Genomic DNA, 221,914 nt, shown 5'->3' with positions numbered 1-221,914 from the left:
AGGCTCTGCATGACTTCTCCCCGCCGCACCCGCCGCACCATGCCTGTCATCGTCACTCTCGATGGCGACAACACCCATCTGGCCAATCTGTGCGGCCCGCTGGACGAAAACCTGCGCCAGCTGGCCGACGGCATGGGCGTCACACTGGCCCGACGTGGCAGCCGTGTCACGCTGGAAGGCGATCGAGCCGAACTGGCGGGCCGGGCCTTGCAGCGGTTCCACGACCAGGCCACCCATCGCGCCCTCTCGGTTGACGACATCCAGCTTGGCCTGGTCGAAATGGGCGTGGGGCGGCAAGACGCGGCGCCTTCCGACCCGCGCGGCATCGACCCCGCCGCGCTGCCGCCGGGCGCCGCAGACGACCCCGACACCATCGTCCTGCGCACGAGGCGCAACGACCTGCGCCCGCGCACGCCGCGCCAGCGCGAATACCTGGAAAACATCCTCAAGCACGACATCACCTTCGGCATCGGTCCGGCCGGCACCGGCAAGACCTGGCTGGCGGTGGCTTGCGCCATCGACGCCATGGAACGTGACTCGGTGCAGCGCCTCGTGCTCACCCGCCCGGCCGTCGAGGCCGGTGAACGCCTGGGATTCCTGCCGGGCGACCTCGCTCAAAAGGTCGATCCTTACCTGCGCCCCCTGTACGACGCCCTTTACGACCTGATGGGCTTCGACAAGGTGCAGCGGCTTTTCGAAAAGCAGACCATCGAAATCGCGCCGCTGGCCTACATGCGGGGACGCACGCTGAATCATGCGTTCGTGATCCTGGACGAAGCCCAGAACACCACGCCAGAGCAGATGAAGATGTTCCTGACGCGCATCGGATTCGGCAGCAAGGCCGTGATCACCGGAGACCCGTCGCAGGTCGACCTCCCGCGCGGCCAGCAAAGCGGCCTGGCCCATGCCGTGGGGGTGCTCGAAGACGTGCAGGGTATCGCCACCACGCGGTTCACCAGCCGCGACGTCGTGCGTCATCCGCTGGTCGCACGCATTGTCGACGCCTACGACCGGGCCGCCGAAAGTGAATCCTGAGTTGTCGCTGTCGGTCCAGTACGGCGTGGCCGAGCCGCGCCTGCCGCGCTGGCGGCTGCGGCGGTGGGCCCGGCGCGCCCTGGACGGGGCGGCGCACGACGGCCTGGCGCCTTTCGAACGGGCCGAACTCAGCCTGCGCCTGGTCGGGCTGGCCGAAGGCCGCCGCCTGAACCAGGCCTATCGTGCACGCGATTACGCCACCAATGTGCTTACCTTCGAATACGGCACCGACCCCCTGGGCACGGCGCGTGGCGACATCGTGATCTGCGTGCCGGTGCTGGCGCGCGAGGCGCGCGAGCAGGGCAAGGCCCTGCTCGATCACGCGGCCCACCTCACTGTGCACGGTGTCCTGCACGCGCTCGGCTACGACCACCTGAAAAGCCGTGACGCGCGCCGCATGGAAACCCTGGAAACCGCCATCCTGGCGGGCATGCGCATCGCCGATCCGTACACCTGAAGCGTCCCCGTCGCGGGCCGTCGTTACAAATAGCAGCCGATATTCGGTTATGCTGACTATCCCCTAACTAGTCCTCCTGGACGATGTCCGACCCATACCCTACTTCCGACGCGTCAGCTGCGCGCGTCCCAAAAACCGCCAATAAATCCTTGCTAGACCGCCTACTGGGCCTCGTGCGGCGTGAGCCCGAGGACCGCGAAGGTATCAAGGCCGTACTCGACGCAGCGCACGATCGCCAGCTGATCGACGTCGAATCCTACGGCATGATCAAAGGCGCGCTGGCCATGTCCGAGCGCACCGTCGCCGACATCATGGTGCCGCGTTCGCGCATGGACCTGCTCGACGCTGCGCAACCCCTGCCGCAGCAACTGTCTTTCATCATCGAGACGGCGCACTCGCGTTTTCCGGTGTACGAAGACGACCGCGACAACATCATCGGCATCCTGCTGGCCAAAGACCTCCTGCGCGGCATGCTCGAGCCTGGCATCGACCTGCGCTCGCTGATCCGCCCCGCGGTGTTCATCCCGGAAGCCAAGCGCCTGAACGTCCTGCTGCGCGACTTCCGCGCCAGCCACAACCACCTGGCCATCGTCATCGATGAACACGGCGGCATCTCCGGGCTGGTCACCATGGAAGACGTGCTCGAACAGATCGTCGGCGATATCGAAGACGAATTCGACGACGACGACGAACAGAGCATCTTCCCGGAAGGCGAGAACCAATGGCGCCTGATGGCCAGTACCGAAATAAGCCACTTCAACGAAGCGTTCGACACCGACCTGCCGGACGACGAGTACGACAGCGTGGGCGGGTGGCTGGGTGGCCAGCTGGGCCGGATACCGCGCCGAGGCGACAGCGCCGCGCACCGCGACCTGCTCATCGAAGTCATTCGCGCTGACGCTCGCCGCGCGATCTGGCTGCGCGCCAAGCGCACGCCCGCTCCGGCCATTCCCGACGCCGACCTGGCCAGCACCGGCTCATGACCGCCGGCCGCCACCCGCGCTGGGCCGCTCTGGGCCTGGTGGCCGCGGGCGCGGTCCATGCACTGAGTTTCGCGCCCGGGCCGCTGCCGGCACTCAGCCTCGCGCTGGTGCAGATTCTGGCATTGGCGTGCGCGGCGCATGCCACGCTGTATGCCCCGCGTCTGCAGCAGGCGCTGCTGCGCGGCTGGCTGTTCGGCTTTGCCAGCTACGCGCTGGGCTTGTACTGGATTTTCATCAGCCTGCATCGCTACGGCGGCCTGGCGGCGCCGCTGGCGGTCGCGGGCGTACTGGCGCTGTCCGCCTTCCTGGCCTTGTTTCCCGCCGCGGGCTGCGCGCTGGCGCGCTGGCTGTGCCCGCCTGCGCAGCCTGGCCAGCCCGACCCGACTCCCGCCCGCCGCCTGTTCATCGCGGCCATGGCGTGGGCCGCCGCGTGGGCCCTCATGGAATGGCTGCGGGCCACCGTGCTCACCGGCTTCCCTTGGCTGAATATCGGTTACGCGCACGTCGACAGCCCGCTGGCCGGTTGGGCGCCCGTGCTGGGCGTACACGGCCTGGCACTGCTCGCTGCCTTCGCGGCCGCGGCGCTTGCCGGCCTGTGGCATGCCTTGCGCAGCACCGGGCACATGACCCGCCCCGACACCCGTCGCGGCCTTGCCTTGGCGCTGGCCCTGATACTCGTGGCGGCCGGCTGGCCGCTGCGCGGCGTAGCGTGGTCGCAGCCCAGCGGCGATCGCTTGCAAGTGCGGCTCGTGCAAGGCAATGTCGAACAATCGCAGAAATTCGACCCGGCCCTGATGGAACTCGGCCTGCGCCGCCATCTCGAACTGGCCAGCCTGCCCGCCCCCGCGGCCGAACTGATCATCCTGCCCGAAACGGTATTGCCGGTCTTCCAGGACCAGCTCGATCCGCGCGTCTGGGAAGCCTGGCGCACCGTCGCCGCGCGCAACCAGGCCACGATCGCCATGGGCGTGCCGCTACGTGCTCCCGATGGCGGCGGTCAGCTCCGCTATACCAACAGCGTCATCGGTTTCGACCGGAACACGCCCATCGAACAGTTGCGCAGTGGCGCCACCGCGCTACGCTACGACAAGCAGCATCTGGTGCCCTGGGGGGAATACGTGCCGCCGGGCTTCCGCTGGTTCGTCGACATGCTGAACATTCCGCTGGGCGACTTCGACCGCGGCGAGCGCCGCCAAGCGCCCTTCGCGGTGGGGGGCCAGCATGTGGCATTCAACATCTGCTACGAAGACCTGTTCGGCATAGAGCTGCTGCCCGCACTGCACCCCGGCCCGCAGGGCGAGCCCGGCGCCACCATCCTGGCCAACGTCAGCAACCTGGGGTGGTTCGGCGATACCTGGGCCCTGCGCCAGCACTTGCAGATTGGCCGGCTGCGCGCGCAGGAGACCGCCCGCCCCATGCTGGCCGCAACCAACACCGGCATCACCGCCGCCATCGACGCCCGCGGTACCGTCGCCGCCGAGCTGCCGCCGCATCAGGCAGGCATCCTGCCCGTATCGGTGCAAGGCATGACCGGCCTCACGCCCTATGCGCGGTTCGGCGACACGCCGGTGCTGGTGCTGATTGCTTTGGCATTGATCGCCGCCGCTGCACTGGGCCGTCGCAAAATCGGCGCCTGACGCCGCGCGCGTCCGGCTTCGCCCGCGCCGCTGCACAGCGCTCGCAACCCGCTGCGCAACGAGTACAGGCGGCAAGCCATTCAAGCGCTTTCCGCAAGCGCCATTGCATTGCGTCCTTCCGCCGCACCGTTATGCCTGACAACAGAAGCAGGTCGGGCGCGGGGCGCTCTTACGTCGGCGCGGGGCGCGGCCTCCTTTTTTTCTGCTCCGGGCCAATTTTTTTTGCCTCGACTTGCACACCCAAAAAAACTCGTGCATAATCTCGTTTCTTCGCCAACGGCACTAAACAAAACCGGCAAGAACGGTGCGAAAAACACCCGAATTGCAGGCAATGTCTAGGAAAACGGGGGTATAGCTCAGCTGGGAGAGCGCTTGCATGGCATGCAAGAGGTCAGCGGTTCGATCCCGCTTACCTCCACCAGTCAGAGGCGAAGCAGTAGTAAAGTAGTACAGCAAGTCCAAGTCCCCTTCGTCTAGAGGCCTAGGACATCACCCTTTCACGGTGAGTACAGGGGTTCGAATCCCCTAGGGGACGCCAGTCTTACTGGCATGTAGTAAACCGCTGCGGAGCGGTAGTTCAGTTGGTTAGAATACCGGCCTGTCACGCCGGGGGTCGCGGGTTCGAGCCCCGTCCGCTCCGCCAAATATTCGAAGAAAAGCACTTACGCAAGTAAGTGCTTTTTTTTATTCCGGCTCAGTGTACGGTGCGTTCCGCCCTGCCCTGCACCAGCCGGTCTGCAGCCGGCATCGCGCCCGCGCGCCATGGCCCGCCGCCGCCCGCCAGCCGGTCACATTGCCAGCGCGGGCCATCTGTTTCCCCAGGGCTGCAAGGTTTCCAGTACAGCCGCGATGCGGAGCAGTAGCGCTTCGCTATGCCACGGCCCAACGATTTGCATACCCACTGGCAACCCTTCGGCGGTAAATCCACAGGGGACAGAAAGCGCTGGATGACCGCTGCCATTGAGGGGCGCCGTGTAGTTGTACCAGGCGCTGCGCAGCGAGCCCTGGGCGACACCGTCTATGACCAGCGGGTCGCTGGCTTTGTGCGACGCCAGAAGCGGAGGCGCGCCCAGCACTGGCGATACGAATACATCGGCCGTCTCGAACACCACACTCAATTTTTTGTACAGGTCGCTGCGCGCCAGCATGGCATCCTGGAGCTCGCGGACGTTCTGCGACAGACCCTCTTCTATGCATTCAGCCATGGAAGGATCGAGTTCGTGCCTGATCGATGCGAACGAGTGCCGGAAGCGGCTGGCCTGCTGGGCTCGCAGCAAGATGCGCCAGGCATCCTGGTGCCAGTCAAGCTGTGGACCCTCGGAGACCTGCGCACCATGCATGGACATGAGCGCCAGTGTGCGCTCGACGGCGGATAGAACCTGCTTGTCGGCACGCTGGTTTCCCATCAAAGGAAAATAGCGCACCTTCAGGCCCTTGAAATCGGTACCCGGCCACGCGCCGGGGCGGGGGGATGCCCCAGCAGCACCAAAGGAAAATGGATCTCGCGGGTCCGGCCCTGCCATGGTTTCGTACAGCAGCTTCAAGTCGGCCGTCGAGCGCGTAATGGCTCCCAGCACCTGCATGGCAAAGAGGTCCGGCGCGTTTTCGTTGGGAATGGCGCCCATGGTGGGTTTGAGTCCGACCACGCCGCAGCAGCTGGCCGGTACCCGGCTCGAGCCCGCTCCGTCCGTGCTGACGTTCAAAGGGCAGAAGCCCATGGCAGCGGCCACGGCGGCGCCGCCGCTGGAGCCGCCCGGGCTGCGCTCCAGTTGCCAGGGGTTGCGGGTGATACCGTGCGCGGGACTGTCGGTCAGCACCTTGTGCGCGAACTCGGGTGTGGTGGTCTTGCCGATGATGATGCCGCCGGCGCGGCGTACCCGAGCCACCGCTACTGCGTCGGCCGCCGGGACGTGGTCGGCGTACAAGCGCGACCCAAAGCCAGTGCGCATTCCGGCGGTGCCGATGACGTCTTTTACTGACACGGGAACGCCGTGCAGAGGCCCGAGCGCTTCGTCCTTGCGCGCCACAGCCTCGTCGGCCGCCTTGGCCGCCGCCAATGCCTGCTCGGGCGCAACCAGGGCGAATGCGTTCGTTTGGCTATCCAGCGCGGCGATGCGCTCGAGAAATATCCCGACAACTTCTGTGGACGAGATGCGGCGCTCGCGTATGGCTGCGGCAAGCTCGCTTGCCGAGCTCTGCCAGACTTCCGTAGACATGCTTGCTCCTTCGTGTTGTTCTACTTGTCCAGGCCGAGGAAGCGTGCCGCGTTATCGTGCAGCCATTTACGCTTCACAGAGTCTTTCAAGGGCAGAGCGTCTATTTCGGCAAGGGCACTCTCCACGGGCTGCATCGGCCAGGCCGAGCCCCAGATAATACGGTCCTGCAGCACGGAATTGCCATATTGAAGCAGCGGTGCGTATCCGGAATGCTCGACAGCCAGGTATTTGGGCCTGACCGCCGTGACGCCGATATGCACGTTCTCATGGCGCCACGCCACGCCTATCAGCTCCAGCACCCAAGGCCAGCCCGGCGGGGCCGCGCATACCCGCAGTTCCGGAAAATGCATCATGACCTGGTCCAGGTGGCGCGGGTGACCATAGTCCATCGGCGTGGCGGTCGAGAAGCTCGTCGAGCAGTGCAGGTTCAGCGGTATGTCGAGTTCGATGCATTTGGCGTACAGCGGATACATCCTGGGGTCGCTGATGGGAATCTGATGCTCATACGGATGCAGGTTGAGTCCATGCAGGCCCAATTCCCTGACGGCGTACTCCAGGTCCCTCAGGGCGGTGATGCCTTTGTGGGGATCAGCCCCAGCCAGACCGATGAACCGGGGGCCATGCTCACGGCAGAAGTTCGCCACCGTCTCATTGGTGACGCGGTAGCCATGCGTGGTCTCGGCGTCTCTTGCCTTGATGAGAACGTGTTCAGCCTTGACCCGCTCGTACGTCTCCAGGTATTTGGCCAGTTCTTTTTCGCCCAGTCCATCGTCACGCCCGGCGGCTTTGTAGCTCTGGGCATAGACCCGGTCATATCCCTGCAGATGCGGACCGCCGACCTGGTGCTCCGCCAGGGGCGGCTTGCTGGTGTAATCGATAATCATGCGTGCTCTCCCGAATTCTGTTCAAACGGCCTTGCGCCGCGCCATCGGCTCTCGACGCGGTCCCAACTACCTTCTCGCAGCTCGTTCTGTTCCGCGCGCAATGGCTGCTTGGTGATTTTTCCGCTTGCCGTCCGGGGCAGCGGCTCGGAGCGGTAAGCGATATAGCGCGGCACTTTGAATGCCGCCAGGCTCTTCTGGCAATGCGCGATGACCGCGGATGGCGGCACGTCGTCTACGGTGCGGCCGGGCGCGAGCACCAGGTAGACCTTGACCTCTTCGCCGCGCTCGGCGTCTGGCACCCCTAGCGCTGCAGCTTCGGCAATGCCGGGCAAGCTGGAAAGCACGGCCTCGATCTCGGCCGCGGCGATATTCTCGCCAGAGCGCTTGATCATGTCCTTGATCCGTCCGACGATATAGAAGTAGCCGTCGGGGTCCCGTCGAGCGAGGTCGCCCGTACGGAACCAGTCGCCGTGAAAAGAATCCGCCGTTTCTCGCGGCTTGCGGTAGTACTGGGTCAACATGCCCGGTCCACGCACCAATAGCTCCCCGGCGTGCCCATCCGGCAGTGTGTTCCCCTGCGCGTCGGCGATGCGGCATTCTCTGAACGGAGCCTCGATGCCGCAGGAGCCCGATCCCACTTTGTCGGTCGCTGAAAGCGGTGTGATCAGCCCGACTCCGATTTCCGTCATTCCGAATGCGGGCCGGATTGCGCAATTGAACCGATCTTCCATTGCAGCGTGATCCTGCGGGCGATGCGGATAGATATTCATGCGCATCAGTTCATTCTGCGCGTCGGCGGGCGTGGCAACTGTCTTGTGGAAATAGGCGTCGCGAAACAGGCAGTAATTGATGCCATGCGTACGCACGATCTCGCTGAACCGACTCGCGCTGAGACGAGGACTCACGTACAGTGTCGCGCGGTGGAAGAACGCCATCAGCAAGAGCCATTGCGGCGTCATGTAGAAGAACGGGTTGTCCGCCAGGATGCGCTGATAGTCGAGCCCGTCGAAAGCCGCATAGGTCTTGGCGCAGGTAAGCCAGTAGCGCTGGGTCAGCACACAGCCCTTGGGAAAGCCGGTCGTGCCGGATGTGTACTGGATATTCAGGACCGTATCGAGGTCGGGCTCGACCGGCACGAGAAGTTTGCGGCCCGGCTGCTGCAGCAGTTCCTGCCAGCGCCGGTAGCCCTTCCCGTTTTCGCCGACGACAAAGACTTTTGTGCCTATGCGAGGAACGGGAGCAGGCATCGCCTCGAACACCGCCAATCCATCTGGATCAGCCACGAAGAAGTCGGCCTCTCCGTCGTCCAGGGCATAGTGGAGCTCCGGGCCGGTGAATCGCGTGTTGATGGGAATCATCACGGCGCCCAGCCTGGCGAGGGCGAGCCACGTCAGGGGCATGGCCGAGATGTTCGGCAACATGACCCCGACATGCGTACCCGAAGACACCCCCGCATCCTGCAGCCCCGCTGCAAGCCGCTCGACGCGCTGGCGCAACTGCCCATAGGTGATGGCGTCGTTGTCGGCGAAGAAAGACCAAGCCGTCTTCCCGGGCTCCGCCTGGGCAGCCTCGTCAAGCAGAGACCAGATATTTCTCGGCAGGGGTTCGTGTTCTATGCGCCGTATCCGCTCTTGTATGGATTCGGGCATACTATGCGGCGATTCGACGGGGCCACGCGGTGCGCTATTGAGCATGGGCGCTCTCCAGAATGGGTTTGGCAATAATCGATGGCGAGCCAGTGCGATGAACATCCACACGATCACTCCCAGGCAGATAGAGGCGTTCAAGGCCATCATGGATACAGGCCTGGTCACCGCCGCAGCCGAGCGCATGCATGTTTCCCAGCCCGCCGTCAGCAAGCTGCTGGCCGGCCTCGAGCAGGCGACCGGACTGGTGCTTTTCTTGCGGGTCAAGAAGCGGCTCGTACCCACGCCTGAAGCGACACTCCTGTACCGGGAAGTCGAGAAAGTCTTCGTGGGCTTGCAACAGGTGACCAGCCTGGCCAGAGAGATCAAAGGACTGCGCTCCGGCGAAATCAGCATCGCCTCGCTCTCGGCGTTGGGACACGAGCATGTACCTCGCCTCGTCGCCCAATTCCTCAAAGACAAACTGGACGTCAATGTCGACCTGTTCATCACGAGCGCCGACAATGTGGCAGACTTGGCCATCGCCCAGAAGATCGATCTGGGCATTACCAGTGCCCTGATAGACCATCCCGCGGTCACGTCCGAGCTGCTTTGCACGATGCAGGCCGTGTGCGTGATGCCGAACGACCATCCGCTCGTGGCCAAGCGCAGCATCCGCCCTGCCGACCTGGCGGGAGAAAGATTCGTATCGTTCATGCAGGGCAGCCGCATACGTTATTCGATCGACGCCATCTTTGAGCGCAGTGGCGTTCAGCGTCGCGGCACGGCGCAGGCCTTTGCGTCGCATTCGGCCTGCTCGTTGGTGGCAAACGGCTTTGGCGTATCCATCGTCGAGCCGTTTACCGCACACGAGTACGCGCGCAGGGGCGCCCTGACAGTGCGGGCTTTCCGACCTGTCGTGGCCTACAACTTTCATATGCTATTCCCCCGATATCGGGCGCGGTCCTTACTGGTGCAGGAATTCAGCCAACAACTGGTGTCGGCCTTGAAGCAGGTGCGCTTCCGCTAGGCGGCCGGCCGCGGCCGGCGCCGTTGCCTGGCCTTACTCCATTTTTATTTGGGCGTCCTGCGCCACTTTCTTCCATAACGCCAGATCGTCCGCCATGAACGTGCCCAGGCCCTGCGGCGTGCTTTCGTGCGCCTCGAAACCCAGGCGCGCGAAGCTGTCTTTGGTTTCCTGAAGTCTCACGGTCTTGATGAGGGCGGCATTCAGTTTTTCGACGACTTCGGCCGGCGCTCCGGCCGGAAGGAGAATCGCGTAGAAAGAACTGGTGTCAAAGCCCGGATAACCCGATTCATTGATGCTCGGAACGTCGGGCAGCAGCGACGAGCGCTGCAGGGACGTCACGCCCAGCGCGCGCAGCTTGCCGCTGCGTATGTGCGGCGCCGACGTGGCAATCTGATCGAAGTACACATTGACCTGCCCTCCCAGGGTATCGGTAAGCGCCGGGCCTGCGCCCTTATAAGGGACGTGCAGCATTTCGATGCCGGTGGCCGACTGGAACATGGCGCCGGTCAGGTGATTCGAGCTGCCGACCCCAACCGAGGCCATCGTGAGTTGCCCGGGTTTTTCTTTGGCCAGCTTGATGAAGGCTTGCAGGTCCTGCGCCGGGACGTTGGGGTTGACCACCATCACCAGCGGTATCTTGGCAACCAGCATGACCGGGGTAAAGCTTTTGAGCGGATCGTAAGGCAGCCTCTCGGGGGCCGTCGCGCCCGCGACGGTAAGGGGCCCGGACGATCCCATCAGCAAGGTATAGCCGTCGGGCGGCGAGTCCGCCACGAACTTGCTGCCTGTCGTTCCGTTGGCACCGCCCTTGTTCTCGACCACGACGGGCGTATTCAGGACCTTGCTCAGCCCTTGGGCCAGGATGCGCCCCATGGTGTCGGTCCCGCCGCCGGTAGGCCAAGGCACGATGAGGCGGATAGGCCTGTCGGGGTAATCGGCATGGGCAGCGCCTGTCTGGATAAAGAGCGTGGCGAGCAACAACGCGAGCAGTGGCTTAAAGGCTCTCATGGACTGACCTCTTATAGGTTGGTATCGGCAGCGGCGCCTTACGACTTGAGCAGCGAGCGCAGATCGCCGAAGACGTGTGACCCGGGACGAGGGGCAGTATCTTCGGCTCCTATATGGCGGTCAAATCATATTATTGGTGCATTTGATAACTTAATGGAATGTTCCTGCTGCGACGTTGCCCTGCCCTGCATCAGGCGGCCCGCGGGACGCATCGCGCCCACCGGGCCATGCACCCCGTCTCTGCGCATGCGCGGCTGCACTGGCTCGGGCGTCCGCTTGCGCGGATCACCGGATAGGTTCACCGCGCGTAACTTGCTACGATGCGGGCTCGTGCACTCGTGCCCTCCGGGCCTTACGCCATGGAACTTCGACACCTGCGCTACTTTGTAGAAACGGCGCACCGCCGCAGCATCACAAAGGCCGCCTCGGCGCTGCATATCGTGCAGCCAGCCCTGACCGCGCAGATCAAGGCGCTGGAAGATGAACTGGGCACCCAGCTGCTGGAACGCTCGGTGCGCGGCGTCAGCCTGACCGCAAGCGGCGAGGCGGTGTTGCGCGACGCCGTGGCGATATTGCGCGCCGTCGACGAATTGAAACGACGCCATGGAGGCACGGCGCGGACGGCACGCGTGGTCAAGGTGGGCATACCCAATGGCATGACGCGCACCTTCGCCGGGCAGTTGATCGAGCGCGCGCGGCAAGAATGCAGCTCTGGCGTCGAACTCATCGAGGGCATGTCGGGCCATCTGCTCGAATGGTTGAAATCCGGACGTCTGGACTTGAGCGTATTGTTCGCCAGCCAGCCCCTGCGGCAGCTCGATGTAAGGAAACTCACTGTCGATTCCATTGACCTGGTGGGCCCCCCCGGCACGCTGGATCCGCGCCAGCCGGTCGAGTTTCGCGATCTGAGCCGCTATCCGCTGATTCTGCCCAGCGCCAAGCATGGGCTGACGCGCCTCATCCATGCACGGGCACGGGAGGCTGGGGCCGAACTGGTTCAGCATGCCACGCTGGATTCGGTGGCGGAGATCAAGCACCTGGTGTCGCAAGGCGTCGGCTACACGCTGCTGGCGCCGATGGTGTACCAGGCCGACATGGAACAGGGCCTGCTGTCGGCGGCGCCGCTGTGCAACCCGACGTTCACGCGTGAGCTGGTCACCGCCACCCGCCGTCCGCACGAGGCGCACGACGACATCGCCCAGGTGCGCGCACTCGTGCACGACATATGCGGCGGCCGGGTGAGTGCTGCCGGGTAAGCGTCGCAGGCGCAGGCGGCCTGGCATCCGGCGGGGCCGGCCCGAGAACCCCTGACGCCGACTGCGGGCGGATGCTGCTTCCTGCCACGGCCTCGTCCATGCGGGTCGCCCCCTGCAGGCCCCGGCGCGCCATTGCCCCAAGGGGGTCATGCCCCCCTTGGCGCGCCCGCTACGCGGCTGGCCGCAGGCGGTGAAACGCCGTGACGCGCTGGTATGCCGCCGCAAGCCGAAGCAACGTGGCTTCTCGCCACGGCGCGGCCACCAGCTGCACCGACATAGGCAGCCCGTCGGGGGTCAGCCCGCAAGGAAGCGCGATGGCGCAACAGCCGTAATAGCCGACAAAGCGCGTCAGGCGACTGGGCGACAGATCGCTCTCGTCGAGCGTTTCGACGGGTTGAGCCTGGATGGGCACGCTGGGCAGGACCAGTACATCGGTAGCATCGAACAGTTCGCGGAATTCGCGCTTGCGCTGCTCGCGCTGCTGCAGCGCCGCCGCGTAGCGCGGCCCGCTCCAGTCGGCGCCCCGCATCACGCGGGCGCGCGACGCGGCATCGCCCGTATCCTGGGCGGCCCGAAGGTGCTCCCCATGTCCGGCATAGGCTTCAGAGGCGATGATGATGCCCGTCTCTTGCTGGTCTGCCACGAAATCGACGCCCTGGAAGGCGGCGTCCTGCCGCAGGCAGCCCAGGCTGGCCAGGATATCCGCCGCTTGCATGACCCCTTCCAGGATGGCGGGCTCGACCTCGCCCAGGACGTCCGGCGGGACCATTGTGAACCGCAGGCCTTGCACTGCTCGGTGTAGCTGACCCATGAAGTCTTCGGGAGGCGCCTGCCAGGTCGCCGGATCGTTCGCGTCCGGCCCATGGATGGCCTGCAGCAGCATGGCGGCGTCTTCAGCCGTCCAGGCCATCGGCCCTATGGTGTCGAGCGTATGGCTGACGAGGTCAAAGCCATGATTGCTGACACGGCCCTGCGTGGTCTTCAGCCCGGTGAGCCCGCAGAACGCCGACGGAATGCGCACCGACCCGCCGGTATCGGTGCCTATTGCGCCGGCGGCCAGGCCGCCGGCTACCGCAACCGCCGAGCCGCTGCTGGAACCGCCCGGTGAACGGTGCACGGCACAATCCCATGGGTTGCGCGGCGTACCCAGGGACTGGTTGGTACCCCAGCCCCCGAAAGCAAACTCGACAAGGTGGGTCTTGCCGATCACAATCGCGCCCGCGGCCAGCAGGCGCCGCACGACCGTCGCGGTGCGGGTGGACAAGGGCCGGTTGCGATACACACTGGAACCGGCCAGAGTCCGTCGGCCTTCAATGTGCGCCAGGTCCTTCACGGCAACAGGCAGGCCTTCCAGCACGCCCACCGGCATGCCCGAAGCCAGCCGCAAGTCGCTGGCCCGCGCCGCGGCCAACGCCTGATCGGCGTACACCTCGACGTAGGCATGCAACGCCGCATCCTGCTGGGTGATGCGTTCCAGGTAGGACGCGACGAGGGTTTCGGCGGACACCGCTCGCGCGCGCAAGGCGCGTGCGAGGTCGCCCAGCGGCAGGTTCCAGAGCGGCGTCGCCACGATATCGCCAGAGTTCATAGAAATACTCCCTGTTGCACTGTACCTGTCAACGCAATACCCCGGTAACGATGGACGGGAAGAAAATCATCAGCACAATCAGCACGAGCTCCAAGAAAATGAACGGCAGCACACCCCTATAGATTTCGCCCAGTTTGAGGCCTGGAACGGAACCCTGCACGACGAAGGCATTGATGCCCACGGGCGGGGTGACCGCGCCGATCTCGATGAGCTTGGTGACGATGATGCCGAACAACACCGGATGAATGCCCGCCTGCTCGATGATGGGAAACACCACGGGCATCGTAATGAAGATCATCGAAATGCCGTCGATGAAGCATCCCAGCACAATGAACGGCACGATCAGCAACAGCAGCAGCGTCACCGGCGACAGGTTCAGTTCGGCCACCGCGCTGGCAAGCAGCGATGGCAGCTGGGTCGTGCCCAGCGCCACGCTGAACACGGCCGAGCCTATCATCAGCATGAAGATGGAGGCCGAGCTGGACCCCGTTTCGCGCAGGCCGCGCCAGATGGCGCCTTTCTCGCGGTCTTTACGGCATAGCGCGAAAATCAGCGCCAGGCATGCACCGATACCCGCGGCCTCGGTGGCCGTGGCCAGACCGGAATAGATCGATCCGATCACGACCAGGAACAGCACGACCACTTCCCAGGCAGCCAGGGTGGCCGTGGCGCGCTGTTTCCACGTTGCCTTCGGCAGCCGCGTGCGCCGTACCAGCTCGGGGTCGCGCCGCACCATGACGTACAGTCCCAGGGCATAGACCAGGGCGGTGAGGAAACCGGGAATCAGGGCGCCGATGAACAGGTCGGCAATAGAGACGTTGGTGGCGATCGAGTAGATGATCAGGATGCCGCTGGGCGGAATCAAGATGCCAAGCGCGCCTGCAATGGCCACCGGCCCGGCGGCGAGGCGCTGCGGGTAGCCCATGCGCAGCATTTCCGGCACCGTGACTTTGGAAATCGTTGCCGCCGTCGCCACGCTGGATCCGCACACGGTAGAAAACCCGGCGCAGGCGAACACCGTGGCGATAGGCAGGCCGCCGGCGATGTGCCCGACCCAGCTCTTCGCGCTGCGATAGGCTTTTTCAGACAAGCCCGCAGAGAAAGCCAGGTGGCCCATCAGCAGGAACAATGGGATGACGATCAATGCCAGATTGGCCACGCTGGTGTATGGCAGGCTTTCAATTAGAAAGATGGTGCCGCGCACGCCCCGGATGGCGAACAAGCCGACCGCGCCCACCGCCATCAGGGTCAGCGCAACTGGGATGCCCGCCAGCAACAGCACGATGACCGCGCCGATCATCAGGTATCCGATTTCCACCGGGCTCATTCTTGTTCTCCTGCGAGCGGATTGGCGGGAGCCGCAGCCGCGGCGTCGCCCCGACACGCATCCACCAGGTCAAGCAAATACACGACGGCCAGCAACGTCAGCCCTGCCGCGGCGATGATCTTGGCCGGCCAGACCGGAAAGGCCACCACGGCGTACGACTGTTCCAGCCGCTGCGTCGACGCAATGGCTCCGCGGATCGCATACCAGGCGAACCCGCCGCTGATGAGCATGCAGACAAAATAGCGAAGGGCCTGCACCCAGCGCATGACCGGGGCGGGCAACATGGCGTCCAGCACCGACACCTGGAAATGTTCTCGCCTTACCTGGGCCAATGGCATGGCCAGGAAGACAATCAGCACCAGAAGCATGATGCCCGCCTCTGCCATGCCGTAGATGGCGTCGCCGAACAGCGTGCGGGCCAGAATGTCCGGCACCACGGAAAGCATCAGCAGTACGGTCGCGATGCCGGAGAACATCCCCAGCCGGACGCATAGGCTGCGTATGCAATGATTCAATCGGAAATACATGGCATGCCCGAAGAATGAAAAAACGCGTGGGCGGCCGCAGCCGCCCCCCGAGTGGTTTATTTGCCAGCGGTCAGCTGGTCGAAGCCCGGCGTGTAGGGCATTTCGGCCTCATACTTGCGCGTCAGGTCGATGAACTCTTCCAGAAGCTTCTTGGGGTCTTCGATGCGGCCGCGCACGCTGTCGATCCATTTCTGGTTGACCACCGGTTGCGCAATTTCCTTCCAGCGCGCCGCTTCCTCTTCGGCCATGGGCACGTAGGTCATGCGCGTGGCTTCGCGAGCCAGCTCGACGGCACGCGCCACTTCTTTGCGATAGCCTTCGAAGTACACCTTAGGAACTTCAGCAGCCACCTCGGCGATCACCTTCTGCGTCTCGGCGTCCAGCGACTTCCAGGTGTCTTCGTTGATCGACCAGGTGACCAGGGTGTAGACCCCCATGCGGCCCGCGTTCGAACCATAGGGTGCCATATCGAACACCTTGGTGATGATGGCCTGGTTGAACGGCGTCCCGCTCACGCCCTCGGCGCCGCCGCGCTGGACCAGTTCCAGCGCCTCGACCCAGGGAATGCTGATCGGGGTGCCGCCCAGCGCACGCAGGGCGTCGGCCACGCCGATAATGGCCCGGATGCGGCTGCCCTTCAGGTCTTCCGCGGTGCGGATGGGCTTGTTGGTCCACAGTGAGTTTTCACCTGAGCCCAATGCCCACAGCAGGCGCTGATTATTGTTCAGGTATTCCTTCTGCAGCGCCGGCGTGCGCTCGTACAGATCGGCGAACGCCTGCGTGACCGCGGGCGGATTCTCCGAAATGAACGGCAGCACCACACCGCTCAGGGGAAATTCGCGCGGGTTGAACGCAGCAGGCACCGCCGAAGCGATATCCGCCGCCCCCGACGCCAGGCCGGTGCTCATTTCGGCGGTCTTCAGCAGACTACCCCCGTAATAGGGCTCAAATGTGATGCGTCCGTCGGTGCGCTTGGTCACCTCGTCCATGAAGTACTTGGCCGACGTTTCATAGAAGTCGTTGGACCCATAGAACGTGGCGTAGGTCAGCTTCCGGGGCTCGGGCTGGGCGCCGGCGTGGAACGCGCTCAGGCTCAGCAGCGCGAGGCCGGCTATTTTCAAGCTGGTGGTGGCGAAGCGATTCACGTGGAAACTCCTTTTTTCGGATGGAACGTAGTATTGCTATTCGAAGAACCCGCGGCGGCCAGTGCATTCCACTGCGCCAGGCCCATTTCGATGAAATCGTTGATATGCGTGTACAGCATGGTGGCGCCGCGCGCCTGCCAATCCTGCAGGTCGTGGGCCTTCACCAGAAAGCCGGCCGCGCGCCGGGCGGCGCGTATGCGTTGGAGCACCCCGATCATGGTGTCCATGACCTCGGGCTGCCGGTAGTCGCCGGCGTAACCCATGCTCTTGGCCAGATCCACGGCACCGATGAAAAAGCAGTCGATCTCCGGCTGAGCCAGGAAGTCGTCAAGTTCGGCCACGGCCTTGGCGGACTCGATCTGCACGATGACGGCCTTGGCGTCGAAGTCGCGCGGAACCACATAGCGGATATCGGCGATGGCAGCCTGCGCCTGACGGGCGCTGTCCAGGCGAGGAATCACCACGCCGTCGATGTCGCGCATCAGGTAGCGTTCGATCGTCCACGGTTCTATGGACGGAATGCGCACCAGTGCGCTCGTGCCGTGCAGGCGCGCCGCCCGGGTCATGTTCTCGATATCTTCGAAGCCCGGGTTGCCCTGCTCGGCATCGAGCATGACGGCATCGACGCCCAACCGACTGACAAAGGCCACCAGGCTCGGGCAGGCGTGGTCCGCGTTGACCAACGCCACGGTTTCTTCGGCGCGCAAGCGGCGCTTGAAGTCGTTCATATTTCAGGCTCCTTCGAACGACGGCAAGGCCGTCATCTGGCGATAGACATCGAACAGGCGCGTATCGCTGGCGCTGGCCAGGCCTTGCGACCGGGCCAGGCCGAACACCTGGCGCGCGGCCCTCGCCATCGGCGTGGCCTGCTCGAGCGAGGCCGCCGCCCCCAGCGCAATGTCCAGGTCCTTCAGGAAAACGGCCACGGTGGCCTGGGCTTCGTGATCGGCCTCGACCATGCGCATCGCGCGCTTGTCGAACATCACGGAATTGCCCGAGCTGTCGCGCACCGCCTGGACGAGCTGCGGCAGGTCGACGCCCGCCTTCTGGCCCAGGGCCAGTGCTTCAGCCGTCAGGGCAATATGCGAGGCGACCAGCACCTGGTTGATCATCTTCACGGTGGACCCTGCGCCGGCCTCGCCCACATGATGGATGCGCGTCGCGCAAGTCTGCATCAGAGGGCCCAACGCCGCCAAAGCCTCGCGGCTGCCGCCGGCCAGCACGGACAGCGAACCTCGGCGTGCGTTGAGCGCCCCGCCGCTGACCGGACCGTCCAGCATCAGTATTCCCCGTTGCTCCAGCTCGCGCGCCAGGCCGCGGGCATAGTCGGGGCCCACGGTGCAGGCCAGCCACAGCGCCGCGCCGGCCGGCAAGGTTTCAAGCAAACCGCCGGAGCCGGATAATACGGCATCCGCCTGCCGCGCATCGTTGACGACAACCACGGCGAACTGCGCGGCCCGCGCAGCCTCGGCCGGGCTGCCGGCGGCATGGCCGCCGCACTCGACCAGACGGCGCAGCGCGTCGGGATTCAGATCCACGCCATGCACCGCATAGCCGTGCGCCGCCATGTGTGCCGCCATGGGGCCGCCCATCATGCCCAGGCCCACGCAGGCCACGCGCGCGGCGACGGGTGACGCCACGGCAGGCTTCGCTGCTGCCTCAGGCAATTCGATCCCCCTTGCGGATCACGGCGGCGCGGTTGTCCACGCCGGGCAGCATGCGGGCCGGATCACGGGTCACCACGACGTCGACCACCACCGGGCCGGGCGTGGAAAGCGCGCGGCGCAATGCGGGCTCGAGCTGGTCAGGGTCTTCGACCCGTATACCCGTGCACTCCATGGCCTGCGCGACGCGTGCGAAGTCCACCTCTTCCAGATCCGATGACAGATAGCTTTGCGGCCCGTACATCAGATGCTGCAGCGCTTTCACGTATCCCGAAGCCGCGTTGTTGACGACGACGATGACAATATCCAGGGCCAGGCGCCGCGCGGTCTCCAGATCGCCCAGCACCATGCAGAAACCGCTGTCGCCCGTCAGGCTGATGACGGGTTTGCCGGGGCGCCCCAGCGCCACGCCCATGGCGCCCGGCAGACCGTAGCCGATGGACGCGAAGCCGCGGTCGGGAATGAAGTGACGGCCCGCTGCCTGGGTGTCGAACAGCAGTCCGCCCCAATGGGCCGCGAAGCCGCCATCGGCGACCAGCGCGCCGTCTGCGGGCAGCACTTTCTGGATTTCGGTCAGCAGGCGGGCGACGTTGATCGGCTTTTCATCCGACAACAACCTGTCGGCGACAGACTCGCGCCAGGCCTGCATGCGGCGCCCGACGTCGGCAGCGTAGTCTTGCTGGCGCGCGTGTATGCCGGCGGCCCGATCGCGCAAGGCTTCGTGCAGATCCTGGATGCCCAGCCGGGCGTCGCCCCACAGCATGATTTCAGGCGACAGGGTGCGGCCCATTTCTTCGGCAACAATGTCCAGGTGAATGATCCGCTTGCCGGCGCCGGGGACGGTGTAGCGCTTGGTGGCGATTTCACCGAGCTTGCAGCCCACCACCAGCAACACATCCGATTCTTCGATCAGCTTGTTGGCGATGCGGTCATAGCGTCCGAACAGGCCTGCGTTGAGCGGCGTATTGCAGGCGATGGCCCCCTTGCCGGTCAGCGTGTGCGCCACCGGCAAATTCAGGGCTTGCGAGAAGGCGGTCAGGGCCTCGGCGGCACCCGAGATGTGTACGCCGCCGCCAGCCAATACCAGCGGGCGCCGGGCTTGCGCCAGCATCTCTGCGGCACGCGCCAGGTCGTCGCCCGCGGGGCGCGTGCGCAAGGCTGGCGCAGCTTCGTAACGAGCATCGACGACGAAGTCGGATGCCGCGAACTCGTAAGTGTCGTGCATGATGTCTTCCGGCACGTCCACCACCACCGGCCCCGGGCGACCCGTCGTGGCCACGGCAAACGCGCGTCGCATCAATTCGGGAATGCGCGACACCATCTCAACGCGGATCAATTCCTTGCACGCGGGCCGCAGAATCTCGACCTGGCGGCTTTCCTGCGTCATGTTTTTCCAGGAATGCTCGCGATGCGTGTTGCCCACCACGCAGACCAGGGAACTGCCGGCGTTCAGCGCCTCGGTGAGCGCGGTCACCATATTGGTGGCGCCGGGACCGACCGTGGCGTCGGCCAGTCCGACGCGCCCGGTCGCCTTGGCATAAGCGTCTGCCAGGAAAACGGCGTTGCGTTCGTCGTGAATCAGGTGATGGGGCATCTCCAGGCGGCGCGCTGCCTCGTACAGGGGCAGCAGCTGGAAGCCGCCCATCCCGAACATGGGGCCGCCATGGAAGGCCTGGATGATGCGCACAATGGCCTCGCCCCCGGACATGGACAGCACGGTTGGCGAATTGTCGGCAGGTGTCTGGCAGCTAGACATGGATGCGGGTCCTGTAAGTTCGTGTGGCGCGGGAATGCTTGCCACGTTTGGGCGCATCCTATCTCTGCAATCGAGACATGAGAATAGAATATGGAACGAATTCAGGGATTTTCCCCATCATTTACGCGGACTCATTTCATTTAATGAGACGTTCTTGGAAAAGGACTTGCTCCCATGACGCAAGAATCCCCACCCGCCGACGCCGATGAGGCCCGCGGCGGCAGTTCCGTCACTCAAAGTCTCGACCGCGCACTGGCCCTGCTGGACATCGTGGTGCGGCACGCGCGGGCAGGCGTCACCCTCGGCGATGCGGCGCAGTTGGCCGGCCTGAAACGCCCCACCGCGCACCGCCTGCTGACCGGGCTGCGCAATGCAGGAATGATTGACTACGACGCCGGCGCGCGCCTGTTCACCCCTTCGTTCCGCTTCTACCAGATGGGACTGGCGGCGGGCGCGCGCTTTGACATCGTGCGTATTGCCCTACCCAGCCTGGAACGGCTGGCGCAGCAGACCAGCGACACAGTGCACCTGTCGACCCGCAATGGCGATCACAGTATCTGCGTGGCGCGACGGATAGGCGATTTCCCCATCCGTACCCTGACACTCAAAGTGGGCGACTTCCGCCCTCTGGGCCTGGGCGCGGGCAGCCTGGCGTTGCTGGCCGCGCTTGAAGACGACGAATGCCGGGCCAGCATAGATCGCAATCGGGCCGACCTGCAGGCCAATCCCAATTACGAACCGGAAGCCTTGTGGCGCCAGGTTTTGCAGACGCGACAGCAAGGCTACGCACTCAACGACGGAATGATGCTGCCGGAAATGGCCGGGCTGGCCGTGGCCATACGCGAACCGCGGGGGCAGGTTTGCGGCGCGGTGTCCATCGCCGCGCTGCGCAGCCGCCTGCAACTGCCGCGCCGGGACGAAGTGCTGGCGCTGATGCAGGCGGAAGCCCGCAACATAGAACAGCGCCTGCGAGAAGAACTGGCGCGCGACTGAACGGGAGGTACTCGCCCTTCCTCGCGGCCGCTCGCGCCTGTACCTGGTCCTGGCCCGGACCAAGCAGCCGCGCGCGACGCCCGCCTTGCTGGCGGGTGGCCATTCGCTGGCCGCGATCGACTGGCGGGGCGGCGCGCCCGGCACTCTGTGAGCGACTGCGCAGATTGTTCGGTCTGGAGCCACATGCTGAACGGTCCGCTCCACGCCGGAGCCGCCATCGCATAGCGCATCTTTGCGACCCGCCGGGCCTCCCTACGCCACGGTCACGCCGGCCCGTCGCACCGTGCCCTGCCAGAGTTCCGCTTCGGCCTGCAGACGCTGCTGGAAGGGTTCGCGCCCCTGCCCCACCACCATGAGCCCCATGGCTTCCAGGCGGTTTGCAATGCCGGGGTCGCGCGAGGCGCGCACCACGGCCTGCTCGAGCCGGGCGATGCGCGCCGGTTCGACGCCGCTGTGCGCCACGACGCCGATCCAGCCCATGCCGGCCAGCTGGCTCAGGCCCAGCTCGGTCATGCTGGGCACGTCCGGCAGCAGCGGCGAGCGGCGGTCGCCCAGTGTGGCCAGCGCGCGCACCCTGCCATCGCGCACCGAAGCCACCTGCGCATACAGGTTGTCCATCGCCGCCGACACGCGGCCGCTGACGAGGTCGGGCATCAGGGCCGCGCTGCCTTTATAAGGAACCGGCACTACCCGCACGTTCATTTCCTGCCCGATCAGCAGGCTGACCAGGTGCGGCACCGTGCCGATGCCGGGCGATCCGATCGTGATGGTATCGGGACTGGCCTGTGCCGCCTCGAACAATTGCTGCGGGGTCTGGAACGGCGAGTCCGCGGGCACCACCAGCACATTGGGATTGAGCGCCACCAGGCCGACGGCCTGCATGTCGCGCAGGGGCTGGTAACTCAGTTGCGGGTACAGCGCCGGGTTGACCACCAGGGGCGGCACCGCGAGCAACAGCGTATGCCCGTCGGGCGGAGCCTTGATGGCCGCCTCGGTGCCGATATTGGTAGCGCCGCCCGGGCGGTTGATGATGATCACCGGCTGGCCCAGTTGCTCGCTCATGGAGGCGGCGACGGCACGCGCCACGGAATCGGTCGCGCCGCCCGGCGGGTAGGGCACGATCCACTGCAGCGGCCGGTCGGGAAACTGCCCGGCGCGCGCCGGGAGGCCCAGCCCCAGACAGGCGGCGCCCGCCAGAGCGCCTTGCAGCAAGGTACGTCGCTTCATCTTCTTCTCCTTATTTTCCGGGCGCGGGAGCCTTGACGCCCCGCGGATGCTGCGGCGCCACCGGCTCGACCGGCGGATAGCGCAGCTTGCCTTTCACGACCGATGGGCTCGATAGCGCGCCGGCCCGCACGTACTGGCGGCTGGCGTCGGTGAACGGCTGGAAGTCCCAGGCCGGGAATTCGCCGCTCAGGCGGCTTTGCTGCACCAGGCGGCGTCGCGCCTGGCTGTGCAGGATCTTCCGGTGCAGTTCGCCAGCATTCCATTTCTGTCGCGCCAGCGCGGCGAGCTGCTGTTCGATGTCGCGCACCGCTGCCGTGCCGGCCAGATTGTTCAGTTCGCGCGGGTCGTGCTGCAGGTCATACAGCTGTGGAGGATCACCCTCGGCCACGACCAGCTTCCACCACCCCTGGCGCACCATCAGGCAGGGCGCATGCGCGCCTTCGCCGTTCATTTCGCCATACGCCACGCCGGCGGGTCCTTCCTGGGAGACGCCCAGTTCGCCGGCCAGTGAGCGCCCATCCAGCGGATGCGAGCCTTCCACTGGCGCCGACACGCCGGCCAGGTCCAGTATGGTCGGGAATATGTCCACCAGCGAAGTGAGATCGTGGCGCACCGCCGGCTGGGCGCGGCCCGGCACCGAAATCAGCAAGGGAATGCGCACCGCGGGGTCGAAGTGCACCCACTTGTACCAAAGGCCGCGTTCGCCCAGCATGTCGCCATGGTCAGACGTGAAAACCACCACCGTGGAATCGTCCAGGTCCATGGCCTGCAGCGCATCCAGCAGCCGGCCAACCTGCGCGTCGACATAACTGACCATTGCATAGTAGGCGTGCCGCGCGGCGCGCACATGTCCGTCGTGCACGTCGTATTCATCCTGCCGGAACATGTACCAGAGACGCTGGCTGTGGGGATCCTGGCGGTCGAACGGAATGGGCGGCACGGCCGGCATATCGATGTCGGCCGCCGAATACAAGTCGAGAAAATCGCGGGTCGAAACGTACGGGTTGTGCGGGTGCGTCATCGACACCGCCAGGAAGAACGGCCGGTCGCGGTGCAGGCGGCCCAGGTCATAGATCTTCTGCACGCCGCGATACACCACATCATCGTCGTAGTCGATCTGCATGCTGCGGCGGCATTCGCCGGCCTCGATCACACTGCGCATGTTCATGCCGGTAGGCGCGATGGGTATTTCCTCGCGCCAGTCCGGCGTCCAGCCGAAGTCCGAGGGGTAGATGTCGGTGGTCAGGCGTTCCTGGAAACCGTGGTGCTGGTCGGGGCCCACAAAATGCATCTTGCCAGACAGTATGGTCGAGTAGCCGGCCAGGGTCAGGTGGTGCAGGAAGGTAGGGACCTCGGCGGAAAATTCCGAGGCGTTGTCGTACACCCCCACGGAACTGGGCAGTCGTCCGGTCAGCATGGCCACGCGCGACGGCGCGCACAACGGAAAGTTGCAGTACGTATTGACGTAGCGCGTCGAGCGCGCCGCCAGACGGTCCAGATTGGGCGTGCGGCACACGCCGTTGCCATACATGCGCAACGCAAAGGCCGTCAGCTGGTCGGCCATCAGGTACAGGAAATTCGGTTTCTGTGCGGTGGACATCGTGCTCTCAACTCTGTGGGGATGGCTGAATGCCGCCCATCAGCGCCGACCATTGCGCGCTTTCGCTGGCAATGCGCTCGCGCACCTGGGCGGCATCCGCGTAAAACGGATCGATGCCGACGGCCTGCAGGCGCTCGATCACGCGTGGCTCGCGCAATACCGTCGACAGACTGTGGGACAACTTCGACGCAACAGCCGACGGGACGCCATCGGGCGTCATCAGCGCCAGCCAGGATGCGCCTGTGAAACCGGACAAGCCCTGCTCCGACAAGGGCCGCACATCGGGCAGCAGCACTTGCGGACGGGCCGAGGTCAGTCCCAATGCGCGCAAGGAACCCGCGCGTATATGCGGCAGCACGCCCGGAATCAGGGCCACGATGCAATCGATGTTGCCGGCCAGCAGATCCTGCACGGCGGGACTCAGACCTTTGTAGGGCACATGAGTCAGCTGGACGCCGAAGTCGCGCTTGAGCTGCTCGGCGTAGAGATGGCCCGCGGTGGCGTTGCCGCCAGAGCCGGCGGTCAGGTTCTGTCGCCGTCCGTATTCAAGGAATTCGGCTGCCGTCTTGATGGGCGAGCGCGAATTGACGACCAGCACACTGGACAACTCGCCCACCATGCCGATCGGCGCCAGCGCGGGCGCGCCCTGGGCCGCACCTTTCCGGTAGAAATATGGGTTGACCGTCAGGATGGAGTCCAGCGCCAGCAGCATCGTGTATCCGTCGGGCTGGCTGCGCGCCACGTCTTCCGCGCCAATATTTCCGCCTGCCCCGCCCTTGTTCACGACCACGACAGGTCGCCCGAGTTGCTGGCTCAGCGGCTCGCCGATCGCACGGCCCGCCATGTCGACGGGCCCCCCTGGCACGAAAGGCACGACCAGGCTAAGTTGCCGCTGGGGAAAGCTCTCGGCCCGTGCAAGCCCGGCCATCGGAAGCGTGCCCAGCAGTGCGGCGGCTCCTCCCAGCCATCTGCGGCGCCCTGCGTCTGGCGTTTCGTCGCGCGCGGCCCGCCATTGGCCATCAGCCCTGGTCTTCATCCTGGTCTCCTGTCTTGTTATATGTCCCGGCTCGCCGGTCAGGTGAGCCATCGTAAGCGGCCGTTAGCCCAGGGTGGTAATAGGAACGGATGAGGGCATCCATCAATAAAAATGATGGGTGCCGGCGGCAGCGTTCCGCAGCCGCAACGGGCAAGGCGCCCGCGAATTTACTTTTGGTTTCAAAAAAGAGACGCTGCAGCATCGCTGCAGATCGGCATGTGTTGACGACAGGGTTGCATCAACACCCCGCCATCTTCATCCATCGACTGTCAAAACCCGCCAACATTCCGCCAATTTCGGTCGTTGCATTTCGAGCATCCGAGTTCTTACGATCCGCCGATCCGCAGACCCACTGTGCCGACTTGCCCATGAAGGATCGCCATGCACACGACATCCGTACCCGTATCCGCCATCGCCCGAGCCGCCGTCCGCACCCCGCTCGCCTGGCAGCCGGATGACATCCTGGCCCTGTATGAACTGCCCTTCGCCGATCTGCTCTACCGGGCACAGCAAATTCATCGTCAGCATTTCGATGCGAACGCAATCCAGCTTTCGAGCCTGCTGTCGATCAAGACCGGCGGCTGTCCGGAAGACTGCGGGTACTGCCCGCAGTCGGCGCATTACGACACGGGTATCGCGGCCGACAAGCTGATGCCCCTGGAAGACGTGTTGCGCGCCGCCCGCGCCGCGCAGGCCGCGGGTGCCCAGCGATTCTGCATGGGCGCGGCGTGGCGCAGCCCCAAGCCGCACCATCTGGATGAGGTGGCCGAGATGGTTCGCGCCGTGAAGGCGCTGGGTCTCGAGACCTGCGTCACGCTGGGCATGCTGCGCGGAGGGCAGGCCGCTCAGCTCAAGGAGGCCGGGCTCGATTACTACAACCACAACCTTGATACCTCGCCCGAGTTCTACGGCGCCATCATCTCCACCCGCACCTACCAGGACCGGCTGGATACGCTGCAGGACGTGCGCGCCGCCGGCCTCAAGGTATGTTGCGGCGGCATCGTGGGAATGGGCGAGTCGCGGCGCCACCGCGCCGGGCTGATCGCACAGCTGGCCAGCCTGGACCCCTATCCCGAGTCGGTGCCCATCAACCACCTTGTACCGGTGGCGGGCACGCCCCTGGCCGGGACCGAGCCGCTGGACGAGTTCGAGTTCGTGCGCACCATCGCCGTGGCGCGCATCGCCATGCCGTTGGCGCGCGTGCGGCTGTCCGCAGGGCGCGAAACGATGAGCGACACACTCCAGGCGCTATGCTTTCTGGCAGGCGCGAATTCCTGGTTCAGCGGTGACCAGCTGCTGACCACCGGCAACCCGCAGGTCGAGGCCGACCAGCGGCTGCTCGGCAGACTCGGCATGCACCCCGACCCGGGCGTCGCGCGCGCCGGCCAGGATGCGCGCGGATGATCGCGCCAGCGCCGGGCATGCTGTATCTGCTGGCGAGCGTGGCCTTCAGCGTCACGGTGGCCGTGCTGCTGAAACTGGCGCGCAGGTACGCCATCGACGTGCGGCAGGCCATTGCCGCCAATTACGCGGTGACCGCAGCGCTCAGCTGCTTGGTGTTGCGGCCGGCTGCAGACCAGCTGGCATCGGCCGCGCAGTCGTGGGGCATGCTGATAACGCTGGGCGTGCTGCTGCCGAGCGGCTTCATGGCAATGGCGCAATCCGTACGCCATGCAGGCATCGTGCGCAGCGACGCAGCGCAGCGGCTTTCGCTGTTACTGCCCCTGCTGGCGGCGTTCCTGATATTTGGCGAATCGATCACCGCACGCAAGGCCGTGGCCATTGCACTGGCGTTCACGGCGCTGTTCTGCGTGCTCCGCCGACGCGGCGCCGAGGCCGCGACGGCCGGCACGCCGGCAGGCAGCGCATGGCTATGGCCCCTGGGGGTTTGGCTGGCATATGGCCTGGTGGATATTCTGTTCAAACAGATGGCCCGCGCCGGCGCCGCTTTCTCGGGCGCCCTGCTGCTGGCCTTCGTGCTGGCGGGCGTATGCATGACGGCCTATCTGGCGGCGCGGCGGGTCACCTGGCAACCCCGCCACCTGATGGCCGGGGTGGTGCTGGGCGTGGCGAATTTCGGCAACATCGTCACCTACATCCGCGCGCACCAGCTGCTGCCGGACAACCCCGCGCTGGTGTTCTCGGCCATGAACATGGGCGTCATCGCCCTGGGCACCGTGGTGGGGGCGCTGGCTTTTCGCGAGCCGCTCAGCCGCTTGAACCTGCTGGGCCTGGGGCTGGCGGTGGCCGCCATTCTGCTGATGATGCCGTAGGGGAAAGGTCCTCGCGGGGCTCGGCCGAAGGCGGAGCCGCCGTGTCGACATGCACGTCCACGGGCCCTGAGGGGTATGCCGTGGGTTCAGGCGCCTGCACCACGTCGGGATCAGGCGACGCCATTTCCATGGTGACGTCCACGTCGGGATCCACACGCGGGTCCAGCGCCGCGGCGGCCGGCGAGCTCTGCAGGTTGTCGGGCAGCGGCACGAAGTGCACCGGCGCCTCGTCCACCTGGTGCGCGCCGGTCACACGCGCGGGCCGCACCTGCCAGACCAGGATCAGAGCGCATACCGATACGAACACGTAGTACATGCTGGGACCGGCCCATGACATCAGCACGCCCGCCACCATGGGGCCCAGGCAGGCGCCCACGCCGTAGGTCATGAGCAGGATGGCACTGAGGCCGACGCGGCGTTCCGGCTCGACGTGGTCGTTGGCAAAGGCAGCGCCCAGCGGGTACAGCGTGAATTGCAGCACGCCGAAAACGGATGACAGCACCACCAGCAGCCAGAACGGCAAGGTTAGCCATCCCCACATGGCGGCAGGCAACACGACCAGCAGCAGCGCGTTGAAGCGGATCAGGCCGGCGCGGTTGATGCGGTCGGACAGCCAACCGATGGGCCATTGCGAGAGCAGGCCCGCCGTGACGCCGGCGGCCACGAAGATCGCGGCCTGTGAGGTGGTCATGCCGAACTTGGCGGCGTAGACGGGCGCCAGTCCGTAGAACGCGCCCGACAGATTGCCGGCCACGAACAGCACCGTCATGGACAGGGGCACGCGCCGGAAGAAAAACTTCAGGTCCAGCGGCGCGGGCAGCGGCGTGGGGGGGTGGGAACGGGCCGTCACGGCGATGGGCACCAGGCACAGCACCATGCAGGCGGCAACCAGCGTCAGCGGCCCGTCGTCCAGCGTGGCGTAGGCGGTCAGTGCCAACTGCCCCAGCACCGTGCCCAGCCCCGAGACGACCATGTAGACCGAAAAGACCCGGCCACGCTGGTGGTTTTCGGTTTGTTCATTCAGCCAGCTTTCGATGACCATCAGTTCGGTCACCATGACGATGCCCGACACCAGGCGGAACAGCAGCCACACCGGCATGTAGTCGACCAGCATCTGGGCCAGGATCATGCTGGTGGCAATCGCGGCGCAGGCAACAAAGGCGCGGATATGCCCCACGCGTATGATCAGCTTGTGCCCCATGCGCGCGCCGCACACCAGCCCAAGGTAGTAGCCGGCGATCAGCGCGCCGATCCAGATTTCGCTGACCGACTCGGCGGTCAGCCGCAGCCCCATGTAAGTATTGAACAAGCCCGTGCCGATGAGCATCAGCAGTGTCGCCAGGTACAGCGACGAAAAGGAAGAAATGGTGGTGAGCATGGGATGCAGAGGGGTGCCGCCGCAGGGACGGCGCCGCGCGGCGCACGATGCGCCCACGGCGAGGACACAACAATACGCTAGATCTGCGACAGCATCGTGGCGGCGTCGCTGACTTCAAACTTGCCGGGCGCTTCGATGTTCAACTGCTTGACCACGCCATCTTGCAGCAGTGCCGAATAGCGCTGCGAGCGAACGCCCATGCCGCGCGCGTCGAGGTCGAGCTCCAGACCCAGCGCGCGGGTCCAGTGGGCCGAACCGTCGGCAAGCATGCGCACCTTGCCGGCGGTGTTCTGCTCGCGGCCCCAGGCGCCCATGACGAAGGCGTCGTTCACGGCCACGCACCAGATTTCGTCCACACCCTTGTCTTTCAGGGCCTGTGCCTGTTCGACATAGCCGGGCAGGTGCTTGGCCGAGCAGGTCGGCGTGAAGGCGCCCGGCACGGCAAACACGGCAATGGTCTTGCCCTTGACGAGGTCGGCGACCTGGAAGTTGTTGGGGCCGAGCGAGCAGCCGCCAGCTTCGGTATCGAAAAATTCGGTCAGGGTGCCGTCGGGCACGCGATCACCGACTTTGATGGTCATGGTTATTCTCCGGATCAGGCTGAAAGACGCGGGCGGACTTGCCCGCCAACCCATCATCATAGTGCCTGTCTGCCAATTCGGGGCGGACGCACTCGCACCGCGCTGCCCGGAAAATCCATTGCCCGGTCGGATATCGCGCGACTGCCACCCCGGCGGGCCGGCCCCCCGCCCGGGTGTAGAGCGCTGAGCGCATGATGAGCACATGCCGGCACGGCGCGTGGACGTCGCGGCCACGATAGCGGCCTGTCGATGGCGCCGGCGGCCCAGCCCGGCGGCGGCGGCGTCCCAGCCGCGCGCCCACAGGCTCTGGCGCCCCGCCAGCGAACGCCTGCGCCAGCGCAAGCCGGCGGCGGCGCCGCAGCGCCGCTTCCAAGGGTCTATTTCAGGGCGAAATCGACGCGCGACGGTGCGGCATCGCCCTCGCCCGCGCCGCCTTCCAGACTGGGCGCCACAATGTAGATGCGATCGGCGGGCCCGCTCTCCTGCAACTTTTCGTACACCGCCTGGGCCCGGGCATCGGCCAGGCGCCGCAGATCGTCTTCACCTACCGGCGCGGCCTGCCGCAACATGGACTCCATTTGTTCGGGGGGTACAGATTTCGCAAAGCCGATGAAATTGCGGGGCTTGTCTTTGATGTCGGTGTCGGAGTAGACATCTTCCAGGTACCGGGCGCGCTCGGCGGCGGTCACGGTGACGGTGGAAGGATGCGGGCGCTTGCCGCGCCCGCCGCTGTCGGCCGCCTTCTCCTTGCGGATCTGCAGGTCTACCCAGGCCTGGCGCAACCCTTCCGTGTCGGTGTCCGGGTCGGCGCGGCCGATGATGTCGAGCTTCAGTGCCGGGCGGTCGTTCAGGGCCTGGGCCAGCGTGGCGATGCGATCGTCGGCGTCGGCGGCCAGCGTGGCGCTGCCCGGTTCGAAGTTGATGTAGGAAAGCTCTTCGCCGCCGCCAAAAGCCGAAGCCAAGAGCGAAAAAGGAGAAGTGACCGCCTTTGCCACCAGATTGACCAGCACGCGCACGATGATGCCGCCCACCGAGAACTGCGGGTCGTCCAGCGAACCGGACACGGGCAGATTGATGTCGATATTGCCCCGGCTGTCTTTCAGCAGCGCCACCGCGAGCATCACCGGCAGCTTCGTGGCATCGGGGCTGTTCGTCTTGTCGCCGAACGTCAGCTGGTTCAGCACCACGTGGTTGGACGCCTGCAGCGCCCGGTCTTTCAGCTTGTATTCGAGATCCAGTGACAGCTTGCCGCGCTTGATGGGATAGCCGACGTATTTCGACGAATAGGTCGTGAACCGGGGCAGGTCCACGCCTTTGGCCGAGGCCTTCAGGTCCAGCGACAGGTATTCGGCGAACGGCTGGACACTGCCGCTGATGGACAACGGCGCGGTGCCGTACACACGGCCGGTGACCTTGACCTTGGCAGGTTTGGGGTTGCGCGAAGACACGGACGACAGGCCGCCCTCAATGCGCGACAGCTCGGCCGTATAGTTGGGCTTCACGAACCGGTCGGTGAACGTCATGCGGCCGCCGTTGAGCGTGACGCTGGCCACGGTGATGTCAGGCAACTGGCCCGCGCTGTCGGCCTGGCGCGCGGCGCGGCCGCGCGTCTGCGTATCCTGGGTAATGGAACCGCCGGCCTGTCCGGGTTCGGCGACCAGGTCCATGACGTTGAGCCGCCCTTCGGGGCTGAGCACCACGCGGCCGTAGAAATCATCGAGCCTGATATCGCCCAGGTTCGCGGCATAGGTGTCGCCCTCGACCGAAACCTGCATATTGGCCAGCCCCAGGCGCTTCCACTTGAGAAAGTCGTCGCGACTGACGCGGTCGGCGAGATCGAGGCCGTCGATCTGAACCCCGCCCCGCCATCCCGCCTTCATCGGCCGGGCGGAGGTGGCGACCGCGAATGCGGCCTCGCCGCGTGCGCCCACCGACACCGCGCGCACAGTGGCGTTCAGACTGGAGGCGACATAGGGCGACAGCGTCGCCACGTCGAGGTCGCGCAGATCGATCTGAGCCTGCAGCGCCAGCGGCTGCGGCGTCAGCGTGCCCTGCACGTCGAGCTGCCCCGACCCCTGCAGCCCCTGCACGGCGAGCGTGAAGAGCGCGGCCTGGCCGTCAAGCGCCAGGCGCTCGGCTGCCAAGCGCAGCTCGCCCAATTCCAGATTCACGGCCGGCTTCACAGATTCGTCCCGCATTGAAAGGCGGGTCAGGCCGGCCTGCACGCCCGTGGCCGACACCACGGTGGCCCCGCCCTGGTCCGCGACGCGCAGCCGGGCCTGAAGCCCGAGCGACCCGCCGAGCAACTGAATCGGCGCCTGGCTGCGCAGTGCCGGAGCGAACGGAGCCAGATCCAGCCCCGCGGCGCGAAGATCCAGGTCGAGCGCGAGCGGGCTGAGCTGCAGCGGGCCATGGGCGCGTATCCAGCTGTCGCCCGCAAGGTCATCCTGGGTCAGCCATACCTGAATCGGCTGGCCCTGGGGCTGGGGCAGCTGGACATTCTCGACCGTCACCGCCACCCCCGCCAGGCTGTAGTCCAGCTGCAAGGGCGCGTCGCGCAAGCGCAGCGTGGCGTCATGGACATTGATTGCATCCACGGACACCTGCCACGTGGCAGGCGTCCGGGCGGCGACGGCCGGAGCATCAGACGGCAGGCCCGCGACCGTGGCGACGCCCGCGCCCACGGACGGGCTGGGGGCCGGCATGGGAGCTTCGAGCGCCGCAGCGCGGGCGGACGCGGCCGGTCCGGAACCCGGTGTACCCGGCTCCGGCGATGGGGACGCGCCCAGCGCCTGCAGCGCTTCAATAATGTGCGCCCAGTTCAGGCGCTGGCTGGCGTCGCGGCGCGTCTGCGCCATGGGCGACCACAGTTCCACCTGCCCGATGGCCAATTGCCGCGCCATGGGATCGAGCGCAATGCGTCGCACATTCAATGTGCTGAACTGCACCAGCGCGTCGCCCGAACTCTCGCGCACGTCAAGCTGGCGCACACCGAGCTCGCCCACCACCCTCATCTTGGGCGCGGCACCATGAGGTTGTTCGAAGACGATCTGCAAATCGGAGTCGAGCAAGGCACGCTCGATCTTGACGGGCAGCGGTACGGGCCAGGCGTCGGCCCATTTTTCGAGCTCGAGTCCGCTGAACTGCACGTTCAGGGTCGAGGCGGGCACCTCGTCGAACGGACGGGCAACGCCGTGCACGTCGAAGGGACTGCCGTTGATGCGCAGATGCACACGCGGCTCTACATCGATATCGGTGGCATAGCCGAAAGTCGAGATGAAGGGTACGCCCAGCAGGATCTGGTCGATCTGCTGCTGCCGGCCAGTAACCTTGTCGTCGAGCGAGATGCTTCCGTCTTCCAGCACCAGATTGTTCAAAGAAAAGCGCGGCAGCGCGCCATCATCGGGTTCGTCGGGTTGTGGCTGCGCGGCGGCGCGCTCGGCCAGCCTTTGCTGAATATCGGAAAAATTGAATCGCGCGATGTCATCGCGCACCAGGGCCACGCGAGGCCCTTGCACGCGGACCGAGTCGACCACCGGCGCGAACCAGAACAGCGACATCCAGGATGCGCTGAGTTCAAGCCGGGCGACAGCGAGCAGAGGGTCGGACGCGCCCGGCTGATCGATGGCGACATCGCTCGCCCGCACCGTGAGCGTGAACGGGTTGAAGGTGATATCGCCGACGCGCACCGGCCGCCCGAGCAGATCGGCCACGTCATGGGTGAGCGCGCCGCGCAACACCTTGGGCACCTGCCATGCGGCCACGCCCATCAGTACGAGTACGACCGCCAGCATGGCCCCAAGAATTTTTCCGAAACGCCGAGTGAATCTCAACCTGGGCATTCTGAAGGCCATGCGTAAGCTCCTGGTACGGGCAAGGGATTATCGCGCCTGTGGCACAGCTCGTCTATCATAGGGTGCAAGCGTCGCCGCGCCGGCCCATGTCGGCCCGATCTTTCATTACTTAACATTTGCCTGCCATGTCATCGTCTTCTTCCGCCCTCAGTCACCTGGATGAATCCGGCCAGATCCGCATGGTCGACGTGGGCGAGAAAACAGCCACCGACCGCGTGGCCATCGCCCGCGGCGCCGTGCGCATGAATGCGCACGCCTACGCTTTGCTGACCGCCCCCGGCCAGGGCAAGGGCGAAGTGCTGAATACCGCGCGGGTGGCCGCCGTGCTGGCGGCCAAGCGCTGCCCTGAACTGATCCCGCTGTGCCACAGCCTGCCGCTTTCGTTCGTGGGAGTCGAGTTCGCGCTGAACGACGCCACGCATACGGTTGAAGTGCGCGCCACGTGCCGCACGCAATACAAGACCGGCGTCGAAATGGAAGCCATGACGGCTGCCAGCGTCGCCGCCCTGACCATATACGATATGTGCAAGGCTGCCGACAAGGGCATGGTCATTGAACAGGTACGCCTTGAATACAAGGCAGGAGGTAAAAGCGGTGAATGGCGCAACGATTAACCTGCTGTACTTCGCGCGCGTCGCCGAACTGGTCGGTACGCGCAGCGAGTCCTGGCCTCTGGCCGAGCCTGCCACCGGGTCCGAATTGCTCGACGCCCTGCAGGCGCGCTATCCCCAGCTGGCGCCCGCGGCGCGGCTGAAGCTGGCGATCAACCAGGTGCATGCCAAGCCATCGGCCCCCATCCGGCCGGGCGACGAGGTGGCAATCTTCGAACCGGTCACCGGAGGCTGAACGCCATGATCATCGTCCAGGAAGCCGACTTCGACAGCGCGGCCCTGTTGGCCCGGCTGCGCGAGCAGGTCGGGGGCGAAGCCGGCGCCATCGTCACGTTCACCGGTTACGTGCGCGACTTCGCGCCCGGGCAAGCCACCGAAACCCTGTTCCTCGAGCACTACCCCGGCATGTGCGAACGCGAGCTGGAGGGCATCGCCGATACGGCGCGCCAGCGATGGCAGTTGGCCGGCACCCTCATCGCGCATCGGGTCGGAGCGCTGTCGCGCAGCGCCCAGATCGTGTTCGTGGCGGCCGCCAGCGCGCACCGCGGCGATGCGTTCCGCGGCTGTGAATACATGATCGATGCATTGAAGACGCGCGCGCCCTTCTGGAAGCGCGAGACCCTGTCCGGGGGCCAGCTTCTGGGTGGAACAACGCGACGCCGACGAACAGCGCACACAGGCCTGGGAGGCCGGCGGCACACCCAAGGAAGCCTCATGAAAGCCCTCGAAGAACCCATCTCGCTGGCGTGCGCCGTGCTCACGGTCAGCGACACTCGCACGGCGGGCGACGACACCTCGGGCAACCTGCTGGCCGAAAGCCTGGCGCGCGCCGGCCATGAATGCGTGCGGCGCGATATCGTCAAGAGCAATCTCTACCAGATCCGCCGCGTGCTCAGCGACTGGATCGCCGACCCGGAAGTGCAGGTGATCATCACGTCCGGCGGCACCGGCTTCGGTCACAGCCATGGCGTTCCCGAAGCGGTGCGCCCCTTGTTCGACCGAGAAATAGAAGGCTTTGAAGCGTTGTTCCGCCAGGTGTCGTTTGCCGAGATCGGCAGTTCTTCGATCCAGTCGCGAGCCCTGGCGGGCATGGCCAACCATACCCTGGTGTTCTGCCTGCCGGGCTCGAACAATGCCTGTGAGACGGCCTGGACGCACATTCTGCGCGAACAGCTCGACAGCACTCACCGGCCCTGCAATTTCGCGACCCTGTTCCGCAAACCGTTATCAGAATGAAAGACGAACTGCTAGATTTCGATCGCGCCCAGACCCTGCTGGCGCAAGCCGCCAAGCCGCTTGATCGCCTGCAACTGGTGACCCTGGCCGACGCCGTCGGCCGCGTACTGGCGGTGGACATGTCGGCCACGCTCGACCTGCCGCCGGCCGACAACAGCGCCATGGACGGTTACGCGATCCGCTATGCCGATTACCAGCCCGACATCGTGCTGCCGGTGCAGCAGCGCAGCTATGCGGGCGACATGCCCCAACCCCAGTTGCCGGGCCAGGCCACGCGCCTGTTCACCGGCAGTCTCATTCCCGACGGAGCCGACACGGTCGTCATCCAGGAAAACACCCGCGAGGCCGACAACCAGGTGCAGATCCTGCAGGCGCCGGAGCCAGGACAATTCGTGCGCAAGCGCGGCATGGACACGACCGCCGGCCAGCCCTTGCTGGCGCGCGGCACCTTGCTCGAAGCCGCGCACATCGCGCTGCTGGCTTCGCAGGGCCTGACCCATGTACAGGTGTACGACCGCCTGCGCGTGGGCATCCTGACCACCGGAGACGAACTCGTTCCCCCGGGCGCCGAACGCGCGCCGCAGCAGATATACAACTGCAACGGCCCGATGCTGGCCGCGCTGGTGCAGAAAACCGGCGCCCATGCGGTACATGTGCTGCACGCTCGCGACAACGAGCCCGACCTGCGCGCGTCCATCGGCACCATTCTGGCCGACTGCGACCTGCTGCTGAGCATCGGGGGTGTCTCGGTCGGGGAAAAAGACCTGGTCAAGCCGGTGCTCGAATCGCTGGGCGGCAAGCTGGGCTTGTGGAAAGTGCGCATGAAACCGGGCAAGCCCGTGGCGTTGGCCCATATCGATGGCAAACCGGTGGTCTGCCTGCCGGGCAATCCGGTATCGGTGTATGCCGTCTACGCCATGCTGGTGTCGCCGCTGGTGCGGCGCATGCAGGGTCGCGCCCAGCTGTTCCCGCCCGTTGGCGCGGCGCCTTTGCGCACCGAGCGTCCGCGCCAGGACAGCCGCGAAGAATTCTTGCGCGTGCAATGGCGACAGCCTGCGGGGCAGCCACCCGAGCTGTTGCCCTACCCCAACCAGGATTCCTCGGTGATCAGCTCGATGCCTTGGGCCACCGGCCTGGCTCGCCTGCCTGCGGGCGTAGCCGTTCAGGACGGCGACGTAGTGCCGTACTACGACGTGGCGCACTGGCTCGCCTGAGGGCATCCCTGCCCGCAGGCAGCAGCGGCGGGCGGGCTACCCGCCGATATAGCTCATTTCGACTTTGCGCTCGCCCTGCGGCGGCATCGATACGCCGCGGCCCCGCAACTCTGAATAGTTGTCGTCGCGGCTGGCCCAGATGCCGGCCATCGTACGGGCGATCAGCGCGTCATCGGCGCCGCTGCGCAAGAGGTCGCGCAAGTCGTGCCCTTTCGAGGCAAACAGGCACAGGAATACCTTGCCTTCCGGCGACAGGCGCGCGCGGGTGCAGCCGCCGCAGAAGGCCTGGGTGACGCTCGAGATGACGCCGATCTCGCCAGCGCCGTCGGCATACGCCCAGCGTTCGGCCACGCGGCCCATGGATTCGGTCTCGAGGGCCTGTAACGGATGCGCGGCGCCGATGCGCTGCAGGACTTCGCCGCTGGGGACGACTTCCTGCAGGTTCCAGCCGTTGGTGCTGCCCACATCCATGTACTCGATAAAGCGCAACACGTGGCCCGTATGCCGAAAGCGTTCGGCCATGGGCACGATCTGGCAGTCGTTCAGGCCACGCCGCACCACCATGTTGATCTTGACGGGCGCCAGCCCTGCTTCGGCGGCCGCATCGATGCCGTGCAGCACGTCGTCGGGCGTGAAGGCGCTGTCGCTCATGCGCGCGAACATGTCGGCGTCGAGCGCATCGAGGCTGACGGTGACGCGCGTCAGGCCTGCCTGCTTCAAGGCCTTGGCCTTGCGGCGCAACAGCGTGCCGTTGGTGGTGAGCGTCAGTTCCAGCGGCCGGCCGGCGGGCGTTCGCAGTTCGGCCAGCATGCTGACCAGCGTCTCAATATTCTTGCGCAACAGGGGTTCACCGCCGGTGAGCCGGATCTTCTCGACGCCCAGTTGCGCAAACAGCCCGGCCAGGCGCGTGATTTCTTCGAAGGACAGCAACGCCGACTGCGGCATGAACGCGTAATTGCCGTCGAACACTTCGCGCGGCATGCAGTAGGTGCAGCGGAAGTTGCAGCGATCGGTGACCGAAATGCGCAGGTCACGCAAGGGACGGGCGCGAGTGTCGAGCGCCGGCTGGCCGGCGGGCGGCAGCACCGCCTGCGGCAACGGCGCGGCCCGCTGCGCGGATCGGTCTGCCAGGTAGATCACTTTGCTCATCCATACATCATATAACGGTTGTCGCCCGCAAGCCTTGCGCGCGGCGGCGCCCCACCCCGCCCGGCTAGGCAACGCAGGCGGGCACCATGACCACGGGCAGCCCGGTCACGACGGTGGCGCACAGGGCGCTTGCGTCCAGTGCGCAGGCCAGCATGGCCATGAAACGGCCTGGCTTCGCGTCCGCCGGCAAGCCGGCCCGCAGTCGCCGCCACCGGCGCAGGCTGCGAGCGGCCAGCCACGCATTGCCCATGATGAATGCCAGCCAGAGGACCAGCAGCCAGCCCCCCAAGCCCTGCGGAGGCTGTGCGGCAGACGCGGCGATGCCCGCACCGCGGCAGGCCAGGGCATGCCCCCCATACAGGGCCGACAACGCCGCTGCCCATAGCGACCAGCCCGCCATCAGGCGCCACATGCCGGGCGGCCGGACGGCCTGCGCCGGCAAGGGTCGGTAGCCGTTGGCGTGTGTCATGGCGCCACCCCCGGCATGACGTACAGCACGGCTGCGGCGGAACTGCCCGCCAGGCCGGTGTAGACCTGCCACAGCCTGGCCACCCGGGGTTCCAGCGCGCGGCGGGTGCTGACGAATCCGGCTCGGCCACGCAGTGCGACGAACAGGGTAATGACAGCCCCCACTGCAGCATGCAGCGCCACATAGCACACCAGCACGGTCGCCGCGGCGGCGTAGGCGTGACTGTCGGCCTCGGGCAGGGCCGCACAAAGCGCGATGTAGAACGCGGCGCCGGCCACGGACAGCAAGCCGCTGGCCAGCAGCCAGCCCTCTCGTGCTGCGCGCCGGCCACGACCATTCGCCACGCACGCCCGGTGCGACGCGAGGGCCGCGGCCGCGGGCACAATGCCCAGGACAATGGCGTGTACGCCCGAAAGGTGCAGCCATTCGGCGGGCGGCCATTCGGGCGCCATGGTGCGCAAGAAGAAAAAACCGAACAGCAAGGATGCATAAACCGCGGCGTCGGCCACCAGACTGCCGCACATGCCCCACCAGCCCGGTGCGCCTCCGTCCGTGACATGCGTGGGTAACTGCACGCCGGGCGTGGCGTTGACGGGCTCGGGATCCTGGCGCGACCCGCCCAGCCACGCCCAGCGCAAGAAGATGGCGAGCGCCCCGAGTGCGCCCGCCACCGCCACCCCATACATTTTGAACAGCACGCAGACAAAGAACACCGCCGTAGCCAGGCCCGCATAGAGCGGCAGCCAAGTGGGCCCGGGCAGTTCCACCACGCTGAGTGGCCGCCCGCTCATCACGTCGACCGACAGCGTCTGCCGCCGCCCGGGCGCGGGTTCGGCCAGCCAGTGCCGGCCGCTTGCCATTTCCACCCCCAGGTCAGGGTTCTGCCAGAGCGGGTCACGCCCCCGCACTTCGGGTATGGACGCGAAGTTGTAGTTGGGCGGCGGCACCGGCATGGCCCATTCCAGCGTCGAGGCGTTCCAGGGGTTGCGTGGCGCAATGCGGCCCAGCCTGACGTGCAGCGCGATGTCGATAAGGAACACCGCAAATCCGATGGCCTGGATGAAGCCGCCGATTGATGACACGAGGTTCAGCATGTCCCAGCCGATCTGCTCGTCGTAGCCGTAGATGCGGCGGGGCATGCCAAGCAGCCCCGTCAGGTGCATGGGCAGGAAGGTAACGTTGAAGCCGATGAAAATCAGCCAGAACGCGCAGGGCCCCGCGCGTTCGGAGAGCATGCGGCCCGTGAAGTGGGGCAGCCAGTAACAAGTGGCGGCCAACACAGGAAAGATCATGCCGCCTATCAGCACATAGTGCAGGTGCGCCACAACGAAGTGCGTATCGTGAGCCTGCCAGTTGAAGGGCACCAGCGCCAGCATCACGCCAGTGAGGCCGCCCAGCACAAAGATGACCAGAAAGCCGCCCAGGTACAGCATGGGCAGGCGCAGGCTGACATTGCCGGACCACAGCGTGGCCAGCCACGAGAAAAACTGAACGGCCGTGGGCAGCGCGACCAGCATGCTGGCGGCCGAGAAGAACCCCACCGCCATCTGCGGGATTCCAACGGTGAACATGTGGTGAATCCACAGCCCGAAACTCAGGAAGCCCATCGCGGTGATGGCGGCCACCACCCATGAATAGCCCACCAGCGGATGCCGCGCGAACACCGGCACCATGGTCGCCACCATGCCGGCGGCGGGCAGGAAGATGATATAGACCTCGGGATGGCCGAATATCCAGAACAGATGTTGCCAGAGCAAGGGGTCGCCCCCGCGTGAAACGTCGAAGAACGGCAAGCCGAATGCGCGCTCCAGTTCCAGCAGGATGCTGCCCAGGATCAACGGGGGAAACCCCACGAGGATCATGCCGGCGGTGATCAGCATGTACCAGACGAAAATCGGCATGCGGCTCAACGACATGCCGGGCGCCCGCAGTTTCAGGATAGTGCCGACCAGTTCGATGGCCCCGCACACTGCCGAGATTTCGGCGAACGTGATGCCGATGAGCCAGATGTCGCTATTGATGCCCGGCGTGTAGGTCGCGCTCGACAGCGGGGTATACATGAACCACCCGCTGGACGGCGCCACGCCCATTACCATGCCGCCTATCAGGATCAGCCCGCCGAACAGATAGCACCACCATCCATACGCTCCCAGGCGCGGATAGGCCATGTCGCGGGTGCCCAGCATCTTCGGCAGAAAGTAGAAGGCAAAGCCTTCCAGCATGGGAATGGCGAACAGAAACATCATCACCGTGCCATGCATCGTGAAGACCTGGTTATAGGTCTCGCTATCCAGGAACCCGCCGCCCGGCGCCGCCAGTTGCGCGCGGATCAGCATGGCGAGCACTCCGCCTATCAGGAAGAACACGAGGGCCGCGACGATGAATCGGCGTCCCAGGGTACTGTGGTTGACGGCCGACAGGCATCGCCAGCCGGGGGGCGAGCGCCAGTCGGCATCCAGTGCTTTATGGCGGGCCACAGCCGAGGTCATCGCGGTCATGGCTGCACCTGCGTCGACGACAGGGCCTGCAGGGCGCCGGGCAGTTGGGCCGGCGCATGGGCAAACAGTTGCAGGCTCATGGTGGTGTGCTCCAGTCCGCAGAACTCCGCGCATACGCCGTCATAGACGCCAGGTTGATCCGCCTGCAGGCGGATCGTGTTCGTGCGGCCGGGAATGGCGTCTATCTTTCCGCCCAGCCGCGGGATCCAGAATCCATGGATGACGTCCGCGGCAGTCACGCTGACATGCACCGGCACGCCCGCCGGCACATGGATCTGGTTGACGGCGTAGCGGGGGCCGCCCGGCGCGTCGGGGTGCGCGACCTCCCACCACCATTGATGCGCCCGGACCTGCACGCGGTATACGCCCTCGCTCTCGGGCAGCGGGCTGCGCATGTCGCCGGCTTGCAATCCATAAACCAGCAGCGCAGCCAACACGACGCCCGGAAAGACCAGGCCGCCTCCCGCCAGGAACCACCGAACCGGCACGGGCTCGTGCGTGCGCGGCCGCCGGCGGCAAGCCAGCGCGGCCAGGGCCAGCATCAAAACCAGGATAGCCAGAGCCCCCCAGGCCATGACGTCCCACACCTGGGCGATCGCGCGGGCCGAGGGCCCCGCGGGGTCCAGGGCCGACAGCCGGCCTTCGCAGCCCGACAGCAGGACACACGCCGACGCGATCAGCAGGCGGCATGCCGTTTGCTGACCGGCCAGCCTCGACTTCAACCGATCCGAAGAACTTATGGAAAAGCTGGCGCACCCCCTGCCTAAAGGCACCGGCACCGTGGTGGCGGTCAGCCGCCACCCGCTGCACCCTGCCCTGGTCACCTTTCCCATCGCGTTTCTCATCGGAGCCTTGCCCAGCGATCTGGCATACCTCTGGCTGGGTGACGAATTCTGGGCTCGCGCGTCATTGTGGCTGCTGGGCGTGGGCACTCTGATGGGGGCCGTGGCGGGCGCCACCGGCACGCTCGAGCTGCTGGCGGTGGAAGGCATACGCCATCGGGCAGCGGCCTGGAGCCATTTCGTCATGGCGGTCATGCTGCTGTCGGTGGGATGCATCAACTGGCTCCTGCGCTTGCCGGACCCGGTGGGCGCCATCATGCCCATGGGGCTATATCTGTCGGCCCTGGGCGCGGTGCTGGTGGCCGCCGCAGGGTGGCTGGGCGGGAAACTGGTGTTCGAAGACCAGGTCGGCGTGCACGACCAGGAGCCATAGCGCGCGCGCGTCTTCACCATGGGGCACCCTCCACGCCGGACACCAGGGCGGGCTTGGCCAGCACCAGCCACAGCACGGCAGGAATCAGCAACAAGGGCACGGCGATCGGCCAAAGGCCGGCGCTGCGCCGGCGCTGCTTGTGCCGGCCTTCGTGGCCCAGCGACGACAGCGTGCGGCCGCAATAGACATGGAAGGCCGCCATCAGCGACACCAAGAGCAGCTTCGCCGCAAGCCAGCTGCCCGTGGCCTGCGTGAAATACACCAGCGCCGTGCCTGACAGAATGGCCAACACCGCAGCCGGGGACGCGACGCCGATGAAAGCAAGGCGGCTCATGATGCGGATGCGGACTGCCGCCCTGCTGCGCAATCCGCGGTTGACGCTGAACACTACCGGCAGGTACAGCAGGGCCGCGCTCCATATCGCCAATGCGGCCACATGCAGGAACATCAGGCCGGCCATGCGCAGGCTCCGGCACAGTGGGGCGCCCGCATATCGGCTTGGGCAGGTGGCCGCACCGCGGCGAATGTCGTGGCTGTTTTCATGGTTCCCCCGGAGACTGGCCGGCCGGTCTGCAAATATCGTGCCCGGGTTCGGCCCCCGACGCCGCCGCTATATCTCAGTGGGCCGTTCGAGTTCACGGGCCAGCACTGTGAACCAAAGCCTTCCAGGCGCTCGTAAATCACGCCCTTGAAGATTTCCGCCGTGGCGGCGACTTCGCGCATGATGTCCGAGGGGTGTTCATAGCCCCAGTCGTGGCCCATGCGCCGCGCCAGCTCGGTCAGTATCCACCAGTCCGGTCGGCTGTTCCCCAGGGGCGGCATGACCTCGTAGTAGCGCTGGATACGCCTTTCGGTATTGACGAACGTGCCTTCTTTTTCCACGCTGGGACAGCCCGGCAGCACGACATCGGCGAACTGGGCGGTACGGCTCAGGAAGATATCCTGCACGACCAGAAACTCCAGTTTCTCGAAGCCGGTGTGCACATTCTCACTGTGCGAATCCGCGAACGCCGTTTCTTCGCCGATGATGTACATGGCGCGCATCTGGTCGGTGTCGGCCTGCTGCACCATGGTGAAATTGTCGGCGCCGACACGCGGCGACAGCCTGTGCTTGGGTACGCCCCAGGCACGCGCCCACTTTTCGCGGACCGCGTCGTCGGTCACCTTTTCATATCCAGGGTACATGTCCTTCAGGCAGCCAAAGTCGCTGGCCCCCTGCACATTGTTGTGCCCGCGCATGGGATAGCCGCCGGTACCCGGCCGGCCATAGTTGCCGGTGACCAGCAACAGGTTCGACAAGGCGGTGCTGGTGTCTGCGCCATGGCTGTGCTGCGTGACCCCCATGGCCCATAGCAGGCAGACCGACTTCGCGCGGCCTATAAGCTCGGCGGCCTGCGTCAGCATCTCCAAGGGTATGCCGGTCTTGCGGGCTGCGTATGCCATCGTGAACGGCGCGAGTGAGCGGCGGTACTCATCCACCTGATTCACCCGCGCGCGCAGGAATTCTTCGTCGGCATAGCCCTGTTCGAACATATAGCGCGACAGCGCGGACGCCCAGATCAAGTCGGTGCTGATTTCGGGCCGCATGAAGAGGTCGGCCCGTTCAGCCATCTCATGCTTGCGCGGGTCGATCACGAGCAGCTTCTGGCCGCGCAATTTGCGGGCAGCCTTGATGCGCGATGCAATCACCGGATGGTTCTCCGCCACGTTGCTGCCGACCAGCACCACCAGCTCGGCCTGTTCAATATCCAGCAGCGTGCCGGCATCGCCCCCGTACCCGACCGTGCGGAACAGGCCAAAGGTGGCAGGGTTCTGGCAGTAGCGCGAGGAATTGTCCACGTTGTTGGTGCCGATGATCAGCCGGGCGATTTTCTGCGTCAGATAAGCCTCTCCGTTGCCGGCCTTGCTCGAGCCAATGAAATCGATGCAGCAGGGCATTGCACGGACAGACCGTGACGCACTGGCCGCAGCTCACGCAACTGGAATGGTCGATCGATTCGCCGCCGTCCCACAGCACCCGCGGGTGCTCCATGGAATAGTCGATGGTGAGCGTCTCGTTGACCTGGACATTCTGGCAAACCTCAACACAACGCCCGCAAAGAATGCACTGGTCCGGGTCGTAGGTGTAGAACGAACCGCTTTCATCTTTCTCATACGGCTTGCGCCTGAATTCGTAGCGTTGGATGGGGATGTCCATCTCCACCACGGTATTGTGCAGCGTGCAGTCGCCGGTATTGTTTTCGCAGACGGTACAGTAGAGCTCGTGCTTGCCGAGCAGGCGGTCCATGCCTTCTTGCCGGGCCGCCTCGGCTTTGGGCGTCCGCGCGCCTACACGCAGCCCGTCTCGCGCATCGACGGCACAGCCGCGCTGCAGTTCGCCATCCACTTCGACCCAGCAGACATCGCAGGTCTGCAAAGCGCCCAGCGAGGGGTGATAACACACTTGGGGGAGATTGATATCGTGCCGAGCCAGCAAGTCCATCAGAGGCTGGCCGGGATGGCCGCGCAGGGGTCGGCCGTCGCAGTAAACAGTGCAGGATCCCGCATCACAGGCGACGCCCGTGGCGCGTCCCCGCGGAAGGGCCCGCGCCATGGGCACGACGGGCGCAGACTCGCGGCCCGCAGCACGTTCTTGCCGGCTTCGCGGCCGACCGGCCCTGTCACGGAGCGCGCTGCGCTCCCGGAAATGCTTCGCCCAGCGATTGCAGCTTGCCGGTATGGGTGGCGTCGTAACCGGGCAATTGCCGCAGGAACGACAGGTATTCCTGCCCGCGCATGATGCCCAGAACATCCTGCATCGCACGCGATTGCAAAGCAGCGCGACGTATGGCGAAGAAATAACGTTCGCGCACCAGCGGAATGAAGTCCAGGCCGAACCGCGCGGCGGCGGTTTCGACGCCCACCCCCGTATCGGCCATGCCGCTGGCAATATGGGCCGCGATGGCCATATGCGTGAACTCGTTGGTCTCGTAGCCCTGTACGTCGGCGCTGGGCACGCCGGCCGCTTCCAGCATCATGCTCACCAGATAGCGCGTGCTCGACCCGATCTGTCGATTGACGAACCGCACATCAGGCCGGGCCAGGTCCGCCATGCCGTGGATGCCCTTGGGGTTGCCGGGCATCACGAACAGGCCGGTATTGCGTTCGGCCAGATGGATCAGCAGGTACTCGTCGGGCAACAGCCATTGCGCATAGCGCGCCATGATGGGCGCCTCGAACTTGCCGACGGGCACCTGAAAACCGGCCAGGTCGCATTCGCCGCGCTCGAGCGAGGCCAGTGCTTCGATGGCCGTGCGATAGCGCAGTTCCAGGCCCGGCTGGCGGGCGCTCATGTGCTGCATCAAAGCCTCTACGGCAAAGCCATGGCTGGCGTGCAGTCGCAAATTCGGAAGCGTCTCGGGCAGCAGTTTTTCCAACTCTTCCTGGAGTTCCGAAGCCATGCTTTCCAGGGTGGGCATCAGCCGCGCTTCGATGCGGCGGTTGGCCCACAGCAGGCGCTGGGCAAAGGGGGATAGCTCGGTGCCCTGCCGCCGCCGCGTGATGAGCAGCTGCGTGCCGAACAGCGTTTCGAAACGTCGCAAGACGCCCCACGCATGCCGGTACGACAGGCCGCAAGCCCGGCAGGCTCCCGCGATGTTGCCCGTGGCGTCGATGGCCGACAACAAGGCCAGCATGTCGTGCAAGGGCTGCTCGGCCATTTCGGCATTAGCTTCCAGCACCCATTGCGGGCGCAGGCCCAGGCGGAACTTATATGTCATTTATTTCTTATTGAATCGCAAATTGTTGCCGACTACAGTACGCCCATCAAGCGAAGTCCTGTCATTTTATATGTTTTTCAAAGCATATTAATAATGCTCATGGGCCGCCACCCGCATCACGAACGTCCCCGCGGGACGCATCGTGGCCATTCCAGGAGTCACCCATGGCCGAACCCATGGCACGAAACAATTCCGCAGGCGAGGCGCGGCGCGCGCCAGCCGGCGGCGCCGCGGCTGCTGCCGCCGCGGCCCGCATCGCGGCCCGACTTGCGCAGCAGCCGGGCGCGCTGTTGCCCATACTGCATGCCGTACAAGACGAGCTGGGCTGTATTCCAGCCGATGCCGTGCCCCCCATCGCCGAAGCCCTGAATCTGTCGCGGGCGGAAGTCCATGGGGTGGTGACCTTCTATCCTCACTTCCGTACCGAACCGGCGGGCCGGCATGTACTGGAAGTATGCCGCGCCGAGTCCTGCCAGGCCATGGGAAGCGAACAGCTGGCCGCGCATGTCCGCAAGCGGCTGGGCTGCGACTTCCATGACACGACGCCCGATGGCGCCGTCACCCTCGAGCCCGTTTATTGCCTGGGCTTGTGTGCGCAGTCGCCCGCCGTCATGCTCGACGGCCAGCCGCACGCGCGCGTCACGCCCGAAAAGCTGGACCGATTGTTGGCGCAAGCGGCGCAACGCGGCGAGGCACAACCATGAGCGCCCCCGTCACGATCTACCTGCCGCGTGACGCCGCGGCGCTGGCCATGGACGCTGAAGCCATCGCGCACGCCATCGAGCAGGAAGCGCTGCGGCGCAATGTACCGATTCGGCTGGTGCGCAACGGATCGCGGGGCCTGCTGTGGCTGGAGCCCCTGGCCGAGGTGGCGACGCCGGACGGCCGCATCGCCTACGGGCCGCTGCGGGCGGAAGATGTGCCGGGCCTGTTCGATGCCGGCTGGCTACAGGGCGGCGACCACGCGCTGTGTCACGGCCGGACGGAAGACATTCCGTATCTGAAAAAGCAGCAGCGCCTGACCTACGCGCGCGTGGGCATCACCGACCCGCTGTCGCTCGACGACTACGTGGCGCACGAAGGTCTGCAGGGCCTCAAGCGCGCCCTGCAGATGTCGCCGCAGCAGATCGTGGACGAGGTGACCGCTTCAGGGCTGCGCGGGCGCGGGGGTGCGGCGTTTCCCACCGGTATCAAGTGGAAAACCGTGCTGACCACGCCGGCCGAACAGAAGTACATCGTCTGCAATGCCGACGAAGGCGACTCCGGCACGTTTTCCGATCGGCTGATCATGGAAGGCGACCCCTACGTGCTGATAGAAGGCATGGCCATCGCCGGCCTCGCCGTGGGCGCCACCCATGGCTATCTTTATGTACGTTCGGAATACCCGCACGCCATCGCGGCGCTGGAAAGCGCCATCGGACGGGCGCGCGACGCCGGCTGGCTGGGCGACGACATCCTGGGCAGCGGCCGCCGCTTTGACCTGGAGGTCCGCAAAGGCGCCGGCGCATACATCTGCGGCGAAGAAACGTCCCTGCTCGAAAGCCTGGAAGGCAAGCGCGGTGTGGTTCGCGCCAAGCCGCCCCTGCCTGCCATTGCCGGTCTGTTCGGCAAGCCCACAGTCATCAATAACGTCATCTCGCTGGCCACAGTGCCCATCATCCTGGCGCGGGGCGCGGCACACTATCGCGACTACGGCGTCGGCCGCTCGCAGGGCACGCTGCCGTTTCAGCTGGCCGGCAACCTCAAGCACGGCGGCCTGGTCGAGACGGCCTTTGGCGTGACGCTGCGCGAACTGCTTTACGACTATGGCGGGGGCAGCGCGTCGGGCCGACCCTTGCGCGCGGTGCAGGTGGGCGGTCCGCTGGGGGCCTACCTGCCGGAATCCCAATGGGACGTGCCGCTCGACTACGAAGCCTATGCCGCCATTTCGGCCATGGTGGGCCACGGCGGCATCGTGGCCTTCGACGATACCGTCGACATGGCTCGCATGGCTCGGTACGCCATGGAGTTCTGCGCCGTGGAATCGTGCGGCAAATGCACGCCGTGCCGCATCGGCGCGGTGCGTGGCGTCGAAACGCTGGACAAGATCGCGGCGCGCGACGGCGCGCATGAACAGCAGGTGCACCTGCTGCGCGACCTGTGCGACACCATGCTGGGCGGGTCGCTGTGCGCGCTGGGCGGCATGACGCCCTACCCCGTGCTGTCCGCCCTGAACCACTATCCTGAAGACTTCGGGCTGGCCGCCCACGCGGCCGCGCACCCGGCCTGACCACTGCGAGACTGCGATGTTCGAAACCGTCATCAAGCGCGAACGCGACCTGGGCACGCCGGCCCGCGTATCCGAAAAACTGATCACCCTCACGATCGATGGCCAGCAGGTGTCGGTGCCGGAGGGCACCTCGGTCATGCGGGCCGCCGCCGAATATGGCATCAACATTCCCAAGCTGTGCGCGACGGACAGCCTGGAAGCGTTCGGCTCGTGCCGGCTGTGCCTGGTGCAGATCGAAGGTCGCCGGGGCTATCCGGCATCGTGCACGACCCCTGTCGAAGAAGGCATGGTGGTCGCCACCGAGACCCCCAAGCTGCACGAACTGCGGCGCGGGGTGATGGAGCTGTACATATCCGACCACCCGCTCGACTGCCTGACCTGCCCCGCCAACGGCGACTGCGAGCTGCAGGACATGGCCGGTGTCGTAGGACTGCGCGCCGTGCGCTACGGCCAGGGCGGCGCCAATCATCTGCACGACAAGGTCGACGACTCCAATCCGTATTTTTCGTACGACCCGTCGAAGTGCATCGTCTGCAACCGCTGCGTGCGGGCCTGCGAAGAAACGCAGGGCACTTTCGCGCTGACCATTTCGGGCAAGGGATTCGCCTCGCGCGTATCTGCCGGACAGAACGAATCATTTCTTGAAAGCGAGTGCGTGTCCTGCGGGGCCTGCGTACAGGCCTGCCCGACCTCCACCTTGCAGGAAAAGACCGTCATCATGATGGGCCAGGCCGAACACTCGGTGATCACCACCTGCGCCTATTGCGGCGTGGGATGCGGATTCAAGGCCGAGATGAAAGGCCAGGAAGTCGTGCGCATGGTGCCGTGGAAAGACGGGCAGGCGAACCGCGGTCACGCCTGTGTGAAAGGCCGTTTCGCGTGGGGCTACGCCACCCACAAAGAACGTGTACTCAAGCCGATGATACGCAAGCGCATCACCGACCCCTGGCGCGAGGTGTCGTGGCAGGAAGCCATCGACTACGCGGCATCCGAATTCCGGCGTATCCAGGCCGATTACGGCCGCGACGCGATCGGCGGCATCACATCGTCGCGCTGCACCAACGAAGAAACCTGGCTGGTGCAGAAACTGGTGCGGGCGGCTTTCGGCACCAATAACGTGGACACCTGCGCGCGGGTATGCCATTCCCCCACCGGCTACGGCCTGAAGCAGACGCTGGGGGAATCCGCCGGTACGCAGACATTCGACTCGGTAATGCACACCGACGTGATCATTCTCATGGGGTCCAACCCGAGCGCCGCGCACCCGGTGTTCGCCTCGCGCATGAAGCGCAGGCTGCGCGAGGGTGCACGGCTGATCGTGATCGATCCGCGCCGCATCGAACTGGTCGACTCCCCGCACATCAAGGCCGATTTTCACCTTCCGGTGCGGCCCGGCACCAATGTGGCGCTGCTGACGGCCATGGCGCACGTCATCGTGACCGAACGCCTGGTGGATGAAGCGTTTGTAGCCCAGCGCTGCGAGACCCGGGCCTTCGAGCAATGGCGCGAGTTCGTGGCGCAGCCCGAGAACTCACCCGAGGCCACCGAGGCCGTCACCGGCGTGCCTGCGGCCGACGTACGCGGCGCTGCCCGCCTGTATGCCACCGGGGGCAATGGTTCCATTTACTACGGCCTGGGCGTGACCGAACACAGCCAGGGGTCCACGGCGGTGATCGCGATCGCCAACCTGGCCATGGCCACCGGCAACATCGGACGCGAGGGCGTGGGCGTGAACCCCATGCGCGGCCAGAACAACGTGCAGGGCTCGTGCGACATGGGCTCGTTTCCGCATGAGCTTCCCGGCTACCGCCATGTATCCGACGACGCGGTGCGAGCGCAGTTCGAGTCGGCCTGGGGCGTGACCCTGCAGCCCGAGCCGGGCCTGCGCATTCCCAATATGTTCGATGCGGCACTGGGCGGCAGCTTCAAGGGCCTGTACTGCCAGGGCGAGGATATCGTCCAGTCCGACCCCGACACCCAGCATGTGGCGGCGGCGCTGGCGGCGATGGAATGCATCGTGGTTCAGGACCTGTTCCTGAACGAAACCGCCAAGTATGCCCACGTTTTCCTGCCGGGATCGTCGTTCCTGGAAAAAGACGGCACATTCACCAACGCCGAGCGCCGTATCTCGCGCGTGCGCAAGGTCATGGAACCGCGCAACGGCATGGCCGACTGGCAGGTCACGGCGGCGTTGTCGACGGCGCTGGGATATCCCATGAACTACCGGCATCCCGGCGAGATCATGGATGAAATCGCGCGGCTGACGCCGACCTTCACCGGCGTGTCGTATGCCAAGCTGGACCGCCTGGGCAGCCTGCAATGGCCGTGCAACGACGAGTCCCCGGAAGGCACTCCCATCATGCACATCGATGAGTTCGTGCGGGGCAAGGGCAGGTTCATGATTACCAAGTACATTCCTTCCGATGAACGCAGCACCCGCAAGTTCCCCCTGCTGCTGACCACCGGGCGGATTCTCTCGCAATACAACGTGGGCGCCCAGACCCGCCGCACGGCGAACGTGGCGTGGCACAGCGAAGACGTGCTGGAAATCCACCCACAGGACGCAGAAGATCGGGGCATCGTGGAAGGCGATTGGGTGGGTGTGCAAAGCCGGGCGGGCGAAACGGTGCTGCGCGCCACGCTCACCGATCGCGTCCAGCCCGGGGTGGTGTACACCACCTTCCACTTCCCGGAGTCGGGCGCCAACGTGGTGACTACCGACAGTTCAGACTGGGCCACCAACTGCCCCGAATACAAGGTGACCGCAGTACAGGTGATGCGGGTATCCCAGCCGTCGGAATGGCAACGCCAATGGACCCGTTTCGCCGATGTGCAACAGAAGCTGCTGAACGAACGCGACGGCGCAGCCGTGGCCGCGCTCAGCGGCAAATAGGCGCATTGCCATGGACCGCCTCGCCCCCACTTCCAACGTGCGCGCCCACTGCGGCGATACGGCCGTGGTGCGCGTGCGTGGCGGTGTTGTCGATGGCGCCATGCAGGTCGACCGCGTTGCCGAAGAGACCCCGGTGGCGCTGGAGTACAACGGCATCAGCCACGCCACCATGCTGGCCACCCCGGCCGACCTGGAGGATTTCGCGCTGGGCTTTTCGCTGACGGAAGGCGTTGTCGACCAGGTGGCCGACGTCCGCGGCATCGACGTCGTGCAGCAGTTCAACGGCATCGTGGTGCAGGTAGAGATTTCCAGCGCCTGCGCCGCGCGCCTGAAGCTGCGCCGCCGCGCGATGGCCGGCCGCACCGGCTGCGGATTGTGCGGGGTAGAGACCCTCACCGAAGTACTGCGCGCGCTGCCTCCGGTCGCGGACGCGCCGGCAGTGCGGCTGGCGGCCGTGTTGCGCGCCATGCGCGGCATGCGCGATGGCCAGCCGTTGCACGACCTGACAGGCGCAACGCACGCGGCCGCCTGGGCGGACGCGGAGGGTCAGGTGCGGCTGGTGCGCGAAGACGTGGGCCGCCACAACGCGCTGGACAAACTGGTCGGAGCGCTGGCCCGCCAGGGCGCCGCACCGGGCTCGGGCATGGCGCTGGCATCCAGCCGGGCCAGTTTCGAGATGGTGCAGAAATGCGCCGCAGCCGGCATCGGCATCTTCGCCGCCGTGTCGGCGCCCACGGCATTGGCCATACGCGTGGCCCAGAATACCAATGTGGCGCTGCTGGGGTTCGTCCGCAACGCCGACGCCACTATTTACAGTCATCCCGAACGCATCATTCCCTGAGTACCATGGACATCGCAAACCTGATCCGCATGGCCAACCGCATCGGCGATTTTTTCGACGCCATGCCCGACCGTGAAGAAGCACTGGAAGGGGTGGCCAATCACATCCATAAATCATGGGAGCCCCGCATGCGCACCGCGCTGCTCGACTTCCTGAACCGGCATGCGGACGGCCAGGACGGCGACGTGCGGATGCAGCCCATCGTGCTGCAGGCCGTCACCCGCCACCGCGAGCGCCTGACGCCGGCCTCCACGACCTGAAGCGCGCGGGCGGGGCGCGGCGCCCCCTGCGCCGACGCCCGGCTCGGCCGAAACTGCTACAGTGCCTGCAGTTCACCGCGCCCCGCCTTCCCCGCATGCTTTCTTTACCTATTGTCCACTGGACCGAGTCCGGCCAAAACCGAAGCGCCGATTGGCGTTCGGAATCCGGCGCACCGCCCCCTGCCCGCATCGAAATCGCCGACGACCGGATGCCTGCCGAGGTGGCCTATCGCCTGGTGTGCGCGGGCACCCAGCTGCTGTGGCGAGGCGATTTCCACAATGCCCGCCAGCTGTTGCAGGCGCTGGCGCGGCGCATCGACAAGAAGCCGCGCAAGCCGGCTGAAAACCCGCTGGACGCGTTCAATCGGCACCGCCTGGCGCAGGCGCAGCGGGCCCGGCTGCTGGGCAGCCTGCTGCTGCCCATCGAGGCGGGGCATCGCATCGCGCTGCGCCGCGCCCCCGATGTACGGCAGGCCTGCCTGGAGGCTTATGGGCCTGCCACCGGCCCATACCTGGCGACGCTGCGCGAGCTGCAGGGCATCATAGGCGCGCATGAATGGCGCAAGAAAGGGGTGCCCATTGCGGCGCTGGACGCCCGTATCCACCCGCACTATGGCGTGTTCTCGCCGGTGCGGGGCGAGTATGTCGATCTCGTTGCACGCGCCCCCCTGCCGGGCGGTACGCCGCCGCTTGCGTACGACATCGGGACCGGCACCGGCGTACTGGCGGCGGTACTGGCCCGGCGCGGGCTGCGCGTCGTGGCCACCGATCAGGATCCCCGGGCACTGGCTTGCGCGCGCGAGAATCTGGCGCGGCTCGATCTGCAGCACCACGTCGAGCTGCAGCAGGTCGACCTTTTCCCTGAAGGCACTGCACCGCTGATCGTGTGCAATCCGCCGTGGTTGCCCGCCCGTCCCACCTCGCCCCTCGAATACGCCGTGTACGACCCCGACAGCCGCATGCTGAATGGCTATCTGGAGGGCCTGCCCGCGCGCCTGTCGCCCGGCGGCGAAGGATGGCTCATCATGTCGGACCTGGCCGAGCACCTGGGCCTGCGGCAGCCGGGCGAATTGGCCGAACGCATCGCAAAAGCCGGACTGCGCGTGGCCGGACGCCTGGATGCGCGGCCGACACACCCGCGTGCGAACGATGCCAGAGACCCTTTGCACGCCGCGCGCGCGGCCGAGGTCACCACGCTCTGGCGGCTGACGGCTGCCGATTGAGGGCTGGCGCCGCCAGCACCGGTACGGCCCGGCCGCTTCGGCGATGCAGCGGCCGTCGGCCCTGCCAGGCCGGCCAAGGGGCGCAGCGGGCCGTCGCGTAAAATCGGCAGACTGCCTCCACCCTGGGGGCCGCACCCATGCATGCCTAGCTCCGCTTCCCGCCTGCCGGCCTCGCCGCTGATTCCCGTCTTGCTGCTGATGGCCGCCATGATATCCATGCAAGGCGGCGCCGCCCTGGCCAAGCAACTGTTTCCGGCGGCGGGCCCGCAAGGCACGGCGGCGCTGCGCCTGATGCTGTCGGCCCTCATGCTGCTGGCCTGCTACAGGCCCTGGCGGGTGCGCATGCCGGCGTCCGCCTGGCCCCTGGTAGTGGCGTACGGCCTGTCGCTGGGCGCCATGAACCTGCTGTTCTACATGTCGTTGCGCACGATACCGCTGGGTATCGCAGTCGCGCTCGAATTCACCGGCCCGCTTGCCGTGGCCTTGCTCACTTCGCGCCGGCCGGCCGACTTCGCCTGGATCGCGCTGGCCGCCGCGGGACTGCTGATGCTCTTGCCCCACGGCGCCGACGTGCGCGATCTGGATCCCGCCGGCATGGTTTACGCACTGTCGGCCGGCCTGGGTTGGGCCTTCTACATCGTGCTGGGTCGCCGCGTCGGGGTACAGCTGGGCACTCAGGCGATCGCCCTGGCAGCCACCGTGGCGGCGCTGGCGGTTCTGCCCTTCGGTCTCGCACAGGCTGGCGGCGCTCTGCTCTCGGGCCATCTGCTGCCCATGGCGCTGGGCGTGGCCGTGCTATCCAGTGCACTGCCCTATGCCCTGGAGATCACAGTGCTCGCACGCATGCCGGTGCGCATCTTCGGCACCTTGCTCAGCCTGGAGCCCGTCTTCGCCGCGCTGTCGGGCCTGCTTTTCCTGGGGGAAAGGCTGACGCTGATGCAATGGGGAGCCATAGCCGCGATCGTGACGGCGTCGGCCGGCATCACCGCAGGCGGCGGCACCCCGCCCGCGCCGCCGAAGCACGGAAAACGGAGAGCCCGCCAGCGTTGACGGCGACGGGCTGCCATGCCGGCGAATGCGCTGGCTGACGCTGACGCTTCAGCCGGCAGGCCGTTCAGGGTTGCACGACGTGCCAGATGTCGCGCACCTTGTCGCCCTTGCGTTCGCCCGGCTTGGCGTCTTTGACGAACAAGTACAGCGGCTTGCCTTTGTAGGCCCACTGGCGGCTGCCATCATCGCGCGTGATGATGGTGTAGTCGCCTTCCGGCTTGGCATCGGCGCTGGCAGCCAAGGGCGGCCATGCCTGTGCGCATTGGCCATTGCAGGCGCTCTTGCCGGCGCTGTCGTTGTCAAAGGTATATAGCGTCATGCCGGCCTGGTCGGCCAGCACCCCGTCCTGCTGCTTGACGGGCGCCTGGGCCTGGGCCGAGGCGGCGTAGAGGATGCACGCGGCGTACATGGCAGCGTAACGGGCGGAACGATGGATGAAGGTCATGGTGGTCTCCTTGGATTACCCCTGCGTAAGACGTCTGCCGTGACCGGTTTATTCCCTGCGCCGCCCCCATTACGTGGCGCCCCGGTGTTCAGTCGCGGAAGTTCTGGAACTGCAGCGGCAGGTCGACGTCGGCCTTGCGCAACAGCGCAATGGCCTCTTGCAGGTCGTCGCGCTTCTTGCCGCTGACCCTCAACTTGTCGCCGTTGATCTGGCTTTCAACCTTCAGTTTGGCCGCTTTGATGGCGGCGATCAGTTTCTTGGCGACCGGCTGCTCGATGCCCTGGCGCACCGTGACTTTCTGCCTGGCCCCGCCAAGGTTTTCGAGCGGGTCGGCCACATCGAGACAGCGCACATCGATGCCGCGCGCCGACATGCGTGCGCGCAGGATGTCGAGCATCTGCCTGAGCTGGAAGGCGCTGGGCGCCACCTGGGTCACCACAAAGTCTTCGAGCTCGAATTTCGCGTCCGTACCCTTGAAGTCGAAACGGGTGGCCAACTCGCGGTTGGCCTGGTCGACCGCGTTGCTGAGTTCATGTTTGTCCACTTCGGACACCACGTCGAAACTGGGCATGCTGCAAACCTATGAAAAAGTGAATGCGGGCGGCATGATGCCGCCACGGATTCCTGAAGTTTATGTCGTTTTGGTGCCCACCGGCCATGCGGGGCGATATGATGCGGCAGGACGGTGCCTTCGGCGCCGCATGAAGGAAACACCATGTTCTACAGCTTTTTGAAGTTCGCCCACCTGCTGGGCATCATCTTGTGGGTGGGCGGAATGATCTTCGCCTACTGTTTCCTGCGGCCGGGCGTGGCCACACTCGAACCGCCTCAGCGGCTGACGCTGATGCGCGAGGTGCTTGGTCGTTTCCTGAATGCCGTGACGTGGGCAGTCGCGGCGGCGCTCATCAGCGGCGTCTGGATGATAGGCCGTTCGGCCCGCCAGGTGGCCGAGTCGGGAGGCAGCTTTCACATGCCCCTGTCCTGGACGATCATGGCGACCCTGGGGGTCGTCATGGCCGCCATCTTCGGGCATATCCGCTTTGCCCTGTACCCGCGCCTGTCGGCGGCCGTGCAGGCCCAGCAGTGGCCTGCCGCCGGTGCCGCCATGGGTTCGCTCAAGACCTGGGTCGCGGTGAACCTCGCGCTGGGCCTGGCCACCGTGGCGGTGGCCATGCTGGGCTGAACTCAGTCCACGGCGGCGCCGGCCGCCCGTACCACCTTGCCCAGGCGCTCGTATTCCTCGGCGCCGAAGTCCGCCAGTTGCTGGCGCGTGGTGCCGGCCGGGGTCGCCCCGCGCGATTCCAGCGCCTGACGCACTTCCGGACGGCTCAGCGTGCGCTGCACCGCAGCGTTCAGGGCGTCCAGCATGGCGGGCGGGGTGCCCTTGGGCGCATACAGTCCGTCCCAGGCGAAGAACTCATACCCCTTCACGCCGCTTTCACCGATGGTGGGGATATCGGGATGCGAGGCGACGCGCTGGGGCGTGGTCACGGCCAAGGCGCGCAGCTTGCCCGCAGCCACCTGTCCGGCCACATTCGGCATGACGTCTATCAGCAGCGAAATGCGGCCGCCCAGCAGATCGGTCATGGCCGCCGCGCCGCCCTTGTACGGAATGTGCCGCACATCGATGCCCGTCATCTGCTTGAGCAGTTCGCAGGCCAGGTGCGAGGTCGTGCCGTTGCCAGCGGATCCACAGGTCAGATCACCCGGATGCTGCTTGGCGTAGTCCAGCAGCTGCGGCAGCGACTGAAAGCGCTCGTCGTCCGCCTTGACCACCAGCGCGGCGGCAATGGTCGTGAAGCGTGACACCGGCTCGAAATCCTTCGGCGTGAAGCCGGGCGACTTGTACAGCCAATGGTTCATGGCTTGCGTACCATTGGTGCCGTAGGTGAGCGTATAGCCGTCCGGCGTGGCGCGTGCGCCCGTTGCCGAGCCGATGTTGCCGCCGGCGCCAGGCCGGTTCTCGATCACGATGGGCTGGCCCAGTTCGCGGCCCAGCGGTTCGGCCACCAGGCGCGCCAGCGTGTCCCCCCCGCCGCCCGCGGCGAACGGGACAATCAGCGTCAGCGGCTTATTGAACGGCGTGTCTGCGTGCGTCGGACCGGCGGCAATGGCGGTGACGGCCAGCAAGGCGGCCAGGCCCTGTTTCAGGGCAGTTGCGGTTCTCATGGTTGTCTCCTAAAGGGAAGCGCTACATCAAGGTTGCTTGCGCCGCCGGATCCAGGCTCCGGCGGCGATTGTTATGGTGATCTTGCTGCTCATGCGTACCAGGCATTTACGGCTACAGCGACAGCAGGCGGAACCCCCCCGGTGCGGGTTCTGCTTTATTCAGGGGGCAAGTGCCGGCGGCTCTGCTTGTCGGCCAGGCGCCAGCCCTGCGGGGTCAGCACCAGGGTGTCCTTGCAATCGCGCACGGCCACCAGGCGCGGCGCTCCGGCGCCTTCCTGCTCGACGCTCTCATAGGCCGTCAGGAAATAAGCCAGTTCGGCGCGACCCTCCTCGGCAGAGAGCAAACGCATATTGGTGATGACATGGCAGGTGGTGCGCCCGGCAGGACGCGCCTGCAATGCCTGCAGTACTTCGCGGGGCCCGCGCAGCGCCTTGCCCTGCCGCATCCAGACGCCATCCTCGGCCATCAGGGCGGCTACCTCTTCGTGCCGCCGCACATCCAGGGCGTGAAAAAAGGCCAGCACCACCGCTTCGCAGGCGGCCTTGGTGGCGATTGACGAATAGTCTAGGTCCATGATGTCGTCCTGTTTGTTGCGGATCACGTCTCAACCGTGGCCGTGCGACGCTCCGCCGCCGCCAATGGCGCTTCCGGCTGCGCGAACAGTGCGGCATCGATCAGCGCCGCGCCGCTTACCCACTTGCGCAACTGGCGCAGATCGCGGCCGGCATTGATCGCCACGCCCGCCACCGCACGGCCGTCCCGGTCCAGCGCAACCGACAGCAGTCCGCGTTGCGACGGCAAGGCACGCACCGCCTCCGAGCCGGCGCGCTGCGCGAATCCCACGCACTGGATCATGGCGTCGTATTGTTCGGACCACACGGCGCCCGTGGGCACATATGGCACCCTTTCTCCCAGCGCGGCGCGGGCGGCGGCCATGCCCTGGTCCTGGGCGTTCTGCCATGATTCCAGCCGGATGCGGCCTCCGGCCGCCGGCACGTCCAGTACGGCCACGTCACCCGCTGCGTATACGTCGGGCACCGAAGTGCGGCAGTACTCGTCGACCACCACGCCGGCGTCGCAGGCCAGGCCTGCGGCGCGGGCAAGTTCGTCACCGGGCTGCAGCCCTACCCCCAGCACCACCGCGTCGGCCGCCAGGCGGCGCTGGTCGGACAGTGTCAGTTCCAAGCTGGATCCGGCGCCCGCGATGCCCTGCACACCGGTGCCGAGCAATACCTCCACGCCGTTGGCGCGATGCAGATCAGCCAGGTAGGCCGACACGGCGGGCAAAACGCTGCGCGCGCACAGGCGCGCACCCTGTTCGATGACGGTGACGGCACAGCCCATCTGCCGCGCTGTGGCAGCGACTTCCAGCCCGATCCAGCCACCACCCACGACAGCCAGCCGCTTGCCACCGGCCAGCGCCTGACGCAGGCGCAGGGCGTCATCGCGTGTACGCAGCACGTGCACGCCCGGCAGGTCGGCGCCCGGCAAGGCGGGTACGCGGGCGCGGCCCCCGGAACACAGCAACAACGCGTCGTAGGACAACGTTTCGCCGTCAGACGTGAGCACCGTGCGTTCGGCGGGCCTCAATTCCGTGGCCGCCACCCCAGGCCGGAAATCGATATCCAGCGGGCGCCAGGTGTCATCGGGCCACAGCGCGGTGGATTCGGGCGCGGCCGCACCGGCCAGCACGGCCTTGCTCAGCGGCGGCCGTTCGTAAGGCGCGTGGGGCTCGGCGCCCAGCAGGATCACGCAGCCTTCGTACCCCGCATCCCGCAGCGTGCGGGCCGCCCAGCCGCCCGCCTGCCCGGCGCCCACCACGACGATGGCGCCGGTACTCATGCCGATCCGGTCCGCAGCATGATGGTGTCGCCGTCCACCTTCACTTCATAGAGCTTCAGGTCGGTGGTGACGGGGGGGCACTGCGGCTTGCCGCTGCGGATGTCGAACACCCCCTGGTGCAGGGGACATTCAATCGTTCCGTCTTCGAGGTAGCCGTCGGCCAGGCTGGCGTTGCCGTGCGGGCAGCGGTCCTGCGTGGCGCAGATCTCTCCTTCGAGGTTGTACAGGCACACGGCTTCACCATCGAGCGTGACGCGCAGCGTGTGGGTGTCTGGCGAGATGTCCTTGATCATCGCCACCGGTTTCCAGTCGCTCATGTTCACAGCCCCATCGCGACACGGTAGTACTGGTAGAAAGCGCGAATCAGCACTTCGGTGACCATGTAGTCAGCCGGCTGCGTGTCCCGCCCGCCCATTTCGACGATGCCCTGCGCATCGGGATATCCCGTCACGCCGATCTGCACCTGGTTGAGCATTTCGCTGTCGTCCATCGATACAAAGCCGGCAGGGCCCAGCAGGTTGGCATGCTTCAGACGCAGGCGCGTCATTTCCTCGTCATCGTCCTCGTAGCCGTAATACGTGAAAACCAGCTCGTGTTCGGTCGGGCTGCGCGGAATGACGTGGCGCGTCTTCAGCGAATTGGCCTGGATGCCGAACTGGGCAGCCGGGAACACCCAGGCGCCGCCCACGCGGCCGCGATTGAACTCGGCGCGCGGCGTAACGGTCTCCAGGTCCAGCAACTCCAGGTCGTCGCGGAAACGGCTCATCTCGGAGGTGGCCTCGGTTTTCTTCTTGCCCTCGTTGTGCGACACCATCACGCTGTGCGCGCCGCCGCCAGTCGGAATGCATTCCGACTTGGAGTCTGCGCGCCACAGGCCGAATGTAATGTAGAACGTGTGCAGCAAGGTGGCGTGGTAGGGGTCCTTGAGGTTCTCCAGGTACATCTTCCAGTTGCTGGGGATCAGCTGGCGCGTGTAGCCCAGCAGCTTCAGCTTCTTGCCCGGCAGCATGTGGTCGATTTCGGCCAGCACCTCGGGCCCGCAGTACTCTTCGAAGCTGGGGCCGTCTTCCGCGAAAGTGGCCCACACCGAACCACCGCGATTTACGCTGCTCAGCTTGCGTATGCCGTTCTGCTTGGGGTCGAAGTCCTTGGGCATGCCGCCCTTGCCCATGGCGCCGCGACGGAAGGGCACGCCTTGCAGGTTGCCGTTCAGGTCATAGTTCCATTGGTGGTAGGGGCAGGTGAAATCCTTGACCTTGCCGGTGTTCTGCCAGCAGATCTGCGCTCCGCGGTGCGCGCAGCGGTTTTCCAGCACGGCGATCTCGCCGGTTTCGGTGCGCACCATGATGACCGGACGGTCGCCGATCCAGTTGCGCTTGTAGCAACCGGGCTCGGGCACTTCGCAATCCAGCCCGACGTAGTTCCAGGTCTTGCCGCCGAAGAACACGTCCATTTCTTTGCGGAATACATCCGGGTCGGTATAGATCCAGTTGGGAATGCGCGTGTGGCCTTCCTTGGGCCAGCGGCGTTCGATGCGAATGGGCGCCGCCGCGGCGGCTTCCAGCACAGGGGTATCAGGACAGGTCATGGCTGTTCCTTGGAAAGCGGATTCAGACGGGAATGATCAGCGACGTGCGCACGCGGTAGTTGTCGTGTACGCAGTCGCGGCGGCGCAGCAGGAAGCCCTGGCCGGAGCGAACCAGCACATCCTTGTAGCAACCCACCATGTTCAGGACCGGTTCACGGTCGGACAGGGCCTCGGTGATCGCGAAATTGGCCTGCGCAACTATCTCGTCGGCGCCCGCCTCGATCACGCGGACGCCGCTGATGAAATGCCGCAACGATCGAGGCTCATAGACCGTGGTTTCGCGCAGCGCCGTCACCCGGTCTTTGACCATGTTCTTGTTCATGCAGTAGATGAGCCCGATGGGCAGGCCGGCGTCGTAGTTCTCGCGCGAGAGCACACGGTAATGGCAGTCATCGGTGAAGAAATCCGGCCAGTCTTCCAGGCGGCCCTCGTCCAGGCAGGCAGCGTAGTCGTCGTAAAAATCACGCAACTGCGCCCGCAGTGCCGACATATCGATAGCAGTGGTTGTCATGAAGTCTGTCCAACAAAGAATGCAGGGTGGCGCTCAGCCGCGCCGATGGCGTGTTACGGGGAAGCCTCGCGCGTAGGCCGGGCGCCGGGCGTACGAGCGCCCGGCGCGCAGGTCACGATGCCGCCGCCAGCTGGGCGCGGTTGCTTTCAAAGCCGGCCTGGCTGCCCAGCGCCAGAATCGGCTCTTGCAAACGCTCTTGCCAGATCAGCGACTCCATCGCGATCTGCAGCGGATGGTCCTGCACAGTCAGCGCCGAGGTCGTCTCGGTGCCCGAGTGGTGCGAATGCATGGCCCAGCCGGGAGCGGACAGGATCAGGTCGCCCGCTTTCCAGTCGAGCCGCTGCTTGCCGACTTTGCTGTACCCATTGCCGCGCAGGTAGTAATTGATGGCGGCGGAGCTGTGGCGGTGCGGCACGTGGTGGTTATCGGGCGGCGAAGACGATATGGTGGCGAAATAGCTGTGCGTGGTGCCGATGCGCCGCTCGGTCGCCGGGTTGTAGAGCACGAACAGGCGGCGTCCGTTGTAACCCTTGGCGATGTCTTCCACGCTGGGCAGGTAGGTCGATACTTTTTCCCAAGGCCAGTGCAGCGCCTTCGACTCGATCACATCGATGTCGATCAGCCATTCGTATCCCAACAGCGTCGCGCCATCGGGGCTGATCTGTTCGCGCAATGCCAGGTCGCGCGCACGCGCGGCGCCAGCGGGGCGAGGCTCGGGGGGACGGGTATTTGCGTCGGCCGGCGGAACGTCGCCCTCGAACTCTTCGACGTAGTGCACTTCCAGCTTTTCCAGCAGCGGCGCGTTCGAATAAGACAGGCGCACCCAGGGCTCCTGGCCGTCGTTGCGGTACGAATGCACCTGCATCGATGGCGTGTTCCAGACATCCCACTTCGAGATGCGCAGCTCGCGGCCGCTGACCACGGCCACGCCCGAACCGCGTATACAGATCTCGAGCATGTTCGAGTTCTTGCGCAGGTTGAACGTCGATTCTCCGGGATTGACCACATTGATCGTGACGTCCGTGCCGGGCGTCAGGCCCAGGCCCGCCCCCTTGGCCGCCGGATGCACGATCAACGATGCGCGCCGTCCGTTGGCAGGCCGAGGCGCTGCGATCAGGCGTTCGATTTCGCGATCAATATCTTCTTTGGGAATCAGTAACGGATCCCATTGTTGTTGTGGCCGGGCCGGGGCCCCGCTGACGTCGACGAACATAATGTCTCCTTGCCGGAAGGGTGCCAGCCGCTGCCGGCACCGTAGAGGTGGGAATCGGTAAGTTTTCAGGCCTGCGCCAGGAGCAGGTTCTCGCGCGTCTGGCGCGGCAGGGCATGGCCCAGGTCGCGCGCGCAGGCCGTTTCATAGACCACTTTGGCCATTGCCAGGTCGGACAGGCCCATGCCCATGCCCTTGAAGAGGGTCAGGCGGGCGTCAGCCGGACGCGTCGTGCCCGCCGCCAGCAGGTCGCTCAATACGTCCACGCCCTGCCACGGCGATGCATCGCTGCCATAGCGCTCGCGCAGTTCGCGCGATCCGCGCCGGGCGTTTTCCAGATCGTCCACGACGACCAGGTCGGCCCGGTCGAACACGTCCTGCGCAAACTCGGCCTTGGCCGGAAGGATGGCGCCCACAGCGTTCAAGTGCCGGCAGGCCTGCAGATCGGCAGCGGCCACAAAGGGTTCGCTCGCCCGCGTGATCAACGTGACGATCTCGGCGCCATCCAGCGCCTGCGACAGACTGTCGGCCGCCACGACCTCGAACGGGTATCGCGGCGCCACGCGCTCGACGAAGGCCTGCCGTTTCTCGACCGTGGGGCTGTACACCCGCACCGAACGCAGGTCGCGCACGGCCGCCAGCGCCGCCAATTGCGTCAAGGCCTGGGGACCGGTGCCGATGAGCGCAGCAGTGTCTGCCTGCGCGGGCGACAGCGTGCGGGTGGCCACGCCGCTGATTGCCGCGGTGCGCAACATGCCCAGCGCACGCGCTTCGATAATGGCGAGCAGCGTGCCCGCATTGGCGTCGAACAGACTGAATACGGATCCGCCACCCGCCTTCGTATGCACCCAGGTCTTGAACCCGGCGTAGCCGCTGGCCGTCATCACGGAACCGAGCGCGTGCATCGAACTTCCGTCGCCCCACGTCGCCAGTGCCTTGGGCAGGTTGCGTGCTTCATTGCGGCCTTGGGCGGCCAGGGTTTCCTGCAGCGCATCGATGGCGCGCGGCATGTCCAGCACCGACACCACGTCGTGTTCGCTCAGATATCGCATTGCTTCAGCCATGATGCTGCCCCTTCAATTGGTCATGTGCGAGTGCGTCGGCGCCGGCCGGCTCGTCGACCACCCGGTTCACCAACCGGCCCACGCCCGGTATATCGACTTCCAGCACGTCGCCGGCCGCCATGAACCGCGGCGGCGTGCGGCGTGAACCCACGCCTTCGGGCGTGCCGGTGGCAATGATGTCGCCCGGTGACAGCGCCGTGAAGCTGCTGATGTAGGCGATGAGTTCGGGAATGGGAAAGATCAGGTCGGCAACCTGGCCGTCCTGCATGAGTTCGCCGTTCAGGCGCGTGATGACCTGCAGCCGCGCCGGATCCGGGACCTCGTCGGCGGTGGTGAGCCACGGCCCCAGCGAGCCGCTGCGTGCAAAGTTCTTGCCCGGCGTGACCTGAGCGCTATGCTTCTGGAAATCACGCACCGAATTCTCGGCCATACAGGTGTAGCCGGCCACATGGTCGAGCGCGGCCGCGGCGCTGATGCGCCGCCCCGCCCGGCCGATCACCACGGCGAGTTCACCCTCGAAGTCATATCGTGTCGAGGCAAGCGGGCGCCACATGGGGGCGTCGTGCCCCACGAACGTGTCGGCAAACCGGATGAACAGCGATGGATGCGCAGGCAGCTCACGGCCGGTTTCAGCGATATGCCGGCCATAGTTCAGGCCTACGCAGATAATCTTGCCCGGCGCGACCACGGGCGGCAGGAGGCTCACCTCCGCCAGCGGGATGCGGGTGGCTGCCGTGTCCACGGCCTGGTCCAGCGCCTGCCGGCCCGCGGCCAGCGCCGCAGCCACATCGGGCCAGCGCTCGGTCAGCACAACGACCTCTTCGCCTTGCAAGGCGCCCCAGCCGGCATGGCCTTCATATTGGAAGCTGAGCAGCTTCATCTTGTCTCCGGATTACATAGACGATGCATGGATTGCATGCATTGCGGCGGGATTACACGTCGATCTCGCCACTTTCAATAATTATTGCATGCAATTTTGATCTGTCGCAAGTGATTTGGGTATGCTGGCGGAGTCTTTGCATGCAATCTTTGTTTAAACTTGAGCGCCGTTACAGGAGTCCCCGACGCATGGCTGCACAAATCGACAAGGTCGTGTCCGAACTGCGAGACCTGGTGCTTTCGGGCGAACTGCAGCCTGGCGAACGCGTCATCGAATTGCAGTTCGCCGCCCGCCTGGGCGTGTCGCGCACGCCGCTGCGCATCGCCATGACGGAACTGGAAAAGGAAGGCCTGCTCGAACGCCTGCCCTCGCGCGGCTTCCGGGTGCGCTCATTCACGGTGGACGAGATTGCCGACGCCGTCGATGTGCGCGGCGTCCTCGAAGGCATGGCGGTACGTCTGCTTGCCGAACGCGGGGCCACGCAAGACACGCTGGATGGCCTGCGCCGGGCCGTCGACCAGGGCAAGCAACTGCTCTCGGCCGCGGAACGTGATCCGAACGTCACGGTGGACGCTCGGGCCTGGGGGCAGATCAACCGGCAGTTCCACGAATTGCTCTACGAAGGCGCAGGCAACCGCGCTCTCATTTCGGCGCTGGACCACAACAACAAAACGCCTCTGGCCGGCCCAGCGGCCCTGACCCTGCCGTCAACGCCATCGGTGCTGGAAACACCGTTCGTGCTGCGCGCGCAAGCCGATCATGAAGACCTGCTGCGCGCCATCACCCGCCGGGAAGCGGTCCGTGCCGAGAGCCTGATGCGCGAGCACGCCTACCGAAGCCGCGAGAACAAGCGCGTACTGCTGGCCACCATGAGAACGGGCCGGGGCGATGGCGCACCGCCCGCTCAAGACTGAAGCTGTCGCGCTCAGTTCATATCCCACCACGACTGCAGATCAACGCCCACGCCGGGCGCAGTGGGCACCGTCATGACGCCGCCCACGATGGCCGGCGGGTCGGCCACGTCCGACTTGTAGAAGCGCGCCGTGCCCAGGCCGCAAGGTTCAATCTTGCCCGGCAGCAAGGCGGCGCAATGCAGTGCGACGTGCAGCCCCACCGAGGTTTCCAGGCTGGCCGTCACCACGCAGCGAACATTGCGCTGATGCGCTTCGTCGATGATTTCCTTGGTGCGGTCCGGGCCGCCGACGCGGGGCGGTTTCAGGATGAGCACCTGCGCCGCCTGCAGTTCGATCGCCCGCCGGGCATGGAACAACGACCGGATCGAATCGTCCAGGGCGATGGGCACCGGCGTCTGTCGGCAGAGTTCCGCGTACGTCGTCAGGTCGGTGCCACGCGGCAGCGGCTCTTCGATATAGTCGATGCCGAAAGGCTCCATGGCACGGATCTGTTCCAGCGCCCACGACACGTCCCACGATTCATTCGGGTCCAGGCGTATGCGCAGGTCGGGGTAGGCTTCCCGGACGGCGCCCACGCGCGCGATATCGAGTTCGCGTTCCGTCGTGCACTTCATCTTTATGGTGTCTTGCCCGATCTTCAGGGCATCGGCGACACGGCTCACGCACACCTGCGGATCGGCGTCGCCGATCAAGTCGTTCACCGGCACGGTGGCGCTGTGCTCGCCACCGAGAAACTTGGCCAGGGAAACTCCCGCATGCGCCGCCCGGGCGCTGATAAGCGCTGAGGATATGCCGCAACGCAGGCGCGCCGGCACCTCGCGCAGCTCGAGCTCATGCAGCAGATCACCCTGCGCGGGATCCAGCCCGTCGAGCAGCGCCGAGCAATGCGCCGCGTAGGCCCACCCGTCGAACAACACATGCGGCGGAAGGGCCGCCTCGCCCCACCCTACCGCCCCGTCCCACTCCGCGCGTACCAGAATGCCGCGGCGCACGTACTGGGTGCCCTTGGACCAGCGGTAAGGCACCTGCAACTGCTGGACATAGGGTTTGAAAGCTAGAGATTGCGTCATTTGCAAAGGTCCTGGATGTACAAGTCAGTCTGCCGGCAGCAGCACGCACCGCTCCGGAGGAAAATGCAATTTCACGTTGTCCCCCACGGCTCGCAAGCCGCCGGAGGAGGCGCTGGCGGACACCACCCGGCCCGTGGCCAGGCGCAGGCGATACTCGATGCGTGCACCCACGAAAACGCTGCGCTCTACCACCGCGTCGAAGCAGTTCACGGAATGGCCGAACGTGTCGCCGATCTCGATCGCCTCGGGCCGGATCATCAGGTTGCGGGCGCGGCTCTCCAGATGCACGTTCTGCGTCGCCACCACGCGGCCCACGTCGGTATGCGCGGCCACGGCCCCCCCATCGATCGGCTCGACTTCGCACGGAAAGATCTCGGCCTTGCCTATGAACTGCGCCGTGAAGACGCGCTGCGGCCGCTGGTACAGATCAATGGGCGTACCCTGCTCGACGATGGCGCCCTGGTTCATCACCACGATCCTGTCCGACATGGCCAGCGCTTCGTCCTGGTCGTGCGTGACGAACACGGTGGTGGTCTTCAGGCGCCTTTGCAGCTCGCGCAACTCATCGCGCATCTGGTCGCGCAGCTTGGCATCCAGATTGGACAGCGGTTCGTCCAGCAGCAATACCTTGCCGCCTCGCACGATGGCGCGGGCAAGCGCCACCCGCTGCTGCTGCCCGCCCGACAATTGCGTCGCCGAGCGCTGCGCGAAGCTGCCCAGCCCGACCATGTCCAACGCACGGGCGACCTCCTTGCGGGTCCGCTCGCTGGACGCTCCGGCCGCCTCCAGCGGGAACGCCACATTCCCCTGCACGGACATATGAGGCCATATGGCGTACGACTGGAACACCATGCCGAGATCCCGCTTGTGCGTCGGGATGTCCAGCCCTCCGCGCGAGTCGTACACCGCCTGCCCGTCGATTGCGATGCGGCCGCGCGTGGGCGTCTCGAGCCCGGCAATACAGCGCAGCGTCGTGGTCTTGCCACATCCGCTCGGCCCCAGAAAAGTGCAGAACTCTCCCTCCTGGGCCGACAGCGAAATAGATTTCACAGCCTCGACCGGACCGCGGTCGGTCTGGTAATGCACTTGCAGATCAGACACTTCCAGCATGATTCCCTTCCCATTAAGCGTTGCGAGGCTTGCGTGCCCCGGCCGCCTGCCAGACGAGCATGGTCACGAAGACCAGCGCCACCAGCCAGATACCCACGGCCGCGGCTTTGTTCGGCTCGCCGCCCACCCAGAAATTCCACAGCACCACGGGCAGCGTCTGGTTGCCCCCGCCTTGCAGGAGCAAGGCCGATGACAGCTCGCGCATGCAATGCGCGACGACCCAGATCCACACGGCCAGCGCCGCCGGCAATGCCAGGGGCATGACGACCCGCCGCATCACGCGCCACCAGCCCGCCCCGGACGTGCGCGCCGCCTCTTCGAGTTCGCGATGCATCTGCATCAGTACGCCATTGGTGGTGCGGGTGCCGAACGGGATATACGTGGTGACGTATGCGATGACGATGATCCACACGCTGCCGTAGATGTTCATCAGGGGCATGTTCAGGTACACGTAGATGAGCGCCACGCCTATCATCGTTCCCGGGATCGCGATGGGCAGGAAAGCCAGGAAGTCCACCAGCTTGCCGCTGACGCCGCGCCGCCGCACCACGATCCACGAAATCAGCACCGAGAACGCCGCCACCACCGTGGACGCGACCACCCCGATGAGCAGCGAATTGCCGAGCGCCGTCAGCGTCAGCGGGTCGGTGAAGAAGGCCATGTGATTCGCCAGGGACGCCTGGCTGGCGGCCGAAAGCGAAGGCGGCATCATCCACGGCATCAGGCTGGTCCAGGCCAGCATGGCCAGGGGTATCACGGTGGCCAGCAGGAAATAGAGCGAGATGAATCCCAGCGCCACCCATTTCCAGCGCCCCAGCCGCGACAGCCGCGGACGAAAGTTCTTGCCCGTTACCGTGACGAAACGGCTGGCGTTTCGGGTCAGCCGCTGATAGCCCCAGGCCTGCAGCAGCAGAATGGCCAGGAAGAACACGGATATGGTGCTGATGACGTGATAAGCCGACATGCCGCCCGCGCTATCCGTGGCCAGATACAGAATGCGGCTGGACAGCACGAAAATATTGACCGGCATCCCGAGCGTGCCCGGAATGTCGAATACCAGGAAGCCCACCATCAGCATGAACGTGGCGGCGGCCAATACGGCCGGCGCCAGCAGCGGCACGAAGATGCGCGCGAAGATGCGATACCGGCTCGCCCCGGCCGTCATGGCGGCTTCTTCCAGGCTGGGATCCATGTTCCGGAAGGCCGGCGACAGGATCAGGAAGGTCGAGGGCACCAGGGACAGCGCCTGCACGAAAATCATGCCGGCCACCGAGTAAATATTGAACGGCGACTGGTCCAGTCCCAGCGTATCGCGCAGGAAAGTATTGATGACCCCGATGCGCGGACTGAGCAGCAGGATCCATCCGATCGCGAGCAGGAACGGCGGAATCGCCATCGGGAGCGTCAGCAGCACCCGTATGGGAGTCTTGCCCGGCAGGTCGGTGCGCTCGACCAGCCACGCCAGCGCCACGCCCAGCAGCAGCGCCCAGAACATGGAACCCACCGCGAACTGCAGTGTCACCCACACCATGGACCAGAACTCGGCGTCCGCGTAGACCTGCACATAGTTGCGCAGCGTCCACCCCTTGTCGAAGGGCAGGCCCGAGGGCGTAAGACTGCTGATCACCAGAATGCCCAGCGGCACCAGGACCAGGTAAGACAACACGAGCAGCACTACCAATGCCGGCAGGCCGCGCGCGAGATTCGACCGGCTCAGGCCGGCCCGCTTCATTGCGTGCATGAGATTCGCACCCCGAATTGGAAACAGGCTTGCGCACCGCGCCTCGGCCCGCCCGGTTGGCATCGGGCGGGCCGGGCGGCGGCGCCGGGATCACATGGCCGGGCGCGACTTCGCCAGGATGGCGTTGTATTGCTCGTTCAGCTCGGCGAGCTTGGCCACGTCGGCGAAGGGCCATTCGGCGACCTTGACGCCCTGCAGCATCTCGTAGGTCTTCGTGGACGACACCAGAGGGTTGCCGCGCGAGGTGGCCTGCTCGTAGACTCTCGCGCCTTCAGGGGTGGCCAGCCACAGCATCAGCAAGGTGGCCCCGCTGGGATTGCGGGCCGATTTGCTCACACCCGACGAGATGGTGTGCATGGGAGTGGGATCCAGCATGCGGTACTTCACCGGCGCGCCCGCGTCGAAGACCGGTTGCGCCGAGTGGTAGAAACCGATGGCGACATCGACCTCGCCCGATGCCACGCCCTGCGCCAGCGGAAAGGTGGACTTGAAAAGGTAGGGCTTGAGCTTCACGAATTCTTCGAGACTGGCCCGGGCCTTGTCTTCACCCCAGGCACTGGCCAACTGGGCAAAGGCGGCGGCCCGCACCCAGGACCCCACCCGGCCGCTCCAGCGTTCATTGATCACTTCGTCCCAGGAACCGGGCGCCTGCTCGTCCGTCACCTTCCGGCTGTTCCACAGCAACACGTACACCGACGCGGTGGTCGGCACGGCGTAATTCACCGGCAGCAGGGCCGGCGGCAGTCCCAGGTTGTCTTGCGACAGGTCGCGGAGCAGACCGCGTTCATTCAGTTGCCACAGATGGTCGGGCCCGCCTGTCAGCAGGTCGGCGGTATGGCCGCGCGCCTGCACTTCCTGGATGGCGCGCGAGGCCAGCTCGTTGCCGCCCACCATGCGCACGTATTTCACTTTCACGTCGGGGTAGCGGGCGTTGAACGCCTTCAGCACTTCTGCGATCTGGTTCTCGGGCGAACTCTCGTACCAGATGACCGCATCGCCCTGCGCCGCCTTGGCCGCCAGCGCTTGCATGGCGTCGGCGCTTTGCGCCCACGCCCCATGACAGGTGACCGCCAGCATCGCGGCCGGGAAAAGATTGCGGAATAGGCTGCGCAACAGCTTCATGGGACTCTCCTCGTTCCATCTTGGTGAACAGCGCATAAAGCATGTTGCATGCAATTTACGCTGTTGAAGGGATTATTTTTCGATATAACAGCAATTTAAATTTATATTGCATGCAATAAAGCATGGTGTCAAGATTTTGCTGCACGATGCGATACGCGTCGGCACCGGAGAGCCCGATCATGTCGAGCCAAGTGAATTTTGTCGTTTCGAGCCTGCGCAGCCTTATCCTGGGCGGGCAGTTACAGCCGGGGGAACGCATCCGCGAATTGCACGTTGCCTCGCGCCTGGGCGTGTCGCGCACTCCCATCCGGCTGGCGTTCAGTCACCTGGAGAGCGAGGGGCTGCTCGAACGTCTGCCGACGCGGGGGTTTCAGGTCCGTGCGTTCTCCATCGAGGAAATCGCCGACGCCATCGATGTGCGGGGCGCGCTGGAAGGCATGGCGGGACGGCGCGTTTCCGAACATGGCCCCACACCCGATTTACTGAACGCGCTGGCCGCCTGCGTGCGGCAAGGGCGGACGCTGCTCGACGAGGCCAGGTCGCGCCCAGGCAGTTCGGTAGACCCCTATGAATGGAGTCGCATGAATGGCCGCTTCCACGGCCTGATCGTGGAAAGCGCCCGCAGCGACGCATTGACCAGGGCGATCCTGCAGAACAACAAGACACCGCTGGCCAGCGCGAGCGCGCTGGCCCTGACCGCGTCGGCCGGACTGGAAACCACGCTGCTGGAATCGGCCCAGGCCGACCACGAAAAGATTCTCGACGCGTTCCGCGAAGGCAGCAGCGCCCGCGTGGAGTGGCTGTTGCGAGAACACGCGCGGCTGAGCGGTGAAAGCAAGCGCAGGCTGATTGGAAACATGCGCAATATGCCGCAGCATCACATTGCGTGACACCGGGCTTGCCAGTCTGCCGACGCGCGTGGCCACCACGCCAGGCGCGTCGGGTACAGCGTCAGTCGACGCGCGCGCCGGACTGCTTCACAACGTCGGCCCAGCGGGCAATATCGGCCTTGTGCACGCGCTCGAAGTTGGCGGGGCTGGGGTCGGTCGGCGGGGTGATGCCCTGCGTGTCGATCAGCCAGCGCTTGAACTCGGGCTTGGACATTTCGGCGATGACGGCGTCGCTGAAGCGCTTTTGAATATCGGCCGGCAGCTTGGCAGGGCCGAACAGGCCGTACCAGGTGCTGCTTTCATAGCCAGGCAGGCCGCAACCTTCGGCAACCGTGGGCACGTCGGGCAGGGCTTCCAGGGGAGTCGAGGTGGTGACCCCGAGCGCCCGCGCCTGGCCTGACTTCACGGCCGCGATGCTGGGCGCGCTCTGGTTGAAGAAGAAGTCGACCTCGCCCGACAGCAGGGCCGTCATGGCGGGACCCTGGCCGCGATACGGCACGTGCATGATCTCGACCTTGCCCTGGTTGGTGAACTGCGCGCCCGCCAGGTGGCCCGACGTGCCATTGCCCGTGGACGAATAATTCAGCTTGCCCGGGTTCTTGCGCGCCAGCTCGAGCAGGTCTTTGCAGGTCTTGATGTCCGGGTGTTTGTTGGGATTGACCAGCAGCACGTTGGGCACGTCGCCCAGCAGCGCGATGTGGCTGAAGTCGTCCCATACGTCGAACGTCAGGCTGGTGTAGAGCGCTGCGTTGATGGCGTGCGTGCCGGCCGTGCCGAACAGAAACGTGTAGCCGTCGGGCTGCGAACGCGACACCACGTCCGACGCGACGTTGCCGCCCGCCCCGGTACGGGCTTCCACGACGATGGGCACGCCCAGGGTCTGGGTGAGGCCCTGGCCCAGCTTGCGCGCGTACAGGTCGACGCCCGAACCATTCGGGAAGCCGCCGACGATGGTGATGGGCCGCGAAGGCCATTTGTCCTGGCCCGCGGCCGGCATGGCGGCCGCCAGGGTGGCCGCTGTCAGTGCGGCAATACTAAGAACACGCAACATGGTTTGTTTCCCCTTGTAAAGTCGTTGCGATGCGCCGCCAAATCAATCCGGCGGCATGAATCAGCTTAGCTGCGTCACGGCGCGTCCGATGCGGTCCAGGGCCGTCTGCAACTGGGCCTGCGAAGTCGCGTAGCTGATACGGAAATATGGCGCCAGTCCGAAAACCGTGCCCGGCACCACCGCCACATCGTGATCCTGCAACAGATATTGGCAGAAATCGATATCGGTTTGCAAAACCTGTCCGCCCGGCGTACGCCGCCCCAGCACGCCGGCGCAACTGGCATAGGTATAAAAGGCGCCTTCCGGCAGCCGGCACGACAGGCCGTCAATGGCGTTCAGGCCATCCACCACCAGGTCGCGGCGTGTCTGGAACGACAGGCGCCGTTCCGGCAGCACATCCTGGGGCCCGTCCAGCGCCTCGATGGCGGCGGCCTGGCTGATGGAGCACGGATTGGACGTGCTCTGGCTCTGTACCACGGCGATCGCGCCTATCAGTTCCCTTGGCCCCCCGGCGTATCCGATGCGCCAGCCCGTCATGGCGTAGGCCTTGGACAGGCCGTTGATCGTGAGGGTGCGAGCCTTCAGGCGAGGCTCGACCTGAGCCATGGTGCTGAAGGCGAAGTCACCGTAGATCAGGTGTTCGTAGATGTCATCGCACATCACCCAGACGTGCGGATGGCGCAGCAGCACGTCGGCCAGCGCCCGCAGGTCGGCTTCCGAATACGCCGCGCCCGTGGGATTCGACGGCGAGTTCAGCATGACCCAGCGTGTGCGCGGCGTAATGGCGCTTTCGAGGTCGGCGGCGGCCATGCGGAAGCCATTGGCTTCGCTGCAGGCCACCTCGACGGTCTTGCCGCCGGCGATGGCGATCATGTCGGCGTAGGAGGTCCAGTATGGGACCCCCACCACGACTTCATCGCCATCGTCCAGCGTGGCCATCAGTGCGTTGTGGATCACCTGCTTGGCGCCCGCGCCCACGGTGATTTCGTCGAGCGCGTACGACAGACCATTGTCGCGCTCGAATTTGCGCGCGATGGCGGCCTTCAAGGCCAGCGTGCCGTCCAGCAAGGTGTACTTGGTATCGCCCGCATGAATGGCGCGGATGGCCGCTTCCTTCACGTTGTCGGGCGTGTCGAAGTCGGGCTCGCCCGCGCCCAGCACGATGACGTCGCGCCCTTCGCGCTTGAGCTGCGCCGCGCGCGCCCCGATGCGAAGGATCTCGGACACCGCGATGCTGGAGATTCGGCTGGCGCGGCGAAATGCCGGCGCCTGTGGATTATCGGTAGACATAGCTGGCCTGGGTTTCCAGATTGACGATAGGTATGGGCTACAAAGCGGCGGTGACCATGATCTCGACCAGGATGTCCGGGGCCGCCAGTTCCACGGCGCCGCAGCAGCGTGCCGGCGCCTGGCCCGGCACGATCCAGGCATCGTAGACTTCGTTCATGGCCTGGAAATCGGACATGTGCTGCAGCCAGATGGTGACGTTCAGCAGTTTCGACTTGTCGGTGCCGGCCGCGGCCAGCATCTCATCGATCTTGGCCAGCACCTGACGGGTCTGGCCACCGGCGTCGGCGCTGCGGTCGTCGGCGGTATGGCCCGCCAAGTACACCGTGCCGTTATGGATCACGGCGCGCGAGCGGCGGGTATTCTGGTCCAGTCGCGTGATGGCGCTCATTGCTGCTCTCCCTTGCCGGAAATGCGGCGGCAGTGGTTCAGCGCGGCCTGCACCAGGTTGTCGCTGGCCTCGGGCGTGCGGAATGCCGAATGCGCCGACAGCGTTACGTTGTCGAGCTTGGTAAGCGGGTGGTCTTGGGGCATGGGCTCGGTCACGAAGACATCCAGGCCGGCATGGCCCAGCTTGCCCGACTTCAGGGCATCGATCATGGCGTCTTCGTCAACCAGCGCGCCGCGCGCGGTGTTGATGAGGATTGCGCCGTCGCGCATGTTCGCAATGCGCTCGCGCGAAATGATATTGCGGGTCTCGTCGGTCAGCAGCAGGTGCAGCGACACCACGTGGCTGGCCGCCAGCAATTCGTCGAGCTCGACGAATCGCACGCCCGGATGCGTTTTGGCGCTGCGGTTCCACGCAATGACTTCCATGCCCGCGCCGTTGGCCAGGCGGGCCACTTCGGCGGCGATGCCGCCGAAGCCCACCAGGCCCAGCGTCTTGCCCGTGAGCTGGACGGCGTCGGTGCGCAGCCAGTTGCCGGCGCGCATGCCGCGGTCCATCAGGCCAAAGCCCTTGGCCGACGCCCACATCAGCGCGAATGCGCATTCGGCCACGGCCGTGTCGCCGTAGCCCTTGATGGTGTGCACTTCGATGCCGGCCTCTGCCAGTTCTTCGGGATTCATGTACGACCGGGCGCCCGTGCCCAGGAAGACCACATGCTTCAGCTTGGCGCATTGGCGCGCGATGTCGGTGGGCAGGTGAGTGTGATCGATGATCGCGATCTCGGCGTCGCCCAGCACCGCCGGCAGCTGGTCGGAGGTGATGTCGGGCTGGCGGTTGATGACCAGGGGCAGGTCATCGCTGCGGTGCAGCCGTTCAGCCACCGCGGACAACGTGGGGTTGGCATCAACGAAGATAGCTTTCATATCACTGGTTCCTGAATGTGAAGGGGTTCGGAAGAAAGGTCAGGCAGGATCGGAATCCTGCGCTGTCATGAAACGCGATTCGGCGTAGTCCGCCAGGGCATTGCCCATGTAGATTTCGGCGAAACCGGCGCGCGCCAGTTCGACGATGTGATCGAGATGTTTGTCGATGTGCTGGCTCATCAGCGCCTGCGCCTGCGCCACATCGCGCGCCTGCAGGGCCCGGACGATGTCCGGATGGTCGTTGCGCGTCTGGCTGCGGCGCGCCTTCAGGTCGATCCAGCGCGGAAAGCGTATGCGCTCGTTCAGCGAACGCACCGACCGAAGGAATTCCGGATTATCGGCCAGGCCCGCCAGATGTTCGTGAAAAGCCTCGTCTCGCGACAGCAGGCGCAATGCCTGCGCGTCATCTTCGACTTCGTCGCGGCTGCCCTCGACATAGCTGGCAAGCTCTGCCAAGGCCTGATCCGACGCGCGGGCGCACACCAGCCGCACCACGCCCAGTTCGACGGTGGCGCGGTACTCGTACAACGCCATCAACTGCCTGGCTTCGAGAGGGCGGACCGTATAACCGCGGTTGGGCGTGGCCACCAGAAAGCCTTCGGCCGCGATGCGATTCAGCGCTTCGCGCACCGGGGTCCGGCTCACACCCAGGCGACGCGCCAATTCCAGCTCGTTGACCCGCTCGCCCGGCCGCAGTCTGAACGTGGTGGCCATGGCCTTGATGCGGTCGTAGACCGGGTTCGCGGAAGCGGAAACAGTGTTCGGCACGGTGTTCATGGAGGAGATAAAACCCGGGGGGCTGCTGTATTTGTACACCAGCCTGTCCACATATGATGAATATTGTTTTGTATACAGTCAAGTGTTATGCTGCGCGAAACCTCCAATCCGCGCCGCCGGCGCACCTAGACACAGAGACCTTGCACATGGCCAATAGTCCTACTGTCCGCACCGGCGGGCAGATTCTGATCGATCAACTGCGTTGCCAAGGCGTAGAGCGCGTCACCTGCGTACCGGGTGAAAGCTATCTTGCCGCGCTGGACGCGCTGTACGACAGCGGCGTGCAGGTCGTCATCTGCCGCAACGAGGGCGGCGCCGCCATGATGGCCGAGGCCTACGGCAAGATGACCGGCCGGCCCGGCGTGTGCTTCGTCACGCGGGGGCCGGGCGCCACGAACGCCTGCCACGGCGTGCACATCGCGATGCAGGATTCCACGCCCATGCTGCTGTTCATAGGCCAGGTGGACCGCTCGATGCGCGAGCGCGAGGCTTTCCAGGAAGTCGATTATCGCGCCATGTTCGGCGGCCTGGCCAAATGGGTCGTGGAAATCGACCGCGCAGACCGCATCCCCGAGCTGATCGCGCGGGCTTACCGCGTAGCCATGCAGGGACGGCCGGGCCCGGTCGTGATCTCGCTGCCCGAAGACATGCTGGTGGAAACCTGCGCGGTGCCTGACGCACCGCGTGTCGAAGCGGCCCAGGCCTGGCCGTCCCCCGCCGACCTGGCGGCGCTCGAACAGATGCTGGCGCAGGCACGCCAGCCCATCGCGATATTGGGCGGCTCGGGCTGGGATGACGCCGCCTGCGCGCAGTTCGCCGACTTTGCACAGCGCGCCGGGCTGCCGGTGGCCACTTCGTTCCGCCGCAGCTCGCTGTTCCCCGCCGACCACCCCTGCTATGCGGGCGACCTGGGCATTGGCCCCGATGCGCGGCTCAAGGCCCGCGTGACCGAGGCGGACCTGGTGCTGCTGGTGGGCGGGCGCCTGTCCGAGATGCCCTCGTCGTCGTACACCGTGCTCGACATTCCGGTGCCGCGGCAGAAGCTGGTCCATGTGCATCCTGGCGCAGAAGAACTGGGCCGGGTCTACCAGCCCGCGCTGGGCATCCAGGCGAGCCCCCGGGCCTTTGCCGCCGCACTGGCCCAGCTGAACGTTCCTGCCCGGCCGGCCTGGCAAGGCAGCGCCGCGCAGGCCCACGCCGATTACCTGGACTGGACCGAAGCGCCGCGTACCCTGCCCGGCGACTTCCAGTATGGCGAGGTATTGGCGTGGCTGCGCGAACGCCTGCCGCGCGATGCGATGATCTGCAACGGCGCCGGCAACTACGCGGGATGGCTGCATCGCCACCACCGATTCCATACCTACGGCACGCAGTTGGCCCCGACGAGCGGTTCCATGGGCTATGGCGTGCCGGCGGCGGTACTGGCCAAGCTGCAGTTTCCCGAGCGCACCGTCCTGGCCTACGCCGGCGATGGGTGTTTCCTGATGAACGGCCAGGAATTCGCCACTGCTGTGCAGTATGGCGCGGCGATCATCGTCATCGTGGTGGACAACAGCCAATACGGCACCATACGCATGCACCAGGAACGCGATTACCCGGGCCGCGTCGTAGGCACGCAATTGCGCAATCCCGACTTCGCGGCCATGGCGGTGGCATTCGGCGGGCATGGCGAACGCGTGGAGCGCACCGAAGAGTTCGCGCCGGCTTTCGAGCGCGCTCTGGCATCGGGCAAGCCCGCGATCCTGCATTGCATGCTGGATCCGCGCGCGCAGTCGCACGCGCGCGACTTCACGCCCGCCTCGGCATGAGTTCGCCCGGGCACGTCGTCATCATAGGAGCCGGCGTCGTCGGCGCGGCCAGCGCCGTGCAGGCTCTGAACGCGGGCTGGCGGGTCACGCTGGTCGAACCGGCGCAGGCCGGTGGACCGCAGGCTGCCAGCTACGGCAACGCCGGCTGGCTGTCGTCGCACTCCATCCTGCCCCCGGCGGCGCCGGGAGCCTGGAGACACGTGCCGCGATGGTTGAAGGATCCACTCGGGCCGCTGGCTATCCGCTGGGGCTACCTGCCGCGCGCCGCGCCCTGGCTGGCCCGCTACCTGAGCGCGGCCTGGACCTGGCCTCGCGTGGAACGCACCGCCGGGGCGCTGCGCACGCTGCTGGCCGGCGCGCCAGCGCTGCACCAGGCGCTGGCGCAACAGGCCGGCGTGCCGCACCTGATCGAGCAGCGCGGCCTGCTGCACGCCTACCTGTCCGAACAGCAATTCAGGGCCGACGGCCGCGCATGGGAAATCCGCCGGAACGAAGGCGTGGCATGGCAGGAGCTCGATGCGCAGGCCTTGCGGGCGCTCGAACCCGATCTGAACCCCCGCTACACGTTCGGCGTCCTGGTGCCTGAAACCGGCCATTGCCGAAACCCCGGCGCCTACATTGCCGCGCTGGTGAACCTGGCCCAGTCGATGGGCGCCGAGATTCAGCACACCCGCGCCGTCGGGTTTGTAGTGCAGGATGCGCGCCTGCGCGCCGTGCGCACGGAGGCGGGAGACATCGCCTGCGACAAGGCCGTGATTGCCGCAGGCGTGCGGTCGCGCGAGCTGGCCCGTCAGGCGGGCGACAGGGTGCCGCTGGCCGCCGAGCGCGGCTACCATGCCGTCATACGCGCTCCCGAGGCCGGCGCGCGTACCTCGACCATGTTTGCCGATTGCAAGATGGTGGTGAATGCCATGGAAGGCGGGCTGCGCGTCGCGGGCCAGGTCGAGATCGCGGCCATCGACGCGACGCCCAACTGGAAGCGCGCGCACATCTTGCGTGACCTGCTGCTGTCCACCTACCCCGGCTTGCCCTCGGACTTGCCCGATGGCCGTGTGGAATACTGGCAAGGCGCACGCCCCAGCATGCCCGACGGGCTGCCATGCATCGGGCCGGCATCGGCCAGCGCCGACATCGTGCACGCATACGGCCATGGTCACGTGGGGCTGGTGGGCGCCCCGCGCACGGCTGAACTCGTGGTGCAGCTGCTCGGCGGCGCCCCTGCCAGCATCGCGCTGGCTCCGTTCGACCCGCGCCGCTTCCGATAATGCGCAGTGATCGCGCTGTTTCCGCCTCGGCACTGCCTGGCGGACGGCGCCGCCGACCCCGGCTTCACCCGGAAAGTGGCCGCCGGCAGGCCCGAATGTACTAATATCCCTGCTTACGCCGCCGCGCCAAGGGCTGCAACGGGGCTGCCCGTGTACAACATGGATTCGATGACCACGCGGCTCCATTCACCCCTGCTGCCACGGGCCTGCCACAGGCGCCGGTAGCCTGCCCCGCGCGTATGCCGCCCCAACCGGGCGGCGCGGCGCAACTGCCCGCCGCCTCATCCAGGCGGCCATCTTTTCGGAGATCCCGTGAGCGCCGTACCGGACAGCACCGTAGACCGCGTCTACAGCCAGCTCAGATCCATGGCCATAGGCTACGAGTTCAAGCCTGGCGAAAAACTCAATGAAGTCGCGTTGGCGAAACGCCTGGAAGTCAGCCGCACGCCATTGCGCGAGGCGCTGAATCGTCTGGGCATTGAAGGCCTGCTGCGTTTCCGGCCCGGCAAGGGCTTTTACTGCCGCGATCTGGACGTGCATGAGATTTTCCACCTGTACGAACTGCGCAAGGTGGTCGAGGTGGCGGGCGCCCGCCTGTCCATGGTGCGCGCGCAGGACGAGTCGATTCACAAACTGCTTCAGTTTCTCGATGCCACCGGACCAGAACCGGGCGACCGCAGCGTTGCCGAACTGGTCGGGCTGGACGAGACCTTCCATGAAGAGCTGCTGGCGATGTCGGGCAACACCGAAATGCTGCGGGTACTGCAGAACATCAACGCCCGCATCCGGTTCGTGCGCTGGATCGACATGCGCCTGGGTGACCGGCGCAATACCCAGTGCGAACACCGGCTGATACTCGAAGCGTTGCTGGCGCGCGACGAAAGCACCTGCGTCGCCCTGCTCGAAAAACACATCGACCGGCGGCTCGACCAGATTACCTCGGCCATACGCGAAGGCTACGCGCAGATTTACATGGGCGGGCGCTCGCAGGCCGCCGCCTGACCGCCAGGCTGAAGCGGCGTCAGGCGCCGTCGGCGCGCTGTGCCGGGTAGCCTGCCCGCGCCGGATGGCGGGCCAGGTCGGTCACGATAGAGGACACCGGCTTTTCGGGCGGATGGGCCCGTATGCCGTTCATCAGCAAGTCGCCCACGAAGGCCGAGAGGTCGCCGAGATCCGCCGCGTCCTGCTCGAGCATCGCCACACGCTCCATGATGCCCACGAAGGCCTGCGAGAGCCAATACGGCGAAACGTCGTGGCGCAGCAGGCCGGCCCGCTGTTCTTCTTTCACCTTCGAAGCAAGGAGGTCGACCAGTTCGCTCTTCAGGGCTTCCGCGTGGGCGGAATGCTGAAAACCGATGGTCGCCAGGCTTGGCTGGTCATGCAGCACCGACAGCAGCCTGTACACACTGACGCGCACCCGGTCGTCGATGCGATGCGGCGGGGTGTCGTCGGGAATCTTGGCCTGCTCCACCGCGCTGCGCAGGCGGGCCGCAAAAAGCTCGATCAGTTCGTCGTAGATCGCCTTCTTGCTGCTGAAGTACTGGTAGAAAACCGGCTGCGTGACGCCCGCCTTGGCCGCCACATCCGACACCCGCATGCGTTCGTACCCGAGCCGCGCGAACTCCTCGGCGGCGACGTCGAGTAGACGTTGGCGCGTGCGTGCGCCTTTAGTGGCTCGAGGCAGGGCAGCGGGAGGGGGCGGCACGATAACGGTCGGCTCGTGATGCGGGTCGTGTTGTAAATGGTACACGGCTGGCGGAGACAGTCGCGGATCAGGGCCGTCCTTTGCAGCGAGATCGTTACAAACCGAAACACATTAGGCTTTGACTCATCTATCTAGTAGTAGGTAAGATTCGTTCCATGGTCAGGAAGCAACAAGCCGGGCCGCCGCACCGAAGGGTGCGTTTTTTAGACTTCAGTTACCTACCTACCCATAGATAGTTCAACCCAAACCGATCAGGAACCCATCATGAAAAACATCGCGACCCTGCTGCTTATCTCCGCTTCCCTGGCTGGCACCGCTGCCTACGCCCAGGAACCCTCGGGCGAACTGGACTACCCGCCCACCGTCGTGCAGACCAGCTCGCTGAGCCGCGCCGACGTCGTGGCCGAACTGCAAGCCGCCCGTGCTGCTGGCCAAGTGACCTTCGGCGAAATCGAGCAACCCGCCGTGCAAGCCGCCTCGAACACGCTGACCCGTGCGCAAGTGCAGGCCGATGCCGCCGCCGCCCGCGCCCTGTCTGTCAATGCCCTGTACGTGAACACCGGCGCGTAATGCGCTGACCCGCACCCCAAGCCGCTTTTTATTTTAGCCCACTACCTACCTACGACTAGATAGCTTTAATCACCTTCTTCTTATTGGAACCTTCATCATGAAAACCCTTGCCTCGCTCCTGCTGATCTCCGCCTCCCTGGCCGGCACCGCCGCCTACGCCCAGGAACCCTCGGGCGAACTGGACTACCCGCCCACCATCGTGCAAACCAGCTCGCTGAGCCGCGCCGAAGTCGTGGCCGAACTGCAGGCCGCCCGTGCCGCCGGCCAGGTCACCTTCGGTGAACTCGAGCAGCCTGCCGCCCCGGTCGCCTCCAGCACGCTGACCCGTGCGCAGGTGCAAGCCGAAGCCGCCACGGCGCGCGTGAGCAGCCCGCTGGCCGGCAACGCCCTGTACGTGAACACCGGCGCGTAATGCGCTGATCCGCACCGAACCCGCTTTTTATTTTCGCGCCTTATCTACCTACGACTAGATAGTTCAACTCACCTTCTTCTTATTGGAACCTACGCCATGAAAACCCTTGCCTCGCTCCTGCTGATCTCCGCTTCCCTGGCTGGCACCGCCGCCTACGCGCAAGCCCCCTCGGGCGAACTGGATTACCCGCCCAACGTCGTGCATACCGGCTCGCTGACCCGCGCCGAAGTCGTGGCCGAACTGCAGGCCGCCCGTGCCGCCGGCCAGATCCCCTTCGGCGAGCTCGACGAACCCGCTCCTCGTGCGCCGTCCAGCTCCCTGACCCGGGCCGAAGTCATCGCTGAACTGCATGCCGCGCGCGCTGCCGGCCAGATACCTTTCGGCGACATCGACGAGCCGGCCACGCAGACCGCCTCCAGCACGCTGACCCGCGCGCAAGTGCAGGCCGAAGCTGCCGCTGCCCGTGCGAACCGTTCGCCCCTGGCTGGCGATTCCCTGTACGTCAACACCGGCGCGTAAGCACCGACCGAAACCCCGACTGGCCCCGCGAGTTCGCCCACCCCGGACTGCGCTGCCGTGGCCTCTTGAAAGGAGCATGACCATGAAGACCCTCGTATCCGCCGTGATGTTGTCCATGACCATGATGGGCGCGGCCTACGCCGGCCAGCCCTCGGGCGAGCTGGACTACCCGCCTGTCAACGACAGCTACGGCGCCGTGACCCGTGCGCAGATCCAGGCCGAACTGCAGGCTGCCCGCGCCGCCGGCCAGGTGACGTTCGGCGAAACCGAACCGGCCGCCGTCGTGGCGTCGGGTTCGTCGGCCAGCCGCGCCGAAGTGCGTGCCCAGGCGCAACAGGCGCAGGCTCGTGGCGAGAACGCATTTGGCGAACTCGACTATCAGGCCAGCGTGCCCCACGCCTGAGGACAGCGCATGAGTCGCTGCGCGGCGCCGCCCCTGCCTACCGGCACGGCGGCCCGCCCCTGAACCCTACGCGCCCCCGTTTTTCTGACTGTTTTCTTGATTACCTGGCAGCGTCCCGACCATGAATACCGAAACCACCCGCACACAGATCATGGAACATGCCCAGCGCCTGATCGAGGAGCGCGGCTATAACGGCTTCAGCTACCGCGACCTGGCCATGCTGATCGGCATCAAGACATCGAGCATCCACTATTATTTTCCGCAGAAAGAAGACCTGCTGTTGGCAGTGGTGCAGCAATACCGCGCGCGCTGGCAGTCAGCCATAGAGGGCATCGACCCGGGGCTGCGCGCTGACGCCAAGCTGCGCGCATACGTCGAGGTCCATCGGCGCACTTTCTGCGGCACTGATCGCATCTGCCTGGGGGCCTCGCTGGCGGCCGACCAGACCACGCTCGCCCCGGCCGTGCGGCAGGCGGTGCAGGACTTTTACTGCGCCAATGAAGACTGGCTGGCCGAGGTGCTGGCCCAGGGCGCACGCGAAGGCAGCCTGCGCGTGCCGGGCGACCTGCAGACGGCCGCGCGCGCCACATATGCCGCCTTGCAAGGCAGCCTGGTAAGTGCGCGTCTGTTCAAGCACAGCAAGCGTGTCGAAGACCTGATCCCCGCCACGCTTGCGCTTCACGCGTCGCAATAAGCGGTTGCCGCCGGCGGACTCTCCGGAAACGGCAGGCCCGCCGCCTCGGGCCTTGGAAAATGCATCAGATGGATTTGGCCCGGTGAGCGCCGGTCGATGATACCGGCGGCTGCAGCCTTGCGCCCGCTTGCGGATGTGGTGTCGGCGGGTGAGATCCGGCAGCCAGCCCGGATGCCCAGAGCCCGAGCGTCAGGCGGGAGCCGCGACGCCGCACTGCCCTTGCACCGAAGCCACCACATCGCGCAGGCGGTCTTGGTCCTGGAACAGGCGCGAACCCATCAGGGCCCCCTGGAAGGCAGCAAACAGGCAGCGCCCCGCGGCTTCGGGGTCGCCGGCCCACTTGATCGTGCCATCGCGTTGGCCATCTGCCACCACGCGGGCCAGCCAGGTTTCGTTGATGCGGAAGAACCGATGCAGTGCGCAGCGGGCACGCTCGGACAGCGAGGCGAAGTCGGCCGCCAGCATGCCGCACAGGCACACCTGATCTGTGGGACCGCCCTCGAACAGCGCCGCATAGCGTTGAAGGCGCTGCTCGGCCGGCAGGCTGGTATCGATACCTTCGATCAGGTTGGAGACGTGTTGCGCGTAGCTGTCTATGGCTTCGATCAGCAAGTCGTCTTTGCAGGGAAAGTAATAGTGGATGCTGGCGGTCTTGACGCCTACCCGGTCCGCCAGATCACGATAGCTGAAGCCGTTGTAACCGCGCTGGCGGATGAGCGCCTGAGCGTGGCATACCAGTTGTTCGCGGGTCGAGGCAGTATTCATGGGGTTATTGTTACCTACTGGTAGAATGGTGGTCAACCCGGAGCGATACCTAGGGCCAGCGACGGCCGCACGGCGTATGCTGCGCCTTGCCCGCGGGTGCGGGCAATGTCCCTATTTTTGTATTCCCGACCCGACGATGTACAACCCTGCTGCCTGGACGCCCCGACTGATCGCCATCGCCACCGGCCCGACCCAGGAAGATGGTGCGCACGACCTGAATCATCTGCACAGAGTCTGGCGAACCGCCCAGGGGCTGCTGGCCAGCTATCCAGAAGCCGACGCCCTGGTGGTGCAGGCCGCCTGCTACCTGCATGACCTGGTGAATCTGCCGAAGAATCATCCGGAACGCGCGCAGGCGTCACGCATGGCGGCCCATCAGGCACGCGGCCTGTTGGCGGAGGCTGGCTTTCCCGCTGACAGGCTCGACGCGGTAGCGCATGCCATCGAGGCACACAGCTATTCGGCCGGCATCACGCCGCGCACGCTCGAGGCCCGGATCGTGCAAGATGCCGATCGTCTGGACGCCCTGGGAGCCGTGGGCCTGGCCCGGCTGTTCTACACCGCCGGCCGCATGGGCTCCGCCATCGCCCATCCGTCAGATCCGCTGGCGACGGCGCGGCCCCTCGACGACCGCGAATATGCGCTGGACCATATCGAAGCCAAACTGGCCACCCTGCCCGCTACCATGCATACCGACGCCGCACGCCATCTTGCCGAAACGCGCCTGGCATGGCTGCGCGAATTCCGCGACACGCTGGTGCAGGAGCTGAGCGCAGGTGCCTTGTCCGACCCTTTCAACCCAACCGTGAACTGATCATGTCCAGTCTTCTGTTTACCCCGCTGCAATTGCGCAACGTGCTGTTCAAGAACCGCATCGGCGTAGCCCCGATGTGCCAGTACTCCTGCAAAGACGGCCTGGCCAGCCATTGGCACCTGGTGCACCTGGGCAGCCGCGCGGTCGGCGGCGCCGGCATGGTGATGGTGGAAGCAACGGCCGTGTCGCCCGAAGGCCGCATCAGCCCGGCCGACCTGGGCATCTGGAGCGATACCCACGCGGCTGCCCTGGCCCCTATCGCCGAATTCATCGCCGAACAGGGCGCCGTGCCGGCGATACAGCTCGCTCATGCGGGGCGCAAAGGATCGACCGAGGTGCCCTGGGTGGGTCGTGCGATGGTGCCACCGGAAAAAGGCGGGTGGCAGGTGGGCGCGCCCTCGGCCCTGCCCTTTAACGACATCTATCCCCTGCCGGCCGAACTGACCGAAGCCGATATCGGCAAGCTGGCCGATGATTTCGCAGCCGCTGCGCAACGCAGCCTGGATATCGGCATGCGGGTGGTCGAACTGCACATGGGCCATGGCTATCTGATGCACCAGTTCCTGTCGCCGCTGAGCAACAAACGCACCGACGCCTACGGCGGCTCGTTCGACGCACGCGTGCGCGCCCCCCTGGAAGTCGTGGCCGCCGTGCGCGAAGTATGGCCGCAAGACCTGCCGCTGTTCGTGCGCATATCGGCCACCGACTGGCTGGAAGGCGGTTGGGACGTGGAGCAATCCGTGGAATTGGCGCGGCGCATGAAAGCGCTGGGCGTGGACCTGGTCGACTGCTCCAGCGGATCCATCGTGCCGGGCGCGCAAGGCAAGGCCGCACCGGGGTTCCAGGTGCCGTTCGCCGAACAGGTACGCCGCGATGCGCAAATCGCGACGGCTGCGGTGGGCCTGATCACCGAGGCGCGCCAGGCCGAAGACATTCTGCAGCGCGGGCAGGCCGACATGGTGCTGCTGGCTCGCCAGCTGCTGCGCGACCCCTACTGGCCCTTGCGCGCCGCAGCCGAACTCGAGCACGACGCGGATTGGCCCATCCAGTATGTCCGGGCGGTATCTGCCACCGCCAAAACCTGACGGACGGCCCCGGGGCGGCGCGAAAGTCCGCCCCCTGTTGATGCCCAGGGTCCGCGAGGCCTTGCCCCGCACCTTTGCCGCTGGGCTTTGGCCGCCAGGAGTTGCGATCCTGGCGACGCACTCCGCACGCAGCTCGGCGCGTAGCGGAACAATTGCAATGGAATCCGGCCATCGCATGCGCGAAGCCACCGGAACGCGGGCGCCATCTTTGCAACCCCCGCGCATTCGAGTACCGTTGCCAGCAGGATCGATCGACACAGGAACACTCGCATGGCTACTCGCGCCGCCGCATCCCCTAATGCATTCATGGCTCGCGTGGGCCTGTCCGTGCCCATCATCCAGGCGCCCATGGCCGGCACCAGCACGCCGGCGCTCGCCGCAGCGGTGTCGAATGCCGGCGGGCTGGGCTCTCTCGGGCTGGGCTCGAGCGATGCCGAAACCGCCCGCCTTGCCCTGGCGCAGACGCGCGCGTTGACGTCGCGTCCCTTCGGCGTGAACGTGTTCTGCCACACGCCGGAAACGTCGTCGGCAGACAGCCAATCGCGTTGGATTCAGTACTTGGCGCCCGCCTTCGCTGAGTTCGGCGCGCCGCCCCCCGCAACGCTGCGTGAAATCTACACGAGCTTTGTCGTCGACGACGCGATGCTCGAACTGCTGGTGTCCGAGCGTCCGGCAGTGGTGAGCTTTCACTTTGGCCTGCCCGACCCGGCACGCATAGACGCATTGCGCCGGGCGGGAATCTTTCTGATGTCCACCGCAACCAGCCTGGATGAAGCCGTGCGCGCGGCCGATGCCGGCATCGACGCCATCGTTGCACAAGGGGTGGAAGCGGGCGGCCATCGCGGCATCTTTCAGCCCGACGCCCCCGACGAGCAATTGGGCACCCTGGCCCTGACCCGCTTGCTCGTGTCGAAGGTCAAGCTGCCCATCGTGGCCGCCGGCGGCATCATGGACGGCGCCGGCGTGGCAGCCGTGCTGGCGCTCGGCGCGCAAGCCGCGCAAATGGGTACGGCGTTCGTTTCCTGCCCTGAGTCCGCCGCCGATTCCGCGTACCGCCAGGCCCTGATGAGCGGCCGGGTGACAACCACGCCAACGCGAGCGATCTCGGGTCGCGTCGCTCGCGGCATCGCCAACCGCCTGACGGCGCTCGGCGCCGCCGCCGATTGTCCGCCCACGCCCGGCTACCCGCACACTTACGACGCGGGCAAGGCCTTGCACGCCGCCGCCAAGGCGCAGGGCAGTGCCGACTACGCGGCGCAGTGGGCCGGCCAGGGGGCTTCATTGTCGCGCGGGCTGCCCGCCGACACCCTGATACGCCATCTGCAGGATGAACTGGCGCAAGCCGTGAGCCGCCTGGCCGTCTACGGGGCGGCGCGGGACTAAGCGCGGCGCGCCATCCCTGGCTCGCCTGCCAGGGCCCGTTTTGCCGTTCGGTCGGTCGCGGCCCAGTCTGTCGGAGTTTGGTCTGTTGCAGTTTGGTCTGTGGCAGTTTGGTCTGTGGCAGTTTGGCCCGTTGCAGTTTGATCTATTGCGGCTCGTCTGTTGCGATTCGATCTGTCGTAGTTCGCCTGGCGCGGTTCGGCTTGCCCGGATCGCCTTGCCCGGATCGGCTTGCCTTGCCGCTTGCGCTGCTTCGGCTTGATGATGCTTGACGTGAGGATGCTGGCCGTGGTTCAGTGTGCTGCAGGCAGCCTGCCCTGCCTTGGTCGGTCTTGCTTTGGTTCGGCTGGCCCCGGTTTGATTTGCCCGACTCGGCAGGCGGGGGCTTGAGCAGCCGTGGTGGGCTGACCGGAGCGCCGGACTGCTGGCTGCGGTGACCTTCCCGCCCTGATTCGGCCTGATATTCCTGGGTTGCCGGGGAGGTCGGGGCACCCGGGCCTGGGCCTGACGGCCCTTGGCGGAGCCGTCAGGCGCCCTGCGGGGCCTGCTTGCCGACCGGCGCGCCGTGCGCACGCGTGGGCACGCACGGCACAGGGTTTGCTGCACCTTCCAACCGATTCCGCCCGACCGGCCGACTGGGCCACGGAGGCAAATGGACGCGCTACTGCTGGCCCGCATTCAGTTCGGCTTCACCATATCGTTCCATATCCTGTTTCCGGCTCTGACGATCGGGCTGGCCAGTTACCTGGTCGTGCTCGAAGCCCTGTGGCTTCGTACCGGCCAGCGCCGCTACCTGACGCTCTACCAGTTCTGGCTGAAACCCTTCGCGGTGGCGTTTGCCATGGGCGTGGTGTCAGGCATTGTGATGGCCTATCAGTTCGGCACGAACTGGTCAGAGTTCTCACGCTTTGCGGGAGCCATCACGGGGCCCTTGCTGGCCTACGAAGTCCTGACGGCGTTCTTCCTCGAAGCAGGATTCCTGGGGGTGATGCTGTTCGGGCTGAAGCGCGTCGGCCCGGGGCTGCATTTTCTGTCGACCTGTGTCGTGGCACTGGGCACGCTCATATCGGCGACCTGGATCCTGGCTTCGAACAGCTGGATGCAGACACCCCAAGGCCACGAGATCATCGACGGCCGTGCGGTGCCCATGGACTGGCTGGCGGTGATCTTCAACCCTTCATTTCCCTATCGGCTCGTTCACATGGTGATCGCCGCCTATCTGGCCACGGCGCTGGTGGTGGGCGGAACGGCGGCCTGGCACCTGCTTCGGAAAAGGGACGCCCCGACCGTGCGCACGATGTTGTCCATGGCCTTGTGGATGGTGCTGGCGTGCGCGCCCCTACAGGCGTTCGTGGGCGACCTGCATGGCTTGAATACGCTGAAGCATCAACCTGCCAAGCTGGCGGCCATGGAAGGCCATTGGTCGCCCACGCCGCCCGGCACAGGCGTGCCCCTCATCCTGTTCGGCTGGCCGGACATGCAGGACGAGGTCACGCGATACAAGGTCGAGATACCACGGCTGGGAAGCCTGATACTGACCCACAGCTGGGACGGCCAGATTCCTGCTCTGAAATCCTTTCCGCCTGAAGACCGGCCCAACTCCACCATCGTCTTCTGGACCTTCCGCATCATGGTCGGGCTGGGGTTGCTGATGATCGCATTGGCGATATGGGGCAACTTGCTGCGCCGCTCTGGCCACGTGTTCAAGTCCCGGCCCTTTCTGCGGTTCGCGCTGGCCATGTCGCCCGCTGGACTGGTCGCGATACTGGCCGGCTGGTACACCACCGAGATCGGGCGACAGCCCTGGATCGTGTATGGACTGCAGCGCACGGCAGACGCCGTCTCGCCGCATCCGGCGGGCGAGGTAGGCTTCACGCTGGCCCTGTTCGTGGTCGTTTATCTGGCCGTTTTCGGGGCCGGCACGGCCTATGGAATGCGGCTGCTGGCGGCCGGGCCAGAGGAAGCCGGCGACGACCCGGGGCCGGGGGGCGCCGGAGAACCGCGACAACCCATGCGGCCGCTATCGGCCGCCACCCAGGAGCCGCCTCATGGGCATTGACCTGCCGCTGATCTGGGCCATCATCATCCTGTTCGGGGTCATGATGTATGTGGTCATGGACGGCTTCGACCTGGGTATCGGCATGCTGTTCCCGTTTTTCCCGAGCAAAGACGATCGCGACGTCATGATGAACACCGTCGCGCCTGTCTGGGACGGCAACGAAACCTGGCTGGTGCTGGGCGGCGCCGGGCTGCTCGCGGCTTTCCCATTGGCGTATGCGGTGGTGCTCAGCGCCCTGCATCTGCCGCTCATCCTGATGCTCACCGGCCTGATCTTCCGCGGCGTCGCATTCGAATTCCGCTTCCGCGCCCGCCCAGGCCGCCTGCGCCTTTGGGACAAGGCGTTCGCAGGCGGCTCGCTGACGGCCACCTTCTTCCAGGGCGTCACGCTGGGCGCATTCCTGAACGGCCTGCCGGTCGCCGACGGGCGCTACACGGGCAGCTCGACCAGCTGGCTGGCGCCGTTCCCCCTGTTCACGGGGCTGGGCCTGACCGTGGCCTACGCCCTGCTGGGCGCCACCTGGCTGGTCATCAAGACGGAAGGGCCGCTACAGGATCGCCTGCGCGTCATTGCGCGCCGGCTCGCCCTGGCGCTGCTGGGTGTCATCGGCGTCATCAGCCTGTGGACGCCGCTGCATCACCCTGCCATCGCCGAGCGCTGGTTCAGCCTGCCCAATCTGTTCTGGTTCGCGCCTGTGCCGCTGCTGGTGCTTTTCACGACCTGGAAACTCCTGTCCACTTTGCGCGGGCCAGGACATACGGCGCCGTTCCTGTGGACGCTGGCTCTGGTGTTCCTGGGGTACAGCGGCCTGGGCATCAGCCTGTGGCCGTACGTCATACCGCCGTCGGTCACGATCTGGGACGCGGCGGGCCCCCCGCAAAGCCTGGGCTTCGCACTGGTGGGCGCCCTGCTCATCATTCCTGTCATCCTCACCTACACAGGATGGTCGTACTGGGTATTTCGCGGCAAGGTGCGCCACGGCGAGGGATACCATTGATGCGCTGGCACCGGAATCCGTGGGCGCGCCGCCTGGCGTGGCTGGTGGGGCTATGGGCGGCAGGCGTCGCCGTCGTGCTCGTGCTGGCTCAGGTGCTCAAGAGCATCATGCGACTCAGCGGCCTGGGCTAGCGTGCCCCAAGCCGCTCACGTCAGCAGCTTGTACATGATCGTCGTGGCGTCGTACTGCTGTTTTGTCACGTCCAGCGCATACCCGGGTATCACGCCCGCGCGCCGATAGCCGAGCGACGCATAAAGCGGTTCGGCATGATCGCCAGAACGCGTATCCAGGGTAAGCAGACGCCGGCCTTGGGACAGCGCTTGCGTCTCGAGCGTCACGATCAATCGGCGGGCGAGGCCACGACGCCGGAATTCGGGGTGCACCAGCAATTTGCGTATTTCGGCGCGATGCGGCTGGTTGGACGGCGTGTCGCAATCCAGCTGCACCGTGCCGGCGATCCGATCGCCTGCCCGTGCCACCCAGAGCATTCGCCCGCCGACCCGCATCGCGGGCAGAACCTGGCGGGCCCAGAAATCCTGGGCATCGGTCTGGTCATAGGGCCATACGAATCCCACGCTGGCGCCGTGCAACACGCAGGCGTGGAGGACTGCCCCCAGGGGCATCAGGCCCGCCTCCGCCTGGTCTGCCGTCCACTGCTCGAGCCTGATCGCGGAGTCCATAGAGACCTCAGACGATAAACAACAAATAGTGCGCCGCCGCCGTCGCGGGGGTGCAGAAGGCGCTCGATCCGCTCAGTTGATACCGCAGGCAGTCACCGGGCTGGAGGTCATGCGGCTGCCCCTCGACGGTGACCTGCAACTGGCCTTCGAGCAATACGAGGTGGTGTTCAAGGCCTTGGCGCGGCGAATGGCTGTATTCAATGCGCGCGCCGGGCGCGAGCCGGCACTGCAACACCTCGCCGGCGAGCGGCTGCGCGGGCGGCGACACCGAACGACGTTCGAAGCCGACGCTCGTGTCGGTCCAGACGGGCTGCTGCGAGCGCTTCACCAAGGGAACAAAGTCGTCCTCGACCATGCGCATGAGGCGGGACAGGGTCAAACCGAACGCAGCGCACAGCCGGCCCAGCACGCTCGCCGTCGGGCTGACCGTTCCGTTTTCGAGCCGCGACAATGTGGCGCGGCTGACGCCCGCTTGCGCGGCCAGTTGGTCGAGCGACCAGCCGCGCTCGACACGCAGGCTGCGCAGCCGGCGTGCGATCTGGTCGTCCAGCGCCTGCGCGGTATCAACAGGAAGGGCCGCGTTTCTCATATTAGAGATTTTCTCTCGAATATGAGAATTCGGCAACTCATCAATCATCGGCCTGCGAGGTTACGCCAGCCGGGCATTGCGCTCCTTCAGCAGTTCCCGCAACACGCTGCGATGACAGCGGCTTTCGTTTTCGCAATAGCAACCAACCGAAAAATCGGCGGTGGCCGACAGTGCTGCGAGCAGGTCCAGCACCTTGCCCGCTTCTCCGGCCTGCAGTTCGGCGCGGATTTTCCGCGCCACAGCGCGCCATTCGGTATCGGTGCCGGCCGCCAGGGCCTGCTTGACCAAGGGCGGGCTGGGCGACAGCACCGGAAGCCAGACGTCGTAGTAGTCGCGCCTGGCAAAGTCCGCCTTGGGTACGCCGCGCGGCGGCCTGCGCACCGTGCCTATGCGCAGGCCTTCGCCCGGAAGGCGCGACGTTCCCAATTGCACAATACGTATGCCCATGGTTGCCTCGTCAACTCGCGCCCGCAGGCACGGCTTCAGGCCGCTGCGCGCTGCAGGCGATACACCAAGGTATCGAGCTGCTTCAAGCCGCGCTCGGCGAACTTGGGTTCTTTGGCCAGGATGTCGCGACGGTCTATCAGTACCGCGTCAGTGTGGCCGGCATAGATGGCCTGAACCTCGGCATCGGCCACCGAGAACGGCGGCCCTTCCATCTGGCTCTGGTCATAATCCAGTGTAATCAGCAGGCCCCGATAGGCCGGCGACAATTGGCCATACACGTGGCGCGCATAGCGGGCGCGCATCTCGGCGGGCAATGCCACGAGCGCGGCGCGATCGTAGGCCCCCACGCAGTTGCCCAGCACGTCTGCCCCCAGGTCGAAAATATCGCCGCAATAAATCTCGATGTCGCCCGCCTTGTAATAGCAGCCCTTCTCGGCCTGCCGCAGCTCGGGCTGCAGTCCTTGTTCGGCGAAAAACTGTTCTACGGCCAAGGGCGACAACTCCACCCCGAGAACGCGGTGGCCTTGCTGCGCGAGCCACATCATGTCGAGTGATTTGCCGCTCAGGGGCACCAGCACGCAGCCGCCGGCTGGCACCTGCAGTGTCGGCCAGTATTTGGCCAGCAAGGGTGTCACCCGCAACTGATGAAAATGCGTGCGCCCATCGCGCCAGCGCTCGAGCCAGAAATCCGCGTCCATGCATTGCCCTTGAGAATTCGCGCCGGCACCGTGCGGACGCGATGAATCGTGGTGACTGGCAGGCCGGCCATGCGCGCCAGGCGCGCAGGGCCTGCGCCCGCTCGCACGCTATTTTGCAATAAGCTGAAAACCCGCGCCAACGCACGGGGCAAGCCGGAGGGCCATGCCTGTCATGGGGCATGCAAGGCAGCCCAGGAAACCCGGGCCCCGCTGGCGCGCGCCCATCGCCGAGCCCGCGCTGTCAGCGATCAGGCATCGCCGCTGCACCGGGCGCCGCGTCGATGGGCGGCACCTGGGCCGCGCGCTCGGCGCGCAGCTCGCGCAGGCGCTGCACCTGCGCATCGAGTTCGAAGCGTATCCGCTCGACCTCTTGAGGGCTGGTAGCACGTTCGGCGGCCATGCGCAGATCTGCCATCAGCCGCGCCAGGCGTGCAATTTCGTCATCGGGAAGAGGCGCGCTGACACGCCGGTGATGGCGACGCTGCAATACGGCGCTGAGCCGTTCCCGCAGAGCCAACGCTGCCATGGCGCGCATGGGCTTCTTAAGAAAGGGCGGCCACCCCGCCACGGCTCCCGCTGTGAGCGCTGCCGTCGAGGCCCACCCGCGCGAAGAACCGCCCAGCGCGGTGGCCCGGCTGCAGGACTCGGCCAGGTCGCGCCTGTCCTGTTCCATCTTGGCCAGCAGGGCCTGCTTGTCAGCCTGTGTGGTGATCTTGGACATAGTGGCTCCGGGCAGCAGCCGTATCCAGGCGAACCTGGCGGCTCAATTCGGCAAAAGGCGACGCCTTGGGCGCGTTGCGGCTGGCAACGTAAAGGGCGATGAGCGTGATCAGCAGCCAGGCGCCGGCCACCAGCCATGCCACCAGCGAGCGGTGCTCGGTGTCCCAGAAACTGACCACCGTGGCCACCGACACGAACGCCAGCGTGCCCAGCGCACAGAACAACAGCGCAACACAACCTATGAGGGTGGTCACCAGCGCCGACCGGTACAACGACAATTCAATGCCGGCCAGCTCGAGGTAGTCGCCGCTGCGCTCGGCCACAAACTCTGCAATATGGCGCAGGCGCCGCAATCGTTCGGAAATCATGGCATCTCCTTCGTGAGGCCAGCCCACGCAGCAATTGCCATACCTGCATGCCGCAGTCTGGACTACGGCCGGCGTCCCGCCTCGACCTGGATTTCAAGCTCGACTTCCGGCTTGAAGCCCATGTCGAGCCCGAAGTTCAAGCCGTAGTCGCCACGGTTGAACGAGGCCGACACGTCGGCGCCGCACACTTCGCGCTTCTCCATGGGGTGGTCGATGCATTTGAAATCGTCGATGTCCAGCTTCAGGGTACGCGTGACCCCGCGCAGCGTAAATTCGCCTACGGCTTCTTCGGGGCGGTCGCCATCGAACTCGGTGAACCGGCCCTTGAACGTTGCGGTGGGATAGCGGGCGGCATCGAAGATATCGGCGGCCACCGCGTGCCGGTTCATTTCGTCGTGCCCGAAGTCTATGGAATCGATCTGCACGGTGATGTCGATGGTGCCGGTGCGCGCGGCGCGATCCAGCACGATGACGCCGGAGGTGGAGTTGAATTTGCCGCGCCAGGTCGACAGCCCGCCCAGGTGATCGGCTTCGAAGCTGGGGTACGTATGGGAAGGATCGATGTCGTAAGTGACAGGCGCCGCAGCGGCAGGCAGGGACAGGACGGCGGCGGCGAACAACAGCGGGGAAACCAGCTTCATAAATGTCAGACTCCGAGAATGCCCACGCAGCTCGAAGTGCGCGCGGGCCAACAATGAGACCACTTGCCAGTGCTTCAGTTCACTGCAAGCACAGCATACGCCTGCGCCGGGCCGCCCGATTGGACAAAGATCTGGCCGGCGCCAACTACCACGCAGCAACCGACCCGTGGTGTTCCGTTGCGAGTTCGGGGCGCCTGTTGTCAGGGGTCCAGCAGTGGACTGCGGACCCGGCTGTGGCCGCTCGCTGCATCGTAGGCCAGCCCCAGCTGGAGCAATTCAAGGTCATGCTGGGCCTTGCCAATGATCTGCAGGCCTGCGGGCAAGCCTCTGGCGTCGAACCCTGCAGGCGCGGCCAGTGCGGGCAGCCCGCCCATCGTGGCGGGCACCACGGCCTCCATCCAACGGTGATAAGTGTCCATCTTGCGTGCGCCCACTTCCGCGGGCCAGGTGTGTTCCGCCGGGAAGGGAAACACCTGCGCAGCAGGAAGCACCAGAAAATCAAAGTCTTCAAACAATCGCTGCAGGGCGCCGTACCACGCTGACCTGACGACGGCGGCGCCATACACATCGGCCCCCGACAGAGCCAGCCCGCGTTCGATTTCCCACACGGCCTCGGGCTTGAGCAACGCACGCGTGCCCGGCTCGCGATACAGGGCCGCGTTGGAACCGGCGAATGTAAAGCTGCGCAGATCCAGCCAGGCCCGCCACAGTCGTTCCAGGTCGAAGCCCGGCGCCGCCGGCTCGACGCTGCAGCCCAGGGTCGCGAAGTGCTGCAACGAACGTTCACACACCTGCAGCAACCCAGGTTCGGTGGCAAGCTGCCCGCCCATGTCGCCCAGCCAGCCTATGCGCAGCCCCCGGCAGTCACGTTCCAGTTCGGCGGTGAAGCGCCGCGGGTCTTCGTTGCGACGCCCGAGCGGCAGGCGCGCGTCAAAGCCCGCCTGCACCGACAACAGCAGCGCCAGGTCAGCCACGTTGCGCGCCATGGGACCGCTGACACTGAACTGCTGGAAGAACACCTCTTCGGTGGGCCCGTGCGGCACGCAGCCGGGCGTGGTGCGCAGCCCGTATACATTGTTGAAGGCCGCGGGCGTGCGCAGCGACCCCATCATGTCGGAACCGTCGGCCACGGGCAGCATGTGCAGCGCCACCGCTACGCCCGCGCCGCCGCTGCTGCCGCCGGCGCTGCGGGCGGGGTCGTAGGCGTTGAGGGTGGTACCGTACACGGGGTTGTAGGTATGGCCGCCCAAGCCGAACTCGGGGCTGTTGGTGCGCCCGACGAACACCGCTCCGCCGGCCCGCATGCGCTCGTACACGATGGCGTCGGTCTGCGTGACCTGGCCGGCGTAGATGGGCGAGCCCCTGGTGGTCACCATGCCGCGCACTGGCATGATGTCTTTGGGCGCCTGCGGGAAACCGTGAAGCGGTCCGAGCCAATTGCCGCCCGCGAGCTCGGCATCCAGGTCCCTCGCCCGCCGGACCAGCGCGTCGCGCTCGACCTGGGCGACGATGGCGTTCACAGCGGGATTGTGCCGGTCTATCTGCGCGAGATACGCTTGCAGAACCTCAACGCAAGACACCTCGCGCGAGCGTATGGCGGCTGATAGCGCGACGGCATCCAGGTAGACAAGCCCGCTCGGCACAGCGGCGGCAGTCGTAGCGCTCATGGCAGCCTTACCCCGTAGTGGTGAAGGCCTCAGTATATCCAGCATGCCATGCGGGCCGGGCGCGCCGCGCGCCATGCTTTGCGGTATGCTGCTGCCCATGGACCACCCCACGGCATCCGCTGCCTGTCTGAATCCGCGACCAACCCCTCCACGCCTGCGTTGAGAGGTTTTGCGCTAGCAAAGCATGACCCCAGCCGCCTTCGTCATCCGCCAGTACCGGCCCATCGACGCCGACGCCGTCGTACAACTGTGGCAAGACTGCGGGCTGACGCGACCCTGGAACGACCCGTACCGGGACATCGCCCGCAAACTGACCGTGCAGCCCGAACTCTTCCTGGTGGGTACCGTCTCGAATAACGTGGTGGCCACCGTCATGGCGGGATATGACGGACACCGCGGCTGGGTGAACTACCTGGCCGTCGCTCCCGCGCACCAGCGCCAGGGCTGCGCGACACGGCTGATGCGGGAAGTCGAGCAGCGGCTGACCGCCATCGGCTGCCCGAAGATCAACCTGATGGTACGGCGCGGCAACGAGTCGGCAGTCGCGTTTTACCGCCGGCTGGACTACGGGCAGGACGAGGTCATCAGCCTGGGGAAAAGGCTGATCGCCGACGCCTGAGGCGCCGGGCGTCAAGCCTACGCGCCCAGTCGTCGCCTGCAATCCGCTGTCGTGGCATCCCGCCTGGCCGCGCGTGGCTGCACACGCCCCGGCGCCGCAGGGTCGCGGCGTGCACAGCGGCGCGGCATGCAAATTGCCGCCCGGCGTGGCGCGGGCACCGGGCCTGCAAGACCAGGCCGTCCGCGGCTGCCGTGCGCAATAGGCCTGTCGGCGCGCGTGCAATCCCTATACCATCTGCAATGAGTACCGTGCAGGCGGCGCGAACACCGCGCCGCTTCGGCCGCTTTCTCTAACCTGGAGGTAACCCCATGCAGTCTCATCTGAAGTACGCACTGCTGGCCGGCGCCATAGGCCTGGCTTCGATCGCGCGCGCCGATGTCACCGTGCCGGTCCATCAAGCCACCGAGAAAGGTCCCGGCGAACAGATCGGCTCGATCCAGCTGGCCGAAAGCAAGTATGGGCTGGTCCTGACGCCCGACCTCAAAGACCTGCCGCCGGGCGTGCACGGCTTTCATGTGCACGAAAACGGCAGTTGCGATGCCAAGACGCAGGACGGCAAGGCAGTGCCGGCCGGTGCGGCAGGCGGCCATTACGATCCGGACGGCACCAAGAAGCATGGCAGTCCGTGGGCCGACGACGGCCATCGCGGCGACCTGCCGCCGCTCTATGTCAACGCCGATGGCACGGCCACGACGCCCGTGCTGGCGCCCAGGCTCAAACTGGATGAAGTGCAAGGGCTCGCCCTGATGGTCCACGCCGGGGGAGACAACCACAGTGATCATCCGAAACCGCTGGGTGGCGGTGCCGGCCGCATCGCGTGCGGCGTGATCCCGAAATAGCCGGCTTGCAGGCCCGGCGCCGCGCCGCCCGCGCCGCATCGCCGGACTCGAAGGGGTGCGGGCCGCGGCACGCACCCCGCAGCGCCGCGTTCACGCGACGATGGCGTCGGCAGCCTGCTCCTGACCGTCTATGGCGTAGTCGATGGCGTCTTCGATACGGTCCAGCAACACGAACTTCAACTTCTGCCGGACTTCCGGCGGAACGTCTTCCAGGTCTTTGCCATTACGGCGAGGCAACATGACGGTCGCGATGCCTGCGCGCAAGGCAGCCAGCGTCTTTTCCTTGACGCCGCCGATCGGGAGCACCAGCCCGCGCAAACTCACCTCGCCCGTCATGGCCACGTCCGACCGGACCGGCCGTCCCGACAACAACGATGCCAGCGCCAGGAACATCGCCACGCCGGCACTGGGACCGTCCTTGGGGGTCGCACCCGCGGGCACGTGAATGTGCACGTCGGTTTTTTCCAGCGACTCGCCGCTCCAGATCTTGGCCAGGGTCAGCGCCGTCTGCGCCGATTCTTTCATCACGTCGCCCAGCTGGCCCGTCAGTATCAACCGGCCGCTGCCGGGCGTTTTCGAGGCTTCGATGAACAGAATGTCGCCACCCACCGGCGTCCAGGCCAGGCCCGTGGCCACGCCCGGTACGCCGGTCCGCAAAGCCACTTCGTTCTCGAACCGCTGCGCGCCGAGGATCTGCGGCAGGTCGCCGCCGTCGATGCGCACCTGCGCCGCTTTGCCCTCGGCGATCTGCATGGCCGCATGCCGCAGCACGGCGCCGATCTCGCGCTCGAGCTGGCGCACGCCCGCTTCACGCGTGTAATCGCCCACGATGGATGACAGCGCGGCGTCGGTAATTTCGGCCTGACCTGCATCGAGGCCATTGGCCTCGAGCTGACGCTGCACCAGGTACCGGCGGGCGATCTGGATTTTCTCTTCTTCCGTATAGCCCGGCAGCTGGATGATTTCCATCCGATCGCGCAGCGGCCCGGGAATGGTGTCCAGCATATTGGCCGTGCAGATGAACATCACGTGCGACAGGTCGAAGTCCACGCCCAGATAGTTGTCGCGGAATTTATGGTTCTGCTCGGGGTCCAGCACTTCGAGCAACGCGCTGCCCGGATCGCCGTGGAAACCGCCGGCACCCAGCTTGTCGATTTCGTCGAGCATCAGCACCACGTTGCTGCTGCCCGCGCGCCGCATGGCCTGGATGATGTTGCCCGGCAAGGCGCCCAGGTAGGTACGACGGTGCCCCCGTATTTCAGCCTCGTCGTGCACGCCGCCCAGGGCCACGCGCTGGAAGGCACGCCCAGTGGCGCGGGCAATGGATTGCCCCAGCGACGTCTTGCCCACGCCCGGCGGCCCGGCAAAGCACAGTATGGGGCTGCGTCCTTGCGGGTTGAGCTTGCGCACCGCCAGGTATTCAAGAATGCGGCGCTTGATCTTGTCCAGGCCGAAGTGGTCTTCATCGAGCACCTTGCGCGCCTCGGCAAGATCGATGGGCGGCTGGGGCTCCTGCTTCCAGGGCAGCTCGGTCAGCCATTCGAGATAGGTGCGCAGCATGGCCGATTCACCGCTGCTTTCGCCCATGCGTTGCAGGCGGCCCAGCTCTTTGCGGGCATGGCTGAGCACTTCGTCGGGCATGCCGGCCGCGTCGATGGCTTCTTTCAGGCGCGCGATCTCGGCAGCGCTGTCGTCGATGTCGCCCAGTTCTTTCTGGATCTGCCGCAGTTGCTCGCGCAATACCGTTTCGCGCTGGCGCTCGTCGAACTGCGCGCGGGTACGTTCACCGATTTCCTTGGACAGGCGCAGCACTTCGACGCGGCCCGCCAGCAGCTCGATCACCCGATCGAGCCGGCGCGAGAGGTCGAAGGTTTCAAGAATGTCCTGCTTCTGTTCCGGCTTGATATCGATCATGTGCGTGACCATATCCGCCAGCAGCCCGGCCGACTCGATGCCGCGCACCACGCCAACCAGTTCGTCGGGCACGTTGGGCAGCAGCGTGATGGCGTCGATGGCCTGCTCTTTCAGCTGCAGGAAACGCGCCTCGGTCTGGCTGTCGTGGTCTTCGGCGGGAGGAATCTCGGCGACCCGCGCCACCATGAAAGGCCAGCCCTCCAGGAACTCCAGCACGCGAAAGCGCGATTGACCCTGCACCAGCAGATGATGCGCGCCGTCCTGGCCGGTGATGTAGCGCGCGATGGGGCCTTCGGTACCCACCCAGCGCAGGTCGTCGGGGCCCACTTCGTTGCGGGACGGGTCGCGCTGCAGCAGGAACCCGATGGGATGCTCGGTCTTGACGGCTTCCTGTGCTGCCGCCACGGACGACTCGCGCCGTACCGTCACTGGAGACAGCACGCCGGGGAACAGCACCGCATCGCGCAGCGGAATGATGATGCGCGCGTCGTCGGGCAAGGTGCGTGTTTCGCTCATGGAGCCTCCCTCAGTTTATTCAGGGTCAAGACCAGGCAGCCGTCGGCCAGTTCGGTGGATTGGGGTTCCAGCGCATGCAAGGGCAACGCGATGCGCCGGCGAAAGCGGCCATAGGGAATTTCGAAACGATGGATGCGGGCATTGGCCGCACACGGCATGGGCCGCACCCCGGCCACCGTGATGCCGCCCGGGTCGAATGCGACCACCAGCGTATCGGACGGCACACCGGGCAGCGCCACGTAGACGAGCACCGCCGAGGCGGTTTCAATGACATCCACGGGCGGTTCCCAGTGCGGGGCGTCGGGCGGGCCGGCGCGCAGGACTTCACGCTGCAGGCGTTCGGCGTGCTCCAGCAGCGACAGTGCGTCGCCCCAGATCCAGGATGAAAAATCGCGCGATCTCATGAACTTGCCCTCGTGGCCATAGTTCGTATCTGGCGGCGGGGCGGAAGTTTTTCAAGCCGCGCGAGGCGGCTGGCTGGATGGGTGCCCGGCGAACCGCCCCCGCCGGCCCGGCCCCGCAGGCGCGGGGCGGCCCGATGTCATGATGCGCGTCTGGACGAGCGGGTGCAACCCGCGGCGGCTTCAGTCCGCTGAATCCGCTACCGGGACCGGCCGGCCGTAGAAAGGGTAGCTGGGGTCGTTGTAGCCGGGGCTGGATGCGTGTCCGGGCACCACCCAGGCGTCGACCATGGCTTCTTCCTGCGGCGTGATCTGCAGGTCCAGCGCGCCGTAGTAGTCCTGCATTTGCTCGAGCGTGCGCGGGCCCGCGATCACCGCACTGATCAGCGGGTTGGCCAAAACCCAGGCAGTCGCGAAGTGGCCGGGCTTGACGCCGCGCTGCTCGCAATAGGCCGTGAGCTCGGCGGCGATATGCAGAGATTCGGGTCGGAATTCGGTATCGAGGATGCGCTTGTCGCCCCGGCCGGCGCGGGTATCGGGCGCAGGCGCCTGCCCCGGCGCATACTTGCCCGTGAGGACGCCGCGCGCAATGGGGCTGTAGGGCACCACGCCCAGGCCATAGTGGCCGCAGGCGGGAAGGATCTCGACTTCGGGCCCCCGGTTCAACATGTTGTAGTACGGCTGGCACACTACCGGCTGCGGCACGCCCAGTTCACGGCACAGACGCATCACTTCGGCAATGCGCCACCCGCGGAAATTCGACAGGCCGAAGCTGCGCAGCTTGCCGCTGCGTATCAGGTCGCCCAGGGCGTAAACCGCCTCTTCCAGGTTTTCTTCATGGAAGTCGCGGTGCATGTAAAGAATGTCGATGTAATCGGTACCCAGGCGCTTCAGGCTGGCGTCGACGCCTTGTATCATCCACTGGCGGGAATAGTGCGACCGGTTCGGACCGCGTGCAACTGCGTTGCCGATTTTGGTGGCGAGCACCCAATCATGGCGCTGCCCCTCGAGCAACTTGCCCACCACCTCTTCCGAGCGGCCCTTGTTGTAGACATCGGCGGTGTCGATGAAATTGACGCCGGCGTCGCGCGCCGACGCCACGATGCGCTGCGCTTCGTCGAAGGGGGTCTGCTCTCCGAACATCATCGTGCCCAGGCACAAGGGCGAGACACGCAGATTGCTGTTACCGAGACGGCGGTATTTCATGGCTTGGAATTCCTGTGCGGCTGAGAACGGGTCAGGCAGAAAGCGTACTCCGAATGTACCTGACACGCAGCATCGCGGAGCCAGCTGGCGCTGCACACGGCAGCGGCAACGCTCACAGTGCGTGAAAGGCATGTCCCTTTGCGACGCTCTACGCGAGCCAGTCGCGCTTGCGATCGACTTCCGATGCGCTGGGCGAGGCCATATCACGCACGCCGTCCGGGGGCGATAAACAAGATCGACGTCACTAATCCCCGCCGCACGTGCACTGTGTCCTGACGCCGAACGAACTGCCCGAGGCGACCCACGGCCCGCCAACGAGGCGCCAGGGCCCTCTACCTGATGATCTGCTGTCGCTCGATCTGCTGGGGCGGCGGGCCGTCAATGCGGGCCGCGGCGGCAGCGGGCAATTCTCGTCCCTACGCGTAGAGCGGCTCCCCGTGCTGGGTCACACCTCTTACTCGCCGCAAGATGCGGTGCGCTTCGCGCTCGGCTTCATCCTGCTCGTGATACGGCGAAGCGTGCGGCGGATGCCATACGCGTTCGGTGCCCACGGGCCCCGCATTCTCAGGGCGCGTCGCCACCCGTATGGCAAAGCCCCCCTCGTTGGCAATCACCACGTCGCAGAAAACCCGATAGCCATTCAGCGAGATACCTGTCGCGATGTCCATATGCGTTTTTTCCCTGGAATGCTGAAGTTGCCGAGCAAAGATCGTTGCCACCGGTAAGCAGCCAATACCGGAAGAACTATCCGGCGTTCCTTTCAGCAAATGCCATGCCCGGGAATCGAGGAGACACCGCGCCCCGATTTAGTTACAAACAGTTTCCACCCCAGCACATAGCAAGGCCAAATACGGATATTATTTGTCTTTAAGGACAATAAATATCCGTAATAGGAGCCTGGCATGAGCGCGCGTTTGAATTATGTAGAGCAGTCGCCCGAATTCTTCAAAAAATTCGTGCAATTCACCACGTCGCTGCACGCGGGGGGCATCGAGCAGAAAATCGACGACCTGCTGCAGATCCGCGCTTCGCAGCTCAATGGCTGCGGCTTCTGCCTGGACATGCACATCAAGCAGGCCAAGATCCACGGTGAGACCGAGCTGCGGCTGCACCACGTCGCCATCTGGCGCGAATCAGGCCTGTTCACGCCGCGCGAGCGCGCCGCTCTGGCCTGGACGGAAGCACTGACGCGCTTGCCGGAAGGGGGTGTGCCGGACGCCGTTTATGAACAGGCGCGGGGGGAATTCTCGGAAAAAGAAATCACCGACCTCACCTACCTGGTCATGGCCATCAACGCGTGGAACCGCATCAACATCGCCTTCAGGAACGAGCCCGGCTCGGCCGACCAGGCGTTCGGCCTGGACAAGGCCGGATTGAGCTGACCCGCGCGCTGCCCGCGCGCCCGTCTACCCGGTCGAGTCTACAAGGCGCGAAGAACGCGTCGCGGATAACGGGTCGCGGAGAACGGGTCGCGGAGACCGCGCCGCGGAGCCCGTCGGCGCGCCGGCACGGATTCCGGCCCGGCGCGCGTCGCGTGCCAGGCCCTCGACCGCCGCATCAGCCGGCGCGCTGCATCACCCATTCGTGCGTGCGTCGCATCAGGTCCGCGGACACCTCGACGGAAAGACTGTCGAGCACGTCGGAAATTTTTACTTCCCGCAGCGTGTTGCGCCATGCCTCGTCGGCGCGCCACATGACGCGGGCGATGACACAGGGGCCGCTCGCGCAGTGGCCTTCGGGCCAGCAGGGGTTATTGATGCGTATTTCGTTGCATGCAAATGTGCTCGATCGCCCTTCCACCGCCTCGACGATTTCCAGGAAGCTGATATCCGAGCCGGGCCGGGCAAGCCGGTAGCCTCCGCTGGGCCCCAGCGTGGTCGTCACCAGCCCGGCCTGCGACAGCGCCTGCAACGCTTTCGACAAGTACTCTTTAGGCACCCCATGCAATTCGGCCATGGCCTTGGTCGACAAATACCGGTCGGGCGGCAGCCCCGCCAGCACGACACAGCAGTGCAGAGCCCACTCGACCTGACTTTTCAATATCATCGCGTGCCCGAAAGAAGGATGCGGCGCCGCAGCGCCGCCAAGCAATTAAGGATACTAGATATCCTCGAATAGCGGGAAATCGCGTGTCCAAGCCCTCGACACCCTGTAAACTGCCGGATTTTTGACTCTGGCGGTATGGTGCAAGTACCTCGGCGCACAGGTGTCAGCGGCCCGACGCTCATACGCTTGCTTGCTCGCCTGACAGACGCCGATATTCCCTCATCCAGGCAATCCCTGGCCGACCGGCTCAGCATGTGGCTGAACTGGACGGACGCCATCGCGCTGTCGACGGTGCTTGACGGCGCGCCCCCTGCCCCGGCGGCCGCCGCGCGCGAATTCGACAGCGCTGAACTGCGCGAGGTCGAGCGCGTGCGCCAGTCCATCATGCAGGCCATCGACGACGAACGCCCTTATACGGCGCCCCGCGCCCGGGCGCCTCTGGCTGCACCTGCAGCCCCGCCGGACGAGCGCAGCTACGCCACTTACCGACAGAGGTACCAGGCCATTCAGCAGACCATGGAGACCAGCATCGCCAAGCTGCGCGCGCGACTGCGGGCCCTGCTGGCCACTCAGGCGCCCGCCATGGCAAAGCTGGCCATGGTGGACGCCATCATGGAAAGATCGCTGAGCCTGCACGAGCGCCGCCTGCTGGGCACGATACCAGGCATGCTCGAAGGCCATTTCGAACGCGTGCGCAGGGCCGCCCTGGACGAGGGACCTCAGGACGATCCCGCGCTTGCAGCCCAGGGGCCGCCGGCAGCGTGCCCCCCCTGGCTGGCCACCTTCCGCGCCGACATGCGCAGCGTGCTGCGCGCGGAACTGGACATACGTTTACAACCGATCGAGGGCCTGCTCGCCGCCCTGCGCGCCAATTGACCCGGACACCATGACACGTTATTTCGTTCCATTTATCGTTTTTCTCGCGGGCCTCGCCGTCGCGGGGTGGGTCGGAGCCGGCTACATAGGCTCGAATACCCTGGCCCTGGCCATCACCGCCCTGATCATTGCTGTCTATCTGGCGGGCGTGCTCGAACTGCAGCGCTACCAGCAAGGCACTGCGGGCCTGGCGCGCGCCACGGCGCGGCTGGCCGAAGCGCCGCCCAGCCTGCCGGCGTGGCTCGAGCACGTACCGGCCGGCTTGCGCAACACAACGCGGCTGCGGGTCGAGGGCGAGCGCGCCGCCTTCCCCGGGCCTGCGCTGGCGCCCTACCTGGTGGGCATGCTCGTCCTGCTGGGCATGCTGGGCACGTTCCTGGGCATGGTGGCCACGCTGCGCGGCACCGGCGCTGCCCTGGAAAGCGCCATCGATCTGCACGCCATCCGTTCTTCGCTGGCGGCCCCCGTGCACGGGCTGGGTTTTGCCTTCGGCACGTCGGTCGCCGGCGTAGCCACGTCCGCCGCGCTGGGCCTGCTTGCCGCCCTGGCGCGCCGCGAACGCCTGCGGGCCGTGCAGCAGCTCGACGCCGCCAGCTCCACGGCACTGCGTGAATACTCGCCATCCCATCACCGCGAACACACGCTCCAGCTGCTGCAGCGCCAGGCCGACACCATGCCGCTCCTGGTCGATAGGCTGCAGGCCATGATGGCCACGCTGGAACAGCAGAGCCAACTGCTCAATGAACGCCTGGCAGCGAGCCAGGACGCTTTTCATGGCAAGGCCGATGCGGCCTATACCCGGCTGGCCAGCGCCATGGAGCAGGCCCTGAAGCAAAGCGTGGTCGACAGTGCCGCCGCCGCGGGCGATGCCATACGGCCCGCCGTCGAAGCGACGCTGGCCGGGCTGGCGCGCGAAACCTCGGCCTGGCAGGACACGCTGGCACATATCGTGCGCCAGCAGATGGAAGATGTCGCGGGGCGATTCGAAAGCACGACGGGGGCCGTTGCCCAGCTCTGGACCGATGCGCTGGCCGAACACCGGCAGGCAGGCCAGGCTCTGGCGCAGGGGTTGGATTCGTCGTTGCGGCGTTTCAACGATACCTTCGAGCAGCGCTCGGCCGGACTGCTCGAGAGCGTTGCCCAGCGCCTGGACGCCACCGCCGGGAGCATGTCGGCAGCATGGAGCAGCGCGCTGGCCCAGCAGGCGGCGACGGGTGGAGAACTGGCCGAGCAGCACCAGCGCGCCCTGGCCGACGCAACGGCTGGCCTGCGCGAACAGTCCGCGGCTCTGGTGCAGGCCCTGAACCAATCTCACCTCGAACTGCAGGCTGAGCTGGCGGCTCACGACGCGCAGCGCCTGCAGGCCTGGCAAGCCTCGCTGGGCGACGTTTCAGACGCGCTGCGGCAACAGTGGACGCAGGCCAGCGAGCAGGCCGCCCGCCAGCAACAGCAAGCGTGCGACACGCTGGCGCGCACCGCGCAGGAACTCTCTGCGCAGACGCAGGCGCAGGCACACGACACCATTGCGGAAGTGGCCAGGCTGGTTCAGGCTGCGGCGGAAGCGCCCCAGGCCGCCGCGCAGGCCATTGCGGGCTGGAACCGCACGCTGGATGACATCGCCGCGGCACTGCGCCAGCAATGGGAACAGGCCAGCAGCTTTGCGGCCGAGCGCCAGCAGCAGATCTGCGACACGCTGGCCCGCACGGCGCAAGAAATGGCGACGCAGAACGAGGCTCACGCACGGGACACCATCGCCGAAGTGGCGCAGCTGGTGCAGACCGCCGCAGAAGCGCCGAAGGCCGCAGCCGAGGTCATCGCCGAATTGCGGCAGAAACTCACCGACAGCATGGCCCGCGACAACGCCATGCTGGACGAGCGCGGCCGGCTGATGGAAACCCTGGGCACGCTGCTCGACGCGGTCAACCATGCTTCTTCGCAACAGCGCAACGCGGTCGACGAACTCATCGCCACGTCAGCCGGGCTGCTCGATCGCGTCGGCGCCCAGTTCACGGCCAAGGTCGAGGCCGAGACTGACAAGCTGGGCTCTATCGCGGCCCAGGTGACCGGCAGTGCCGCCGATGTCTCCAGTCTGGGCGAGGCCCTGGCCGCCGCGGTGCAGGCGTTCGGCGAGTCCAGCAACCAACTCACCGAGCACCTGCACCGCATCGAAGCCGCCCTCGACAAATCAATGACGCGCAGCGACGAGCAACTGGCGTACTACGTGGCCCAGGCGCGCGAAGTCGTCGACCTGAGCGTGCTGTCGCAGAAACAGATTCTTCATGATCTGCAGCAGCTCGCCACGCAGCAGGCGCCAGCCAACGGCGAAACGGCATGAGAGACGACATTGACGCCGGGGTCGAGCCCACCGCGCCAGCCTGGGCGGTTTTCGGCGACCTGATGTCGGTACTGCTGGGCGCTTTCGTACTGGTGCTGGTCGGCGTCATCGGCGTGCAGCTTGAACTGACGTCCAGGCTTGAGGCCGAGGTCAAGCAACGCCAGGAAGAAACGCAGCGCCGCGTCGAACTGGAGCAGGCGCTGGCCGGGCCGCTGGCCGCGGGCCGGGTCACGCTGGTGGACGGCCGCATCGGCATCAGCGGCAGCGTCCTGTTCGCCCTGAACTCCGACCAGTTGCAGCCCGAGGGCCTGGAAGTGCTCAAGAGCCTGGTCGGACCACTGACCGACTACTTGCAGTCACGCGATGAAGTGCTGATGGTCAGCGGTTTCACCGACAACCAGCCCGTACACGGCACGAACCGCCGTTTTGCCGACAATTGGGAGCTTTCCGCGCAACGCGCCCTGACTGTGACGCGCGCACTCATCGAGCAGGGCGTCTCGCCGGATTCGGTGTTCGCCGCCGCGTTCGGCGAGCAGCAGCCCGTGGCGCCGAATGACGATCCGGCCGGGCGCGCCAACAACCGCCGCGTCGAGATCAGCCCGATTCCCCGCATCGCACAGCAAAGGATGCAAGCGAGTGAGTGACGCGCGCCCCGATGCCATTCAGGCCGCGCTGGACCGGTGGCGCGAACGCGGCATCGCGCAAGCCGACTCGGCCCGCTATCGCCGCGTGGAGGCCCTGGCGCAACGCGCCCAGCGCCTTGACGGCGCCGCGCGGGCGCTGGTCGACGCCAAGTTGAACGAGCTCATCGACGAACTCGAACGCGAATGGCCCGAGGCCGGCATGGCGGCAACCGCCGACGAAGCCGGGCTTGCCCCGAGTGCCGGGGCGCCAGCCGCCGGTTTGCCAGCCGCCGGATCGCCGGCCGCCGGATCGCCGGCCGCCACGACCGCTAGCCTGTCCGGACTACTGGATTACCTGGCCGCGCACCCGGCGCTGACCGAGGACGACGCCGCCGCGCAGGCCCGGACGCGCATGCGACACCCGTATCCCGAACTGGATCAACTGGACTACTTCCAGGCTACCTGGGCACGGCTGAGCACCGATCTCCAGCTGCGGCAATCGCAAGAGCAGGTACACGAAAACGCAGGCCCCCTGAACTCCAACCATCTGGTGCACCGAGCGTTGTCGCTGATGCGTGCGCAGTCACCCGGCTATCTGCACCAGTTTCTGGCGTACCTCGCTGCGTTGTCGTGGGTCGATCAGCTCAGCAACAACGGTGGGCTGGCCGTGAAGCCCGCCGCGCGCGGCAAGAAACCCACCCGCGGCGCGCGCGCGGGGCGTTGACGCTCAGACGTCCGGACGGCGAACGACCCGCAACTTGCCGCTTTCGGCGCCTCCGCAGAACAGCCGGCCCGCGCCATCGTATTCCAGCCCCGAGACCAGCACGCCGGCCGGCATGGCCAGGCTCGCCAGCACCTTACCGCTGCCCGCGTCGACACGCCTCAGCTCGCTGGCATCGTCTTCCCAGGTGGCGTGCCAGAGCGCGCCTTCCACCCAGGTCACACCGGTGACGTAGCGGTCGGATTCCAGCGTGTTGAGCACTTTGCCCGTATCCGGATGCACCTGGTAGATCTTGCGATGCTTGAAGTGCGCGACCCACAGCATTCCTTCCGCCCACGCCAGCCCGGAATGGCCGTCGCCCTCAGGCGTCGGGATGGTGGCCAGCACTCGGCCTGTCGCGGGGTCGATCTTGCGGATGACCGGGCCCGCGATCTGGAAAATGGCCGTGCCGTCGAAAGCCGTGCCGGACGGACACTCGATGGCGATGCTGCGCCCCGGCGCGCCGCTGTCAGGGTCGATAGCCTGCAGGCGATCGCCCGTGGCCACCCAGACTTGCCGGCCGTCATAAGTGACGCCGTTGATGTGTGCCACCCCCGGGAAAGGTCCATGTTCTTCGATGATTTCAGCGTTGTCGCTCATGCAGGCACCTCGTCGGTCGGATTGCGAAGAAAAGCCACACCTGCATGCTAGGGGCTGAGCGCCACGACGGGAAGTAACAAGCCTGTCGCGAATTCAGGAATGCCCACCGCCAGCCAGCGCCGCGCTCGCCCTTGTCCTATCGGCCGCACGCGGCCGGTTTCCGCCAGCGCATCCAGCGCCCGCTGCACCGTGCGCTGGCTGGCGCCCAGCGCCAAGGCGAGCGCCGAACTGGACCACGATTCGCCATCGGCCAGCAAGGCGAGCACCGGCGCATGCGGGGTCTGCTCGGGCCAGTCCAGTATTGCCACCGTGCCCGTGGGCGGCACCAGCAGGTAGCCGCGCGGCGTGGCCACAATATCGGCGAGATCTCGCAGCGCGCGGCGCAGGCGCCCGATCTCGACACGGCATCGCGCGCGGTGGGTTTCGTCGGCATGCCGGGTACGGAACACGGCGGCGATCAGGGCTTCGCGCGGCACATCGGCCGGCCAGGCATCGCCCAACGCACGCGCAAGCCTGAACAACACCGGGCGTCGCGCCAGCTCGACGGACTGGCTCGAGCGCAGCACCCTATGACGGCACGCGTCGATCAACAGGCTGTCCGACCGCGCCATGGAATCAACATCGGCCAGCGTGGCCAGCCGCTGCAGGCCCCCCAGGCTGAGCCGCGCCGCCGGGGTCTCGAGCGTGCGGCGGGCGTTGTCTATTTCGGCGAGCAACACGCCGATACGCGCCTGGCCGGCAATCTGCCGCGCCGCCTCCAGGGCGGCGTGCGCGGCCTGCGCCTGCATGCGCCGCATGGCAAGACCGGCCGTGACCAGTGCGTGCACCGCCCGCAGCGCGGCCGGCAGCGAGCGGTGGTCCTGCGCTGCCAGCACGGCTTCGGCCTGCTCAAGCCGGCCCATCAGCAGCAGCCGGCGCGCGTCGATATAGTGCGCGTGCGCGGCGTTGACCGTGTCCCCTTCGCGCAGCAACACGGCGCGGGCGGCCGCCAGCGGTTGCGAGGGCCATGCCAGGTCGCGCATGGCCAGCGCGATTTCCGCTTCGGCCACCACACATCGGGCGCGCGCCAGCGACGCATGCGAACCGAACGCGCGTGCCGCTTCGCGCATCAGCCGCCGCGCCCGCGCCAGGTCGCCCAGTTGCGCCATCGCGGTGCCGCGCAATGCCAAGGCCGGCGCGTCGTCGCGCAAGGCCACGCGATTCAGCGCTCCCAGCGCGTCACCTTTGGCCAGCGCGCGTGCGGCGGCGACGATTGAAGAGTCCATGCTAATCACGCCACGTTTGTCACTCTCTCGGGGGGCTGCGGCGATCCTAACCTATAGGCCAGCGGTTCAACCAGACCATGCTGGCGAGCCGCGCCCCATCATCCTCCAAGGAGCCACCCATGACCGCTCACACCACGGGCACCCGAGAAACCTGGCTGGCTGCACGCCGGGCGCTGCTGGACGACGAAAAAGCCCTGACGCGCCGCAGCGACGAGCTGGCGCGCCGACGTCAGCAACTGCCGTGGGTACGCGTCGACAAGCCCTACTTGTTCGATACAGAATCCGGGCGCGCCGCGCTGGCCGACCTGTTCCAGGGCCGCTCCCAGCTGCTGATTTACCACTTCATGTTCGGCCCGGACTACCAGGCCGGCTGCCCCTCCTGCTCATCAATTGCCGACGGGTTCAATGGCGTGTACACCCACCTTGCCCATCACGACGTCACGCTGATGGCCGTGTCGCGCGCACCGCTGCACAAGTTGCTGGCGTACCGCCGACGCATGGGCTGGTCATTTCCGTGGGCTTCATCGGCGCCCAGCGAGTTCAACGCGGATTTCAACATCTGGTTCAGCGAAGCGCAGCAGCTTGCCGGCGAAATCGAATACAACTTCCGCCGCGAGCCGAAGTTCGATGACCTGGCCGCCGAGCAAAGCGAGGCGTGGCAGGCCGAAGGAAACATCGCCGCCATGTGCGGTACCGACGTCGCAACGTTCCAGCGTGAACGCCCAGGCATCAGCGCCTTCGTCCGTGACGGTGACGCGGCGTATCACACCTATTCGGCCTACGCACGCGGCCTGGACGGGCTGTGGGGCATGTACCAGTGGCTGGACCGCGCGCCCAAGGGGCGCAACGAAACCGGCATCTGGTGGCGCCGGCATGATGAATACGGCACGCGGTAAAACGGTTCATGCCGCTGCCGCCGCGCGACCGGGAAGCGGCAAGGTGCCCGCGCGGCGCGGATCGGCCGGGTTCGCCGGCTTGCTCGCCCTGGCCTTCGGCGCGGCCGTCGCGTGCACCGCGAACTCTGCGTACGTGCCGGCGTTGCACGAGCTGTCCCTGTGCGCGGGCGGCCGCGTCGTATGGCCGCCGCCCCGCCTCGACGCCTTCGCCGCTTTCATCGCCATGTGGCAGATCATGATGACGGCCATGATGCTGCCCTCGGTCGGGCCGGCGCTGCACCGTTACCGCCAGGCTGCGCATGCGCATGGCCACCGCGCACCCGGCTGCCTTGCAATGGGCCTGGCGGCTGGTTATCTGGCCGCCTGGTTGCTGCCCGGCATCGCCGTGTACCTGGGGACGTGGCTTTGGGCCGGTCTGGCGGCTGCACCGCGCGCAGCCCATCTCGACGCCGCCGCGCGAGGGGCAGCCTTGACGGTGGCGGCAGCCGTGCAGGGCTCCGGCTGGAAAGCGCGGCACCTGGCGCACTGCCGCACGCCAGCCGCCGTACCCGGCGTGGACCTGCCCCTGGCCGCGGCCTGGAGCCAGGGATGGCATCTGGGCCAGCATTGCCTGCGCAGCTGCGCGGGGTTCACCTTGGCACTGATGGCGCTGGGCATGACAGACGCGCGAATCATGGCGGCGTTGACGATCGCGATTGCCATCGAACGCCAGGCCCCCGGGGGCCTCCACTGGGCGCGGAGGTTCAGCGCCGCCCTGGCGGGGGCAGGCGCCCTGGTGGCGTGGCGGGCATACGGGGCAGGCTGAGCGCGTCAGGCCGGCATCGTTGCCGGCGCTTCGGCCACGCGCTGCCCGATACGCTGCGCGGCCTGCAGCGTCGATCCGGGGTCGGCTGTCTCCGAATCCAGCAACAGCTCGGAGGCGCATACCGTTGCGCCGCAGTAATCAAAAATGCCGTGGTCAATCTGGGTACGCATGGCCTGGTCATAGCCGTGGCGGGCGTAAAGAGCCGCGTCGGCGCCCCCGACACCCACCAGGTATACCCGCAGGCGCCCCAGTTTTTTCTCCAGCTGGGAATCCAGGCTGAAGTCGAATGCCCAGCCGTTGGAAAATACGCGGTCGATCCAGCCCTTCATCAGGCCAGGCATCGACCACCAGTACACCGGGTACACCAGTACCAGCGCGTCGGCCCGGTCGAGACGGGCCTGCTCGGCGGCCACATCGGGCGGTGGCGGGCTCCTGCGGCGGTGCACGGCCAGGTCGCCGGCGCTGAAACGCGGGTCGAACCCTTCGGCGTGCAGGTCGGCCAGCTCCACGGTATGGCCAGGGCGGGCTTCTGTAATGCCCTGGCCCACGCGGGCCGCCACGGCGTGGCTCAGTGATTGGGAATCGGGGTGGGAAACAACGATAAGAGTGTGCATGGAATCCTCGGATGCGGGTTGCAGGCAAGTCGTTGCGGCTTGTATAGTCGAACAACCTACTCCTAGTAACTTACTATTAGTAAGTTACCTTCAGTACATAGCCATGTCAAGCACATCCAACGCACCCGTTGATCCGTCGCCACCCCGCCAGCGCCTTTCCCGCGCCGACCGCCATCGACAATTGCTGGACACCGCGTGGCGGCTGGTGCGCGAAGAAGGCACCGAAGCGCTGGCCCTGGGCCGCCTGGCCGAAGAAGCCGGCGTAACGAAGCCGGTCGTCTATGACCACTTCGGCAGCCGTGGCGGGTTGCTGGCCGCGTTGTACCGCGAGTACGACGCCAACCAGACCGCGCTGATGACCGAGGCTTTGCGCAACAGTGATGACACCCTGCGCAGCCGGGCGGCCGTCATCGCGTCGGCCTATGTGCAATGCGTGCTGAGCCAGGGTCGCGAAATACCGGGCGTCATCGCCGCCCTGGCGGGTTCGCCGGAACTGGACAAAATCAAGCGCGAATACGAAATCGCGTTCATGCAGACCTGCCGCGAAGCGCTGGCCCCGCACGCACCATCGGGCAAGATCGCCAGCGCCGGCTTATGGGCGCTGCTGGGCGCGGCCGAATCGCTGTCGTATGCGGCCGCTACGGGGGCGATCAGCGCCGCGCAGGCCCGGCACGAACTGCAAGAAACCATCGTGGCGATGGTGTGCCGCAACACCTGAGGAGCCGCCCCGTCCCATGCCCGATGCGCATCCATCTAGTTGACGTAGCAACTACTAGCCCGATATGATCGGCAGCGCGAGGCCATACTAGAAGCGCCGCAAGATCAGCGGCCGCCGTGACCCATGCGCCCGGGAGCAAATCGATGACGAGCCAGACCGGCACCCCTATTGTGCGAACACTCTTTCAATGCGTGCTGGGCCTGAGCTTGTCGGCCAGCATGGCGCCCGCGCTGGCGCAGGTCAGCTTTCCTGCAAAGCCAGTGCGCCTCATTGTGCCGGCCCCCCCCGGCGGCGCGGGCGACACGTCTGCGCGTGCTATTGCCCGGCATATGGCCCAGACGCTCGACCAGCAGGTGGTGGTCGAGAACAAGCCCGGCGCAGCCACCACCATCGGCTACAGAAACCTGGCCAATGCGGCGCCCGACGGGTACACGATCGGCCTGGTTCCCGTTGCCGGGGTGGCCATCGCCAGCGTCACCTATAAAGACCTTCCGGACGTCGAGCGCGACTTCTCGATCGTCGCCGGCATTGCCGACGCGCCTCACATGCTGGTGGTGCCGGCCGCGCTGGGCGTGAAGAATGTGCAGGAACTCATCGCCCTGCTGAAAAGCCGCCCGGAACACTACAACTACGCCTCGCAGGGCTCAGGCTCGCTGTCGCACATCGAGTCGGCGGTATTCCTTTCTGGCGCTGGCGTCACTGCCACGCATGTGCCGTACAAAGGAAGCTCGGAAGCGATTCCCGGCCTGATCACGGGCGAAACCAGCATGATGTTCGACAGCGTATCGTCGGTGTTGCCCCATGTGCGCGCAAACAAGCTGGTGGCGCTCGCCACGGCGGCCAGCAACCGCGTGCCCCAGCTGCCTGACGTGCCCACCATGGCCGAACTGGGCTACGACCTGAAGGCCGACAACGCGTTCGTATTGCTGGCGCCGGCCGGCACGCCGCCCGAAAACCTGAAGGTGCTCACCGAGGCCGTACGCAAGGCGGTCGGCGATGCCGGCGTGATCGCCACGCTGGAAAACAGCGGCATCGTCGCCCGGTTCACCGCCCCCGACGCCCTGCGTCCGGTGCTCGCCAAGGAATTCGCCCTGTGGCCGCAACTGGCCACGAAACTGGTGGGCACCTCGAACTAGGCCGCCGAACATCCATCCAGGAACTGATGATGCCTTCATTCAACGGCTCGCAATGGGCTTTCCCTTATACCTCGCAGCGGATGCCGGTGCTGGCCGAGAACATTGCCTGCACCGAACAACCGCTGGCCACCCAGGCGGCGTTGCAGGCGATGGCAGCGGGGGGCAACGCGGTTGACGCCGCCATCGCCGCCGGCATCGCCTTGACGGTCGTTGCTCCTTGCATGAACGGCATCGGCGGCGACGTCTTCGCCATCGTGTGGGACGGCCAGCAACTGCATGGGCTGAATGCCTCGGGCCATTCGCCCGAAGCCTGGACCCCCGAATACTTCGCCAAGTACGAAGCCATGCCCTCGCGCGGGTGGGACTCGGTGACCGTGCCGGGCGCGGTCTCGGGCTGGGTGGCGCTGTCCCGCCGTTTCGGCAAGCTGCCGTTTGCCGACCTGTTCCAGGCGGCCATCCGCTACGCGCGCGACGGCTACATCGTGACGCCCATCGTCAGCAGACAATGGGAAACGCAGATCGCGGATATCAAGCACATTCCGGGTTTCGTCGAGGCATTTGCGCCCGGCGGCCATGCGCCCGCCCCCGGCCAACGCTTCATCTGCCCCGGCCAGGCCGACACGCTTGAAGACATCGCGCGTACCGGCGGCGAATCGTTCTATCGGGGCGCGCTGGCAGACCGCATCGCGGCCTACGCCCGGGCAACGGGCGGGGCCCTGACCCGCGCCGACCTGGAAGCGCACGAAGTCGAATGGGTTGAGCCCATCTCGCAGCAATATCAAGACATCGCACTGCACGAGATCGGTCCCAACGGGCAAGGCATCGGTGCGCTGATGGCCCTGGGCATGCTCGACGCCATCGGCGCCCCTTCCCTGCCGGTGGATTCCGCTGAATACTTCCACGCGCAGATCGAAGCGATGAAGCTGGCCCTGGCCGATATGCATCGCTATGTGGCCGACCCTCGGCATATGAACGAGGTCGACGCGCAAGCGCTGTTGAACCCTGCCTACCTGGCTGCGCGTGCGCGGCAGATCGACCCCGCGCAGGCGCAGTACCCGGGCCCGGGCCTGCCGTTGAAAGGGGGCACCACCTATCTGACCACGGCGGATGCAGGTGGAATGATGGTGTCGTTCATACAGTCGAACTTCAAGGGCTTCGGGTCGGGCGTTGTCGTACCGGACACAGGTATCGCCCTGCACAATCGGGGCTGGGGATTCAACCTGCTGCCCGGCCACCCCAACCAGGTGGGCCCGCGCAAGCGGCCCTTCCACACCATCATTCCGGGTTTCCTGATGCGCGACGGCAAGCCCTTGATGAGCTTCGGTGTCATGGGCGGATCGTTGCAGGCCCAGGGTCACATGCAGGTTGCCGCCCGCATCGCGCATGGCCAGAATCCGCAGGCGGTCGTCGACGCTCCGCGCTGGCGCATACTGGAAGACAACGTCACCGTGCTGGTGGAATGGAACTTCCCGGAAACGGCCGTGACCGAGCTGCGCGCCAGGGGCCATAAGATCGAGGTCGCGCCCCGCTTCTCTGATGAATTCGGCGGCGCCCAGGCTATTGCACGGCTGGCGGACGGCTATGTGGGCGCGTCCGACCACCGCAAGGACGGCCACGCCGGCGGCTGGTAGGCCGGCCGCCCGGGCACGGGTCAGCGCGCCCGGGCGCGCTCGTCGTGCGCTTCCTGGAGCAGCGCTTCGGCTTGATTGATGAGGGTCTGCATGGCTTTGTCAAAGGTGTCGAGTTCGCGCGTGCTGAGGCAGCTGGCCAGGCGCTGCTGCCGCTCGAGGCTGAGCGGCATGCCTTGCTGATATTTTTTGCGGCCGGCGGCAGTCAGGTCGACCAGCACTCGGCGGCCGTCGGTGGGGCTGGCCGCGGTGGCCACCAGCTGCTTTTCCAGCAGTTCGGAAACCGCGCGGCTGACCTGGCTTTTATCGTAACGGCAGAAGTCGGCGATATCCTGTACCGACTGCGGTCCGCCCGTGGCCACGCACAGCAGAACACGCCATTGCCTCACTGAAAGGCCCAGATGCGTATCCAGAATGACTTCGATGCCGCGGTTCAGCAACTGGCTGAGGGTCAGCACCCGGTAGGCCAGCAATTGGGTCGGGTCGACCTGGGGCGTTGCCTTCCTGGTTCGAGATGGCGCCATGGCGACTCCAGCAATGATGACGCGAAGATGATACAGGCAATCGGCGCGACCCCACGCTCCGCATTGCCACACCAACCGGAGGACGCAAACAATGTCCGCAAACCCCTTACATGACTATCTGATCATCGGTGCAGGCATTGCCGGCACCTCGCTGGCGTTTCGCCTGAGCGGCCATGGCTCCGTGATGGTGGCCGACATGGAAAGCCAGGCGGGCTACCATGCCACCGGCCGCAGCGCGGCCATGTTCATGGAAACCTATGGCACCGCCACCATACGCGCGCTCACGCGGGCCAGCCGCGCCTTCTACGAACATCCACCCCAGGGGTTCTGCGAACACCCTCTGTTGGCCGATCGCGGAGTTCTGTACATTGCCCGCGACGGACAGCAGGATCTGCTGGCCGAAACCGCCGCTGCATTGTCTGCCACGGGCGCCAGCATCCAGACGCTGGCTGCCGCCGACGTGCTGGCGCGCATGCCGTGCATCCGTGCCGAGGGCCTGCTGGGCGCCATTTCCGAACCCGACGCCATGGACGTCGATGCGCACGCCGTGCTGCAGGGCTTCCAGAAAGGCGCCCGGGCCGGCGGCGCGGAATTCGCCTTCAATGCCCGCGTGACCCACGCCGAACGCCACGATGGCGTGTGGCAAGTGCAGCTGTCCAACGGGCAGGCCGTTCGCGCCCGCCATATTGTCAATGCGGCGGGCGCCTGGGCCGACCACATCGCGGCCTTATTCGGCGTGGCGCCGGTGGGGCTGACGCCCAAGCGCCGAAGCGCGTTCACCTTCAAGGCGCCCGACTCGGTCGACGCAGCAGATCTGGCACGCTGGCCTGCTGTCGTGGGCATCGATGAAAGCTTCTACTTCAAGCCCGATGCCGGCCAACTGCTCGGCTCGCCGGCCAATGCCGACCCCGTCGATGCGCACGACGTCGTGGCGGAAGAGTTCGACGTGGCGCTGGGAATCGATCGCATCGAGACCGCCACCCACCTGACCATCCGCCGGCCTACGCACACCTGGGCGGGCCTGCGCTCATTCGTGGACGACGGCGAGTTCGTGGTGGGCTGGGATGGGCGCGTGGAAGGGTTCTTCTGGCTGGCAGGCCAAGGCGGCTACGGCATTCAGTCAGCGCCGGGCGCCTCCGTGCTGGCGGCGAATCTGCTGCTGAAGCAGCCCCTGGACGCGACATTGCGCGAATGCGAGGTGGACCCGGCCGTCGTGTCGCCGGATCGCTTCGCGAGTCGCTGACATCCACGCCGGGCGGCGCGGGGCGGACGGCACGGTGCGGCCGCACCGCCCGCCCGCATATGGCTCGCTGTTCAGGAGCCGCAGCGCTCGATGAGCGCCTTCAGCATGTCGAGTTCCTGCGGCTTCAGGTTGGTCAGCGGCGCGCGAACCGGACCGGGCGTATGGCCGATCAGCTGCACCCCCGCCTTGATGATGGATACGGCATAGCCTTTCTCGCGATCGCGAATGGCGGCGAAGGGGAAGAAGAAGCTGTCGAGGATCTGCCCCATGGTGGCGTCGTCGTTGGCATTCAATGCGCGGTAAAAGCGCAGGGCCAGTTCCGGGACAAAGTTGAATACCGCCGATGAATAGGTGCTCAGACCCAGGCCGTTGAAGCCCTGGGCGTACAGCTCGTGCGTGGGCATGCCGCCGATATAGCTGAGCCGGTCGCCCAGTTTGGCGGTGATGTGGCGTACCAGCGCGGTCTGCCCGGTGCCGTCCTTGAACCCGATCAGGTTCGGACAGGCGTCGGCCAGGCGCGCGATGGTCTCGGCCGTGGCCACCGAATTGGAGCGGTTATAGATGATGACGCCCAGCCCCGTGGAATTGCAGACCGCCTTCACGTGCTGGAAGATGCCTTCCTGAGGCACTTCCATCAGATAGTGGGGCAGCAGCAGCAGGCCATCGGCGCCCGCCTGCTCGGCGCGGCGCGCGATGTCCTTGGCCAGCTCCGTGCCGTAGCCGCAACCCGCGATGATGGGCATATGCCCCGACGCTTCTTTCGCGGCGCGGGTCACGTCGCCGATTTCCTGGGGCGTCAGCGAAAAGAGTTCGCCGGTTCCGCCCGCGGCAAACAGCGCCGCGGCGTCGTAGCCCGACAGCCACGCCACGTGCTTCTGGTAACTGGGCAGGTTCAGGCTCAGGTCGTCATGAAAGTGCGTGACCGGAAACGACAGCAAGCCGGACGCGATGCGGGTCTTGATCTCTTGGGGGGACATGCGGGCCTCTGCAAAGTCATAGTATGTATTTGCACATAATCATATTATGACTTTGGCGGGCGCGTCAATCGCCGTGCGCAGGCTCCGGCGGCCGCCGGGTCAGGGCACGGTATCGCTGGATACCGATCAGCAGGTGGCGCCGCATGGCCTCGCGCGCGCGGTCGACGTCGCTGTCGAAGATCGCCTCTGCGATCTCGGTGTGCTCGGCCAGGATGGTGTGATCGCGATTGGGCAGCGGATCGACGCCGCCCATCACGGTTCGGAACTTCACCCGCGGAATCATGCGGCGGCCGATATGTTCCAGAAAGGTCTTGAAGCGCGTGTTGTTGGTGGCCGAAGCGATGGCCATGTGGAAGCGGAAGTCCGACTCGTCGGTGGACTTGCCCTCGGCCATGAGTTGCGCGAAGTGATCCAGCTCGGCCTGGATAGTCGCTTCCTGCGCGGGGGAACTGCGGGCCGCGGCGAGTCCTGCCGCTTCGACCTCGATGCCGATGCGCAGCTCCAGTTCTTCGATGATGTCGGATATTTTGTCGGTGGCGTGCGAAAACAGGCTCAGGGTCTCGCCCGACTGCCTGGGTCCCAGCACGAACACCCCCGCCCCCTGCCGGGATTCCAGCAGGCCGTCGGCCCGCAGCGTGGCCACCGCCTCGCGGATTACCGTGCGGCTGAAGCCGAACTTCTCGACCAGCACTTGCTCGGTAGGCAGCTTGTCGCCCGGCGCGTACATACCGCCTTCGATGCGCGCGCGCAGTTCGTCCGCCACCTGGGACGAAAGGGTTTTCTTGCGTGCCGGAATGGGGGGGGTGGCCTTCATGAGGGTTCCTGCGGCGCTGCGTTGCAGGCGATCATATCACCCGCACGCAGGCATCATACGTTTTGCCGCAGGAACGCCTGGGCTCATTTGGCCGGGGCGCTCGCGATCAGTTGTTCGAACTGCTTGTCCAGCTCGGCCAATGAATTGTTGATATGGGCGCGGCGCTCTTTTACCCAGGCATCGTGCTCGGCCAGACGGGCGCGCGCGTCTTTCAGCATGCGCTGCATTTCAGACGGCTGCGGTCCGCCGCGCGTGGCGCGATGGTTCACGATGGCGACCGGATCGAGCGTCGCCCGGAATTCGGCCTCGCTCATGGGCAATTCCGGCGGGTATTCGGTGCCCTGTACGCCCTCGGCATAAATGCGGCGCGCCTGTTCATACGGAAAATCCAGCGGTTTGATGTTGCCGGCCTTGGCAAACGACACCACCTCTGACGCGAAATGGTGGCCCACCCGGAACGGCAGCCGATATTTGCGCATGAGCACATCGGCCAGCTCCTGCGATGCCGTCCAATCGCTGTTCAGTTCTTCCAGCGCGCGTTCGCGGCTGATCACCATGGCTTTCAACACGCGGTCCCAGCGCTGCAGCACATTGATCGCGCTCTCGACCATTGCGGAATTCTGCCGTACGTTCTTGGGGTCGCTCATGCCGGGAGTAATGTTGTGGGTCTGCAGCACCGGACCCATGGCCAGCGTGAGCGCGGTCGACGCGGCACTGCGCGTGTCGTTCAGGAGCCCCGGATTGCGCTTCTGCGGCATGGCACTCGACACATAGGTGTTGCCGCCGCCTTCTTCCAGCAATATCCAGGGGCGCGCCTGCGCGTATTGCGTCATGACATCTTCAACAAAGTTGCCCGTGTGCAGAGCGATGCTCGTAGCGATAGAGGCCGCTTCCACTGGCTGGTCCATCGATGAAATCTGCGAGGCATCGTAGGCGTTTTCCACCAACGCGCTGAAACCAAGGAACTGCGCCATGCGCTCGCGGTCCAGCGGCCAGCTGGTGCCATTGAGCACCGTGGTGCCCATGGGCGAACGGTCGATCCGCGCATAGGCCTCGCGTATGCGTTGCGCGTCCCGGTCCAGCGCGGCGGCATGCCCCAGCAGATAATGACCGTAGCTGTTCGGCTGCGCCGCCACACCGTTGGTGTAGTTGGGCACCACGGTCTCGACATGCTTCTCGGCCAGGTTCACCAGCGTGGTGGAAGTCGCGTTCAGCTGCTCGGCCAGATCCAGCATCTTGTCGCGCAAGATGGCGCTTCGATACGTGGCGTGCATGTCCTGGCTGGACCGTCCGGCATGCAGTAGAGTGATGTCGGCGCCAGCAGCCTGGATCAGCAGCGGCTCGAAGGTAATGACTGTCGACGGGCGCTTGCCCCCCGGTTGATTGCCCTGGTTGATGACCTGGGCGACTCCGGCCGCCAGGCGTGGCGCCATGGCGCGGTCGAGCAAGCCGTCCTCGCTGTTGATGACCACCGTGGCCTTGTTGATCTCACCCAGCCAGAAGAACGCGTCGCGCGTCGCCGCCGGCCCGTCGGCGGGCTTGAGGGCGGGTTTGGCGGCGGACGAGGCCGCCTGGCCTGCCGTGGGCGGCGCACTGGCGGCGCCCGGAGAAGAGCCGGAAGCCGGCTGGGCCAGGGCCCCGGCGGCGATGAATGGCAAGGCCAGCGCCAGGCCCACACTGCGCAGTAGTTGTCTCATGGCGGTCTCGTTATAAGGGGGTACTGCAGTGTAGCGAGGCCCGCCCCCGTTGTGCTAGTTCGCGCCCGGGCCGGCCCGCGATGCGGCCAGCAGCAGCCGGTCTAGCGCATTGGCGAAGGCTCGCCGGTCGGCCTGGCTGAAGGCAGCGGGGCCGCCGGTGTCGATACCGGCGCTGCGCAATTCCTCCATCATGTCTCTAACCGACAGGCGCTCGCGGATGGTGTCGGCCGTGTAGCGCTCGCCACGGGGGCTCAGCACCAGCGCGTGCTTTTCCAGCACTTGCGCCGCCAGCGGAATATCGCCCGTGATGACCAGATCACCGGCCGCAACGTGCTCGACGATGTAGGCGTCCGCCACGTCGAAGCCGCGTGGCACCTGCACCGCGCGCACCCACGCCGACGGGGGCGTTCGCAGCATCTGGTTGGCCACCAGCGTCAACGAGCGCTCCAAGCGTTGCGCGGCCCGGAACAGGATTTCCTTGATGACCGCCGGGCAGGCATCCGCGTCTACCCAGATATGCATTACCGGCCTTTCAGCGCACTGTCGAGCAAGTCGTTGATCAGGTCGTTCACAGGCACCCCATCGGCATCGGCCCGGGCACGCAGCGCATCGATCAGCGGTTGCCGCAGTTTCACGGGAAAAGGCACCAGCCCGGCGGCCTGGTCCAGTCGCCGTTGTTCACGGCGGTCCGGGGAGGAAGCCGATTCGGCGCCGTAGCGCCCGGGGGGCTGCGCGGCGTTGAGCTTGCCCATCAGCTTCAGGGCTTTATTCTTTTCGAGATCGGTTTTTTTCATCAGGGTTGCCCAGGCAGTTTTCCGGCGGCGATTCCGCCGGCACCCCGCTTGTACCACGCCTGGGGTTTTCCCTTAGAAAAAACTGTCGAAAACCGGCCGCCGCGAACGTCGTAGCCATACATCCACTTTTACAGACAGGTGTCTCCATGCCCAACGGAACTGTAACGCTGCACCGCATACTGCGCGCCCCTCCGGAGCGCGTCTACCGAGCATTCCTGGAAGCCGACGCGCTGGCCAAGTGGCTGCCTCCCTATGGCTACACTTGCCAGGTCCATCACCTGGACGCGCGCGTGGGCGGCAGCCACAGGATGTCGTTCCGGAACTTCAGCACGGGGCACGCCCATTCGTTCGGTGGCGACTACGTGGAACTCGTTCCGTTCGAGACCATCCGCTACACCGACCAGTTCGACGACGCCGGCATGCCGGGCCAGATGCAGGTGACCGTAACGCTGCACGCCGTGTCGTGTGGCACCGAGGTGCACATCCGGCAAGAGGGAATCCCCGAGGCGATTCCGACCGAGATGTGCTACCTGGGGTGGCAAGAGTCGCTGCAGCAGCTTGCAAGGCTCGTCGAACCCGACATCGCCCAGTGAACCGCCTGCCGCGCCGGCGGCCCGCCTGATGGGTATGATCGGCATTGCATCGCCCGATGCCGACTCAACCGTTCTAGTGAAACTGCGCATGCCGACTGTCACGACCGAGGACTATCTCATCGACGCCGGACCAGGCCGGCTATATGCGCGCCGCTGGCGGCCCGAAGCGCCCGCAGAACTGCAGCCGGCCATTGTCCTGTTCCATGATTCCCTGGGCTGCGTCCAGCTGTGGCGCGATTTCCCGCAGCAGCTGGCGCTGGCCACCGGCCGCGAGGTCATTGCGTACGACCGCCTCGGGTTCGGCAGGTCCGACCCCAACCCCCGCCAGCTCGACCTGGATTTCGTCGCACATGAGGCTGGCCAGGGTTTTGCCCGCGTGCGCGAGGCGCTGGCACTGGAGCAATTCGTGGCGCTCGGGCATAGCGTCGGCGGCGGCATGGCGCTGGTCAGCGCGGTGGAACATGCCGCGCACTGCCGGGCCCTGATTACCGAGTCGGCGCAGATGTATGCGGAAGAGCGCACCCTGGCAGGCATCCGGCAGGCCCGCGCCGATTTCGCCCAAGCGGGCCAGCTCGATCGCTTGAAGAAATACCATGGCGACAAAGCGGCATGGGTGCTGAGCGCCTGGGTCGATACCTGGCTGGCGCCCGATTTTGCGAAATGGCGGCTCGACGAATACCTGCGGGCGGTGCGCTGCCCGGTGCTGGCCCTGCACGGCGACGACGACGAGTACGGTTCGCTGGAACATCTGCAACGCATTGCGGCCCTGTCCGGGGCGCGCTCGGTCGTCCTGGAACACTGCGGCCACGTGCCCCATCGCGAGCAGCCCGAGAAGGTCATCGCGCAGATTTCCGGCTGGCTGGAAAGCGTATCCGGATCTCAGGGGCCGGGGCGCTAACCGCGCCGTCTCGCGCCGCCCGCGCGCGGCAGGCCCGGCGCCAGCCTCGTGACCAGGGCCACGGCCGTGCCGTCCACGCAGGCCACCATGGTCTCGCCCGGCCCGCCAGCAACGACGACACCGCCGGTGAATCCGGAAAAGGCGGGCAATACGGTCAACCCCTCGCGCAGCCAGAATACCGGCCAGTTACGCGGCACGCCGGGCACTCGGGCCTGCGGATGCACATGGCCCGCAATGATATGCCGCCCTTCCGGGTCCTCGCCCGGAATATGCCTGAACAAGAACGGACCATCCTCGCATTCGTGCCCCAGCTGGCGCACGCGCAATGGCGCCTGCGCCAGCGCGCGATCATGGTTGCCCGTCAGCGCGGCCACATCCAGCGTTTCATGCAGATCCCGCCATTGCAGCCAGGTTTCGCGCCATGCGGCCTGCGCGGCCGGCCCGTGCAAGAGGTCGCCCACGATCCACAGTTCGCGGGCGCCCGTCGCCCCAACCAGGCGGCTCAGGCGCTGCAGGTCGTGTTGCGTGGCGCCGCTGGGCACGGCGATCCCGGCCTGGCGAAACACGTGGCTCTTGCCCAGGTGCAGGTCGGCGATGATCAGGCGCTTGCGGGCTGGCCAGTACATGGCCCGATCGCCCAGCAGCAGCACGGGCTCGCCCGCCAGCTCGTGGCTCAGGGCATTATCCGCCGATGCGGGCATAACGCTTCTCCAGTTGCTCGGCCGCCCGCTTGACGCGCGCCTGCCAGGTCTCGGTGCTGAGCTGGCCGCGCAGGCTTTCCGTCCACAAGGGAAACGATAGCGGCGTCAGCGCTCGCGGCGAACACAGCATCAGGGTACGTCCGGCACAATCGCGCAGGGCCGCCTGCAGCCGCGGCGCCTCGAGCTGCAGTTCGAACACTTCCCGCTCGGCCTGCGCCAGCAGCAAGTGATCGGGGTCGTAGCGCCGCAGCACGTCATACAGCAATCCGCTGGAAGCCTGCACCTGTCGCAGCGAGCGTACCTCGCGGCCAGGCAACGAAGGGGTCAACAGGCCGGCCACCCGGGCAATCTCGCGAAACTGGCGGCGTGCGAGCTCTCCCAGGTTGACCCCATCGCGCAGGTCTTCGTCCATGCGCTCGGGGCTGAGCAATTTCCGCAGCAGTGCGTCGTCGAGCTCGGCAGGCTGGGCCAGGGTCAGCATCAGGCCGTAATCGTTGACGGTGTACGAGATGGTGTTGGCCTGCAGGCGGCTCCAGCGCAAAGCGATCATGGCTGCCAACCCTTCATGTACCGCGCGGCCGGCGAACGGAAACAGAAACACGTGCATGCCCCTTCGCGTGGCGATCTGCTCCGCGACCAGGCGGCCCGCGCCGGGCAGCGCGCTCGCCTCGCGCTGGATTCGCAACAGGGGCTCGACTGCCTGCATTTCACGGTGAGATCCGGGATTGGAATACAGGTCTTCGACTTCGCGGGCCAGCTGACTGGACAGGGGCATGCGGCCGCCCAGCCACGTGGCGACCGGGCCGTTGCCCCCGCGGGCCCGCCGCACATAGGCGGTCATGCCTTCCAACCGGGCCAGCTGCAGCGTGCGCCCGGCGAACTGGAAGTGGTCGCCCGGCCGCAGCCGCGCTAGAAAGCCTTCTTCCACCGAACCCAGGGCGCCGCCGCGCAGGTATTTCACCATCACCGCACCATCGGCGGTGATGGTGCCGATCGACAAGCGATGGCGCAGCGCAATGCGCCGGTCGTGCACGCGATAGCGCCCGTCTTCGTCCTGCTCCACCCGCCGGAACTCGGGATAATTGCCCAGGGCGCGCCCCCCGTGCACGATGAAGTCCAGCACGGCCTGCCAGGTGGCACGGTCCAGGCTGGCGTAGGCATGTGTGGCGCGGACCTCACGATACAGGCCCTCGGCGTCGAAGCCCCCGCCCAGCGCCAGCGTGACGGCGTGCTGCGCCAGTACGTCGAGGCTGCCGCGCGGGGGCGTACGGGACTCGATGCGTCCATTCTCGATTGCCTGCCGTGCAGCGGCATATTCCACCAGTTCAAGCACTTGCGCCGGCACACAGATCACATGGCCCGACTCCCCGGGCCGATGCCTGGCGCGCCCGGCCCGCTGCAGCAGGCGAGCCACCCCCTTGGGGCTGCCTATCTGCAAGACCTGGTCTACCGCGGGGAAATCCACGCCCAGGTCCAGGCTCGATGTCGCCACCACACAGCGCACCCTTCCCTCGCGCAGCCCCTGCTCGGCGGCCGCGCGCAGCCTCGGATCGAGCGACCCGTGATGCAGCGCCAGCGTAGAAAGGTCTTCCGGCCAGATCGATTCCAGCGCGCGGTGCCATAGCTCGGCCTGGGCGCGCGTATTGGTGAACAGCAGCGTGGCGCGCACGGTGAACAGCCGCTTGTAGACGCGCGCCAGTTGAGCAAGCCCCAGATGCCCGGCCCAGGGCAAGCCGCTGTCGCGCTCGGGCAGCAGCGTCGACACGCGCACCTTGCGCGGACGCGCGCCTGCCACCAGGGCGCTGTGCGGCGCATGCGGCAACAGCACGTCCCGCGCCTCATCCAGATTGCCCAGCGTGGCCGACAGGCCCCAGGCGCGCAATTCGGGCGACAGCGTGCGCAGGCGCGACAGGCAGAGTTGCAACAGCACACCGCGCTTGTTGCCCAGCAGCTCGTGCCATTCATCGATGACCACGCAGCGCAGATGGCCGAAGCGTGGCGCCGAATCCGCATAGGAAAGCAACAGCGAGAGGGATTCCGGCGTGATGACCAGCAGCTGGGCCTTGCCCTGCCGGGCCAGGCGCTTATCGCGCGCGCTGGCGTCGCCGGTGCGCATCGCCACTGTCCAGGACAGGCCCAGTTCCTGGGTTACCTCGGTCAGAGCGCGGGCCGTGTCGGCCGCCAGCGCGCGCAGCGGAGTCACCCATAACACCACGGGCCCCGCTTGCACGGCGGGCTCGCTCAGCGCCTGCAGCAAAGGCCCTCCGATGGCCGCCAGCGTCTTGCCGCTGCCGGTGGGCGTGTGCAGCAGTCCGGACTCACCGTCGAGGTACCGGCGCCAGGTTTCGCGCTGGAACGGTGCGGGACGCCAGCCGCGCGCCTTGAACCAGGCCGCCAGCGGCGCGTCCCAGCCTCGCGGCGTCGCCCTCATCGGGCGAGCGCCCGCAGCGTGTCCAGCTGGTCGGCCTCGGCGGCCGGCTTGTCCCGCCGCCACCGCAGGATGCGCGGAAACCGCACGGCCACCCCCGACTTGTGCCGTCTGGACAGAGCAACCCCTTCGAATCCCAGCTCGAACACCTGCACCGGGTCCACGGAACGCACGGGCCCGAATCGCTCGCGCGTGTGGGCCCGCAGCCACCGGTCGAGCTCCAGTATTTCTTTGTCGTCGAGGCCGGAATACGCCTTGGCCACCGGCATCAGCACACCGTCCTGCCACAGGCCGAAGGTGTAATCGGTATACAGCGTGCTGCCGGCCGTGGCCCGCCTGGGCGTAAAGCAGCACGGCGTCGATGGTGAGCGGGTCGACCTTCCACTTCCACCAATCGCCACGCCGGCGCCCGCTCTGGTAGGGCGAACTCGCCCGCTTCAACATGAAGCCTTCCACGCCGCGCTGCCGCGATTCTTCGCGCAAGGCCCCGGCCGCCTCCCAGCTGGGCAATTCGACAAGGGGCGACAGGCCGAGACGCGAGTCGGGGTGCCGATGCAGCAGCGCATGCAACCGGCCGCGCCGCTCGGCCAAGGGCACATCGCGCAGATCGGTGCCGTTCAATTCAAGCAGGTCGTATGCGAGCATGCGCACCGGGGCCTCGGCCAGCCATTTGGGGCCAGGCTTGAGCCGCTGGATGCGGGTCTGCAAGGCGGCAAAGGCCATCGGCTCGGGTGCGGCGTCCTGCCAGGCCAGCAACTCACCATCCAGCACGCAGTCGACGTCCAGCGCGGCGGCGGCCGCCTCCACTTCGGGAAAGCGGCCGTCCAGCCGTTCTTCGCCGCGCGACCACAACGCCACCTCGCCATGGCGTCGGATCAGTTGTGCGCGGATGCCGTCCCACTTCCATTCGATCAACCAATCGTCAATGCGCCCCAGCGTCGCCGGTCCGCCCTCCAGCGGCGATGCGAGATAGAACGGATAAGGCTGCTGGCGATCTCCCGGCAATTCTTCGGCGCTGAGCAGGTCGCGCAGGAAGGCCGGGCTGGGCTCCCAGGAACCCAGCATGCGCTGCGCGATGCGGGCAATGGGTATGCCGGAAAGCTCGGCCAACGCCTGCTGCACCATGCGCTGCGACACCCCGACGCGCAACGCGCCGGTGAGCAACTTATTGAAGACCAGGCGTTCGTCGAAGGGCAGGCCGAGCCACGCGTCGACGATCACGGCGCGGCGCCGGCTCTCGTCCAGGTTCGCGACGGGCAGCAGGACTTCTTCGATCCAGTCGGCCAGGCCCCGCTCGGGGGCGGGCTCTGCAGGGTCGGGGATCAGCAGCGCCAGGGTCTCCGCCAGGTCGCCGACCTGGTCATAGCTCTCGTCCACCAGCCACGGCGGCGTGCCAGACGCCTCGGCCACCCATGCCCGCATTTCTCCGGTACGCGCGATGGTGCGGCGGGCGCTGCTGATCTTGCCGCCTGCCAGCAGATACAGCGCCCACGCGGCATCGCGCGGCGGGGCATCACGAAAGTACCCCACGAGGGCGGCCCGCTTGTCCAGCGTGGCCGTGCTGCGATCCAGTTCCTGGTACAACGCCGCGAATCGCTTCATGGTTGAGGCCGTCCGCGCAAGCTAGTCATCCTCGCCATACTGGGTCGCCAGGGTTTCGCCGGCCAGTCCGGCTTCGTTCAGGGTGCGGACCAGCGCGTGGGTGTCGCCGTGCGTCGCAATGATGCGGCGCGCGCCCGCCTCGCGTATCGTCTGCAGCAATGCGGGCCAGTCGGCATGGTCGGACACCACGAAGCCCCGGTCCATATTACGGCGGCGGCGATTTCCGCGCAGCCGCATCCAGCCCGACGCGAACCCGTGCTGGGCCTTGCGGAACCGCCGCAGCCAGGCGCTTCCGGCGGCTGACGGCGGCGCCAGCACGAGCTCTCCCGCAAACGCCGTACCCGTGCCGGCCTTCCCCGCATCCGATTCCATCACCAGCGCGGTGTCCGCCATGTCGATGCCGGCCCGGCGATATACCTCGACGCCAGCCGCGATGGCGCCATGCAGATATACCGGACGGTCGAGCCAGGGCTTCAACTCGGCCAGCACGCGCTGCGCCTTGCCCAGCGCGTAGCAATACAGAATGGCAGCCTCGCCGCGGGCGGCGCAATGATCGCGCCATTGCGCGATGTCGCGCGCCACGGCGGCCGTATCGGGCCAACGATAGATCGGCAGCCCGAACGTGGCTTCCGTAATGAAGGTATCGCACTGCACGACTTCGAACGGGGCGCAGGTCGGGTCTGGCTGGCGCTTGTAGTCGCCGGACACGACCCACACCTCGCCATCGACCTCGATGCGCACCTGGGCCGACCCCAACACGTGTCCCGCGGGATGCAGGGACACGCGCGCCGCCCCCAGGGTAAAGGGCTGTCCGTACTCATGAGCATGGTATTCCTGCTCGCCGAGGCGCCACTGCAGTATCGGCAGCCCGACGCCGGCGGTGTGATAACTGCCCATGCCCACACGGGCATGGTCGCCGTGGCCATGCGTGAGCACGGCAGTCTGAACAGGCCGCCACGGGTCTATGTAGAACTGGCCCGCGGGGCAATACAAACCTTCGGGTCGCAACTGCACGACATCTGACATAGGCTCTCCGTTACCCGGCTTTCCCGGACGCTGCCCGCGCCAGCGCGGGCCTGGCGCCGCCGCTCATGGGCCGCGCGGCTATGTGTCCATGCCGCGCCGCGGCGGTGCCACGCCCACGTTCCAAAGGCGCAGCGCCATGTGCAATTCCAGCGCCCGGCCCGTATCCGCGATACTGCCGATCAGGGCCTCGGCCGTGGCCAGCCGCTGCCGCACGGTGTTCACATGTATACCCAGGCGCGCGGCGGTCGCCGTGGCGTTCTGGTTGAAATCGAAAAAGGCCAGCAGCGTGGGCGCAATTTCCGTACCGCGCTTGCCGTCATACTCGATGAGCGGACCTACGGTCGCATCCAGGAAGACCTGCAGGCTCGCCCTGTCCTGTGTTTCGAACAGGACCGAATACAGCGCCATTTCGTTCTGCCCCATGATGCGCGCACGCAGGCCCAGGCGCCCCACCACCGACAGCGCGCGCCGCAACGATGCATACAGGGCAGGCATCTCGGCAGCGTTAAGCACCGGACGCGACATCACGCCGCGATACGCGCCACCAAGCTCCCGCCGCGCGAATTCGCCGAACGAGTCCTGCAGGTGCCGGGCCCGGGCGGCGTTGCACACGAAGGCCAGCACGCCGTCCACGTCGTCGAGCACCAGGCCCGGCCACGCATAGCCGGCGCGCAGACGGCGCGCCACGAAGCCCGGGTCCAGCCGTTCAGGCTCTACCAGCATCAGGGCAAGAGGCTGGGCCAGATCCAGCGAGAACCGTTCGGCCCGATCGCGCGCCAGCGCGGGCTCGCCCTGGCGTGGGGAAAGCATCGACTGCAGGAAGGCGGAGGTGTCGCGGCTCTTGCTGGCTTCCATGCGCTCTTGAGACAGCAGCACGACACCGATCACGCTGGAGCTGCGCTCGAAGGTCCGTATGGAGATATCGCGCATCTGGTCGCGCCGGTACAGCAGCACCGCGCCGAGCAATCCGCCGCCCCCCACCACCGCAATGGCGCGGCAGTATTCCCCCTCGCTTTCATAGGCGAGCGTCGAACGCCCGGCGCGGCGGCTCTCATTCAAGGCCTGGGTAAGCGCGGCACCATGCGGCCCATAGGGCTCGTAAGCGAGCGCCGCCGCCTCGGTATAGTCGGGCGCCGATGCCCGCGCAAGCGGGTGTCCTCCCTCATCCAGCACGACGATGCTGCCCTGAAGCAGCTGCGCGATGTCCTGGCACAGTTCACCCAGCGATGCTCCCCTGGCCAGCAGCGAGGTCAGCCGCTCGTGGGCTTCCACGGCGCTCTGCACATCGCGGGCATGTTGCTCCAGTTCGGCGCGCGCGCGGTCGGCCTTGTCCAGCGCGAACTGGGCATCTGCAAATGCCTTGGCGTTGTCGATGGCCACCGCGGCGTGCGTGGCCAGCGTACACAGTATGGAGATGTTCGACGCGCTGTGCGTGCGGTGATAGCGGTCGGCCACGAACAGCAGGCCGATGACGCTGTCGTCCCGGATCAGCGGGGCGCCCACCAGCGCCGACACGCCTTCGGCGCGGAAGATGTCATCCAGGGCGGCGTCATGAATGAATCGATTGTCGTGCAGGTAATCGGGCGTAGAGAATGGCAGGCGGGTGCTCATGACGATGCCGGCCACGCCCAGCTCGCGCTGAGCGGTCATTCTGCCGGTGCGCTCCACGATGGCGCCTTCAGAGACCACCACTTTGAATTCGCCCGCATCGGCGTCGTAGATCGTGAGCCAGCAAAGGTGCGCCCGCAGCAGGTCGCGCGCGCGCGTCACGATGGCTTTCAGCAGCTCTGGCAGATCCAGACGGCTGGCCAGGTCCTGGGCGGACTCGATCACGGCCATCATGCCGCGCTCGCGCTGCTCGTGCTGTTCGAGCCGGTTGCGCAGCGCCAGCGCCATGCGCCCCAGTTCGATAAGACTGCTCTTGCGCGCCAATCCGTGCGGCAGGGCCTCCAGCTGGGCCAGGCGGCCCGCAAAGTCCTCGGAGGGCGCATTGCCATGCAGCATGGCCAGCAGCTCGGCCGCCATGCCGTCGACGCCGGGGCCCGGGTCCGGGGCAGTCGCCGCGCTGAGAAGGCCGGCACCGTTCGAGGATTGAGGCATGTGGCACGGCCCAGCGTCGGGCCCGCGAGCAGTATGAGAACACCATATTAACAAGGCATTGCCCATGTGCATATCTGACATAGCCCTGCAAGCCTGTCTGGCCGACACTCACGCCATACCGTTCAAAGGAAGTCCAGCGTGCATACCAGTCTCCTCGATTCATTGCGGCCCGCCCCGGGTCTGCGCGTCCTGATCACGGCCGGCGCTTCGGGCCTGGGCGCCGCGATGGCGCGCGCCTTCCGGGCGGCGGGCTCCCGCGTCCACGTATGTGACATCGACAGCGCCGCGCTGGCCCGATTGGCCGAGGAACTGCCTGACATCACCACCACCACCGCCGACGCCGCGCTGGCCCAGGACGTGGACGCGGTGTTCGACGATGTCCGGAACGCCCTGGGCGGGCTCGACGTGCTGGTGAACAATGTAGGCATCGCCGGGCCTACCGGCGCCGTTGAAGCCATCCCGCGCGCAGACTGGGAACGCACCGTGGCGGTCAACCTCAACAGCCACTTCTACTTCGCCTGCCGCGCGGTGCCCCTGCTGAAAGACTCTCCCAGCAATCCTTGCCTGATCGCCATGAGCTCGGTGGCGGGCCGGCTGGGCTATGCGTTGCGAACCCCATACGCGTCCACCAAGTGGGCCGTGGTCGGCTTCATGAAGTCGCTCGCCATCGAGCTCGGGCCGCAGGGCGTACGCGTCAACGCCATTCTGCCCGGCACGGTCGAGGGCGAGCGCATGAGTGGCGTCATTGGCGCGCGCGCAGCCGCCAGCGGCGTATCCGTGGAATCCATGCGGCAAGAGTACCTGCGCAAGATTTCACTGCGCCGCATGGTCACCGCCGACGACATCGCTGCCACGGCCCTGTTTCTTTGTTCGCCGGCCGCGCGCAACATTACGGGCCAGGCGATCAGCGTGGACGGCAACATCGAATATCTATAACCATGCCGGCGCTTCGCCGGCTTGTTCCCACCGCAGAAAATCAAAGGAGACAACCATGCACAAACCCGAACTTGCCGTCATTGCCTTCGCACTGGCGTCGTGCTGCGCTCTGCCGGTCGCCGCGGCGCCAGTGAAGATCGGCCTGGTCGAAACCTTGTCGGGCCCCCAGGCTTCTTCGGGCCAGGCATACCGCACGGCGGTGCGCTATGTGGTCGACCAGATCAACGCCGATGGCGGATGGAACGGTGAACCGGTACAGCTGCTCGAGTACGACAACCAGGGAGGCCCGGCGGGAGCTGCCGACAAACTCAAGGCCGCGGCCGCCGACGGCGTACACATCGTCGTGCAGGGCGCCTCGTCGGCCATCGGTGGCCAGATCACCGAAGACATCCGCAAGCACAATCTGCGCAACCCCGGCAAAGAAATGGTCTATATCAACATGGGGGCAGAAGCGCTCGAACTCACCGGCGAAAAGTGCAATTTCTACCATTTCCGTTTCGCCGGCAATGCTCAGGTGCGCACCAAGGCGCTGGTGGCCGGCATGAAGAAGGCCGACGCGCTGGGATCGAAGGTCTATGCCATGAACCAGAACTACTCCTGGGGCCAGGACATGCAGCAGGCCGTTATCGACAACCAGCAATCCGGTGGCTATACCGTGGTCGAGAAGACCCTGCACGACGTCAACCGCATCCAGGATTTCGCGCCCTACGTGGCCAAGATCGCCGCTTCCGGGGCCGACACTGTCATTACGGGCAACTGGTCCAACGACCTTCTGCTGCTGATGAAAGCCTCCAAGGCGGCGGGGCTCAAGGCGCGATACGGCACGGTGTACCTCGACCAGCCCGGCAACCTGGCCAACGCAGGCGACCTGGCCGTGGGCAATTTCGTGGTGCACACTTTCAACGCCGAGGCGGGCGGCGCCGAGGCCGAGCAGTTCGTGAAAGACTATCAGGCCAAGACAGGGCACATGCCCGTGTTCATCGAGCCGCAAACCGTCTTCGGCATGAAAATGGTCGCCGACGCGCTCAAGCGCACGCCGCCCAGAAACGGCGCACTGGACGTGAATGCGCTTGCCCAGGCGCTGGAAACGGCGCGCATCCCCACACCGATGGGCGACATGAGCATGCGCGCGGCCGACCACCAGGCCCAACTGCCCATGGTGGTATCCGCGGTCACGCCCGACGCCCGCCACAAGGTCGACGGCACGGCACTCGGCTTCGCGCCGGTCATGTTGCTCACCGCCGAAGAAGCCTCCACCCCTGCCCAGGCCAACTGCCAGATGAAGCGCCCCAGCTGAGCCCGGCATGGATCAGATCGTCTACTCCCTGCTGAACGGCGTCATCTACGGATTGCTGCTGTTCATGGTGTCGGCCGGACTCACGCTGATATTCGGCATGATGGGCGTGCTGAACTTCGCGCATGCGTCGTTCTACATGCTGGGCGCCTATTTCGCCTATACGCTGCAAGGCGCCATCGGCTTCTGGCCTGCGGTGATCGCGTCCCCGCTGCTGGTGGGGCTGATCGGCGTGGTGGTCGAACGCTATTTCCTGCGGCGGGTACACCGCCATGGGCACGCCCATGAACTGCTCCTGACGTTCGGCCTTTCGTTCATCATCGCCGAGTGCATCAAGCTCTTCTACGGCAATTATCCCGTGGACTACCGCGTCCCCGCGTCGCTCGATTTTTCGGCCTTCAGTATCGGCGCCACGCAATATCCCGCGTACCGGTTGCTCATGGGCGGCATCGCCATCGCCATGTTCGTGCTCATCTACGTGATGCTGACACGCACGCGCGTCGGCATCGTGGTGCGATCGGCCATCCACCGGCCCAACATGGCCGAAGCGCTGGGCCACAACGTACCACTGGTGTTCATGGGCGTGTTCGGCACGGGCGCGGCGCTGGCGGGCCTGGCCGGCGCGGTCGCCGGCGCCTTCTACACCACGAACCCCAACATGGCGCTCGAACTCGGCGTGATCGTGTTCGTCGTGGTGGTCGTGGGGGGCCTGGGCTCGCTGGTGGGCGCCATGCTGGCGTCGCTGCTGATCGGCGTGCTCACCTCGCTGGCCGTCGCCGTCGACCGCAGCCTCGCCGATCTGTTCGCGCTGTTCGGCGCCGGGGATTGGGCCCGCGACGTCGGCGGACTGATGACACTCAACCTGTCGAGCCTCGCCGGCACCCTGCCCTTCGCCCTGATGCTGCTCATCCTGCTGGTGCGCCCCGGCGGGCTCATGGGTGAAAAAGGCTGACGCGACCGCCCCCCACAACGACCCACACCATGAACAAAACCATTGTCTATTGCATGGCAGGCATCGGAGTACTGGCGGCCCTGCCCCTGCTGCTGTCTCAGGGGCTGCTCAATGCCGCCAACCAGATGCTGATCGCGGCGCTGTTCGCCACCGCTTATAACCTGCTCTGCGGCCAGGCGGGCATGCTCTCGTTCGGCCATGCGGCGTACTTCGGCGTGGGCGCCTTCGCCACCGTCCATGCCATGAACGCCATTGGCGGGGCCGGCTTGCTGCCCACGCCCCTCATGCCCCTGGCGGGTGCGGCGGGCGGCCTGCTGTTCGGCGTCGTGGCAGGCTGGTTCGCCACGCAGCGCAGCGGCACGTACTTCGCCATGATCACCCTGGCCATCGCCGAACTGGTGCATTCGCTGGCGCCGCACCTCAAGGGCGTATTTGGTGGCGAGGCCGGCATCTCTACCATGCGCATGCCCGCCTGGGGGTTCGACTTCGGTTCCACTACCCAGGTGTACTACCTGACGCTGGCGTGGGTGCTGCTGGCCATGGCGCTGCTGTATCTCTACACACGCACGCCGCTCGGCAGGCTGACGCTGGGCCTGCGCGACAACAGCCACCGGCTCCGGTTCCTCGGATACAACGTGCACGGCCTGGGCACCGCCGCGTTCGCGATATCGGCCATGTTCTCGGGCATGGCGGGCGGCCTGCAGGTGCTGTCGAACGAGTCGGCCAACTACGTGGTGTTCGACGCTTCCCTGTCGGCCGCCGCGGTACTCAACACGTATATCGGCGGCGTCCAGGTGTTCCTGGGGCCGGCGCTTGGCGCTGCGCTGATGACCTTCTTCGGCTATGCCGTATCCGACCTGACCCGGTCCTGGCTGCTCTACCAGGGCGTCATATTCGTACTGGTCATGATGTTCATGCCCACCGGGCTGTCCGGGCTGGGGATCATCGCGGCGCGCCTGCGCGGCAGGCACCGCATGAGGCAGCTGCTTCCGCTCTTTGCCCTGGCGCTGGCCTGCGCGCTGCTGGTGGGCGCCGCCGCGGTGTTCGGCATCGAGTTGCTGCAGCGCCTTTTCTCGCAGGAATATCGCGGACTGATTCCCATGGACGCCGGCCAGCGGTGGCCGGACGTGATGCTGTTCGGGCGTGCGTGGCAACCGGGGTCGCTGCTGACCTGGGCCATCCCCATCCTGGGCTTCGGCACGGGCGCCCTGGCGTTCCTGCGCTGCCGCAAGCGGCTGGCCGCCTTGGCAGCCGGGTCCGTCGACTCAGGCACCCGCCCCGCAGCGCAAACGCCGCCCCATCGTCCCCAGGAGGCCGCATGAAGCCCGCCGTTCTGGCCCTCGAAGGCCTGCACAAATCGTTTGGCGCCACCGCCATCATCCGCGGTGTCGATCTGCAGGTACTCGACGGCGAACGTCACGCCCTGATCGGCCCGAACGGAGCCGGCAAGTCCACGCTGTTCCACCTGGTGTCCGGCCAACTGGCGCCCAGCGCGGGCGCCATCCGTTTCGAAGGCCGCGACATCGCCGGGCAGTCCCCGCAGGCCATCAACCGGCTCGGGCTGGCGCGCTCGTTCCAGATCACCAACATCTTCCCCAGGCTGAGCACCTACGAGAATGTGCGGCTTGCCGTCATGCGCGCGCACGGGCTGCAGTACAACTTCTGGAAGTTCATCGAGCGCGACAGGCGCATCCGCGAAGAAACCGACAGACTGCTTGAACTCGTGCGGCTGGCACCCAAGTCCGGTGCGGTCGCCGGCGAGATGGCGTACTCGGAACAGCGTTCGCTGGAAATCGCCATGACGCTGGCCTCCGACCCGCGGCTGATACTGCTGGACGAACCGATGGCGGGAATGTCCCACGATGAAACGCAGTACACCTCGCAACTGATCCGCGAGGTCTCCGCGGGGCGCACGCTGATGATCGTCGAACACGATATGGACGTCGTGTTTGCGCTCAGCGATCGCATCAGCGTACTGGTCTACGGGCAAGTCATCGCTACCGGCAGCCCCGACCAGATACGCTCGCATCCCGGCGTACGTGAAGCCTATCTGGGCGATGAGGTCAACGCATGAGCACCGCCGCCACACTGCTGCGGGTCGAAGACCTGCACGCGCACTATGGCAAGAGCCACGTGCTGCACGGGGTCAATCTGCAGGTGCACGCCAACGAAGTCGTCAGCCTGGTGGGCCGCAACGGCGCCGGGCGGTCCACCACGCTCAAGGCCATCATGGGGCTGCTGCCTCCCAGTTCGGGCCGCATCCGGCTGCGCGACCGCGACCTCGCGGGTGCCCGGCCGTACACCATCTGCCGCGCCGGCATCGCCTATGTGCCCGAAGAGCGCGAGGTGTTCGCCAATCTCACCGTTGACGAGAACCTGCGCATGGGCCTGCAACCTGCGGCCACGGGTGCGCATCGCTGGTCGATCGAGCAGATGTTCGACTATTTTCCGCGCCTGAAAGAGCGGCGCAACACCAAGGCCGGAAGCCTCTCTGGCGGCGAACAGCAGATGCTGACCATCTGCCGCTCGCTGCTGGGCAATCCGCTGGTATTGCTGATCGACGAGCCCACCGAAGGGCTGGCGCCTCGCGTCGTGGCCCAGGTCGGCGAATGCATCCAGGACATGCATCGCAAAGGCGTATCGGTCGTTCTGGTGGAGCAGAAACTCACCATTGCGCTGCGCGTTTCCACCCGGGTATGCGTCATGGGCCACGGCCGCATCGTTTTCGAAGGCAGCCCCCGGGAACTGACCGCCAACCCCGACCTGGTGTCTCAATGGCTGGCCGTCTGACCACGCCGGGCCCTCTTTCCAACTGACGGATCTACCAACGTGAACAATAGCCTGGACAAAGTCATTATTTCCTGCGCGGTCACCGGCTCGGTACATACGCCCAGCATGTCGCGCCACCTTGCCCTGACGCCCGACCAGATTGCCGAGCAGGCCATCGAGGCGGCGCAGGCCGGGGCGGCGATTCTGCATTTGCACGCGCGCGACCCGCGCGATGGGCGTCCCAGCGCCGACCCGGCCGTCTTCTCGCAGTTCGTGCCGCGCATCCGGGATGCGACCGATGCGGTCATCAACATCACCACCGGCGGCAGCACGCGCATGACACTCGAGGAAAGGCTGGCCTACCCATTGCAAGCCCAACCCGAAATGTGCTCGCTGAACATGGGGTCGATGAATTTCTCCATCCATCCTGCGGCGCGGCGCATCACGCACTGGCAGCATGAATGGGAAAGGCCCTACATCGAAGGCATGGAAGACCTGATCTTCCGCAATACCTTCCGAGACATCCGGCACATTCTCAAGGTGCTGGGCGAAGACTGCGGAACCCGTTTCGAATTCGAGTGCTACGACATGGGCCATTTGTACAACCTGGCGCATTTTGTCGACGAGGGCCTCATCCAGGGGCCGCTGTTCATCCAGAGCATATTCGGCATCCTGGGCGGCATGGGCCCCGACCCGGAAAACCTCGTGGCCATGAAAACCACCGCCGACCGCCTGTTCGGGCGCGATGGCTACCGCTTCTCGGTGCTGGGCGCCGGCCGCCACCAGATGCCGCTGGTGACCATGGGCGCCATCCTGGGTGGCAATGTGCGCGTTGGCCTCGAAGACAGCCTTTACTTGGGCAAGGGGCAGCCGGCGCGGTCGTGCGCCGAGCAGGTGGCGAAAATTCGACGTATTCTGGCCGAACTGTCGCTCGAAATCGCGACGCCTGCCGAAGCCCGCGCCATGCTGGGCCTGAAAGGCCGCGATGCCGTGGCATTCTGATCTGCAAACCCGATATTTACCGGAGTCCCCATGAAGAAGTGCTTGCAGGACCGCGTCGCCATTGTCACAGGGGCGGGCAGCGGTCTGGGCCGCGCGCATGCGCTGGAACTCGCGCGCCATGGCGCGCGCGTGGTCGTCAACGATGTCGCCGGGGCCCACGCCGGCTCGCCGGCCAGCCGGGTGGCCGACGAAATCACCCGCAACGGCGGCGTCGCAATCGCCGTCGCAGGCGATGTCACCGACTTCGACGCCATGCAGGCTCTGGCCGGCCGCGCGCTCGACGCTTGGCAGCGTATCGACATCCTGGTGAACAACGCCGGCATACTGCGAGACAAGAGCTTTGCCAAGATGTCGCTCGACGATTTCCGCGCCGTCATCGACGTGCATCTGATGGGCAGCGTGCACGGCGTGAAGGCGGTATGGGACACCATGCGTGCGCAGCGCTACGGGCGCATCGTGTTCACCACTTCATCATCGGGGCTGTACGGCAATTTCGGGCAGGCCAACTATGGCGCGGCAAAAATGGCCCTGGTCGGCCTGATGCAGACGCTGGCCCAGGAAGGCGCCAAGTACGACATCCGGGTGAACTGCCTGGCGCCCACGGCCGCTACCGCGATGACCGAAGGCGTGCTGTCGCCGCAGGCGCTCGAACGGCTAGCACCGGGCGCGGTCAGCCCTGCCCTGGTCGCCCTGGTCGGCGCGGACGCCCCCAACCGCCGGATCCTGCTGGCCGGCGCGGGCAGCGTCGAAAGCGCCCACATCACCATGACCCGCGGCATATTCGTGGGCACTGGTCCCGACGCGGCAGCCCAGATCCACGCGCGCCTCGAAGAAATCGTCGACCGCGAGGGGGAGATGGTTCCCGAAACCGGCTTCCAGCAGTGCCAGTTCGAATTGGCCAAGGCGGGCTACGACATGCCCTTGCCCTAGGCAAGCGCAGCGCCGTGGGTCCGACCGGAACGCCGGTGCGGCGGCTCGCGCCCGGCAAGGGCTGCGGGCGCGTCGCGCGCCCGGGCCGAGCGCCCTGTGCAAAAACCGCCTCCGGCACGCTCGTGGAATCACGGCACTGCCCAGTTGCACAGTGGCGGCAAGGGCCGCGCCCGGACGCGCAGGCGAAGCCGGCGAGCACGTTCGCACCGGCGCCGCGCCCGGGTTCTGCGACCGTCAACATAGGCTCCCGAGCCACAGCTCGCCGCGTATATGCCGGGGCTTCGATATACAGACACTATCAAAACCCAAATAAATAATATTGGACGATCGTGCCTTGCGGCACCTAATCTGCTGCTTCCCGCAAGCAGCCCCCCGTCTCGATGACCGCAGCGTACGTCCCCCAGACTTTTCCCGGCCCGGTGTGCGGGCGCGGGGCCAACGATTCCACTCGTCCGGCATGCTGCCTGCGGTGGGCCGCTGCTGCCGGCGCCGCAGGCATGCCTCTTTCCGTCAACGGCGGCTGCGCCAACAGGCTGTAAACGTGAACTCCTTGATCGACCGTTTTGAATGGGCAGAGCTGCCGGCTTCCGCAGAGTCCTTCCGCCATGAGGTCCGCGCCTTTCTGCAGGCCGAGATGCCCGCGCTGCCCGCCGAGCGGCGGGCGCGCTCATGGATGGGCTTCGACGCCGCATTCAGCCGCAAGCTGGCCGGGCGCGGTTGGGTGGGCGTGACCTTGCCCCGGGAATACGGTGGCGCCGAGATGGATGCATTCTCGCGCTTTGTGCTGGTCGAGGAATTGCTTTGCGCCGGCGCCCCCGTATCGGCCCACTGGATCGCCGACCGGCAGAGCGGCCCACTGATCGGCAAGTTCGGCAGCGAAGCGCAGCGCCATTTCTACCTGCCCCGCATCTGCCGTGGCGAGGCCTTCTTCTGCATCGGCATGAGTGAACCCAACTCGGGATCGGACCTGGCCAGCGTGGGTTCGCGCGCCCAGATGCGCGGCGATGGCGGCTGGACGCTGTCGGGGCGCAAAGTCTGGACGACCAACGCCCAGCATTGCCATTACATGATCGCGCTGGTTCGCACCTCCGGCACCGCGCAGGACCGCAACAAGGGGTTGTCGCAGTTCATCATCGACCTGTCGCTGCCCGGCGTCACGGTGCGCCCCATTACGGATCTGGCCGGCGACGCGCACTTTTCCGAGGTTTTCTTCGATGAAGTGCAATTACCTGCAGACGCGCTTGTCGGAAAGGAGGGCAGCGGCTGGGAGCAGGTCACCGCCGAATTGGCCTTCGAGCGCAGCGGACCCGAGCGCATCTATTCAAGCATCGTCCTGCTCGATCGCTGGATACAGTGGCTGCGCACGCGCGGCGATACGGCGCATACCCGGACGGTGGGGCGTCTTGCCACGCATCTTTCGGCGTTGCGCAACCTTTCGCTGTCAGTCACCGCGCGACTGGCGGCAGGTGAAAGCCCCGTGGTCGAAGCGGCACTGGTCAAAGAGCTCGGCACCACATTCGAACAGGAGATTCCTGTCCTCATTCAGGATGCGCTGGGCGCAGATCCGGCAGCGGACATCGACGACGAGTTGCTGCGCACTTGCGCGTACGTGAGTCAGATTAGCCCTACCTATACGCTGCGGGGCGGCACGCGCGAAATCCTGCGCGGCGTGATCGCCCGCGGCCTGGGCCTGCGGTAATGCACACGGAGCAACCATGTTCAGCGTAGCTTTCGAAGACCTGCTCCGGGGCCACTGCACGCCAGCGGCGGTGCGCGCCATTGATGCCGGCGGCGACCACCAACCCTTGTGGCGGGCGATCCAGCAATCCGGCTTTCTGGAACTTTTGGCGCCCGAAAGCGCGGGCGGAGCCGGGGCCGACCTGGCCGACGCCCTGCCTTTGCTGATGATGGTGGGCGCCTATGCGGTTCCGCTGCCCGTGGGGCAGGCCATGGCGCTGCGCGCCCTGCTGCCCGCGGGCCATGACCTGCCCGAAGGGCTTCCGACCTTCGCGCCGGCACTGGCCGAGGCGGACGCCGAAGTCGTGGCGCCCCGCGTGCCTTACGGCATGCAGGCCGGCCCCGTGCTTGCCGAATACAACGGTGCGCTCGTTTTGCTTGACGCCACCCAGGCCGAACGCCGTGGCTGCGGCCTGCACGCCGACACCACGGCCGATCTGCGCTGGGATGCAGCCGTCGTGCGCGCCGCTCACCGCCTGGGAGACGCGGGTGGCCGACCCGGGCGCCTGGCGGCCTGGAGCGCCGCACTGCACGCCGCGCTGCTGGCGGGCGCCATGTCGCGCTGCTTCGAACTCAGCCTGCAATACGGCAACGAACGCAGCCAATTCGGGCGCACGATAGGCAAGTTCCAGGCCGTCCAGCACCAGCTGGCGGTGATGGCCGAGCACGTGGCAGCGGCGCGCATCGCCACCGCCGCTGCGTTTCGGCGCGGGCTCACGCAGCCGGCCCTGTTGCCATCGGCTATCGCGAAGGCGCGCGCCAGCGAGGCCGCCACGCTGGCGGCGGCAACGGCGCACGCCGTGCATGGCGCCATCGGCGTCACCGAAGAGTACGATCTGCAGCTCTACACCCGCCGTCTGCACGCGTGGCGGCTGGCACATGGTTCGGAAAGCCATTGGCACAATGTCGTCGGCATGGCGCTGATGCAAAGCCAGTCTGACACGGCCGGCTTCATCCGCGCCCTCTGACGCACCACGGCCGCCGCGTGTCGCCTGAAGGTCGACGCGGCGGGCCCGTCCCCGCTGGAAGCGCTCCGATCCATGGGCAGGCCTGCCGCGCCGCGTACTGGTCCGCCCGGTTACGCCGACCCGGGCCGTCGCGTTGCCGCCGAACGCGAATCGATGCAGCACTGGACACTCGGCGGTCAATTAACATTAAATGTCACCAGCCTTGAGGTCCGACCACGCTGCGCCACGCCAGGCCGCACCAGCGCGGCCACCGGAAAGGCGGCGGAACGCTGTCGGTTCCGCGCACTCTGATGTGAATTTTTCATTGCGGGCGCGTTGCCTGTCTTATGGTTCCCGGTACGTAACGGAGCCGCGCTAGTTCTCTCAGCCCATCGCCGGCCCCTCTGCCTGACGGCCGCGTGCAGCGTGCGCGGTATTGCGTTTGTCCCGGGGTCAGCAAGGCTGGGTCACCGTCTGCCGCGGCCGACTACGAAACCATAAGAATGAACCCGATTGCTGACGCCCGACTCTACCGGCCACGGATCGCCGTCGCTGCGCGGCAGCCCGAGAACCGCAATAAAAAAGGAACACCACACGCATGGACCTGACGCCGCTCGTGCTCGCCCGCATCCAGTTCGCGGCCAACCTGACGTTCCACATCCTGTTTCCGGCCATCAACATCGCCCTGGCGTGGATCCTGCTCTTTTTCAAGATGCGATGGCGCGCCACCGGCGATAGCGCCTGGCTCGATGCATACCGGTTCTGGATCCGCGTATTCGCCCTGTCGTTCGCGCTGGGCGTCGTCTCGGGACTGACCATGAGCTTCCAGTTCGGCACCACCTTTCCGGGCTTCATGGAAAGGGCCGGCAACGTCGTGGGGCCGTTGATGGGCTACGAGGTCATGACGGCGTTCTTCCTTGAGGCCGGCTTCCTGGGCATCATGTTGTTCGGACGTGGCCGCGTGCCCGAAAAAGTCCATACCTTCTGCATGTTCCTGGTCGCATTCGGGGTCACCCTGTCGGCCTTCTGGATCCTGGTGGCCAATTCCTGGATGCAGACGCCAGCCGGGGCCGAGATGATAGACGGCAAGTTCTATCCCACTGACTGGATGCGGATCCTGTTCAATGCATCGCTGCCGCTGAGGTTCTGGCACATGCTGCTGGCGTCGGTGGTCACCGCGGCATTCGTGGTGCTGGGCGTGTCGGCCTGGCAGGCGCTGCGCCGGCCGCTGCACCCCGGTGAACGCAAGGCCTTCATGGTAGGTCTGGTCCTGGCGGCCGCCGTGATCCCCGTGCAGATGTTTGTGGGCGATACCGCGGGGCGCCTGGCCGCGCAGACGCAGCCCGCCAAAATCGCCGCCATCGAAGGGCTTTGGGAAACCCAGAAAGGCGCGGGCACAGTCCTGATCGGCTGGCCAGATGAGGCGACGCGCAGCAACAAGTGGGCCATCACCATCCCCTACGGGGCCAGCCTGCTCATTACCCACAGCCTCGACGGCGAGGTGAAGGGCCTGAACGATTTCCCGGACGCCCACCCGCCCGTCGCGCCCGTGTTCTTCAGCTTTCGCGTCATGGCCGGCGTCGGGGTGCTGATGATGCTGACATCCTGGGGCGGCTTGTGGTTGCTGCGCAAGCGGCGCTGGAATCCCGATGCGTTGCCGCGCTGGGCCTTGCGCGGCTTCGCCGCCATGACGTTCTCGGGCTGGGTCGCCACGGTTGCGGGGTGGTACACGGCAGAGATAGGCCGGCAGCCATGGGTGGTCTATGGCCATATCCGCAGCGCCGAAGTCGTTGCCGATGAAACCGCCGCGACCTTCGCCCTCTCCCTGTCCGGCTTCCTGCTGCTGTACGCATTCCTCCTGGTGTCGTACATAGGCACGTTGATATACCAGGCAAACAAGGGCGTCCCGCCCACGGGCAACACCGCCAACGCAGCGGCGGCAGGAGATCATCATGGATAGCTTGGCGACCTACTCCGGCGGACTGTCCGCCGGCGACCCCGCGTTCTGGCTTCCGCTGGTATTCCTGGGCATTCTGGGCTTCGCCATCCTGGCGTACGTACTGCTCGATGGCTTTGATCTCGGGGTAGGCATCCTGCTCAACAGCAAGATCGACGACGCCCACCGCACCACCATGCTGGCGTCCATCGGCACATTCTGGGACGCCAACGAAACCTGGCTGGTGCTGGGCATCGGCATTCTGCTGATGGCCTTTCCGTTCGCTTATGGCGGCATACTGCGCGAACTGTATTTTCCGGTTACCCTGATGCTGTTCGGGCTGATTTTTCGCGGCGTTGCGTTCGATTTCCGTGCCAAGGCGCCTCCCGGGCGGCGCATGCTATGGACGCGCCTGTTCTGCATCGGCTCGGTGATCGCCGCCTGGTCGCAGGGGTACATCCTGGGCGGCGTGGTCACCGGGCACAACCATGGCCTGGAATACCGCCTGTTCTCGGCCTTTGTCGGCGCCTGCGTGGTGGCCGGCTATGCGCAGCTGGGGGCCGCCTGGCTCATCATGAAAACCGAGGGCGAACTGCAGCGGCACGCCGTGCGTTGGGCGAGGCGCGCGTGGTGGGGCCTCGCGGCCGGCATCGTGGCGGTGTCGGTCGTCACGCCCCAGATGGATCCGCAGATATGGCAGCGCTGGACCAGCACGACGGGTCTTTATCTGGCCCCCTTGCCGCTGGCCACCGCAGCCTGCCTGCTGGGGCTGGCCGCCGTGCTGCGCACGCTGCCGCGCCCTCATGATCGCCTGTGCTGGCTGCCGTTCGCGCTTACCGCCGCCATCTTTGCGCTGGCCTTCCTGGGCCTGGCGGTCAGCCTGTTTCCGTGGCTGCTGATGGGCCGCATCACCCTATGGCAAGGCGCCGCGGCGCCCGGGTCGCTGAAGCTGGTGCTGATCGGCGCGTGCATCGTCCTTCCCGTGATCATCGCCTACAACGCCTATGCGTACCGCGTGTTCTGGGGCAAGACGGCCAGGTCGCTCAGCTACGACGGCCCTTCCACGTCATAACGCGGGCCGCCGAATGCCACGCTTCGCTTTCCTGCTGCGCCTCGCGCTCATCGTCGCTGCGGCCCACCTGTATGTGGGCATGCGGCTGATTCCCGATCTTGCAGGAGGCCCCGGCCTGCATTGGGCAGGCGTTGCGGGACTGGCGCTGTCGTGCGTGCTGATGCCCCTGTCGCTGGTGATCCGGCCGTTTGCCGCCCGCCCCTGGGCCGATGCGGTTGCCGCCATCGGACTGGTCGCCATGGGACTCTTCTCGTTCCTTTTCGTGCTGACGCTGTTGCGCGATGTGACTCTGGCCATTGCCCTGACCGCGTCGACCCTGGGCGATTTCCCCCTGTCCGTGGCGGCATGGAAGCGCAACACCGCACTGGCGGTGCTGGGCCTGTCGGCAACGTGCACACTGCTGGGCGCCTGGAACGCACGCCGGCTGGCCCGGGTACGGCGCGTCGACATTCCCGTCGCCGGCCTGCCGGACGCGCTGCACGGCTACACCATTGCACAGATCAGCGACATTCATGTGGGCCCCACGATCAAGCGCGGCTATGTGGCGCGTATCGTGGACGCCGTGAACGCGCTGAACCCTGACCTGATCGCCGTCACCGGCGATGTGGTCGACGGCCCGGTGGCGCGACTCGCGGCACATACCCAGCCGCTGGGCCGCCTCACGGCCCGGCATGGGGCCTATCTGGTGACCGGCAATCACGAATACTATTCCGGCGCGCCGCAGTGGATCGCCGAATTCCGCCGCCTGGGGCTGCGCGTACTGCTGAACGAGCATGTCGTGCTGCACCAGGGCGGCACGCCCCTCGTCGTGGCGGGCGTGACCGACTACAGCGCCGGGGCGTTCGACCCGGCGCAAGCGAGCGACCCGGCCGCCGCCCGCGCAGGCGCGCCGGCCGACGCCGTCAGCGTGTTGCTGGCACATCAACCGCGCAGCGCCATCGCGGCGGCGGCGGCGGGCTACCACCTGCAGATTTCCGGCCACACCCATGGCGGCCAGTTCCTGCCCTGGAATTTCTTCGTGCGCTTCCAGCAGCCATACACCGCCGGGTTGCGGCGCTTTGGCGATATGTGGGTCTACACCAGCCGCGGCACGGGTTACTGGGGCCCGCCCCTGCGGCTGGGCGCAGCCTCCGAGATCACCCTGCTGCGGCTGGTGAGCGGCTGAGGCCGCCAGGCTGCCCAGGGGCTGTAGCCTCTAAGCAGGCCCGGCTCCTTGGGGCGCGGCGCCACCTGCTACGCCGCATTCAATGCGGCCAACTCACGATTGAAGCGCGCCGGGTCTTCATAGAATGGGCTATGGCCGATTGCGCTGTAAATCGACAGCAAAGCCTGCGGGATCAGGCTGGCGGTGTACTCACTCATTGCCACAGCCGAAATCTGGTCCAGTTCCCCATGCGTCACCAGCACGGGCACGCGCACCTTGCGCAGCGCGGCGTCATAGTCGGCCGGCCTGCCGCCCAGGTAGCGGCGCACCGCCACGGGTGTCTCGTTGTTGTAGCGGATCATCTCGCGCATTTCCGACTCGGGTGGTTGGCGCTCAAAACACGCCCGCAAAAATGGCTCGACGGCGTTCGCAGCGACATGAGCATCGTCGGCTGCCAAGGGCCTCATGAGCGCCGCCGAACGGCCCAGCATGGCGGGATTCGCGGTTGACGTGGCAGCCACGTAGTTGATGGCAGCCAGGCCAGTATCGCCGTAGACCCCGAGATAATCATTGATAACCCTGCCCGCGTACGACCAGCCCACCAGGCAAGGCGGTTGCGTGCAGGTTTCCTGTATGACGGTTCGTACATCGTCCGCCCAGCGCTGCGCGTCGCGATATGCTTCGGCGTTCATGGGCTTGCCTGATTTCCCGTGACCGCGCAGGTCGAAGGCAATCAGATGGAAATCGCGCAGCAATGCAGGGTCGGCGAACTGTTTGCCCCAGCACTCATGGCTTTGCGAATAGCCATGGATGAACACAATGGGCCGGCCATGGCGATTGCCTGCCTCGGCCACTGACAGCGGCACACCGTCAGTTGCCAGTGAGCGTATCGTGCGCATCTGCGTCGGGGAACCTGATGGCTGCGCGCGCAGCAACGCCGGACCCGCCAACGCCACGCCAGCAGTCAGTCGCAGCATCGCCCGACGGGACAGGGGCAAGCCTGCGCTATCGGCGCCAGGCCTTGAGAACTTGGACATCGTCGCCTCCATTTCTAGTCTGGTTTTAGACGAGGCGCCGCGCTGACGCCGGCAAGGGCGTGACGCTTGCACGCCCCGACCTGGGCACCTCGGGACGTAGCGTAGCAACACCGATTCATTGAAGAAAATGGTAAATATCTTGGATAATCATTGATCGTATCGATGAAGACTCACAAGAGGCTCGCAATTCGCCCGGCGCCAGGGCCTCGAGGCCGAAAATGCGGCATCACCGAGCCCGGCGTCGCCGACTTGCGCGAGCCGACGCAATCAACGCATCGACAGGATCATCACCACCGTCCATTTCGATCAGCGCGACGTGCTCGATACAGCCACGGCGGCCATGCCATATACCCTCAGGGTTGAAAACGCGCTATCAGAGTTCGCCGTCGAACTCAGCCAGCACTCCCTGCAGCCGGACCGCCGCCGCGCACAGCGCAGGCTCGATGAGCTTGCGTTCGGTGGCCAGATCGGATTGCAGCTGGGCACGGCTGCAGCTAAGGCTCATGACGATACGTTTGCGTCCCACGACCAGGGGCGCGGCGATTCCGTACGAGTCGCGCTTGTATCCCGCCATCACCGAACAAACTCCAGTTTTGCGCAACTGCGCAAAACTTTGTTGAATGCTGCGCATCAGGGCGCCAGCGGACTCGGCGGCCTGGCGGCTCAATTGCTCGAGCAGGGCTTCGCGCTGGGGGGGCGGCAAGCCCCAGAGATATGCGCGGCCAATTGCCGTGGAGCCCAGTGGCACCATCGATCCCACCCCTTGCCGCAGGGTTCCGACGCGGCGGCTGGCCCGATAGCCCAGGTACAGCATATCGAGCTCATCGCGTATGCCCAAGGCGACGGCCACATGCAATTCGTCGGCGAGTTCCTGCAAAAACGGATTGGCGATGTGCAATAGCTCGCTGCCTGCAAGATAGGCATGGCCTATGCCCACGGGGGCGGCACCGAGTTCGAATTCGCGGCCTCCTGGTACGCGCCGCAAGAAACCTAACTGCAGCAGCGTGCTCGTCAACCGGGACACGGTCGCTTTTGGCAGGCCCGTACGGCGGACCAACTCGGTGTTCGACAACGGGGTGCGGTCAGACTGGAACGCCCTCAGCACCTGCATGCCGCGCTGCACGGAAAGCACGGTCGAACTCGCGGACTTTTGCGGCACGCTCATGGGCCTGACACCTGCTGCTGTATGCCGGACACCATCGCCAGCAACTGCGGGCCGATATCACGCTCGACCCGGGCCCGTGTCATCTGCTGGCTCGACCCGACGCAGGCCAGCACCATGGGCGCATGGCCCTCGACCAACAAAGCCGCGGCAACGATGCCGATTTCACTGTCCCATTCGCCCAGCGACGAACAGAAACCGTCGCGCTGCACCTGCGCCAGACCCTCGCTGGTGCGACGGCGCATTTGCGGCCACTGGCGTTGGGCACGCCGCTCGACATTTTCCAGCAAGTAGTAGCGCTCCAGTTCGGGCAAGGCCGCGAGCAGCGCCCATCCCATGGGCGAAGATGTAATGCCAAAGCGCACTCCGGCGTGCAAGTCGAGCGCAAGCGTGGACTGGGCGCTGCGACAGCTTTCAAGCACGATCATGTCGAGCCTGTCGCGCGCGCTGAGATTCACATGTACCTTGTGGCGTTCGGCATAGACCTGCATGCTGGCATACGCCACACGCTGCAGATCGGAGTTGACGGTGGCCCCGTAGCCCAGCGTCAGCGCGGCCGGCGCCAGGCGGTACTTGCGCCCCTTGGCATCATGGAACAGATACCCCAGCATAACCAGTGTCTGGGACATTCGGGTGACAGTGGGCGGAGGCAGGCCAGTGCGCTGCGCGAGCTCGCGCGTACCCAGCCATCGCTCACCGGGCAGAAACGCTGCAAGCACCGCCAATGCGCGGGCGAACGGTGCCACCATTGCAGGCGACGCGGCCACCGCCTGAGCCGGCTCGGCGACGGTGTCGGCAGTGATTACCCGTGCGCCTTCCTGCGTCAACTTGCGGGCTGCTGCCCCGCCTTGACTGCGGGCCGTCCCCGGCCCCATCGCTACTTTCTCTTTGATTCCGGAAACCATGATTCAGTCTGTGGCATATCGATTCATTTGAATCCCGCCAAGTTCCGTACTTTGGAATTTCCCTGGCGAGTAACTATAACTGCTTACCGCTATATGCGGTACATGAATCGCTTTTCATGAATTCCATTGTACGGAACAATTACCGAACAGACTTGACGCTCAGGCGTCTGTGGCCGCAGCATGTGCATATTATCTTTTGAGCTACCCGCCATGATCCGAGACCAGGAAACCCTCAACATCCTGACCGACAACATCGCCCGCTTCGTACGCGAACGCCTGATCCCCAATGAGGAAATCGTTGCGGAAACTGACGAAATTCCTGCCGACATCGTGCAGGACATGAAAGACATGGGCCTGTTCGGGCTGACCATCCCCGAGAAATATGGCGGCCTGCAGCTCACCATGGAAGAAGAGGTCCTGGCCATGCTGGAGCTTGGCCGCGCGTCGCCGGCGTTCCGTTCGCTGCTGGGCACCACCGTGGGCATCGGTTCGCAAGGCATTCTGTTCGACGGCACCGAAGAGCAGAAACAGAAATACCTGCCCCGTATGGCCACTGGCGAAGTCATTGCCTCGTTCGCACTCACCGAGCCCGGTTCGGGCTCGGACGCCGCGTCCCTGCGCACGACCGCCATCCGCGATGGCGACCATTACGTGGTCAATGGCACCAAGCGTTTCATCACCAATGCCCCCCAGGCAGGCATCTTCACGCTGATGGCGCGCACCGACCCCGAAAAGAAGGGCGCAGCAGGCATCTCCGCGTTCATTGTCGACGCGAACACGCCCGGCATCACGCTGGGCAAGCGCGACAAGAAAATGGGCCAGAAAGGCGCCCACACCTGCGATGTCATATTCGAGAACTGCAGGGTGCCTGCGGCCAACCTGATAGGCGGCGTAGAAGGCCGTGGCTTCAAGACCGCCATGAAGGTGCTCGACAAAGGCCGCATCCACATTGCGTCCATCTGTGTGGCCGTCGCTGAACGCATGCTGTCCGACGCGCTGAAATATGCGGCTGAACGCCGCCAGTTCGGCCAGCCGATTGGCGAATTCCAGCTGGTGCAGGCCATGCTGGCCGACAGCAAGGCCGAAATCTACGCCGCGCGCAGCATGGTGATCGATGCCGCACGCCGCCGCGACGATGGCCTGCCCGTCAGCACCGAAGCCTCGTGCGCCAAGTTGTTCGCCTCTGAAATGTGCGGGCGGGTCGCCGACCGGGCCGTGCAGATTTTCGGCGGCGCCGGCTACATGAGTGAATACGGCATCGAACGCTTCTATCGCGACGTGCGCCTGTTCCGCATCTACGAAGGCACCACGCAAATCCAGCAATTGGTCATCGCGCGCAATATGCTCAAGGAACTGCAATAGCCGCCCCACTTGCACATACTGCGTTTTCTGTTTCTGTACCAGTTCGCCCCCGAGGGCGAGGAAGCTCAACCATGAAAGTTTTCGTACCAGTCAAGCGTGTCGTTGACTACAACGTCAAGGTACGCGTCAAATCCGATCAAACGGGCGTGGATATCGCGAACGTGAAGATGTCCATGAACCCGTTCGACGAGATTGCCGTCGAAGAAGCCACGCGCCTGAAAGAAAAAGGCGGGGTCACGGAAGTGGTGGCGGTGTCCTGCGGGGTGTCGCAAAGCCAGGAAACGCTGCGCACGGCCATGGCCATCGGCGCCGACCGCGGCATTCTGGTGCAGACCGATGCCGAACTGCAGCCGCTGGCGGTGGCCAAGCTGCTCAAGGGTCTGGTCGACAAAGAGCAGCCGCAGCTGGTCATCCTGGGCAAGCAGGCCATCGACGACGACGCCAACCAGACCGGTCAGATGCTGGCCGCGCTGCTCGACTGGCCGCAAGCTACGTTCGCCAGCAAGGTCGAGCTGGGCGAAGGCGAAGTCACGGTCACGCGCGAAGTCGACGGCGGGCTGGAAACGCTCAAGCTGAATCTGCCGGCCATCGTGACGACCGACCTGCGCCTGAACGAGCCGCGCTACGTGACGCTGCCCAACATCATGAAGGCCAAGAAAAAGCCGCTGGACACGGTCACGCCGCAGGACCTGGGCGTCGATCCCGCGCCGCGTCTGAAGACCCTGAAGGTCAGCGAGCCGCCGGCGCGCAAGGCAGGCATCAAGGTGGCCGACGTGGCCGCGCTGGTCGACAAACTGAAGAACGAAGCGAAGGTGCTGTGATGACGACGCTGGTTATTGCCGAACACGACAACGCCCAATTGAAGGGTGCAACGCTGAACGCCGTGGCGGCTGCCGCGCAGCTGGGCGGCGATGTACACGTGCTGGTGGCGGGCAGCAATGCGCGCGCGGTGGCCGAGCAGGCGGGCCAGGCCGCGGGCGTGGCCAAGGTGCTGCTGGCCGACGCGCCGCACCTGGCCGATGGCCTGGCCGAGAACCTGGCCGCACAGGTGCTGGCGGTGGCCTCGAGCTACAGCCACATTGTGTTTCCGGCCACGGCCTCGGGCAAGAACGTGGCCCCGCGGGTGGCCGCCAAGCTCGACGTGGCGCAGATTTCCGACATTATCGCGGTGGAATCGCCGGACACCTTCCAGCGGCCCATTTACGCGGGCAACGCCATCGCCACGGTGCAGTCGGGCGACGCGGTCAAGGTGATCACGGTGCGCACCACGGGTTTCGATGCGGTCGAGGCCACGGGTGGCTCGGCGGCGGTCGAGGCGCTCGAGGCGGTGGCCGATTCGGGGCTGTCGTCGTTCGTGGGCCGCGAAGTGGCCAAGAGCGACCGCCCCGAGCTGGCGGGCGCGCGCGTGGTGGTCTCGGGCGGCCGCGGGCTGGGCAGCGCCGAGAACTTCAAGATCCTGGATCCGCTGGCCGACAAGCTGGGTGCGGCGCTGGGCGCCTCGCGCGCGGCAGTGGACGCGGGCTACGCGCCCAACGACTGGCAGGTGGGGCAGACCGGCAAGATCGTCGCGCCGCAGCTGTACGTGGCGGTGGGGATCTCGGGAGCCATCCAGCATCTGGCGGGCATGAAAGATTCCAAGGTGATCGTGGCCATCAACAAAGACGCCGAAGCGCCGATCTTCGGCGTGGCCGACTACGGCCTGGTGGGCGACCTGTTCCAGGTCGTGCCCGAGCTGGCCGGCGCGCTGTAAGCAACGCGCCGCGCCGGCGTGCCGCAACCCTTTGCGGCACGCCCCGCCGACTGTACACGAACCTGCTGTACATGTTCGCCAACGCAGCCGGGACGCGCTACTGTAAGCAGCGTGCCGGCCCGTCATCCCGTGTAACAGCCACTCTTCCGCGGGAATAATCGCCGCCGCCGTTCGTCTGACCCACATCGACAACCTGAAGAGGCCTTACCCATGGCGGCGGGCATAACCGACGAAGACCTGCGAGAGGTGCTGCCGCGATTGCGGCGCTTTGCGCTGTCATTGACCCATGACGTGGCCAATGCCGACGATCTGGTGCAGACATGCATGGAACGCGCACTATCGCGCGCAGACAGCCGGCACCCCGAAGGCGACTTGCGCGCGTGGCTGTTTTCCATACTGTACCGATGCTTCATAGACGGGCAGCGCCGCAGCCAGCGGTATGCTCGCATCCTTGATTTCTTCAGCGGCGCGCCGGAACCGCAGGCGCCGTCGACCGAGCAGGTGGCGATCACCCGCGCGGCCCTGGATGACCTGGCCCAGCTGACGGCAGACCAGCAAAGCCTGCTGCTGCTGGTTTCCGTTGAAGGGCTGGGCTATCAGGAAGCCGCCGCGGTGCTCGATATTCCCATCGGCACCGTGATGTCCCGGCTTTCGCGGGCACGCAAAGCACTGCGAGACATCAATGACGGACGCATTACCGGGCAGCCTGCATTGCGGGTGATGAAATGACGACGACGATTCCCACTGAACACGAATTGCACGCTTATGCCGACGGGCAGCTGGACGCCGCGCGCCGGGCCGAGGTAGAAGCCTATCTGGCCGCGCATCCGGCCGCGGCTCACGACGTCGAGCAGATCCGGCGCCAGACGGAAGCGCTGCGCAGCCAGCACGCCGACCTGAGCCGCTACGCCGTACCCGAACGCCTGGACCCGGCATCCATCCGCCGCGACCTGCGCGCCCGTACGCGCCGCCGTATGGCGCTGGCCGCCACGCTCGTGCTTGCGTTCGGAATGGGCGGAATGGGGGGCTGGCAGGCACGCGAGTCCGCCATACGCTCGAACTACCTGCCGATGGCAGACGCCGTACAGGCTTACCGCATGTTCGCATCGGACTCCGCCGGCGCGATGGTGGACTTCCAGTCCAGCCAGCCCGCAGAGCTTCAGGCGTGGCTCAACCGGCACTTCATGCAGCCGGCGCCCCTGCCCGATTTCAATGCGTTCGGTTACCAGCCCGTGGGGGGCCGGCTGATGTCCACCGAATCGGGGCCGGCCGCGATGGTGCTCTACCAGAACCCCCAGGGAGAAACCATTCTGTACTACGTGCGTCCTCCTGGCCGCGCCGTGAACTTCGGCGACGGCAAGCGGAAAGACGGCGACCTGATGGCGCAGTACTGGAAGCAAGGACGCTACTTCTACGCGGTGGTCAGCCCCAGCGACACGCCCGCTGCCCGCGCCGTCCAGCAGGCAGTCGCCCCGGACGCCTGAGGCGCGCAGCGCCAGGGCGCTTCGCTCGCAACCCGCAGTCAGCCCCTCGGCCGACACGACTGTCCTCAGCCTGAACTGCCGGCCCTGCATCCGCCCCTGACGGGGCGGATTTTTTTTGACGACGCTCGTGTCTCGCCGGGCCAGGAAACAGGCGCTTTTTTTTGTGCGGCGCGGAATAAGCCCTCGGGCGGCGCGTCTTACCACTGACAGGCACGCATGCACGACCGCCTCGCGATCGCCGCTTGCGCCGCTTGCACCGCTCATCCTCCAACCGAATTGAACCCGCACATAAGGATTGCCCCATGAAGATCAAACACACCCTCGCCACCGCCGCGCTCGCCATGGCCGGACTGGGCCTGAGCCATGCCGCCATCGCCGCAGGCGAGGCAGCCGCCCCCATTCGCAATGTCGTGCTCGTGCATGGCGCATACGCCGACGGTTCGAGCTGGTCTGAAGTGATCCCCAGGCTGCAGAAAGCCGGCCTGAACGTGACTGCCGTACAGAATCCGCTGACCTCGCTGGCCGATGACGCGGCAGCGACGAAACGCGCCCTGGCGCGGCAGGATGGCCCCACCCTTTTGGTTGGGCATTCGTGGGCCGGCACGGTGATCTCGCAGGCGGGCAATGATCCGAAGGTGGCGGGGCTGGTGTATGTGGCCGCGCGCGCTCCGGACGCCGGCGAAGACTACGGCGCCCTCGCGGCCAAGTTTCCCGCAGCACCGGCCAGCGCCGGCCTGGTGAAATCAGGCGGCTTTGCGCAGCTGAACGAGCAGGCATTCCTGAATGACTTCGCCCAGGACATCGACCCGGTCAAGGCTCGAGCGCTGTATGCCGAGCAAGGCCCCATTTCCGACACCCTGTTCGCCTCACGCACCACCGAAGCCGCATGGCGCCACAAGCCCACCTGGTACGCCGTCTCTACCAACGACCGCACCACTTCGCCCGAACTGGAACGCTTCCTAGCCAAGCGCATGAAGGCGCACACCATTGAGCTGCCGTCGGGGCATCTTTCGATGCTGTCGCACCCCGACGAGATCACGGACCTGATTCTGCGCGCGGCGGGCCACAAAAGCTGATGCGAGAGGTGCCGTCCGTCCTTGACGGGCGGCACCATGACGCACGCATCAGCTCGCGTGCACCACCTCGGCCATCCATCTTGCATACGCGGTCAGGCGCTCATCCTGGTGCGGCTGACCGATCAACTGCACCCCGAACGGCATTCCCTCTACCGCCAGGACCGGCGCCGCAACCGCCGGCGCACCCAGATAGGACGATACGCAGCTGAACGAGACGTCTCCTGTCGGAAATGGCGTGTTCCTGGTCGCTTCGAATCGCGGCGCAGGCCCGCAGGAAGCCGGACTGATCAGCGCGTCGCAGTAATTGGCCAGAGCGGCCAGCCGCTGGCGCGCGAGATCGCGCTCTGCCAAATCCTGGCGGAAGGTGTCCAGGGTGACACTGCGTCCGCTTTCGAGCTGGCGCAGCAGACTGGGGCCCAGCGTCCCCGGATGCTGTTCAATCAGATTCTCGAGAGACCAGCGTTGTTCCCACGAGATCAGGCGCAGCATATTGGCGGTGGCCGTGGCGATCGACTGCTCGAAGAGGTCCAGCAGCACCAGGTCTGAACGCCGCACGATCTCGACGCCCTGCTCCTGCAAAGTCTGCAGCAGGCCCTCGAAGGCGGCGCGAGAAGCCGGATCCAGGCGCGGCCAGCCCTCCGTTTCCATGACGGCCACCCTGCGCAGCGGCTGCGGTGCGGGCGCCGCCAGGCCACCATACAGGCCCGGGTGCCCGGGATCGCCGCCCACGCGCGTCACGATTTCCATGGCCGTGGCCCACATGTCTTGCGCGCAGCCGGCGTGAATGCCCACATGCGACTGGCTGTAGCCCAGCCTTTCACCGCGATTGATGCCGCCGAAGGTAGGCTTGAGCGCCCAGTTTGCATTGAAGCTGGCGGGGCGCAGTACCGAACCCACCAGCTGCGAGCCGATCGCCACCGGTACCATCTTTGCGCCCACCGCGGCACCCGACCCGCTGGATGAGCCACCCGGGGTGCACTGGGGATCAAAGGCGTTGGTCGTGGGTCCCGGATCGAGAAAGCCGAGCGCAGTGGTCACGGTCTTGCCCAGGATGATGGCACCCGCGTCACGCAGCGCGCGCACCAGGGCGCTGTCGCGCTTCGGAAAGCTGCCGGCATACGCCGGACTGCCCATCTGCGTAGGCATGTCCTTCGTCTCGATCAGGTCCTTGATGCCGATGGGCATCCCATCGATCTGTGACAGGGGCTGCCCTGCTTCATAGCGCCGGTCCGATTCGCGGGCCGCCGCGCGAGCGCCCTCTTCGTTCAGCACGACCCAGGCCTGGACCACCGGCTCGCGCTCCCGGATAGTCTGAAGGCAGGCTTCCAGGAATTCGCTGGGACGTTGCTGGCGGGCCAGGAAACGTTCACGGGCCGCCGCGAACGACAAGGGCTGGTAGGTGCCCGGATGGTAATTCATGTCAATGCTCCTCTGCGCACGGGCTCAGTTGCTTTCAATGCCCGCGCTGACAATCAAATCAGTCCAGCGCCGATGCTCTTCCTTGAAGAACGCATCGAACGCTTCCGGCGTGCTGGTGTCCACGCTCATTCCCACCCCGCCCAGACGCTCCTGCACCTCGGGCAGCTTCATGACCTGGATGAAGTCAGCATTGACTTTGTCGATCACCGCCTTGGGCGTGCCTGCCGGCGCAAACAAGCCGTACCACGCTTCCAGCTGCAAGGACGGCAAGCCGGCTTCGGCGGTCGTAGGCACATCGGGCAGGCCGGGAAGGCGCTGGCTCGACGCCACCGCGTAGGGCTTGGTCCGGTTGGCCTTGACGTAGTTCTGCACATTGCCGGAGGCGAACTGCACCAGCACATCCACTTCGCCGGACAGCATTGCCATGGACGCTTCCAGGGCCCCCTTATAGGGCACGTGCATGATGTCGATATCCGCTTCCTGCTTGAACATCTCGGAATAGAGCTGCAGCACGCCACCCGAGCCATTCGACGCGTAGGTCAGCTTTCCCGGATTCTTGCGCGCGCTGTCGATCAATTCCTGCAGCGTGTTGGCTTCAACCTTGGGGTTCCCCAGAATCAGCACGGGAAGCGTGCCGATCTTGGTGATGCGCTCGAATCCGTCCACCACATCGATTCTGGTGTGCTTGTTGATGGCGGGCAGCGTGGCCACCTCATTGAATGCCAGCAGGAGCGTATAGCCGTCCGGCTTGGACCGTGCCACGTAGTCGGTGCCCACCAGAGAACCCGCGCCAGGCTTGTTCTCGACGATGACGGGCTCACCCCACAGCGCGGCAAGCTTGGGGGCAACCAGCCTGGCCACCAAATCGGCCGTGCCCCCCGGCGTGGTCGGCACCACGATGGATACCGTCCTGGACGGAAACGCCGCCGAGTCGGCCGCCGCCGCCGCCGTGCCCCACGTGGCCAAAGAAATCAATGCAACGGCGCAGTAACGCCAGACCGATGGTTTCATCATTACCCCCTTTGGTATTTTGCTTAACAACCCGTTAATTGAAAAAAGCACACGCCCCATCGACGCAGGCAAAAATGGTAGGAACGCGGCCCAGCATGGTCAATCAACTTCTGCGCTGCTACGATTCAGTTTTAGTTAACCGAAATCACGATGGATCCGCTTCCCCCGCTGAACGCCTTGCGCGTGTTCGAGGTCGTAGGTCGGCTGGCCAGCGTCACGGCCGCGGCGCAGGAACTGTGCGTGACACCTGCGGCCGTCAGCCGGCAGATCCACTTGCTGGAAAAGCAATTGCGCACCGTGCTATTTCATCGCCAGCACCGGCGCATCAGCTTCACGCCCGAGGGCCTGGAATATCACCAGGAAATTTCGCGCCATCTGGCGGGGCTGCGGCGGGCCACCCAGAGCCTGCAACGCGCGGCGCAATCCCGCGTCTTCAACCTTCGTGCTCCGCACACGGTCGCCATGCGCTGGCTGCTGCCGCGCCTGGCCGGCCTGCACGCGGCGCACCCGGAACTGGAAGTCCGCCTGCACACGTCCGCCAGTCCGCCCGATTTTGAACGCGAGCAGCTCGACGCCGCCATCGTGCTCAATCATGGCCATGCACCCGGCCTGGCGCAGTTCAAGATCATGGAGAACGAGATCGCCCCCGTGTGCACGCCGGATATGGCGCGGCAGCTGCAACGGCCCGAGCACCTGCGCGGCGTCACTTTGCTGCACACCCACGCGCGCCCCGACGATTGGCAGGTCTGGTTTGCGCACGCCGGCCTGCGCCTTCCCGAAGACGGCCGAGACATGCGATTCGAATCATCGGCATTGGCCTATGAAGCCGCACTGGCCGGCTATGGGGTAGCCATGGGCCAGAAGGCGCTCATCACGCAAGAACTGCAGGACGGCCGGCTGGTGGCGCCGTTCGACCAGTGGCTCAACCTGGGCGCGTTTTCTTACTACTTCGCAATACCCAAGGGCAGCTACGAATGCGACACCCGCGAAGCCGCCGTGCTGCGTGAATGGATCGCGTTGATTTCACATCACGACGCGGCGCAATAGCCGGGCACACGGCCGCACACCTTCGTGCGCGGCCGCCGGCATCAGCACTTGCCGTACTTGGACGGCACCTTGCCCAGGTCGGATTTCACTTCGAGCGCCCCGGTCACCTGCGAAGCCATGTTGTAGAACGCGCCCGTCATGGTCAGCTCGACGATTTCGCGCGGCTGGTAAAACCCCTGCAGTGCCTCGAACGTGGCGTCGCTGACGCCCAGCGGCGACCCGATTTCCTCGGCGTACGCCAGCAGCGCCCGCTGTTTGTCGGAATACATCTTCGATGTTTTCCACCCCGCCAGGCCGTCGACCTGCGCTTCCGAAATGCCGCAGCTCAGCGCCATGGGCCGGTGGGCGGTGAACTCATATTCCGCGTTTGCCAGCTGGGCAATGCGCAGGATCACCAGTTCCCGGTCGGCACGGGGCACCTCGGCCGAATTGCGCAATGCCGTCGCCAGCCCCAGATAGGCCTTGAAGATTTCAGGGCTGTGCCCCACTACCCTATGCATGTTGCCGGGCTCGGTGCCGCGGGCCCTGATGGCGTTGAAGGCGGGCTGCAGTATCTCGTCCTGCGTGTCCGCCGGCACCAGAGGCACGCGTGCAGGCGGTTCTTGCGCGTACGCTGATCCCAGCGCCAGGACGGCGCACAACGCGCCCACGGCGTATGACTTCATGATGTCTCCTCGGTCCTTGTTGTTGTAGGGTCGCAATATCGCTCGGCAATATTTGCCCGATCGAGCTTAGCGGCGGCCCAGGTTGGCAACAATCGCGCCGCCGGAACAGCAGTTGTTCCGTTTCCGCGGCCCAACCATCACGGAATGCCCGACAAGATGCGCAACAGGCAGCAATGCGAGTAAGGTAAAGGCTACGCCCAGTTCCGTCCGGCACGTCGGCCCGTGCTTCCAGCGCAATACACACCTTGATGAATATATTTCGCTCGACCATGCGTCCCATCCTGATCGCGGCCGCATGCGCGTCGCTCGCCGCCTGCGCCGACAACCCGCCCCGGCAAACCGGCATGGACTACCGCAGCGATCCGCCGCCCGCCGCCCAGCGCGCCGACAGCGCGCCAGGTTCGTCTGGCCAACGGCTGACCATCCAGTCCGGCGAAGGGGAGCGCCTGAACCTGCCCTGGTTCATACGCGACACGCAAGACTGGATCAACCGCCAATAATGCGTGCCGAAGCACGAGCCATGGCGGCAACGTCCGAACGTCGCGGGAACGCCCGCCTGCAGCCCGGGGGCAGTCATCTGCCCTGAGGCGCAGCACAGGGTGTGATCGTTGTGGGCGGTGCCTTCACCCGTGGGCTCCATGCGCAATCCATACTCCGCCCGGAGCGCAGTCTGTAAAATCCGGCGATTCGTTGGGCCGCGCCCGGAATTATCGGTCAGTCAGATTTGCGATTGCGAACACGTCAAAAAGGGTTCGAGGAAAAATGAAGAAAATCGGGATGATCGGCGGGTTGAGCTGGGTGTCCACGGCCGAGTACTACAGGCGGGTCAATCAGATAGTGCAGGAAATCGAAGGCGGCGTGACCTCAGCCCGAATCGTGCTGGAGAGCGTGAACCGCCAGGACTACGTGGACGCCGTCATCGAGCGGCAGGACGAGGCCGCGGCGTGCCGGCAGATTGCAGCATCGGCGCAGGCGCTGCAAGCGGCCGGCGCGGATTTCATCGTCATCACCTGCAATGACGTGCACCGTTTTGTCCCGCTGGTGCAGCCAATGATCGACATCCCGTTCTTGCATATCGCTCAAGTCACAGCGGATGCGATCAAGGCCCGAAAAGGCCTGAAGCGCGTGGCGCTCCTGGGAGTCAGAAAAACCATGGAAGGCGACTTTTATCCCAGTATCTTTGCCCAGAACGGCCTTGAAGCAATTGTTCCCGACGAAAAGGAAAAGAGCTTCATTCATGCAAGCATTTATGAAGAACTGGTGCAAAATCGATTTCTCGACGAAACCCGGAACCGATACAAAGACATCATCGCTGAGCTGGGGCGACGTGGAGCGGACTGTGTCGCCCTGGCTTGCACAGAAATCCCGCTGCTCTTGCCGCCACAGGATTGCCCTGTGCCCGCATTTTCCACAACCGAGCTTCATTGCCAGGCTGCAGTGAGGATGGCCCTGTCCTGAGCAGCTTTCTGCTGCATTTATCCGGCGGCGCTAGGCCAACCGGGGAGCCGCCTTGCACATGAAGACACTGTTGGGGTCTTCCACATAACTGCCGAAGGGCCCGCAACGCTGGTATCCGCAACGGGAATAAAGGGCCAAGGCCTCGGGTTGCAGATACCCTGTTTCCAGCACGAATTGATGGCAGCCGCGGCGCTGCGCCTGGGTTTCCAGGAGGCAAATCATTGCGCGCGCAATCCCTTTGCCCCGATGGGACGGCTTTGTGTAAAAGCGTTTGAGCTCGCCATAGGAAGCTTCCAGCACCATGGCTCCGCAAGCAACGGCCTCGCCGCCAGGGTCGCGCGCGACGGCGAAAAGTACATTCGGTTTTTCCAGCGCATGGATGTCGATGCCGTGATGGCTCTCGGCGGGGTAGAGCGGCTTCTGGAACGCGTCCAGATCATCGATGAGCCCCAAAACATCCGGCTGCCTGGGCGATTCAAGAGAAATTTTCATCCGTGCATTCGCTCCCTTTGCGCGCCACGGCCCTGGACCGCCACCGTGCCGCCGAGGCGCCATTATCGGCCCGTCTCTCCGGTCACGGGCGGCGAAGGGCGGCCGGGGGCCCCGACCGCCCGCTGGCCAAAATGTAACAACGGCCCCACCCCCCCTTGAACCCGGCAACATCATCCCTATAATTAGCACTCGCCGCCGGTGAGTGCTAACACCACCGGCCCGGATTCGATCATTTCACCTTCTATATAGAAACAGGAGTTTCCTCATGGCCCTGCGTCCCCTGCACGATCGCGTGATCGTCAAACGCCTGGACAACGAGCGCAAGACTGCCTCGGGCATCGTTATCCCTGACAGCGCCGCTGAAAAGCCGGATCAAGGCGAAGTGGTCGCCGTTGGACCGGGCAAGAAGACCGAAGACGGCAAAGTGCTGCCGGTCGACCTGAAGGCTGGCGACAAGGTGTTGTTCGGCAAGTATGCCGGCCAGTCGGTGAAAGTCGATGGCGAAGAGCTGCTCGTCATCCGCGAGGAAGAAATCCTCGCCGTGATCCAGTAATTACCTGAACCGAATTTTCGAAGGAAGCTCACAATGGCTGCCAAGCAAGTCCTGTTCGCTGACGACGCCCGTGTCCGCATCGTCCGCGGCGTAAACGTCCTCGCCAACGCCGTAAAAACCACCCTGGGTCCCAAGGGCCGCAACGTGGTGCTCGAGCGTTCGTTCGGCGCCCCCACCGTCACCAAGGACGGCGTGTCGGTTGCCAAGGAAATCGAACTGAAAGACAAGTTCGAGAACATCGGCGCCCAGCTCGTCAAAGACGTGGCCTCGAAGACCTCGGACAACGCCGGTGACGGCACCACCACCGCCACGGTGCTGGCCCAGGCCATCGTTCAAGAAGGCCTGAAGTACGTTGCCGCCGGTTTCAACCCCATCGACCTGAAGCGCGGCATCGACAAGGCCGTGAGCGCTGCCGTGGCCGAACTGGCCAAGCAATCCAAGCCGGTCACCACCAGCAAGGAAATCGCCCAGGTTGGCTCGATCTCGGCCAACAGCGACGAATCCATCGGCAAGATCATCGCTGACGCGATGGACAAGGTGGGCAAGGAAGGCGTCATCACCGTCGAAGACGGCAAGTCGCTGGACAACGAGCTCGACGTCGTCGAAGGCATGCAATTCGACCGCGGCTACCTGTCGCCCTACTTCATCAACAACCCCGACAAGCAAGTCGCCGCTCTGGACGACCCGTATGTCCTGATCTTCGACAAGAAGATCAGCAACATCCGTGACCTCCTGCCCGTGCTGGAGCAAGTCGCCAAGTCGAGCCGTCCGCTGCTGATCATCGCTGAAGATGTCGAAGGCGAAGCGCTGGCCACCCTGGTGGTGAACAACATCCGTGGCATCCTGAAGACCACCGCCGTCAAGGCCCCGGGCTTTGGCGACCGTCGCAAGGCCATGCTCGAAGACATCGCCATCCTGACGGGCGGCGTGGTCATCTCCGAAGAAACCGGCATGTCGCTGGAAAAGGCCACCCTGCAGGAACTGGGCCAGGCCAAGCGCATCGAAGTGGGCAAGGAAAACACCACCATCATCGACGGCGCTGGCGACAGCAAGTCGATCGAAGCGCGCGTCAAGCAGATCCGCGTCCAGATCGAAGAAGCCACTTCCGACTACGACCGTGAAAAGCTGCAGGAACGCGTGGCCAAGCTGGCCGGCGGCGTTGCCGTGATTCGCGTCGGTGCTGCCACCGAAGTCGAAATGAAGGAAAAGAAGGCCCGCGTCGAAGACGCCCTGCACGCTACCCGCGCTGCAGTGGAAGAAGGTGTCGTGGCTGGCGGCGGCGTGGCCCTGCTGCGTGCCAAGCAAGCCATCGCCGACCTGAAGGGTGACACTCCCGACCAGAACGCCGGTATCAAGCTGATCCTGCGCGCCGTGGAAGAGCCCCTGCGCACCATCGTTTCGAACGCCGGCGAAGAAGCCAGCGTCGTGGTGAACAACGTGCTGAACGGCAAGGGCAACTACGGCTACAACGCCGCTACCGGCGAGTACACCGACCTGGTCGAACAAGGCGTGCTGGATCCCACCAAGGTTACCCGCACCGCCCTGCAGAACGCCGCTTCGGTGGCCAGCCTGCTGCTGACGGCCGAGGCCGCCGTGGTGGAACTGGCTGAAGACAAGCCCGCTGCTCCGGCCATGCCCGGCGGCATGGGCGGCATGGGCGGCATGGACTTCTAATTCAAGTCCACGCTGTTTGCGCCAGTGTCCCCGGCAGTATCGGGGACACGCCAGACCGACACCCCCAAGGGTTTGCGCCCGTGGGGGTGTTTTTCTTGGGCGCGCCGCGGCCTGGCATACGGATTGCGGATTGTGAACGGCAGGCGCCGCCCCCTACAATGCCTGCATCCCGACTGCCCCGACCCGCCATGTTTATTCCGCCCCGTCTGCTGCAAATTTTGCACCCCAAGGAAATCTACGGGCTGCTGGTCGAATCCGCCAAGCAGTGGTCGCAGCACCGGGCGTCCAGCAAAGGCGCGGCGCTTTCGCTCTATATGGTCTTCTCGCTGGCGCCGATGCTGCTGCTCGTGATCGCTGTCGCGGGCATTTTCTTTGGCGAAGAAGCCGTGCGCTCGGAACTGTTCAGCCAGGTGCGCGACCTCACCGGCCCCCGTGGCGCCGAAGTCATCCAGACGGTGCTTGCCAGCGCGCACGAATCGGGAGGCGGCTGGATCGCCGCGCTCCTGTCGATTGCAGTGCTGATCTTCAGCGCGACCACGGCGTTTGCCGAATTGCAGGCCAGCCTGGACGAGTTGTGGGACGCCACCGACCAGCGCAAGGCGGGCCTGCAAGGCCTGGTGCGCAGCCGCATGGTGTCGTTCGGCCTGGTGCTGGTGTTGGCGATGTTCCTGCTGATCTCGCTGCTGATGAATGCCGCCCTGGGCGCCGCCAAGGGCTATTACGGCGACCTCTGGAGCAATTCAACCTTCGCGACGCTGGCCGGCTGGACGGCGAACCTGTTTTCGTTCGCCGTCGTGACCGCGTTGTTTGCCGTGGTGTACAAGTTGCTGCCCAGTGTCACCATCCCCTGGCGCGACGTCATCCCCGGCGCCATCGTGACGGCGGCCCTGTTCCTGGTGGGCAAGTGGGGCATCGGCCTGTATCTCGGCCGCGGCGGCACCGTGTCGGCCTACGGGGCCGCGGGCTCGCTGATCGCCCTGCTGTTGTGGATCTACTATTCCGCCCAGATCTTCTTCTTCGGGGCGGTGTTCACCCGGCAGGTGGCCGAACGATTCGGCAGCCGAAGCGCGCAGGCGTCTTCAGATCCGCATTCGGAAAGCGGCAGCGGCATGGCGTAATACCCTGACGAAAACCGTCACACGCCGTGCGCGTGTCGCGTTTAGCATGGGGGCTACGCTAATTACCCAGCCCCCATGTCCCGTCGGCCAGCGCCTCACACCCGATCCTATTTCCTCCTGCCGCGCCTGATGGCGCTTTTCCTGGCCCTGTCAGCCGGACTGGCTTGCGCCGACACCGTCTGGTTGAACAACGGCGACCGGCTCACCGGCAAGATCCTGTCGCTGGACAATGGCTATCTGCTGGTACATACCGAATATGGCGGCGATGTGCGCATAGCCTTCAAGCACGTCAAGACGATGCAAAGCGATACGCCGCTGGTCGTGCGCGACGCATCCCTGCAACGCGACTACCGCGCGAGGCTTGCTGAGGCAGACGCGGGCACGGTGAGCCTCGAGGGCGTTCGGCGCGATAGCCACGGCACCGAACCGGTACGGGTGGACCTGCCGCTGGACACGCTCGACAGCGTGGTGCGGCCGCGGCCGTTCCTGCGGGAAGTATCGGTCACGGGCCGCCTGGACATGGGGGCCAACCGCCGGACGGCCTCGACGGACACGCAAGACTATTCGGCCACCCTGGACACGACGATACGGCACGACCTGTGGCGCCATCAGATCACGGGTGCGTATCAGCGCAGCAAGGAAGACGGCAGCATCAACGTCAACAATTACGGCCTCGGCTATACGCTGGACCGTTTCATGACCGAACGGGCGTTCTGGCAGGGCCGGCTGATGCACCGCCGCGACTGGATTGAAGACCTGAACCGTCAGACCGCTTACGGCACCGGCCCGGGATATCAGTTCTGGGACAACGAACTGGGCGCGTTCTCGCTCTCGGCCCTGCTGGGAAGAGTGCACTACGGCTATAGCGACGGCAGCACCGACGCCGCTTACGCGGCCAGTCTGCGCTGGGATTATGTGCGGTATTTCAGCGGCAAGGACTTCGAACTCTTCACCAAGGGCGAACTGCTGCGGCCCCTGGAAGGCGACGCGCAGGTGGCCATCAACGGCGAGGCGGGCGTGCGCTACAACGTGAACAGCTGGCTTTCGCTATATATGAAATACGCGCGCAACCAGGTGAGCAGTTCGTTCGAGAGCCTGAACGAATCGGTATACAGCACCGGCCTGGGCGTGCACTGGTAGCTGCGAGGCTCGCTAAGCCCGCAGCAGGTCTTCGATGCGCACGGGCAGGTCGCGCACTCTGATGCCGGTGGCGTGGTACACGGCATTCGTGATGGCGGCGGCAATGCCGGCCAGGCCGATTTCACCGATACCGCGCGCCCCCGCCTCGTTCCAGATGGTATCGGGATAGTCCAGGAAGTTCACATCCAGCTGCGGCGCATCGGCATGGGTGGCCACCAGGTAGTCGGCCAGGTTGCTGTTCAGGGGAGCTCCCGAGCGGCTGTCGTAGTGCGTGTGTTCCAGCATGGCCATGCCGATGCCCATGATGATGGCGCCTTCGATCTGGTTGCGCCCGGTGCGCGGGTTGATGATGCGGCCCCCGTCTATCACCGTGACGACGCGCCTGACGCGCAGCCGCGCAGTGGCGGCATGCCAGCCCACTTCAACGAAATGCGCCCCATACGAGTTGATGGAGTATTTCTCCTTGAGATCCTTGCCACTGCCCGCGCGCCCGTCGCCGGTTACGCTGGCCGCGTGCGCCGATCGCAGCACCTGCTCGAAGGGCACCCCGGGGGCGGTGTGTCCTGACGACAGCCACAGGCATCCGTCGCGCACCGACACCTCGTCGGCCGACTTACCCGCGTAGGGACCTTGTTCGCCAACGGCCAGCTCGCGAAGCGCCTGGACCGCCTTGCGCGCGGCCTCGAGCGCGGCGGGCACTACAGAGGCCGTGGCCGCGGATCCGCCGGAGACAGGGCCAGGCGGCAGCCGCGTGTCGCCCAGCTTGACCTGGATGCGATCGAGCGGGATACCGGTTTCGGCGCTGACCAGCTGGGCCAGAATGGTATAGGTGCCGGTGCCGATATCCTGCGTGGCGCAAACCAGCCCGGCAGTGCCGTCTGCATTCAGGCTGACGCTGGCGCTGGCCGGCATGCGCAAGCCCAACCATGAACAGGCGGCCATGCCCCATCCCAATATCTCGTCGCCCTGCCGCATGGCGCCGATGGCGGCATCGCGGTGTTGCCACCCGAAACGTTCAGCGCCCTGCCTGAGACATTCGCACAGATGCCGTGAAGAAAACGGCAGTCCGCTGCCTTCGTCGTGGTCGGGCTCGTTCATCAGACGCAATTCGACGGGATCCATCTGCAACGCCACGGCCAGCTCGTCCATGGCCGATTCCAGCGCGTACATGCCGGGTACCGCCCCTGGCCCGCGCATGGACGTGGGCGCCCCGACGTTGCGCCGCGCCTGGCCCCAGCAAACCTTGAGGTTGGGAGTACTGTACATGCGCGGCGTCGCTTCCCCGCAATCTTCGCGGTAGTCGTCGAGAATTGAGGCCTGGCTGAGATAGTGATGCTGCACCGACACCAGCCTGCCATTGCGCGCCGCACCCAGCCGCAGGCGCTGGCGGGTATAGGGGCGATGGCCCGCGCTGTGGAAGGTCATGGCACGGCTGATCACCACTTTTACCGGACGCCCCAGCAGCCGGGCGGAAACGGCCGCCAGCAGCGAATGCGGCCACGGCCAAAGTTTGCCGCCGAAGCCGGAACCCAGATACTGCGAAATGATGCGCACATTCTCGCTGCCGGTGCCCAGCATCTGGGCGACGACTTTTCGATGATTGACCACGCCCTGCGTCGTTTCATACAACGTATAGCCCGAACCGTCGTGCATGGCCACGCAGGCATGCAGTTCCAGCGCATTGTGCGTTTCCACCGGCGTTGTGTAGACGGCGTCAACCTGCACGGGCGCCTGTTCGTAGGCCTGGGCGGCAGCGCCGCGCTCGCTTTCCACATGGGGCATGTGCTCATCGCACGGCGGCGACACATCGGGGGGCTCGGCCCGGTAGCGCACCTGGACGGCCCGGGCCGCTGCCTGGGCCTGCTCCAGCGTGTCGGCCAGCACCAGCGCGACATACTGTCCGTAGTAGCGCACGACATTGTCGTCCAGCGGCGGACGCGCCTCGTCGATGGAGCCGCTCGTGACGCGGTACAACGGGGGCCGGTTGCCGTGATGCAACACTTCCTGCACTCCCGGCATGGCGCGGGCCGCCTCGGTGTCCACCGCCGTGACTTCACCATTGGCGATGGTGGCGCATACCGGCACACCGTAGATCATTCCCGGCAATGCGACGTCGGCTGCGTAACAGGCTGCCCCGCTGACTTTGGCGGGCCCGTCGATGCGCGCATGTGGATGGCCGATGGCTTTGGGATGGGTGAATCGGGCGTCAACCATGAGCGGCTTCCTCGGGCGGCGGCAAGGCCAGCGAAAACGTATGGGCCAGGCAGCGACGCGCAAGCTCGATCTTGAAGCCGTTCTCGGATTGAGGAACGGCATCGTGCAGGGCGGCCTGCGCGGCCTGCTGGTACAGCGCGGCGCTCGGCACCTCTCCTACGAGCAGTTGTTCGCTCTGAGGGCAATGCCAGGGCCGCGTCCCCACGCCGCCCAGCGCGATGCCGGCCGCGAAGATCCGGCCATCGCGCTGGTGCAGCACGACGGCGCTCGAAGCCAGGGCGAATTCGTAAGAGGCGCGATCGCGCAGCTTCACATAGCGGGAATGCGTGCCCGCATCGAGGGGCGGCAGTGTGACGTGAGTGATCAGTTCGCCGTTGCCCAGCACGGTTTCGCGGTGCGGCGTGTCAGCGGGCAGCAGGTAAAAATCGCGCAGCGGGATATCGCGGGCGCCGTCGGGGCCTAGTGTGTGCACGGTGGCGCTCAGCGCCATCAGCGCCACATTCATGTCCGACGGATTGCTGGCGATGCAATGCGGGCTGGTGCCCAGCACGGCCAGATTGCGGTTATGCCCTTCGATGGCGTCGCAGCCGCTGCCCGGTTCGCGCTTGTTGCAGCGAGCCGCACGATCCCGAAAGTACACGCAACGGGTGCGCTGCAGCAGGTTGCCGCTGGTGGTGGCCATGTTCCTCAACTGGGCCGACGCGCCGGACAGCAAGGCTTGCGCCAGCACGGGGTACTGATCGGCTATACGGGGATGGCGCGCGAGGTCGGCGTTGCGCACAAGCGCGCCGATGCGGGTGCCGCCATCGGGCAGCTCCTCGATCTGATCCAGGGGCAGGTCGTTGATGTCGATCAGCTGAGCCGGGGTCTCGACATCGAGCTTCATCAGGTCGACCAGCGTGGTGCCGCCTGCAAGAAAGCGCACCGGCCCCGGGGAACGCGCGGCCATTTGCAACGCGGCCTGGACGTCGGCGGCTCGGATGTATTGGAAACTGTGCATGAGCTTACCTGTTTCCGCGCACATGCTGGATGGCCGCCACGATATTGGCGTAGGCGCCACAGCGGCAAATATTGCCGCTCATGGCTTCGCGCACATCATCGTCGGCCTCGCCGCAGGGCTCTTGCAGCAAAGCCGTGGCCGACATGATCTGACCCGCCGTGCAATACCCGCATTGATACCCATCATGGGCAACAAAGGCCTCTTGCATCGGATGCAGGGCCCCCTCGCTGCCCAGGCCTTCGATGGTGGTGATGTCGCGGCCCTGCGTAGACACCGCCAGCACCAGACAGGAATTGACGCGCCGGCCGTCGACATGCACGGTGCAGGCGCCGCATTGCCCGTGGTCGCACCCTTTCTTGGTGCCGGTCAGCTGCAGGGTCTCGCGCAGCGTATCCAGCAGCGTGGCACGCGGGTCGAGCGCCAGCGTGTGCGGCCGGCCATTGACCCGCAGCTCCAGCGGCACGGGCTGCAATGAGGCGATCGGCGTATGGCCAGAGGGGGGAGTCATGGGGGCAAGGTCCTGGCTGCAAGAGACGGATCAGGGCCGGGAAGCAATTCGCGTGCCCGTGAGTATTGCGCGGCGGGCCGACTGACTTGCGCGGTGCATCGGACCGCGCCGGCCGCGAGCATCGCACGGCCCGCCGTGCGCCGGTGCAGCGCCAGTCTTCAAGCATGTGGCGGCGCAAGGCCCAGCCGCTGGCTCCAGTGCAGGAACTCCTGCCAAAGGCCGGGATCGATGGGGATGCCCGTACGCGAGCGTTCGGCATGGGCGTCCTCTTCCGGGTCGCCCGGCATGCGGGGCGAACCCGGCTGCGCCCCCAGTTCCTGCGCCATCTGCGCGACCGTGGCTGCCAGCAGTGCGCCCCCGGCAAAGCGCGCGGGATCGATAACGATGAAGAACGCGCCCAGGTGGCGCGGCTGGTCAAGCTGCTCATACATGGGCGTGATGTGCGGCCCATAAGGATTGCCGTTCAATGGGCCGCACAACAGCTCGACCATCAGCGCCAGCGCATAGCCCTTGTGCCCCTGGTGCGTGCCGCCCAGGGGCAGCAAGGCGCTCACCTGGTGTGGATCGATGCACGCGTGGCCGCCCTGGTCCAATGCCACGCCGTCCGGCAAGGTGCGGCCTTCCCGGCGCGCGTTCATGACGCGATTCCAGGGAATGGCCGTGGTGGCCATGTCCAGGCACACCGGCGCGCCGCCCTGCCGAGGGATGGCGATGGAAATCGGGTTGGTGCCCAGGAACGGGATCCGGCCCCCATGCGGAGCCGCGATGGAATCGGAATGGGTGAAAGCCAGACCCACCAGCCCTTCGCGCGCGGCGGCACGGCTGTACAGGCCGATTGCGCCACAATGAGAAGAATCGCTGACGCCCACGGCCCCCACCCCGGCCTCGCGCGCCAGGTCGATGGCGACGCGATTGGCACGATGCGCCACCACAATACCCAGGCCCCTGTCGCCATGCACTTGCGCGGTGCCCGGACCGGTGCGCTCGATTCGGATCTGCGGACACGGCGAGATGGAACCATGGGCCAGTCGATTCAGGTAGTGCGGCAGGCGCGCAATGCCGTGCGAATCGATGCCGCGCAGGCTGGTCTGAACCAGGCTGTCGGAAAGCAGGATGGCGTCGGCGTGCGGCACGCCCATGGCGGCCAGGGCACCGACCGACCAATCGCACAGCGCGCCGTCGGCCACGCGGTGCGCGGGTTGGAGAGGGTCTTCAGTCATATTGCCTCGCAAACCGCAGCGAGCACGCCGCGCTGGCGCAGCGCCATCGCGTGCCGCGCCACGGCGTCGACAAATTCGGAATGGCCGCCCAGGTCGCCGAAAACCGGGCGATAGCCCACCAGGGCCCGGACACGCCTGCGTTCGGCGTCCAGCCCCTGTCCCGCTTCCGATATCAGCGCCTGCAGCTCCCGGCACAGCGGATCCTGGATGGAATAGGCACGGCCGAGTTCGTCGTGACCCCTCAGATAGTGCGCCCAGGCCGCCACGGCAAGCGCCAGACGCGCATGACCGGCGCCCGACCGCATGCGGTCGCGGACGATGGCCAGCAGCCGCTGCGGCAGCTTCTGCGAACCGTCCATGGCGACCTGCTGGTTGCGATGCGGCAGGGCCGGATTGGCGAATCGCGCCAGCAGACGGGTGCGCATGGCGGCCAGGTCTGCGCCGGGCAGGGCCGGCAAGGTGGGTGCGATCTCGTGCTGGATCAGCGCTTCGATGTAGTCGCGCAGCACGGGGACGCGCATGGCGTCGCTGATGGTTTCCAGCCCGGCCACCACCCCCAGATAAGCCAGCGCCGAATGCGGGCCGTTGACCATGCGCAGCTTCACATGTTCGTACGGCGCCGCGTCGCTGACGAAACGCACGGCCTCGGAAGCGTCCCAGGCCGGCCGCCCGGCGGCGAATCGATCTTCGACGACCCATTGCATGAAAGGTTCGCCGACCACAGGCCAGGCATCCCTCACCCCCAGGCGTTGCGCCACACGCTGCCTGTCATCGTCGGTGGTTCGCGGAACGATGCGGTCGACCATCGAATTGGGGAAAGCGCAGTGCGCCTCGATCCATGCGCGCAGCGACGAATCAACGGCATCGGCGAATTCGAGCACCAGCGCGCGCAGGGTATTGCCGTTCGAGGGCAGGTTATCGCAGGACAGCAAGGTCAGCGGGCCCAGGCCCGCGGCCCGCCTGCGCGCCAGCCCTCGCACCACCATGCCCGGGGCGCTGCGCGGCGCATCGGCATGCGAGAGGTCATGCACGATATCGGGATCGTCGGCCCGCAGGCGCCCGCTGGACGGCAGGTGGCAATAGCCCTTCTCGGTGACAGTCAGGCTGACGATGCGCGTGCAAGGATGGGCGATCTGTGCCAGCACGGCATGTGGAGCTTCGGGCGCAACCTCCACGCGCAGTACCGAACCCACCACGCTGAGCGATTCACGCGGCAAGCCGGCCTGGTCGGCGTCGCGCAGGGCCAGGGTGTACAGGCCGTCTTGCGGCGCAAGCGCGTCGCGCGTGGCAGCGCTGCGCAGCGATACGCCGACGATGCCCCAGCGCAGGTCGCTCGAGGCGGCGAGCGCGCGATCGTTGACGGGCGCCTGGTGCGCCCGGTGAAACGCCCCGATGCCCAGGTGCACGATGCCGGGGCGCAACCGCGACCTGTCGTAGCCGGGCCGCGCAATATCGGCCGGCAGGCCGGCCAGCGCCGCAGTATTCAGGCGCGCAGCCATGGCCTTACCAGTGCCAGAGCGTGCCATCGTGCGCCTGCCGGTTCACTGGCAGGTAGGCGCGCCGGTAGGGATACCGAGCCGCCAGCTTTTCGTCGATGTCCACGCCATGTCCCGGCACATCGCCCGGATACAGCATGCCGTCGGCGAAGGAATAGGCATGGGGGAACACGGCGTCGGTTTCATCCGTATGACGCATGTATTCCTGGATGCCGAAGTTCGGCACCCAAATGTCGAAATGCAGCGCCGCACCCATGCAGACCGGTGACAGATCGGTGGCGCCATGGCATCCGGTGCGCACCTGGTACAACGCGGCAAGGTCGGCGATGCGGCGCAGGTGCGTGATGCCGCCGGCATGGACGACCGTGGCCCGGATGTAATCGATCAGCTGGTTCTGGATGAGGTCTTTGCAGTCGTATACGGTATTGAAGATTTCGCCCACTGCGAGCGGCGTCACCGTGTGCTGGCGGATCAGGCGGAAGGCCTCCTGGTTCTCTGCCGGAGTGGCGTCTTCCATCCAGAACAGGCGGTAAGGTTCCAGCGTCTTGCCCAGGCGCGCGGCCTCGATAGGGGTCAGGCGGTGATGCACATCATGCAGCAAGTGCGTTTCCCAGCCTACCGCGTCGCGCACGCGTTGAAAAAGGCGAGGCGCATGGTCCAGGTATTTTTCGGTAGACCAGTCGTGTTCGGAAGGCAGGTCGGCGTCGGCGGGTTCGTAGAACATGCGTCCACGGCCCACGCCATACACGGCGTTCAGGCCGGGGACGCCGCTTTGCACGCGAATGGCGCGATAGCCCATGTCGCGATAGCGCAGCACTTCATCAACGCTTTCCTCGATATCGCGGCCGTTGGCGTGGCCGTACACCATGGCGCCCGTGCGGCTCTTGCCGCCCAGCAACTGGTACAGCGGCATGCCCGCCGCCTTCGCCTTGATGTCCCATAGGGCGGTATCGACGGCGGCAATGGCGGCCATGGTGACCGGCCCCCGACGCCAGTAGGCGCCACGATACAGGAACTGCCAGATGTCCTCGATCTGGTGCGGGTCGCGGCCGATCAGGCACGGCCCCACGTGGTCGGCCAGGTAGCTGGCAACGGCCAGCTCGCGCCCGTTCAGGGTCGCGTCGCCGATGCCGCTCAGCCCCTCGTCGGTCTCGATTTTCAGAGTGACGAAATTGCGGCCTGGGCTGCAGACGATGACTCGTGCGTTGCGGATCTTCATGTTGAACCCGTAGGTAGGACAGGCCGGCGGGCGCGGCGCCCCGCCGGCACGGACAGGGCACGCGCTACATCACGGCTCCGAGTTGCCAGGGCACGAACTCGTTCTGCCCGTAGCCGTGGATCTCGCTCTTGCTGCGGCGTCCGGAGGCGGTGTCGAGCATCAGCCGGAAGATGCGCTCGCCCATGGCTTGGACATCGCTGCGGCCATCGACCACTTCGCCGCAATTGATGTCGATGTCGTCGGCCTGGCGCCGCCACAGCTCGGTGTTGGTGGCCAGTTTCAGCGAAGGCGCCGGCGCGCAGCCGTACGCCGAGCCCCTGCCTGTCGTGAAGCAGATCAGGTTGGCGCCGCCGGCCACCTGCCCGGTGGCCGACACCGGGTCGTAACCCGGGGTGTCCATGAACACCAGGCCTCGGGCCGAGACCTGCTGCGCATACTCGTAGACCTCGACCAGGCTGGTGGTACCGCTTTTCGCGATGGCCCCCAGCGACTTCTCGAGTATGGTGGTCAGCCCGCCGGCCTTGTTGCCCGCCGATGGGTTGTTGTCCATCTGGGCATCGTTGCGCGCACAGTAGTCTTCCCACCAGCGCAGGCGTGCGAGCAGCTTGTCGGCGACGGCGGACGATACCGCGCGGCGCGTCAGCAGATGCTCGCCGCCGTAGATCTCCGGAGTTTCCGACAAAATGGCCGCGCCTCCGTGACGCACGAGCAGGTCGACGGCCGCCCCCAGCGCCGGGTTGGCGCTGATGCCCGAATAGCCGTCGGACCCGCCGCATTGCAGGCCCACGACCAGGTGGCGGGCCGGCACCGGCTGGCGCTGCACCTGGTTGGCCTGGGCCAGCATCTGCTCAACCAATTCGATGCCTCGCGCCACGGCCCGCCGCGTGCCGCCCGTGCCCTGGATGCTGAAGGTTTGCAGGCGATGGTTTTCCTCCAGGCCTTCCTGTTGCATCAGGCCGCTGATCTGGTTGGTTTCGCAGCCCAGCCCGACCACCAGCAACGCCGCGAAGTTGGGATGCCGCGCATAGCCGCCCAGGGTACGGCGCAGCACGCGCAGGGGCTCTCCGTCGCTGTCGGTGGCGCAACCGGCGCCATGGGTCAATGCGACCACGCCGTCTACGTTGGGGTACGCGGCCAGGGCCTGCGGGCGAATGTCGCGACGGAAATGGTCGGCGATGGCCCGCGCTACCGTGGCCGAACAGTTCACCGAGGTCAGCACGCCGATGTAGTTGCGCGTGGCCACCTGCCCATCGGCACGCACGATGCCGTCGAAGGTGGCGGGCTCGGCCACGTAGTCGGTGGGATGCGCATCCGCGCCGACGGCATAGTCGCGCTCGAAGTCGGAAAACGCCAGATTGTGGCTATGGACGTGCTGGCCCGGCGCGATGTCGCTGCGCGCCACGCCGATCACCTGGTTATAGCGCCGCACCGGCTCGCCCGCGGCGATGGCGCGGACCGCCACTTTATGCCCGGGCGGTATCAGCCCCGCGACGGTGACGCCCTCGGCCGGCAATGGGGTGCCCCCCACCAGCTGGTGGCGCGCGATGACCACGTTGTCGGCCGGATGGATGCGGATGACGGAGTTTTCTATGACGGCGTCCATGATGGTTCCTGGTGGAAGGCTGCCCTAGCCGTCGATGAGTTCGGGGTTCCAGGCGTGCACGCGCTGCTGCTGTTCGCCCAGCCCCGCGATGCCCAGCCGCATGGTGTCGCCCGGCTTGAGGTAGACCGCTTGCGGCTTCTGCCCCATGCCGACGCCGGGCGGCGTGCCGGTGCTGATCAGGTCGCCAGGGTTCAGGGTCATGAAGCGGCTGACATAACTGACCAGTTCGGCTACGCCGAACACCATGGTGCGCGTACTGCCGATCTGCATGCGGCGGCCGTTGAGATCCAGCCAGAGCTCCAGCGCCTGGGGGTCCGGAATCTCATCGGGCGTGACCAGCCACGGGCCGACCGGGCCGAAGGTGTCGCAGCCCTTGCCCTTGTCCCAGGTGCCGCCGCGCTCGAGCTGGTATTCACGCTCGGACAGGTCGTTGACGACGCAGTAGCCGGCCACGTAGTCCAGCGCCTGGTCTTGCGGAACATAGCGGGCGCGCCGACCGATGACCACGCCCAACTCGACTTCCCAGTCGGTCTTGACGGAATCGCGCGGCAGCACCACCGGGTCGTTGCAGCCGATGACGGCGCTGGTGGTCTTCATGAAAATGACGGGCTCCTGCGGAACCGGCAGGCCCGATTCGGCCGCATGGTCGGCGTAGTTGAGACCGATGCAAACGAACTTTCCCATGCCGGTCCAGGGCGGCGCCAGGCGGCCCGGCTGCTGCACGACGGGCAGGGTCGCCGGATCGATGCCCTGCAACCGCTGCATGATGGGGCCCGCGAGCATGTCGGCCGTAATGTCGTCGATCTCGCCCGAGAGGTCGCGGATCTGGCCCTGGGCATCGACCAGGGCGGGCTTTTCGGCGCCTTTGGCGCCATGGCGCAACAGCTTCATGGAATACGGTGTCCTTCAATCATGGGTAAACGAAAGTGGCGGAAGGGGTTCAGCCGGATCAATTGCACCACCCGCCGTCGATGATCTGCGCCGTGCCGGTGGTAAAGGCCGATTCGTCGCTGGCCAGATATAGTGCCAGGGCCGCGACTTCTTCGCTGCGGCCGATCCGCCCCATGGGCTGGCGCGCCACGAAGGCGGCCTCGACTTCCTGTTCCGACAGACCGCTGGCGCTGGCCTGCGCGGCAATGCGCTGGCGCAGCGAGGGTGATTCGACGGTGCCCGGGCAGATCGCGTTGCAACGTATGCCGTACGCGATGAAATCGGCCGCCACCGACTTGGTCAGTCCGATGACCGCGGCCTTGGTTGTGCCATACACGAAGCGGTTGGGCGCGGCCTTCACGCTGGAGGCCACCGAAGCCATGTTGACGATGGAACCGCGGCGTCGCTCGATCATGCCAGGCAGGAAGGCGCGGATCAGCCGATACATGGCCCGGACATTCAATTCGAACGAGAAGTCCCAGGCGGCTTCATCGCAATCGAGTATGGTGCCGGCGTGCACGAAGCCGACGCCGTTGAACAGCACGTCCACCTCGCCGGCATCCGCGGCGGCGCGCGCCACGGCGTGCGCGTCCGTCACGTCCAGGACGACGGGAGTGCAACCCTGCAGTTCATCCAGGCCTCGCGGATCGAGGTCGGCGGCCAGCACGCGCGCGCCTTCGCGGGCGTATGCCAGCGCCGTCGCCCGTCCGATGCCCTGCCCGGCCGCGGTAACGAATGCCGTCTTGCCTTCCAGTCTGCCCGCCATGCCCTGCCCTCCATAAGACGCCGGCCCCTGCGGGCCGCGCGCGCAAGTCCGCTCAGCGCCCATTGACCAGATCGGGCAGCCACATGCTGACGCTGGGAACATAGGTGATCACAATCAGTGCCACGAACAGGGGCACCAGCCACGGCAGGATCGCCATGGTGGTGCGTTCGACCGACAGCTTCGATACCCGCGCAAGTACGAACAGCACCATGCCCAATGGCGGGTGCAACAGACCGATCATCAGGTTCAGCGTCATCACCAGCCCGAAGTGGATCGGGTCTATGCCCAGCTTCAGCACCAGCGGCAGCAGGATGGGCACCAGAATGGTGATGGCCGCGATGGTGTCGATGAAGCAGCCCACCACCAGGATCAGCAGATTGGCCAACAGCAGAAATACCCATTTGTTCTGCGTGACGGCCAGAATGGCGTCGGTGAGCGTCTGGGCCGCCTGCGTCGTCGTGAGCAGCCACGCGAATACCGATGCAGCCGTGACGATGAACAGCACGGACGCCGTCGTCTCGATGGTGTCGAAGGTGGCCTTGGCAAGCGTGCGCAGATTCATCGACCGATAACGCACCAGCCCCAGGAACAGCGCCCAGATCACCGCCGCCACCGCCGCTTCGGTAGGCGTGAACCAGCCCATCGTCATTCCGCCGATCAGGATTACCGGCGCCATCAGCGCCATGACCGCCGAGAAATCAAAATACCAGTCGGCCGCCAGCAGCGTTGCAAACGCCAGCAGCGTGGCCACATTTGACGATACGCCGAACTGGGTCATGACCCAGATGCTCAGGGGGAATGCCAGCACCACCGCCACCTCGAGCGATGCGGCTGCCAGGCGCTTCCAGTTGAACGGCACATCGCCGCCCCAATTGTTCTTGCGTGCGAAGTACGCCACCGTGAACATCATCAGCAGGGTCAGCGCAATGCCCGGCACCACGCCTGCCAGGAACAGCGATCCAATGGACACGTTGGCCATCATGCCGTAGATGACGAAGGGCAGCGACGGCGGCAGAATCGGCCCCAGCGTGGCCGATGCGGCGGTGACGCCCACGGCGAACTCGGTGTTGTAGCCATGGTCTTTCATGGCTTTGATCTCGATGGTGCCCAGGCCCGCGGCGTCGGCGATGGCGGTACCCGACATGCCAGCGAACACCACCGAACCGACAATATTGACCTGCCCCAATCCGCCGCGCATCCAGCCCACCAGAGCCACGGCGAAGTTATAGATGCGCCCGGTGATGCCCGCGATGTTCATCAGATTGCCGGCCAGTATGAAGAACGGCACGGCCAGCAGCGGAAACGATTCGACGCCGGCAATCATGCGTTGCGCGATCACCACGTCGGGAACGCCGCCCGACCACAGCACGAACAGCAGCGAGGCGCCCGCCATGGCGATGGCCACCGGGACGCCGAAGATCATCAGCAGCAGGAAGGTTCCGATCAGAATTCCCATGTGGTCTCCTTGGGCGCCAAGGCCTCAGTCCAGGCTCTGGTAGGCGCCGGGGTTTTCCAGCGATGAATAGCCCTGCCTCCAGTTCTGCAGGCTGACCTGCACCGAGCGCACGCACATCATCACGAAGCCGGCCAGCGCCAGCCAGTACACATAACCCTTGTCCCACATGATGGTGGTCATGGGCTCGACACCCACCAGCTCGATATAGCGGTACACCAGCCACACGGCGTAAGCGAAGAACATGGTGCGCAGCACGTCGATCAGGGTGGCCAGGACGCGCGCCACTCGCCGAGGCAGATAGCGGTACAGGAAATCGACCTGTATGTGCCGGCAGATCCGCACGCACATGGCCGAGCCCACGAAGACCACGCCTATCAGCGCGTATACCGCCAGCTCTTCGGTCCAGGCGTACGAGTCGTTCAGCACGTAACGGGTGAAGAACTGCAGGAACACCAGCGCGCCCATGATCCAGAAGAGAGCCAGGCAGAACCAGTCCTCGAACGCATAGCCCGACAGGTCCACGCGCTGTTGCTGGTCGGCCTCTTCAAAGCTGTGGACAATGGATTCGACCGACGATTGCTGCGGTCCGCCAGGGCCGTGCGGCGCGTCGCCGCCGCGCTCGGACCGATAATCGCTCATGGCCGGCGCGCCGGCCCCGCTATGCGCTTGCATACGCTTCCCCTGTCGGTTGCGGACAGCCGGGCCGCGTGGCGGCCCCGCCGGCAGGTTTACTGGATGGCCTGGATCGCGTCCCAGTCGGCCTTGCGGTACCCGTACTGCTCGAAGGGCACCTTCTTCAGCACGATGTCACGGTAGGCGCCGGTGTCCACCTCGGCGACGTTCAGGCCCTTCTTGCGGAACACTTCAACCAATTCTTTCTCGCGCCTGGCCACCTCCACGGAGGCGGTGGCGGCCGCTTGCTGGGCCACTTCGGCAAAGATCTTGCGGTCTTCTTCAGACAGCGCCTTCCACAATTTCCCCGAGATGACGGTATTCAGGTGATCGACGATGTGTCCGGTGAGCACGACGTTCTTCTGTACCTCGAAGAACTTCTTGGCCTCGATGGTGGTCAAGGGGTTCTCCTGCGCTTCCACCGTGCCGTTCTGCAAGGCCAGGTAAACCTCGGCAAAAGCAATGGGAGAAGTGTTCGCCCCGCAGGCGCGTGGCATCGCCAGGTACGCCGGCACATCGGGCACGCGCATCTTCAGCCCCTGCATTTCCTGGCACTGCGTGAAGGCGCGGTTCGACGTGGTGTGGCGCGTACCGTAGTAAGTGGTGGCCACGATGTGATTGCCGCTCTTTTCCTGGTAGCCCTGCGTGAGCGTCTTGTAGATATCGCTCTTGGTATAAGCCAGCAAGTGTTCCGGACTGCGGAAGGTGTAGGGGTAATACGTGACGCCGATGCGCGGGAAACTCTTGGCCGCGAAGCTCGAGCCCGAGATGATCATATCGACGGTGCCCAGGGTCAGGCCCTGGTTGATGTCGTTTTCCTTGCCCAGCTGCGAGGCCGGATACACGTCGATATGGTAGCGCCCGTTGGTACGCTTCTCGATTTCCTGGGCTGCCCATACCGAGCTGGTGTGAAAAGGCTCGGATGTTTCATACACGTGCGCCCACTTCAGCGTGGTCTGTGCCTGCGTGCTGGCCGCCGCCGCCAGGGTGGCGGCGGCCAGTAGCGTCTTGACGGCATTTCCTTGCTTCATCGTCGTCTCCTCTGGTGAGGTTGAGCAGGTGGCGGCGTGATTGTTATGAATGCCGCTGCCCTTGGTGGTCAGGATTCACATACAAGCTGCACCTTGGTACTGCGGGTGCGGTCGGCGGCCAGTTCGAAGGCCTCGGCCGCGCGCTGCAGAGGCAGTTGCGCGCTCATCAGCGGCCTCACATCCACGCGCCGGGTGCGCAGGAACGAGACGGCCCAGTCAAATTCAATGCCCGCGCGGAACGCGCCCACATATTCGAGTTCACGGGCCATGATCCCGTTGGCGGGAAAGGCGACGGCCCCGGCGGGCAAGGTGCCTACCTGTATGATGCGGCCGCCGCGGCGGGTAGCCAGCAGGCAGGTAATCAGCGCGTCCAGGCTGCCGGCGGCTTCGAACGCCACATCGGCCAGGTCGGCCAGCTCGCCCGGCGTGGCCTGGTCTGAGCGCAGCACCGCGTCGGCGCCCATCTGGCGCGCCATTGAGAGCGGACGGTCGGCGATGTCGGCCACCACGATGCGCACGGCGCCCGCCAGCCTGGCCGCCAGCACCGTCATGCAGCCGATGGTGCCGCCTCCGGTGATCAAAACGGTCTTGCCCACCAGAGGCCCACCGCGGTTCACCGCATGCAAGCCAATGGACAAGGGTTCTGCGCAGGCCAGTTCGCCCAGCGAGATGTCTTCATGCACGGCGGTCAGCTGGCGCTCGTGCATGATGAAGCGCTCGCGGAACATGCCCTGGACATGCGGGTACACGCTCGCACTGCCCAGAAAGCGCATGTTGCTGCAAAGATTCTCGCGGCCGGCGCGGCAGTAGTCGCAATGGCGGCATGCATGCGACGGATTGATGGCCACTTTCATTCCGGGCCGCAGGCTCGCCACCGCACTGCCCACGCGGCGGACCACGCCCGAGGCCTCGTGGCCGGGAATCAGCGGCTCGCGGATGACGAAGTCGCCCACGCGTCCATGCAGGAAATAGTGCAGGTCCGATCCGCAGATTCCGGCCGCACCGAGTTGCAATTCGACCTCGCACGGCGCCAGCGGGGCATCGGCCTCGATGTCCAGGCGCAGGTCTCGCGCCCCATGGATTCTGCAGGCAAGGCTCATGGCCGCACCCGGTCGGCAGGCGTCCAGCTGGCCGTCAGCCTGTCGTGCGAGCATGACAGGTGATGACGCATGGCGTCTCGCGCGCGCGGCGCGTCGCCAGCGGCGATGGCTTCGATCACCAGGCCATGCTCGGAAATGGCTGCCTGCCAGCTGGCCGGATTTTCGAAGTAGTCGCCCAATTTGACCGACAGCGGGTTGTGACGCTCGTCGAACAATTCGCCGATCACGCGCACCAGCACCGAGTTGCTGACGATTTCGGCGATGCGCAGATGAAACAGGCGATCGCCCTGGATCGGCACCTGTCCGGCGCCGGCCTCTTCACGCATGGCCTGGAGCGCTTCGCGCAGCCCCGCCACCTGTTCCGGCTGGGCCAGTTCGGCAGCCTGCGCCGCCAGCTCGCCTTCGATCAGTTGCCGGGCACGTATGGTTTCCAGCGGGCTTTCGGCGACCACGCTGTCCGAGCCATCCTGGCTGCGCACGTAAATGCCGGAGCCCATGCGCACTTCGACCAGGCCTTCCACTTCGAGTGCGATGAGGGCTTCGCGCACCGAAGGCCGCGATACGCCCAGCTTCAGGGCCAGGTCGCGCTCGGGCGGCAGGCGGGCGCCGATGGGAAATTCGCCGGCCTGTATCAGCAGGCGCAGCTGATCGGCAATCTGGCGGTACAGGCGGCGCGGTTCGATGGGTTGGAAGGGCATGAAATGGGCTAAGAGGTAAAGTGGCCTTACCAGTTTGCCAGATGGTGCGCCCCACACCCGCGCCCGCACAATTAGGGTTTGCGCTAGGCGCGGGCCCACCGCCGATTCCCGTCGACACCCCCCGGGCGCAACGCTAATCTGGTACAAACGACGCGCCACATGCCGATACCGAGTACATGTCTCATACGCCCCACCCCTCGCCCTACAAAAGCACCGGCGGCCTGCGCCGCATCCTGAATGCGCTGCGCTATTCATGGCAGGGCCTGCGGGCCGCCACCAAGTACGAAGCCGCCTTCCGGCAAGAGCTGGCGCTGGCCATCCTGCTGATCCCGGCGGCATTCTTTCTCGGGCGCAGCACCGACGAAGTCTTCATCCTCATCGCCTCGGTGATCCTGGTGCTGGTGGTGGAATTGCTCAATTCGGCCGTCGAGGCCCTGGCCGATGCGCTCTCGGTTGAAACCCATCCGCTGCTCGGAAGGGCCAAGGACCTGGGCAGCGCGGCGGTCATGCTGATGCTGATGTTCACCATCGCGGTGTGGGTAGGCGTGGGCGTGAGCCGGTTCCTGCTTTAGCGAGCCTCGTCCGCCGCCACCAGGCACGCCGCTTGCGTGATCGGGCCGCCGGGGCGTTTCCCTGCCCGCGACACCTTTTATACTTTCCTGCATGGCTAATGACCCTACCCGGCCCGTGCCGGAACCCACACATCGCGTGGTCATCGTCGGCGGCGGCGCCGGCGGCCTGGAACTGGCCGCGCAGCTCGGCCGCAGACACGGGCCGCAAGCCGTCACCCTGGTCGACAGCCGCCCCATCCATATCTGGAAGCCGTCGCTGCACGAAGCCGCGGCGGGCACGCTGGACATCTACCAGGAAGGCCTGTCCTACCTCATGCTGGCCAACCTGTGCGGTTTTTCCTTCGCCCTCGGCGAGCTGCAGTCCGTCGACCGCGACCGCCGCAAGATTCTCATCAACGCGGTGCAGGATCCGCAGGGCGAGGTAGTGCTGCCCGAGCGCGAACTCCCCTATGACACGCTGGTGCTGGCCGTCGGCAGCGTGTCGAACTTCTTCAATACGCCGGGCGCCGAACAGTACGCGGTCACCCTGGACAACACTGAAAATGCCGAGGCATTCCGGCTGACCATGCTCAAGGCGATGGTGCGGGTGGACCAGGCCAAGGTGCGCGACCCCTCGGCCAGGCTGGATCTGGTCATCGTGGGAGGCGGCGCCACCGGAGTCGAACTGGCCGTCGAACTCCATGAAGCCGGCGGCATCGTGGCCGCCTATGGTCTGCCGAATTTTCGTGCCGACCGCGACCTGGCCATTACGCTGGTGGAAGGCGCGCCGCGCATCCTGGCCGCGCTGCCCGAGAAAATCTCGGCCGCTGCGCTGGCCCGCCTGACTCAACTCGGAATCCGGGTCGAGACGAACTGCCGGGTGGCCGAAGTCACGGATGACAGCGTCAAGACCGCCGATGGCCGCGAGTTCCCGGCCAGCCTGTGTATGTGGGCGGCCGGTATCAAGGGCCTGCCCCTGATCGAATCGCTGGGCATGCCGTGCAACCGCGGCGGACAGCTGATCGTGAACAATCGGCTCGAATCGCCGGATCCGCACATCCTGGCGCTGGGAGACTGCTGCGCCGTGCCCCGCGGCGATGGCGGGACCGTGCCGGCCCGCGCCCAGGCGGCCCACCAGCAGGCGAGCTACCTGGCCCGCAAGATCACGGCGCGCATCCGCGGCAAGAGCGAGCCGCAGGCGCCCTATGAATACCGCGACCGCGGCTCGCTGGTGTCGCTGGGCCAGGACGCGGGTGTGGGCAGCCTGATGGGCAAGCTCGCCGGCCGAGGCCTGTTCGTCAGCGGTACACTGGCGCGACTGATGTACATGAGCCTGCACCTGATGCACCACAATACGGTGCTGGGTTTGCGACGCACTGCCACCCTGGCCCTGGCCCGCCTGCTGATGCGACGCACGCATCCGCGCGTCAAACTGCACTGATACCCATGACCTTCATCCAACAACTCGAACACGCCTGGACCTCGGGCAACACGCTGCTGCAAGTCGGGCTGGATCCCGACCCCCAGCGGTTCCCGCGCGAACTCGACGGCAAGCCGGACGCCATTTTCCAGTTCTGCCGCGACATAGTCGACGCAACCGCGCCGTATGCCTGCAGCTTCAAGCCCCAGATTGCCTACTTCGCCGCGCATCGCGCCGAAGACCAGCTCGAGGCGCTCTGCGCGCACATACGCAGCGCGCACCCTGCGTTGCCCATCGTGCTGGATGCGAAGCGAGGCGACATCGGCACCACCGCCGAGCACTACGCCCGCGAAGCCTACGAGCGCTACGGCGCGCACGCCATGACCGTCAACCCGTACATGGGGCTCGACTCGATCGAACCCTACCTGGGCTGGAAAGACCGTGGCGTGATTGTGTTGTGCCGAACGTCGAACCCCGGCGGCTCGGACCTGCAGTTTCTGCAGCTCGAGAGCGGCGAACCGCTGTATTTGCACGTGGCAGGCCTGGTGGCCGACAAATGGAACACCAACGGACAATGCGGCCTGGTCGTGGGCGCGACGTTTCCCAATGAGTTGGCCGCCGTGCGCCAGCGCGTCGGCGATGCCCTGCCGCTGCTGGTGCCCGGTATCGGTGCGCAGGGCGGTGACGTGACCGCCACCGTGAACGCCGGCCGCAGCGCCAGCGGCGCAGGCATGATGATCAACTCATCGCGCGCCATCCTGTATGCCAGCGGCGGCGACGACTGGCGCCAGGCTGCCGCCGACGCGGCGCGCGAGATGCGCAACGCCATCAACGCCGTGCGATGAAGCCGGCCCAGCCCGCCTGGGTTGCATGGCCCGCCGCGCCCGCCGCGCAGCGCGATCGACCCTAGGGCCGGACGCGATTGACGGGCTCGCCGATCAGTTCCAGCAAGCCCCGCAGCGCATACACCACCGAACCCTGGCGCACCTGGGCGCGGTCGCCGGCGAAAACCTGGGTGGCCGCGCGCGTAGTGATGCCCTCGCCGTTGCGTATGGCAAAGCCGAAACACACCATGCCCACCGGCTTGCCCGGCGTGGCGCCGCCAGGGCCGGCGATGCCCGTGGTGGATGCCGCGATTTGAATGTCGGCGCTGGCCAGCAAGACGCCGTTGGCCATTTCCAGAGCGGTTTCTTCGCTGACGGCGCCGTAGCGAGCGAGCGTGTCGGCCGACACGTGCAGATCGGCGATCTTGGCCGAATTGCTGTAGGTGACGTAGCCACGCTCGAACCATTCGCTGGATCCGGCCACCGAAGTGATGGTGCCGGCCAGCAGGCCGCCGGTGCAGGATTCGGCCGTGCCCATCGCCATGCCGCGGCGCTGCAACGCCGCGCCCAGTCGTTCGGCCAGCCCCAGGGCCTGCGCTTGTGACAGCGAGGCGGGCGCCAGGCCGGGAACGGGCTTGTGCTGCAAGGTCATGTGAGCGCTCCCAGGCGTACCAGTATGGCGACGATCAGCAAGGTGTATGCCGCGGCAACGATGTCGTCCCACATGACGCCGAAACCACCCTTGATCCTGGCGTCGAAATACTTAATGGGCGGCGGCTTGGCAATATCGAAAAAGCGGAACAGGCCGAACGCCAACAGTTGCGCGACAAAGGTGGCGGGGGTCAGCCACAGCACCAGCCAGAACGCCACCATTTCGTCCCAGACGATACCTACATGGTCGTCCACCTGCAATTCCCGCGCGACCCGCTGGCAAGCCCAGCAACCATACGCAAACGCAAGCGCCAGGAACACGCCAACCGCGAGGTCGGACGCCGCGGGCGCCGCCACGACCCAGATCAGCCATGCCAGCAGCGTGCCCCAGGTACCCGATGCGGGGCGCAGCAAGCCACTGCTCAGGCCGAAGGCAATGAGGCGCCCGGGGTCGCCCGCCACCCAGCGCGGCGCGGGGTATGCGACACGGGTGCGGTTGTGCATGGACGTAGAGTCGGGGGATGCGGACATGGATCAGGAAACCGGAAAGTGGTCGAACCCGCCAGGCAGTTCGGAAAGCGGCTTGCCCTCGGCATCCAGCACGACCAGGCCGGGCTGCGGCTCGATCGTGCCGATGGCGGTGACGGGCACGCCGGCATGGGCGGCGGCAGCCAGCACGCGATCGCGATCGGCGCCGGCCGAAGTAAAGCAAAGCTCATACGCGTCGCCACCCCCCAGGAGGGCCCGCGCCACCACGTCGGGCGGCAAGCCCCGCACGGCGGCTGCGGCGGGCACGGCCGAGTAGTTCAGCCGCGCCCCGACGCCGCTGGCGGCAAGAATGTGGCCCAGGTCCTGCAGCAGCCCGTCGGATACGTCGATGGCGGCGCGGGCCAGGCCCGCCAGGGCCAAGCCCAGCGCGACCCGCGGCTGCGGAAGTTCGAGCGCGCGGCGGGCGCTTGCCAGCCGGGCGGCATCGACAGGCAATTGCCCGTCGATCAGGCGGTATGCCACATCGGCCGCCCCCAGTTCGCCCGAGACCCATACCAGGTCGCCCGGGCGCGCGGCGTCACGACGCAGCGCGCGATTCGGCGCCACTGCACCGAACACGGTGACGCTGATGGCCAGGCCCTGGGCACTGCGGGTGGTGTCGCCGCCGATCAGCGGACAGCCATGCAGGTCGGCCAGTTGGTGGAAACCGCGGGCAAACGCCGCCAGCCATGCCTCGTCGGCACGCGGCAGCGCCAGACCCAGCACACAGCCAAGCGGGCGGGCGCCCATGGCGGCGAGGTCCGAAAGATTGACGGCCAGGGCCTTGTGTCCCAGCGCCTGGGGATCGACGTCGGGAAAAAAGTGCCGGCCTTCTATCAGCAGATCGGTACTGGTCGCCACATGCATGCCGGGCGGCACGGGAAACATGGCGCAGTCATCGCCCACGCCCAGCAGGCCTGCAGGCGCCGGCCGCTTGAAAAACCGCGAGATCAGATCGAATTCAGAGGCCAAGACGATCTCCAGGCCGGCGCCCGGCGCATGCCGGGCGCGCTTCAGCGACGCTGCGACGCGGCAGCCTGCACCTCGGTGGCGCGTACGTCGGCGGCCAGTTTGTCGAGCACGCCGTTGACGAATTTGAACCCGTCGGTGCCGCCGAACGATTTGGCCAGTTCGACCGCTTCGTTGATGGCGACCTTGTAGGGCACTTCGATGTGATGCACGAGCTCATAGCTGCCGATGAGCAGAATGCCATGCTCGACTGGCGACAGCTCGTTCAGAGGACGGTCTATGTAGGGCGTGAAGCGTTCGCGCAGCGTGGGAGCCTCGCGCAGCACGCCATGCAGCAGCGTCTTGAACCATTGGGCGTCGGCCTCGGAAAAGTCTTCGGCGTCGCGCAGGTGCGCGTCGATCTCGCCGGCGTCCTGGGTGCCTTCGCCACCGCGCAGCAGCCACGCGTAGACGCCCTGCAGGGCGAATTCGCGGGCACGGCGGCGGGCGCTGCGGGCGTTGGCGCGCGCCTGCGCCGCGCTATCAGCGGCTATCGGTTTCTTCGTCGTCAAAATCTTCGTCCTCGTCTTCGTCGTCTTCTTCGGGTTCCAGCGCAGCCACCAGGTTGGCCATTTCCACGGCCACCAGGGCGCAATCGCTGCCCTTGCCTGCGGCGCGCGCCTGCGCCTGCTCGTCGGTATCGACCGTCAGCACGCCGTTGGCCACGGGAATGCCGGTTTCGAGCGAAATGCGCGAAATGGCGCTGGCCATTTCATTGCTGACCACCTCGAAGTGATAGGTTTCGCCGCGGATGACCGCGCCAAGCGCGATCAGCGCGTCGAACTCGAAAGTTTCGGCCATGTGCGACAGCGCGACACCGAGTTCCAGCGCGCCGGGTACGGTCGCCACCATGACGTCGCGTTCGTCCACGCCCAGCTCGGCAAGCTTCTGCAGGCAGGCGTCGAGCTCTGCCTGGCCGATTTCTTCGTTGAAGCGGGCCCGCACGATGCCAATGTGCAGCCCTTCGCCGTTCAGGTCGGGGGTAAGGATATAAGGGTTCATGACTCGGCCTTGGAGGTGGCGGGGGTGGAAGGGTCGCAATCGTAACCCGTAATGGTGAGCGAAAAGCCCGCCATGCTGGGCATTTTGCGGGGACGGGCCAGCAAGCGCATCTGGCCGACGTTCAGGTCGCGCAGGATCTGCGCGCCGATGCCGTAGGTGCGCAGCCCGAAGCGGTCGCCGTCGCGCGCGGCGGGCTGGCTGTTGGCGCCGCCCCAGCCGGCGATCTGTTCGAACAGGTGTTCTGTGGAAGCCTGGCAGTTCATCAGCACCACCACGCCGGCGGGCGACTGCGCAATGGCCTGCAGGGCGCGGCCCACGCCCCAGCTGTGCGCGGTGGCGCCGGCGTCGAGCGCATCGAGAATGGACGCGGGTTCGTGCACGCGGACCAGGGTCTCGCGTTCTGGGTCGATGTTGCCGTGCACCAGCGCCAGGTGCGCCGAGCCATTGGCCGTGTCCTGGTAGGCCACCGCGCGAAATTCGCCCCAGGCGGTCTGCATGAGGCGATCGCCCACGCGCTTGACCACCGATTCATGTTCGCTGCGGTACTGGATGAGATCGGCGATGGTGCCGATCTTGAGATTGTGCTGGCGCGCGAACTCGACCAGGTCGGGCAGGCGCGCCATGGTGCCGTCGGGGTTGAGAATTTCGCAGATCACCGCGGCGGGCGTGAGGCCGGCCATGGCGGTGAGGTCGCACCCAGCTTCGGTATGCCCGGCGCGCACCAGCACGCCCCCGGGTACCGCGCGCACCGGGAAGATATGGCCCGGCTGGACCAGGTCGCTGGGCTTGGCGTCGCGCGCCACGGCCACCTGGATGGTTCGGGCGCGGTCGGCCGCCGAGATGCCTGTTTCGACGCCCACGGCGGCTTCGATGGACTGCGTGAAGTTGGTACCGTAGCGCGTGCCGTTGCGGCTGGCCATCAGCGGCAGGTCGAGCTGGCGGCAGCGTTCTTCGGTAAGGGTCAGGCAGACCAGCCCACGGCCATGGGTGACCATGAAGTTGATGGCTTCGGGCGTGACGAACTCGGCCGCCATGACCAGGTCGCCTTCGTTCTCACGGTCTTCTTCATCGACCAGGATGACGATGCGGCCGGCGCGCAGTTCGGCAACGATTTCGGTAACCGAGGCAATGCCGAACGATTCCGGGGCGGCGCCGGGCGCAATGGTAGCAAGCGGGGCAGGCATGACAATGACCAGACGGGCAGGAAAACACTAAGTTTACCCGCCCTTGGACCCGCCGAGGCCGGCCCGGCCTCAGACGAACGTGTTCTCGATGTGGCCGATACCCTGGATTTCCACGCGCACCACATCGCCGCGCTGCAGGAAACGGGGCGGCTTCATGCCCATGCCCACCCCGGCTGGCGTACCGGTGGCGATGACGTCGCCCGGGTACAGCGTGATACCGCGCGAGCAGTGCTCGATGATCGAGCCCAGATCGAAGATCAGATCGCGCGTGTTGGCCGACTGACGGACTTCGCCGTTGACCAGGCAGCGGATGTCGAGGCTGGAGGCATCGAGTTCATCGGCGGTGACCACCCACGGGCCCATGGGGCAGAACGTGTCGAACGACTTGCCCAGCAGCCATTGCTTGTGGCGTTGCTGCACATCGCGGGCGGTGACATCGTTGACGATGGTGTAGCCGTAGATATGGTCAAGCGCGTCGGCGCGCGCAATATTCTTGCCCTGCTTGCCGATTATCACGCACAGCTCGGCCTCATAGTCGATGTCGGTCGAGACCTCGAGCGGCAGCTGCACTTCGTCGCCCGGCCCCACCACGGTCTCGGGCACTTTCGAGAACACGATGGGCCAGGCCTCGCCGTCTTTGCTGTCCTGGAAGATCGAGCCCGCCAGTTCGTTGGCGTGCTCATGGTAGTTGCGGCCGACGCAGAAGATGTTGCGCAGCGGCCGCGGCACCGGCGCGCGCAGGCGCACCTCGGACAACGGCCTCGCCGCGCCGGCCCGCGGCGCCAGTTCCGACAGCGCGATCTGGCCGGTCACCAGAGGCAGGATGCCGGCGCGGGCGTCGATGCCGGGCAGTGTCACGGGGCTTACCGACTTCGCGTCATCGGCCACGATGCCGATGCGGGCCTGGCCCTGGTCTTCGTATGCTGCTAGTTTCACTCCGATTCCTTTCGAGTCGATGCAAGCCCGGGGCGCATGGCCCGCGCCTGTCCAGATACCAATTGGCACCACAATGGCTGCCGTCCCTGCAACGCGCCATCCATGCGCGCTGCCCACATTCCCGCAGAGTACCGGCCCGCGGCGGGAAGGTCCAATGCATTGTTGGACTGGTCCCGCTAAAGGTCCAAGATGCGAAGCGTCTGCATCGGCTCGGCGGATCGGCGCCATGCGGGGGCGCGGCATGCAGGTCCGCGGCGCGCGCTCTTGACGCGCGCCTGCCGCTGGCTCGACCTGAACGGTAAACTGCGGCCAGTACAAAAACCGGACCCGAAGGATGCCCATGCAAGCGCTTGCCGCCATGCCTGCTACCGTTGCCGCGTCGGTGCGCATCGTGCTCACCGACATCGACGACACTCTGACCACCGACGGGCGCCTGCCGGCCGCTGCCTACGCGGCGCTCGAACAGCTGGACGACGCCGGCATACAGGTCGTGCCCATCACAGGCCGCCCCGCCGGCTGGTGCGACCACATTGCGCGCATGTGGCCGGTGCGCGCCGTAGTAGGAGAAAACGGCGCTTTCTACTACGCCTACGATCGCGCTGCCCGGCGCATGAAAACCCACTACTGGGCCGATGCGCCGGCGCGAGCCGCCAGCCGCGCCCGCCTCGAAGCCATTCGGGATCGCGTGCTGCGCGAAGTGCCGGGCGCTGCAGTGGCCAGCGATCAGGACTACCGGGTGGCGGACCTGGCCATCGACTTCTGTGAAGACGTGCCGGCCCTGCCCGACGCCGCCGTCACACACATCGTGGACATCTTCCGCGAGGCCGGCGCCCAGGCCAAGGTCAGTTCCATCCACGTCAATGGCTGGTTCGGCGATTACGACAAGCTGACCATGACCCGCACGCTGTTCGCGCGCGAACTGGGGCTGGATATCGACGCAGCGCTGCCGCATTGCCTGTTCATCGGCGATTCGCCCAACGATGAACCGATGTTCGCTTTTTTCCCCGTGTCGGTCGGCGTGGCGAATATCCAGGCCCTGCTGCATCGCCTGGAACACCGCCCCGCCTACGTCGCCGCGCATCATGGCGGCGGCGGTTTTGTCGAGATGGCGCAACGCCTGCTGCAGGCGCGAGGCCACGCCGGGTCGCAGCCGTGAACGCCGCTCCGCGCCCTGCAAAGCCCACCGACGGCCGCCGCAGCATCCAGTCGGTAGAAGTCGGCTTTCCGCTGCTGTCCGCCCTGGTCGAAGCAGGCAAGCCGCTGACACTGCGCGACCTGGCCAGCGCCGCCGGCATGACATCGGCCAAGGCGCACCCCTATCTGGTCAGCTTTACCCGGGTGGGCCTGGTGCAGCAGGATGCAGCCACCGGCCATTACGAGCTGGGGCCCTTCGCGCTGCAGATGGGCCTGGTGAGCCTGCAGCGCCTGGACCCGGTGCGCGTGGCCATGCCCGAGATCGCCACCCTGCAGGTCGCCATCGGCCACACCCTGGGCATCGCGGTGCTGGGTACGCATGGACCCACGATGATCCACATGACTGAAGCCAGTTACCCGGTGCACGTCAATATGCGCAAGGGCACGGTGATGTCAATGCTGCACACCGCCACCGGCCTGGTCTTCGCCGCCTGGCTTCCGCCACAGGTGGCCGAGCACTACATCGCGCGCGAGGCCGGTGACACCGCCGTCATTGCCGGACGGCAGCCGCCTCGCAAGGTGGCCTACGCCGACGTCGAGGCCCGGCTGGCCGATATCCGGGTGCATGGCATGGCCCGGGCGCTGGGCAATCCCCTGCCGGGCGTGGATGCCTTGTCGGTGCCGGTGTTCGACAGTACCGGCACCGTGGTGCTGGCCCTGACGGCGCTGGGGCCTTCGGGCCTGTTCGATGCCGACTGGAACGGGTCGATCGCCAGGCCCTTGCAGGCCTGCGCACGCGAAATTTCCCGCAAGCTGGGTTATCGAAGCTGATTGCACCGCCGCGGCCCGGCGTGCGCACTGGAACGCATCAGCGCCACGGGCTGGGCGTCAGTCACGCCGCACGCCGCCCGTTTATCCAGACCCTCATGGCGCAGGCGCACCGCGAAAGGCAAGCAATCGCGCGTCTTTCAGAGGAAAACGAACATAAATCGAAAATAACGAAACCGACCCGAAAACAACACGAAAACAAAAACAGGTGATTCCCCGGCTGGGCGGTTTCGTTTTTTTGTGTTTGAATAGTTAAGTCTGGTGATATTCGAACACTGAAGGAGACACCACCATGCAAGCTCTGCGCCTCATGCAAGCCGCCGCTGCCGTCACGCTGGCGTTCGGCGTACAGGCCGCCTACGCGGCCGACAGCTGCCCCAACCGGGGCGATCTCGATCAGATGTATTGCGACGCCAACAATGACCTGGTGGCCGATCCCCCTACCGATCCCAGCAAGCTCAAGACGCCGTCAACACTGGTCTTCACCTACACGCCGGTTGAAGATCCGGCGGTGTATGCCAATATCTTCAAGCCCTTCACCGAATACCTGGGCGAATGCACCGGCAAGCGCGTGGTGTTCTACCAGGTGCAGAGCAATGCCGCCGAGATCGAAGCCATGCGTTCGGGCCGCCTGCACGTAGGCGGCTTCTCGACCGGCCCCACCGCCTTCGCCGTGAACATCGCCGGCGCCGTGCCGTTCGCCGTCAAGGGCTATGCCGACAGCTTCCAGGGCTACAACCTGATCGTCATCGTCAAGAAAGACAGCCCGTACAAGACGCTGGCCGATCTGAAGGGCAAGAAGCTGGCGCACACCTCGCCGTCTTCCAACTCGGGCCACATGGCCCCCGTGGCGCTGTTCCCGAAAGAAGGCCTGGTGCCCGACAAAGACTACAAGGTGATCTTCTCGGGCAAGCACGACCAGTCCGTCATGGGCGTGAATTCGGGCGACTACGACGCCGCCGCAGTTGCGTCCGACGTATTCCATCGCATGGCCGAACGCGGCCAAGTCAAGGAAGAAGACTTCCGCATCATCTACACCAGCGAAAAATTCCCGACCTCGTCGTTCGCCTATGCGCACGACCTGGAGCCGAAATTCCGCGACCAGATGCTGAAGTGCTTCTATGACTACCGCTTCCCCGACGCAATGAAAGAAGCCTTCGACGGTGCCGACCGCTTCTACCCGGTCACGTATGAAAAAGACTGGGCCATCGTGCGCCAGGTGGCCGAATCGGGCGGCGAACGCTTCAACCGCGCCGCCTACGACCGCGAGACCGCCAAGAACAAGGGCAAGCAGTAAGCATGACAACCTCTTTACGTATTGCCGGCCTGGTCAAGGAATACCGGGCCGGCCAGCCGGTGCTCAAGAACATCGACCTGCATGTCGAGGGCCAGGGCCTCACCGCCATCATCGGCCCGTCGGGCACCGGTAAAAGCACTTTGCTGCGCTGTATCAACCGCTTGATCGACCCCACCCGCGGAAAGATCGAACTCCAGACCGAGGGCAACACCATCGATCTGGCCGCCATACGCGGCACGGCGCTGCGCCAGGCGCGGCGCCGCATCGGCATGGTGTTCCAGGAATACAACCTGGTCGAACGCCTGACCGTCATGGAAAACCTGCTGACGGGCCGCCTCGGCTACAGCAGCGCGATCAAGGCCTGGATGCGCCGCTTCGAACCGGCAGACATCGAACGCGCCTACGAGCTGCTCGATGTCGTCGGGCTTGGCGGATTCGGCGATCAGCGCGCCGACGCCCTGTCGGGCGGCCAGCGCCAACGCGTTGGCATTGCACGCGCACTGATGCAGCGACCGCAGTTGCTGCTTGCCGACGAACCCACGTCTTCGCTCGACCCCAAGACCTCGGTCGAGATCATGGAACTGCTCACCGCCCAGGGCAGCGCCAATGGCATACCGGTGCTGGTCAACATCCATGACGTCGAGCTGGCGCGCCGCTACGCCACCCGCATTGTCGGCATGTCCGGCGGGCATATCGTCTACGACGGCGACGGCCAGGGCCTGGACACCTCCATTCTGAAATCCATCTACGGGGGCGAATCGTGGCTGCAGTAAAGCGCCGCCCCTTCGCCCTGTCCTGGCGGGCCAAGCTGAGCGCGCTGCTGGTGTTTGTGTACGCCCTGTACGCCGCGGGCCAGCTCGACTTCAGCCTGGCCCGATTCCAGGCCGGCCTGGGTCACGCCGCCACGCTGCTTGGCCGCATGTTCCCGCCTCACATCCAGCAACCCGACACCCTGTGGCAAGGCCTGGCCGAGAGCCTCGAGATCGCCGTGCTGGCCTCGGTGCTGGGCATCCTGGTGGCGCTACCCGTGGGCCTGCTCGGCGCGCGCAACCTGATGCCCGTCTGGGCATCATGGCCCGCCCGCGCATTGGTGGCACTGTGCCGCTCGCTGCACCCGGTTATCGTCGCCATTCTGTTCGTCAAGGCGGTGGGCTTTGGCGCACTGGCAGGCATCCTGGCCCTGGCGGTGGCGTCCGTGGGCTTCATCGGCAAGCTCTTCACTGAAGCCATCGAAGAAATATCGCTCAAGCAGGTGGAAGCCGTGCGCGCCACCGGCGCCTCGTTCGCCAACGTGATCCTGTTCGGGGTGTTGCCGCAGGTCTTCGCCCGATTCATCGGCTTTGCCACCTACCAGTTCGACTCGAACCTGCGCAACTCCACCATGGTGGGCATCGTGGGCGCGGGCGGTATCGGCGGCACGCTGTTTTCGGCCTTTCAGCGCTTCGACTACGATTTCGTCGCCGCGATCCTGCTCACCCTGATCGCCATCATCATGCTGGGCGAACTGCTGGCGCGCTTCGTGCGGGCCGTGTTCCTCGACAACCTGGGTTTCGACACCATCCTGCAGCGCCGCTTCGACGCGGCGCGCGGGCTGGGCGGCAAGTCCCGGGCACGCCTGGAGACCGACGAATGAACGCGCCCGCCACTTCCGTGTCCGGCGCCGGCTATCCGCGCGTCTGGCATCGCTACACCATGGGGCAGCGGCTGCTGCGCTTCGTCATGTACCTCGTGGTGGTCGCGGCCATTGTGCAGGCATCGCGCAGCGTCGAGATCATCCCCGAGTTCCTCTATGACGCTCCCGAGCAGATGGCCGATCTGCTGGGCCGCATGTGGCCCATCGACTGGGCGTTCTACCCTCAGGGCGTCCATGCGGCGCTGCTCGAGACCCTGCATATCGCCACCCTGGGCACCATCCTTTCGGTGGTGCTGGCGGTGCCGGTGGGCTTGCTGGCGGCCAACAACCTGACACCCAGCCGCCTGGTCAACCAGCTGGCCCGCCTGATCCTGGTTTCCAGCCGATCGGTCAACTCGCTCGTTTGGGCGTTGCTCTTCATTGCCATTTTCGGGCCGGGCCCGCTGGCCGGCACGCTGGCCATCGCCTTTCGCTCCATCGGCTTCGTCGGCAAGCTGGTGGGCGAGGCCATCGAAGAAGCGCAGCGTGGGCCGGTAGAGGCTCTGACGGCCACGGGAGCCAGCAAAGGCTCGGTGCTGTGGTACGGCTACTGGCCGCAGATCCGCCCGGCGTTCTGGTCCATCGTGCTCCTGCGTTGGGACATCAACGTCCGCGAATCCGCGGTACTGGGGCTGGTGGGCGCCGGCGGCATCGGCATGGCGCTCGACACCGCACTGAACCTGTTCCAGTGGGACCGCGTGGCCGTCGTCCTGGCCGCGATCTTCGCCGTCGTGGTGGTGGCCGAAGTCGTCATCACGCAGGCGCGCAAGCGCATCTTGTAATCGCCCCGTGCGGGCGCAAACGGGGGCCGCCGCGCAGGCGGACCCGGCCCCCGCTTGCGCCCGCAGGTCGCCCCGGCGCATCGGCCCGGGCGCAGCGAACATCAGCCGCGCAGGCCACCCGGCCTTTTTTGCATGCCGGTCGCGCGTTGCCGCGATGCGCAGGCACGACCGCAGCCTCCCGGCCCGGCATGCAGCGCTTGCGCTGGCAAAGCCAATCCACCGCGACACCGGCGCCGGCCCGCGGGCTGGCTGGTGAACGATTTATGACTGGTCATCACGACCCATGCCGGCGTTGGGTACTATCGGCTGTTTAAGCAGCCGTCGCCGACCGACATGTCCGAACGAGAATTGAAATTGCACGTCCCGGCCGCCGCGCGCCGGGCGGTCCACCAGGAAGTCCGTCAAGGCCAGGCCACGCTCGTAAGGCTGCACGCCCTGTACTTCGACACCCCCGCCCGTGAATTGGCGAGCGCGCGCATCGCGCTCAGGCTGCGACGCGAGGGCCGCGATTGGGTGCAGACCGTAAAAATGCCAGGGGCCGACGCAATCACCCGCGTCGAAATCAACCACCCGCGGCCCGGGCCGGTCCTGGATCTCTCCGTCTACCTAGGCACCGAGCTTGAGGCGCCGCTTTCGGCCATCAAGGGCGAACTGGGTCTGCGCTACGAAACCGACGTGCAGCGCCTGTTGCGCCAGGTGCGCACGCGCCATGGCAGCGTTGAAGTGGCGTACGACACCGGCGTGCTTCGCGCCGGCGACCTCGAACTGCCCATCGCCGAACTCGAATTCGAATTGCTGTCGGGCCGCCCTGCCGCGATTTTCAGTCTGGCGCGCCGCTGGCAGCAGCGACACGGCCTGGTGCTGGACGCGCGCAGCAAATCAGAGCGTGGCGATGCCCTGGCCACGCTGTCGCAAGAGCTCGCTGCGCTGGGCGACGATGACCCCACCACGCAGGTGAGCCGCGGCACCGCCATCGCACGATTCTGGGGCCCGCGGCCGGCCGCCCGCATCATGCTCGAGCGCGGCATGACCCCGGCCCAGGCCATGGGACGCATCGCGCACGAATGCCTCGATCAGGTCATGCGCAACGCGGCCATGCTGGCCGAAGTCGATACCCTGGGCCTGTATGCCGCAGGGCAGCCCGAACACGTCCATCAGCTGCGGGTCGGCATGCGCCGCCTGCGCTCGGCCTGGCGTCTCTTCGACGGCTCGATCGCCCCGCCCCCCGCTGCGGTGCTGGAGGGAATCCGTGCGCATTTTTCCGCGTTCGGGCTCAGCCGCGACCAGGACGTCCTTAACGAAACCGTCACGCCCGCTCTGTTGCAGGCGGGCATGCCCGTCATCACCTTCGACATGCCCGCGCCAGACGTCGACGTACAGGGGCTTGCCGCGGGCCGCGGGTTCCAGGGCTGGCTGCTGGACGCTCTGGAATGGAGCCTGGACGTGCAGCCCAGCAACCCGGGGCCGCAAGCGGAAGCCGCGGCCTCGCCGCCCCAAGGCGCTCCCGAAGGCACGCCTGCGGGCGAGCCACTCGCGGACGCCCTGCATCGGGCGCCCGAAACGGACACCCCCGCCCCGGCATCCCGCGCCGAGCCAGTGGCGGCCACGATCATTCCCATGGCCGCGCTGCCCGACCTGCCGCCGTTGCACAGGCTTTTGCGCCAGCGCCTGCACCGCTGGCATACGCAGGTCGCCAGGAAGGGCCGGCAATTTGGAAAGCTCGATGTGGCCGCCCGGCATGAGTTGCGCAAACGCGGCAAGCGGCTGCGCTATGGCCTGTCTTTCGCGGAAAAGCTACTGCCCGCCGATCGGCTGCGCAGCTATCGGAAACTGCTGGCGCGCGTCCAGGATCTGCTCGGTGAAATCAACGATCTGGCCATGGCGCGCGAGTATTACCAGGGTTGCGTGGGTACGCATCCGCAGGCCTGGTTTGCGCTGGGGTGGATCAGCGCCCGGCTCGACAAACTGTCGGCCGAGGCGCAGCAGGCCTTCGATCGTCTCGCCGACACCAAGCCTTTCTGGAAATAAAGCCGGAACGCGCGGCGGCGCCCCGGCTGCGAACGGCGGGGCGCGCTAGTCGGACAGCAGCGCTGCCGCGAATTCGTCGGCCACGAAGGGCTGCAGGTCTTCCATGCCTTCGCCCACGCCTATCCAGTACACCGGCACCGGGCGCACGCCTTGCGTGCCGGCGGCCACGGCGGCCAGCGTGCCGCCCTTGGCTGTGCCGTCGAGCTTGGTGACCACCAGGCCGGTCAGGCCGATGGCGGCGTCGAAGGCGCGTATCTGCGCCAGCACGTTCTGGCCCGTATTGCCATCGACCACCAGCAGCACTTCGTGCGGCGCGGTGGCGTCGGCCTTGCCGATGACCCGACGGATTTTCTTGAGCTCTTCCATCAGGTGCAATTGCGTCGGCAGACGGCCAGCGGTGTCGACCATGACCACGCCCGCACCCCGCGCGCGTCCGGCATTGACGGCGTCGAACGCGACCGCTGCCGGGTCGCCGCCCTCTTGCGCGATGACGTTGACGTTGTTGCGGCTGCCCCATTCAATGAGCTGCTCGCGCGCCGCCGCGCGGAAAGTGTCGCCCGCCGCCAGCAGCACGCTTGCGCCCTGCCGCTGGAAGGTATGCGCGAGCTTGCCGATAGATGTGGTTTTGCCTGCGCCGTTGACCCCGGCGATCATGATCACCAGCGGGCTGGCGCGGTGCAGGTCGAAGGGCCGCTCCAGCGGCCGCAGATGGTCAGCCAGCACTTGCCGCAGGGCGGCCTTGACCTTGGTGGCGTCATCGAGTCGTTCCTTGCGCACGCGCGCGCGCAAAGCGGTCAGCAATTGCTCCGTCGCTTCAATGCCGGCATCGGCCATGATCAGCGCCGACTCGAGTTCCTCGAAGAGGTTTTCGTCGACCTTGACGCCCACGAACAGCCCGCCCAGGCTCTGGCCCGTGCGGGACAGGCCCTGCTTGAGCCGTCCCAGCCAGGACGATTTCCTGGCGGGTTCGGGCTTGGGGTCCGGTTCGGATGCAGCAGGGGCTGCGGCCTCAGGCGCAGCCGGGGTCGGCGAGACGGGCGTCGGCGTGATCGGCGGCGCCTGCGCCGCACCAACGATGGGCGCGGCGGGGGGTAGCGGCTCGGCTTCGGGCGCCGCCTTGGATTCGGGCACCGGCGCCCGCGGGGCAGGCTCGGGCGCGGCAGCGTGCCCAGCCGCCGGAGACGTCTGCGGTACAGGTGCCGCTTGCGGGGCCGCCGGCAACGGACGGGCGGCAGGCGTCTGAGCGGCGGCCCGGGCAAAAGGAGATGCGACGGGGCGCGGCTGCGCGGCTTGCGGATCTGGCTGCGTCGACGCCGGTGCGGCCGGTTGCGAGGCCGCATGCGTGGCCGGCATAGACCCTGGCTGGGATTGCGGCTCGGACTGCGGCTGCAAGGCCGCAGGCGCTGGCGGTGCCGGCTGCGGCGCCGGAGGCGACGCGGGTGGGGCAGGCGCTGACGGGTCCTGCGCCGGAGCAGCGGCTTCGGGGGCGTCCGCGCTGGCAACGGATTCATCCGCAGGCGGCGCGGGCGGCTGCGCGGGCGTGGCGGGCGGGGATTTTTTCTTGAAGAAGCGGAACATGGCCGAAGTATATTCCGTTCCCTGTATGCCCATCCGTGCGCGGCGCGCAGGCCGAACCCGCGTCGACCCGGAGCACCGCAAGGACAGGCCTGCTGGCGGCCTCCCGGCGAGGCCCGGCTACTATTCGCGCAGGAGGTCCGTTTTCTTGAAGAAACCCAATACCCGCAGCAAGCCCATCCGTATCGTCGGCGGACAGTACCGGCGCACGCCCATCGCCGTGCCCGATGTGCCCGGCCTGCGCCCCACCCCGGACCGGGTGCGCGAAACCCTGTTCAACTGGCTGGCCCACCTGTGGGCGGGCGAATTTGCCGGCAAAAGCGTTCTCGACCTGTTTGCCGGCAGCGGCGCCCTGGGTTTCGAGGCCGCCTCGCGCGGGGCATCGCACGTTTTGCTCGTGGAACACGACCGGGCTGCGGTGGCTGCCCTGCGGGCGCTGCGCGACAAACTGCAGGCCGGCGCCGTGCGGGTTCACGCCGGCGAAGCCTTGCAGGTCGTGCAGCGCATGGACGCCTCGCGCTTCGACCTGATCCTGCTCGATCCGCCGTTCGGCCTCGACTGGCTGCCGCGTCTGTGGCCGCTGCTGCCAGGCATTATGGCCGACGGTGCGCTGGTGTATGTGGAATCCGAAGCTCCCCTGGCGCCCCCCGAAATATTCGAACTGGTGCGCCAGGACAGGGCGGGGGCGGTCCACTACGGATTGCTCCAATTTGCTGCATTGCGGAAATAAGTCAATAATCCGGAAATCAGAGGAAGGTGTAGCCAGTTATAAGGATACGGAGCCAGCATGATTACCGCCGTCTACCCAGGCACGTTTGATCCGCTCACCCGCGGCCATGAGGATCTGGTGCGCCGCGCCGCCTCGCTGTTCGACAAGGTGGTGGTGGGCATCGCGCACAGCCGTAATAAAAAGCCTTTCTTCAGCATCGACCAGCGCGTCGAGATCGCCCGCGAAGTGCTGGGCCACTACCCTAACGTCGAAGTGCTCAGCTTCGCGGGCCTGCTGAAGGATTTCGTGCGCGAGCAGAACGGCCGCGTCATCGTGCGCGGGCTGCGCGCCGTGTCCGATTTCGAATACGAGTTCCAGATGGCCGGCATGAACCGGCACCTGCTGCCCGAAGTCGAGACCATGTTCATGACGCCGTCCGACCAATACCAGTTCATCTCGGGCACCATCGTCCGCGAGATCGCGCAACTGGGCGGCGACGTCAGCAAATTCGTGTTTCCGTCGGTCGAACGCTGGCTGCAGGCCAAGGCCAAGGAATACCGCGAACAGGGCCAGGCGGGCTGAGCGACGCGCCGCTTCGCGGCGCTACAATGGCTCGACCCCGACGCCTGATTTCCCGCCATGGCTCTGACCATCACCGAAGAGTGCATCAATTGCGACGTATGTGAGCCGCAGTGCCCCAACGAGGCAATCTCGATGGGGCCCGAGTTCTACATCATCGACCCCCACCGCTGCACCGAATGCGTGGGCCACCACGACGAACCGCAATGCAAAGTGGTCTGCCCGGTGGAATGCATTGAATTGCACCCGCAATGGCACGAAGGGCAAGAAACCCTGATGGCCAAGTACCGACGCCTTACGAGCCCTTCGTGACCCCGCCCGACGCCAGCGTTGCCGGGCAGTTGCGCCGGCCTCCGTACGCCGACCTGTCGGTGTCGGCGGTGGTGGCAGGCCTGGTGGCGATGCTGGTCGGCTTCGGCGGCACCGCGGTGCTGATGGTGCAGGCCGGGCACACTGCGGGTCTGAATGCCACCTACATAGGCTCCTGGCTGGGTTCGATCTGTCTGGCGCTGGGGCTGGGCGGGCTGGTCATCAGCCTGCAAACCCGCATTCCGGTCGTATTGGCCTGGTCCACCCCCGGTGCCGCCCTGCTGGTCACCGCCCTGGCCGGCGTGCCCTTCGACCAGGCCGTCGGTGCCTTCGTGCTGGCGGCCGCGCTGATGCTGGCCTGCGGCCTCTTCGGCTGGATAGATCCCATCATGCGGCGGGTGCCGCCCGAGATCGCCAGCGCAATGCTGGCCGGCGTGCTGCTGAATTTCGGGCTGGGCATCTTCACGCGTATCGGCGAGCAGCCCTTCCTGGTGCTGTCGATGTGTGCCGCCTACCTGCTGGGCAAACGCTTCGCGCCGCGCTATGCCGTGCTGGCAGTGATGGCGGTGGGGCTAGGCGTGGCCGGCGCGGCCGGCCGGGTGCAATTGGGCGGCGTCGACTGGCAGCTCACCGAATTCGTCTGGACCACCCCCACCTTCACGTGGTCGGCCTTCGTCAGCATCGGCATTCCCATTTTCGTGGTGGGCCTGGCCTCGCAGAACCTGCCGGGCCTGGCCATTCTGCAGGCTGCCGGCTACCGCCCTGCCCCTTCCCGCATTGTCGGCGCCACGGGGCTGCTGGGCCTGCTGGCGGCGCCGTTTGGCGCGCACAGCATCACCCTGGGCGCCATCACGGCCGCCATTTGCGCGGGCCCCGAGGCGCACCCCGACCCGCAGCGGCGTTACGTGTCGGGCGTGGTCTACGGCGCCGCTTACATCGTACTGAGCATCGTGGCGGGCGCGGTGGCGGTATTTTTCCAGGCGCTGCCCCCGGCCCTGATCGCGGCCCTGGCCGGCCTGGCCCTGCTGGGGGCCATTCTGGGAGGCCTGGCGGGCGCCATGGCCAATCCGCTGCGCCGTGAGGCGCCGCTGGTCACGCTGCTGGCCACCGCCTCGGGTTTCAGCGCCTGGGGCATCGGCTCGGCATTCTGGGGCCTGGCCGCCGGAATGCTGACCCACTTCGTGCTGGAATACCGGCGAGCCTGATCAGTCGGGCCACTGCACGGGAGGCATTTCCGGATGCACCTTCAGCAGGCGGCAAGGAATCTGCAGATAGTTGGACACCCAGGCGGCGGCCAGGTCTCCCTCGTCGACGACATCGAGCGTTTGCTCGCCCAGCGGAATCTGATACCTCACGCTGTCGTCGTCTTCGATGACATCGAGTGGAATGTCCATGCGCAGCATGCCCGGCGCTTTCATGACCAGGTACCCCAGCCGCAGCTCGACAGTGATGTCGGCCAGGCGCGGGCAGAGCCTGCGGTTGAGCCACGTGCCGGCATCATTGGCCACCAGCCAGCGCTTGTGATATGGCTCGGCCTGGGGCTGGGTAGTGGTGCCGCACTCGGCGATAGGCTGGAAAGCGGGTTCGCTCATTTGCCGAGTAGTCCTTTCAGTGCTTTATCAAGTTGAGGCGCGAGCCTGGAGTCGCCAGCCTTCTGCTCGACGGCTTCTTTCAGCTTTTGAGCCAGGCCGCGCTTCAGGGCTTCCGTGGCCGCACCGCGCCATTGAACCGTATACACGGGCTTGTCGAACGGCCCGCTGATCAGCACCGGAATGGTGATGCCCTTGAGCTCTTCGAGCTCTTTGCCGTCCTGCCCGGTGCTGGTGTTGACCACCCGCACATTGGCCACGAAATTCAGGATGTTCTGGACGAAATCAATGCTGGCCGGATTTCCCTGCGTGACCCGCAGCAGCGGCGAAGCCATATCGAGGCGCTTGGCGCTGGCCACGCCCTTCACGAACACCAGGTCGGCCTCGAGGGACGTGAAATCGGTGTGGCGGGCCTGGTCGGCGGCCAGGGAGGGATCGGCTGCGTCGCCGCTGAATGCCGCCTTCAGTTCGCGCAGCGTCTGGGCAATGTTGATGCCGCGCACCGCGCCGTCGCGCAGGCGCAGCTGCAAGTTGCCATTCAGGCCGGTTGTCAGCGCGTAGGAATTGGAGCCCGCGGTTTTCAGGTCGAGCGCCACGCTGCCGGTGCCCGTCAGCGCCCGCTGCTGCACGAGGTCGGCCAGCAGCGGCCCGATGTCGATGCCGGCGAGCGTCATCTTGGCCACCACCTGGTTGCCTTCGGCCGCGTTCACGGACAAGGTGCCGCCCAGCTTGCCGCCATACAGCGCGGCGGCCAGCGTGGAGATATCGAGCTTGCCCTTTTCGAGTTTGATCTTGGCGCTGAGTTCACTGGCTTTCAGGCCCCGCACCACCAACTGGCCGATCTTGATGCTGCCATTGGCCGTGGGACCGACCAGGGCGGAAAGATCGATCTCACTGTCGTCGGCCGCGGCGGCGGTAGCGGCGGGCTTGGCGGGCGCCTTGGCGGCGTCGTCCTGCTTGCCGTCTCCGCCCGCCGCCTTGGGCGGCATCATGGGCACGGGCGGCGCCAGCTTGTCGAGGTCGAGCGTGTCGACCGCGAGCGCGAAAGTGATGTCAGGCACGGCCGACAGTTGCTTGACGTCGGCCGTCAGGTCGAACTTCCCGCCTTCGAGAACCGCGTTGATCTTCGCGCCGGCCTGGTCTTTCTGCAGGTTGGCGCTCATGCTGCCTATGACGGGAATCTGCAGGCTGCCCTTCGGCAGCCCGGGGTCGGTGATGCTGACGTCGCCGCGCAGCGCCGACAGTCCTATGGCGCGCTGCCACAGATTGAAGGTGGCCGGCGACGCAAACACGGCCTTGACCACGCGCTCGCCCTGGGTGAGCGTGCTGTCGAGCTTGATTTCCTTGATGTCGAGCTCGCTGGCGTTGCCGCTGATGCCGTTCAGGCCGAAGCTGGCATCCAGGCCTTGCAGGCGCACGCGGCCCGTCAGCGCCTGGCCCGTGGCCGCCGACGGCGACACGTTCAGGGCCGGCGCATCGGCAGCCAGTTCGAACGGGCCGCCCGGCAGCGCGCCCTTGGCGCGCACCGCCAGCTTCTCGATCTGCAGCTGCAGCTTGTGCGGGTCAAGCGCAAGTTTGGGCACGGCCACGCTGGCCTCGACGTTCTTCATGGGCGTGGCGGAGTCGGGTATGTCGCCCTGGAAGACGATTTCGAGCCCGCCCACGTCCAGCGAAGACGTGCGGCCGTTGAAAGCCAGGTTGCCGCGCGCGGCCAGGCTGCGGGCTTCGGCCCCCAGAACGTTGCCGTCCATGCGCACATCGAGCCTTTGCGCGGCGAAACGCCTGGCCAGCGGATCGAGCGTCAGCAGGCCCTGCCCAGTGAGGTTTGCGTCGACACGCGGATTGCCGCCTTCGACGCGCGCCGACAGGCTGACGTCGAAAGGCTGGTTGTACGTGACGCGCCCGGTATTGGCGTTGAGATTGGTGACGGCCACCGCCATGCCCGAGATGGCGTCTTGCAGTTGCAATTCGCCGGCCTGCAGGTCGAGCCCGGCGATATCGATCTGCATGGTCGCCGGGGCCGAGGCGCCGCCCGTGGCGATGGCCTGGGCCGCACCCGCCATCGCGCCCACTGCCGCGCTGGCAGGCCCCGCCGGCACGGCCGCGTTCGCCACGCCGCCGCCGACCAGGTCTTCGAAGTTGAGGTGGCCGGTCTTGTCCCGCACGACCCGGGCCTTGAAGCCGTTGATGGCCACGTGGTCCACCACCAGATTGCTGGACAGCAGCGGCCACACCGCAACCGCCAGGCGCATGCTGTCGATGGACGCGAATACGTCGGTGCTGTTCACTTCGGACAAGGAGACGTCTTGCACCGAGAGGCCGATACGGGGAAACAGCGAGAGTTCGATTTCACCGTCGATGGCCAGCGTGCGCTGATAGCGCTCCTGCACCAGCTCTTCGAGCTTGTACTTGTATGCGTTGGGGTCGAACGTGAGCAAAAAGATGGCCAGGCCGACGACGGCCACGACAACCAGCACAACCAGGCCAATCAATATGCGCTTGAACCACGTTTTCATTGCCGCCCCGGGGGTACCTCGACTGGAAAATTCTGGGAATAACCGCGCCCCATCCGGTAAGGTATGGGAACGATTCGCGCCGCTTGCGAGACGGCGGCGTGGCAATATGGTAACAAACCGGACGCCAGACCCGGCCCGGCCCCGACAATTTCAGCCGCCATGACCCATCCAGCCGATTTCCCCGCCCCGAAGTTGCCTGCGCTGCTGCGGGCCATGCCCAAGGCCGAACTGCATGTCCATATCGAGGGAACGCTCGAACCGGAGCTCATTTTCGCGCTGGCTCGGCGCAATGGCGTGACCCTTCCGTACCCCGACGTCCAGGCGCTGCGCGCCGCCTACGCCTTCACCGACCTCCAGAGCTTCCTGGATATCTACTACGCCGGCGCCAGCGTGCTGCTTCAGGAGCAGGACTTCTTCGACATGGCCATGGCCTACTTCCGGCGCGCCGCTGCCGACCACATCGTGCACGCCGAACTGTTCTTCGATCCGCAGACGCACACAGCCCGCGGCGTGCCCATGCAGACCGTCATGGCGGGCCTGGTGCGGGCCTGCACCGCAGCACGGTCCGAGCTGGGACTGAGCAGCGCTTTGATCCTGTGCTTTCTTCGCCACCTCACCGAAGCCGAGGCCTTCGAGACGCTGGAACAGGCGCTGCCCTATCGGCAGCATTTCATCGGCGTCGGACTCGACAGTGGCGAGCGCGGCAACCCGCCGGAAAAGTTCGCCCGGGTGTTCGCGCGGTGCCGCGAACTCGGCCTGCACATCGTTGCACATGCCGGGGAAGAAGGGCCGGCCCAGTACATCCGGGATGCGCTCGATCTGCTGGGGGCGCAGCGCATCGACCACGGCGTGCGTTGCATGGAAGATCCACAATTGGTCGAGCGCCTGGCGCGCGAACGCATACCGCTGACCGTGTGCCCCTTGTCCAACGCGAAACTAGGCGTCTTCGACACGCTGGCTGCCCACAACCTGCCGCAGTTGCTCGACGCAGGGCTGTGCGTCACGCTGAATTCGGACGACCCGGCGTACTTCGGCGGCTATCTGACTGACAATTTCGTGCAGACGTTTGCTGCGCTGCCGCAATTGAATGCGGGCCATGCCATCGCGCTGGCCCACAACAGTTTCGAGGCCAGCTTCGTGGCAGAGTCGTCCCGGGCGCGATGGCGCGTGCAGATGAACCAGGTACTGGAACAGCTGGCCCGCGCATGAATGCGCGCCCTGCCCGCCGGCCGGCTCCGCGCGCGGCGGCGCCAGTTTCGCCGGTGCCGTGCGCCGAGCCTTCGTCCGCCGCTCCGGAATTCGCGGCAGGGGCGGCCGTCAGCCAGGCTCGCGGCTTATACTTCACGGGCCGTCCGCCGGCAGAACGCCCCGGCAGCGCATAGCGCCTCACCCGTTCTCCATTGATATCCTCCAATTCGTTCTGAAAGCACTGCCACCTTGCTACAGCGACTGCCGTTCGAATTATTTTTGAGAGCGTGAACACGGAATGGATGAACTCGCCGCGATTCGCGTATTCATGTCTGTGGCGGAAGCCGGCAGCTTCTCCGAAGCCGGCCGCCGCCTGGGAATGTCGACCAGTTCTGTTTCGCGTCAGGTCGGAAGCCTGGAAGAGTATCTCGATGTTCGCCTGTTGAAGCGGTCGACGCGCAACCTCGTGCTGACCGAGGCGGGGCAGAACTATCTGGCTTCGGCGGCGCCTGCCTTGCGTCAGCTTGAACTGGCCCGCCGCACGGCCCACGCCTATCAGCGCAAGATCAGCGGCTCGATTTCCGTGCACGCACGCATGTCGGCGGGCGCCGAGGTCATCGTGCCCGCGCTGCCTTCCTTCTTTGAGATGTATCCCGATGTCGAGATCGACATCACCCTCACCGACGAGCGTGTAGACCTGCTTTCGAACGGCATCGACGTCGCGGTCTGGCTCGGAAGCCTCGATGACTCCAGTATGGTGGCCAGGCAGCTCAGCGGAAGCAAACGCGTGGTTTGCGCGAGCCCCGAATATCTGGCCAGACGCGGCATTCCCACCAGCCCGCACGACTTGATCCACCACGCCTGCCTGATTTATCAGCAACACAACTACCTCAAGGAATGGCGCTTCCGCAAGGGTAATGAACTCATCTCGACACCCGTCGCCGGCCCCTTGCGCACGTCCAACAGCGCTGCCCTGATGACGGGGGCGAAAGGCGGCCTGGGCCTCGCGATGCTGCAAGGCTGGATGGTGCGAAGATCGGTCGAGGAAGGCCATCTGCAGACGGTCCTGTCCGACTATGAAGCCTATCCCACCGAACAGGACACGTCCCTCTACGTGGTGTATCCGCATCGTGATCGCCTGCCGACGAAGGTACGGGCCTTTGTCGACTTTTTGGTAAAGCTGTTTTCCCCAGAAGCCGATCACGGCTGAATCCATCCCGTACGGGGCCCGCCTCCTCGGGCGTGCAGGCAGACCCGAGCGCACGACGCGCGCCCGCCCGACCCGGCAAATTCTGCTTTTGCATTCTTTGCAAAGCAGTTTCCCGTCTGGCCTGCCTACCCGCAGAAATCCTATCCGCTATGCTGAACCTTGAGCAGGCGCTGATCGTTTTTGCTCCAAGAAATCATAACTATCACAATAGGAGACGAGCCTTGAAAGCCAAAAACGTTTTGGCCGCGGCATTGGCCTGTGTCGCATTGTCCGCGGGCACCGCCGCGAATGCCGACACCTATCCCTCCCGGCCAATAAAACTCGTACTCGGATTCAGTCCTGGCGGGGGCGCCGATGCAATCGCAAGAATCTATGCAGCCGAGCTGGAAAAAATTCTTGGCGCGCCGGTCGTGGTCGAGAACAAGCCCAGTGCATACGAGCAAGTGGCAGGCCGGTTCGTGCAAAATGCGGCGCCAGACGGGTACACGCTGTGGCTGGCCACGACCGGAGGAGTGGTGCAGGCCCCGCTGATCCGCGACATGCCATACGATCCGCGCAAGGATTTCACGCCCATCGGAGTCATCGCGGAGGCAGACGCGGTCCTGGCCGTGAAGAAGAACTTCCCGGTGAAATCAGTTGATGAACTGGTGAAGTTTGCGCGCGCGAATCCCAGCGCGATCAACTTTGGGTCGGCGGGCACGGGCGCACCCAGCCATCTCCTGGTCGAATACATCCAGAGCCTGCTCGACATAAAAATGACCCATATCCCTTACAAAGGGGCAGGCGACGTTGCGCGCGAACTGATGGCGGGAAGCATTGATTTTGCCGTCGTGGTGCCGGCGGCTGCGGCGCCGTTGATCAACGCCGGCAAGATCGACGCGATTGCCGTGACCGGCAAGCAACGCGTGAAATCCCTGCCCGACGTTCCGACACTCGAGGAAGGGTCGATCTCCGAACTCAAAGGCATGAGCGTCTATGCCTTCTACGCCATCCTCGGCCCCGCGAATCTGCCCGATAACGTCACGCGCACGCTCAACAAGGCGTTCAATGCCGTGTCATCCCTGGAGGCCGTGCAGCAGCGGGCAACCCAGATGGACTTTCGCGCCGTGACCGGAACGTCTGCCCAGTTCTCGCAGCGCATCGAAGAAGACATGGCGCTATGGGGCGAAGTGGCAAAGCGGATCAAGTGAGCACCTTGCCCGGATAGACCTTGCGAAGGTCGGCGGCAGCCCGGTTTGGGCCGACGCCGGCCTTCGGTCATTGCAGCAGGCCGAGCTCTCTGGCCTTGATCTGTAATGCCACATAATGGCTGTAGACGCGGTTCTGGGACAGGCCTCCCCCGAGAAACCACAGCCCTTTCTGCGGCGTGGGAACAAACATGTTCTGCAGCTCGCCATCTGGACCAAGACCCCAGATCGGCCCGACTTTCCGCGCGATTCGTTCGCCCAGCAGCTGGCGCACCACCTCTTCTTGCGAGTGGTAGCCCGTCGCGACGATCAGCAGGTCTGCCCTTTCGACATTGCCGTCGCGCATCAACAGGCCATCGGCCACGAAACGCTGGGCGTTGTCCCACTGCAGCAGGCCTATTTCCCCGTTCACGATAAGTTCGGAGCAACCGCAGTTGAGGTAGTAGCCCCCATGGCGCGTGCGCAGCTTCATCTGGTGGCCGGCCTCGTCGGGCCCGAAGTCCAGCTTGAAGCCCCTGGCGCGCAGCCCATCCAGCAACGCCTTGTCATGCTGCTTCATTTTCTGCACGTTCAGCTGATAGCCGCGCTGCAGCAGCCTGAACGTGGGCGAGGTACCGATCAGGTCGGCGTCCTCTATCGGTATTTCTTCCTGGTAATGCACGACGTTATTGAAGGACGCCGCGGCCACGCTCACCACCGTGGTGGACCCGCGCTGGATCAGTTTCACCTCGGCGCCATGCCCGTGCAGATCCTGCGCGCAGTCATGCCCGCTGGTGCCGGTTCCCAGCACCAGTACTCGCTTGCCCTTGTAGCCCTCACCGGAGTAATAGTCTTCGGTGTGCCGCACCTCGCCCTGGAAGTCGGATAAACCGGGAAGATCGGGAATTTTCTTTCCTCCGGCGATGCCGTTGGCAAACACCAGGTGCTTTGGATGCAGCGTGCGGGCAGACCCGTCGCTCAACTGCAGCGTCGCGTTCCAGCAGTCGTTCTGCTCGTCGTAATCACCGTGCAGGAACAGAGTGTTCGACCAGACATTGCATTGCATCGCCCAGGCGTAAAAGCTGATGAAGCCCGCCAGCATGTCTTTGGGAAGATACTTCGGCCAGTTCGGCGGGAACGGAATGTAAGGAAAATGATTGATGGCGACTTCGTTATGCAAGGCCAGCGAGTGATAGCGCTTCGCCCAGACTTGCCCCGGCCCAGAGGTCTTTTCGACGATCAGCGCATCCACGCCGAGCAGCCTCAGGCGCGCGCCCAGCGTCACGCCGGCCTGGCCCGCACCAATGATCAGGACAGTCGGGTCGCGATCGGTGTACGCCTGCTCGCGAGCCCGCATGTCCGACCAGTTCTCGGCGCCGAAATTCCGCGAGTACGCCTGCCCCGCCGGCCGGCGTCGGTTTATCGGTTCTTCGTGGCCCTTGATCTCGGTCATGGAGCTCGAAAGAACCCACGCCCGGCCAGGATCCTGAACGGGCAGCCGCAGCACACCATGGCAGCGGCCCGCGTCGGTTTCGAAACTGAATATCGCTTCGATGACTTCGACACCCACGCGGCGCACGGTGCGAGGACGCGTGCGGTCGCGAGCCACCTGGAAATTCCTGGCATTGACTTTAGCTTGATGCTCGATCAGTCCCGCGACGATAGACGCCCGATCCTCGTAAGGAGTGATGGTCCAGGTGAACGCCAGCAGGTCCCGCCAGTAGCATTCGTTGGCGAAGAGTGCACACAGCGCCTGTCGATCCCGCGCCCGCAGGGCACGTTCGAAAGCGTCCAGCCATTTGGTGGCGCATTGAATTTCTGAAGAGCACCCGGGTACTTCGAGATTCTGTTCAAGCCCACCTTCCACCAACATCCCGATCTCCCGTCGCTGTCATGGCCGTCGCTGGCCTGCTTGGATAAAGATTCTAAGGTAGGGGATGCATACTTTTAAGTCAGGAAAAACGGCAAAGAACCTTGCGCGGCGCGCAAAGGCTCAGGTCCGGGTTCCCCGCTTTGCCGCGACGCAGCGGCTTGGCAGTTCCTGCAAAGTACCTTTCCAATCCGAAGCTATCCACGGGCCCTGGCCGCACCCTACACTGGTGAGGCGCCCCATCTTCGTCCCACGCGCTCGCGAGGGGCCCGCACAGGGCGCCTTTCATGATCTACGCTGCAAACCCGACAGATGAACGAGCTATTCGACGACCCTGCCGTCGCCGCCTATATGCGCGGCCAGCACCGCGTCTCGTATGAGGCGGTGCTGCAGCTCAGGCAGACCGTCCTGGCGTCCGAGCACCTTTCCGCGCGCGTGAAAGCGCTGGTATTGCTGGCGGTTCACGCGAGTGCCACCGCGAATAACCCGGGCGCGATCGAACGCCATGTCAGGCAGGCGCTCGAGGTCGGCGCCACTCCCGGCGATGTGGTCGACGTTCTGGTCGCCATCATTGGCCTGAGCAACCACAGTATGTACTTTGCCCTGCCGATTCTCCAGGAGGAGCTCCGGAAATCCGGGCGTCACGATGCGGCGGAGCCACCAGAGATGTCCGCCGAGCCGCAGGCGCTCAAAGCCGATTTTCTGGCGACGCGCGGCTTCTGGAGCGAAGCCCGCGACGTCATTGCGCAGTTCCTGCCGGCTTACTCGAAGTCATTCTCCGAGCTGACGATGGTGCCCTGGAAGAATGGCTCGCTGACACCGAAAGAGCGGGAGTTCATCTTCATCGCGATCGATTGCTCCGTTACCCATATGTACGCGCCCGGGCTCGCCATGCATATTCGGCATGCCCTGGAACACGGCGCCACGCGTGACGAAATCCTCACCGTTTTTCAATTGGCGGTACTGATAGGCCTGGAAGGTTTTGTCCTGGGCGCGCAGGCATTACATCAGGCGAGTTGACAAGCGCCGCCACGACGGCGCCACGTCATCAAGCAGATTTGGCTGGAGACATTACATGCATGACCTGACCGGCAAGGTGGCATTCATTTCGGGGGCTGGCTCCGTGGGCGAAGGCTGGGGCAATGGCAAGGCAACCGCGGTATTGATGGCCAGGCAGGGCGCGGCCGTATTCGGCGTGGATGTGGATCATGAAGCGCTCGAGCGTACTGCTGCGGTCATGCGGACCGAGGGGTTCGACAACTGGACGGGCAGGGTCGCCGACCTCACCCAAGGTGACCAGGTGGAGGCCGCAGTCGCCCAGTGCGTCCAGCGATTCGGACGAATCGACATTCTGGTCAATAACGTGGGCGGCAGCGCTCCGGGTGGCCCTGTCACGATGAGCGAGCAAACCTGGGATGCGCAGATGGATCTCAACCTCAAGACGACGTTTTTTGCCTGCAAGCACGTGATTCCGGTAATGGAAAAGCAGTACGCGCTGGAAGGCCGGCCAAGCGCGATCGTGAACATTTCAAGTGTGGGCTGCATGAGTTTCGAAGTGGAGGGCCGCGTCAGCGTGGCCTACGCCGCATCCAAGGCCGGCGTGATCGCGTTCAGCCGCTCCACGGCGATCGCCTATGCCCGCAAGGGCATACGGGTGAATACCGTCGTTCCCGGAAAAATGCATACGCCCCTGGTCGAGCACCGTCTGGTCAGGCAATTAGGCGCCGAAGACGCCCAGGCGCTCATCCAGCAGAGGCATTCGAGTGTTCCGATGGGCCACATGGGCGACGCATGGGACGTCGCGAACGCAGTGCTCTTTCTGGCCAGCGATGAAGCCCGCTACATCACCGCAACCCAGCTGGTGGTCGATGGCGGCGTCACTGCAGCGCGATCGGGAGCCTGAGCCATGCCGAGACTTCACTTGCTGAATGAACGTGAGCTGACTGCGGAGCAGTCGGCCGTCTGCCTGGAGGCCGCGTCCGGCCGGCGGGGCAAAATTCCGGCGCCCATGATCGGCTGGATACGCAGCCCCGAACTGGCCCGCCGCGCGCAAAGGCTGGGCGAGCTGCTTCGCTTTGATACGTCGCTGGAACCCGTGGTCACAGAACTGGCGATTCTGGTGTGCGGCCGCCACTGGACCTCTCATCATGAATGGACGGCCCACAAGGCGCTCGCGATCGAGGCCGGACTGGACCAGAGAATTATCGCGGACATCGCCGCAAGGCGCCGGCCCGGATTTGATTGCCACCGGCAGCGCATCACCTATGAGTTTGCATCCGAACTGCTCGCCCGCGGGCGCGTTCCTCAGGACCTCTACGACCGCTCGACTGCGGTGCTCGGCGAGAAAGCCGTTGTCGAGCTGGTCGGCATACTTGGCTATTACTGCCTTGTAGCCTTGACGCTGAACGCATTCGAACTGGGTATCCCGGAGAACGTCGCGCCCGAACTTGACGACCCGCAGTTTCCCGGACAATGCGCGAAGGCGTAGTCCAATGGCACAGCCCACGAATGACCGCCGGGAAGTACCCGTGGATCCGGCGCAGCCCATCGTTGACGCGCACCATCACCTTTACGTGCGTCCTGACCTGCACTATCTACTAGAGGATTATCTCGACGACCTGCGCGGCGGGCACAACATACTCGCCACCATCTATGTGCAGGCCCGGTCCATGCTGCGCCAGGCGGGTCCCGACGTACTCAGGAGTCTCGGAGAAACCGAGTTCGCCAATGGCGTGGCGGCGATGTGCGCCAGCGGCCTGTACGGTGACGCGCGGATCTGTGCGGGAATCGTGGGACAAGCGGACCTCTGCCTGGGCGCCGCAGTGCGCCCCGTGCTGGAAGGCCACATGGCCGCCGCGGGCCATTCTTCCGTCAGCGCAGGCCGCTTCAAGGGAATCCGACATGTTGCAGCCTGGGACCCCGACTCTTCCCTATTGAATCCGGCGTATCCGACAACCCGGCAGATGCTTGGCAGCGCCGGGTTCAGGGAGGGGTTTGCTCAGCTTCACCCCTTGGGGCTGAGCTTCGACGCGTGGATATACTTCCACCAGATACCTCAATTGGTCGACCTCGCGCGGACCTTTCCCCAGACCGCCATGGTGATCAATCACTGCGGAGGCGTCCTCGGCGTGGGGCGATACGCGGGCCGGCAATCGGAAGTCTACGAGTTCTGGGCGGCCGCGATGCGCGAACTGGCCGCATGCCCGAACGTCATGGTGAAGCTGGGCGGGCTGGGCATGCCGCTGACGGGGCTCAAGTCCGCCCAACCGTCGGCCCGGCCGCACTCGCGTGAATTGGCAGAGCTCTGGCGGCCCTGGATCGAACATTGCATCAGCGAATTTGGAACTGCTCGCTGCATGTTCGAAAGCAACTTCCCGGCCGACAAAGCGGGGCATGACTACGTGGCGGGCTGGAATGCCTTCCAGCGCATCGTCGCAGGCGCGAGTGCGACAGAGAAGACAGACCTGTTCTGGCGCAGCGCCTGCCGGTTCTACCGCATCCCGCTGGCCGCGGGCGATGCGCATGCCAGCTTCGAATCCGGCAGACCGTTCTAGCCGACCCGGACGTCAGGCTTGCGGCGGCCTGGGAACGCCGCCGTACAGGCCCCATGTGCTGGCAGCCAGCCATCCCGCATCGATCAGCAGGTCGACGCCGGTGATGGCAGACGCCTTTTCCGACGCCAGGAATTCGACGCCTTCGGCGACTTCATTCGGCTGCACACGTCGGCCCAACGCCATGTGATCGCGCAAGTCGGCCGCGTAACGGCCCGGAGGCCGCTGCAGGACTCTTGCAACCTCTGTCGCCCCGGGCGACACGGAATTGACCCGCACACCAGAACGTCCCCATTGGCTGGCGAAGTTCTTGGTCAGATTGACCACGGCGGCTTTGCTGGGGCCGTAGGCATGAAGGGGAGATGAACCGTGCGCCACGGTGGACGCGATATTGACAATACTGCCTCGCCCCTGCCGGACCATGCGGCTTCCGAAGACGCGGTTCGCGTTGAAGGTACCCTGCACATTCACTTCAAGAATGGTGCTGAAGAGTTCCTCGGGGAAAGCCTCCGGAACGAATCTGTCCTGGAATGCAGCTGCGGACACGACCAGGGCCTGCACCGGCCCGAGGCGCTGTTCTATCGAGTCGGCAAGGGCTTCCAGCGTTTCGGTACTTCTTATATCGGCGCCGAATCCCACGCCTCCGATTCCGCCGGCCAGTGCCTGCGCCTGGGCTTCGTCCAGATCCAGTACGGCAACGCGCCAGCCCCTGGCGGCCATCAATTCGCAACAGGCCGCACCTATGCCATTGGCCCCTCCGATCACCACACCCACTCTGGAATCAGTCATTCTCGTCATCCGGAAGTTCTGGAACTTGATCCGGTCGAATATACCCTCAGCGCCAAGCGGATAATGCGCGCGCCATGCAAAGCTCCTTTCAGTTTTCCGCATGACCGAATCCTTGTGGGGGGGCCCGATGCAACGGGATAATGAAGCCCCCCCGTCAACGGGGTCATGACGACGATAAGCGCCCACAGGAGACAAGATGAACTTCCCCCGCAACGTTTTGGCAACCACCATCGGCCTGGCGGCAAGTTTTTTGTTCGCAGCCCAGGCAAGCGTTGCCTATCCGACCAAAGCGATCACATTGATCGTGCCCCTGGGAGCCGGCGGCGCCACTGACGTCGTGGCACGCGTGATCGCCGAGAAACTGAGCGCCGAACTCGGACAGCCGGTCGTTGTCGAGAATCGCCCCGGCGCCGAAGGCGCCATCGGAGTCAATGCCGCCGCGAAGGCATCTCCTGACGGGTACACCTACGTGCTGGGGTCGAGCTCCACCGTGGCTGCGAATTATTTTCTGCGTAAAGACCTGCCTTTTCATCCCGTCAATGACCTGGCTCCGGTATCCACAGCGTTGAAGGACTTTTTCAACGTGCTGGTGATCAACCCTGACATTCCCGCAAAGAGCCTCGAAGAGTTCATCGCTCTGGCCAAGGCGAACCCCGGCAAATATGACTATGGTGCGGCCACCAGTGGCGCAAAGATCTGCATGGAGAGCTTCAAGACCATGGCCGGCGTCGATCTGCAGATGATCAGCTACAAGAGTTCTCCGCAGGCCCTGAACGACCTGATCGGCGGCCGCCTGGCCATTATCTGCGAGCCGGTCGCCACCGCGCTGCCGAATATCAGTTCCGGCCGGCTGAGGGCCCTGGGCGTCACCAGTCCGAACCGCGTAGACAACGCGCCCGATCTGCCGACCGTGGCAGAAGCCGGCCTACCCGGCTACGCGTTCTCGGCCTGGGTGGCGGTATTCGGCCCCAAGGGCACGCCCCCGGAAGCCATCGACACCTTTTCCAAGGCCCTGGCCGTCGTACTGAAGGACCCGGAAACCGAACAACGCATCAAAGCGATCAACGCCATGCCCATGATCGGCGACTCCAACGATTTGAAGCAGTTGCTGAATGCCGAACTGCAGCGAGCCGAGAAAGTGGTCCGCGACGCGAACATCCAGCCTGAGTGAGGCAATGCCGCAAGCTGCGGCAGCACGCTACCCGGAAAGCGTGCACGGGCACCAACGCGGGGCTGAATTACTGAGGGGCGCGCGGCCGCGCCCGGCAGCCACTGTACGCCGGGGCGATCGTTCCCTGGCGGCCGCCGCCATCTGGCACAATGACCCCACGCGGCGGCGCCCCGGGCGCCGCCTGGATCAATCGCTTGCCGGAGGCTTCCCTTCTTGCCTAAGGAACAACAAGGCCTGCAGATCGTTCAGCACCTGGGCCAGACTTATCGCGCCATGCAGGCCAGCTTCAGCAGCCGCGTGGGGCACGCCTTGCCGCGCTGGCGCATCCTGCTCGCCCTGCACGAGTGCGGGCAATGCTCGCAGAAAATGCTGGCCGAGCGGTGCCGGCTCGACCCCGCATCGCTGACGCGGCTGCTGCAAGCCATGCAGCAACTGGGCTGGATCACTCGCAGCCCCGACCCGAACGACAACCGGGTCACCAACGCCAGCCTGACTGCCGCAGGGCAGGCGGTGGTCAACGAAGCCCTGCCGCGCCGCGAAGCATTTTTCGAAGAGTCGCTGCAGGGGCTGTCCGCCGAAGAAGTCCAACTATTGACCCGCGCGCTCGACGTGCTCGAACGCAATTTCGCGCGGGCCGCGCTGCCGCGCACGGGATCTGACGCCTGAAATGCTGCGCGCCACCGGCAGCCTTTTGGCCTACTGGGGTTCCACCCCTGCGGCTGCAGCGGTCTTGCGCATGAATTCCGACTCGTCGATCACCCGCTTGCCCAACGCCTCGGCGCCGCCCGTGGCGGGCTGATAACCCAGTTCGCGCAGCCGCTGCACCACGGCTGATTCGGCCAGCGTGCGTTGCACCGCGGCGGTCAACTTGGCGACAACCGGCTCGGGAGTACCGGCCGGGGCGAAGATTGCATTCCAAACCGGGAACGAGCAATCGGGCACTCCGGTCTCGATGCAAGTCGGCACGTCGGGAAGCGCCTGCAAGCGGTCGGGCCCGAGCACCGCCAACGCGCGCAACTTGCCTTGTTCGACCATGCCCGCCGATTCCGCCGTACCCAGGGTGAAATCGATCTGGCCGCCCAGCAGGTCTGCAAGCGCCGGCGCGCCGCCCCGGTACGGCACGTGCAGAAAGCTCGCGCCTGTCTGGTTCTGCAGCATGACTGTGGCAAGGTGCACCGCACCGCCCACGCCCGTCGACCCGAAGCTCAGTTTCTGCGGATTGGCCCTGCCATACGCGACAAGATCGGCGAGCGTGCGCATCGGCGAATCGGCCTTGACCAGAACGACGTACGACGTGGTGCCGATCAGCGCGATCGGCTGGAAGTCTTTGACCGGGTCGTACATCATGTTCTTGATCACCACCGGCGCTACGGTATGGGTGGACCCCGAACCAAGCAACAGCGTGTACCCATCGGGCGCGCTGCGCGCCACAGCAGATGCACCGATTGTGCTGCCCCCGCCGGCGCGGTTTTCAACCACGACGCTCTGGCCCAGTTCGCCTTGCACGCCGCGGGCCACCATGCGGCCCAGTGTGTCGGCGGTTGCTCCTGCGGAAAACGGCACGATGATCGTGATCGGACGCGCCGGGTAGTCGGGCACTGCGAGGGCGGGTGTGCCGCACATCGCGGCTGTCAGCAGGGCCACCGTCAAGCCAAGGCGAGCGGTACGGGTAAACAACGAATTCATGCCAGAGTCCTTAAGCGCGGGTAGGTTGCAGAGGAAGCACAATATGCGAGGCGCGCAGGCCGTCTACAAAGACCGACTGGAGTGCCACCTGCGTGTGCGTGTGCGCCCCCAACGGCTCGCCTGTATTGGGGTTGAGGTCATATTCCGGAAAGCAGGAACTCGATATGTCCAGGCGGATGCGATGCCCTGCCTTGAACACATTGCTGGTGGGATTGAGCTCCACCGTTATCGCGTACTCGCGGCCGGGCTCGATCAATTCCCCCACGGCCCGATCGTCCCGGTAACGCATCCGGAGTATGCCCTCCGAAAGCAGCAGCGCCACGCCATCGGGAAAGTCTGCGCTTGGCGGATAAACATCGAGCAGCTTCGCAGTGAAGTCCGTGTCGCGAGCCGATGAAGCGACCCAAAGCTGTACTGACAACGGACCGGTCACTTCAACATCTGCAGTCAGGGGATCGGTCTGGAACAGCAGTACGTCGGATCGCTCGGCCAAGGGGCGATCGCTGCCCCGGCACGCAGTCATTGTCGGGCGACAGCGCTGATCGCGCGGACCGGGCAGCACGAATGCCGGAAACGTCTCGCTCTGCAGGCTGCTCGCCCCCACGCCGGGGCAGGGATCATCGGGATCGTACTTGTAGCTCAAGGGGGCAATCCCCACTGGCGGCCGTTCCGGGCCGAGACGTCCGTCGGCATGCAGAAAGTACGGCGTCGGCAGGGTCGAGGCCAACGGCCACACCGGAGAATCCCGCCATTCCCCGCCGTGAAATACTCGCCCCTCGGGCGTCCTGTGGCCGTCCCCCAGCCCCATCACGAAGTACCGCAAAGCGGGTTCGTCCCCAGCGCCATTGGGCTGGTCACGCACGAAACGATCGAGCCAGGCGAGCCAAGCCGTGTGAATCGGCCCGTGCTTTGCGGCGGCCGGCCCGAAATCGGCCTCGCCCGCGGTCGTGAGTTCCAGCATGGCCGGACTGTGCACCCACGGACCGACGATCAGGCGAACCGGCTGTGCCAGGCGCCTGCCCAGTTCACGAAGCTTGTCGAAATTGGCATTGGCATGATGAGCAAACCAACCGGACACCATCAGCACCGCGACGTCCGTCGGGTATTCGTCCCACCGCCCTTCCAACCGCACCGTGGGGTTGTGCCAGTATTCCGTGTCGTCTGCCGTCTCCAGCATCCTGAAATACACGTCTTCGTAATCGGGCGCCGCGGCCAGCGGCGACTCGCCACGGCGCAGCGGCAGATCATTGGCCCATTGCGCCGACCGGTGGCGCATGGCCATCAGCGCATCACGTACGCCCGCATCGTCGCGCGCCTGCGGGCTTTGCAGCCCGTGCTCGATGGCCCAGGGCAACGCAACTCCCACGTTGAAGGCGCCATGGTATCGGAACATGCGTTGCCGATAATTCGTGCCGGCGTCGCGCAGCACTTGCGCTCGCAGACCTGCCGGCCGATGCAGCGCCATGGCTTGCTGATTGGCCGCACTGAAAGAGCCGCCTACCGTTGCCAGGCGGCCGTCGCACCATGCCTGGGCGAGAATCCAGTCCCACGTGTCGATGCCGTCCTGCCCTTCGTCGGGCACGTTGGTCATCATATGGAAGCGCCCATCCGAGTCCCCCCGCCCGCGCACGTCCTGGATCATGAAAATGTAGCCCGCGCGCGCCGCGGCGATGCCGAACTCATGAAAGCGGGCCGATGTGCGACCGTACGGCGTCCGTTCCAGCACGACGGGAAGCGGCGCACCTGATGCGGCAGGACAGTACACGTCTGCAACCAGCGCCGTGCCATCGCGCATCACCACCGTGACGCCACTGAACAGATGGACGATGTCGTCAATGACTTGCACCGCGGACGCGACGCTCTTCAAGGCGTCAACCGGGGAAGACTCGATACCACCTAGCATGCTTTAAGCCTCGAATGCGAAATCCGGGCCAGCCACATCAGGAGGGCCCCTGGCAGCGCATGGTAGGCAAGGCGACCATTACCGTAAAGTGACGTTTACTTCAACTTTACTAACCAGACAGTTATAAATAGCGGTTGACTCAACTCACCTTGCCCTCATGCCCCCGCCCGCCTCAGCCCATATCAGCCGCCTGAAGTTCCGTCATCTGCGCTTCGTGCTGGCGCTCGCCGAGACGGGCAGCATGGTGCGCACCGCCGAACGCCTCTCGGTGAGCTACCCGGCCGTGGTGAAAACCCGGCTGGAAATCGAAGACATCCTTTGTTCCCGGCTGCTGTCAGGCCGTGGAGACACGGCCGCGTTTACTGAAATCGGGTTATGCCTGCTCCAGGCCAGCCGCCGAATCCTTGCCGAGCTCGACTGCGCGGGGGACGAAATAGCAGCCTTGCGGGACGGGCTGAGCGGACACGTGGTGGTGGGCGTTCGTTCGCCCGATGCATTGCAATGGCTCACACCGGCGTTGGTCGAGTTCCGCGAGAAGTATCCCGGCGTTTCCGTTTCTCTGGTAGATGGCCTGCACCAGAGTATTGCCCGTGCCGAGGTGGATATCGGCTTCGCGCGCGCGGGTCCATTGCGGGGCATGCAAGGCCTGGCGATGCAGCCGCTTTTCACGATACGTTCCGTAGTGGTCGGCAGCGGCAGTTGCGCATTGCGGCCCAGGGCGAAGCCGGCTTGGGCGTCGCTACTGGCCTCGCCCTGGGTGTTGCCGCCCGCCGGCACCCCCTTGCGCGACAGGTTCGATGAGTACCTGGCGCGGCGACGATTGCACGCACCGGCGAATGCCATATCCGTCAGCGACTCCTCGGCGCAGATGGAAATGCTGCGGGCGGGAAGTTTCCTGGCGCTATCGTCCGAGTCGGTCGCGCAGGAGTTGGCCGACCGGCGCATTGCCAGCGTCGTGGTGACGAAATTGGCCGCGCTGGACGACCACGTCGTGATGATCTGGCGGAGTCACGAGCCGCTGCACCCGGCACTGCTGCATTTCAAGCAGTTCGTGCTTGACTATGACGCCCGGCGACGGCGGAGCGACGTATCTGTACGTAACCAATCAGAATAGACCATTACCGCAGCCATCGCAGCGCCGCCGCTGGCATAAGATGCCGCCTGCCGTAGAGGTCGCCCTCGAAGGGCCCCCGGCAGGCTCAGAACACAACAAGCTCGGCCGTACACTTGATGCATCAATGAAAAGCGCAGTTGCAGCACGATTTCTCATCGCAGACGACCACCCCATATTTCGTTTAGGCCTACGCCAGATCATTCGCACCCTCGATCCGGAAGCGCAGGTCGAAGAAGCCGAAAATCTGGGCGCCGCCCTGCAGGCGCTGGATTCCGCAACACCCCCCGACACCCTGATCGTGGACGTGCAGCAGCCAGACCCCCGTTCGCTGAGCGAGATCGCCGCGCTGCGCAGGGCCTGCCCTGACAGCTTTCTGATTGTCGTGTCCATGCACGCAGACCGTCGCTTGGCGGACGCCCTGCTGGATGCGGGGGCGGACGGTTTCGTCGGCAAATCGGTGCCGCCGTCTGACCTGGGTGAGGCTATCCGCGCCGTCCGTGCGGGGGACGTCGTGGTGCGCTACAACCGCGGGCCTGGACCCAGGCCCTTGGATGGCGCCGACATACTGCGATCGCTGACGGATCGGCAGCGCGAAGTACTGGGCATGCTGACCGACGGCATGACCAACAAGGAAATCGCCCGGCGTCTGGAGATTTCTCCCTTCACCGTCCGTATTCATGTGTCGGCGCTGCTGCGCGCCTTGAATGTGTCGACACGCAGCGCGGCGGCGGCGCTGGCTACGAAGGCGGCCGTGCGCCAGGCCGAGTCAGGGACAGCGCTGCCCGCGCCAATATTGGACGGGCCGGCGCATCGCCCCTGTGCTAGTGCGTACTAGCTCATCTGCCCTACTGCGCTTTCGGCATCTGGCACTTATGCTGGCGCCCCGGCGGCCCCGATGCAGTGCCAAGGCGGGTGCGTCGCTGCTTTGACCGGCCGGCGCCGGGCGCTCGGCCTGCCCTTTCCGAAGCGGTACAGCGCCCTGCTCCGGGCCCGGGATTCAAGGTTCCCTCTTATATCTACGCGGCCGCTGCGTGGCCGTGCGCTTATGGAGTCAACATGCTGGGTCTGAAACGAATTCTGCTGCTTTCCACGTTCTTGCTCTTGTCAGGCTGCGCCGGCACGGGCGGTTTCGGCGGCAAGGACCGTATGAGCACTGAGTATCTGCGCCAGCATCTGGTCAAGGGCAAGACGACAAAGGCGGATGTGCAGCAAATGTTCGGCACGCCAGGGTACAAGACGGACGACTCTAGTGGGTCGAGCTACTGGTCGTATTCCGAACGGCAGATCAATGGCAACCTGTTCACACAGGCGATGGAGTATCTGCCCAGTCTGGGCTCGGCAGCCGATGCCGCCATTGATGCCGGGCAGGGCCCCAAAAGCCGACGCAATCTGGACATCTGGTTCGATACCCGCGGCAGGCTGAGCAGCTACAACGTCGGTGGAATCACCGGCGTAGACAAGTAATCCTGGCTTGGCGACCGCCGTCCGTCAGCGGCCGGCAGCCGCGCCCGCCGCGCGGCTGCCGCACAATTCGACGCCGGTGTCGTCGATAACGCAATACCAGAACGGCTCGGCGGTATCGGCGGCGCTTGCGCCAGGCATCGGTAATTCGATGCTGGCGCCGGGCGCCAGCATTCCCGGCTCGCCCAGCCTGCGGGCCGCCGGATGGTTGCGTCCGACGCCAATGACCACATCGAGCAATGTCTGGTGCAGCGGCGCCGGGTTCGTGATGCGCAGGCGCGGTTCCGGCCCTTGCCGGCGCACTTCAAAGCGCAGCGACTCATGCGCGCGCGCGTCGGCCCTGACGCCCTCGGGCCGGAAAAACACCTTCACCCGAGTACGAAACGATATCTGCAGCACATCGCGCCCCTTGCCGTCTGCCTTGGGCGGGATCTCGAGTATGTTCAGCCAATAGACCGATTCACGGCCGGGGGGCAGACTGCCCTGCCCCGTGTACACAATGCGCAGGCGTTGCGCCGCTCCCGGCTCGAGCCGCAGCATCGGAGGCAGGATGAGAAATGGCACGGCGATCAGCCGTGGGTCGGCTTCGCGTTGGCCGGTATCGAACCACATCTGCAACAGCACGGGTTCATCGCCTTCGTTGATGATGCGGGGTGTCGCCTCGGGCTGGTCTGGCGACACAATGAGGCGTGTGTGACTGAGCGACACGGCCGCCTGCGCCGTGGGCGCGCACAGCACGGCCATGGCGCATGCCGCAAGGCAAAGCAGGCGCCGCAGCAGCAGGTTCAGCATGCACGACATGGCCTCTCCCCGACGCCTTATTTGTAGTCCAGCGTGAAAGTCACCGCCGAGCGCACCGTGCCGCTCGTTACGGTCGCTTCGGTCTGGACCAGCGCGGCCTGCATCGGCACCACATAGCTGCCAACGCGCTGCGGATCGTAGGCGTGCAACGGGTAGACGCGGTCGAAATCGACCGGCGTACCCTCACCATGAGCCAGCTGTAGCCCGACCCCGCCCGCGGTCGAGGACGCCGACAAGGCCACGATGCCGCGCGCCGCATCCAGCACGCGTGTGGTGGGGGCGAAGCTATAGCCTATGCTGCGGTACCCGGCCGGGCAATGGTGGAACGCCAGCTCGAAAGGCGTATTCGCCGCGACGCTGCCCACGCCGACGAAGGCGCTGCGCGCTACCGTCGGCAGGGTCACCATCACGCTGGGCGTGGTGCATGTGCCGCCGGACGCCAGACTCATGCTGTTGGGCCGCACCTGCGCAATGCGATAGGTGGCGCCGCCTGCGGACACCGTCGCGCCGTCGGTCTGGATGTGCCTGAGATAAATCGGATCAAATGGCGCCAGCGTGGGCGGCAAGGGTTCGTTCAGGCGGCGCACGAAACGGATCTGCACGTCGGCCCCCACAGTGAAGGGCTGCCCGTCCTGATAGTCAATCGGCAGCGGCGCCGGCGGCGTTTG

217 protein-coding genes, 3 tRNA genes and 1 pseudogene (2 of these 221 cut by a window edge) are annotated in these 221,914 nt (G+C 65.8%); 111 read left to right on the top strand and 110 right to left on the bottom strand.

Annotation, left to right across the window (positions count from 1 at the left end; all coding sequences use genetic code 11):
• The 8 genes from miaB to ACV17W_RS18865 form a co-directional block, all read left to right on the top strand.
• Positions 1-13: the final stretch of a tRNA (N6-isopentenyl adenosine(37)-C2)-methylthiotransferase MiaB gene (miaB, locus tag ACV17W_RS18900; protein ID WP_462593895.1), read on the top strand. The gene continues 1,412 nt to the left of window position 1, outside the view; 13 of the gene's 1,425 nt are visible here — the last part of the coding sequence; the start codon falls outside the window, past its left edge; the stop codon is at positions 11-13.
• Positions 10-1,035 carry a PhoH family protein gene (locus tag ACV17W_RS18895; RefSeq protein WP_462593894.1) on the top strand — a complete coding sequence of 342 codons (1,026 nt, stop codon included), beginning with the start codon at positions 10-12 and terminating at the stop codon, positions 1,033-1,035. The genes miaB and ACV17W_RS18895 overlap by 4 nt, the downstream gene beginning before the upstream one ends.
• Entirely contained in the window at positions 1,025-1,492 is a 468-nt protein-coding gene (gene ybeY / locus ACV17W_RS18890) for an rRNA maturation RNase YbeY (RefSeq protein ID WP_462593893.1), read from the top strand. Before ACV17W_RS18895 ends, ybeY begins: the two co-directional genes overlap by 11 nt.
• Before the next feature lie 83 nt (positions 1,493-1,575).
• The gene (locus ACV17W_RS18885; protein ID WP_462593892.1) at positions 1,576-2,475 is read left to right on the top strand and encodes an HlyC/CorC family transporter; all 900 of its coding nucleotides are present in this window, start codon (positions 1,576-1,578) and stop codon (positions 2,473-2,475) included.
• Positions 2,472-4,112 (top strand): apolipoprotein N-acyltransferase, encoded by a 1,641-nt coding sequence (gene lnt / locus ACV17W_RS18880; protein WP_462593891.1) that lies wholly within the window; start codon positions 2,472-2,474, stop codon positions 4,110-4,112. Before ACV17W_RS18885 ends, lnt begins: the two co-directional genes overlap by 4 nt.
• 345 nt (positions 4,113-4,457) lie before the next feature.
• Positions 4,458-4,533 (top strand) — tRNA-Ala (locus ACV17W_RS18875).
• A gap of 41 nt (positions 4,534-4,574) precedes the next feature.
• Positions 4,575-4,650: transfer RNA gene (locus ACV17W_RS18870), tRNA-Glu, on the top strand.
• A 28-nt stretch (positions 4,651-4,678) separates the two neighbouring features.
• Positions 4,679-4,755 (top strand) — tRNA-Asp (locus tag ACV17W_RS18865).
• Positions 4,756-4,900: 145 nt separating this feature from the next.
• Here ACV17W_RS18865 and ACV17W_RS18860 read toward each other — a convergent pair.
• The 3 genes from ACV17W_RS18860 to ACV17W_RS18850 are packed head-to-tail and all read right to left on the bottom strand — an operon-like array spanning position 4,901 to position 8,906.
• Complete coding sequence (locus ACV17W_RS18860) at positions 4,901-6,328, bottom strand: amidase (RefSeq protein ID WP_462593890.1); 1,428 nt, start codon at positions 6,326-6,328, stop codon at positions 4,901-4,903.
• A gap of 20 nt (positions 6,329-6,348) precedes the next feature.
• Positions 6,349-7,212, bottom strand: coding sequence for an amidohydrolase family protein (locus tag ACV17W_RS18855; protein WP_462593889.1), 864 nt, complete (start codon positions 7,210-7,212; stop codon positions 6,349-6,351).
• Entirely contained in the window at positions 7,209-8,906 is a 1,698-nt protein-coding gene (locus tag ACV17W_RS18850) for a class I adenylate-forming enzyme family protein (protein WP_462593888.1), read from the bottom strand. Before ACV17W_RS18850 ends, ACV17W_RS18855 begins: the two co-directional genes overlap by 4 nt.
• Positions 8,907-8,955: 49 nt before the next feature.
• Between ACV17W_RS18850 and ACV17W_RS18845 the strand changes: the two genes are divergently transcribed.
• A complete protein-coding gene (locus ACV17W_RS18845; RefSeq protein ID WP_462593887.1) occupies positions 8,956-9,867 on the top strand; it encodes a LysR substrate-binding domain-containing protein in 912 nt (303 codons plus the stop codon).
• Between the two features lie 33 nt (positions 9,868-9,900).
• Here ACV17W_RS18845 and ACV17W_RS18840 read toward each other — a convergent pair whose 3' ends face one another.
• Entirely contained in the window at positions 9,901-10,875 is a 975-nt protein-coding gene (locus ACV17W_RS18840) for a Bug family tripartite tricarboxylate transporter substrate binding protein (protein ID WP_462593886.1), read from the bottom strand.
• 359 nt (positions 10,876-11,234) lie between these two features.
• Here ACV17W_RS18840 and ACV17W_RS18835 point away from each other — a divergent pair, with 359 nt between their 5' ends.
• A complete protein-coding gene (locus ACV17W_RS18835) occupies positions 11,235-12,131 on the top strand; it encodes a LysR family transcriptional regulator (RefSeq protein ID WP_462593884.1) in 897 nt (298 codons plus the stop codon).
• Positions 12,132-12,300: 169 nt separating this feature from the next.
• On the opposite strand, the gene ACV17W_RS18830 is transcribed toward ACV17W_RS18835, so the two are convergent.
• From ACV17W_RS18830 to ACV17W_RS18800, 7 genes are read right to left on the bottom strand one after another with little or no spacing between them, the layout of a single operon-like run.
• Complete coding sequence (locus ACV17W_RS18830) at positions 12,301-13,719, bottom strand: amidase (RefSeq protein ID WP_462593883.1); 1,419 nt, start codon at positions 13,717-13,719, stop codon at positions 12,301-12,303.
• 28 nt (positions 13,720-13,747) lie between these two features.
• Positions 13,748-15,046: a TRAP transporter large permease gene (locus ACV17W_RS18825; RefSeq protein WP_462593882.1), complete on the bottom strand. Its 1,299-nt coding sequence runs from the start codon at positions 15,044-15,046 to the stop codon at positions 13,748-13,750.
• Positions 15,043-15,573: a TRAP transporter small permease gene (locus ACV17W_RS18820; protein WP_462593881.1), complete on the bottom strand. Its 531-nt coding sequence runs from the start codon at positions 15,571-15,573 to the stop codon at positions 15,043-15,045. The genes ACV17W_RS18825 and ACV17W_RS18820 overlap by 4 nt, the downstream gene beginning before the upstream one ends.
• A gap of 56 nt (positions 15,574-15,629) precedes the next feature.
• Positions 15,630-16,718: a TRAP transporter substrate-binding protein DctP gene (gene dctP / locus ACV17W_RS18815; protein ID WP_462593880.1), complete on the bottom strand. Its 1,089-nt coding sequence runs from the start codon at positions 16,716-16,718 to the stop codon at positions 15,630-15,632.
• On the bottom strand, positions 16,715-17,446 hold the full coding sequence (locus ACV17W_RS18810) for an aldolase/citrate lyase family protein (protein ID WP_462593879.1): 732 nt from the start codon (positions 17,444-17,446) through the stop codon (positions 16,715-16,717). Before ACV17W_RS18810 ends, dctP begins: the two co-directional genes overlap by 4 nt.
• A gap of 3 nt (positions 17,447-17,449) precedes the next feature.
• Entirely contained in the window at positions 17,450-18,358 is a 909-nt protein-coding gene (locus ACV17W_RS18805; RefSeq protein WP_462593877.1) for an NAD(P)-dependent oxidoreductase, read from the bottom strand.
• Positions 18,359-18,377: 19 nt separating this feature from the next.
• Complete coding sequence (locus ACV17W_RS18800; protein ID WP_462593876.1) at positions 18,378-20,138, bottom strand: thiamine pyrophosphate-binding protein; 1,761 nt, start codon at positions 20,136-20,138, stop codon at positions 18,378-18,380.
• Between the two features lie 174 nt (positions 20,139-20,312).
• Here ACV17W_RS18800 and ACV17W_RS18795 point away from each other — a divergent pair, with 174 nt between their 5' ends.
• Complete coding sequence (locus ACV17W_RS18795; RefSeq protein ID WP_462593875.1) at positions 20,313-21,131, top strand: IclR family transcriptional regulator; 819 nt, start codon at positions 20,313-20,315, stop codon at positions 21,129-21,131.
• A 252-nt stretch (positions 21,132-21,383) separates the two neighbouring features.
• On the opposite strand, the gene ACV17W_RS18790 is transcribed toward ACV17W_RS18795, so the two are convergent.
• From ACV17W_RS18790 to ACV17W_RS18780, 3 genes are read right to left on the bottom strand one after another with little or no spacing between them, the layout of a single operon-like run.
• Positions 21,384-22,358, bottom strand: coding sequence for a Bug family tripartite tricarboxylate transporter substrate binding protein (locus ACV17W_RS18790; RefSeq protein ID WP_462593874.1), 975 nt, complete (start codon positions 22,356-22,358; stop codon positions 21,384-21,386).
• A 10-nt stretch (positions 22,359-22,368) separates the two neighbouring features.
• The gene (gene betC, locus ACV17W_RS18785) at positions 22,369-23,958 is read right to left on the bottom strand and encodes a choline-sulfatase (RefSeq protein ID WP_462593873.1); all 1,590 of its coding nucleotides are present in this window, start codon (positions 23,956-23,958) and stop codon (positions 22,369-22,371) included.
• A 7-nt stretch (positions 23,959-23,965) separates the two neighbouring features.
• Positions 23,966-24,994, bottom strand: a complete 1,029-nt coding sequence (locus ACV17W_RS18780) for a Bug family tripartite tricarboxylate transporter substrate binding protein (protein WP_462593872.1) — start codon at positions 24,992-24,994, stop codon at positions 23,966-23,968.
• 381 nt (positions 24,995-25,375) lie between these two features.
• Here ACV17W_RS18780 and bioB point away from each other — a divergent pair, with 381 nt between their 5' ends.
• Positions 25,376-26,398 carry a biotin synthase BioB gene (gene bioB, locus ACV17W_RS18775; RefSeq protein ID WP_462593871.1) on the top strand — a complete coding sequence of 341 codons (1,023 nt, stop codon included), beginning with the start codon at positions 25,376-25,378 and terminating at the stop codon, positions 26,396-26,398.
• Positions 26,395-27,267 carry an EamA family transporter gene (locus ACV17W_RS18770; protein ID WP_462593870.1) on the top strand — a complete coding sequence of 291 codons (873 nt, stop codon included), beginning with the start codon at positions 26,395-26,397 and terminating at the stop codon, positions 27,265-27,267. Before bioB ends, ACV17W_RS18770 begins: the two co-directional genes overlap by 4 nt.
• Here ACV17W_RS18770 and ACV17W_RS18765 read toward each other — a convergent pair.
• The 3 genes from ACV17W_RS18765 to ACV17W_RS18755 all read right to left on the bottom strand — a co-directional run bounded on the left by ACV17W_RS18765 (position 27,203) and on the right by ACV17W_RS18755 (position 33,080).
• On the bottom strand, positions 27,203-28,645 hold the full coding sequence (locus tag ACV17W_RS18765) for an MFS transporter (protein ID WP_462593869.1): 1,443 nt from the start codon (positions 28,643-28,645) through the stop codon (positions 27,203-27,205). The genes ACV17W_RS18770 and ACV17W_RS18765 overlap by 65 nt on opposite strands.
• A 77-nt stretch (positions 28,646-28,722) precedes the next feature.
• A complete protein-coding gene (locus ACV17W_RS18760; protein WP_462593868.1) occupies positions 28,723-29,226 on the bottom strand; it encodes a redoxin family protein in 504 nt (167 codons plus the stop codon).
• 377 nt (positions 29,227-29,603) lie between these two features.
• Positions 29,604-33,080 (bottom strand): DUF748 domain-containing protein, encoded by a 3,477-nt coding sequence (locus tag ACV17W_RS18755; RefSeq protein WP_462593867.1) that lies wholly within the window; start codon positions 33,078-33,080, stop codon positions 29,604-29,606.
• 125 nt (positions 33,081-33,205) lie between these two features.
• On the opposite strand from ACV17W_RS18755, the gene moaC reads away from it, so the two are divergent.
• The 5 genes and pseudogenes from moaC (at position 33,206) to ACV17W_RS18730 (ending at position 36,141) form a co-directional block, all read left to right on the top strand.
• Complete coding sequence (gene moaC / locus ACV17W_RS18750) at positions 33,206-33,694, top strand: cyclic pyranopterin monophosphate synthase MoaC (RefSeq protein ID WP_462593866.1); 489 nt, start codon at positions 33,206-33,208, stop codon at positions 33,692-33,694.
• Entirely contained in the window at positions 33,675-33,926 is a 252-nt protein-coding gene (locus tag ACV17W_RS18745; RefSeq protein ID WP_462593865.1) for a MoaD/ThiS family protein, read from the top strand. The genes moaC and ACV17W_RS18745 overlap by 20 nt, the downstream gene beginning before the upstream one ends.
• Positions 33,923-34,409 (top strand): annotated as a pseudogene (locus ACV17W_RS18740) (molybdenum cofactor biosynthesis protein MoaE). The gene ACV17W_RS18745 and the pseudogene ACV17W_RS18740 overlap by 4 nt, the downstream one beginning before the upstream one ends.
• A complete protein-coding gene (moaB, locus tag ACV17W_RS18735) occupies positions 34,406-34,927 on the top strand; it encodes a molybdenum cofactor biosynthesis protein B (protein WP_462593864.1) in 522 nt (173 codons plus the stop codon). The pseudogene ACV17W_RS18740 and the gene moaB overlap by 4 nt, the downstream one beginning before the upstream one ends.
• Positions 34,928-34,935: 8 nt before the next feature.
• Positions 34,936-36,141: a molybdopterin molybdotransferase MoeA gene (locus ACV17W_RS18730; protein WP_462596587.1), complete on the top strand. Its 1,206-nt coding sequence runs from the start codon at positions 34,936-34,938 to the stop codon at positions 36,139-36,141.
• A 36-nt stretch (positions 36,142-36,177) separates the two neighbouring features.
• Here the strand turns inward: ACV17W_RS18730 and moaA are convergent, their stop codons facing one another.
• From moaA to ACV17W_RS18710, 4 genes are all read right to left on the bottom strand, one after another.
• On the bottom strand, positions 36,178-37,290 hold the full coding sequence (gene moaA, locus ACV17W_RS18725) for a GTP 3',8-cyclase MoaA (protein ID WP_462593863.1): 1,113 nt from the start codon (positions 37,288-37,290) through the stop codon (positions 36,178-36,180).
• A 64-nt stretch (positions 37,291-37,354) separates the two neighbouring features.
• On the bottom strand, positions 37,355-37,759 hold the full coding sequence (locus tag ACV17W_RS18720) for a hypothetical protein (protein WP_462593862.1): 405 nt from the start codon (positions 37,757-37,759) through the stop codon (positions 37,355-37,357).
• Complete coding sequence (gene ctaD / locus ACV17W_RS18715) at positions 37,756-40,257, bottom strand: cytochrome c oxidase subunit I (RefSeq protein ID WP_462593861.1); 2,502 nt, start codon at positions 40,255-40,257, stop codon at positions 37,756-37,758. Before ctaD ends, ACV17W_RS18720 begins: the two co-directional genes overlap by 4 nt.
• Complete coding sequence (locus ACV17W_RS18710; RefSeq protein ID WP_462593860.1) at positions 40,254-40,979, bottom strand: cytochrome c oxidase subunit II; 726 nt, start codon at positions 40,977-40,979, stop codon at positions 40,254-40,256. The genes ctaD and ACV17W_RS18710 overlap by 4 nt, the downstream gene beginning before the upstream one ends.
• A 16-nt stretch (positions 40,980-40,995) precedes the next feature.
• On the opposite strand from ACV17W_RS18710, the gene ACV17W_RS18705 reads away from it, so the two are divergent.
• Positions 40,996-41,472 carry a DUF2231 domain-containing protein gene (locus ACV17W_RS18705; RefSeq protein WP_462593859.1) on the top strand — a complete coding sequence of 159 codons (477 nt, stop codon included), beginning with the start codon at positions 40,996-40,998 and terminating at the stop codon, positions 41,470-41,472.
• Between the two features lie 13 nt (positions 41,473-41,485).
• On the opposite strand, the gene ACV17W_RS18700 is transcribed toward ACV17W_RS18705, so the two are convergent.
• From ACV17W_RS18700 to ACV17W_RS18685, 4 genes are all read right to left on the bottom strand, one after another.
• On the bottom strand, positions 41,486-41,932 hold the full coding sequence (locus ACV17W_RS18700; RefSeq protein WP_462593858.1) for a CopD family protein: 447 nt from the start codon (positions 41,930-41,932) through the stop codon (positions 41,486-41,488).
• On the bottom strand, positions 41,920-43,332 hold the full coding sequence (locus ACV17W_RS18695) for a molybdopterin oxidoreductase family protein (protein ID WP_462596586.1): 1,413 nt from the start codon (positions 43,330-43,332) through the stop codon (positions 41,920-41,922). Before ACV17W_RS18695 ends, ACV17W_RS18700 begins: the two co-directional genes overlap by 13 nt.
• The gene (locus tag ACV17W_RS18690) at positions 43,214-43,954 is read right to left on the bottom strand and encodes a 4Fe-4S binding protein (RefSeq protein WP_462593857.1); all 741 of its coding nucleotides are present in this window, start codon (positions 43,952-43,954) and stop codon (positions 43,214-43,216) included. The genes ACV17W_RS18695 and ACV17W_RS18690 overlap by 119 nt, the downstream gene beginning before the upstream one ends.
• 178 nt (positions 43,955-44,132) lie before the next feature.
• Positions 44,133-45,230, bottom strand: coding sequence for a substrate-binding domain-containing protein (locus tag ACV17W_RS18685; protein WP_462593856.1), 1,098 nt, complete (start codon positions 45,228-45,230; stop codon positions 44,133-44,135).
• A 164-nt stretch (positions 45,231-45,394) separates the two neighbouring features.
• Between ACV17W_RS18685 and ACV17W_RS18680 the strand changes: the two genes are divergently transcribed.
• The 7 genes from ACV17W_RS18680 (at position 45,395) to ACV17W_RS18650 (ending at position 53,766) form a co-directional block, all read left to right on the top strand.
• Positions 45,395-45,934, top strand: a complete 540-nt coding sequence (locus ACV17W_RS18680) for a formate dehydrogenase subunit gamma (protein WP_462593855.1) — start codon at positions 45,395-45,397, stop codon at positions 45,932-45,934.
• Positions 45,931-47,499 (top strand): formate dehydrogenase beta subunit, encoded by a 1,569-nt coding sequence (locus tag ACV17W_RS18675; protein ID WP_462593854.1) that lies wholly within the window; start codon positions 45,931-45,933, stop codon positions 47,497-47,499. Before ACV17W_RS18680 ends, ACV17W_RS18675 begins: the two co-directional genes overlap by 4 nt.
• 16 nt (positions 47,500-47,515) lie before the next feature.
• Positions 47,516-50,392 carry a formate dehydrogenase subunit alpha gene (gene fdhF / locus ACV17W_RS18670; RefSeq protein ID WP_462593853.1) on the top strand — a complete coding sequence of 959 codons (2,877 nt, stop codon included), beginning with the start codon at positions 47,516-47,518 and terminating at the stop codon, positions 50,390-50,392.
• A 10-nt stretch (positions 50,393-50,402) separates the two neighbouring features.
• On the top strand, positions 50,403-51,233 hold the full coding sequence (gene fdhD, locus ACV17W_RS18665) for a formate dehydrogenase accessory sulfurtransferase FdhD (RefSeq protein WP_462593852.1): 831 nt from the start codon (positions 50,403-50,405) through the stop codon (positions 51,231-51,233).
• Positions 51,234-51,238: 5 nt separating this feature from the next.
• Entirely contained in the window at positions 51,239-51,493 is a 255-nt protein-coding gene (locus tag ACV17W_RS18660) for a formate dehydrogenase subunit delta (RefSeq protein WP_462593851.1), read from the top strand.
• A 95-nt stretch (positions 51,494-51,588) separates the two neighbouring features.
• Positions 51,589-52,716, top strand: coding sequence for a methyltransferase (locus tag ACV17W_RS18655; RefSeq protein ID WP_462593850.1), 1,128 nt, complete (start codon positions 51,589-51,591; stop codon positions 52,714-52,716).
• Between the two features lie 207 nt (positions 52,717-52,923).
• Complete coding sequence (locus ACV17W_RS18650; RefSeq protein ID WP_462596585.1) at positions 52,924-53,766, top strand: EamA family transporter; 843 nt, start codon at positions 52,924-52,926, stop codon at positions 53,764-53,766.
• A gap of 64 nt (positions 53,767-53,830) precedes the next feature.
• Here ACV17W_RS18650 and ACV17W_RS18645 read toward each other — a convergent pair whose 3' ends face one another.
• Together ACV17W_RS18645 and ACV17W_RS18640 are read right to left on the bottom strand one after the other, a co-directional pair.
• Entirely contained in the window at positions 53,831-54,211 is a 381-nt protein-coding gene (locus ACV17W_RS18645) for a COG4315 family predicted lipoprotein (protein WP_462593849.1), read from the bottom strand.
• Positions 54,212-54,299: 88 nt separating this feature from the next.
• On the bottom strand, positions 54,300-54,782 hold the full coding sequence (locus tag ACV17W_RS18640; protein ID WP_462593848.1) for a YajQ family cyclic di-GMP-binding protein: 483 nt from the start codon (positions 54,780-54,782) through the stop codon (positions 54,300-54,302).
• Here ACV17W_RS18640 and ACV17W_RS18635 point away from each other — a divergent pair.
• Both ACV17W_RS18635 and ACV17W_RS18630 read left to right on the top strand, forming a co-directional pair.
• Positions 54,781-54,945, top strand: coding sequence for a hypothetical protein (locus ACV17W_RS18635; RefSeq protein WP_462593847.1), 165 nt, complete (start codon positions 54,781-54,783; stop codon positions 54,943-54,945). The genes ACV17W_RS18640 and ACV17W_RS18635 overlap by 2 nt on opposite strands.
• Positions 54,927-55,394, top strand: coding sequence for a CopD family protein (locus ACV17W_RS18630; RefSeq protein ID WP_462593846.1), 468 nt, complete (start codon positions 54,927-54,929; stop codon positions 55,392-55,394). Before ACV17W_RS18635 ends, ACV17W_RS18630 begins: the two co-directional genes overlap by 19 nt.
• 2 nt (positions 55,395-55,396) lie before the next feature.
• On the opposite strand, the gene ACV17W_RS18625 is transcribed toward ACV17W_RS18630, so the two are convergent.
• From ACV17W_RS18625 to ACV17W_RS18585, 9 genes are all read right to left on the bottom strand, one after another.
• The gene (locus ACV17W_RS18625) at positions 55,397-56,380 is read right to left on the bottom strand and encodes a Bug family tripartite tricarboxylate transporter substrate binding protein (protein WP_462593845.1); all 984 of its coding nucleotides are present in this window, start codon (positions 56,378-56,380) and stop codon (positions 55,397-55,399) included.
• A gap of 155 nt (positions 56,381-56,535) precedes the next feature.
• Entirely contained in the window at positions 56,536-56,955 is a 420-nt protein-coding gene (locus ACV17W_RS18620; RefSeq protein WP_462593844.1) for a nuclear transport factor 2 family protein, read from the bottom strand.
• Positions 56,956-56,978: 23 nt separating this feature from the next.
• Entirely contained in the window at positions 56,979-58,223 is a 1,245-nt protein-coding gene (locus ACV17W_RS18615; RefSeq protein WP_462593843.1) for an NAD(P)/FAD-dependent oxidoreductase, read from the bottom strand.
• A complete protein-coding gene (locus tag ACV17W_RS18610; protein WP_462593842.1) occupies positions 58,220-58,540 on the bottom strand; it encodes a non-heme iron oxygenase ferredoxin subunit in 321 nt (106 codons plus the stop codon). The genes ACV17W_RS18615 and ACV17W_RS18610 overlap by 4 nt, the downstream gene beginning before the upstream one ends.
• Before the next feature lie 2 nt (positions 58,541-58,542).
• The gene (locus ACV17W_RS18605) at positions 58,543-59,811 is read right to left on the bottom strand and encodes a Rieske 2Fe-2S domain-containing protein (RefSeq protein ID WP_462593841.1); all 1,269 of its coding nucleotides are present in this window, start codon (positions 59,809-59,811) and stop codon (positions 58,543-58,545) included.
• Between the two features lie 22 nt (positions 59,812-59,833).
• Positions 59,834-60,322, bottom strand: coding sequence for an aromatic-ring-hydroxylating dioxygenase subunit beta (locus ACV17W_RS18600; protein WP_462593840.1), 489 nt, complete (start codon positions 60,320-60,322; stop codon positions 59,834-59,836).
• A 112-nt stretch (positions 60,323-60,434) separates the two neighbouring features.
• Positions 60,435-61,535 carry a cupin domain-containing protein gene (locus ACV17W_RS18595; RefSeq protein ID WP_462593839.1) on the bottom strand — a complete coding sequence of 367 codons (1,101 nt, stop codon included), beginning with the start codon at positions 61,533-61,535 and terminating at the stop codon, positions 60,435-60,437.
• Positions 61,536-61,600: 65 nt separating this feature from the next.
• A complete protein-coding gene (locus ACV17W_RS18590; RefSeq protein ID WP_462593838.1) occupies positions 61,601-62,596 on the bottom strand; it encodes an ornithine cyclodeaminase family protein in 996 nt (331 codons plus the stop codon).
• Positions 62,589-63,476 (bottom strand): fumarylacetoacetate hydrolase family protein, encoded by an 888-nt coding sequence (locus ACV17W_RS18585; RefSeq protein ID WP_462593837.1) that lies wholly within the window; start codon positions 63,474-63,476, stop codon positions 62,589-62,591. The genes ACV17W_RS18590 and ACV17W_RS18585 overlap by 8 nt, the downstream gene beginning before the upstream one ends.
• 188 nt (positions 63,477-63,664) lie before the next feature.
• On the opposite strand from ACV17W_RS18585, the gene ACV17W_RS18580 reads away from it, so the two are divergent.
• Complete coding sequence (locus tag ACV17W_RS18580) at positions 63,665-64,390, top strand: GntR family transcriptional regulator (protein ID WP_462593836.1); 726 nt, start codon at positions 63,665-63,667, stop codon at positions 64,388-64,390.
• A gap of 11 nt (positions 64,391-64,401) precedes the next feature.
• Here the strand turns inward: ACV17W_RS18580 and ACV17W_RS18575 are convergent, their stop codons facing one another.
• The 4 genes from ACV17W_RS18575 to ACV17W_RS18560 form a co-directional block, all read right to left on the bottom strand.
• Positions 64,402-65,460 carry a mandelate racemase/muconate lactonizing enzyme family protein gene (locus tag ACV17W_RS18575; protein WP_462593835.1) on the bottom strand — a complete coding sequence of 353 codons (1,059 nt, stop codon included), beginning with the start codon at positions 65,458-65,460 and terminating at the stop codon, positions 64,402-64,404.
• Positions 65,461-65,484: 24 nt separating this feature from the next.
• The gene (locus ACV17W_RS18570; protein ID WP_462593834.1) at positions 65,485-66,570 is read right to left on the bottom strand and encodes an ABC transporter ATP-binding protein; all 1,086 of its coding nucleotides are present in this window, start codon (positions 66,568-66,570) and stop codon (positions 65,485-65,487) included.
• Positions 66,571-66,583: 13 nt separating this feature from the next.
• Positions 66,584-68,311 carry an ABC transporter permease gene (locus ACV17W_RS18565; RefSeq protein ID WP_462593833.1) on the bottom strand — a complete coding sequence of 576 codons (1,728 nt, stop codon included), beginning with the start codon at positions 68,309-68,311 and terminating at the stop codon, positions 66,584-66,586.
• Between the two features lie 90 nt (positions 68,312-68,401).
• Positions 68,402-69,433, bottom strand: coding sequence for an ABC transporter substrate-binding protein (locus tag ACV17W_RS18560; RefSeq protein ID WP_462593832.1), 1,032 nt, complete (start codon positions 69,431-69,433; stop codon positions 68,402-68,404).
• Positions 69,434-69,612: 179 nt separating this feature from the next.
• On the opposite strand from ACV17W_RS18560, the gene ACV17W_RS18555 reads away from it, so the two are divergent.
• Entirely contained in the window at positions 69,613-70,323 is a 711-nt protein-coding gene (locus ACV17W_RS18555; protein ID WP_462593831.1) for a GntR family transcriptional regulator, read from the top strand.
• Between the two features lie 61 nt (positions 70,324-70,384).
• Here ACV17W_RS18555 and ACV17W_RS18550 read toward each other — a convergent pair whose 3' ends face one another.
• Genes ACV17W_RS18550 through ACV17W_RS18530 form a run of 5 tightly spaced genes read right to left on the bottom strand, consistent with a single transcriptional unit; the run spans position 70,385 to position 74,749 of the window.
• The gene (locus ACV17W_RS18550; RefSeq protein WP_462593830.1) at positions 70,385-71,374 is read right to left on the bottom strand and encodes a Bug family tripartite tricarboxylate transporter substrate binding protein; all 990 of its coding nucleotides are present in this window, start codon (positions 71,372-71,374) and stop codon (positions 70,385-70,387) included.
• Between the two features lie 60 nt (positions 71,375-71,434).
• On the bottom strand, positions 71,435-72,664 hold the full coding sequence (locus tag ACV17W_RS18545) for a pyridoxal phosphate-dependent aminotransferase (protein WP_462593829.1): 1,230 nt from the start codon (positions 72,662-72,664) through the stop codon (positions 71,435-71,437).
• A gap of 37 nt (positions 72,665-72,701) precedes the next feature.
• On the bottom strand, positions 72,702-73,052 hold the full coding sequence (locus ACV17W_RS18540; RefSeq protein ID WP_462593828.1) for a RidA family protein: 351 nt from the start codon (positions 73,050-73,052) through the stop codon (positions 72,702-72,704).
• Positions 73,049-73,972, bottom strand: a complete 924-nt coding sequence (locus ACV17W_RS18535) for an NAD(P)-dependent oxidoreductase (RefSeq protein ID WP_462593827.1) — start codon at positions 73,970-73,972, stop codon at positions 73,049-73,051. Before ACV17W_RS18535 ends, ACV17W_RS18540 begins: the two co-directional genes overlap by 4 nt.
• A gap of 39 nt (positions 73,973-74,011) precedes the next feature.
• Positions 74,012-74,749 carry a GntR family transcriptional regulator gene (locus ACV17W_RS18530; RefSeq protein ID WP_462593826.1) on the bottom strand — a complete coding sequence of 246 codons (738 nt, stop codon included), beginning with the start codon at positions 74,747-74,749 and terminating at the stop codon, positions 74,012-74,014.
• Positions 74,750-74,895: 146 nt separating this feature from the next.
• Here ACV17W_RS18530 and ACV17W_RS18525 point away from each other — a divergent pair, with 146 nt between their 5' ends.
• The 3 genes from ACV17W_RS18525 to ACV17W_RS18515 all read left to right on the top strand — a co-directional run bounded on the left by ACV17W_RS18525 (position 74,896) and on the right by ACV17W_RS18515 (position 78,824).
• Positions 74,896-76,557, top strand: a complete 1,662-nt coding sequence (locus ACV17W_RS18525) for a thiamine pyrophosphate-binding protein (RefSeq protein ID WP_462593825.1) — start codon at positions 74,896-74,898, stop codon at positions 76,555-76,557.
• Positions 76,554-77,822, top strand: coding sequence for an NAD(P)/FAD-dependent oxidoreductase (locus ACV17W_RS18520; protein WP_462593824.1), 1,269 nt, complete (start codon positions 76,554-76,556; stop codon positions 77,820-77,822). The genes ACV17W_RS18525 and ACV17W_RS18520 overlap by 4 nt, the downstream gene beginning before the upstream one ends.
• A gap of 312 nt (positions 77,823-78,134) precedes the next feature.
• The gene (locus ACV17W_RS18515; RefSeq protein WP_462593823.1) at positions 78,135-78,824 is read left to right on the top strand and encodes a GntR family transcriptional regulator; all 690 of its coding nucleotides are present in this window, start codon (positions 78,135-78,137) and stop codon (positions 78,822-78,824) included.
• A gap of 19 nt (positions 78,825-78,843) precedes the next feature.
• Here the strand turns inward: ACV17W_RS18515 and ACV17W_RS18510 are convergent, their stop codons facing one another.
• Positions 78,844-79,527, bottom strand: a complete 684-nt coding sequence (locus ACV17W_RS18510; protein ID WP_462593821.1) for a TetR/AcrR family transcriptional regulator — start codon at positions 79,525-79,527, stop codon at positions 78,844-78,846.
• Positions 79,528-79,791: 264 nt separating this feature from the next.
• Here ACV17W_RS18510 and ACV17W_RS18505 point away from each other — a divergent pair, with 264 nt between their 5' ends.
• From ACV17W_RS18505 to ACV17W_RS18485, 5 genes are all read left to right on the top strand, one after another.
• Entirely contained in the window at positions 79,792-80,097 is a 306-nt protein-coding gene (locus ACV17W_RS18505) for a DUF4148 domain-containing protein (protein ID WP_462593820.1), read from the top strand.
• 97 nt (positions 80,098-80,194) lie between these two features.
• The gene (locus ACV17W_RS18500) at positions 80,195-80,509 is read left to right on the top strand and encodes a DUF4148 domain-containing protein (protein WP_462593819.1); all 315 of its coding nucleotides are present in this window, start codon (positions 80,195-80,197) and stop codon (positions 80,507-80,509) included.
• Between the two features lie 96 nt (positions 80,510-80,605).
• Entirely contained in the window at positions 80,606-81,028 is a 423-nt protein-coding gene (locus ACV17W_RS18495; protein WP_462593818.1) for a DUF4148 domain-containing protein, read from the top strand.
• An 82-nt stretch (positions 81,029-81,110) separates the two neighbouring features.
• Positions 81,111-81,431 (top strand): DUF4148 domain-containing protein, encoded by a 321-nt coding sequence (locus tag ACV17W_RS18490; protein WP_462593816.1) that lies wholly within the window; start codon positions 81,111-81,113, stop codon positions 81,429-81,431.
• 121 nt (positions 81,432-81,552) lie between these two features.
• Positions 81,553-82,125 carry a TetR/AcrR family transcriptional regulator gene (locus ACV17W_RS18485; RefSeq protein ID WP_462593815.1) on the top strand — a complete coding sequence of 191 codons (573 nt, stop codon included), beginning with the start codon at positions 81,553-81,555 and terminating at the stop codon, positions 82,123-82,125.
• Positions 82,126-82,314: 189 nt separating this feature from the next.
• Here ACV17W_RS18485 and ACV17W_RS18480 read toward each other — a convergent pair whose 3' ends face one another.
• Positions 82,315-82,890: a TetR/AcrR family transcriptional regulator gene (locus ACV17W_RS18480; RefSeq protein ID WP_462593814.1), complete on the bottom strand. Its 576-nt coding sequence runs from the start codon at positions 82,888-82,890 to the stop codon at positions 82,315-82,317.
• Between the two features lie 136 nt (positions 82,891-83,026).
• On the opposite strand from ACV17W_RS18480, the gene ACV17W_RS18475 reads away from it, so the two are divergent.
• The 6 genes from ACV17W_RS18475 (at position 83,027) to ACV17W_RS18450 (ending at position 89,356) form a co-directional block, all read left to right on the top strand.
• Positions 83,027-83,704 carry an HD domain-containing protein gene (locus ACV17W_RS18475; protein WP_462593813.1) on the top strand — a complete coding sequence of 226 codons (678 nt, stop codon included), beginning with the start codon at positions 83,027-83,029 and terminating at the stop codon, positions 83,702-83,704.
• 2 nt (positions 83,705-83,706) lie between these two features.
• Entirely contained in the window at positions 83,707-84,789 is a 1,083-nt protein-coding gene (locus tag ACV17W_RS18470) for an NADH:flavin oxidoreductase/NADH oxidase (RefSeq protein ID WP_462593812.1), read from the top strand.
• Between the two features lie 270 nt (positions 84,790-85,059).
• The gene (locus ACV17W_RS18465; RefSeq protein ID WP_462593811.1) at positions 85,060-86,172 is read left to right on the top strand and encodes an NAD(P)H-dependent flavin oxidoreductase; all 1,113 of its coding nucleotides are present in this window, start codon (positions 85,060-85,062) and stop codon (positions 86,170-86,172) included.
• A 649-nt stretch (positions 86,173-86,821) separates the two neighbouring features.
• Positions 86,822-88,228: a cytochrome ubiquinol oxidase subunit I gene (locus ACV17W_RS18460; RefSeq protein WP_462593810.1), complete on the top strand. Its 1,407-nt coding sequence runs from the start codon at positions 86,822-86,824 to the stop codon at positions 88,226-88,228.
• Positions 88,218-89,225: a cytochrome d ubiquinol oxidase subunit II gene (gene cydB, locus ACV17W_RS18455; protein ID WP_462593809.1), complete on the top strand. Its 1,008-nt coding sequence runs from the start codon at positions 88,218-88,220 to the stop codon at positions 89,223-89,225. Before ACV17W_RS18460 ends, cydB begins: the two co-directional genes overlap by 11 nt.
• Entirely contained in the window at positions 89,225-89,356 is a 132-nt protein-coding gene (locus ACV17W_RS18450; RefSeq protein ID WP_462593808.1) for a DUF2474 family protein, read from the top strand. Before cydB ends, ACV17W_RS18450 begins: the two co-directional genes overlap by 1 nt.
• A 15-nt stretch (positions 89,357-89,371) precedes the next feature.
• Here the strand turns inward: ACV17W_RS18450 and ACV17W_RS18445 are convergent, their stop codons facing one another.
• The 8 genes from ACV17W_RS18445 to ACV17W_RS18410 all read right to left on the bottom strand — a co-directional run bounded on the left by ACV17W_RS18445 (position 89,372) and on the right by ACV17W_RS18410 (position 95,035).
• Complete coding sequence (locus tag ACV17W_RS18445) at positions 89,372-89,905, bottom strand: GNAT family N-acetyltransferase (protein ID WP_462593807.1); 534 nt, start codon at positions 89,903-89,905, stop codon at positions 89,372-89,374.
• A 7-nt stretch (positions 89,906-89,912) separates the two neighbouring features.
• Entirely contained in the window at positions 89,913-90,494 is a 582-nt protein-coding gene (locus ACV17W_RS18440) for a helix-turn-helix domain-containing protein (RefSeq protein ID WP_462596584.1), read from the bottom strand.
• A gap of 60 nt (positions 90,495-90,554) precedes the next feature.
• Entirely contained in the window at positions 90,555-90,941 is a 387-nt protein-coding gene (locus tag ACV17W_RS18435) for a DUF488 domain-containing protein (protein ID WP_462593806.1), read from the bottom strand.
• A gap of 35 nt (positions 90,942-90,976) precedes the next feature.
• Positions 90,977-91,639, bottom strand: coding sequence for a thiopurine S-methyltransferase (locus ACV17W_RS18430; protein ID WP_462593805.1), 663 nt, complete (start codon positions 91,637-91,639; stop codon positions 90,977-90,979).
• 241 nt (positions 91,640-91,880) lie between these two features.
• Positions 91,881-92,360 (bottom strand): hypothetical protein, encoded by a 480-nt coding sequence (locus ACV17W_RS18425; protein WP_462593804.1) that lies wholly within the window; start codon positions 92,358-92,360, stop codon positions 91,881-91,883.
• Positions 92,335-92,727 carry a phage holin family protein gene (locus ACV17W_RS18420; protein WP_462593803.1) on the bottom strand — a complete coding sequence of 131 codons (393 nt, stop codon included), beginning with the start codon at positions 92,725-92,727 and terminating at the stop codon, positions 92,335-92,337. Before ACV17W_RS18420 ends, ACV17W_RS18425 begins: the two co-directional genes overlap by 26 nt.
• 62 nt (positions 92,728-92,789) lie before the next feature.
• Positions 92,790-93,368 carry a YceI family protein gene (locus ACV17W_RS18415; RefSeq protein ID WP_462593802.1) on the bottom strand — a complete coding sequence of 193 codons (579 nt, stop codon included), beginning with the start codon at positions 93,366-93,368 and terminating at the stop codon, positions 92,790-92,792.
• A 200-nt stretch (positions 93,369-93,568) separates the two neighbouring features.
• Positions 93,569-95,035 (bottom strand): amidase, encoded by a 1,467-nt coding sequence (locus ACV17W_RS18410; RefSeq protein WP_462593801.1) that lies wholly within the window; start codon positions 95,033-95,035, stop codon positions 93,569-93,571.
• Positions 95,036-95,219: 184 nt separating this feature from the next.
• Between ACV17W_RS18410 and ACV17W_RS18405 the strand changes: the two genes are divergently transcribed.
• Positions 95,220-95,654, top strand: a complete 435-nt coding sequence (locus ACV17W_RS18405) for a GNAT family acetyltransferase (RefSeq protein WP_462593800.1) — start codon at positions 95,220-95,222, stop codon at positions 95,652-95,654.
• 308 nt (positions 95,655-95,962) lie between these two features.
• On the top strand, positions 95,963-96,493 hold the full coding sequence (sodC, locus tag ACV17W_RS18400; RefSeq protein ID WP_462593799.1) for a superoxide dismutase [Cu-Zn] SodC: 531 nt from the start codon (positions 95,963-95,965) through the stop codon (positions 96,491-96,493).
• 90 nt (positions 96,494-96,583) lie between these two features.
• Here the strand turns inward: sodC and lon are convergent, their stop codons facing one another.
• The 4 genes from lon to ACV17W_RS18380 all read right to left on the bottom strand — a co-directional run bounded on the left by lon (position 96,584) and on the right by ACV17W_RS18380 (position 101,198).
• On the bottom strand, positions 96,584-98,923 hold the full coding sequence (gene lon, locus ACV17W_RS18395) for an endopeptidase La (protein WP_462593798.1): 2,340 nt from the start codon (positions 98,921-98,923) through the stop codon (positions 96,584-96,586).
• The gene (locus tag ACV17W_RS18390; RefSeq protein WP_462593797.1) at positions 98,920-99,327 is read right to left on the bottom strand and encodes an Hsp20/alpha crystallin family protein; all 408 of its coding nucleotides are present in this window, start codon (positions 99,325-99,327) and stop codon (positions 98,920-98,922) included. The genes lon and ACV17W_RS18390 overlap by 4 nt, the downstream gene beginning before the upstream one ends.
• Before the next feature lie 180 nt (positions 99,328-99,507).
• Entirely contained in the window at positions 99,508-100,530 is a 1,023-nt protein-coding gene (locus tag ACV17W_RS18385) for an aldo/keto reductase (RefSeq protein ID WP_462593796.1), read from the bottom strand.
• A gap of 416 nt (positions 100,531-100,946) precedes the next feature.
• Entirely contained in the window at positions 100,947-101,198 is a 252-nt protein-coding gene (locus ACV17W_RS18380; protein ID WP_462593795.1) for a hypothetical protein, read from the bottom strand.
• 234 nt (positions 101,199-101,432) lie between these two features.
• On the opposite strand from ACV17W_RS18380, the gene ACV17W_RS18375 reads away from it, so the two are divergent.
• On the top strand, positions 101,433-101,912 hold the full coding sequence (locus ACV17W_RS18375) for a carboxymuconolactone decarboxylase family protein (RefSeq protein ID WP_462593794.1): 480 nt from the start codon (positions 101,433-101,435) through the stop codon (positions 101,910-101,912).
• A 175-nt stretch (positions 101,913-102,087) separates the two neighbouring features.
• Here the strand turns inward: ACV17W_RS18375 and ACV17W_RS18370 are convergent, their stop codons facing one another.
• Positions 102,088-102,576, bottom strand: coding sequence for an RrF2 family transcriptional regulator (locus ACV17W_RS18370; protein ID WP_462593793.1), 489 nt, complete (start codon positions 102,574-102,576; stop codon positions 102,088-102,090).
• Between the two features lie 135 nt (positions 102,577-102,711).
• Here ACV17W_RS18370 and ACV17W_RS18365 point away from each other — a divergent pair, with 135 nt between their 5' ends.
• Genes ACV17W_RS18365 through ACV17W_RS18350 form a run of 4 tightly spaced genes read left to right on the top strand, consistent with a single transcriptional unit; the run spans position 102,712 to position 107,134 of the window.
• Positions 102,712-103,452 carry a DUF3348 domain-containing protein gene (locus ACV17W_RS18365; protein ID WP_462593792.1) on the top strand — a complete coding sequence of 247 codons (741 nt, stop codon included), beginning with the start codon at positions 102,712-102,714 and terminating at the stop codon, positions 103,450-103,452.
• Between the two features lie 10 nt (positions 103,453-103,462).
• Positions 103,463-105,787, top strand: a complete 2,325-nt coding sequence (locus tag ACV17W_RS18360; RefSeq protein ID WP_462593791.1) for a DUF802 domain-containing protein — start codon at positions 103,463-103,465, stop codon at positions 105,785-105,787.
• Positions 105,784-106,431, top strand: a complete 648-nt coding sequence (locus tag ACV17W_RS18355; RefSeq protein ID WP_462593790.1) for an OmpA family protein — start codon at positions 105,784-105,786, stop codon at positions 106,429-106,431. Before ACV17W_RS18360 ends, ACV17W_RS18355 begins: the two co-directional genes overlap by 4 nt.
• A complete protein-coding gene (locus ACV17W_RS18350; protein WP_462593789.1) occupies positions 106,424-107,134 on the top strand; it encodes a DUF2894 domain-containing protein in 711 nt (236 codons plus the stop codon). Before ACV17W_RS18355 ends, ACV17W_RS18350 begins: the two co-directional genes overlap by 8 nt.
• Positions 107,135-107,137: 3 nt before the next feature.
• Here ACV17W_RS18350 and ACV17W_RS18345 read toward each other — a convergent pair whose 3' ends face one another.
• Both ACV17W_RS18345 and ACV17W_RS18340 read right to left on the bottom strand, forming a co-directional pair.
• Positions 107,138-107,770: an NHL repeat-containing protein gene (locus ACV17W_RS18345; RefSeq protein WP_462593788.1), complete on the bottom strand. Its 633-nt coding sequence runs from the start codon at positions 107,768-107,770 to the stop codon at positions 107,138-107,140.
• A gap of 47 nt (positions 107,771-107,817) precedes the next feature.
• Positions 107,818-109,035 (bottom strand): helix-turn-helix domain-containing protein, encoded by a 1,218-nt coding sequence (locus tag ACV17W_RS18340; protein WP_462593787.1) that lies wholly within the window; start codon positions 109,033-109,035, stop codon positions 107,818-107,820.
• A gap of 119 nt (positions 109,036-109,154) precedes the next feature.
• Here ACV17W_RS18340 and ACV17W_RS18335 point away from each other — a divergent pair, with 119 nt between their 5' ends.
• Complete coding sequence (locus tag ACV17W_RS18335; RefSeq protein WP_462593786.1) at positions 109,155-109,931, top strand: DUF899 domain-containing protein; 777 nt, start codon at positions 109,155-109,157, stop codon at positions 109,929-109,931.
• Positions 109,909-110,736 (top strand): copper chaperone, encoded by an 828-nt coding sequence (locus tag ACV17W_RS18330; protein ID WP_462593785.1) that lies wholly within the window; start codon positions 109,909-109,911, stop codon positions 110,734-110,736. Before ACV17W_RS18335 ends, ACV17W_RS18330 begins: the two co-directional genes overlap by 23 nt.
• Before the next feature lie 5 nt (positions 110,737-110,741).
• Here the strand turns inward: ACV17W_RS18330 and ACV17W_RS18325 are convergent, their stop codons facing one another.
• A complete protein-coding gene (locus tag ACV17W_RS18325; protein WP_462593784.1) occupies positions 110,742-111,350 on the bottom strand; it encodes an NAD(P)H-dependent oxidoreductase in 609 nt (202 codons plus the stop codon).
• Between the two features lie 103 nt (positions 111,351-111,453).
• On the opposite strand from ACV17W_RS18325, the gene ACV17W_RS18320 reads away from it, so the two are divergent.
• The 3 genes from ACV17W_RS18320 to ACV17W_RS18310 all read left to right on the top strand — a co-directional run bounded on the left by ACV17W_RS18320 (position 111,454) and on the right by ACV17W_RS18310 (position 114,835).
• Positions 111,454-112,068, top strand: a complete 615-nt coding sequence (locus ACV17W_RS18320; RefSeq protein WP_462593783.1) for a TetR/AcrR family transcriptional regulator — start codon at positions 111,454-111,456, stop codon at positions 112,066-112,068.
• A 143-nt stretch (positions 112,069-112,211) separates the two neighbouring features.
• Positions 112,212-113,204, top strand: coding sequence for a Bug family tripartite tricarboxylate transporter substrate binding protein (locus ACV17W_RS18315; protein WP_462593782.1), 993 nt, complete (start codon positions 112,212-112,214; stop codon positions 113,202-113,204).
• A gap of 29 nt (positions 113,205-113,233) precedes the next feature.
• Positions 113,234-114,835, top strand: a complete 1,602-nt coding sequence (locus tag ACV17W_RS18310; RefSeq protein ID WP_462596583.1) for a gamma-glutamyltransferase family protein — start codon at positions 113,234-113,236, stop codon at positions 114,833-114,835.
• A 20-nt stretch (positions 114,836-114,855) separates the two neighbouring features.
• Here the strand turns inward: ACV17W_RS18310 and ACV17W_RS18305 are convergent, their stop codons facing one another.
• Positions 114,856-115,356 (bottom strand): MarR family winged helix-turn-helix transcriptional regulator, encoded by a 501-nt coding sequence (locus ACV17W_RS18305; protein ID WP_462593781.1) that lies wholly within the window; start codon positions 115,354-115,356, stop codon positions 114,856-114,858.
• A gap of 91 nt (positions 115,357-115,447) precedes the next feature.
• Here ACV17W_RS18305 and ACV17W_RS18300 point away from each other — a divergent pair, with 91 nt between their 5' ends.
• On the top strand, positions 115,448-116,599 hold the full coding sequence (locus ACV17W_RS18300) for an NAD(P)/FAD-dependent oxidoreductase (RefSeq protein WP_462593780.1): 1,152 nt from the start codon (positions 115,448-115,450) through the stop codon (positions 116,597-116,599).
• 71 nt (positions 116,600-116,670) lie between these two features.
• Here the strand turns inward: ACV17W_RS18300 and kdgD are convergent, their stop codons facing one another.
• From kdgD to ACV17W_RS18275, 5 genes are all read right to left on the bottom strand, one after another.
• Positions 116,671-117,576, bottom strand: coding sequence for a 5-dehydro-4-deoxyglucarate dehydratase (gene kdgD, locus ACV17W_RS18295; protein ID WP_462593779.1), 906 nt, complete (start codon positions 117,574-117,576; stop codon positions 116,671-116,673).
• Between the two features lie 64 nt (positions 117,577-117,640).
• A complete protein-coding gene (locus tag ACV17W_RS18290) occupies positions 117,641-118,390 on the bottom strand; it encodes a FadR/GntR family transcriptional regulator (protein ID WP_462593777.1) in 750 nt (249 codons plus the stop codon).
• An 83-nt stretch (positions 118,391-118,473) separates the two neighbouring features.
• Positions 118,474-120,087 (bottom strand): argininosuccinate lyase, encoded by a 1,614-nt coding sequence (locus ACV17W_RS18285; protein WP_462593776.1) that lies wholly within the window; start codon positions 120,085-120,087, stop codon positions 118,474-118,476.
• Positions 120,088-120,141: 54 nt separating this feature from the next.
• A complete protein-coding gene (locus ACV17W_RS18280; protein WP_462593775.1) occupies positions 120,142-120,609 on the bottom strand; it encodes a YaiI/YqxD family protein in 468 nt (155 codons plus the stop codon).
• Positions 120,609-120,881: a hypothetical protein gene (locus ACV17W_RS18275; RefSeq protein WP_462593774.1), complete on the bottom strand. Its 273-nt coding sequence runs from the start codon at positions 120,879-120,881 to the stop codon at positions 120,609-120,611. The genes ACV17W_RS18280 and ACV17W_RS18275 overlap by 1 nt, the downstream gene beginning before the upstream one ends.
• A 146-nt stretch (positions 120,882-121,027) precedes the next feature.
• Here ACV17W_RS18275 and ACV17W_RS18270 point away from each other — a divergent pair, with 146 nt between their 5' ends.
• Both ACV17W_RS18270 and ACV17W_RS18265 read left to right on the top strand, forming a co-directional pair.
• Positions 121,028-121,474 (top strand): SRPBCC family protein, encoded by a 447-nt coding sequence (locus ACV17W_RS18270; RefSeq protein ID WP_462593773.1) that lies wholly within the window; start codon positions 121,028-121,030, stop codon positions 121,472-121,474.
• Positions 121,475-121,562: 88 nt separating this feature from the next.
• Positions 121,563-122,372 carry an alpha/beta fold hydrolase gene (locus ACV17W_RS18265; protein ID WP_462593772.1) on the top strand — a complete coding sequence of 270 codons (810 nt, stop codon included), beginning with the start codon at positions 121,563-121,565 and terminating at the stop codon, positions 122,370-122,372.
• Here the strand turns inward: ACV17W_RS18265 and pdeM are convergent.
• The 4 genes from pdeM to ACV17W_RS18245 form a co-directional block, all read right to left on the bottom strand.
• Positions 122,369-123,073 carry a ligase-associated DNA damage response endonuclease PdeM gene (gene pdeM / locus ACV17W_RS18260; protein WP_462593771.1) on the bottom strand — a complete coding sequence of 235 codons (705 nt, stop codon included), beginning with the start codon at positions 123,071-123,073 and terminating at the stop codon, positions 122,369-122,371. The genes ACV17W_RS18265 and pdeM overlap by 4 nt on opposite strands.
• Positions 123,054-127,103: a ligase-associated DNA damage response DEXH box helicase gene (locus tag ACV17W_RS18255; protein WP_462593770.1), complete on the bottom strand. Its 4,050-nt coding sequence runs from the start codon at positions 127,101-127,103 to the stop codon at positions 123,054-123,056. Before ACV17W_RS18255 ends, pdeM begins: the two co-directional genes overlap by 20 nt.
• A 21-nt stretch (positions 127,104-127,124) precedes the next feature.
• On the bottom strand, positions 127,125-128,129 hold the full coding sequence (locus tag ACV17W_RS18250; protein WP_462593768.1) for a ligase-associated DNA damage response exonuclease: 1,005 nt from the start codon (positions 128,127-128,129) through the stop codon (positions 127,125-127,127).
• Between the two features lie 78 nt (positions 128,130-128,207).
• Entirely contained in the window at positions 128,208-130,229 is a 2,022-nt protein-coding gene (locus ACV17W_RS18245; protein ID WP_462593767.1) for a helix-turn-helix domain-containing protein, read from the bottom strand.
• A 138-nt stretch (positions 130,230-130,367) separates the two neighbouring features.
• Here ACV17W_RS18245 and ACV17W_RS18240 point away from each other — a divergent pair, with 138 nt between their 5' ends.
• The 13 genes from ACV17W_RS18240 to ACV17W_RS18180 all read left to right on the top strand — a co-directional run bounded on the left by ACV17W_RS18240 (position 130,368) and on the right by ACV17W_RS18180 (position 144,969).
• Positions 130,368-131,165 (top strand): SDR family oxidoreductase, encoded by a 798-nt coding sequence (locus ACV17W_RS18240; protein ID WP_462593766.1) that lies wholly within the window; start codon positions 130,368-130,370, stop codon positions 131,163-131,165.
• Between the two features lie 55 nt (positions 131,166-131,220).
• Positions 131,221-132,462 (top strand): branched-chain amino acid ABC transporter substrate-binding protein, encoded by a 1,242-nt coding sequence (locus tag ACV17W_RS18235; RefSeq protein ID WP_462593765.1) that lies wholly within the window; start codon positions 131,221-131,223, stop codon positions 132,460-132,462.
• Positions 132,463-132,469: 7 nt separating this feature from the next.
• Positions 132,470-133,411: a branched-chain amino acid ABC transporter permease gene (locus tag ACV17W_RS18230; protein ID WP_462593764.1), complete on the top strand. Its 942-nt coding sequence runs from the start codon at positions 132,470-132,472 to the stop codon at positions 133,409-133,411.
• 29 nt (positions 133,412-133,440) lie between these two features.
• Positions 133,441-134,733 carry a branched-chain amino acid ABC transporter permease gene (locus ACV17W_RS18225; RefSeq protein WP_462593763.1) on the top strand — a complete coding sequence of 431 codons (1,293 nt, stop codon included), beginning with the start codon at positions 133,441-133,443 and terminating at the stop codon, positions 134,731-134,733.
• Complete coding sequence (locus ACV17W_RS18220) at positions 134,730-135,485, top strand: ABC transporter ATP-binding protein (protein ID WP_462593762.1); 756 nt, start codon at positions 134,730-134,732, stop codon at positions 135,483-135,485. The genes ACV17W_RS18225 and ACV17W_RS18220 overlap by 4 nt, the downstream gene beginning before the upstream one ends.
• Positions 135,482-136,201 carry an ABC transporter ATP-binding protein gene (locus tag ACV17W_RS18215; RefSeq protein ID WP_462593761.1) on the top strand — a complete coding sequence of 240 codons (720 nt, stop codon included), beginning with the start codon at positions 135,482-135,484 and terminating at the stop codon, positions 136,199-136,201. The genes ACV17W_RS18220 and ACV17W_RS18215 overlap by 4 nt, the downstream gene beginning before the upstream one ends.
• 39 nt (positions 136,202-136,240) lie before the next feature.
• Complete coding sequence (gene kce / locus ACV17W_RS18210; RefSeq protein WP_462593760.1) at positions 136,241-137,182, top strand: 3,5-dioxohexanoate:acetyl-CoA acetone transferase; 942 nt, start codon at positions 136,241-136,243, stop codon at positions 137,180-137,182.
• A 30-nt stretch (positions 137,183-137,212) separates the two neighbouring features.
• The gene (locus tag ACV17W_RS18205; RefSeq protein WP_462593759.1) at positions 137,213-138,112 is read left to right on the top strand and encodes an SDR family NAD(P)-dependent oxidoreductase; all 900 of its coding nucleotides are present in this window, start codon (positions 137,213-137,215) and stop codon (positions 138,110-138,112) included.
• Positions 138,113-138,653: 541 nt separating this feature from the next.
• Positions 138,654-139,811, top strand: a complete 1,158-nt coding sequence (locus ACV17W_RS18200) for an acyl-CoA dehydrogenase family protein (protein ID WP_462593758.1) — start codon at positions 138,654-138,656, stop codon at positions 139,809-139,811.
• 16 nt (positions 139,812-139,827) lie between these two features.
• Positions 139,828-140,817 (top strand): acyl-CoA dehydrogenase family protein, encoded by a 990-nt coding sequence (locus tag ACV17W_RS18195; RefSeq protein WP_462593757.1) that lies wholly within the window; start codon positions 139,828-139,830, stop codon positions 140,815-140,817.
• Between the two features lie 577 nt (positions 140,818-141,394).
• Entirely contained in the window at positions 141,395-142,756 is a 1,362-nt protein-coding gene (locus tag ACV17W_RS18190) for a cytochrome ubiquinol oxidase subunit I (protein ID WP_462593756.1), read from the top strand.
• Positions 142,749-143,804, top strand: coding sequence for a cytochrome d ubiquinol oxidase subunit II (locus ACV17W_RS18185; protein ID WP_462593755.1), 1,056 nt, complete (start codon positions 142,749-142,751; stop codon positions 143,802-143,804). The genes ACV17W_RS18190 and ACV17W_RS18185 overlap by 8 nt, the downstream gene beginning before the upstream one ends.
• A gap of 13 nt (positions 143,805-143,817) precedes the next feature.
• Positions 143,818-144,969: a metallophosphoesterase gene (locus ACV17W_RS18180; RefSeq protein ID WP_462593754.1), complete on the top strand. Its 1,152-nt coding sequence runs from the start codon at positions 143,818-143,820 to the stop codon at positions 144,967-144,969.
• A gap of 68 nt (positions 144,970-145,037) precedes the next feature.
• On the opposite strand, the gene ACV17W_RS18175 is transcribed toward ACV17W_RS18180, so the two are convergent.
• The 3 genes from ACV17W_RS18175 to ACV17W_RS18165 all read right to left on the bottom strand — a co-directional run bounded on the left by ACV17W_RS18175 (position 145,038) and on the right by ACV17W_RS18165 (position 148,052).
• Complete coding sequence (locus ACV17W_RS18175; RefSeq protein WP_462593752.1) at positions 145,038-145,985, bottom strand: alpha/beta fold hydrolase; 948 nt, start codon at positions 145,983-145,985, stop codon at positions 145,038-145,040.
• 373 nt (positions 145,986-146,358) lie between these two features.
• Positions 146,359-147,150, bottom strand: a complete 792-nt coding sequence (locus ACV17W_RS18170) for an IclR family transcriptional regulator (RefSeq protein WP_462593751.1) — start codon at positions 147,148-147,150, stop codon at positions 146,359-146,361.
• Positions 147,147-148,052, bottom strand: coding sequence for an IclR family transcriptional regulator (locus ACV17W_RS18165; RefSeq protein WP_462593750.1), 906 nt, complete (start codon positions 148,050-148,052; stop codon positions 147,147-147,149). The genes ACV17W_RS18170 and ACV17W_RS18165 overlap by 4 nt, the downstream gene beginning before the upstream one ends.
• Positions 148,053-148,262: 210 nt before the next feature.
• On the opposite strand from ACV17W_RS18165, the gene ACV17W_RS18160 reads away from it, so the two are divergent.
• From ACV17W_RS18160 to ACV17W_RS18135, 6 genes are all read left to right on the top strand, one after another.
• On the top strand, positions 148,263-149,414 hold the full coding sequence (locus ACV17W_RS18160; RefSeq protein ID WP_462593749.1) for an acyl-CoA dehydrogenase family protein: 1,152 nt from the start codon (positions 148,263-148,265) through the stop codon (positions 149,412-149,414).
• A gap of 71 nt (positions 149,415-149,485) precedes the next feature.
• Positions 149,486-150,235 carry an electron transfer flavoprotein subunit beta/FixA family protein gene (locus ACV17W_RS18155; RefSeq protein WP_462593748.1) on the top strand — a complete coding sequence of 250 codons (750 nt, stop codon included), beginning with the start codon at positions 149,486-149,488 and terminating at the stop codon, positions 150,233-150,235.
• Positions 150,235-151,164 carry an electron transfer flavoprotein subunit alpha/FixB family protein gene (locus ACV17W_RS18150; RefSeq protein ID WP_462593747.1) on the top strand — a complete coding sequence of 310 codons (930 nt, stop codon included), beginning with the start codon at positions 150,235-150,237 and terminating at the stop codon, positions 151,162-151,164. The genes ACV17W_RS18155 and ACV17W_RS18150 overlap by 1 nt, the downstream gene beginning before the upstream one ends.
• Positions 151,165-151,374: 210 nt before the next feature.
• Entirely contained in the window at positions 151,375-151,893 is a 519-nt protein-coding gene (locus ACV17W_RS18145; RefSeq protein ID WP_462593746.1) for an RNA polymerase sigma factor, read from the top strand.
• The gene (locus ACV17W_RS18140; protein WP_462593745.1) at positions 151,890-152,648 is read left to right on the top strand and encodes an anti-sigma factor family protein; all 759 of its coding nucleotides are present in this window, start codon (positions 151,890-151,892) and stop codon (positions 152,646-152,648) included. Before ACV17W_RS18145 ends, ACV17W_RS18140 begins: the two co-directional genes overlap by 4 nt.
• Positions 152,649-152,950: 302 nt before the next feature.
• Entirely contained in the window at positions 152,951-153,724 is a 774-nt protein-coding gene (locus ACV17W_RS18135) for an alpha/beta fold hydrolase (protein ID WP_462593744.1), read from the top strand.
• Positions 153,725-153,772: 48 nt separating this feature from the next.
• Here the strand turns inward: ACV17W_RS18135 and ACV17W_RS18130 are convergent, their stop codons facing one another.
• A complete protein-coding gene (locus ACV17W_RS18130; protein ID WP_462593743.1) occupies positions 153,773-155,143 on the bottom strand; it encodes an amidase in 1,371 nt (456 codons plus the stop codon).
• A gap of 24 nt (positions 155,144-155,167) precedes the next feature.
• Entirely contained in the window at positions 155,168-156,157 is a 990-nt protein-coding gene (locus tag ACV17W_RS18125) for a tripartite tricarboxylate transporter substrate binding protein (protein ID WP_462593742.1), read from the bottom strand.
• Between the two features lie 147 nt (positions 156,158-156,304).
• Here ACV17W_RS18125 and ACV17W_RS18120 point away from each other — a divergent pair, with 147 nt between their 5' ends.
• Complete coding sequence (locus ACV17W_RS18120; RefSeq protein ID WP_462593741.1) at positions 156,305-157,201, top strand: LysR substrate-binding domain-containing protein; 897 nt, start codon at positions 156,305-156,307, stop codon at positions 157,199-157,201.
• Positions 157,202-157,242: 41 nt separating this feature from the next.
• On the opposite strand, the gene ACV17W_RS18115 is transcribed toward ACV17W_RS18120, so the two are convergent.
• Positions 157,243-157,866, bottom strand: a complete 624-nt coding sequence (locus ACV17W_RS18115; protein WP_462593740.1) for a carboxymuconolactone decarboxylase family protein — start codon at positions 157,864-157,866, stop codon at positions 157,243-157,245.
• Positions 157,867-158,114: 248 nt separating this feature from the next.
• On the opposite strand from ACV17W_RS18115, the gene ACV17W_RS18110 reads away from it, so the two are divergent.
• Both ACV17W_RS18110 and ACV17W_RS18105 read left to right on the top strand, forming a co-directional pair.
• A complete protein-coding gene (locus tag ACV17W_RS18110) occupies positions 158,115-158,366 on the top strand; it encodes a hypothetical protein (protein ID WP_462596582.1) in 252 nt (83 codons plus the stop codon).
• Positions 158,367-158,628: 262 nt separating this feature from the next.
• Positions 158,629-159,324, top strand: a complete 696-nt coding sequence (locus tag ACV17W_RS18105; RefSeq protein WP_462593739.1) for an aspartate/glutamate racemase family protein — start codon at positions 158,629-158,631, stop codon at positions 159,322-159,324.
• 30 nt (positions 159,325-159,354) lie between these two features.
• Here the strand turns inward: ACV17W_RS18105 and ACV17W_RS18100 are convergent, their stop codons facing one another.
• Positions 159,355-159,816: a GNAT family N-acetyltransferase gene (locus ACV17W_RS18100; RefSeq protein ID WP_462593738.1), complete on the bottom strand. Its 462-nt coding sequence runs from the start codon at positions 159,814-159,816 to the stop codon at positions 159,355-159,357.
• A 265-nt stretch (positions 159,817-160,081) separates the two neighbouring features.
• Between ACV17W_RS18100 and groES the strand changes: the two genes are divergently transcribed.
• The 4 genes from groES to ACV17W_RS18080 all read left to right on the top strand — a co-directional run bounded on the left by groES (position 160,082) and on the right by ACV17W_RS18080 (position 164,301).
• Positions 160,082-160,369, top strand: coding sequence for a co-chaperone GroES (groES, locus tag ACV17W_RS18095; protein WP_012250823.1), 288 nt, complete (start codon positions 160,082-160,084; stop codon positions 160,367-160,369).
• 33 nt (positions 160,370-160,402) lie between these two features.
• Positions 160,403-162,043: a chaperonin GroEL gene (gene groL, locus ACV17W_RS18090; protein WP_462593737.1), complete on the top strand. Its 1,641-nt coding sequence runs from the start codon at positions 160,403-160,405 to the stop codon at positions 162,041-162,043.
• Between the two features lie 188 nt (positions 162,044-162,231).
• Positions 162,232-163,161: a YihY/virulence factor BrkB family protein gene (locus ACV17W_RS18085; protein WP_462593736.1), complete on the top strand. Its 930-nt coding sequence runs from the start codon at positions 162,232-162,234 to the stop codon at positions 163,159-163,161.
• Positions 163,162-163,290: 129 nt separating this feature from the next.
• A complete protein-coding gene (locus tag ACV17W_RS18080; RefSeq protein WP_462593735.1) occupies positions 163,291-164,301 on the top strand; it encodes a DUF481 domain-containing protein in 1,011 nt (336 codons plus the stop codon).
• A gap of 12 nt (positions 164,302-164,313) precedes the next feature.
• Here the strand turns inward: ACV17W_RS18080 and ACV17W_RS18075 are convergent, their stop codons facing one another.
• The 14 genes from ACV17W_RS18075 to ACV17W_RS18010 form a co-directional block, all read right to left on the bottom strand.
• On the bottom strand, positions 164,314-166,515 hold the full coding sequence (locus ACV17W_RS18075) for a xanthine dehydrogenase family protein molybdopterin-binding subunit (RefSeq protein ID WP_462593734.1): 2,202 nt from the start codon (positions 166,513-166,515) through the stop codon (positions 164,314-164,316).
• A complete protein-coding gene (locus tag ACV17W_RS18070; protein ID WP_462593733.1) occupies positions 166,508-167,515 on the bottom strand; it encodes an FAD binding domain-containing protein in 1,008 nt (335 codons plus the stop codon). The genes ACV17W_RS18075 and ACV17W_RS18070 overlap by 8 nt, the downstream gene beginning before the upstream one ends.
• Positions 167,516-167,519: 4 nt before the next feature.
• Positions 167,520-168,023, bottom strand: coding sequence for a (2Fe-2S)-binding protein (locus tag ACV17W_RS18065; protein WP_462593732.1), 504 nt, complete (start codon positions 168,021-168,023; stop codon positions 167,520-167,522).
• A 158-nt stretch (positions 168,024-168,181) separates the two neighbouring features.
• Positions 168,182-169,243, bottom strand: a complete 1,062-nt coding sequence (locus ACV17W_RS18060; RefSeq protein ID WP_462593731.1) for an Ldh family oxidoreductase — start codon at positions 169,241-169,243, stop codon at positions 168,182-168,184.
• Positions 169,240-170,742 carry a mannitol dehydrogenase family protein gene (locus tag ACV17W_RS18055; protein ID WP_462593730.1) on the bottom strand — a complete coding sequence of 501 codons (1,503 nt, stop codon included), beginning with the start codon at positions 170,740-170,742 and terminating at the stop codon, positions 169,240-169,242. The genes ACV17W_RS18060 and ACV17W_RS18055 overlap by 4 nt, the downstream gene beginning before the upstream one ends.
• Positions 170,743-170,746: 4 nt before the next feature.
• Entirely contained in the window at positions 170,747-171,958 is a 1,212-nt protein-coding gene (gene manD / locus ACV17W_RS18050; protein WP_462593729.1) for a D-mannonate dehydratase ManD, read from the bottom strand.
• Between the two features lie 64 nt (positions 171,959-172,022).
• Entirely contained in the window at positions 172,023-173,561 is a 1,539-nt protein-coding gene (locus tag ACV17W_RS18045; RefSeq protein ID WP_462593728.1) for a UxaA family hydrolase, read from the bottom strand.
• A 24-nt stretch (positions 173,562-173,585) separates the two neighbouring features.
• Entirely contained in the window at positions 173,586-174,452 is an 867-nt protein-coding gene (locus tag ACV17W_RS18040) for a fumarylacetoacetate hydrolase family protein (protein ID WP_462593727.1), read from the bottom strand.
• A 58-nt stretch (positions 174,453-174,510) separates the two neighbouring features.
• Positions 174,511-175,257: an SDR family oxidoreductase gene (locus tag ACV17W_RS18035; RefSeq protein WP_462593726.1), complete on the bottom strand. Its 747-nt coding sequence runs from the start codon at positions 175,255-175,257 to the stop codon at positions 174,511-174,513.
• A 52-nt stretch (positions 175,258-175,309) separates the two neighbouring features.
• Entirely contained in the window at positions 175,310-176,713 is a 1,404-nt protein-coding gene (locus ACV17W_RS18030) for a TRAP transporter large permease (protein ID WP_462593725.1), read from the bottom strand.
• A gap of 24 nt (positions 176,714-176,737) precedes the next feature.
• Entirely contained in the window at positions 176,738-177,385 is a 648-nt protein-coding gene (locus ACV17W_RS18025) for a TRAP transporter small permease (RefSeq protein WP_462593724.1), read from the bottom strand.
• Positions 177,386-177,441: 56 nt separating this feature from the next.
• On the bottom strand, positions 177,442-178,416 hold the full coding sequence (locus tag ACV17W_RS18020) for a sialic acid TRAP transporter substrate-binding protein SiaP (RefSeq protein ID WP_462593723.1): 975 nt from the start codon (positions 178,414-178,416) through the stop codon (positions 177,442-177,444).
• Between the two features lie 68 nt (positions 178,417-178,484).
• Positions 178,485-179,570, bottom strand: a complete 1,086-nt coding sequence (locus ACV17W_RS18015) for an L-idonate 5-dehydrogenase (protein WP_462593722.1) — start codon at positions 179,568-179,570, stop codon at positions 178,485-178,487.
• Positions 179,513-180,214 (bottom strand): FadR/GntR family transcriptional regulator, encoded by a 702-nt coding sequence (locus ACV17W_RS18010; RefSeq protein WP_462593721.1) that lies wholly within the window; start codon positions 180,212-180,214, stop codon positions 179,513-179,515. The genes ACV17W_RS18015 and ACV17W_RS18010 overlap by 58 nt, the downstream gene beginning before the upstream one ends.
• Before the next feature lie 176 nt (positions 180,215-180,390).
• On the opposite strand from ACV17W_RS18010, the gene ACV17W_RS18005 reads away from it, so the two are divergent.
• From ACV17W_RS18005 to pyrF, 3 genes are all read left to right on the top strand, one after another.
• Positions 180,391-180,786, top strand: a complete 396-nt coding sequence (locus ACV17W_RS18005; protein WP_462593720.1) for a diacylglycerol kinase — start codon at positions 180,391-180,393, stop codon at positions 180,784-180,786.
• 91 nt (positions 180,787-180,877) lie between these two features.
• Positions 180,878-182,206, top strand: a complete 1,329-nt coding sequence (locus ACV17W_RS18000) for an NAD(P)/FAD-dependent oxidoreductase (protein ID WP_462593719.1) — start codon at positions 180,878-180,880, stop codon at positions 182,204-182,206.
• A gap of 5 nt (positions 182,207-182,211) precedes the next feature.
• Complete coding sequence (pyrF, locus tag ACV17W_RS17995; RefSeq protein WP_462593718.1) at positions 182,212-183,030, top strand: orotidine-5'-phosphate decarboxylase; 819 nt, start codon at positions 182,212-182,214, stop codon at positions 183,028-183,030.
• Between the two features lie 61 nt (positions 183,031-183,091).
• Here pyrF and ACV17W_RS17990 read toward each other — a convergent pair whose 3' ends face one another.
• From ACV17W_RS17990 to ACV17W_RS17960, 7 genes are all read right to left on the bottom strand, one after another.
• The gene (locus ACV17W_RS17990) at positions 183,092-183,661 is read right to left on the bottom strand and encodes a CinA family protein (RefSeq protein WP_462593717.1); all 570 of its coding nucleotides are present in this window, start codon (positions 183,659-183,661) and stop codon (positions 183,092-183,094) included.
• Positions 183,658-184,164 carry a phosphatidylglycerophosphatase A family protein gene (locus ACV17W_RS17985; protein ID WP_462596581.1) on the bottom strand — a complete coding sequence of 169 codons (507 nt, stop codon included), beginning with the start codon at positions 184,162-184,164 and terminating at the stop codon, positions 183,658-183,660. Before ACV17W_RS17985 ends, ACV17W_RS17990 begins: the two co-directional genes overlap by 4 nt.
• A gap of 30 nt (positions 184,165-184,194) precedes the next feature.
• Positions 184,195-185,160 carry a thiamine-phosphate kinase gene (gene thiL, locus ACV17W_RS17980; RefSeq protein WP_462593716.1) on the bottom strand — a complete coding sequence of 322 codons (966 nt, stop codon included), beginning with the start codon at positions 185,158-185,160 and terminating at the stop codon, positions 184,195-184,197.
• A gap of 41 nt (positions 185,161-185,201) precedes the next feature.
• Positions 185,202-185,708: a transcription antitermination factor NusB gene (gene nusB, locus ACV17W_RS17975; protein WP_462593715.1), complete on the bottom strand. Its 507-nt coding sequence runs from the start codon at positions 185,706-185,708 to the stop codon at positions 185,202-185,204.
• Positions 185,680-186,198, bottom strand: coding sequence for a 6,7-dimethyl-8-ribityllumazine synthase (gene ribH / locus ACV17W_RS17970; RefSeq protein ID WP_462593714.1), 519 nt, complete (start codon positions 186,196-186,198; stop codon positions 185,680-185,682). Before ribH ends, nusB begins: the two co-directional genes overlap by 29 nt.
• Positions 186,195-187,382 carry a bifunctional 3,4-dihydroxy-2-butanone-4-phosphate synthase/GTP cyclohydrolase II gene (gene ribBA / locus ACV17W_RS17965; RefSeq protein ID WP_462593713.1) on the bottom strand — a complete coding sequence of 396 codons (1,188 nt, stop codon included), beginning with the start codon at positions 187,380-187,382 and terminating at the stop codon, positions 186,195-186,197. Before ribBA ends, ribH begins: the two co-directional genes overlap by 4 nt.
• A 69-nt stretch (positions 187,383-187,451) precedes the next feature.
• Positions 187,452-188,318, bottom strand: a complete 867-nt coding sequence (locus tag ACV17W_RS17960) for a fumarylacetoacetate hydrolase family protein (RefSeq protein WP_462593712.1) — start codon at positions 188,316-188,318, stop codon at positions 187,452-187,454.
• 340 nt (positions 188,319-188,658) lie between these two features.
• On the opposite strand from ACV17W_RS17960, the gene ACV17W_RS17955 reads away from it, so the two are divergent.
• From ACV17W_RS17955 to ACV17W_RS17925, 7 genes are all read left to right on the top strand, one after another.
• Positions 188,659-189,474 (top strand): HAD family hydrolase, encoded by an 816-nt coding sequence (locus ACV17W_RS17955; protein ID WP_462593711.1) that lies wholly within the window; start codon positions 188,659-188,661, stop codon positions 189,472-189,474.
• The gene (locus ACV17W_RS17950) at positions 189,471-190,283 is read left to right on the top strand and encodes an IclR family transcriptional regulator (protein ID WP_462593710.1); all 813 of its coding nucleotides are present in this window, start codon (positions 189,471-189,473) and stop codon (positions 190,281-190,283) included. The genes ACV17W_RS17955 and ACV17W_RS17950 overlap by 4 nt, the downstream gene beginning before the upstream one ends.
• A 289-nt stretch (positions 190,284-190,572) precedes the next feature.
• Complete coding sequence (gene phnD, locus ACV17W_RS17945; protein ID WP_462593709.1) at positions 190,573-191,577, top strand: phosphate/phosphite/phosphonate ABC transporter substrate-binding protein; 1,005 nt, start codon at positions 190,573-190,575, stop codon at positions 191,575-191,577.
• Between the two features lie 2 nt (positions 191,578-191,579).
• Entirely contained in the window at positions 191,580-192,350 is a 771-nt protein-coding gene (gene phnC / locus ACV17W_RS17940; protein WP_462593708.1) for a phosphonate ABC transporter ATP-binding protein, read from the top strand.
• A complete protein-coding gene (phnE, locus tag ACV17W_RS17935; protein ID WP_462593707.1) occupies positions 192,338-193,210 on the top strand; it encodes a phosphonate ABC transporter, permease protein PhnE in 873 nt (290 codons plus the stop codon). Before phnC ends, phnE (ACV17W_RS17935) begins: the two co-directional genes overlap by 13 nt.
• Positions 193,207-194,031 (top strand): phosphonate ABC transporter, permease protein PhnE, encoded by an 825-nt coding sequence (gene phnE, locus ACV17W_RS17930; protein WP_462593706.1) that lies wholly within the window; start codon positions 193,207-193,209, stop codon positions 194,029-194,031. Before phnE (ACV17W_RS17935) ends, phnE (ACV17W_RS17930) begins: the two co-directional genes overlap by 4 nt.
• 333 nt (positions 194,032-194,364) lie before the next feature.
• Positions 194,365-196,059, top strand: a complete 1,695-nt coding sequence (locus tag ACV17W_RS17925) for a CYTH and CHAD domain-containing protein (protein WP_462593705.1) — start codon at positions 194,365-194,367, stop codon at positions 196,057-196,059.
• 45 nt (positions 196,060-196,104) lie between these two features.
• Here the strand turns inward: ACV17W_RS17925 and ftsY are convergent, their stop codons facing one another.
• The gene (gene ftsY, locus ACV17W_RS17920) at positions 196,105-197,190 is read right to left on the bottom strand and encodes a signal recognition particle-docking protein FtsY (RefSeq protein ID WP_462593704.1); all 1,086 of its coding nucleotides are present in this window, start codon (positions 197,188-197,190) and stop codon (positions 196,105-196,107) included.
• Between the two features lie 592 nt (positions 197,191-197,782).
• Between ftsY and rsmD the strand changes: the two genes are divergently transcribed.
• From rsmD to ACV17W_RS17900, 4 genes are read left to right on the top strand one after another with little or no spacing between them, the layout of a single operon-like run.
• Positions 197,783-198,364 carry a 16S rRNA (guanine(966)-N(2))-methyltransferase RsmD gene (gene rsmD / locus ACV17W_RS17915; protein ID WP_462593703.1) on the top strand — a complete coding sequence of 194 codons (582 nt, stop codon included), beginning with the start codon at positions 197,783-197,785 and terminating at the stop codon, positions 198,362-198,364.
• A 57-nt stretch (positions 198,365-198,421) separates the two neighbouring features.
• Positions 198,422-198,925: a pantetheine-phosphate adenylyltransferase gene (coaD, locus tag ACV17W_RS17910; RefSeq protein ID WP_462593702.1), complete on the top strand. Its 504-nt coding sequence runs from the start codon at positions 198,422-198,424 to the stop codon at positions 198,923-198,925.
• A gap of 57 nt (positions 198,926-198,982) precedes the next feature.
• Positions 198,983-199,234: a YfhL family 4Fe-4S dicluster ferredoxin gene (locus tag ACV17W_RS17905; protein WP_462593701.1), complete on the top strand. Its 252-nt coding sequence runs from the start codon at positions 198,983-198,985 to the stop codon at positions 199,232-199,234.
• Between the two features lie 59 nt (positions 199,235-199,293).
• Complete coding sequence (locus tag ACV17W_RS17900) at positions 199,294-200,436, top strand: benzoate/H(+) symporter BenE family transporter (RefSeq protein WP_462596580.1); 1,143 nt, start codon at positions 199,294-199,296, stop codon at positions 200,434-200,436.
• Here ACV17W_RS17900 and ACV17W_RS17895 read toward each other — a convergent pair whose 3' ends face one another.
• Positions 200,437-200,823 (bottom strand): MOSC N-terminal beta barrel domain-containing protein, encoded by a 387-nt coding sequence (locus ACV17W_RS17895; protein WP_462593700.1) that lies wholly within the window; start codon positions 200,821-200,823, stop codon positions 200,437-200,439.
• Positions 200,820-203,336 (bottom strand): AsmA family protein, encoded by a 2,517-nt coding sequence (locus ACV17W_RS17890; RefSeq protein WP_462593699.1) that lies wholly within the window; start codon positions 203,334-203,336, stop codon positions 200,820-200,822. The genes ACV17W_RS17895 and ACV17W_RS17890 overlap by 4 nt, the downstream gene beginning before the upstream one ends.
• A 159-nt stretch (positions 203,337-203,495) precedes the next feature.
• Between ACV17W_RS17890 and ACV17W_RS17885 the strand changes: the two genes are divergently transcribed.
• The 3 genes from ACV17W_RS17885 (at position 203,496) to ACV17W_RS17875 (ending at position 206,924) form a co-directional block, all read left to right on the top strand.
• Positions 203,496-204,545, top strand: a complete 1,050-nt coding sequence (locus ACV17W_RS17885) for an adenosine deaminase (RefSeq protein WP_462593698.1) — start codon at positions 203,496-203,498, stop codon at positions 204,543-204,545.
• Positions 204,546-204,822: 277 nt separating this feature from the next.
• Positions 204,823-205,734: a LysR family transcriptional regulator gene (locus ACV17W_RS17880; protein WP_462593697.1), complete on the top strand. Its 912-nt coding sequence runs from the start codon at positions 204,823-204,825 to the stop codon at positions 205,732-205,734.
• A gap of 149 nt (positions 205,735-205,883) precedes the next feature.
• Positions 205,884-206,924 (top strand): Bug family tripartite tricarboxylate transporter substrate binding protein, encoded by a 1,041-nt coding sequence (locus ACV17W_RS17875; RefSeq protein WP_462593696.1) that lies wholly within the window; start codon positions 205,884-205,886, stop codon positions 206,922-206,924.
• Positions 206,925-206,991: 67 nt separating this feature from the next.
• On the opposite strand, the gene ACV17W_RS17870 is transcribed toward ACV17W_RS17875, so the two are convergent.
• Positions 206,992-208,773 (bottom strand): FAD-dependent oxidoreductase, encoded by a 1,782-nt coding sequence (locus ACV17W_RS17870; protein ID WP_462593695.1) that lies wholly within the window; start codon positions 208,771-208,773, stop codon positions 206,992-206,994.
• Positions 208,774-209,082: 309 nt separating this feature from the next.
• Between ACV17W_RS17870 and ACV17W_RS17865 the strand changes: the two genes are divergently transcribed.
• From ACV17W_RS17865 to ACV17W_RS17850, 4 genes are read left to right on the top strand one after another with little or no spacing between them, the layout of a single operon-like run.
• Complete coding sequence (locus ACV17W_RS17865) at positions 209,083-209,790, top strand: carboxymuconolactone decarboxylase family protein (RefSeq protein WP_462593694.1); 708 nt, start codon at positions 209,083-209,085, stop codon at positions 209,788-209,790.
• Between the two features lie 55 nt (positions 209,791-209,845).
• Positions 209,846-210,673 carry an SDR family NAD(P)-dependent oxidoreductase gene (locus ACV17W_RS17860; protein WP_462593693.1) on the top strand — a complete coding sequence of 276 codons (828 nt, stop codon included), beginning with the start codon at positions 209,846-209,848 and terminating at the stop codon, positions 210,671-210,673.
• Positions 210,674-210,676: 3 nt separating this feature from the next.
• Positions 210,677-211,258 carry a carboxymuconolactone decarboxylase family protein gene (locus ACV17W_RS17855; RefSeq protein ID WP_462593692.1) on the top strand — a complete coding sequence of 194 codons (582 nt, stop codon included), beginning with the start codon at positions 210,677-210,679 and terminating at the stop codon, positions 211,256-211,258.
• Positions 211,259-211,262: 4 nt separating this feature from the next.
• The gene (locus ACV17W_RS17850; RefSeq protein WP_462593691.1) at positions 211,263-212,324 is read left to right on the top strand and encodes an amidohydrolase family protein; all 1,062 of its coding nucleotides are present in this window, start codon (positions 211,263-211,265) and stop codon (positions 212,322-212,324) included.
• Between the two features lie 12 nt (positions 212,325-212,336).
• Here ACV17W_RS17850 and ACV17W_RS17845 read toward each other — a convergent pair whose 3' ends face one another.
• Complete coding sequence (locus ACV17W_RS17845; RefSeq protein WP_462593690.1) at positions 212,337-213,110, bottom strand: SDR family NAD(P)-dependent oxidoreductase; 774 nt, start codon at positions 213,108-213,110, stop codon at positions 212,337-212,339.
• Between the two features lie 196 nt (positions 213,111-213,306).
• Here ACV17W_RS17845 and ACV17W_RS17840 point away from each other — a divergent pair, with 196 nt between their 5' ends.
• A complete protein-coding gene (locus ACV17W_RS17840) occupies positions 213,307-214,281 on the top strand; it encodes a Bug family tripartite tricarboxylate transporter substrate binding protein (protein ID WP_462593689.1) in 975 nt (324 codons plus the stop codon).
• Between the two features lie 213 nt (positions 214,282-214,494).
• Positions 214,495-214,947 carry a MarR family winged helix-turn-helix transcriptional regulator gene (locus ACV17W_RS17835; RefSeq protein WP_462593688.1) on the top strand — a complete coding sequence of 151 codons (453 nt, stop codon included), beginning with the start codon at positions 214,495-214,497 and terminating at the stop codon, positions 214,945-214,947.
• Positions 214,948-214,977: 30 nt separating this feature from the next.
• On the opposite strand, the gene ACV17W_RS17830 is transcribed toward ACV17W_RS17835, so the two are convergent.
• Both ACV17W_RS17830 and ACV17W_RS17825 read right to left on the bottom strand, forming a co-directional pair.
• Positions 214,978-215,967 (bottom strand): Bug family tripartite tricarboxylate transporter substrate binding protein, encoded by a 990-nt coding sequence (locus ACV17W_RS17830; protein ID WP_462593687.1) that lies wholly within the window; start codon positions 215,965-215,967, stop codon positions 214,978-214,980.
• Between the two features lie 10 nt (positions 215,968-215,977).
• Positions 215,978-217,870, bottom strand: a complete 1,893-nt coding sequence (locus ACV17W_RS17825) for a CocE/NonD family hydrolase (protein ID WP_462593686.1) — start codon at positions 217,868-217,870, stop codon at positions 215,978-215,980.
• Between the two features lie 157 nt (positions 217,871-218,027).
• On the opposite strand from ACV17W_RS17825, the gene ACV17W_RS17820 reads away from it, so the two are divergent.
• From ACV17W_RS17820 to ACV17W_RS17810, 3 genes are all read left to right on the top strand, one after another.
• Complete coding sequence (locus ACV17W_RS17820) at positions 218,028-218,984, top strand: LysR family transcriptional regulator (RefSeq protein ID WP_462593685.1); 957 nt, start codon at positions 218,028-218,030, stop codon at positions 218,982-218,984.
• Entirely contained in the window at positions 218,932-219,819 is an 888-nt protein-coding gene (locus tag ACV17W_RS17815; RefSeq protein ID WP_462593683.1) for a LuxR C-terminal-related transcriptional regulator, read from the top strand. Before ACV17W_RS17820 ends, ACV17W_RS17815 begins: the two co-directional genes overlap by 53 nt.
• Positions 219,820-220,040: 221 nt before the next feature.
• Entirely contained in the window at positions 220,041-220,448 is a 408-nt protein-coding gene (locus ACV17W_RS17810) for a hypothetical protein (RefSeq protein ID WP_462593682.1), read from the top strand.
• Positions 220,449-220,472: 24 nt separating this feature from the next.
• Here ACV17W_RS17810 and ACV17W_RS17805 read toward each other — a convergent pair whose 3' ends face one another.
• Positions 220,473-221,246: a fimbrial biogenesis chaperone gene (locus tag ACV17W_RS17805; RefSeq protein ID WP_462593681.1), complete on the bottom strand. Its 774-nt coding sequence runs from the start codon at positions 221,244-221,246 to the stop codon at positions 220,473-220,475.
• A gap of 17 nt (positions 221,247-221,263) precedes the next feature.
• Positions 221,264-221,914, bottom strand: the 3' portion of a protein-coding gene (locus tag ACV17W_RS17800) for a fimbrial protein (protein ID WP_462593680.1). Its footprint extends 462 nt past the window's final position; the window shows 651 of its 1,113 coding nt (coding positions 463-1,113); its start codon lies beyond the right edge, outside the window — the gene reads right to left on this strand; the stop codon is at positions 221,264-221,266.

It is taken from the genome of Bordetella sp. MIP270_01_BMS (assembly GCF_054958705.1).
The sequence above is the reverse complement of the archived record's forward strand: the minus strand, read 5'-3'. Positions and strand labels throughout refer to the sequence as shown.

What these genes read in the sequence shown, in the direction of transcription:
- ACV17W_RS18580 (WP_462593836.1), top strand. Translation starts at nt 63,665, where the DNA reads ATGGCTGCACAAATCGACAAGGTCGTGTCCGAACTGCGAGACCTGGTG.
- ACV17W_RS18280 (WP_462593775.1), bottom strand. Translation starts at nt 120,609, where the DNA reads ATGCATATCTGGGTAGACGCGGATGCCTGCCCGGCGGTCATCAAGGAA.
- ACV17W_RS18020 (WP_462593723.1), bottom strand. Translation starts at nt 178,416, where the DNA reads ATGAAGCAAGGAAATGCCGTCAAGACGCTACTGGCCGCCGCCACCCTG.
- ACV17W_RS18635 (WP_462593847.1), top strand. Translation starts at nt 54,781, where the DNA reads ATGCTGCAAACCTATGAAAAAGTGAATGCGGGCGGCATGATGCCGCCA.
- ACV17W_RS18190 (WP_462593756.1), top strand. Translation starts at nt 141,395, where the DNA reads ATGGACCTGACGCCGCTCGTGCTCGCCCGCATCCAGTTCGCGGCCAAC.
- ACV17W_RS18245 (WP_462593767.1), bottom strand. Translation starts at nt 130,229, where the DNA reads ATGCCTCAATCCTCGAACGGTGCCGGCCTTCTCAGCGCGGCGACTGCC.
- ACV17W_RS17825 (WP_462593686.1), bottom strand. Translation starts at nt 217,870, where the DNA reads ATGCTAGGTGGTATCGAGTCTTCCCCGGTTGACGCCTTGAAGAGCGTC.
- ACV17W_RS18360 (WP_462593791.1), top strand. Translation starts at nt 103,463, where the DNA reads ATGACACGTTATTTCGTTCCATTTATCGTTTTTCTCGCGGGCCTCGCC.
- ACV17W_RS18270 (WP_462593773.1), top strand. Translation starts at nt 121,028, where the DNA reads ATGCCCAACGGAACTGTAACGCTGCACCGCATACTGCGCGCCCCTCCG.
- ACV17W_RS17990 (WP_462593717.1), bottom strand. Translation starts at nt 183,661, where the DNA reads ATGACCTTGCAGCACAAGCCCGTTCCCGGCCTGGCGCCCGCCTCGCTG.
- ACV17W_RS18410 (WP_462593801.1), bottom strand. Translation starts at nt 95,035, where the DNA reads ATGAGCGCTACGACTGCCGCCGCTGTGCCGAGCGGGCTTGTCTACCTG.
- ACV17W_RS18030 (WP_462593725.1), bottom strand. Translation starts at nt 176,713, where the DNA reads ATGGGAATTCTGATCGGAACCTTCCTGCTGCTGATGATCTTCGGCGTC.
- groL (WP_462593737.1), top strand. Translation starts at nt 160,403, where the DNA reads ATGGCTGCCAAGCAAGTCCTGTTCGCTGACGACGCCCGTGTCCGCATC.
- ACV17W_RS18065 (WP_462593732.1), bottom strand. Translation starts at nt 168,023, where the DNA reads ATGACTCCCCCCTCTGGCCATACGCCGATCGCCTCATTGCAGCCCGTG.
- bioB (WP_462593871.1), top strand. Translation starts at nt 25,376, where the DNA reads ATGCACACGACATCCGTACCCGTATCCGCCATCGCCCGAGCCGCCGTC.
- moaA (WP_462593863.1), bottom strand. Translation starts at nt 37,290, where the DNA reads ATGAGCAAAGTGATCTACCTGGCAGACCGATCCGCGCAGCGGGCCGCG.
- ACV17W_RS18485 (WP_462593815.1), top strand. Translation starts at nt 81,553, where the DNA reads ATGAATACCGAAACCACCCGCACACAGATCATGGAACATGCCCAGCGC.
- ACV17W_RS18430 (WP_462593805.1), bottom strand. Translation starts at nt 91,639, where the DNA reads ATGGACGCGGATTTCTGGCTCGAGCGCTGGCGCGATGGGCGCACGCAT.
- ACV17W_RS18265 (WP_462593772.1), top strand. Translation starts at nt 121,563, where the DNA reads ATGCCGACTGTCACGACCGAGGACTATCTCATCGACGCCGGACCAGGC.
- ACV17W_RS18565 (WP_462593833.1), bottom strand. Translation starts at nt 68,311, where the DNA reads ATGCACGCAATGAAGCGGGCCGGCCTGAGCCGGTCGAATCTCGCGCGC.
- ACV17W_RS18835 (WP_462593884.1), top strand. Translation starts at nt 11,235, where the DNA reads ATGGAACTTCGACACCTGCGCTACTTTGTAGAAACGGCGCACCGCCGC.
- ACV17W_RS18365 (WP_462593792.1), top strand. Translation starts at nt 102,712, where the DNA reads ATGGTGCAAGTACCTCGGCGCACAGGTGTCAGCGGCCCGACGCTCATA.
- pyrF (WP_462593718.1), top strand. Translation starts at nt 182,212, where the DNA reads ATGACCTTCATCCAACAACTCGAACACGCCTGGACCTCGGGCAACACG.
- ACV17W_RS18185 (WP_462593755.1), top strand. Translation starts at nt 142,749, where the DNA reads ATGGATAGCTTGGCGACCTACTCCGGCGGACTGTCCGCCGGCGACCCC.
- phnD (WP_462593709.1), top strand. Translation starts at nt 190,573, where the DNA reads ATGCAAGCTCTGCGCCTCATGCAAGCCGCCGCTGCCGTCACGCTGGCG.
- ACV17W_RS18140 (WP_462593745.1), top strand. Translation starts at nt 151,890, where the DNA reads ATGACGACGACGATTCCCACTGAACACGAATTGCACGCTTATGCCGAC.
- ACV17W_RS18335 (WP_462593786.1), top strand. Translation starts at nt 109,155, where the DNA reads ATGACCGCTCACACCACGGGCACCCGAGAAACCTGGCTGGCTGCACGC.
- ACV17W_RS18525 (WP_462593825.1), top strand. Translation starts at nt 74,896, where the DNA reads ATGGCCAATAGTCCTACTGTCCGCACCGGCGGGCAGATTCTGATCGAT.
- ACV17W_RS18675 (WP_462593854.1), top strand. Translation starts at nt 45,931, where the DNA reads ATGAGCGCCCCCGTCACGATCTACCTGCCGCGTGACGCCGCGGCGCTG.
- ACV17W_RS18055 (WP_462593730.1), bottom strand. Translation starts at nt 170,742, where the DNA reads ATGGCTGCGCGCCTGAATACTGCGGCGCTGGCCGGCCTGCCGGCCGAT.
- ACV17W_RS18535 (WP_462593827.1), bottom strand. Translation starts at nt 73,972, where the DNA reads ATGAAAGCTATCTTCGTTGATGCCAACCCCACGTTGTCCGCGGTGGCT.
- ACV17W_RS18060 (WP_462593731.1), bottom strand. Translation starts at nt 169,243, where the DNA reads ATGACTGAAGACCCTCTCCAACCCGCGCACCGCGTGGCCGACGGCGCG.
- ACV17W_RS18175 (WP_462593752.1), bottom strand. Translation starts at nt 145,985, where the DNA reads ATGTCCAAGTTCTCAAGGCCTGGCGCCGATAGCGCAGGCTTGCCCCTG.
- ACV17W_RS18345 (WP_462593788.1), bottom strand. Translation starts at nt 107,770, where the DNA reads ATGAGCGACAACGCTGAAATCATCGAAGAACATGGACCTTTCCCGGGG.
- ACV17W_RS18560 (WP_462593832.1), bottom strand. Translation starts at nt 69,433, where the DNA reads ATGAAGCTGTTGCGCAGCCTATTCCGCAATCTTTTCCCGGCCGCGATG.
- ACV17W_RS18680 (WP_462593855.1), top strand. Translation starts at nt 45,395, where the DNA reads ATGGCCGAACCCATGGCACGAAACAATTCCGCAGGCGAGGCGCGGCGC.
- ACV17W_RS18290 (WP_462593777.1), bottom strand. Translation starts at nt 118,390, where the DNA reads ATGAAGGCCACCCCCCCCATTCCGGCACGCAAGAAAACCCTTTCGTCC.
- ACV17W_RS18860 (WP_462593890.1), bottom strand. Translation starts at nt 6,328, where the DNA reads ATGTCTACGGAAGTCTGGCAGAGCTCGGCAAGCGAGCTTGCCGCAGCC.
- ACV17W_RS18490 (WP_462593816.1), top strand. Translation starts at nt 81,111, where the DNA reads ATGAAGACCCTCGTATCCGCCGTGATGTTGTCCATGACCATGATGGGC.
- ACV17W_RS17820 (WP_462593685.1), top strand. Translation starts at nt 218,028, where the DNA reads ATGCCCCCGCCCGCCTCAGCCCATATCAGCCGCCTGAAGTTCCGTCAT.
- ACV17W_RS18305 (WP_462593781.1), bottom strand. Translation starts at nt 115,356, where the DNA reads ATGGCGCCATCTCGAACCAGGAAGGCAACGCCCCAGGTCGACCCGACC.
- ACV17W_RS18480 (WP_462593814.1), bottom strand. Translation starts at nt 82,890, where the DNA reads ATGAATACTGCCTCGACCCGCGAACAACTGGTATGCCACGCTCAGGCG.
- ACV17W_RS18465 (WP_462593811.1), top strand. Translation starts at nt 85,060, where the DNA reads ATGGCTACTCGCGCCGCCGCATCCCCTAATGCATTCATGGCTCGCGTG.
- ACV17W_RS18840 (WP_462593886.1), bottom strand. Translation starts at nt 10,875, where the DNA reads ATGAGAGCCTTTAAGCCACTGCTCGCGTTGTTGCTCGCCACGCTCTTT.
- ACV17W_RS18760 (WP_462593868.1), bottom strand. Translation starts at nt 29,226, where the DNA reads ATGACCATCAAAGTCGGTGATCGCGTGCCCGACGGCACCCTGACCGAA.
- ACV17W_RS18825 (WP_462593882.1), bottom strand. Translation starts at nt 15,046, where the DNA reads ATGAGCCCGGTGGAAATCGGATACCTGATGATCGGCGCGGTCATCGTG.
- ACV17W_RS18080 (WP_462593735.1), top strand. Translation starts at nt 163,291, where the DNA reads ATGGCGCTTTTCCTGGCCCTGTCAGCCGGACTGGCTTGCGCCGACACC.
- ACV17W_RS18845 (WP_462593887.1), top strand. Translation starts at nt 8,956, where the DNA reads ATGAACATCCACACGATCACTCCCAGGCAGATAGAGGCGTTCAAGGCC.
- betC (WP_462593873.1), bottom strand. Translation starts at nt 23,958, where the DNA reads ATGTCCACCGCACAGAAACCGAATTTCCTGTACCTGATGGCCGACCAG.
- ACV17W_RS18645 (WP_462593849.1), bottom strand. Translation starts at nt 54,211, where the DNA reads ATGACCTTCATCCATCGTTCCGCCCGTTACGCTGCCATGTACGCCGCG.
- ACV17W_RS17865 (WP_462593694.1), top strand. Translation starts at nt 209,083, where the DNA reads ATGAACGAGCTATTCGACGACCCTGCCGTCGCCGCCTATATGCGCGGC.
- lon (WP_462593798.1), bottom strand. Translation starts at nt 98,923, where the DNA reads ATGAGCGAAACACGCACCTTGCCCGACGACGCGCGCATCATCATTCCG.
- ribBA (WP_462593713.1), bottom strand. Translation starts at nt 187,382, where the DNA reads ATGCCTGCCCCGCTTGCTACCATTGCGCCCGGCGCCGCCCCGGAATCG.
- ACV17W_RS18300 (WP_462593780.1), top strand. Translation starts at nt 115,448, where the DNA reads ATGTCCGCAAACCCCTTACATGACTATCTGATCATCGGTGCAGGCATT.
- ACV17W_RS18770 (WP_462593870.1), top strand. Translation starts at nt 26,395, where the DNA reads ATGATCGCGCCAGCGCCGGGCATGCTGTATCTGCTGGCGAGCGTGGCC.
- ACV17W_RS18605 (WP_462593841.1), bottom strand. Translation starts at nt 59,811, where the DNA reads ATGACCTGTCCTGATACCCCTGTGCTGGAAGCCGCCGCGGCGGCGCCC.
- ACV17W_RS18285 (WP_462593776.1), bottom strand. Translation starts at nt 120,087, where the DNA reads ATGAGACAACTACTGCGCAGTGTGGGCCTGGCGCTGGCCTTGCCATTC.
- ACV17W_RS18820 (WP_462593881.1), bottom strand. Translation starts at nt 15,573, where the DNA reads ATGTATTTCCGATTGAATCATTGCATACGCAGCCTATGCGTCCGGCTG.
- ACV17W_RS18010 (WP_462593721.1), bottom strand. Translation starts at nt 180,214, where the DNA reads ATGCCCTTCCAACCCATCGAACCGCGCCGCCTGTACCGCCAGATTGCC.
- ACV17W_RS17890 (WP_462593699.1), bottom strand. Translation starts at nt 203,336, where the DNA reads ATGAAAACGTGGTTCAAGCGCATATTGATTGGCCTGGTTGTGCTGGTT.
- ACV17W_RS18130 (WP_462593743.1), bottom strand. Translation starts at nt 155,143, where the DNA reads ATGAATTACCATCCGGGCACCTACCAGCCCTTGTCGTTCGCGGCGGCC.
- ACV17W_RS18340 (WP_462593787.1), bottom strand. Translation starts at nt 109,035, where the DNA reads ATGGACTCTTCAATCGTCGCCGCCGCACGCGCGCTGGCCAAAGGTGAC.
- ACV17W_RS17840 (WP_462593689.1), top strand. Translation starts at nt 213,307, where the DNA reads ATGAACTTCCCCCGCAACGTTTTGGCAACCACCATCGGCCTGGCGGCA.
- ACV17W_RS18375 (WP_462593794.1), top strand. Translation starts at nt 101,433, where the DNA reads ATGAGCGCGCGTTTGAATTATGTAGAGCAGTCGCCCGAATTCTTCAAA.
- ACV17W_RS18830 (WP_462593883.1), bottom strand. Translation starts at nt 13,719, where the DNA reads ATGAACTCTGGCGATATCGTGGCGACGCCGCTCTGGAACCTGCCGCTG.
- ACV17W_RS18195 (WP_462593757.1), top strand. Translation starts at nt 139,828, where the DNA reads ATGTTCAGCGTAGCTTTCGAAGACCTGCTCCGGGGCCACTGCACGCCA.
- ACV17W_RS17830 (WP_462593687.1), bottom strand. Translation starts at nt 215,967, where the DNA reads ATGAATTCGTTGTTTACCCGTACCGCTCGCCTTGGCTTGACGGTGGCC.
- ACV17W_RS18330 (WP_462593785.1), top strand. Translation starts at nt 109,909, where the DNA reads ATGATGAATACGGCACGCGGTAAAACGGTTCATGCCGCTGCCGCCGCG.
- ACV17W_RS18150 (WP_462593747.1), top strand. Translation starts at nt 150,235, where the DNA reads ATGACGACGCTGGTTATTGCCGAACACGACAACGCCCAATTGAAGGGT.
- ribH (WP_462593714.1), bottom strand. Translation starts at nt 186,198, where the DNA reads ATGAACCCTTATATCCTTACCCCCGACCTGAACGGCGAAGGGCTGCAC.
- ACV17W_RS18435 (WP_462593806.1), bottom strand. Translation starts at nt 90,941, where the DNA reads ATGGGCATACGTATTGTGCAATTGGGAACGTCGCGCCTTCCGGGCGAA.
- ACV17W_RS18625 (WP_462593845.1), bottom strand. Translation starts at nt 56,380, where the DNA reads ATGAGAACCGCAACTGCCCTGAAACAGGGCCTGGCCGCCTTGCTGGCC.
- ACV17W_RS18590 (WP_462593838.1), bottom strand. Translation starts at nt 62,596, where the DNA reads ATGGCTGAAGCAATGCGATATCTGAGCGAACACGACGTGGTGTCGGTG.
- ACV17W_RS18460 (WP_462593810.1), top strand. Translation starts at nt 86,822, where the DNA reads ATGGACGCGCTACTGCTGGCCCGCATTCAGTTCGGCTTCACCATATCG.
- ACV17W_RS18370 (WP_462593793.1), bottom strand. Translation starts at nt 102,576, where the DNA reads ATGATATTGAAAAGTCAGGTCGAGTGGGCTCTGCACTGCTGTGTCGTG.
- ACV17W_RS17875 (WP_462593696.1), top strand. Translation starts at nt 205,884, where the DNA reads ATGCTGAACCTTGAGCAGGCGCTGATCGTTTTTGCTCCAAGAAATCAT.
- ACV17W_RS18660 (WP_462593851.1), top strand. Translation starts at nt 51,239, where the DNA reads ATGGACATCGCAAACCTGATCCGCATGGCCAACCGCATCGGCGATTTT.
- ACV17W_RS18120 (WP_462593741.1), top strand. Translation starts at nt 156,305, where the DNA reads ATGGATCCGCTTCCCCCGCTGAACGCCTTGCGCGTGTTCGAGGTCGTA.
- ACV17W_RS18315 (WP_462593782.1), top strand. Translation starts at nt 112,212, where the DNA reads ATGACGAGCCAGACCGGCACCCCTATTGTGCGAACACTCTTTCAATGC.
- ACV17W_RS18025 (WP_462593724.1), bottom strand. Translation starts at nt 177,385, where the DNA reads ATGCAAGCGCATAGCGGGGCCGGCGCGCCGGCCATGAGCGATTATCGG.
- ACV17W_RS18685 (WP_462593856.1), bottom strand. Translation starts at nt 45,230, where the DNA reads ATGACATATAAGTTCCGCCTGGGCCTGCGCCCGCAATGGGTGCTGGAA.
- ACV17W_RS18595 (WP_462593839.1), bottom strand. Translation starts at nt 61,535, where the DNA reads ATGTTCGTCGACGTCAGCGGGGCCCCGGCCCGGCCACAACAACAATGG.
- ACV17W_RS18070 (WP_462593733.1), bottom strand. Translation starts at nt 167,515, where the DNA reads ATGCACAGTTTCCAATACATCCGAGCCGCCGACGTCCAGGCCGCGTTG.
- ACV17W_RS18000 (WP_462593719.1), top strand. Translation starts at nt 180,878, where the DNA reads ATGGCTAATGACCCTACCCGGCCCGTGCCGGAACCCACACATCGCGTG.
- ACV17W_RS18235 (WP_462593765.1), top strand. Translation starts at nt 131,221, where the DNA reads ATGCACAAACCCGAACTTGCCGTCATTGCCTTCGCACTGGCGTCGTGC.
- ACV17W_RS18505 (WP_462593820.1), top strand. Translation starts at nt 79,792, where the DNA reads ATGAAAAACATCGCGACCCTGCTGCTTATCTCCGCTTCCCTGGCTGGC.
- ACV17W_RS18220 (WP_462593762.1), top strand. Translation starts at nt 134,730, where the DNA reads ATGAAGCCCGCCGTTCTGGCCCTCGAAGGCCTGCACAAATCGTTTGGC.
- ACV17W_RS18755 (WP_462593867.1), bottom strand. Translation starts at nt 33,080, where the DNA reads ATGGCCTTCAGAATGCCCAGGTTGAGATTCACTCGGCGTTTCGGAAAA.
- ACV17W_RS18530 (WP_462593826.1), bottom strand. Translation starts at nt 74,749, where the DNA reads ATGAACACCGTGCCGAACACTGTTTCCGCTTCCGCGAACCCGGTCTAC.
- ACV17W_RS18275 (WP_462593774.1), bottom strand. Translation starts at nt 120,881, where the DNA reads ATGAAAAAAACCGATCTCGAAAAGAATAAAGCCCTGAAGCTGATGGGC.
- cydB (WP_462593809.1), top strand. Translation starts at nt 88,218, where the DNA reads ATGGGCATTGACCTGCCGCTGATCTGGGCCATCATCATCCTGTTCGGG.
- ACV17W_RS18795 (WP_462593875.1), top strand. Translation starts at nt 20,313, where the DNA reads ATGACGCAAGAATCCCCACCCGCCGACGCCGATGAGGCCCGCGGCGGC.
- phnE (WP_462593706.1), top strand. Translation starts at nt 193,207, where the DNA reads ATGAACGCGCCCGCCACTTCCGTGTCCGGCGCCGGCTATCCGCGCGTC.
- ACV17W_RS18230 (WP_462593764.1), top strand. Translation starts at nt 132,470, where the DNA reads ATGGATCAGATCGTCTACTCCCTGCTGAACGGCGTCATCTACGGATTG.
- ACV17W_RS18165 (WP_462593750.1), bottom strand. Translation starts at nt 148,052, where the DNA reads ATGGTTTCCGGAATCAAAGAGAAAGTAGCGATGGGGCCGGGGACGGCC.
- ACV17W_RS18800 (WP_462593876.1), bottom strand. Translation starts at nt 20,138, where the DNA reads ATGTCTAGCTGCCAGACACCTGCCGACAATTCGCCAACCGTGCTGTCC.
- coaD (WP_462593702.1), top strand. Translation starts at nt 198,422, where the DNA reads ATGATTACCGCCGTCTACCCAGGCACGTTTGATCCGCTCACCCGCGGC.
- ACV17W_RS18105 (WP_462593739.1), top strand. Translation starts at nt 158,629, where the DNA reads ATGAAGAAAATCGGGATGATCGGCGGGTTGAGCTGGGTGTCCACGGCC.
- ACV17W_RS18500 (WP_462593819.1), top strand. Translation starts at nt 80,195, where the DNA reads ATGAAAACCCTTGCCTCGCTCCTGCTGATCTCCGCCTCCCTGGCCGGC.
- ACV17W_RS18650 (WP_462596585.1), top strand. Translation starts at nt 52,924, where the DNA reads ATGATATCCATGCAAGGCGGCGCCGCCCTGGCCAAGCAACTGTTTCCG.
- ACV17W_RS18215 (WP_462593761.1), top strand. Translation starts at nt 135,482, where the DNA reads ATGAGCACCGCCGCCACACTGCTGCGGGTCGAAGACCTGCACGCGCAC.
- ACV17W_RS18700 (WP_462593858.1), bottom strand. Translation starts at nt 41,932, where the DNA reads ATGGCCGGCCTGATGTTCCTGCATGTGGCCGCATTGGCGATATGGAGC.
- ACV17W_RS17885 (WP_462593698.1), top strand. Translation starts at nt 203,496, where the DNA reads ATGACCCATCCAGCCGATTTCCCCGCCCCGAAGTTGCCTGCGCTGCTG.
- ACV17W_RS18100 (WP_462593738.1), bottom strand. Translation starts at nt 159,816, where the DNA reads ATGAAAATTTCTCTTGAATCGCCCAGGCAGCCGGATGTTTTGGGGCTC.
- ACV17W_RS18420 (WP_462593803.1), bottom strand. Translation starts at nt 92,727, where the DNA reads ATGATTTCCGAACGATTGCGGCGCCTGCGCCATATTGCAGAGTTTGTG.
- ACV17W_RS17955 (WP_462593711.1), top strand. Translation starts at nt 188,659, where the DNA reads ATGCAAGCGCTTGCCGCCATGCCTGCTACCGTTGCCGCGTCGGTGCGC.
- ACV17W_RS18225 (WP_462593763.1), top strand. Translation starts at nt 133,441, where the DNA reads ATGAACAAAACCATTGTCTATTGCATGGCAGGCATCGGAGTACTGGCG.
- ACV17W_RS18570 (WP_462593834.1), bottom strand. Translation starts at nt 66,570, where the DNA reads ATGCTGGAAGTGTCTGATCTGCAAGTGCATTACCAGACCGACCGCGGT.
- ACV17W_RS18320 (WP_462593783.1), top strand. Translation starts at nt 111,454, where the DNA reads ATGTCAAGCACATCCAACGCACCCGTTGATCCGTCGCCACCCCGCCAG.
- phnC (WP_462593708.1), top strand. Translation starts at nt 191,580, where the DNA reads ATGACAACCTCTTTACGTATTGCCGGCCTGGTCAAGGAATACCGGGCC.
- fdhF (WP_462593853.1), top strand. Translation starts at nt 47,516, where the DNA reads ATGTTCGAAACCGTCATCAAGCGCGAACGCGACCTGGGCACGCCGGCC.
- ACV17W_RS17925 (WP_462593705.1), top strand. Translation starts at nt 194,365, where the DNA reads ATGTCCGAACGAGAATTGAAATTGCACGTCCCGGCCGCCGCGCGCCGG.
- ACV17W_RS18325 (WP_462593784.1), bottom strand. Translation starts at nt 111,350, where the DNA reads ATGCACACTCTTATCGTTGTTTCCCACCCCGATTCCCAATCACTGAGC.
- ACV17W_RS18720 (WP_462593862.1), bottom strand. Translation starts at nt 37,759, where the DNA reads ATGACACACGCCAACGGCTACCGACCCTTGCCGGCGCAGGCCGTCCGG.
- ACV17W_RS18615 (WP_462593843.1), bottom strand. Translation starts at nt 58,223, where the DNA reads ATGAGTACCGGCGCCATCGTCGTGGTGGGCGCCGGGCAGGCGGGCGGC.
- ACV17W_RS18255 (WP_462593770.1), bottom strand. Translation starts at nt 127,103, where the DNA reads ATGAAGCGATTCGCGGCGTTGTACCAGGAACTGGATCGCAGCACGGCC.
- ACV17W_RS17815 (WP_462593683.1), top strand. Translation starts at nt 218,932, where the DNA reads ATGACGCCCGGCGACGGCGGAGCGACGTATCTGTACGTAACCAATCAG.
- ACV17W_RS18790 (WP_462593874.1), bottom strand. Translation starts at nt 22,358, where the DNA reads ATGAAGCGACGTACCTTGCTGCAAGGCGCTCTGGCGGGCGCCGCCTGT.
- ACV17W_RS18160 (WP_462593749.1), top strand. Translation starts at nt 148,263, where the DNA reads ATGATCCGAGACCAGGAAACCCTCAACATCCTGACCGACAACATCGCC.
- ACV17W_RS17985 (WP_462596581.1), bottom strand. Translation starts at nt 184,164, where the DNA reads ATGCACAACCGCACCCGTGTCGCATACCCCGCGCCGCGCTGGGTGGCG.
- ACV17W_RS18125 (WP_462593742.1), bottom strand. Translation starts at nt 156,157, where the DNA reads ATGATGAAACCATCGGTCTGGCGTTACTGCGCCGTTGCATTGATTTCT.
- ACV17W_RS18495 (WP_462593818.1), top strand. Translation starts at nt 80,606, where the DNA reads ATGAAAACCCTTGCCTCGCTCCTGCTGATCTCCGCTTCCCTGGCTGGC.
- ACV17W_RS18205 (WP_462593759.1), top strand. Translation starts at nt 137,213, where the DNA reads ATGAAGAAGTGCTTGCAGGACCGCGTCGCCATTGTCACAGGGGCGGGC.
- ACV17W_RS18355 (WP_462593790.1), top strand. Translation starts at nt 105,784, where the DNA reads ATGAGAGACGACATTGACGCCGGGGTCGAGCCCACCGCGCCAGCCTGG.
- ACV17W_RS18810 (WP_462593879.1), bottom strand. Translation starts at nt 17,446, where the DNA reads ATGAACGACTTCAAGCGCCGCTTGCGCGCCGAAGAAACCGTGGCGTTG.
- ACV17W_RS18085 (WP_462593736.1), top strand. Translation starts at nt 162,232, where the DNA reads ATGTTTATTCCGCCCCGTCTGCTGCAAATTTTGCACCCCAAGGAAATC.
- manD (WP_462593729.1), bottom strand. Translation starts at nt 171,958, where the DNA reads ATGAAGATCCGCAACGCACGAGTCATCGTCTGCAGCCCAGGCCGCAAT.
- ACV17W_RS18005 (WP_462593720.1), top strand. Translation starts at nt 180,391, where the DNA reads ATGTCTCATACGCCCCACCCCTCGCCCTACAAAAGCACCGGCGGCCTG.
- ACV17W_RS17810 (WP_462593682.1), top strand. Translation starts at nt 220,041, where the DNA reads ATGCTGGGTCTGAAACGAATTCTGCTGCTTTCCACGTTCTTGCTCTTG.
- ACV17W_RS18145 (WP_462593746.1), top strand. Translation starts at nt 151,375, where the DNA reads ATGGCGGCGGGCATAACCGACGAAGACCTGCGAGAGGTGCTGCCGCGA.
- ACV17W_RS18470 (WP_462593812.1), top strand. Translation starts at nt 83,707, where the DNA reads ATGTCCAGTCTTCTGTTTACCCCGCTGCAATTGCGCAACGTGCTGTTC.
- ACV17W_RS17805 (WP_462593681.1), bottom strand. Translation starts at nt 221,246, where the DNA reads ATGTCGTGCATGCTGAACCTGCTGCTGCGGCGCCTGCTTTGCCTTGCG.
- lnt (WP_462593891.1), top strand. Translation starts at nt 2,472, where the DNA reads ATGACCGCCGGCCGCCACCCGCGCTGGGCCGCTCTGGGCCTGGTGGCC.
- ctaD (WP_462593861.1), bottom strand. Translation starts at nt 40,257, where the DNA reads ATGACCGCGATGACCTCGGCTGTGGCCCGCCATAAAGCACTGGATGCC.
- ACV17W_RS18440 (WP_462596584.1), bottom strand. Translation starts at nt 90,494, where the DNA reads ATGAGAAACGCGGCCCTTCCTGTTGATACCGCGCAGGCGCTGGACGAC.
- ACV17W_RS18780 (WP_462593872.1), bottom strand. Translation starts at nt 24,994, where the DNA reads ATGAAGACCAGGGCTGATGGCCAATGGCGGGCCGCGCGCGACGAAACG.
- ACV17W_RS18180 (WP_462593754.1), top strand. Translation starts at nt 143,818, where the DNA reads ATGCCACGCTTCGCTTTCCTGCTGCGCCTCGCGCTCATCGTCGCTGCG.
- ACV17W_RS18545 (WP_462593829.1), bottom strand. Translation starts at nt 72,664, where the DNA reads ATGTCTACCGATAATCCACAGGCGCCGGCATTTCGCCGCGCCAGCCGA.
- ACV17W_RS18575 (WP_462593835.1), bottom strand. Translation starts at nt 65,460, where the DNA reads ATGACGCAATCTCTAGCTTTCAAACCCTATGTCCAGCAGTTGCAGGTG.
- ACV17W_RS17860 (WP_462593693.1), top strand. Translation starts at nt 209,846, where the DNA reads ATGCATGACCTGACCGGCAAGGTGGCATTCATTTCGGGGGCTGGCTCC.
- ACV17W_RS17905 (WP_462593701.1), top strand. Translation starts at nt 198,983, where the DNA reads ATGGCTCTGACCATCACCGAAGAGTGCATCAATTGCGACGTATGTGAG.
- ACV17W_RS18475 (WP_462593813.1), top strand. Translation starts at nt 83,027, where the DNA reads ATGTACAACCCTGCTGCCTGGACGCCCCGACTGATCGCCATCGCCACC.
- ACV17W_RS18620 (WP_462593844.1), bottom strand. Translation starts at nt 56,955, where the DNA reads ATGGACCTAGACTATTCGTCAATCGCCACCAAGGCCGCCTGCGAAGCG.
- ACV17W_RS18765 (WP_462593869.1), bottom strand. Translation starts at nt 28,645, where the DNA reads ATGCTCACCACCATTTCTTCCTTTTCGTCGCTGTACCTGGCGACACTG.
- ACV17W_RS18135 (WP_462593744.1), top strand. Translation starts at nt 152,951, where the DNA reads ATGAAGATCAAACACACCCTCGCCACCGCCGCGCTCGCCATGGCCGGA.
- ACV17W_RS17850 (WP_462593691.1), top strand. Translation starts at nt 211,263, where the DNA reads ATGGCACAGCCCACGAATGACCGCCGGGAAGTACCCGTGGATCCGGCG.
- ACV17W_RS17870 (WP_462593695.1), bottom strand. Translation starts at nt 208,773, where the DNA reads ATGTTGGTGGAAGGTGGGCTTGAACAGAATCTCGAAGTACCCGGGTGC.
- ACV17W_RS18155 (WP_462593748.1), top strand. Translation starts at nt 149,486, where the DNA reads ATGAAAGTTTTCGTACCAGTCAAGCGTGTCGTTGACTACAACGTCAAG.
- ACV17W_RS18895 (WP_462593894.1), top strand. Translation starts at nt 10, where the DNA reads ATGACTTCTCCCCGCCGCACCCGCCGCACCATGCCTGTCATCGTCACT.
- ACV17W_RS18170 (WP_462593751.1), bottom strand. Translation starts at nt 147,150, where the DNA reads ATGAGCGTGCCGCAAAAGTCCGCGAGTTCGACCGTGCTTTCCGTGCAG.
- ACV17W_RS18425 (WP_462593804.1), bottom strand. Translation starts at nt 92,360, where the DNA reads ATGTCCAAGATCACCACACAGGCTGACAAGCAGGCCCTGCTGGCCAAG.
- ACV17W_RS18390 (WP_462593797.1), bottom strand. Translation starts at nt 99,327, where the DNA reads ATGAGATCGCGCGATTTTTCATCCTGGATCTGGGGCGACGCACTGTCG.
- pdeM (WP_462593771.1), bottom strand. Translation starts at nt 123,073, where the DNA reads ATGCCCGCATCGGCGGATAATGCCCTGAGCCACGAGCTGGCGGGCGAG.
- ACV17W_RS18415 (WP_462593802.1), bottom strand. Translation starts at nt 93,368, where the DNA reads ATGAAGCTGGTTTCCCCGCTGTTGTTCGCCGCCGCCGTCCTGTCCCTG.
- ACV17W_RS18015 (WP_462593722.1), bottom strand. Translation starts at nt 179,570, where the DNA reads ATGCTCGCACGACAGGCTGACGGCCAGCTGGACGCCTGCCGACCGGGT.
- ACV17W_RS18045 (WP_462593728.1), bottom strand. Translation starts at nt 173,561, where the DNA reads ATGGACGCCGTCATAGAAAACTCCGTCATCCGCATCCATCCGGCCGAC.
- ACV17W_RS18035 (WP_462593726.1), bottom strand. Translation starts at nt 175,257, where the DNA reads ATGGCGGGCAGACTGGAAGGCAAGACGGCATTCGTTACCGCGGCCGGG.
- kdgD (WP_462593779.1), bottom strand. Translation starts at nt 117,576, where the DNA reads ATGTCCCCCCAAGAGATCAAGACCCGCATCGCGTCCGGCTTGCTGTCG.
- ACV17W_RS18380 (WP_462593795.1), bottom strand. Translation starts at nt 101,198, where the DNA reads ATGGACATCGCGACAGGTATCTCGCTGAATGGCTATCGGGTTTTCTGC.
- ACV17W_RS18850 (WP_462593888.1), bottom strand. Translation starts at nt 8,906, where the DNA reads ATGCTCAATAGCGCACCGCGTGGCCCCGTCGAATCGCCGCATAGTATG.
- ACV17W_RS18115 (WP_462593740.1), bottom strand. Translation starts at nt 157,866, where the DNA reads ATGAAGTCATACGCCGTGGGCGCGTTGTGCGCCGTCCTGGCGCTGGGA.
- ACV17W_RS18555 (WP_462593831.1), top strand. Translation starts at nt 69,613, where the DNA reads ATGTCGAGCCAAGTGAATTTTGTCGTTTCGAGCCTGCGCAGCCTTATC.
- ACV17W_RS18630 (WP_462593846.1), top strand. Translation starts at nt 54,927, where the DNA reads ATGTTCTACAGCTTTTTGAAGTTCGCCCACCTGCTGGGCATCATCTTG.
- ACV17W_RS18690 (WP_462593857.1), bottom strand. Translation starts at nt 43,954, where the DNA reads ATGGACTTGCTGGCTCGGCACGATATCAATCTCCCCCAAGTGTGTTAT.
- ACV17W_RS18585 (WP_462593837.1), bottom strand. Translation starts at nt 63,476, where the DNA reads ATGAAGCTGCTCAGCTTCCAATATGAAGGCCATGCCGGCTGGGGCGCC.
- ACV17W_RS18705 (WP_462593859.1), top strand. Translation starts at nt 40,996, where the DNA reads ATGGAAAAGCTGGCGCACCCCCTGCCTAAAGGCACCGGCACCGTGGTG.
- ACV17W_RS18600 (WP_462593840.1), bottom strand. Translation starts at nt 60,322, where the DNA reads ATGACAACCACTGCTATCGATATGTCGGCACTGCGGGCGCAGTTGCGT.
- moaC (WP_462593866.1), top strand. Translation starts at nt 33,206, where the DNA reads ATGTCATCGTCTTCTTCCGCCCTCAGTCACCTGGATGAATCCGGCCAG.
- fdhD (WP_462593852.1), top strand. Translation starts at nt 50,403, where the DNA reads ATGGACCGCCTCGCCCCCACTTCCAACGTGCGCGCCCACTGCGGCGAT.
- ACV17W_RS18445 (WP_462593807.1), bottom strand. Translation starts at nt 89,905, where the DNA reads ATGGACTCCGCGATCAGGCTCGAGCAGTGGACGGCAGACCAGGCGGAG.
- ACV17W_RS18655 (WP_462593850.1), top strand. Translation starts at nt 51,589, where the DNA reads ATGCTTTCTTTACCTATTGTCCACTGGACCGAGTCCGGCCAAAACCGA.
- ACV17W_RS18110 (WP_462596582.1), top strand. Translation starts at nt 158,115, where the DNA reads ATGAATATATTTCGCTCGACCATGCGTCCCATCCTGATCGCGGCCGCA.
- ACV17W_RS18885 (WP_462593892.1), top strand. Translation starts at nt 1,576, where the DNA reads ATGTCCGACCCATACCCTACTTCCGACGCGTCAGCTGCGCGCGTCCCA.
- ACV17W_RS18250 (WP_462593768.1), bottom strand. Translation starts at nt 128,129, where the DNA reads ATGTCAGATGTCGTGCAGTTGCGACCCGAAGGTTTGTATTGCCCCGCG.
- moaB (WP_462593864.1), top strand. Translation starts at nt 34,406, where the DNA reads ATGAAAGCCCTCGAAGAACCCATCTCGCTGGCGTGCGCCGTGCTCACG.
- ACV17W_RS17895 (WP_462593700.1), bottom strand. Translation starts at nt 200,823, where the DNA reads ATGAGCGAACCCGCTTTCCAGCCTATCGCCGAGTGCGGCACCACTACC.
- ACV17W_RS18855 (WP_462593889.1), bottom strand. Translation starts at nt 7,212, where the DNA reads ATGATTATCGATTACACCAGCAAGCCGCCCCTGGCGGAGCACCAGGTC.
- ACV17W_RS17845 (WP_462593690.1), bottom strand. Translation starts at nt 213,110, where the DNA reads ATGACTGATTCCAGAGTGGGTGTGGTGATCGGAGGGGCCAATGGCATA.
- ACV17W_RS18540 (WP_462593828.1), bottom strand. Translation starts at nt 73,052, where the DNA reads ATGAGCGCCATCACGCGACTGGACCAGAATACCCGCCGCTCGCGCGCC.
- ACV17W_RS17880 (WP_462593697.1), top strand. Translation starts at nt 204,823, where the DNA reads ATGGATGAACTCGCCGCGATTCGCGTATTCATGTCTGTGGCGGAAGCC.
- ACV17W_RS18075 (WP_462593734.1), bottom strand. Translation starts at nt 166,515, where the DNA reads ATGGTTGACGCCCGATTCACCCATCCCAAAGCCATCGGCCATCCACAT.
- ACV17W_RS18610 (WP_462593842.1), bottom strand. Translation starts at nt 58,540, where the DNA reads ATGAGCGACTGGAAACCGGTGGCGATGATCAAGGACATCTCGCCAGAC.
- ACV17W_RS18385 (WP_462593796.1), bottom strand. Translation starts at nt 100,530, where the DNA reads ATGAAATACCGCCGTCTCGGTAACAGCAATCTGCGTGTCTCGCCCTTG.
- ACV17W_RS18640 (WP_462593848.1), bottom strand. Translation starts at nt 54,782, where the DNA reads ATGCCCAGTTTCGACGTGGTGTCCGAAGTGGACAAACATGAACTCAGC.
- ACV17W_RS18405 (WP_462593800.1), top strand. Translation starts at nt 95,220, where the DNA reads ATGACCCCAGCCGCCTTCGTCATCCGCCAGTACCGGCCCATCGACGCC.
- ACV17W_RS18310 (WP_462596583.1), top strand. Translation starts at nt 113,234, where the DNA reads ATGCCTTCATTCAACGGCTCGCAATGGGCTTTCCCTTATACCTCGCAG.
- ACV17W_RS18520 (WP_462593824.1), top strand. Translation starts at nt 76,554, where the DNA reads ATGAGTTCGCCCGGGCACGTCGTCATCATAGGAGCCGGCGTCGTCGGC.
- groES (WP_012250823.1), top strand. Translation starts at nt 160,082, where the DNA reads ATGGCCCTGCGTCCCCTGCACGATCGCGTGATCGTCAAACGCCTGGAC.
- sodC (WP_462593799.1), top strand. Translation starts at nt 95,963, where the DNA reads ATGCAGTCTCATCTGAAGTACGCACTGCTGGCCGGCGCCATAGGCCTG.
- ACV17W_RS17855 (WP_462593692.1), top strand. Translation starts at nt 210,677, where the DNA reads ATGCCGAGACTTCACTTGCTGAATGAACGTGAGCTGACTGCGGAGCAG.
- ACV17W_RS18450 (WP_462593808.1), top strand. Translation starts at nt 89,225, where the DNA reads ATGCGCTGGCACCGGAATCCGTGGGCGCGCCGCCTGGCGTGGCTGGTG.
- ACV17W_RS18550 (WP_462593830.1), bottom strand. Translation starts at nt 71,374, where the DNA reads ATGTTGCGTGTTCTTAGTATTGCCGCACTGACAGCGGCCACCCTGGCG.
- ACV17W_RS18040 (WP_462593727.1), bottom strand. Translation starts at nt 174,452, where the DNA reads ATGAAGCTGTTGCGCCATGGCGCCAAAGGCGCCGAAAAGCCCGCCCTG.